General features: G+C 61.0%; 197 protein-coding genes, 6 tRNA genes and 1 riboswitch (1 of these 204 cut by a window edge). Of the genes, 122 read left to right on the top strand and 81 right to left on the bottom strand.

From position 1 onward, the window contains the following. Nucleotides 1–363: the beginning of a LacI family DNA-binding transcriptional regulator gene (locus CXQ93_RS13045; protein ID WP_258069003.1), read on the bottom strand. It extends 660 nt beyond the left edge of the window; only the first 363 of its 1,023 coding nucleotides appear in the window; the start codon lies at nt 361–363; the stop codon falls past the left edge of the window. Between the two features lie 331 nt (nt 364–694). Between CXQ93_RS13045 and CXQ93_RS13040 the strand changes: the two genes are divergently transcribed. The 6 genes from CXQ93_RS13040 to CXQ93_RS13015 all read left to right on the top strand — a co-directional run bounded on the left by CXQ93_RS13040 (nt 695) and on the right by CXQ93_RS13015 (nt 6,937). Then, nucleotides 695–1,921: an ABC transporter substrate-binding protein gene (locus CXQ93_RS13040; protein ID WP_258068992.1), complete on the top strand. Its 1,227-nt coding sequence runs from the start codon at nt 695–697 to the stop codon at nt 1,919–1,921. A gap of 65 nt (nt 1,922–1,986) precedes the next feature. Then, nucleotides 1,987–2,955, top strand: a complete 969-nt coding sequence (locus CXQ93_RS13035; protein WP_104110860.1) for a carbohydrate ABC transporter permease — start codon at nt 1,987–1,989, stop codon at nt 2,953–2,955. 9 nt (nt 2,956–2,964) lie between these two features. Continuing rightward, nucleotides 2,965–3,825 carry a carbohydrate ABC transporter permease gene (locus CXQ93_RS13030; RefSeq protein WP_104110859.1) on the top strand — a complete coding sequence of 287 codons (861 nt, stop codon included), beginning with the start codon at nt 2,965–2,967 and terminating at the stop codon, nt 3,823–3,825. Nucleotides 3,826–3,874: 49 nt separating this feature from the next. Beyond that, complete coding sequence (locus CXQ93_RS13025; protein WP_256939670.1) at nt 3,875–4,669, top strand: ThuA domain-containing protein; 795 nt, start codon at nt 3,875–3,877, stop codon at nt 4,667–4,669. Next, the gene (locus CXQ93_RS13020; RefSeq protein WP_258068991.1) at nt 4,666–5,823 is read left to right on the top strand and encodes a Gfo/Idh/MocA family protein; all 1,158 of its coding nucleotides are present in this window, start codon (nt 4,666–4,668) and stop codon (nt 5,821–5,823) included. The genes CXQ93_RS13025 and CXQ93_RS13020 overlap by 4 nt, the downstream gene beginning before the upstream one ends. 292 nt (nt 5,824–6,115) lie before the next feature. Next, nucleotides 6,116–6,937: an MBL fold metallo-hydrolase gene (locus CXQ93_RS13015; RefSeq protein WP_104110858.1), complete on the top strand. Its 822-nt coding sequence runs from the start codon at nt 6,116–6,118 to the stop codon at nt 6,935–6,937. A 551-nt stretch (nt 6,938–7,488) separates the two neighbouring features. Here the strand turns inward: CXQ93_RS13015 and CXQ93_RS13010 are convergent. Continuing rightward, nucleotides 7,489–8,493, bottom strand: coding sequence for a hypothetical protein (locus CXQ93_RS13010; RefSeq protein ID WP_104110857.1), 1,005 nt, complete (start codon nt 8,491–8,493; stop codon nt 7,489–7,491). 240 nt (nt 8,494–8,733) lie between these two features. On the opposite strand from CXQ93_RS13010, the gene CXQ93_RS13005 reads away from it, so the two are divergent. The 11 genes from CXQ93_RS13005 to CXQ93_RS12960 all read left to right on the top strand — a co-directional run bounded on the left by CXQ93_RS13005 (nt 8,734) and on the right by CXQ93_RS12960 (nt 22,108). Then, nucleotides 8,734–10,521: an ABC transporter ATP-binding protein gene (locus CXQ93_RS13005; RefSeq protein ID WP_104110856.1), complete on the top strand. Its 1,788-nt coding sequence runs from the start codon at nt 8,734–8,736 to the stop codon at nt 10,519–10,521. Continuing rightward, the gene (locus CXQ93_RS13000) at nt 10,521–12,266 is read left to right on the top strand and encodes an ABC transporter ATP-binding protein (protein ID WP_104110855.1); all 1,746 of its coding nucleotides are present in this window, start codon (nt 10,521–10,523) and stop codon (nt 12,264–12,266) included. Before CXQ93_RS13005 ends, CXQ93_RS13000 begins: the two co-directional genes overlap by 1 nt. Before the next feature lie 171 nt (nt 12,267–12,437). After that, nucleotides 12,438–12,581 carry a hypothetical protein gene (locus CXQ93_RS20670; protein ID WP_181036152.1) on the top strand — a complete coding sequence of 48 codons (144 nt, stop codon included), beginning with the start codon at nt 12,438–12,440 and terminating at the stop codon, nt 12,579–12,581. Nucleotides 12,582–12,656: 75 nt separating this feature from the next. After that, complete coding sequence (locus CXQ93_RS12995) at nt 12,657–13,703, top strand: LLM class flavin-dependent oxidoreductase (RefSeq protein ID WP_104110854.1); 1,047 nt, start codon at nt 12,657–12,659, stop codon at nt 13,701–13,703. Between the two features lie 196 nt (nt 13,704–13,899). After that, nucleotides 13,900–14,376, top strand: coding sequence for an N-acetyltransferase (locus CXQ93_RS12990; RefSeq protein WP_104110853.1), 477 nt, complete (start codon nt 13,900–13,902; stop codon nt 14,374–14,376). Between the two features lie 54 nt (nt 14,377–14,430). Next, the gene (locus CXQ93_RS12985; protein WP_104110852.1) at nt 14,431–15,363 is read left to right on the top strand and encodes a sensor histidine kinase KdpD; all 933 of its coding nucleotides are present in this window, start codon (nt 14,431–14,433) and stop codon (nt 15,361–15,363) included. Between the two features lie 5 nt (nt 15,364–15,368). Continuing rightward, on the top strand, nt 15,369–16,058 hold the full coding sequence (locus CXQ93_RS12980; RefSeq protein WP_104110851.1) for a response regulator transcription factor: 690 nt from the start codon (nt 15,369–15,371) through the stop codon (nt 16,056–16,058). Between the two features lie 194 nt (nt 16,059–16,252). Next, nucleotides 16,253–17,296 (top strand): ABC transporter substrate-binding protein, encoded by a 1,044-nt coding sequence (locus CXQ93_RS12975; protein ID WP_104110850.1) that lies wholly within the window; start codon nt 16,253–16,255, stop codon nt 17,294–17,296. Nucleotides 17,297–17,327: 31 nt separating this feature from the next. Further along, nucleotides 17,328–19,076, top strand: coding sequence for an iron ABC transporter permease (locus CXQ93_RS12970; RefSeq protein WP_104110849.1), 1,749 nt, complete (start codon nt 17,328–17,330; stop codon nt 19,074–19,076). Next, nucleotides 19,054–20,217: an ABC transporter ATP-binding protein gene (locus CXQ93_RS12965; protein WP_258068990.1), complete on the top strand. Its 1,164-nt coding sequence runs from the start codon at nt 19,054–19,056 to the stop codon at nt 20,215–20,217. The genes CXQ93_RS12970 and CXQ93_RS12965 overlap by 23 nt, the downstream gene beginning before the upstream one ends. 217 nt (nt 20,218–20,434) lie before the next feature. Further along, nucleotides 20,435–22,108: a ribonuclease J gene (locus CXQ93_RS12960; protein ID WP_104110848.1), complete on the top strand. Its 1,674-nt coding sequence runs from the start codon at nt 20,435–20,437 to the stop codon at nt 22,106–22,108. Between the two features lie 188 nt (nt 22,109–22,296). On the opposite strand, the gene CXQ93_RS12955 is transcribed toward CXQ93_RS12960, so the two are convergent. The 5 genes from CXQ93_RS12955 to CXQ93_RS12935 form a co-directional block, all read right to left on the bottom strand. Next, nucleotides 22,297–22,677 carry an RNA-binding S4 domain-containing protein gene (locus tag CXQ93_RS12955; RefSeq protein WP_104110847.1) on the bottom strand — a complete coding sequence of 127 codons (381 nt, stop codon included), beginning with the start codon at nt 22,675–22,677 and terminating at the stop codon, nt 22,297–22,299. Between the two features lie 108 nt (nt 22,678–22,785). Beyond that, a complete protein-coding gene (locus CXQ93_RS12950; RefSeq protein WP_104110846.1) occupies nt 22,786–23,787 on the bottom strand; it encodes a sugar phosphate isomerase/epimerase in 1,002 nt (333 codons plus the stop codon). 4 nt (nt 23,788–23,791) lie between these two features. Beyond that, entirely contained in the window at nt 23,792–24,967 is a 1,176-nt protein-coding gene (locus tag CXQ93_RS12945; protein WP_104110845.1) for a Gfo/Idh/MocA family protein, read from the bottom strand. An 11-nt stretch (nt 24,968–24,978) separates the two neighbouring features. Then, nucleotides 24,979–26,085, bottom strand: a complete 1,107-nt coding sequence (locus CXQ93_RS12940; protein WP_104110844.1) for a Gfo/Idh/MocA family protein — start codon at nt 26,083–26,085, stop codon at nt 24,979–24,981. 5 nt (nt 26,086–26,090) lie between these two features. Next, on the bottom strand, nt 26,091–26,825 hold the full coding sequence (locus tag CXQ93_RS12935) for a sugar phosphate isomerase/epimerase (protein WP_104110843.1): 735 nt from the start codon (nt 26,823–26,825) through the stop codon (nt 26,091–26,093). Nucleotides 26,826–26,963: 138 nt separating this feature from the next. Here CXQ93_RS12935 and CXQ93_RS12930 point away from each other — a divergent pair, with 138 nt between their 5' ends. The 5 genes from CXQ93_RS12930 to CXQ93_RS12910 all read left to right on the top strand — a co-directional run bounded on the left by CXQ93_RS12930 (nt 26,964) and on the right by CXQ93_RS12910 (nt 33,328). Beyond that, on the top strand, nt 26,964–28,229 hold the full coding sequence (locus CXQ93_RS12930; protein ID WP_104110842.1) for an ROK family transcriptional regulator: 1,266 nt from the start codon (nt 26,964–26,966) through the stop codon (nt 28,227–28,229). Continuing rightward, entirely contained in the window at nt 28,226–29,305 is a 1,080-nt protein-coding gene (locus CXQ93_RS12925) for a LacI family DNA-binding transcriptional regulator (protein ID WP_104110841.1), read from the top strand. The genes CXQ93_RS12930 and CXQ93_RS12925 overlap by 4 nt, the downstream gene beginning before the upstream one ends. 442 nt (nt 29,306–29,747) lie before the next feature. Continuing rightward, a complete protein-coding gene (locus CXQ93_RS12920; RefSeq protein ID WP_062285653.1) occupies nt 29,748–31,052 on the top strand; it encodes an ABC transporter substrate-binding protein in 1,305 nt (434 codons plus the stop codon). Nucleotides 31,053–31,521: 469 nt separating this feature from the next. Then, on the top strand, nt 31,522–32,496 hold the full coding sequence (locus tag CXQ93_RS12915) for a carbohydrate ABC transporter permease (protein WP_104110840.1): 975 nt from the start codon (nt 31,522–31,524) through the stop codon (nt 32,494–32,496). After that, nucleotides 32,489–33,328 carry a carbohydrate ABC transporter permease gene (locus tag CXQ93_RS12910; protein ID WP_062285649.1) on the top strand — a complete coding sequence of 280 codons (840 nt, stop codon included), beginning with the start codon at nt 32,489–32,491 and terminating at the stop codon, nt 33,326–33,328. The genes CXQ93_RS12915 and CXQ93_RS12910 overlap by 8 nt, the downstream gene beginning before the upstream one ends. A 187-nt stretch (nt 33,329–33,515) precedes the next feature. On the opposite strand, the gene CXQ93_RS12905 is transcribed toward CXQ93_RS12910, so the two are convergent. The 4 genes from CXQ93_RS12905 to aceA all read right to left on the bottom strand — a co-directional run bounded on the left by CXQ93_RS12905 (nt 33,516) and on the right by aceA (nt 38,943). Further along, nucleotides 33,516–34,667: a S1C family serine protease gene (locus CXQ93_RS12905; protein WP_104110839.1), complete on the bottom strand. Its 1,152-nt coding sequence runs from the start codon at nt 34,665–34,667 to the stop codon at nt 33,516–33,518. A gap of 211 nt (nt 34,668–34,878) precedes the next feature. Beyond that, the gene (locus CXQ93_RS12900) at nt 34,879–35,583 is read right to left on the bottom strand and encodes a DsbA family protein (RefSeq protein ID WP_104110838.1); all 705 of its coding nucleotides are present in this window, start codon (nt 35,581–35,583) and stop codon (nt 34,879–34,881) included. 233 nt (nt 35,584–35,816) lie between these two features. Beyond that, complete coding sequence (aceB, locus tag CXQ93_RS12895; protein WP_104110837.1) at nt 35,817–37,472, bottom strand: malate synthase A; 1,656 nt, start codon at nt 37,470–37,472, stop codon at nt 35,817–35,819. A gap of 148 nt (nt 37,473–37,620) precedes the next feature. Continuing rightward, on the bottom strand, nt 37,621–38,943 hold the full coding sequence (aceA, locus tag CXQ93_RS12890; protein ID WP_104110836.1) for an isocitrate lyase: 1,323 nt from the start codon (nt 38,941–38,943) through the stop codon (nt 37,621–37,623). Nucleotides 38,944–39,072: 129 nt separating this feature from the next. On the opposite strand from aceA, the gene CXQ93_RS12885 reads away from it, so the two are divergent. From CXQ93_RS12885 to CXQ93_RS12855, 7 genes are all read left to right on the top strand, one after another. Beyond that, nucleotides 39,073–40,596: a helix-turn-helix domain-containing protein gene (locus tag CXQ93_RS12885; RefSeq protein WP_373418287.1), complete on the top strand. Its 1,524-nt coding sequence runs from the start codon at nt 39,073–39,075 to the stop codon at nt 40,594–40,596. A 141-nt stretch (nt 40,597–40,737) separates the two neighbouring features. Beyond that, complete coding sequence (locus tag CXQ93_RS12880; RefSeq protein ID WP_104110834.1) at nt 40,738–41,628, top strand: hypothetical protein; 891 nt, start codon at nt 40,738–40,740, stop codon at nt 41,626–41,628. A 95-nt stretch (nt 41,629–41,723) separates the two neighbouring features. Beyond that, entirely contained in the window at nt 41,724–42,242 is a 519-nt protein-coding gene (locus tag CXQ93_RS12875) for a GIY-YIG nuclease family protein (RefSeq protein WP_104110833.1), read from the top strand. Nucleotides 42,243–42,365: 123 nt separating this feature from the next. After that, a complete protein-coding gene (locus CXQ93_RS12870) occupies nt 42,366–43,160 on the top strand; it encodes an SDR family oxidoreductase (protein WP_104110832.1) in 795 nt (264 codons plus the stop codon). After that, on the top strand, nt 43,157–44,506 hold the full coding sequence (locus CXQ93_RS12865; RefSeq protein ID WP_104110831.1) for an acyl-CoA dehydrogenase family protein: 1,350 nt from the start codon (nt 43,157–43,159) through the stop codon (nt 44,504–44,506). The genes CXQ93_RS12870 and CXQ93_RS12865 overlap by 4 nt, the downstream gene beginning before the upstream one ends. Then, nucleotides 44,506–45,585 (top strand): phosphotransferase family protein, encoded by a 1,080-nt coding sequence (locus CXQ93_RS12860; RefSeq protein WP_104110830.1) that lies wholly within the window; start codon nt 44,506–44,508, stop codon nt 45,583–45,585. The genes CXQ93_RS12865 and CXQ93_RS12860 overlap by 1 nt, the downstream gene beginning before the upstream one ends. Before the next feature lie 248 nt (nt 45,586–45,833). Beyond that, the gene (locus CXQ93_RS12855) at nt 45,834–47,720 is read left to right on the top strand and encodes an FAD-binding monooxygenase (RefSeq protein WP_104110829.1); all 1,887 of its coding nucleotides are present in this window, start codon (nt 45,834–45,836) and stop codon (nt 47,718–47,720) included. A gap of 39 nt (nt 47,721–47,759) precedes the next feature. Here CXQ93_RS12855 and CXQ93_RS12850 read toward each other — a convergent pair whose 3' ends face one another. From CXQ93_RS12850 to CXQ93_RS12830, 5 genes are all read right to left on the bottom strand, one after another. Continuing rightward, complete coding sequence (locus tag CXQ93_RS12850; RefSeq protein WP_181036151.1) at nt 47,760–48,569, bottom strand: HpcH/HpaI aldolase/citrate lyase family protein; 810 nt, start codon at nt 48,567–48,569, stop codon at nt 47,760–47,762. Continuing rightward, a complete protein-coding gene (gene hpaH, locus CXQ93_RS12845) occupies nt 48,554–49,339 on the bottom strand; it encodes a 2-oxo-hept-4-ene-1,7-dioate hydratase (RefSeq protein WP_104110828.1) in 786 nt (261 codons plus the stop codon). The genes CXQ93_RS12850 and hpaH overlap by 16 nt, the downstream gene beginning before the upstream one ends. Nucleotides 49,340–49,430: 91 nt before the next feature. After that, nucleotides 49,431–50,528 carry a 3,4-dihydroxyphenylacetate 2,3-dioxygenase gene (gene hpaD / locus CXQ93_RS12840; RefSeq protein ID WP_104110827.1) on the bottom strand — a complete coding sequence of 366 codons (1,098 nt, stop codon included), beginning with the start codon at nt 50,526–50,528 and terminating at the stop codon, nt 49,431–49,433. Nucleotides 50,529–50,570: 42 nt separating this feature from the next. Then, on the bottom strand, nt 50,571–52,076 hold the full coding sequence (gene hpaE, locus CXQ93_RS12835) for a 5-carboxymethyl-2-hydroxymuconate semialdehyde dehydrogenase (protein WP_104110826.1): 1,506 nt from the start codon (nt 52,074–52,076) through the stop codon (nt 50,571–50,573). A gap of 36 nt (nt 52,077–52,112) precedes the next feature. Beyond that, complete coding sequence (locus tag CXQ93_RS12830) at nt 52,113–53,579, bottom strand: fumarylacetoacetate hydrolase family protein (RefSeq protein ID WP_104110825.1); 1,467 nt, start codon at nt 53,577–53,579, stop codon at nt 52,113–52,115. 212 nt (nt 53,580–53,791) lie between these two features. On the opposite strand from CXQ93_RS12830, the gene CXQ93_RS12825 reads away from it, so the two are divergent. Both CXQ93_RS12825 and CXQ93_RS12820 read left to right on the top strand, forming a co-directional pair. Further along, nucleotides 53,792–54,283, top strand: a complete 492-nt coding sequence (locus CXQ93_RS12825) for a DUF2127 domain-containing protein (RefSeq protein ID WP_104110824.1) — start codon at nt 53,792–53,794, stop codon at nt 54,281–54,283. After that, nucleotides 54,280–55,245, top strand: a complete 966-nt coding sequence (locus tag CXQ93_RS12820; RefSeq protein WP_104110823.1) for a 2-dehydropantoate 2-reductase — start codon at nt 54,280–54,282, stop codon at nt 55,243–55,245. The genes CXQ93_RS12825 and CXQ93_RS12820 overlap by 4 nt, the downstream gene beginning before the upstream one ends. 83 nt (nt 55,246–55,328) lie before the next feature. Here CXQ93_RS12820 and CXQ93_RS12815 read toward each other — a convergent pair whose 3' ends face one another. The 4 genes from CXQ93_RS12815 to CXQ93_RS12800 all read right to left on the bottom strand — a co-directional run bounded on the left by CXQ93_RS12815 (nt 55,329) and on the right by CXQ93_RS12800 (nt 60,315). Then, nucleotides 55,329–56,546 carry a hypothetical protein gene (locus CXQ93_RS12815; RefSeq protein ID WP_104110822.1) on the bottom strand — a complete coding sequence of 406 codons (1,218 nt, stop codon included), beginning with the start codon at nt 56,544–56,546 and terminating at the stop codon, nt 55,329–55,331. 179 nt (nt 56,547–56,725) lie between these two features. After that, nucleotides 56,726–57,931: a hypothetical protein gene (locus CXQ93_RS12810; protein WP_104110821.1), complete on the bottom strand. Its 1,206-nt coding sequence runs from the start codon at nt 57,929–57,931 to the stop codon at nt 56,726–56,728. Nucleotides 57,932–58,012: 81 nt separating this feature from the next. Then, a complete protein-coding gene (locus CXQ93_RS12805) occupies nt 58,013–58,939 on the bottom strand; it encodes an NADP-dependent oxidoreductase (protein ID WP_104110820.1) in 927 nt (308 codons plus the stop codon). Between the two features lie 128 nt (nt 58,940–59,067). Further along, a complete protein-coding gene (locus tag CXQ93_RS12800) occupies nt 59,068–60,315 on the bottom strand; it encodes an alpha/beta hydrolase (RefSeq protein ID WP_104110819.1) in 1,248 nt (415 codons plus the stop codon). Between the two features lie 155 nt (nt 60,316–60,470). Here CXQ93_RS12800 and CXQ93_RS12795 point away from each other — a divergent pair, with 155 nt between their 5' ends. Continuing rightward, a complete protein-coding gene (locus tag CXQ93_RS12795) occupies nt 60,471–61,079 on the top strand; it encodes a hypothetical protein (protein ID WP_104110818.1) in 609 nt (202 codons plus the stop codon). Nucleotides 61,080–61,208: 129 nt separating this feature from the next. Here CXQ93_RS12795 and CXQ93_RS12790 read toward each other — a convergent pair whose 3' ends face one another. After that, nucleotides 61,209–62,111 carry a hypothetical protein gene (locus CXQ93_RS12790; RefSeq protein ID WP_104110817.1) on the bottom strand — a complete coding sequence of 301 codons (903 nt, stop codon included), beginning with the start codon at nt 62,109–62,111 and terminating at the stop codon, nt 61,209–61,211. A gap of 225 nt (nt 62,112–62,336) precedes the next feature. Between CXQ93_RS12790 and CXQ93_RS12785 the strand changes: the two genes are divergently transcribed. Beyond that, the gene (locus CXQ93_RS12785; protein ID WP_104110816.1) at nt 62,337–63,062 is read left to right on the top strand and encodes a queuosine precursor transporter; all 726 of its coding nucleotides are present in this window, start codon (nt 62,337–62,339) and stop codon (nt 63,060–63,062) included. A 110-nt stretch (nt 63,063–63,172) separates the two neighbouring features. Here CXQ93_RS12785 and tgt read toward each other — a convergent pair whose 3' ends face one another. Further along, on the bottom strand, nt 63,173–64,519 hold the full coding sequence (tgt, locus tag CXQ93_RS12780) for a tRNA guanosine(34) transglycosylase Tgt (protein ID WP_104110815.1): 1,347 nt from the start codon (nt 64,517–64,519) through the stop codon (nt 63,173–63,175). A 179-nt stretch (nt 64,520–64,698) separates the two neighbouring features. Beyond that, nucleotides 64,699–66,168 carry an MFS transporter gene (locus tag CXQ93_RS12775; RefSeq protein ID WP_258068989.1) on the bottom strand — a complete coding sequence of 490 codons (1,470 nt, stop codon included), beginning with the start codon at nt 66,166–66,168 and terminating at the stop codon, nt 64,699–64,701. Between the two features lie 141 nt (nt 66,169–66,309). On the opposite strand from CXQ93_RS12775, the gene CXQ93_RS12770 reads away from it, so the two are divergent. After that, complete coding sequence (locus tag CXQ93_RS12770) at nt 66,310–66,798, top strand: MarR family winged helix-turn-helix transcriptional regulator (protein WP_104110814.1); 489 nt, start codon at nt 66,310–66,312, stop codon at nt 66,796–66,798. A 38-nt stretch (nt 66,799–66,836) separates the two neighbouring features. Here CXQ93_RS12770 and CXQ93_RS12765 read toward each other — a convergent pair whose 3' ends face one another. From CXQ93_RS12765 to CXQ93_RS12755, 3 genes are all read right to left on the bottom strand, one after another. After that, entirely contained in the window at nt 66,837–67,553 is a 717-nt protein-coding gene (locus CXQ93_RS12765; RefSeq protein WP_258068988.1) for an SRPBCC domain-containing protein, read from the bottom strand. A gap of 88 nt (nt 67,554–67,641) precedes the next feature. Continuing rightward, on the bottom strand, nt 67,642–68,181 hold the full coding sequence (locus CXQ93_RS12760; protein ID WP_062285574.1) for an NUDIX hydrolase family protein: 540 nt from the start codon (nt 68,179–68,181) through the stop codon (nt 67,642–67,644). Between the two features lie 56 nt (nt 68,182–68,237). Continuing rightward, nucleotides 68,238–68,822: a hypothetical protein gene (locus CXQ93_RS12755; protein ID WP_104110813.1), complete on the bottom strand. Its 585-nt coding sequence runs from the start codon at nt 68,820–68,822 to the stop codon at nt 68,238–68,240. Between the two features lie 46 nt (nt 68,823–68,868). Between CXQ93_RS12755 and CXQ93_RS12750 the strand changes: the two genes are divergently transcribed. Continuing rightward, the gene (locus CXQ93_RS12750; protein ID WP_104110812.1) at nt 68,869–69,471 is read left to right on the top strand and encodes a YdeI family protein; all 603 of its coding nucleotides are present in this window, start codon (nt 68,869–68,871) and stop codon (nt 69,469–69,471) included. Nucleotides 69,472–69,516: 45 nt separating this feature from the next. On the opposite strand, the gene CXQ93_RS12745 is transcribed toward CXQ93_RS12750, so the two are convergent. Further along, on the bottom strand, nt 69,517–70,602 hold the full coding sequence (locus tag CXQ93_RS12745; protein ID WP_104110811.1) for a glycoside hydrolase family 76 protein: 1,086 nt from the start codon (nt 70,600–70,602) through the stop codon (nt 69,517–69,519). Between the two features lie 240 nt (nt 70,603–70,842). Here CXQ93_RS12745 and CXQ93_RS12740 point away from each other — a divergent pair, with 240 nt between their 5' ends. Together CXQ93_RS12740 and CXQ93_RS12735 are read left to right on the top strand one after the other, a co-directional pair. After that, the gene (locus CXQ93_RS12740; protein WP_104110974.1) at nt 70,843–71,616 is read left to right on the top strand and encodes an SDR family NAD(P)-dependent oxidoreductase; all 774 of its coding nucleotides are present in this window, start codon (nt 70,843–70,845) and stop codon (nt 71,614–71,616) included. Further along, nucleotides 71,613–72,830, top strand: coding sequence for an acyl-CoA dehydrogenase family protein (locus CXQ93_RS12735; RefSeq protein WP_104110810.1), 1,218 nt, complete (start codon nt 71,613–71,615; stop codon nt 72,828–72,830). Before CXQ93_RS12740 ends, CXQ93_RS12735 begins: the two co-directional genes overlap by 4 nt. Before the next feature lie 224 nt (nt 72,831–73,054). Here CXQ93_RS12735 and CXQ93_RS12730 read toward each other — a convergent pair whose 3' ends face one another. Continuing rightward, the gene (locus CXQ93_RS12730; RefSeq protein ID WP_104110809.1) at nt 73,055–73,861 is read right to left on the bottom strand and encodes a DUF1684 domain-containing protein; all 807 of its coding nucleotides are present in this window, start codon (nt 73,859–73,861) and stop codon (nt 73,055–73,057) included. A gap of 138 nt (nt 73,862–73,999) precedes the next feature. On the opposite strand from CXQ93_RS12730, the gene CXQ93_RS12725 reads away from it, so the two are divergent. The 12 genes from CXQ93_RS12725 (at nt 74,000) to CXQ93_RS12670 (ending at nt 82,534) form a co-directional block, all read left to right on the top strand. Continuing rightward, nucleotides 74,000–74,557, top strand: a complete 558-nt coding sequence (locus tag CXQ93_RS12725) for an SRPBCC domain-containing protein (protein WP_104110808.1) — start codon at nt 74,000–74,002, stop codon at nt 74,555–74,557. A 129-nt stretch (nt 74,558–74,686) separates the two neighbouring features. Then, nucleotides 74,687–77,539: a phosphoenolpyruvate carboxylase gene (gene ppc, locus CXQ93_RS12720; protein WP_104110807.1), complete on the top strand. Its 2,853-nt coding sequence runs from the start codon at nt 74,687–74,689 to the stop codon at nt 77,537–77,539. Nucleotides 77,540–77,664: 125 nt separating this feature from the next. After that, nucleotides 77,665–77,970 carry a hypothetical protein gene (locus CXQ93_RS12715; protein ID WP_104110806.1) on the top strand — a complete coding sequence of 102 codons (306 nt, stop codon included), beginning with the start codon at nt 77,665–77,667 and terminating at the stop codon, nt 77,968–77,970. Nucleotides 77,971–78,232: 262 nt separating this feature from the next. Next, nucleotides 78,233–78,748 carry an Asp23/Gls24 family envelope stress response protein gene (locus CXQ93_RS12710; RefSeq protein ID WP_104110973.1) on the top strand — a complete coding sequence of 172 codons (516 nt, stop codon included), beginning with the start codon at nt 78,233–78,235 and terminating at the stop codon, nt 78,746–78,748. Further along, nucleotides 78,745–78,936, top strand: a complete 192-nt coding sequence (locus CXQ93_RS12705; protein WP_104110805.1) for a DUF2273 domain-containing protein — start codon at nt 78,745–78,747, stop codon at nt 78,934–78,936. The genes CXQ93_RS12710 and CXQ93_RS12705 overlap by 4 nt, the downstream gene beginning before the upstream one ends. Further along, nucleotides 78,933–79,328, top strand: a complete 396-nt coding sequence (locus CXQ93_RS12700) for a hypothetical protein (RefSeq protein WP_104110804.1) — start codon at nt 78,933–78,935, stop codon at nt 79,326–79,328. The genes CXQ93_RS12705 and CXQ93_RS12700 overlap by 4 nt, the downstream gene beginning before the upstream one ends. Next, nucleotides 79,325–79,915, top strand: a complete 591-nt coding sequence (locus tag CXQ93_RS12695; RefSeq protein ID WP_104110803.1) for a DUF6286 domain-containing protein — start codon at nt 79,325–79,327, stop codon at nt 79,913–79,915. The genes CXQ93_RS12700 and CXQ93_RS12695 overlap by 4 nt, the downstream gene beginning before the upstream one ends. Continuing rightward, the gene (locus CXQ93_RS12690; protein WP_104110802.1) at nt 79,912–80,553 is read left to right on the top strand and encodes a hypothetical protein; all 642 of its coding nucleotides are present in this window, start codon (nt 79,912–79,914) and stop codon (nt 80,551–80,553) included. The genes CXQ93_RS12695 and CXQ93_RS12690 overlap by 4 nt, the downstream gene beginning before the upstream one ends. Nucleotides 80,554–80,575: 22 nt before the next feature. Then, entirely contained in the window at nt 80,576–80,833 is a 258-nt protein-coding gene (locus tag CXQ93_RS12685; protein WP_104110801.1) for a GlsB/YeaQ/YmgE family stress response membrane protein, read from the top strand. A 122-nt stretch (nt 80,834–80,955) separates the two neighbouring features. Then, nucleotides 80,956–81,525, top strand: a complete 570-nt coding sequence (locus CXQ93_RS12680) for an RNA polymerase sigma factor (protein ID WP_258068987.1) — start codon at nt 80,956–80,958, stop codon at nt 81,523–81,525. Then, nucleotides 81,522–82,118 carry an Asp23/Gls24 family envelope stress response protein gene (locus tag CXQ93_RS12675; protein ID WP_104110800.1) on the top strand — a complete coding sequence of 199 codons (597 nt, stop codon included), beginning with the start codon at nt 81,522–81,524 and terminating at the stop codon, nt 82,116–82,118. Before CXQ93_RS12680 ends, CXQ93_RS12675 begins: the two co-directional genes overlap by 4 nt. Then, the gene (locus tag CXQ93_RS12670; RefSeq protein WP_104110799.1) at nt 82,115–82,534 is read left to right on the top strand and encodes a hypothetical protein; all 420 of its coding nucleotides are present in this window, start codon (nt 82,115–82,117) and stop codon (nt 82,532–82,534) included. The genes CXQ93_RS12675 and CXQ93_RS12670 overlap by 4 nt, the downstream gene beginning before the upstream one ends. A 44-nt stretch (nt 82,535–82,578) precedes the next feature. On the opposite strand, the gene CXQ93_RS12665 is transcribed toward CXQ93_RS12670, so the two are convergent. Next, a complete protein-coding gene (locus CXQ93_RS12665) occupies nt 82,579–83,505 on the bottom strand; it encodes an RluA family pseudouridine synthase (protein ID WP_104110798.1) in 927 nt (308 codons plus the stop codon). Nucleotides 83,506–83,657: 152 nt separating this feature from the next. Between CXQ93_RS12665 and CXQ93_RS12660 the strand changes: the two genes are divergently transcribed. The 11 genes from CXQ93_RS12660 to CXQ93_RS12610 all read left to right on the top strand — a co-directional run bounded on the left by CXQ93_RS12660 (nt 83,658) and on the right by CXQ93_RS12610 (nt 97,107). After that, nucleotides 83,658–84,245 carry an RNA polymerase sigma factor gene (locus tag CXQ93_RS12660; protein WP_258068986.1) on the top strand — a complete coding sequence of 196 codons (588 nt, stop codon included), beginning with the start codon at nt 83,658–83,660 and terminating at the stop codon, nt 84,243–84,245. Then, the gene (locus tag CXQ93_RS12655) at nt 84,220–85,254 is read left to right on the top strand and encodes a CU044_5270 family protein (RefSeq protein ID WP_104110796.1); all 1,035 of its coding nucleotides are present in this window, start codon (nt 84,220–84,222) and stop codon (nt 85,252–85,254) included. The genes CXQ93_RS12660 and CXQ93_RS12655 overlap by 26 nt, the downstream gene beginning before the upstream one ends. A 139-nt stretch (nt 85,255–85,393) precedes the next feature. Beyond that, on the top strand, nt 85,394–86,044 hold the full coding sequence (locus CXQ93_RS12650; protein WP_104110971.1) for a maleylpyruvate isomerase family mycothiol-dependent enzyme: 651 nt from the start codon (nt 85,394–85,396) through the stop codon (nt 86,042–86,044). A 390-nt stretch (nt 86,045–86,434) separates the two neighbouring features. After that, on the top strand, nt 86,435–88,105 hold the full coding sequence (locus CXQ93_RS12645) for an extracellular solute-binding protein (RefSeq protein ID WP_104110795.1): 1,671 nt from the start codon (nt 86,435–86,437) through the stop codon (nt 88,103–88,105). A gap of 197 nt (nt 88,106–88,302) precedes the next feature. Beyond that, on the top strand, nt 88,303–89,223 hold the full coding sequence (locus CXQ93_RS12640; protein WP_258068985.1) for a sugar ABC transporter permease: 921 nt from the start codon (nt 88,303–88,305) through the stop codon (nt 89,221–89,223). A gap of 29 nt (nt 89,224–89,252) precedes the next feature. Then, nucleotides 89,253–90,164, top strand: coding sequence for a carbohydrate ABC transporter permease (locus tag CXQ93_RS12635; protein WP_104110970.1), 912 nt, complete (start codon nt 89,253–89,255; stop codon nt 90,162–90,164). Between the two features lie 81 nt (nt 90,165–90,245). Next, a complete protein-coding gene (locus CXQ93_RS12630) occupies nt 90,246–92,603 on the top strand; it encodes a beta-glucosidase (protein WP_104110793.1) in 2,358 nt (785 codons plus the stop codon). A gap of 2 nt (nt 92,604–92,605) precedes the next feature. Then, a complete protein-coding gene (locus CXQ93_RS12625; RefSeq protein WP_104110792.1) occupies nt 92,606–93,295 on the top strand; it encodes a DUF624 domain-containing protein in 690 nt (229 codons plus the stop codon). Continuing rightward, on the top strand, nt 93,288–94,877 hold the full coding sequence (locus CXQ93_RS12620) for a glycoside hydrolase family 43 protein (protein ID WP_104110791.1): 1,590 nt from the start codon (nt 93,288–93,290) through the stop codon (nt 94,875–94,877). Before CXQ93_RS12625 ends, CXQ93_RS12620 begins: the two co-directional genes overlap by 8 nt. Then, nucleotides 94,874–95,839: a glycoside hydrolase family 43 protein gene (locus CXQ93_RS12615; RefSeq protein ID WP_104110790.1), complete on the top strand. Its 966-nt coding sequence runs from the start codon at nt 94,874–94,876 to the stop codon at nt 95,837–95,839. Before CXQ93_RS12620 ends, CXQ93_RS12615 begins: the two co-directional genes overlap by 4 nt. Nucleotides 95,840–95,889: 50 nt before the next feature. Next, a complete protein-coding gene (locus CXQ93_RS12610) occupies nt 95,890–97,107 on the top strand; it encodes an endo-1,4-beta-xylanase (RefSeq protein WP_104110789.1) in 1,218 nt (405 codons plus the stop codon). Between the two features lie 34 nt (nt 97,108–97,141). Here the strand turns inward: CXQ93_RS12610 and CXQ93_RS12605 are convergent, their stop codons facing one another. Continuing rightward, complete coding sequence (locus tag CXQ93_RS12605) at nt 97,142–98,158, bottom strand: LacI family DNA-binding transcriptional regulator (protein WP_104110788.1); 1,017 nt, start codon at nt 98,156–98,158, stop codon at nt 97,142–97,144. A gap of 353 nt (nt 98,159–98,511) precedes the next feature. Here CXQ93_RS12605 and CXQ93_RS12600 point away from each other — a divergent pair, with 353 nt between their 5' ends. Genes CXQ93_RS12600 through CXQ93_RS12580 form a run of 5 tightly spaced genes read left to right on the top strand, consistent with a single transcriptional unit; the run spans nt 98,512 to nt 103,230 of the window. Beyond that, entirely contained in the window at nt 98,512–99,633 is a 1,122-nt protein-coding gene (locus tag CXQ93_RS12600) for a Gfo/Idh/MocA family protein (protein ID WP_104110787.1), read from the top strand. Between the two features lie 33 nt (nt 99,634–99,666). After that, nucleotides 99,667–100,620: a PmoA family protein gene (locus CXQ93_RS12595; protein WP_104110786.1), complete on the top strand. Its 954-nt coding sequence runs from the start codon at nt 99,667–99,669 to the stop codon at nt 100,618–100,620. Nucleotides 100,621–100,622: 2 nt separating this feature from the next. Then, nucleotides 100,623–101,360, top strand: a complete 738-nt coding sequence (locus CXQ93_RS12590) for a cupin domain-containing protein (RefSeq protein WP_104110785.1) — start codon at nt 100,623–100,625, stop codon at nt 101,358–101,360. Nucleotides 101,361–101,396: 36 nt separating this feature from the next. Next, a complete protein-coding gene (locus CXQ93_RS12585; RefSeq protein WP_104110784.1) occupies nt 101,397–102,419 on the top strand; it encodes a LacI family DNA-binding transcriptional regulator in 1,023 nt (340 codons plus the stop codon). A gap of 37 nt (nt 102,420–102,456) precedes the next feature. Continuing rightward, nucleotides 102,457–103,230 carry a polysaccharide deacetylase family protein gene (locus CXQ93_RS12580; RefSeq protein WP_104110783.1) on the top strand — a complete coding sequence of 258 codons (774 nt, stop codon included), beginning with the start codon at nt 102,457–102,459 and terminating at the stop codon, nt 103,228–103,230. Here the strand turns inward: CXQ93_RS12580 and CXQ93_RS12575 are convergent. Together CXQ93_RS12575 and CXQ93_RS12570 are read right to left on the bottom strand one after the other, a co-directional pair. Further along, a complete protein-coding gene (locus CXQ93_RS12575) occupies nt 103,188–104,009 on the bottom strand; it encodes a DNA-formamidopyrimidine glycosylase family protein (RefSeq protein ID WP_104110782.1) in 822 nt (273 codons plus the stop codon). The genes CXQ93_RS12580 and CXQ93_RS12575 overlap by 43 nt on opposite strands. Continuing rightward, nucleotides 104,002–109,008 carry a DEAD/DEAH box helicase gene (locus CXQ93_RS12570; protein ID WP_258069001.1) on the bottom strand — a complete coding sequence of 1,669 codons (5,007 nt, stop codon included), beginning with the start codon at nt 109,006–109,008 and terminating at the stop codon, nt 104,002–104,004. The genes CXQ93_RS12575 and CXQ93_RS12570 overlap by 8 nt, the downstream gene beginning before the upstream one ends. Nucleotides 109,009–109,274: 266 nt before the next feature. On the opposite strand from CXQ93_RS12570, the gene CXQ93_RS12565 reads away from it, so the two are divergent. Together CXQ93_RS12565 and CXQ93_RS12560 are read left to right on the top strand one after the other, a co-directional pair. Further along, complete coding sequence (locus tag CXQ93_RS12565; RefSeq protein ID WP_146073222.1) at nt 109,275–109,829, top strand: hypothetical protein; 555 nt, start codon at nt 109,275–109,277, stop codon at nt 109,827–109,829. Between the two features lie 137 nt (nt 109,830–109,966). Continuing rightward, entirely contained in the window at nt 109,967–112,102 is a 2,136-nt protein-coding gene (locus tag CXQ93_RS12560) for an alpha-galactosidase (protein WP_181036150.1), read from the top strand. A 118-nt stretch (nt 112,103–112,220) separates the two neighbouring features. On the opposite strand, the gene CXQ93_RS12555 is transcribed toward CXQ93_RS12560, so the two are convergent. Beyond that, entirely contained in the window at nt 112,221–113,243 is a 1,023-nt protein-coding gene (locus tag CXQ93_RS12555) for a LacI family DNA-binding transcriptional regulator (RefSeq protein WP_104110778.1), read from the bottom strand. A 190-nt stretch (nt 113,244–113,433) separates the two neighbouring features. On the opposite strand from CXQ93_RS12555, the gene CXQ93_RS12550 reads away from it, so the two are divergent. The 4 genes from CXQ93_RS12550 to CXQ93_RS12535 all read left to right on the top strand — a co-directional run bounded on the left by CXQ93_RS12550 (nt 113,434) and on the right by CXQ93_RS12535 (nt 118,676). Further along, on the top strand, nt 113,434–115,461 hold the full coding sequence (locus tag CXQ93_RS12550) for a beta-galactosidase (protein WP_104110777.1): 2,028 nt from the start codon (nt 113,434–113,436) through the stop codon (nt 115,459–115,461). Further along, on the top strand, nt 115,458–116,375 hold the full coding sequence (locus CXQ93_RS12545) for a carbohydrate ABC transporter permease (RefSeq protein ID WP_104110776.1): 918 nt from the start codon (nt 115,458–115,460) through the stop codon (nt 116,373–116,375). Before CXQ93_RS12550 ends, CXQ93_RS12545 begins: the two co-directional genes overlap by 4 nt. Before the next feature lie 95 nt (nt 116,376–116,470). Then, nucleotides 116,471–117,298, top strand: a complete 828-nt coding sequence (locus tag CXQ93_RS12540) for a carbohydrate ABC transporter permease (RefSeq protein WP_181036161.1) — start codon at nt 116,471–116,473, stop codon at nt 117,296–117,298. 52 nt (nt 117,299–117,350) lie between these two features. Beyond that, complete coding sequence (locus tag CXQ93_RS12535; RefSeq protein ID WP_104110775.1) at nt 117,351–118,676, top strand: extracellular solute-binding protein; 1,326 nt, start codon at nt 117,351–117,353, stop codon at nt 118,674–118,676. Nucleotides 118,677–118,867: 191 nt separating this feature from the next. On the opposite strand, the gene CXQ93_RS12530 is transcribed toward CXQ93_RS12535, so the two are convergent. From CXQ93_RS12530 to CXQ93_RS12510, 5 genes are all read right to left on the bottom strand, one after another. After that, a complete protein-coding gene (locus tag CXQ93_RS12530; RefSeq protein ID WP_104110774.1) occupies nt 118,868–119,584 on the bottom strand; it encodes a DUF4232 domain-containing protein in 717 nt (238 codons plus the stop codon). Nucleotides 119,585–119,690: 106 nt separating this feature from the next. Continuing rightward, on the bottom strand, nt 119,691–120,398 hold the full coding sequence (locus CXQ93_RS12525; RefSeq protein WP_104110773.1) for a YcnI family protein: 708 nt from the start codon (nt 120,396–120,398) through the stop codon (nt 119,691–119,693). 73 nt (nt 120,399–120,471) lie between these two features. Further along, the gene (locus CXQ93_RS12520; RefSeq protein WP_104110772.1) at nt 120,472–121,140 is read right to left on the bottom strand and encodes a hypothetical protein; all 669 of its coding nucleotides are present in this window, start codon (nt 121,138–121,140) and stop codon (nt 120,472–120,474) included. Nucleotides 121,141–121,173: 33 nt separating this feature from the next. Next, the gene (locus CXQ93_RS12515) at nt 121,174–122,787 is read right to left on the bottom strand and encodes a cell wall metabolism sensor histidine kinase WalK (RefSeq protein ID WP_104110771.1); all 1,614 of its coding nucleotides are present in this window, start codon (nt 122,785–122,787) and stop codon (nt 121,174–121,176) included. Then, nucleotides 122,778–123,608 (bottom strand): response regulator transcription factor, encoded by an 831-nt coding sequence (locus CXQ93_RS12510; protein ID WP_258068983.1) that lies wholly within the window; start codon nt 123,606–123,608, stop codon nt 122,778–122,780. Before CXQ93_RS12510 ends, CXQ93_RS12515 begins: the two co-directional genes overlap by 10 nt. A gap of 161 nt (nt 123,609–123,769) precedes the next feature. On the opposite strand from CXQ93_RS12510, the gene CXQ93_RS12505 reads away from it, so the two are divergent. Next, nucleotides 123,770–124,651, top strand: coding sequence for an excalibur calcium-binding domain-containing protein (locus CXQ93_RS12505; RefSeq protein ID WP_258068981.1), 882 nt, complete (start codon nt 123,770–123,772; stop codon nt 124,649–124,651). Nucleotides 124,652–124,742: 91 nt separating this feature from the next. Here CXQ93_RS12505 and CXQ93_RS20665 read toward each other — a convergent pair whose 3' ends face one another. Together CXQ93_RS20665 and CXQ93_RS12500 are read right to left on the bottom strand one after the other, a co-directional pair. Then, nucleotides 124,743–124,883: a hypothetical protein gene (locus CXQ93_RS20665; protein ID WP_181036149.1), complete on the bottom strand. Its 141-nt coding sequence runs from the start codon at nt 124,881–124,883 to the stop codon at nt 124,743–124,745. 217 nt (nt 124,884–125,100) lie between these two features. Then, nucleotides 125,101–125,190, bottom strand: a tRNA-Ser gene (locus CXQ93_RS12500). 81 nt (nt 125,191–125,271) lie between these two features. On the opposite strand from CXQ93_RS12500, the gene CXQ93_RS12495 reads away from it, so the two are divergent. Together CXQ93_RS12495 and CXQ93_RS12490 are read left to right on the top strand one after the other, a co-directional pair. After that, nucleotides 125,272–126,453, top strand: a complete 1,182-nt coding sequence (locus tag CXQ93_RS12495; protein ID WP_258068980.1) for a winged helix DNA-binding domain-containing protein — start codon at nt 125,272–125,274, stop codon at nt 126,451–126,453. Nucleotides 126,454–126,464: 11 nt separating this feature from the next. Next, nucleotides 126,465–126,950, top strand: coding sequence for a hypothetical protein (locus CXQ93_RS12490; RefSeq protein WP_258068978.1), 486 nt, complete (start codon nt 126,465–126,467; stop codon nt 126,948–126,950). Here CXQ93_RS12490 and tadA read toward each other — a convergent pair. Beyond that, nucleotides 126,947–127,441: a tRNA adenosine(34) deaminase TadA gene (tadA, locus tag CXQ93_RS12485; protein WP_374953406.1), complete on the bottom strand. Its 495-nt coding sequence runs from the start codon at nt 127,439–127,441 to the stop codon at nt 126,947–126,949. The genes CXQ93_RS12490 and tadA overlap by 4 nt on opposite strands. Before the next feature lie 22 nt (nt 127,442–127,463). On the opposite strand from tadA, the gene upp reads away from it, so the two are divergent. Next, nucleotides 127,464–128,102: a uracil phosphoribosyltransferase gene (upp, locus tag CXQ93_RS12480; RefSeq protein ID WP_104110768.1), complete on the top strand. Its 639-nt coding sequence runs from the start codon at nt 127,464–127,466 to the stop codon at nt 128,100–128,102. Nucleotides 128,103–128,205: 103 nt separating this feature from the next. Here upp and CXQ93_RS12475 read toward each other — a convergent pair whose 3' ends face one another. Both CXQ93_RS12475 and CXQ93_RS12470 read right to left on the bottom strand, forming a co-directional pair. Then, the gene (locus CXQ93_RS12475; protein ID WP_104110767.1) at nt 128,206–129,045 is read right to left on the bottom strand and encodes an SUMF1/EgtB/PvdO family nonheme iron enzyme; all 840 of its coding nucleotides are present in this window, start codon (nt 129,043–129,045) and stop codon (nt 128,206–128,208) included. Between the two features lie 102 nt (nt 129,046–129,147). Further along, entirely contained in the window at nt 129,148–129,936 is a 789-nt protein-coding gene (locus tag CXQ93_RS12470; protein ID WP_146073221.1) for a transglycosylase, read from the bottom strand. 3 nt (nt 129,937–129,939) lie between these two features. Next, nucleotides 129,940–130,135, bottom strand: a riboswitch (cyclic di-AMP (ydaO/yuaA leader). A gap of 238 nt (nt 130,136–130,373) precedes the next feature. On the opposite strand from CXQ93_RS12470, the gene CXQ93_RS12465 reads away from it, so the two are divergent. The 4 genes from CXQ93_RS12465 to CXQ93_RS12450 all read left to right on the top strand — a co-directional run bounded on the left by CXQ93_RS12465 (nt 130,374) and on the right by CXQ93_RS12450 (nt 134,242). Beyond that, nucleotides 130,374–130,817: a MarR family winged helix-turn-helix transcriptional regulator gene (locus CXQ93_RS12465; protein WP_104110765.1), complete on the top strand. Its 444-nt coding sequence runs from the start codon at nt 130,374–130,376 to the stop codon at nt 130,815–130,817. Then, a complete protein-coding gene (locus tag CXQ93_RS12460; protein ID WP_104110764.1) occupies nt 130,818–132,092 on the top strand; it encodes an MFS transporter in 1,275 nt (424 codons plus the stop codon). A 631-nt stretch (nt 132,093–132,723) separates the two neighbouring features. Further along, nucleotides 132,724–133,560: a winged helix-turn-helix domain-containing protein gene (locus CXQ93_RS12455; protein WP_104110763.1), complete on the top strand. Its 837-nt coding sequence runs from the start codon at nt 132,724–132,726 to the stop codon at nt 133,558–133,560. Nucleotides 133,561–133,717: 157 nt separating this feature from the next. Continuing rightward, a complete protein-coding gene (locus tag CXQ93_RS12450) occupies nt 133,718–134,242 on the top strand; it encodes a histidine phosphatase family protein (RefSeq protein WP_104110762.1) in 525 nt (174 codons plus the stop codon). Between the two features lie 7 nt (nt 134,243–134,249). Here the strand turns inward: CXQ93_RS12450 and CXQ93_RS12445 are convergent, their stop codons facing one another. From CXQ93_RS12445 to CXQ93_RS12405, 9 genes are all read right to left on the bottom strand, one after another. After that, nucleotides 134,250–136,286, bottom strand: coding sequence for a YhgE/Pip family protein (locus CXQ93_RS12445; RefSeq protein WP_104110761.1), 2,037 nt, complete (start codon nt 136,284–136,286; stop codon nt 134,250–134,252). Continuing rightward, the gene (locus CXQ93_RS12440; RefSeq protein WP_104110760.1) at nt 136,283–137,203 is read right to left on the bottom strand and encodes an ABC transporter ATP-binding protein; all 921 of its coding nucleotides are present in this window, start codon (nt 137,201–137,203) and stop codon (nt 136,283–136,285) included. Before CXQ93_RS12440 ends, CXQ93_RS12445 begins: the two co-directional genes overlap by 4 nt. Before the next feature lie 222 nt (nt 137,204–137,425). Next, nucleotides 137,426–138,112 (bottom strand): N-acetylmannosamine-6-phosphate 2-epimerase, encoded by a 687-nt coding sequence (locus tag CXQ93_RS12435; RefSeq protein ID WP_104110759.1) that lies wholly within the window; start codon nt 138,110–138,112, stop codon nt 137,426–137,428. Nucleotides 138,113–138,140: 28 nt separating this feature from the next. Then, nucleotides 138,141–139,073, bottom strand: a complete 933-nt coding sequence (locus tag CXQ93_RS12430) for an ROK family protein (RefSeq protein WP_104110758.1) — start codon at nt 139,071–139,073, stop codon at nt 138,141–138,143. 188 nt (nt 139,074–139,261) lie between these two features. Further along, entirely contained in the window at nt 139,262–140,191 is a 930-nt protein-coding gene (locus CXQ93_RS12425; RefSeq protein WP_104110757.1) for a dihydrodipicolinate synthase family protein, read from the bottom strand. A gap of 47 nt (nt 140,192–140,238) precedes the next feature. Beyond that, complete coding sequence (locus tag CXQ93_RS12420) at nt 140,239–141,066, bottom strand: ATP-binding cassette domain-containing protein (RefSeq protein ID WP_104110756.1); 828 nt, start codon at nt 141,064–141,066, stop codon at nt 140,239–140,241. Further along, on the bottom strand, nt 141,063–143,102 hold the full coding sequence (locus CXQ93_RS12415) for a dipeptide/oligopeptide/nickel ABC transporter permease/ATP-binding protein (RefSeq protein WP_104110755.1): 2,040 nt from the start codon (nt 143,100–143,102) through the stop codon (nt 141,063–141,065). Before CXQ93_RS12415 ends, CXQ93_RS12420 begins: the two co-directional genes overlap by 4 nt. Before the next feature lie 3 nt (nt 143,103–143,105). Beyond that, nucleotides 143,106–144,062 carry an ABC transporter permease gene (locus tag CXQ93_RS12410; RefSeq protein WP_104110754.1) on the bottom strand — a complete coding sequence of 319 codons (957 nt, stop codon included), beginning with the start codon at nt 144,060–144,062 and terminating at the stop codon, nt 143,106–143,108. Nucleotides 144,063–144,223: 161 nt separating this feature from the next. Then, nucleotides 144,224–145,840, bottom strand: a complete 1,617-nt coding sequence (locus CXQ93_RS12405) for an ABC transporter substrate-binding protein (RefSeq protein ID WP_104110753.1) — start codon at nt 145,838–145,840, stop codon at nt 144,224–144,226. A 374-nt stretch (nt 145,841–146,214) separates the two neighbouring features. Here CXQ93_RS12405 and CXQ93_RS12400 point away from each other — a divergent pair, with 374 nt between their 5' ends. The 3 genes from CXQ93_RS12400 (at nt 146,215) to CXQ93_RS12390 (ending at nt 148,681) form a co-directional block, all read left to right on the top strand. After that, nucleotides 146,215–146,946, top strand: coding sequence for a FadR/GntR family transcriptional regulator (locus tag CXQ93_RS12400; protein WP_104110752.1), 732 nt, complete (start codon nt 146,215–146,217; stop codon nt 146,944–146,946). A gap of 242 nt (nt 146,947–147,188) precedes the next feature. After that, entirely contained in the window at nt 147,189–147,926 is a 738-nt protein-coding gene (locus CXQ93_RS12395; RefSeq protein ID WP_104110751.1) for an alpha/beta fold hydrolase, read from the top strand. Beyond that, nucleotides 147,923–148,681, top strand: a complete 759-nt coding sequence (locus CXQ93_RS12390; protein WP_181036148.1) for a triacylglycerol lipase — start codon at nt 147,923–147,925, stop codon at nt 148,679–148,681. The genes CXQ93_RS12395 and CXQ93_RS12390 overlap by 4 nt, the downstream gene beginning before the upstream one ends. Before the next feature lie 94 nt (nt 148,682–148,775). Here the strand turns inward: CXQ93_RS12390 and CXQ93_RS12385 are convergent. Beyond that, nucleotides 148,776–148,848, bottom strand: a tRNA-Arg gene (locus CXQ93_RS12385). 112 nt (nt 148,849–148,960) lie between these two features. Further along, a tRNA-Arg gene (locus CXQ93_RS12380) sits at nt 148,961–149,033 on the bottom strand. Nucleotides 149,034–149,315: 282 nt separating this feature from the next. Between CXQ93_RS12380 and CXQ93_RS12375 the strand changes: the two genes are divergently transcribed. Beyond that, nucleotides 149,316–151,145 carry a phosphoenolpyruvate carboxykinase (GTP) gene (locus tag CXQ93_RS12375; RefSeq protein WP_104110750.1) on the top strand — a complete coding sequence of 610 codons (1,830 nt, stop codon included), beginning with the start codon at nt 149,316–149,318 and terminating at the stop codon, nt 151,143–151,145. A gap of 174 nt (nt 151,146–151,319) precedes the next feature. On the opposite strand, the gene CXQ93_RS12370 is transcribed toward CXQ93_RS12375, so the two are convergent. From CXQ93_RS12370 to CXQ93_RS12355, 4 genes are all read right to left on the bottom strand, one after another. After that, nucleotides 151,320–152,492, bottom strand: a complete 1,173-nt coding sequence (locus CXQ93_RS12370; RefSeq protein ID WP_104110749.1) for a globin domain-containing protein — start codon at nt 152,490–152,492, stop codon at nt 151,320–151,322. Between the two features lie 109 nt (nt 152,493–152,601). Next, nucleotides 152,602–153,009: an RrF2 family transcriptional regulator gene (locus tag CXQ93_RS12365; RefSeq protein ID WP_374953405.1), complete on the bottom strand. Its 408-nt coding sequence runs from the start codon at nt 153,007–153,009 to the stop codon at nt 152,602–152,604. Nucleotides 153,010–153,054: 45 nt separating this feature from the next. Beyond that, nucleotides 153,055–153,510, bottom strand: coding sequence for a hypothetical protein (locus CXQ93_RS12360; protein ID WP_104110747.1), 456 nt, complete (start codon nt 153,508–153,510; stop codon nt 153,055–153,057). Between the two features lie 63 nt (nt 153,511–153,573). Next, nucleotides 153,574–154,992, bottom strand: a complete 1,419-nt coding sequence (locus tag CXQ93_RS12355; protein WP_104110746.1) for a phosphomannomutase/phosphoglucomutase — start codon at nt 154,990–154,992, stop codon at nt 153,574–153,576. A gap of 98 nt (nt 154,993–155,090) precedes the next feature. On the opposite strand from CXQ93_RS12355, the gene CXQ93_RS12350 reads away from it, so the two are divergent. After that, a complete protein-coding gene (locus CXQ93_RS12350; protein WP_258068974.1) occupies nt 155,091–157,316 on the top strand; it encodes an ATP-dependent DNA helicase RecQ in 2,226 nt (741 codons plus the stop codon). Nucleotides 157,317–157,582: 266 nt separating this feature from the next. On the opposite strand, the gene CXQ93_RS12345 is transcribed toward CXQ93_RS12350, so the two are convergent. Together CXQ93_RS12345 and CXQ93_RS12340 are read right to left on the bottom strand one after the other, a co-directional pair. Further along, the gene (locus tag CXQ93_RS12345; RefSeq protein WP_104110744.1) at nt 157,583–158,338 is read right to left on the bottom strand and encodes an SDR family NAD(P)-dependent oxidoreductase; all 756 of its coding nucleotides are present in this window, start codon (nt 158,336–158,338) and stop codon (nt 157,583–157,585) included. Beyond that, nucleotides 158,339–159,229, bottom strand: a complete 891-nt coding sequence (locus CXQ93_RS12340) for a fumarylacetoacetate hydrolase family protein (protein ID WP_104110743.1) — start codon at nt 159,227–159,229, stop codon at nt 158,339–158,341. A 233-nt stretch (nt 159,230–159,462) separates the two neighbouring features. Between CXQ93_RS12340 and CXQ93_RS12335 the strand changes: the two genes are divergently transcribed. The 8 genes from CXQ93_RS12335 (at nt 159,463) to CXQ93_RS12300 (ending at nt 168,266) form a co-directional block, all read left to right on the top strand. Then, a complete protein-coding gene (locus CXQ93_RS12335) occupies nt 159,463–160,884 on the top strand; it encodes an L-fuconate dehydratase (RefSeq protein ID WP_104110742.1) in 1,422 nt (473 codons plus the stop codon). A 4-nt stretch (nt 160,885–160,888) separates the two neighbouring features. Continuing rightward, the gene (locus CXQ93_RS12330; protein ID WP_104110741.1) at nt 160,889–162,217 is read left to right on the top strand and encodes an alpha-L-fucosidase; all 1,329 of its coding nucleotides are present in this window, start codon (nt 160,889–160,891) and stop codon (nt 162,215–162,217) included. A gap of 38 nt (nt 162,218–162,255) precedes the next feature. Beyond that, entirely contained in the window at nt 162,256–162,570 is a 315-nt protein-coding gene (locus CXQ93_RS12325) for an L-rhamnose mutarotase (RefSeq protein WP_104110740.1), read from the top strand. Further along, nucleotides 162,567–163,541 carry an aldo/keto reductase gene (locus CXQ93_RS12320; protein WP_308470622.1) on the top strand — a complete coding sequence of 325 codons (975 nt, stop codon included), beginning with the start codon at nt 162,567–162,569 and terminating at the stop codon, nt 163,539–163,541. Before CXQ93_RS12325 ends, CXQ93_RS12320 begins: the two co-directional genes overlap by 4 nt. Before the next feature lie 16 nt (nt 163,542–163,557). Continuing rightward, complete coding sequence (locus tag CXQ93_RS12315; RefSeq protein WP_181036147.1) at nt 163,558–164,433, top strand: amidohydrolase; 876 nt, start codon at nt 163,558–163,560, stop codon at nt 164,431–164,433. 222 nt (nt 164,434–164,655) lie between these two features. Beyond that, nucleotides 164,656–166,203 (top strand): sugar ABC transporter ATP-binding protein, encoded by a 1,548-nt coding sequence (locus CXQ93_RS12310; RefSeq protein WP_256939596.1) that lies wholly within the window; start codon nt 164,656–164,658, stop codon nt 166,201–166,203. Between the two features lie 18 nt (nt 166,204–166,221). After that, entirely contained in the window at nt 166,222–167,244 is a 1,023-nt protein-coding gene (locus CXQ93_RS12305) for an ABC transporter permease (protein WP_104110737.1), read from the top strand. Nucleotides 167,245–167,291: 47 nt separating this feature from the next. Beyond that, nucleotides 167,292–168,266, top strand: coding sequence for an ABC transporter substrate-binding protein (locus tag CXQ93_RS12300; protein WP_104110736.1), 975 nt, complete (start codon nt 167,292–167,294; stop codon nt 168,264–168,266). Nucleotides 168,267–168,449: 183 nt separating this feature from the next. Here the strand turns inward: CXQ93_RS12300 and CXQ93_RS12295 are convergent, their stop codons facing one another. From CXQ93_RS12295 to CXQ93_RS12275, 5 genes are all read right to left on the bottom strand, one after another. Then, entirely contained in the window at nt 168,450–169,187 is a 738-nt protein-coding gene (locus CXQ93_RS12295) for a hypothetical protein (RefSeq protein WP_104110735.1), read from the bottom strand. Then, nucleotides 169,184–169,546 carry a PadR family transcriptional regulator gene (locus CXQ93_RS12290; RefSeq protein ID WP_104110734.1) on the bottom strand — a complete coding sequence of 121 codons (363 nt, stop codon included), beginning with the start codon at nt 169,544–169,546 and terminating at the stop codon, nt 169,184–169,186. Before CXQ93_RS12290 ends, CXQ93_RS12295 begins: the two co-directional genes overlap by 4 nt. Before the next feature lie 118 nt (nt 169,547–169,664). Further along, a complete protein-coding gene (locus CXQ93_RS12285; RefSeq protein ID WP_104110733.1) occupies nt 169,665–170,336 on the bottom strand; it encodes a FadR/GntR family transcriptional regulator in 672 nt (223 codons plus the stop codon). A gap of 113 nt (nt 170,337–170,449) precedes the next feature. Further along, nucleotides 170,450–170,537 (bottom strand) — tRNA-Ser (locus CXQ93_RS12280). A 125-nt stretch (nt 170,538–170,662) separates the two neighbouring features. After that, nucleotides 170,663–172,765, bottom strand: a complete 2,103-nt coding sequence (locus tag CXQ93_RS12275; protein WP_104110732.1) for a prolyl oligopeptidase family protein — start codon at nt 172,763–172,765, stop codon at nt 170,663–170,665. Nucleotides 172,766–172,966: 201 nt separating this feature from the next. Here CXQ93_RS12275 and CXQ93_RS12270 point away from each other — a divergent pair, with 201 nt between their 5' ends. Continuing rightward, nucleotides 172,967–174,937, top strand: coding sequence for an FAD/NAD(P)-binding domain-containing protein (locus CXQ93_RS12270; RefSeq protein ID WP_104110731.1), 1,971 nt, complete (start codon nt 172,967–172,969; stop codon nt 174,935–174,937). A gap of 264 nt (nt 174,938–175,201) precedes the next feature. Here the strand turns inward: CXQ93_RS12270 and CXQ93_RS12265 are convergent, their stop codons facing one another. After that, nucleotides 175,202–180,091 (bottom strand): ExeM/NucH family extracellular endonuclease, encoded by a 4,890-nt coding sequence (locus CXQ93_RS12265; RefSeq protein WP_104110730.1) that lies wholly within the window; start codon nt 180,089–180,091, stop codon nt 175,202–175,204. Between the two features lie 440 nt (nt 180,092–180,531). Next, nucleotides 180,532–180,619 (bottom strand) — tRNA-Ser (locus CXQ93_RS12260). 96 nt (nt 180,620–180,715) lie between these two features. Here CXQ93_RS12260 and CXQ93_RS12255 point away from each other — a divergent pair. The 11 genes from CXQ93_RS12255 to CXQ93_RS12205 all read left to right on the top strand — a co-directional run bounded on the left by CXQ93_RS12255 (nt 180,716) and on the right by CXQ93_RS12205 (nt 194,418). Next, nucleotides 180,716–181,699 carry an NAD(P)H-quinone oxidoreductase gene (locus CXQ93_RS12255; RefSeq protein ID WP_104110729.1) on the top strand — a complete coding sequence of 328 codons (984 nt, stop codon included), beginning with the start codon at nt 180,716–180,718 and terminating at the stop codon, nt 181,697–181,699. 236 nt (nt 181,700–181,935) lie between these two features. Further along, the gene (locus CXQ93_RS12250; RefSeq protein WP_104110728.1) at nt 181,936–182,577 is read left to right on the top strand and encodes a PadR family transcriptional regulator; all 642 of its coding nucleotides are present in this window, start codon (nt 181,936–181,938) and stop codon (nt 182,575–182,577) included. After that, complete coding sequence (locus CXQ93_RS12245; protein ID WP_104110727.1) at nt 182,574–183,299, top strand: ABC transporter ATP-binding protein; 726 nt, start codon at nt 182,574–182,576, stop codon at nt 183,297–183,299. Before CXQ93_RS12250 ends, CXQ93_RS12245 begins: the two co-directional genes overlap by 4 nt. Then, nucleotides 183,262–186,225, top strand: a complete 2,964-nt coding sequence (locus CXQ93_RS12240) for an FtsX-like permease family protein (protein ID WP_104110726.1) — start codon at nt 183,262–183,264, stop codon at nt 186,223–186,225. The genes CXQ93_RS12245 and CXQ93_RS12240 overlap by 38 nt, the downstream gene beginning before the upstream one ends. Nucleotides 186,226–186,652: 427 nt before the next feature. Then, on the top strand, nt 186,653–188,920 hold the full coding sequence (locus CXQ93_RS12235) for a carbon starvation CstA family protein (RefSeq protein ID WP_104110725.1): 2,268 nt from the start codon (nt 186,653–186,655) through the stop codon (nt 188,918–188,920). A gap of 2 nt (nt 188,921–188,922) precedes the next feature. Beyond that, nucleotides 188,923–189,123, top strand: a complete 201-nt coding sequence (locus CXQ93_RS12230) for a YbdD/YjiX family protein (RefSeq protein WP_104110724.1) — start codon at nt 188,923–188,925, stop codon at nt 189,121–189,123. A 180-nt stretch (nt 189,124–189,303) separates the two neighbouring features. Further along, nucleotides 189,304–189,972, top strand: coding sequence for a bacterial proteasome activator family protein (locus CXQ93_RS12225; RefSeq protein ID WP_104110723.1), 669 nt, complete (start codon nt 189,304–189,306; stop codon nt 189,970–189,972). Then, the gene (locus CXQ93_RS12220; protein WP_258068970.1) at nt 189,969–190,469 is read left to right on the top strand and encodes a hypothetical protein; all 501 of its coding nucleotides are present in this window, start codon (nt 189,969–189,971) and stop codon (nt 190,467–190,469) included. Before CXQ93_RS12225 ends, CXQ93_RS12220 begins: the two co-directional genes overlap by 4 nt. Before the next feature lie 147 nt (nt 190,470–190,616). Further along, on the top strand, nt 190,617–191,681 hold the full coding sequence (locus CXQ93_RS12215) for an iron ABC transporter substrate-binding protein (protein ID WP_104110721.1): 1,065 nt from the start codon (nt 190,617–190,619) through the stop codon (nt 191,679–191,681). Nucleotides 191,682–191,686: 5 nt separating this feature from the next. Next, nucleotides 191,687–193,300: an iron ABC transporter permease gene (locus CXQ93_RS12210; RefSeq protein WP_104110720.1), complete on the top strand. Its 1,614-nt coding sequence runs from the start codon at nt 191,687–191,689 to the stop codon at nt 193,298–193,300. Next, entirely contained in the window at nt 193,297–194,418 is a 1,122-nt protein-coding gene (locus tag CXQ93_RS12205) for an ABC transporter ATP-binding protein (protein WP_104110719.1), read from the top strand. Before CXQ93_RS12210 ends, CXQ93_RS12205 begins: the two co-directional genes overlap by 4 nt. Nucleotides 194,419–194,581: 163 nt before the next feature. Here CXQ93_RS12205 and CXQ93_RS12200 read toward each other — a convergent pair whose 3' ends face one another. From CXQ93_RS12200 to aztB, 8 genes are all read right to left on the bottom strand, one after another. Continuing rightward, nucleotides 194,582–194,845: a low temperature requirement protein A gene (locus CXQ93_RS12200; RefSeq protein ID WP_104110718.1), complete on the bottom strand. Its 264-nt coding sequence runs from the start codon at nt 194,843–194,845 to the stop codon at nt 194,582–194,584. Nucleotides 194,846–195,148: 303 nt separating this feature from the next. After that, nucleotides 195,149–195,224 (bottom strand) — tRNA-Thr (locus tag CXQ93_RS12195). A 149-nt stretch (nt 195,225–195,373) separates the two neighbouring features. Beyond that, nucleotides 195,374–196,927, bottom strand: coding sequence for an alpha/beta hydrolase (locus CXQ93_RS12190; RefSeq protein WP_104110964.1), 1,554 nt, complete (start codon nt 196,925–196,927; stop codon nt 195,374–195,376). Nucleotides 196,928–196,945: 18 nt separating this feature from the next. Then, on the bottom strand, nt 196,946–198,115 hold the full coding sequence (locus CXQ93_RS12185) for a DNA polymerase III subunit delta' (protein WP_104110717.1): 1,170 nt from the start codon (nt 198,113–198,115) through the stop codon (nt 196,946–196,948). After that, the gene (tmk, locus tag CXQ93_RS12180; protein WP_104110716.1) at nt 198,112–198,789 is read right to left on the bottom strand and encodes a dTMP kinase; all 678 of its coding nucleotides are present in this window, start codon (nt 198,787–198,789) and stop codon (nt 198,112–198,114) included. The genes CXQ93_RS12185 and tmk overlap by 4 nt, the downstream gene beginning before the upstream one ends. A gap of 141 nt (nt 198,790–198,930) precedes the next feature. Beyond that, the gene (aztC, locus tag CXQ93_RS12175; protein WP_104110715.1) at nt 198,931–199,872 is read right to left on the bottom strand and encodes a zinc ABC transporter substrate-binding protein AztC; all 942 of its coding nucleotides are present in this window, start codon (nt 199,870–199,872) and stop codon (nt 198,931–198,933) included. 26 nt (nt 199,873–199,898) lie between these two features. Next, the gene (locus tag CXQ93_RS12170; RefSeq protein ID WP_104110714.1) at nt 199,899–201,140 is read right to left on the bottom strand and encodes a hypothetical protein; all 1,242 of its coding nucleotides are present in this window, start codon (nt 201,138–201,140) and stop codon (nt 199,899–199,901) included. Continuing rightward, entirely contained in the window at nt 201,137–202,006 is an 870-nt protein-coding gene (gene aztB, locus CXQ93_RS12165; RefSeq protein WP_104110713.1) for a zinc ABC transporter permease AztB, read from the bottom strand. The genes CXQ93_RS12170 and aztB overlap by 4 nt, the downstream gene beginning before the upstream one ends. 50 nt (nt 202,007–202,056) lie before the next feature. On the opposite strand from aztB, the gene aztA reads away from it, so the two are divergent. Then, a complete protein-coding gene (gene aztA / locus CXQ93_RS12160; RefSeq protein WP_104110712.1) occupies nt 202,057–202,734 on the top strand; it encodes a zinc ABC transporter ATP-binding protein AztA in 678 nt (225 codons plus the stop codon). A gap of 104 nt (nt 202,735–202,838) precedes the next feature. Here aztA and aztD read toward each other — a convergent pair whose 3' ends face one another. Next, on the bottom strand, nt 202,839–204,236 hold the full coding sequence (gene aztD, locus CXQ93_RS12155; protein WP_258068967.1) for a zinc metallochaperone AztD: 1,398 nt from the start codon (nt 204,234–204,236) through the stop codon (nt 202,839–202,841). 125 nt (nt 204,237–204,361) lie between these two features. On the opposite strand from aztD, the gene CXQ93_RS12150 reads away from it, so the two are divergent. Next, on the top strand, nt 204,362–205,570 hold the full coding sequence (locus CXQ93_RS12150) for a PLP-dependent aspartate aminotransferase family protein (protein ID WP_104110711.1): 1,209 nt from the start codon (nt 204,362–204,364) through the stop codon (nt 205,568–205,570). Nucleotides 205,571–205,579: 9 nt separating this feature from the next. Then, entirely contained in the window at nt 205,580–205,939 is a 360-nt protein-coding gene (locus CXQ93_RS12145; RefSeq protein ID WP_104110710.1) for a DUF2516 family protein, read from the top strand. A 62-nt stretch (nt 205,940–206,001) separates the two neighbouring features. Here the strand turns inward: CXQ93_RS12145 and CXQ93_RS12140 are convergent, their stop codons facing one another. Next, nucleotides 206,002–206,868 (bottom strand): SAM-dependent methyltransferase, encoded by an 867-nt coding sequence (locus CXQ93_RS12140; protein ID WP_104110962.1) that lies wholly within the window; start codon nt 206,866–206,868, stop codon nt 206,002–206,004. Between the two features lie 239 nt (nt 206,869–207,107). On the opposite strand from CXQ93_RS12140, the gene CXQ93_RS12135 reads away from it, so the two are divergent. Continuing rightward, a complete protein-coding gene (locus tag CXQ93_RS12135; RefSeq protein ID WP_104110709.1) occupies nt 207,108–207,854 on the top strand; it encodes a phosphoglyceromutase in 747 nt (248 codons plus the stop codon). A 218-nt stretch (nt 207,855–208,072) separates the two neighbouring features. Here the strand turns inward: CXQ93_RS12135 and phoU are convergent, their stop codons facing one another. Further along, nucleotides 208,073–208,735, bottom strand: coding sequence for a phosphate signaling complex protein PhoU (gene phoU / locus CXQ93_RS12130; protein WP_104110708.1), 663 nt, complete (start codon nt 208,733–208,735; stop codon nt 208,073–208,075). Between the two features lie 162 nt (nt 208,736–208,897). On the opposite strand from phoU, the gene CXQ93_RS12125 reads away from it, so the two are divergent. Together CXQ93_RS12125 and CXQ93_RS12120 are read left to right on the top strand one after the other, a co-directional pair. Continuing rightward, nucleotides 208,898–210,190 carry a cell wall metabolism sensor histidine kinase WalK gene (locus tag CXQ93_RS12125; RefSeq protein WP_258068959.1) on the top strand — a complete coding sequence of 431 codons (1,293 nt, stop codon included), beginning with the start codon at nt 208,898–208,900 and terminating at the stop codon, nt 210,188–210,190. 15 nt (nt 210,191–210,205) lie between these two features. After that, nucleotides 210,206–210,886: a response regulator transcription factor gene (locus CXQ93_RS12120; protein ID WP_104110707.1), complete on the top strand. Its 681-nt coding sequence runs from the start codon at nt 210,206–210,208 to the stop codon at nt 210,884–210,886. A gap of 12 nt (nt 210,887–210,898) precedes the next feature. Here CXQ93_RS12120 and CXQ93_RS21110 read toward each other — a convergent pair whose 3' ends face one another. After that, entirely contained in the window at nt 210,899–211,084 is a 186-nt protein-coding gene (locus tag CXQ93_RS21110; RefSeq protein WP_104110706.1) for a hypothetical protein, read from the bottom strand. Between CXQ93_RS21110 and CXQ93_RS21360 the strand changes: the two genes are divergently transcribed. From CXQ93_RS21360 to CXQ93_RS12105, 3 genes are all read left to right on the top strand, one after another. Beyond that, nucleotides 211,029–211,145 (top strand): beta-galactosidase, encoded by a 117-nt coding sequence (locus tag CXQ93_RS21360; protein ID WP_374953409.1) that lies wholly within the window; start codon nt 211,029–211,031, stop codon nt 211,143–211,145. The two genes, CXQ93_RS21110 and CXQ93_RS21360, sit on opposite strands and share 56 nt — an antisense overlap. A gap of 69 nt (nt 211,146–211,214) precedes the next feature. After that, nucleotides 211,215–211,367 carry a beta galactosidase jelly roll domain-containing protein gene (locus tag CXQ93_RS12110; RefSeq protein ID WP_104110705.1) on the top strand — a complete coding sequence of 51 codons (153 nt, stop codon included), beginning with the start codon at nt 211,215–211,217 and terminating at the stop codon, nt 211,365–211,367. Nucleotides 211,368–211,402: 35 nt separating this feature from the next. Then, nucleotides 211,403–211,639 (top strand): hypothetical protein, encoded by a 237-nt coding sequence (locus CXQ93_RS12105; RefSeq protein WP_146073219.1) that lies wholly within the window; start codon nt 211,403–211,405, stop codon nt 211,637–211,639. Nucleotides 211,640–211,749: 110 nt separating this feature from the next. On the opposite strand, the gene CXQ93_RS12100 is transcribed toward CXQ93_RS12105, so the two are convergent. Further along, nucleotides 211,750–212,328 (bottom strand): hypothetical protein, encoded by a 579-nt coding sequence (locus tag CXQ93_RS12100; RefSeq protein ID WP_104110703.1) that lies wholly within the window; start codon nt 212,326–212,328, stop codon nt 211,750–211,752. Between the two features lie 276 nt (nt 212,329–212,604). Here CXQ93_RS12100 and CXQ93_RS12095 point away from each other — a divergent pair, with 276 nt between their 5' ends. The 6 genes from CXQ93_RS12095 to glgX all read left to right on the top strand — a co-directional run bounded on the left by CXQ93_RS12095 (nt 212,605) and on the right by glgX (nt 219,490). Next, entirely contained in the window at nt 212,605–213,087 is a 483-nt protein-coding gene (locus CXQ93_RS12095; RefSeq protein WP_062285384.1) for a CarD family transcriptional regulator, read from the top strand. A 151-nt stretch (nt 213,088–213,238) separates the two neighbouring features. After that, nucleotides 213,239–214,018, top strand: coding sequence for a 2-C-methyl-D-erythritol 4-phosphate cytidylyltransferase (ispD, locus tag CXQ93_RS12090; RefSeq protein ID WP_104110702.1), 780 nt, complete (start codon nt 213,239–213,241; stop codon nt 214,016–214,018). Nucleotides 214,019–214,023: 5 nt separating this feature from the next. Then, entirely contained in the window at nt 214,024–214,545 is a 522-nt protein-coding gene (gene ispF, locus CXQ93_RS12085) for a 2-C-methyl-D-erythritol 2,4-cyclodiphosphate synthase (RefSeq protein ID WP_104110701.1), read from the top strand. Then, nucleotides 214,542–215,960: a cysteine--tRNA ligase gene (cysS, locus tag CXQ93_RS12080; protein ID WP_104110700.1), complete on the top strand. Its 1,419-nt coding sequence runs from the start codon at nt 214,542–214,544 to the stop codon at nt 215,958–215,960. Before ispF ends, cysS begins: the two co-directional genes overlap by 4 nt. 342 nt (nt 215,961–216,302) lie before the next feature. Beyond that, entirely contained in the window at nt 216,303–217,295 is a 993-nt protein-coding gene (gene rlmB / locus CXQ93_RS12075; protein WP_104110699.1) for a 23S rRNA (guanosine(2251)-2'-O)-methyltransferase RlmB, read from the top strand. Nucleotides 217,296–217,303: 8 nt separating this feature from the next. Next, entirely contained in the window at nt 217,304–219,490 is a 2,187-nt protein-coding gene (glgX, locus tag CXQ93_RS12070) for a glycogen debranching protein GlgX (RefSeq protein ID WP_104110698.1), read from the top strand. A 355-nt stretch (nt 219,491–219,845) separates the two neighbouring features. On the opposite strand, the gene glgP is transcribed toward glgX, so the two are convergent. Next, nucleotides 219,846–222,461 carry an alpha-glucan family phosphorylase gene (gene glgP / locus CXQ93_RS12065; RefSeq protein ID WP_181036145.1) on the bottom strand — a complete coding sequence of 872 codons (2,616 nt, stop codon included), beginning with the start codon at nt 222,459–222,461 and terminating at the stop codon, nt 219,846–219,848. 305 nt (nt 222,462–222,766) lie between these two features. Between glgP and CXQ93_RS12060 the strand changes: the two genes are divergently transcribed. The 3 genes from CXQ93_RS12060 to glgB are packed head-to-tail and all read left to right on the top strand — an operon-like array spanning nt 222,767 to nt 230,334. After that, a complete protein-coding gene (locus CXQ93_RS12060; RefSeq protein WP_104110696.1) occupies nt 222,767–224,827 on the top strand; it encodes an alpha-1,4-glucan--maltose-1-phosphate maltosyltransferase in 2,061 nt (686 codons plus the stop codon). A gap of 3 nt (nt 224,828–224,830) precedes the next feature. Further along, nucleotides 224,831–226,618 carry a maltose alpha-D-glucosyltransferase gene (gene treS, locus CXQ93_RS12055; protein ID WP_104110695.1) on the top strand — a complete coding sequence of 596 codons (1,788 nt, stop codon included), beginning with the start codon at nt 224,831–224,833 and terminating at the stop codon, nt 226,616–226,618. Continuing rightward, nucleotides 226,618–230,334, top strand: a complete 3,717-nt coding sequence (glgB, locus tag CXQ93_RS12050; protein ID WP_104110694.1) for a 1,4-alpha-glucan branching protein GlgB — start codon at nt 226,618–226,620, stop codon at nt 230,332–230,334. The genes treS and glgB overlap by 1 nt, the downstream gene beginning before the upstream one ends. The last annotated feature ends 352 nt before the right edge of the window (nt 230,335–230,686 follow it).

Here is a 230,686-nt window from a genome sequence, read left to right as displayed (position 1 = left end):
GACCTCCATCAAGACCACACCATCTACCAGGCCTGATGACGTGAGCTCCGTGACTCCCTCGGCGTCGTTGCTCATGGGCCACAACACCAGGTTGTAACCTCGTAGCCTGGCTTGATCGGCGGCGCTGGTGAAGAACTGAATTGATGTGGGTGAAAAACGGTGCTGCAGGGCTGGGTACAGGAGCGCCAACACATGGGTTCGGCCTCTGGCCAGCGCGCTGCCAACAGCATTGCGGCGATAGTCCAGATCTTTCATGGCCGCTTCAACCTTGGCGCGCGTTTTGGGTGAGACGGGCTTGGAATTGTTGATGGTGAATGACACGGTCGCCAATGACACGTTCGCCAAATTAGCCACATCCTGCATGGTTGCCACGCTGCTCCTCCCGGTTGCTCTGGCTCAAAGCTACCCCACGTTGCCCGAGTCATAAACTGCCGCTCCGGCGACACAAAGTAAAGCGCTTTAATTTTTTCCTTGACAGGGAACTCAGGTCCGAGGCATGATCAATGTCACACCTAAAGTAAAGCGCTTTACTTTTGAGGTAACAAGTCCATATCCCGCAATTTTTGTGGCGTGATATGGCCCCAAACATGACGCATGGGTGCTGCCCGGGGAAAAGAGCATCCGGCCGGGACAGCCTGAAGTAACACCCAAGAATTGCACCACCTGCAGCACATTAACGAGCAAAGGAGCTACCGTGAACAATCAGAAAAAGGCCCGCTGGAGCAAGTTCTTGGCCCTAGCGGCCATCACACCCCTCGTCCTGACGGCCTGTGGTGGGGGTACTACCGCCAGCTCGGGCGATGCGACCACCTTGACCTTGATGGACTACTACAACAATGACCCTGACAAGGGCCTGATCCAGAGCGCCATCGACAAGTGCGCCACGGACATTGGTGTCACCATTACCCGTGAAGTAGTGCCGGGCAAAGACCTCATCCAGAAGGTCCTACAAAAATCTTCTTCCAAGACGCTGCCGGATATTTTGATGCTCGATAACCCGGATGTACAGGAAATTGCCTCCACCGGTGGACTGGCCCCGCTCAGTGACTTCAAGGTAGATACCACCGGATTCGCCCAGGGCATGCTCGACGCCGGAACCTACGACGGCGAGGTGTACGGCCTTGCCCCCACAGCCAACACGCTGGGCCTGTTCTACAACAAAAAGATCTTGGCTGACGCTGGCCTGACCCCACCTAAGACTTGGGATGAGTTGAAAACAACTGCCAAGGCTCTGACCAGCGGCAGTCAATATGGCATGGCGTTTTCAGCCGTCGCCACCTATGAGGGCTCCTGGCAGTTCCTGCCGTTCATGTGGACCAATGGTGGAAGTGAAACCGAGCTGGATTCGACCCAGAACAAGGAAGCGCTGCAGTTGTGGAAAGACTTGGTCGACGACGGCTCTGTCTCCAAGGGTGCCATCAACTGGGGCCAAGGAGATGTTAAGGATCAGTTCATGGCGGGCAAGGCGGCCATGATGATCAACGGCCCGTGGCAGATTCCCGCGCTCAACGAGGACGCTTCCTTGGAGTGGGGATCCGTACAGGTGCCTGTCAATAAGGCCGGCCAAACGCCCATCGCGCCTTTGGGCGGGGAAGTGTGGACCATCCCGCAAACAGGGGATAAAGCCAAGCAAGCTAAAGCAGCAGAATTCATCAGCTGCCTCACCGCTGGTGACACGCAGGTGACCCTCGGTGCCGAGCGCTACACAGTGCCCACCAAGCCGGAGTTGGCCAAGGAATACGTTGAAAAGATGCCGGATATGGCCGCCTTTACCGAGCAGATTGCCAATGCCCGCTCACGCACGGGCAATCTGGGCGCCGAGTGGCCCAAAGCAGCAACCACCATTTACACGGCCATCCAGTTGGTTCTGACGGACAAAGCCACAGTTGATGAGGCATTCGCCCAAGCCGCCAAGGGCTAACGCCAACACCATTTCGACGCCGGTTCTGCAGCCCCTTGTGCTGCGGAACCGGCAGAGAGGCCACCATGACTTCCCTATCAACAGATCCGGCAGTTGCATCCAGCCAACGGTCCGGGGCGACAAGCGAGCAAGGTGCACCCAAGCGTCGCCAAGGCTTTTGGGCCCGCGAAAACATCACCAAGATCCTCTTTGTGGTCCCGGCCGGGCTCTACCTAGTGCTCTTCTTTGGCTACCCCGTAGTCAAGAACCTCATCATGAGCATGCAGGACTACACCACCAAAACCTTCTTTACCGGAGAAGCACCGTGGGTGGGGTTCCAGAACTATGTCACAGTGGTCAGCTCCAACTTGTTTTGGCCTGCACTGCTTAACACAGCGCTTTTCACCGTTGCCTGCATTATTGGCCAGTTCGTCATCGGCCTTGCGCTGGCCTCCTTTTTCAACAGGCATTTTCCGCTGAGCCGCTTCTTGCGGGCCATGCTTCTGCTCCCGTGGTTGCTGCCGTTGATCGTGGCCAGCGCAACCTGGCGTTCCATTCTTGATCAGGATTCGGGAATTCTTAACCAGTTCCTGGGAACCTTTGGCATCCCTGCCATCCCGTGGCTGACCAGTCCCGACGTAGCGTTGCTTGCCGTCATTCTTGTCAATATCTGGGTGGGCATTCCCTTCAACGTCACGTTGCTGTACGGCGGCCTCCAGGACATTCCCGAGGAACTCTATGAAGCCGGAGAACTGGATGGTGCCACCGGATGGAAGGCATTCCGCCACATCACGTGGCCCAACCTTCGCCCGGTTGTCAGTGTGGTGCTCATCCTTGGAGTGGTGTACACCATCAAGGTTTTGGACATCATCTTGGGCTTGACGAACGGTGGCCCGGCCAACGCTACCCAGACGATTGCGGTGCGTTCCTACCAAGAATCCTTCGTCAATTTCGAGTTCGGGGTGGGTGCTGCATTCTCCAACATCCTGATCCTCATTTCCCTCGTATTCGCCGTCATCTACCTGCGGGCCAATCGCCGCGCTGTCGATGAGTAGGAGCCCTCAATGACTACTGCACCACTGAATCGAAGCAGCGTCCGCGGGAGTGCGCTGCGCCGTCGAGCATTAAAAACCCGGGGATCAACACTCCTCGGCATTCTCTTCCTAGCCATCATGTTGTTCCCCATCTACTGGATGGTCAACGCCTCGCTCCAGCCCTCCGGCAACACGCTGTCAGCAGACTTCTTCCCCTGGAACCCAAGTTTTGATGGCTATGAAAAAGCCATCGCAGATCAAGGACGCAACCTGCTGACAAGCTTGATCATTGCGCTGGGAGCCGTGGGGGTTACCTTGGTCATCGCAGCGCCCGCTGCCTACGCGCTGGCGCAATTCAAGTTCCGTTGGATCAGCTGGGCCATGCTGGCCATTCTGATCGCCCAGATGATTCCCGGGGTGGTTATTGCCAATGCCCTGTACGCGGCCTATAACAATCTTGGACTGCTGAACTCCATTCCGGGCCTCATTCTGGCTGATGCCAGCCATGCTATTCCGTTCGCCATTTTGGTCATGCGGGCATCCATGATGAGTATCCCGGCCTCAATTATCGAGGCGGCGCGTGTCGATGGGGCGGGTCAAATCAGGGCCTTTATCTCCATCGCCATGCCCATCGCCAAGAATGCGCTCATCACGGCTGGACTGTTTGCGTTCCTCTTTGCCTGGAGTGATTTCCTCTTCGCTCTGACGCTGACCACCACCGATGAGGTTCGGCCCGTGACGCTGGGTATCTACCAGTATCTGGGTACCCAGGTTTCAAATTGGAGCGCCGTCATGGCAACCGCCGTATTGTCCTCCCTGCCGGCAATCGTGCTCTTGGTGGTGGCACAGAAGTATATTGCCGCGGGCGCCACCGGTGGAGCCGTGAAGTAACACCGCCGCACAAACTCACTTAATTTACGCAAGCACCATGAAGAAAGCGATGACAATGTCTGGAATCACCAGCCCCGCAACACCTATCAAAGTGGTTGTCTGGGGAGAAAATCGGCACGAACAAGTTGAGCAGAAGGTCCGGGACATCTACCCGCACGGCATGCACAGCACCATCAAAGAAGGCATTGAAGAGAACCTAGGCGCAGACGCGCAGGTGACCACGGTGACCCTTGATGATCCCGAACACGGACTGACCGAGGAAGTCCTTGCGGCCACCGATGTCCTGGTCTGGTGGGGTCACGCCGCCCACGACGAAGTAAGCGACGAGGTGGTGGAGCGTGTGCACAAGCATGTTCTGGCCGGCATGGGGCTGCTGGTGTTGCACTCCGGGCACTGGTCCAAGATCTTCGGCAAGCTCATGGGCACCTCCTGCACACTGCGGTGGCGTTCGGAGCAGGACCGCGAGTTGGTGTGGACAGTTGACCCGACCCACCCCATCGCCCAGGGCATTCCGCACCCCTTCATCATCCCGGCCCAGGAAATGTACGGCGAGTACTTTGACGTTCCAGCCCCGGACGAGCTCATTTTCCTGTCCACCTTCACCGGCGGAGAAGTCTTCCGCAGCGGCATGACCTACCGCCGTGGTTTCGGCAAGATCTTCTTCTTCAGCCCCGGCGACCAGGACTACCCGGTCTACCACCAGAAGGAAGTCCGCAAGGTCATTTCCAACGGTGTGCAGTGGGCCAAAACGCTTCGCCCCGAACGCGCCGAGCCCGTGCTACTGCGCTATGACACGGAAGATTTCTACAACGGCCAGGGCTACCAGGGAGCGATTTCACAGTGACCACCTTCGCCACCTTTGATACCCCCGGTCCGCTCCGGCTGGTCCAAGTCGGTGCCGGCGGCATGGGCAAGGCTTGGATCGAGGCGATCACGGCCAACCCCGATGTTGAACTGGTGGGCTTGGTTGATCTCAACACGGACACAGCCCACCAAGCGCTCGCCGAAAAGGGCATCGAGGGCGTAGCAGTGGGTACCAGTGTCGGCGAGATTGCCGCCGCAACCGGTGCTCACGCCGTCGTCAATGTCACTGTTCCAGTGGCCCACCACCCCGTCAACGTCGAGGCCATGTTCGCCGGCCTGCCGGTGCTGTGCGAGAAGCCGGCCGCGCCCACCGTTGCCCAGGCGCTCTCGCTGGCGGCGGGTTCTGAGGCCAGCGGTCAGCTACTGATGATTAGCCAGTCCCGGCGTTACTTCAACTCGCTCGCCCAGCTCAAAGCGGTTACGAGTGAGTTGGGTGAGGTGGGTGTCATCACCACCGAGTTCTTCAAGGCCCCCCATTTTGGCGGGTTCCGCGAGGAGATGGACCACGTCTTGTTAGTGGACATGGCCATTCACCCCTTCGACGCCGTCCGTTACCTCACGGGGCAGGACCCGGTGAGCGTGTATTGCGAGGAGTTCAACCCGGCCTGGAGCTGGTACAAGAACGACGCCGCTGCTACCGCCATCTTCGAGTTCTCCAGTGGCCTTCGCTATGTGTACTCGGGCTCGTGGTGCGCCGATGGTGCGGAAACGTCGTGGAACGGGCAATGGCGAGTCAACGGAGAACGCGGCACCGCTGTGTGGGACGGCGAACAGGCTCCCTTGGTTGATGCCAGCGACGCGTCCGGGGGGGCGCTGGCAGTTCCTGCGGCAGCCGATGGCCCCGAGCAGATTGCCGGCTCCCTCGCCGAGTTTGCCTCAGCGCTGCGCACGGGCGAGGTGCCTGACGGTCAGATTCACTCCAACGTCCACTCCCTGGCCATGGTTGAGGCGGCCGTTCAGTCCGCCGAAACCGGCCAGCGGGTACGCATTGATGACGTGTTGCAGGCTGCCTACACGCAAGCCTTGGAGGCCGAAAAGAATGCGGAGGTCAAGGCCGTCTTGGCCGCGTGGGGATCGCCTCTGGGCAGCTTTACCAGCAGTCTTGACCCCAGTCTTAACGCCGTCAGCCGCTAGGAACAGCCGCTGGAAGGCAAGGGCCGCGTAGGACAGGAAGGCACTGTTCTGCGCGGCCTCATTGCGTCCAGCTGGTCACCGTTCAAGTAGGGCCCGGGGCTATTTGTCACTAATCCGAAGTTCTCGTCACTAGCGTGTTATCAGTCTGGAATGGCCTCTTGGAACATCCTGTCAGAAGTCGTCAGGACAACAGCTCCGGCCCGTAGCGGAACGTTATCTGCGGCAAGCGTTCGTCTCTGGCTATGCCGAGCCGCCTCAGATTAATCTTGCCGGTCGGCGTACCATCGGAGGCATGTCGTGGGAAGAAGTAGCATCAGGCGTTTTTGTGAAGCAGATTGGCTCGGATGACGTGAACGTGGCCGCGATTGTCGGGCCGGCGGGAGTGACGGTTGTCGACACCGGAAATTCTCCGACTGAAGCGCACGATATCGTCAACGATTTGACGAAACGTTTCAGTGTCCCGATCGTCGGTGCCATCAATACTCATGCTCACTACGATCACAGCTTCGGTAATTCCGTGTTTGCAGCACTTGGTGTTCCGGTCATCGGACACCGCCGGATTCCCGCGCACTATGACGCATTCGAAGGTCCTCGACTGGACGCCTGGTACGCCGACCCCTCGCGTGAACCCGACAAGGATTGGGAAAAGGTCGTCTTGACCCGACCGTCCGTCCTGATTACTCAAGCGACGACGCTCACCGCTGGCGGGCGTGAAATCAAGTGTCTTCCGATCGCTCGGGGACATACCGATACGGATCTGGCCGTATTCGTGCCCGACGCGAGAGTCTGGATGCTCGGTGATGTGATCGAAGAATCTGGGCCTCCTATGTTCGGCTCAGGTAGCTGGCCACTGGACTGGCCTAGGGCATTGGACGAGCTTTTGCTCAATGTGCAACCGACAGACGTAATCGTTCCGGGCCATGGGAGCGTGGTTGACCGCGAGTTCGCGACTCGGCAAGCGACAGCTTTGGATGCCGTGGCAAAGACAATTCGTGGTGCCTGGACGGCCGGGATTAGCATCGAGGATACATTGGCCACGGTTCGACTTCCCTGGCCGGAGTGGATGCTACGCTCGGCCATCGAGCAAGGTTTTTCGCAGCTATCCGTTGAGTGACGGGCAATTCCATCCGTCGGCCAAGGAGCCCGCCGCCCGTCGAATGAGTGGCTTGGCTGGTGAATTTCTAAGCGATGAGCAGGCTGTAGGATTCGGAACGCTCCCCGAAGAAGTATCGGCGGAGGAACCGGATGTTAGCGGCCAGTTGAAACTGCCCACTCGTGGCCATATGAGGTGCCCGCCGAGGCGGATTCCCTGGGTTGGCACAACAATTGAATGAAAAGTGGGGCCTTGTACGGGGCAATAATTCAGGCCCCAGTCGAACCCATTCTTCTGACTCCGGCAAACGTAGGCTTGATGCTCGCAAATACCGCCTGATTCTAGGCAAGTTCGGAATGATGCTGAACAGGACGGCCTCGTCGATGATGCGCGTCACGCGGAAATTGATATGAATTATGAGAATTCCGGGGATCAAGTTTGGACCATCGTCGCAGCTCAGAGCCTTCCGAGGCTGACAGACAGCTTGGGATCCTACTGTTCAAGACGGCTACTGGCAGACGAATGGCTCATTCGTGCAGCGCTGTCGGAGAGCCTTACGGCAGAGGGTCATTCTAGAGTTCTTCAGCCTCAAGCCGGGCCAGCTTGGTCTCGTACCGAGCCTGCCGGCGGTTTTCATGGCTTAGTTCGGTCCAGTAGGCTGCCTCGCGCGCACCGTCGAAGCAGGCAATTAGTGCGTGCAACAGTTTGTTTTTGGGCCGTGCCGCCAACTTGTATTCCAGCGGTGCCATGTGAGCCGACTGAGGTTTGCGGAAAATCAGCAGCAGGGAAGGAGTCAACCACAGGAAATAGCCCAGGAGCGAATGCAAGACCTGTTCGTTCTGGAGCGCCGCCACCGCCAAAGGGCTGACAACGGCCAAGGCCACCACCAGCAATAAGACCAATGAATATCCCAGGCCGACGCCCGGGCGGGGATTGCTGCGATACACAGAGAGAGCCAAGGCGGTTAGTGCGGCGGTGGCCACTGCCAGCAGGATCAGAGCTACGAGGGAGACCACCAGCAGTAACGGCGGGAAGCCGCTGTTGAAGACTAGCGGGAAAACGGTAAATACGAGGCCGCTGCCAGCCCACCACAGCACCAATTTGGCTGTCTTTGCCGGTTCCACGCGGATCTGATGCTTGGCGGAAACTCCCCACATGCGCTCCCAGCGGTGGGTGTGCAGGCGCATGGCGGTGGTCAGGTGAAACTCGACAATTTCGCGTTGCACTGCTGCATCCCGCTGGCGCACGACAGAGAAGATGACCAACATCAGACACAGCAAGCCGAGGAAAAACTTCGGGCCGGATTCCGGATCCGATGGAAGAAAAAACACGTTGTGCAAAGCCATCCACATGGTTGCTGCCGCCGCGATTCCGACCAGCAAGGTTAAGAGTTCAAGAAGCTCATCCAACGCCATTACTTGAGCCTGATTAGCCATACCCAAGGGATTACGGCCACTAAAGACCAGCGCCACCAGAATGGTCGCCGTGGCGCCGATGATCCAGCCGAGAAAGAGGAGAGTGAAAATCTGCCTCCGTTGGCTGCGTTTTTCGCGGTGAAATTCCGTTACGGCAGCCATGGAGTGTTCCTGTGCAGCGGCCAATTCCGTCCCCTTAATTGCCCCTATCCGGTGATCCTAGTCGAGCCCGTTCAAAGAATGTGGGTTCCTGTTGGATTCCTGGGGACACGTGTACTAGGGTGAATGATTGTGAGATAGATAACGCAGCCCCCGCCCCGCGCCGATCGCTCCGCTTTAATCGCGGATTGCCGGATCGCGCCTGACATGCCTGCCAATCCACAATTTCGTTAGAAGGCCGTAGTGCGCTCGTTTCCTTACAAATCCGCCAAAAAACCTGACCTCCGCTCACCGGGCCGCTATCTCCTGTGGCTGGCGGGTGCCCAACGTGGCACGCTGTGGCTGGGGATCTTCTACGGCTCCATCTGGACGGTGTGCCAGGCGCTGACCCCTTATATTCTGGGCCAGGCCATTGATCAGGGGATTCTGCCCGGCAACTTCGCCCGGCTCTCCGGCTGGGTTGGACTGCTAGTGGGGCTCACGCTTGTCCAGTCAATCTCAGCCACCCTGCGCCACCGCGCCGCAGTGAGCAACTGGATGCAGGCGGCTTACCGTTCCTCACAAGTGGTGGGTTACAAGGTCACTCGTAGTGGGGACGCGCTGCCCCAAAAGTTTTCCACCGGTGAAGTGGTTTCCACCAGCGCCTCCGATGCCATGCGCATTGGCGAAATCTTTGACGTGGCGGCGCGCCTGGCCGGATCCCTGGTGGGTTATCTACTGGTCTCCTACTTGGTCTTCCAATCGTCCTGGGAGCTTGGTGTGGTGGTTCTTGTGGGTGTCCCGCTCTGCGGTGCTGGCCTGCTCTTCGTGATCCGTCCGCTCCAGAGGCGCCAGAAGGATCAGCGTGAAGCGGCCGGGCAAATGACGGCGCTCGGAGCCGACACCGTTGCCGGACTGCGCGTGTTGCGGGGCATTGGTGGCGAGCAGATCTTCGTTGAGCGCTACCGGGAACGGTCCCGGGCAACACAGCTCGCCGGGAACAAGGTGGCATATTCGCTGGCCGATTTGGACGCTGCCCAGGTATTCGTCGTCGGCGTCTTCAGCGTCGCCTTTACCTGGATCGGCGCCCTGCAAGCCGTATCGGGTCAGATCGAGGTCGGTCAGCTCGTGGCGCTCTATGGTTATGCGGTCTTCTTGGTCTCGCCTATCCGCACCGCCGCCGACGCCGTCTCCCGCTTCATTCGCGCCCACGTCGGCGCAAAGCGCATCATCGATGTCTTGTCCACGCCCTCTGCCGTGCACGACGCCGAGACAACAGTTCCGGCACCATCGGCACCTAGCGCTTTGGTTGATGCGGTGACGGGTGTGATGGTTTCGCCTGGCGGACTCATTGCCGTTGTCTCGGGAGATCCGGAACAGTCGGCAGATCTTGCCCGGCGGTTGGGTCGCTTTGAAGATGCCGTGCTGCGTGAGGCCGAGGTGCGGTGGGGTACCGAAGCCCTACACATGATGCCGCTGCGCGAGGTGCGCTCACGCATTGTGGTTTCCGACGCCGAGCCCCAGCTGTTCACGGGAACCCTTCGCGAGGAACTGGACCCGACAGGGGAGCACACGGACGCCGAAATCATGGCGGCCATTGATGTGGCCAGTGCCGACGATGTCTTCGATGGTCTTGAAGACGGGTTGAATGACCAGGTCACGGAGAAGGGCCGTAGCTTCTCCGGAGGTCAACGCCAACGCCTAACTCTGGCGCGCGCTGTGCTGACGGAGGCCGAGGTGCTGGTGCTGATTGAACCGACCAGCGCCGTCGACGCCCATACCGAATCACGTATTGCCACGGCGCTCCGCGGCGCTCGCAACACCCCCGGGCACACCACCGTGGTGGTCACGGCCAGCCCGCTACTGCTGAGCGCCATGGATACCGTGGCATTTTTGAAGGACGGTCGGTTAGTGGCCCAGGGTACGCACCGGCACCTGCTGGACACCGTGCCCGATTACCGCCAGGTGGTCATCCGCGGTGAAGGCATGGATGGGCACAGCAGCGAGGGCGAACTTGCAGGAAACAACGGTATGCACGGAGGGGACAACTAATGGCTGAAACAAAGCTTCCTGTGGCAAATTCCGCCCAGGTTAAGTCCGAGGGTTTACGCCTCATGGGCATGCACAAAAAGCCGCTCGCAGGCGTTGTCGGCCTGTACGGTGTGGCCGCCGTTGCCGGCCTGGCTGGGCCGTTCCTGCTCGGTCGGCTGGTGGATGCCATCAGTGTTGGTACCACCACCGGGTTCGTGGCCATGGTGGCACTGGCGCTCGCCGGGTTTGTCATTGTCCAGACGGTGCTTGCCCGGTGGGCGCGGCGCAAGGGCATGATTTTGGGGGAGAAGGTCTTTGCCCAGCTGCGCGAGGAATTCATGGAGCAAGTCACCTCGCTGCCGCTGTCAACGGTGGAAAAAGCAGGCACCGGTGACCTGGTCTCGCGCACCACCAATGACGTGGATGCGGTGTCGCATACGGTCCGCTTTGGTGTGCCTCAGGTGCTGGTCTCCGTGGCGACCATTGCGCTGACGGTGACGGCGGCGGTGCTCACAAGTCCGCTGGTTGCCGTGGCGCTGCTCATTGGTGTGCCGCTGCTGGTTCCTGTCACCCGCTGGTACCTCAAGCGCGCCACCCCCGGGTATTTGGCCGAACGGGAGAGTTATGCCGGTCTCAACGGGGCCATCACAGAGACTATTGAGGGTGCCCGCACCGTTGATGCGCTAAGTCTAGGCCAGCATCGCCGTGACCGGATCGACGCGGCGCTGCGCAATTGTTTTGAGAAGGAAAAGTACACGCTGGGTCTGCGCACGGTCCTATTCCCTGTGGCCGAACTGTCCTTCTGGCTGCCCGTTGCAGGGGTGCTGTTGTGGGGAGGCTGGCTGTCCTCGCAGGATCTGGTGACCACTGGCATGGTGGCCACGGTTGCGCTGTATGCCATGCAGCTTATTGACCCCGTGGACACCTTGATCATGTGGATTGATGAGATCCAGGTGGGCGCATCCTCGCTGGCCCGGATTGTGGGTATTCGCGATGTCAAGGCTGACAGGATTGCCACTGATGCCGTGCCCGCCGACGATCTGCTGGTGGTGGACGATGCCCGCTACGCATACCGCCCCGGGCACAATGTTCTGCACGGCATTGACCTGACGCTGCGGCCCGGGGAGCGGCTGGCCATGGTGGGTCCTTCCGGCGCTGGCAAGTCCACGCTGGGCAGGTTGCTGGCCGGGATCCACGGCCCCACGACCGGTTCGGTGACTGTGGGCGGAGTGCCGCTGGTGGACCGCCCGTTGGATGAATTGCGTGGCGAGGTGGCCCTGGTGTCTCAGGAGCACCACGTGTTTGTGGGGACGCTGGCGGATAACGTCCGCTTGGGTAAGGCCAACGCCACTGACGCTGAGATCGAAAAGGCATTGGCCGACGTCGGATCCCTGGCTTGGGTGCGAGCCCTCCCCAAGGGCTTGGCTACTGAGGTGGGTTCGGGTTCGCACACACTGACGCCGGCTCAGGCGCAGGAGTTGGCGCTGGCACGGCTGGTGTTGGCCGATCCGCATACCCTGGTGCTGGATGAAGCCACCTCGCTGATCGACCCGCAGGCCGCCCGTGATCTGGAGTTTTCGCTCAGTGCCGTGTTGGAGGGGCGGACAGTGATCGCCATTGCGCACCGTCTGCACACCGCGCACGACGCCGACCGGGTCGCCGTTGTGGAAAAGGGGCGGATCACGGAGCTGGGATCGCACGATGAACTGTTGGCACAGGACGGTTCTTACGCTGCGCTGTGGCACTCATGGCGGCAGGACGCCTGACCCCCAGACGCTCCATCAGCGATTGGGGTGTTTTCCGGATCGCTCCCAAAATTACCGGCGGACGCCAACCCTTTTAGTGCCTTGGAAACAGGCGTAACGTTTCACATGGGGCAGTTTTGGCCGGGCGGCCGGAACCGAAACGGGCTTTTTCACAGAAGAAGGTTGAGAGTAATGCCTGACAAACAGCCGCACCATCACGAACATAAAAAGCAGGACAAGGGTCATGTCATCAAGGCCAAACGCGCGCTGAAGAAGGCGCGTGGCGCGGTCGATGAGTCTGCCGATCCGGTGGCTCACATCACCAAGAAGCGGTAGCGTCCGCTGCGGAACGCAGACTGGCTAGATGCATACGCATGGAATAGCCGGGCTGCGTTTCCCGTTGTCACCGGTATGGAAACAAACTTCAAGAAACGCATCGGCTTCCTCTCCTTTGGTCACTACGGCACAGGACGCGGCTCCCAGACCAACTCGGCCGCTGACGCCCTGCATCAGGCCATTGACCTCTCCGTTGCCGCCGAGGAGTTGGGCATTGACGGTGCTTTCTTCCGCGTTCACCACTTTGCCGCACAGCAGGCGGCTCCCTTCCCGCTGATGGCAGCGATTGCTGCTCGCACCAGCCGGATCGAAATTGGCACCGGCGTCATTGATATGCGCTATGAAAACCCGCTTTACATGGCAGAGCAGGCCGCGGCCACGGATCTTATCAGCGATAGGCGGCTGCAGATCGGCGTGAGCCGCGGGTCACCCGAGCCCGCCGCCAACGGCGCAGCGGACTTTGGGTATTTCCCGCTCGACGGCGAAACGGATGCGGACATGGCCCGCCGCCACACGGCAGCCTTTCGGCACGCCATTTCCGGTGCCGGCGTAGCTGAGCCCGGTGAACACGCCTACACGGGTGGGGACCGGCTGTTGCGCATTGAGCCACAATCAGCTGGGCTCTCCGAACGTATCTGGTGGGGTGCCGGATCGCGCGCCACGGCTGTGTGGGCGGCACAGCAAGGCATGAACTTGATGAGTTCAACCCTGCTCACTGAAGACACCGGTGTGCCCTTCGATCAGCTGCAGGCCGAGCAGATCCAGCTGTTCCGCGACGAATGGGCCAAAGCTGGGCACGGCTTTACGCCGCGGGTCTCGGTCAGCCGCAGCGTCATCCCCGTGGTGGACGATCTGGACCGCAGATACTTTGGCCTGCGTGCACAGGCTGACAACAAGGACCAGGTGGGCATGATTGACGGCCTCCTGTCCCGGTTCGGCAAGAGTTACATGGGAGACCCGGAAGAAATCGCCCGCGATTTGGCGCAGGACGCCGCCGTTCAGGCCGCGGACACCCTGATGCTCACGGTACCCAACCAGCTTGGAGTCGCTTACAACACGAAGATGTTGGCGAACATTGCCGAGCACATTGCCCCGGCTATTGGCTGGAAGCCGAACGTATAGATAGCCGAGAAACCGGAACGCCACGCAGGGGCATGCGGTGTGAGGTAGCTCTGGGGTTTGGGTAGAGGCAAAGATACGGAAGAGCGCAGCCATCGGTAACTTCCTCGCCGGAATCGATCCGATAACCGGATACCTCTCCGACCCCGTAGGCCTAACGAGACTGCCCGATTCAAGCGGGACCACATACGCTGGATGCATGCCTATTCGTCTTGAACCTCTGGACCCCAACAGTTTCACTCGGTGGGCGGAAACAAGCAGCCGCGAGTATGCGGCCGATCTCGTGTCATTGGGTGCCTTGTCAGCGCAGGCGCGAAGCCAGGCAGAAGCTTCGCTTCGCGACTCGTTCCCAGAAGGCCGCACGGGTGCAGATAACGCCGTATTTAACCTGCTTGATGACGCTGGCGTTGGTGTTGGTTACATCTGGGTTGGCCGGGACCGTTCCGATGATCCCACCTCGTGGTGGGTGTGGGACATACTCGTAGACTCCGAGAACCGTGGCAAGGGATACGGCAGAGAGGGTATGAAACTCGCAGAAGAGTATGCCCGCTCACGAGGGGCCACCACGCTAGGATTGAACGTTTTTGGCTTCAACAAGTCAGCTCGCAGCCTATATGAGTCACTCGGATACGAAACCACAAGCGTCAAAATGCGCAAAAGTCTCGTGCCGGACTAGGGCTAGAAGTGGCGATTGGATGGGTGTGACCTCTGTCATGGGTAGAATGTCGAGGTGCTCCGCCCCTCAAACCTCAATGCCCCAGATGATGTCTTATTAGACGTCAAGCTGTGGCGCGCCATGGGGGTCCTTCCGCTCACTTTGGCGATGGTGGCGATACTGACGCTGGTTCTGGGTATCCTTGCCGACATTCACGGCCTTCTGGCATGGGGAGTACCGCTCACTGTGCTGGCCGTTGGTGCCGCACTAGCTGCGCTCTATATTTTGGCCAGACGTCGCCAGATCGGAATGATCACCAATGCCCATCTGCGCACTCTTGAGACCCGGCGGGCGGATCAAGTTTCAATGCTCAGCCACGAGATTCGCACACCACTAGCCGTGATCAAGGGATCTGCAGAATTGCTCGTGGAGGAAGGGCCTGGGCCGCTAACTCCGAAGCAACAGTCATTTGTGCTCCGTATCCTGGACAATTCCGAACGCATGGCAAATTTGGCGGAGCAGTTACTGACCCAGGCCCGTATAGAGGCCGGAGTTTTCGAAGTGCGGCCCGCGGTGGTAGATGTACGCAGTTTGATGCGCAACATCGTTGAAGACCTGGTTCACGTCACCGACGCTCCAATAGTTCTTGATGCGCCCGGTGCGCCCGTACGAGCCAACGTCGATGCCGCACTTATTAGGCAGGTCGTGACAAATTTGGTGATGAATGCGGCCCGCAGCAACCATGAACTGAGTCCGGTGCAGATTCGCCTCACTTCGGGAGAAGGCCAGCTGCTGGTCTCTGTCAGTGATGGCGGATCCGGGATGAGCGAAGAGCAGCGGGACAGGCTCTTCAGGAGATTTTCCAGTGGCCGGCCCTTGGGCAATGGAACAGGCATTGGCTTGTACATCTCCCAGCAGGTCATTGAGTTACACGGGGGACGGATTTTTGTTGACACCATTACCGGAGGAGGAACAACAATGATGTTCACCCTGCCACTGAAAGCGTAAGAATAATGTCCGTAAACGCGCCATTGGTGTTTGTTGTTGATGACGAGCCCGCCATGCTCGATATTGTGACCTTTGCTTTGGAAACCCAAGGGTTCGTATACCAGTCGTTCCGATCGGCGGAGGCTGCCTGGACAGCCATGCGGAACACGACCCCTGACCTCGTCGTCTTGGACGTGATGCTCCCAGGAGTTTCCGGAATCACCATGTGCAGACGCATCAAGGCCAGCACTCAAGTGCCGGTTATTCTGTTGACAGCCAAAGGAGAGAGTTCGGACCGGATTGCCGGTCTTGAGGCGGACGCGGACGACTACATGGTCAAACCGTTCCATCCTCGAGAGCTTGCCCTGCGCGCCCAGCGTCTAGTTCGCCGTCAGTCAGGTCCGGGGCAGGCCATTGCAGCTGGCCCATTTACGTTGGACCCGGCAGGGGACAGTGTCATGGTGAATTCGGTGCGCGTCCCGCTGACACCCAATGAATTTAAGGTCATGACGGCGCTGGTTTCTCAACCCGGAAAAACGCTGGTGTTTGACCGATTGCTGCTCGCCGGCTGGCGCGAGACCGACCGCCTGGGCGGGCGACAGATGCTCAAGACCGCCGTCTACAGGCTGCGACACAAGCTCAACTCTGCAGTTCCTGGTTCAGGGGAATGCATTGAAAGCGTTAGAGGATCCGGCTACCGCCTAAACATTGACTGAGAGATCTTCTGGGTCCGACCGGCAGCACTGTGAGAGCGCTCCTCAGGCCTGTGGTCACAGTACTGTGACCATTGCCAGCTCAGCTGTGACCCAAATCATGCGCTGCCTTGCCTAACGTTGAATTCATCACCCGCACTTTCGTGCGTTCCGCTTCGTGCACATTGAAGTGCACCCGCCAGTAAGGAGCCGTTTCCATGGGACGGTACATCAACAAAGCAGCCGCACTATTCGCCGTTGGGGCAATCGCGTTAACTGGCTGCAGCGCTACCGCCGCCACCAGTGGAGGCGACGAATCACTGACATTTGTGTGCAGCCCGCAGGAAGACTGGTGCCAGGTTGTTGCTGCCGAATTCACGAAGGCGTCTGGAATCAAAGCTAACTATGTTCGTCTGAGCGGAGGCGAGGCGGTTGCGCGGCTGACCGCAGCAGGTGAAAATCCCGAATTTGATGCGTGGTTTGGTGGTGGGGCCGATGGTCATATTGCTGCCGAGGAGGTCGGGCTGATTGAGAAGTTCGTTCCTGAGAATGCTGCCAAGATCCCCGAAGAATACAAGGACCCCGACGGATTCTGGACCGGCATTTATTCCGGCGCGTTGAGCTTCTGCTCCAACACGGACGTCTTGGACAAGATCGGCGTATCCGCTCCGGAATCGTGGGACGATCTCCTGGACCCGAAGCTGAAGAAAAATATCGCCATGGCCCACCCCGGCACCTCCGGAACGGCCTACCAAGCTGTGTGGACACAAGTCATGCTCAATGACGGAAACCAAGACGCGGCCATCGACTACTTCACCAAGATGCACAGTAACGTCTTGCAGTACTCCAAGAGCGGCAGCGCTCCGGGCCAAATGGCTGGCCGCGGCGAAGTCGGTGTGGGCGTCATCTTTGCCCAGGACTGCCAGAAGTTCATCAATGAGGGATTCACTCAGCTCAAGACGACCTTCCCCAAAGAAGGCGCCACATTTGAAGTTGGTGCAGTGTCCCTGATTAAGAACGCCAAACACCCTGAAGCGGCCAAGAAGTTCATCGAGTGGACGCTCACCGCAGAAGCCCAAGACCTTGCCGCAACGGTTGGAAGCTTCAGTGTGCCCACCAATCCCGACGCTGTCATCACCGATGACATGGTGGACACCTCAACGCTGAAGCAGTTGACCGGTGATATTCGAGAAATGGGGCAGGCAAGGAACGAGCTCACATCTCGGTTCGACAGGGAAGTTGCTCCGGCACCCAAAAGCTAGCCCGACTTTCCTGTAGAACCGAAAGAATCTCATGACTATTCCATTGCTAGATTCCCCAGCCACGGGCAGGGGCCGGGCATCCACACCCGGCGGGAACGTTCGTAAGAAGCGTGCCCAGGACCCCAGCGTCATTATCCTCACCACGATCGTTTGCGCCATCCTGCTGATGATCATTGGCTTCCCGCTCTTCGGGTTGCTGTCATCGGCCTTCGCCCCGAAAGGCCTGGAGGTTCTAGGCCGTATGGTGACTGACCCTGTCAATCACCGCATCCTCGGTAACACCCTGCTGCTTGGTTTGGTTGTTGGCGTTACGGGCACGCTCGTGGGCTTCCTCTTTGCCTACGCTCAGGTCAAGGTAAAATTCCGTGGGAAACGGGCGCTACACCTCTTGGCCATGATCCCGATTGTGGCCCCACCCTTTGCCGTAGCAACCGCTGTTATCACCTTGTTTGGACGCAATGGTGCTGTCACCAACGGCATATTCGGGTGGCAGGCTGACATTTACGGGCTGCCCGGTCTGACGATTGTTTTGTCACTGTCGTTCTTCCCGGTGGCGTACATGAACATCCGAGGCATGCTGGAAAGCCTTGATCCCTCGCTCGATGAAGCGGCGGCGGGCCTCGGCGCCGGCAAGCTCCGTGTCTTCTTCACAGTCACCATCCCCATGCTGGTGCCAGGACTTGCCGGGTCCTTCCTGCTGCTGTTCGTGGAATCCATCGCCGACCTGGCCAACCCCCTGGTCCTTGGCGGGGACTACACGGTTCTTGCGAGCAGGGCATATCTGGCCGTCACGGGTGAGTTCAACATGCAGGCTGGAGCGGCGTACTCCTTGACTCTCATGCTCCCAGCGCTGTGCGTTTTCCTTGTGCAGCGCTACTGGGTGTCCCGGAAATCGGTGGTCTCAGTGACCGGAAAGCCGGCTGGCACCACGGAACTGATCAGTGCTCCGATCATCAGAGTGCCAATCCTTATTCTTGTCGGCTTCCTTGCCGCGCTCATTGTGAGCATCTACGCGACGGTGCTTGCGGGTGGCTTCATGAAGGTGCCGGGCGTCAACAACACGTTCACACTGGCCCACTACCAATTTGTTCTGAATGGCCTTGGCTCCAAGGCCATGGTGGACACCACGATCTTGGCCTTGATCGCCGCCCCCATTGCGGGCATCATGGGCATGCTCATCGGATGGTTGGTGGTGCGCAAACTCAAGCGGGCTAGTGGCCTCATTGACTTTGTCGGTATGTTGGGGCTGGCCGTTCCCGGTACCGTCTTGGGTATCGGTTACCTGATCACTTACAACACGCCGGTCAACATCTTCGGGCTGCAGGTTTTCCCGGCGCTCGCAGGCGGGTCCGCGATTCTGGCCGGAGCCGTCGCCATCGTCATGGTTTACGTAGCTAGGTCATTGCCGTCCGGACAGCGCGCAGCGGTGTCGGCTCTCCAGCAGATCCATCCGGCCATTGAAGAGGCCTCAACGTCGCTGGGTGCAGATTCAGCCACAACATTCCGTAAGGTCACGCTGCCGCTCATTCAGTCAGCACTTTTGACTGGATTGACCTTCGCTTTTGCACGGTCAATGACCACACTTTCACCCATCATCTTCCTGACGACTCCCGGCATTAAGATCATGACCTCGCAGATTCTGGCGGAAGTTGATTCCGGCCGCTTCGGTAACGCCTTTGCCTACTGCACGGTCCTGATCGGAATTGTGCTCATCGTCATCCTCATCTTGAACATCATCATCCGAAAGGTGGTCTTCCGTGGACAATCTCACCGCCGCTGAACCAATTTCCGACACCTCCGAAGCCATCGAATTCTCGCCCGCCGAAGAGAGTGGGCAGGTCACGCTATCCGCTCTGACAAAAAGATATGGCACCCGTGCCGCTGATCCTATCGCCGTCGATAACGTCGACCTGCACATCAAGGCAGGGGAATTCGTGACCCTGTTGGGTCCTTCAGGGTGTGGCAAAACATCAACACTGCGCATGATTGCCGGCTTTGAGACTCCCAGTTCCGGCCACGTCGCCGTTGACGGAGTCGACATGGTCTCAGTGGCGCCCAACAAGCGGCCCATGTCGATGGTCTTTCAGTCCTATGCACTGTTCCCGCACTTGTCGGTGCGTCAGAATGTTGCCTACGGGCTGAAGTTGAAGAAGACCTCGGAGAAACGGCTGAAGGAAGAAGTCGACACCGCTCTGACGATCATGAACCTCATTCCGTACGCAGACAGGGCGCCGCACCAGCTGTCCGGCGGTCAGCAGCAGCGGGTGGCGCTGGCCAGGGCTTTGGTCATGAGGCCGAAGGTTCTTTTGTTTGATGAACCGCTGTCGAATCTTGATGCGAAACTTCGTGTGCAGATGCGCAATGAAATCCGCCGACTGCAAAAGCGGCTCGGGATCACGAGCATCTTTGTCACCCACGATCAGGATGAGGCCATGACCCTCTCCGATCGCATCGTGGTCATGAACCAGGGGAAAATTGAACAAATTGATACCCCGGAACGTGTCTACCGACGCCCGTCGTCCATTTTCGTGGCGGACTTCATTGGGCGTGCCAACTTCTTGGACGCGACGCTATTGACCGATCCGGAGGGCCACCGGTCCAGGGTATTCGCACTTGGGAGGGAGCGTGACGTCGAAACGCACGACGACGTCACGCTCGATGGGGAAGTACTGCTCATGGTGCGTCCTGAGTCAGTGTTGCTGACCCTCAACCCGGAAGCAGACAGTGTTCACGGAGAGGTTGGGCGTGTACTCAGCGTCATCTTCCATGGGGAATCTGTTGAATACGAAGTTGAAACGGACTCCGGCAGCATCGTTGCACTTGTCTCCGATGCTGCGGCCAGCGAGATTTTCGAGGTCATGGACACCGTCAGTGTTGGCATCAAGGCCGACCGGGGGTGGCTGCTTCCTGTTGCTCCGTAAAGGGTGAGCGAATAGCGAAACACACGTGCCGCCGTCGTACTTGAAATAACGACGGCGGCACGTGGCGTTAGCTATTCTGCTGCGGTGGTAAAATCGGGAGTGGAGCAATCCCCCTTAACTTTTAGCGACACCAGACCGGCATTTAGCCGAAAGTATCGCACAAGAAAGCCGCGCACTGCCGTGGCGGCCACCCACTACAGCACCAAGTTTGGAACCCATGAGAAGAACTGCACGCCAGGCCCCGCCCGCCCTCGCCGAAGGTGCCATGCGCATCGTCGCACTTGGTGGTTTGGGGGAGATTGGCCGCAACATGACCGTCTTCGAATACGCGGGAAAGTTGCTGATCGTTGACTGCGGCGTGCTCTTCCCCGAGGATCACCACCCCGGCGTTGACTTGATTCTGCCGGACTTCTCGTACTTGAAGAACCGCTGGCAGGACGTGGTTGGCCTGGTGCTGACCCACGGCCACGAAGACCACATTGGTGGTGTCCCGTACCTGCTCAAGCACCGCGGCGACATCCCCGTGATCTCCGCCAAGCTGACCCTGGCCTTCTTGAAGACCAAGCTTGAAGAGCACCGCATCAAGGGCAAGATGATCCAGGTCAAGGAAGGCGACCGACGCAAGTTCGGCCCGTTCGATGTTGAATTCCTGGCCGTCAACCACTCCATCCCGGACGGTCTGGCTGTTGCCATCCGTACGCCTGCCGGCCTGGTGCTGGAAACTGGCGACTTCAAGATGGACCAGTTCCCGCTGGATAAGCGCATCACCGACCTCGCCGGCTTCGCTCGCTTGGGTGAAGAAGGCGTGGACTTGTTCCTGCCTGACTCCACCAACGCCGAGGTTCCCGGATTCCTGGCCGCTGAAGCGGACCTGATCCCGGCCATCGACCAGGTCATGCGCACGGCCCCTCGCCGCGTCATTGTCTCCAGCTTCGCCAGCCACGTGCACCGCATTCAGCAGATCATCGATTCTGCTCACAAGTACAACCGCAAGATCGCCTTTGTTGGCCGCTCCATGGTCCGCAACATGACCACAGCGCGCGAACTGGGCTACTTGAAGATCCCGCGCGGCATGCTCGTTGAGGCCAAGGAACTGGAAAAGATGGCCCCCGAAAAGGCCGTTCTGATCTGCACTGGTTCACAGGGTGAGCCCATGGCAGCGCTGGCCCGCATGGCCAACGGTGACCACCAGATTAACCTGACCGACGGTGACACCGTGCTGCTGGCTAGCTCGCTGGTACCCGGTAACGAGTCCTCGATCTACCGCCTGATCAACGACCTCACCAAGCAGGGCGCCAACGTCATTCACAAGGGCAACGCCAAGGTGCACGTCTCCGGTCACGCTAGTGCCGGCGAGCTCGTGTACTGCTACAACCTGGTCCGTCCCAAGAACGTCATGCCGGTTCACGGCGAATACCGCCACCTGAAGGCGAACGCCGAACTGGCTGTCCGCACCGGTGTGGATCCCAAGAACGCGTTCATCGTTGACGACGGCACCGTGATTGACCTCAAGGATCACGTTGCCAAGGTTGTTGGCAGTGTTCCGGCAGCTTACGTCTACGTCGAGAACATGGTTGCTGGTGCAGCTACTGAAGAGTCGCTGCAGGATCGCATCCGTCTCGCCGAAGATGGCGCCGTCACCGTTCTGCTGATCGTCAACCCGGACACCGGCAAGATTGAAGAAGACCCCGAATTCTTCTCGGTCGGCTTCAACCTGACGCCCAAGGACATTGAGAAGGCTGCCGTCATCGTCGAGAAGACCATCAGCGGTCTCCGCGGCGAAAAGACGGGCCCCAACGCCGAGAAGGCTGTGGCCAACGGCCTGCTGCGCTGGTCTGACCGCGCGCTGCGTCGCAAGCCCGTCTACACCGTCATCATCGTCGAGGCGTAAGCCTTAACCCTTTTGAGGGCCCGGACACCATCCCAAGCGGTGAGTGTTCGGGCCCTCTTCTGCGTCCGGGCTTGGCTTCTGCCCGTTCCCACGCACTCCTGAGCCAAGCACCACAAAAGCCAAGGGCCGCCGTCGTACTTTCTAAAAGTACGACGACGGCCCTTGGCTTTGGAGCGCCCGTGGCGGGATCAGTCCCCGCGGAGTCTATCCATTTCGCGGCGGTCCTTTTTGGTGGGACGGCCGGTGCCGCGGTCGCGCTGCGGCAGGCCGAGCGCCGGCAGGACCGGGCGCGGGGGAGTGTGGTCGGTAAAACAGTGTGAGGCGGCTTCCGGGCCCACGCGCTTGTTGATGAGCGCACGGACCTCAAGGATCCTGTCGTAACCGGGCTGGCGGACTCGGATGGTATCGCCTGGGACCACGGTGTGGGCGGCCTTGGCGTTGGCGTCGTTGAGTTTCACGTGGCCCGCGCGGCAGGCAGCGGTGGCCAGGGACCGGGTCTTGTAGGCACGGATGGACCACAGCCACGCATCAATGCGCACCGAGGCGGGTGCATTTTTCGGAATGCTCATAGTTCATCCACTCTATCGCCGGACGCCGAGTCTGACGGACCGCCGCCGAGTCAGACGTTGCGCAGCGTCTGACTCGGCGGCTCTCCGTCTGACTCGGCGAATAGCGGGTCAGCCCTGGTTGCTGAACGCGGCGTCGAAGGACAACGCGGACGGGGCGAAATCGAACTTACGCAGTGCTTCGAGGGCCTCGGGCGCGCCTTGGAGACGGTCCATGCCGGCGTCTTCCCACTCGATGGAGATGGGGCCGTCATATCCAATGGCCGTCAGTGCGCGGAAGGAGGATTCCCAGGGCACATCGCCTCGGCCAGCCGAGACGAAGTCCCAGCCGCGGCGCGGATCTCCCCACGGCAGGTGCGATCCCATGACAGTGTTGCGGCCGGTGGGGCGCAGCTTCGTGTCCTTGCAGTCAACATGGTAAATCCGGTCTTTGAAGTCCCAGATGAAGGAGACCGGGTCAATGCCCTGCCACATGAAGTGGGAGGGATCCCAATTCAGTCCGAACGCTGGGCGGTGACCAATGGCCTCCAGTGTGCGCACGGTGGTCCAGTAGTCGTAGGCGATTTCTGAGGGGTGAACCTCGTGGGCGAAACGCACACCACATTCGTCAAAGACATCCAGGATGGGGTTCCAGCGGTCAGCGAAGTCCTGGTAACCGGCCTCGATCACGGATTCCGGGACGGGCGGGAACATGGCTACGTACTGCCAGATCGAGGAACCGGTGAAACCCACAACTGTCTTGACGCCCAAGGCCTGTGCCAGGCGCGCCGTGAGCTTCATTTCCTCGGCGGCACGCTGCCGGACGCCTTCAGGATCACCGTCGCCCCACACCTTCGAGCCGACAATTGCCTGGTGGCGGAAGTCGATGGGGTCATCGCACACGGCCTGACCCTTGAGGTGGTTGGAGATGGCCCAAACCTTGAGGCCGTAGCCTTCGAGCATGGCGAGCTTGCCGGCAACATAGCCGGGCTCGTCCCAGCGCCAAGGGTCCAAGTGATCGCCAGAGCAGGCAATTTCCAGGCCTTCGTAGCCCCAACCGGAAGCCAACTTGGCCACTTCTTCGAGCGGGAGATCGGCCCATTGGCCGGTGAACAAGGTGTACGGGCGGCTCATGCGTTCAGTCCTTTGAGGTGGTGATGAGTTGGGGGATGGCGACGGTGGTTCCGTCAGCTGCCGAGGAGGCCTCGATGGCCGCCAAGACCTGCTGCACACCGTAGCCTTCCTCGAACGACGGCGAGGGGTCGGTTCCGGTGGAAATGTTCAGCAGGAAGTCGCGAATCTGATGCGTGAAGCTGTGCTCCCAGCCAATCACATGCCCCTGCGGCCACCAACCGGAAATATAGGGGTGCTCGGGTTCAGTGACGAGAATGCGCCTAAAGCCCTGGACTTCAATGGGCTCGGTCCCGTTGAGGAAGAACAGCTCATTGGGGTTTTCCAAGTTGAAGGTGAGCGCCCCGGCGGTGCCATAGACCTCCACACGGAGGGCATTCTTCTGACCCAGCGCCACCCGTGAGACGTCAATGCTGGCCACAGCGCCGCTGGCCATGGACAGCGTGGCCCAGGCGGCGTCGTCGACCGTGACAGGTTCGGGACCGTCGGGACCCGGACGCTCGGTGGTAAAGGTGTGCAGCTTGCCGGACACCTGCGTGACGGTGTCACCGAGGAGATACTGGACCTGATCGATGGCGTGCGAGGCAATGTCGCCCAGCGCGCCCGAGCCCGCGGTTTCTTTACGCAGCCGCCAGGTCATGGGGGATTCGCTGTCGGCCAGCCAGTCCTGCAAGTACGACGCGCGGACCTGACGGATGCTGCCTAACTCACCGTCTGCGATGAGCTTGCGAGCCAAAGCCAGTGCCGGGATGCGGCGGTAGTTGAACCCCACCATGGAGCGCACGCCCGCAGCCCTGGCCGATTGGGCCGCGGTAACCATGGTCTCGGATTCGGCCATGGAGTTGGCCAGCGGCTTCTCCACCAGTACATGCTTGCCGGCGGCGAGTGCCGCCGTTGCAATTTCAGCGTGCAGCCAGCCGGGGGCGCAGATGTCCACAATGTCAATGTCATCGCGGGCAATGACCTCCCGCCAATCGGTGGCCGATTCGCTCCAGCCGTACTTCTTTGCGGCGGCAGCAACGGCCACGGCATCCCGGCCCACCAAGACCTTTTGCTCGAAGTCAGGGACGTCGAAGTGGTTGGCCACGGTGCGCCAAGCGTTCGAGTGGGCCTGGCCCATGAACGCGTAGCCGATGGCAGCCACGCCGAGAGGGCGGGTGGCCTGTGATTGAGGGGAGGTCATGATCGTGATTCCTAGAGGGTCGCGTCGGTGGGTGCCCAGTCAACGGGCACTGCCTCGGAGCTTGGGGCGGAGCTGGCAACGTCCACGAATTCTCCGCTGTTGACGGACTCCGTGATCGAGACCATCGCGTCGAGGATGTGGTAGGCCAGCTCGCCGGTGGCGCGGTGCGGGACACCGGCGCGGATGGAGCGGGCCATGTCCAGCACGCCCAGGCCGCGGCCGTGATCCGGACCTTCGGCGGGGACTGTGGTCCAGTCTTCGTCGCCGTTCTTGAAGATCTGGATTTCGCCGTCGAAGTTGTTCGGATCCGGAAGCGAAATGGTGCCTTCGGTGCCTGTGATCTCCACAAATCCCATGCGCGGGCGCGGGGATTCGAAGCTGAAGACGCTGTGCGAGGAGGCGCCGGATTCGAACTGAGCGATGGCGCTGACGTGGGTGGGAACCTCGACGTCGAATACCTCGCCTTCCTTGGGGCCCGAGCCGATGGTGCGGGTGGGGAACGCGGTGTTGCCAACGGCGGCCACCTTGGAGAGCGGGCCAAAGGCCTGCACCAGTGTGGTCAGGTAGTACGGCGCCATATCAAAGAGCGGACCGGCACCTTCCTGGAACAAGAACGAGGGGTTCGGGTGCCAAGACTCCGGGCCGGGTGACTGGAACATGGTCAGCGCCGTCAGCGGGGTGCCAATGGCTCCGCTGTCGATCAGGCGGCGAGCCGTCTGCAGTCCTGCACCAAGGAAGGTATCGGGTGCACAGCCGAGACGAACACCTGCGGCATCTGCTTCCTTCAGCAGACCCAAACCACTTTCGCGGTCAAGGGAGAACGGCTTTTCCGTCCAGACGTGCTTGCCTGCGCGGACGGCTGCCGTGGCAACTTCCACGTGGGCGGCCGGGATGGTGAGGTTGACGATGATTTCAACGTCGGGGTGGTTGAGCGCCACATCGACGCCGCCGGAAATTTCAACACCGTATTCGGCCGCGCGTGCGGCTGCTGCGTCCTCGAAGAGATCGGCGATGACCAGCACCTTCACGTCAGGGAAGGTGGTCAGGTTGTCCAGGTACTGCTTGCTGATGTTGCCAGCGCCAATGAAGGCAATGCCGACGGGTCCTGTTTTTGCCATGGTGATTAGACCTTTCCGGCGTTAAGGAAGGCGAGGCTTGCAGCGATGCCTTCGAAGATGTCGCCGGCATAGTCATCGAATTCCACAACGCCAACTTCCAGTGACTTGGCGGCGTCAATGACGTCCCAGATGGGGACCTGACCCTGGCCGGCAGGAAGCTGGGCCAGGTTGTCGGTGGTCAAGGGGCCGTCCTTGATGTGGATGAACTTCACGCGATCACCCAAGCTGGTCAGGACGTCAACGGCATTGGCACCGCCCACGGAAACCCAGTAGGTGTCTACTTCCAAGATGAGTTCCGGATCCAGCAGAGTTTCGAAGTACTGCAGGGCCGTGGTGCCGTTGATGGTGGACTCCAACTCCCACTGGTGGTTGTGGTAGCCCACGCGGATGCCATATTCGGCACCCTTCTTGGCTGCGGCGTTGAGGCCTTCGGCGATCTTCTGCACGTCCTCGGCGGTCTGCCACTGGTCTGCGGCAATGAACGGATCGATCACTGTGGTGATGCCCAGCTTCTTGGCCGCTGCAAAGATTTCGTCCTGATCAGCACTGAGCAAGGGCGCGTGGCCTGATGGTGCGGTGATGCCGTTCTCGGCGAACGCGGCGGCGAGGGCATCGGCCGTGGCGACGAAGTTGTACGGCTCAACCTGGGTGAACCCCAACGCGGCGACGCGAGCAATGGTTCCTGGCAAGTCTTCTTCAAGGGGCTTGCGGACTGTGTACAGCTGAAGGGAATACGTCATTGAAACTCCTTGAAGGCATGTAAGTGTGTTCAAGAATCAACCTAAGGGAACTTTTGTCGATGGTCAAGCAAAAGATCGCATGAAAGGCCCATTACTTAAGATTGTGACAGTTGGAAGCCTGTGTGTTATTTATTGTGGATGCCTAAGACTCCAGTTCAGCAACCCGCACGCGGGCCTGCCGCAAGCGCAGCTGCCACTTTTGATGCGGCCGCCTCATACTCGCAGGAACAGTTTGGCCACTCGCGAGCCGGAGACGTTTTCCAGATTTTGCGCGATGGGCAGGCGCGCACCCGGGCGGAACTGGCGGAGATAACGGGCCTTGCCCGCTCAACAGTTGCGGCACGCCTGGAGGCGCTTAGCGCTGCTGGCTTGATTGGTCCGGCAGGTGAGGCGATCTCCTCGGGTGGGCGTCCGCCGTCGCGCTTTGCTTTTCACCCCTCAGCCCGCGTCATTCTGGCGATCGACGTTGGCGCAACACATGTGTTGATAGCGCTGACCGATCTGAGTGGGCGGGTGCTCAGTGAACTGCGGGAATCAATGGACATTGCTGCCGGCCCAATTCAGGTGCTGGATGCAGTGTTGGAGCGGTGCGGCCAGGTTTTTGCTACATCAGGGCGTCACGAGCGTGAGTTGGTGGGCATTGGTATTGGCCTTCCGGGCCCGGTGGAACACTCCACGGGGAAGCCCTCCAGCCCGCCCATCATGCCTGGGTGGGACGGTTTTGATGTGCCAGCCTATGTGCAACAGCGTTTTCCCACGGATGTTCTGGTGGACAACGATGTGAACATTATGGCGCTGGGGGAGCGGGCCACGTACTGGCCTGATGCGCAAGATCTGCTGTTTATCAAGGTCGCCACGGGCATTGGCGCCGGCATCATCAGTGGTGGACTTTTGCAGCGCGGAGCCGATGGTACGGCCGGCGATATTGGACACGTGAGGGTGCCGCGCGGCGGCGACGTGCTGTGCCGTTGCGGGAATTACGGATGCCTTGAGGCCATGGCGTCGGGCCCGGCGGTGGCTGCTGCGCTGAGTAAAGACGGGGTGCCCGCGCACAGCGGTGAAGACGTTTTGGAGCTGGCGCGCCGTGGGAACTTGGCCGCCATTCATGCCATGCGGCAGGCTGGGCGGGACGTGGGCGATGTATTGGCGGCGTCCGTGAACCTGCTCAATCCCTCTGTCATTGTCATTGGCGGCGGGCTGTCCTCGGCGGGGGAATACCTCATGGCTGGTGTGCGTGAGATTGTCTATCAACGGTCGCTGCCACTGGCCACGGCGCGGCTGCGCATTGTCCAATCGATGGCAGGTGACCACGCTGGCGTGCTCGGTGCCGGACGCATGGTGATTGACCATGTTCTTGCCCCGGCATCAGTTGAGCGGCTCGTCGCCGCGCATTCGCAAGGATGAGCATCTCAGGCGCCCCGCAGGCTGGAAAAGTGACCATCAGCGATCTGGCTCACCGGCTGGGTATCTCCAAGGCCTCGGTTTCCTACGCGCTCAACGGCCAGTCCGGCGTCAGCGAAGCTACGCGAGCCCGCGTGCTTGCGTTGGCCGGGGAGCTCGGCTGGTACCCCAGTTCCAGCGCCCGGGCGCTCTCACATTCGCGCACCGATTCGGTGGGGATCGTGTTGTTCCGGGACCCTGAACAAATTGGCGCCGAACCGTTCTACATGAGCATCCTGGCCGGAATTGAGGGTGTTTTGGGTGCGCATGACATGAACTTGCTGCTGCGTATGGTGGACCCTGGTGCCGTGCCAGATGAGCGCACGCGCGACCTGGCCGTCTACGAGCGCTGGGCCGGAGAGGGCCGCGTCGATGGCGTCATTCTTTTTGATCACGTCCGCGATGATCCCCGCCCGCCTTTGCTGGATCGCTTCAGGATGCCCTATGTGCGGCTTGGGGCCGGGCCGGACGTCCTGCCCTCTGTTCGAAATTCCAATGTCACGGTGTCGCAGGCTGTGGACGCGGCCACTGTGGTGGAGGCCTTGCGCGAGCGCGGGCACCGGCACATCGCTGTCGTTTCAGGCCCCGCGGGGTTGGTTCACGAGGAGCAAAAAACCGAGCACCTGAGTTCTTATGCTGCCAGTCTAGGCATGACAGTGGTCAAGTGCCGTTCGGATTACACCGCGGACGACGGCGGGACAGCCACTATCGCTGTCATGGCTGGCTTGGTCCCGGGGTCACCGGAATTCCCCACTGCGATCGTCTATGGCAACGACCTCATGGCTGTGGGTGGACTGCAGGCGCTCAAACGTCTGAATCTCAGCGTTCCGGGGCACGTTTCGGTGATCAGCTGGGATGACTCAATTCTGTGCCGGCTCAGTTCCCCCGGGTTGAGTGCGCTGAGCCGTAGTGTTTCCGAATTTGGCAAGAACGCCGCTCAGCTGTTGTTAGAGCTCATTGCCGGCCATGAGCCACGGAATATCCAAGCCCGCCCTGGCGTGCTGCAGGCCCGCGAGAGCTTAGGACGAAACCTCCTCTAGCGCGTTTTCTGGTGCGAGTGCCGGACCGATTTTCGGACCGAGCCCCGGCGCTTTCGGGTGAGGGCCACGCTCCCTGTGTCGCAAGCCCCGCACCCTAGTCCCAGAGCCCGTGAACACCCGTCGACTCTGTAACGAATTGGTAACAGCCACCCAATGCTGAACCGGTTCAGTTATGTTGGCTACGCTGGGGTGAATGACGCCTTTCTTCCGTGTTTCCGGGCTTTTCCTGAGCAGAACAAGGGGAGCTGGACCACTTCTTGCGGCGAAGGCTCCACGCCGGTGTTGTCACGAATCAATATTATTTAAGATTTTATTGGACTTCTGATTGACGGTCGACATAAGTTCATCTAGGTTTGGTTCAACGTCGAGCGACGCGAGTCACATTCACTCCCACGGCTCGGGTTTTAGGAACAGTTCTCCCACAGACAAGGAAGTCACGGAAGTGAAAATACGTACTTTTGCCGCAGCAGCGGCTATCGCGGCACTTGCCATTACAGCCACGGGCTGCAGCGGCAGTTCCGGAAATGATTCCACCGATGCCGGCGGCAAGACGCTGACCTACTGGGCCAGCAACCAGGGCACCAGCTTGGACAATGACAAGGAAGTTCTTACCCCGCAGCTGGAGAAGTTCGAAAAAGAAACTGGCATCAAGGTTAACCTTGAAGTCATCGGCTGGAACGATCTGCAGACCCGCATCCAGACAGCCGTCACCTCCGGCCAAGCACCCGACGTTCTGAACATCGGCAACACCTGGGCCGCTTCACTGCAGTCCACCGGCGCCTTCATGCCGTTCGACGATGCGGCCTTTACCGCCATTGGTGGCAAGGACAAGTTCGTCAAGACAGCCATGGACACTGGTGGTGTCGCTGGCGAAGACCCCACCTCGGTTCCGCTGTACGGCCTGGCCTACGGCCTGTACTACAACAAGGCAATGTTCAAAGATGCCGGCGTAACCCCTCCCACCACGTGGGAAGAGATGGTTGCCGCTGCCAAAAAGCTGACCACCGGTGATGTCCACGGATTCTCACTCGCAGCCGGCAGCTACACCGAAAACTCACACTTTGCATTCATCAACGCAGCACAGAACGGTGCCGACTTCTTTGATGCAGAAGGCAAGCCCACCTTCACCTCTGACGGAGTTGTAGATGGCATTGCCCGCTACTTGGACCTAATGCAGGCAGACAAGGTCGTTGACCCGGGCAATGCCCAGTACGACAACGCAACCAAGGCCATCAACGATTTCGCCACCGGCAAATCTGCCATGGTGCTGAGCCAGAACAACGCCAACAGCTCCATCGCCTCACAGGGCATGGCCAGTGACGCATTCGGTGTCGTAGCATTCCCGGCACCCGCAGCCGGCAAGGATATTGCCACCATGGTGGCCGGTATCAACATGTCCATCTTCAAGAACACGAAGAACAAGGATTCGGCACTGGCATTCGTGAAGTTCATGACCAGTGAAGATACCCAGGCAGCCTTGGACAAGCCGTTCGCAGCTCTCCCCGTCCTCGCTGGCGTAACACCCACCTTCACGGACGATGCAGAACTCGCCAAGACGTTCTCTGACATCTACTCCAACAAGTCCAAGCCCCTTCCCCTGGTAGCGGCTGAGGACCAGTTCGAAAGCACTGTTGGCAAGGCCATGAACCAGATGTTTGCAACCATCGCCTCCGGCGGTACGGTCACCAAGGCAGACATCAAGAAGGAACTGGAAACTGCACAGCAGGCAGTCGAAGCAGCAGGATAGTCCCCACCTGCTCCCCAACAGTGGCTCGCTGAGCGAGCCACTGTTGGGGCCCCTTGCAGGTGTGGGCCCAACGATCCTCCCGAAGGTCGCTAGCGACCTTCGGATTGGGGCCCTCGGATCTGTGGGCCCAGCGGTCTTCCTGATAGTGGCTCGCTGAGCGAGCCACTATTGGGGCCCCCCGCAGGTGTGGGCCCAACATGTTCGGCAATGGGCCTACTAGTCTTCCTAAGCTGTGGGCCCAACGTGTCCCTCGTCGGCAACCAACGTTTCCCGTTTGACGGGGCCTTCTGATTCGGGAGCCCACGGTGTCCCACATAGTGGGGCTCCCGGATCTGAGGGCCACACCTTGATTCACTCGTTTTCCCCCGTATCTCCCACCTTTAATCTTTGCTTCAACTGCTCCACTTCAGGCGTGAATGATCCGCCTCGTCAATATTTCAATTTTTCCAGGAAAGGTGAGTGTCGAACAGTGTCTGCTTCCACCGCCGTAAAGAATTCCGGCTCCGCCGCCGGGGCAGCCGGACGGAGAGCGCGCAAGCCTCGCCGGGCCGGCTGGTGGCTGCCTTATGCGCTGCTCGCCCCCGCCGTCATCTTCGAACTAGTCATTCATATTGTCCCCATGGTGACTGGCATTTGGATGAGCTTCCTCAAGCTCACCAAGATGTACATTGCCAACTGGGGCAACGCCCCGTTCGTCGGCACGAAGAACTACCAAGTTGCCCTCGACTTCAATTCCGCCGTGGGCATGGGTTTGCTGAAATCCTTCGGGATCACAGTAGCCTTCACCATTTTGGTGGTGGGACTGTCCTGGCTCCTGGGAATGGCCGCGGCCGTAGCCCTGCAAAAGGTATTTCCCGGACGCGCAGTCTTCCGCACGCTTTTCTTGATCCCCTACGCACTGCCCATGTACGCCGGCGTCATCGCGTGGAAGTTCATCCTGCAGAAAGACAACGGCGCACTCAATCATCTATTGTTCGATAACCTCGGACTCCCGGGCGACAAGCCCTTCTGGCTGATCGGCGATAACGCCTTCTTCGCCGTCGTGATTGTTGCCATCTGGCGGCTCTGGCCCTTCGCCTTCCTGATGCTGATGGCCGGACTTCAGTCCGTCCCCACCGACATTTACGAGGCCGCCTCCGTTGACGGCGCCAAGCCGCTGCGCCAGTGGTGGGCTATTACCTTGCCCCTGCTGCGTCCCGTCAACATGTCCCTGGTTCTGGTGATGTTCCTCTGGACCTTCAATGATTTCAACACTCCGTTCGTCCTCTTCGGTGGCTCACAGCCGCCCGCCGGCGATCTGATCTCCTTCCACATTTACAACGCCTCATTCCTGACCTGGAACTTCGGCTCGGGTGCCGCCATGTCGGTACTGCTCCTGCTCTTCCTCTCGGTTGTCAGCGGAATCTACGTTCTCTTCATGAACCGGAGGAAAGACAATGCATGACACAACCGGTACTAAGGTCTTTCGAGTCATCACGATTACCGCTCTGAGCATCTTCACCATCATCCCCATTTACGTCATGGTCATCTCAGGTCTGAAGCCACTGAAAGATGTTCAGGGTGCGTTCTCGTGGTGGCCTGAATCGCTCACCATTCAGCCCTACATCGACATGTGGAAGACGGTGCCGCTGGCCGACTACTTCGTCAACTCGGTCATCGTCTCCGTCTCAGCAACGTTGCTCTCGCTGATCATCGCCATCTTCGCGGCCTACGCCGTATCCCGCTATACGTTCCGCGGACGCTCGCTGTTCTCCGGTGCCGTGCTCTCCACCCAGATGCTCCCGGGCGTACTGTTTCTGCTGCCGCTGTTCCTGATCTTCGTGAACATCAACACGAACTTTGGCGTCCAGTTGGTGGGAACCCGCGCCGGCCTGATCATCACGTACCTGACGTTCTCGCTTCCGTTCTCCATCTGGATGCTTGCCGGCTACTTCAACGGCATCCCGCGCGAACTCGACGAGGCAGCCAAAGTGGATGGCTGCGGCCCCATGCGGACCCTGTTCACCATCATTCTGCCCACAGCCCGCCCGGGCCTGGTCGCTGTCGCCATCTACAGCTTCATGACCAGTTGGGGTGAAGTCCTGTTCGCCTCGGTCATGACCACCGACGCAAACCGAACCCTCGCCGTCGGCCTGCAGCTCTATTCGACGCAGACCAACGTCTACTGGAACCAGATCATGGCCGCCTCCGTGGTGGTCTCCATCCCGATTGTGATCGGCTTCCTGCTCCTACAAAAGAACTTCGTCGCCGGCCTCACCGCTGGTGCCGTGAAGTGATCCCCACCAGCTCCCCAGTCTCGTACCCGGGTTGGGGCGCCTCGCAGGCGTGGGTCCTGTAAGTACGTACGACGGCGGCACCTGGGTGAGTCATTGTGACTCACCCAGGTGCCGCTTTTGTTAATGGGTACTGTGTTCCCTGGGGCGTCCGGGCACCCAAGGGGAGGCAGACGCCGTCGTACTTCTTTTACGGAAGAGTGCCCAAAGTGATGGTGGTGGAGGAGGTCTTGCCGGCGCGCACATAGCTGACCTTGACGGTGTCGCCAGCCTTCCGGGTCAAGGTGACTTCGGCGAGGACCGCGGTGCTGGTGGCCGGCCGGTTATCTAGCAGCGTCACGATGTCGCCGGGCTGAAGGCCGGCTTCGGCGGCGGGCCCGTTAGGCGCCACCGATTGGAGGTAGAGGCCGTCATCGACTCCAAAGGCCTCGGCAGCCTGGGGTGGCAGCGGCACCGCGCTGACGCCGAAGTACGGGTAGGCGACCGTGCCGGTCTCAATGAGCTGATCCGTGATGCGGGCTGCCAAATCGATCGGGACGGCAAAGCCAATGCCCACGCTGCCGCTGGCTACTTGGAGATCGTTGGGGATGGTGGCGATGGCGGTATTGATGCCGATCAGTTGGCCGCTGCAGTTAACCAGCGCGCCGCCGGAATTGCCGGGGTTGATGGAGGCGTCGGTCTGGATGGCGCCCACCAACATAGCCGTGGTGTCCTCATCAGAGGGAACCGGAACATTGCGGCCCAGGGCGCTGACAATTCCCGCCGTGACGGTGCTGGAGAGTCCAAGCGGAGCACCCAGGGCCACCACCGGCTGGCCAACCCGGACATCGGCGGACTTGCCGAGTTTTACCGTTGGGAGGTCCTTCTCCGCGGCTATTTTAAGTACCGCCAAGTCGGATTTAGGGTCCCGTCCCACCAGCTCAACCTCGGCGGAGTGTCCGTCACTGAACAAGACGTCAATGGTGCCGCCGTTTGCAGCCGCCGCGATGACGTGGTTATTGGTCATGATGTAGCCCTCTTTGCGGACAATCACTCCGCTGCCCACGCCGCTGGCATTGCCGTTGCGGATGGAGACTGTGACAACGCCTGGCAGTACGCCTTGCGCGACATCGGTGGCGTTACAGGTGCCGATCAGTGCTGCAGCTGTTGCGGCCGGACGGGTCAGTAGGCTGCTGATCCAGCCACCCGCTAGCCCCGCAATCAGGGCCAAGGCCACAGCCGCGGCAATCACAGTTGAGAGCGGAAGGCGTTGGAACCACGTGCTGACCTGCCGTGTGTTCGCCGGGGCCCCCGTCCGTGAATTCTGTGGCGCATCCTGTGGCTCATTCGGCGGGACGTTCATGGGGTGCTCCGTTCAGGGCATCAACCGCGGCGGTAAGAATCCCCATGCTACGTCACGCGTTGGCGGGCAGGAGAAGTATGTCCGCGCCACCAACGTGTAGAGCGGAGCCAGCCTGCCCCCGAATTAAGAAATGCCGCCGCTGCTGCAAATTGCCGCAGGTCTACTGGCGGCATTATGCAGGAGCGACGGCATCTGTGCCTGGGTCGGTTCTTTAGATGGCGCAGCCGTCCGGGCCACACGCTTCGGCATCGGTTCCGTTTGCCGCGACCATGGTCAACGGGTTCGCTTCCTGCCAGGCCTGATCCAGTGCTTGGCCAAACACCTCCGCTGGCTGGGCGCCGGAGATCCCGTACTTACGGTCAATGACGAAGAACGGAACGCCGGTGACGCCAATGGCGCGAGCCTCGGCAAAATCCTCCCGGACGTCATCGGCGTACTTGTCAGTGTCCAGGGCAGCATTGATGTCAGTTGCGGACAGGCCCACGTCGGTGCCGATCTGCACGAGCGCAGCGCGTGAACCAATGTCCACCCCGTGCTCAAAGTGAGCCGACAGCAGGGCTTCCTTGACGGCGTCGCCCTTGTCATGAGCCTTGGCAAGATGGAGCAGCTGGTGCGCGTTGAAGCTATTGGCCACCACTACGTCGTCGAACTTGTAGTTGAGGCCTTCGCCGGCCGCCTGCTCGGTGACGTGCGCGAACATGCCGGCAACCTGCGCCGGATCCATGCCCTTGCGTTCGCTGAGGTAGCTCAGCTCGGTGCCGTCATAGTGCTCCGGGAGGGTGGGATCCAGCTGGTAGCTGCGCCACTGTACATCCACGGATTCCTTGTGCGGGAAAGCCTCAAGTGCGGTTTCAAAACGGCGCTTGCCAATGTAGCACCAGGGGCAGGCCACGTCGGACCAGATTTCAATCTTCATACTTTTGCCAACGAGGCCGGGCTGGTGGTTATTCCGAAACCTCGAAACCGTGAAACCTCGACACCGCGAGACCTCGAGACCGCGAAAGGGGAGTAGTTGCTAATGTTCGACGTGAACATTAGCAACTACTCCCCTTTCGCGGTCGGGAATTAAAGGGCCGGGAATTAAGGTTGCCTCACCGGAACCCGGATTTCGGGTGTGCAGTGGCGTCGCATCCGGCGTGGCAACCAAACTTATGCGGCTGAGAGCGCCAGTTCTGGCTGTTCGGCGCCGGCATGCAGGTAGTTGGCGTAGGCCGAGGTGGTCAGGAACGCCGGGAAATCCTCGCCCAGAGCCACGTCGGTGAAGATCTCTAGGGCGTCCTCGAAACGGTCGGCATCGAAGCGGGGAAGACGTGCGAACTCCTCCTCGAGCATCTCTTTGACCCAGTCGTAGGTGATGAGTTCGCCTGTGTCAGTGATGGCCTGACTGTGGATCCACTGCCAGATCTGGGACCGGGAGATTTCCGCGGTGGCGGCATCTTCCATGAGGTTGTTCAGGGCGACGGCGCCGTGTCCGCGCAGCCATGACTCAATGTATTGGACACCCACCCAGATGTTGTCCCGGATGCCCTGCTCAGTGATGGTGCCCTGGGTGGCTTCAACGTTAAGCAAGGCGCGATCGTCGAGTTCCACGTCTTCGCGGGTGCGGTTGATCTGGTTCGGGTTCCAGCCGAGGACCTCGTCAAAGACTTCCATGGCCACGGGAACCAGATCCGGGTGGGCCACCCATGAACCGTCGAAGCCGTCATTCGCTTCACGGGTCTTATCTGCCCGGACCTTGGCCATAGCATTGGCGTTGGCTTCCGGATCGCGGCGATTGGGGACAAAAGCTGCCATGCCACCGATCGCCATGGCGCCGCGGGTGTGGCAGGCCCGGACCAGCTGTTCGGTGTAGGCCCGCATGAATGGGGCCGTCATGGTGATTTGGTTGCGGTCCGGAAGCACAAAGCGCGGGCCACGGGTGCGGAAGTTCTTGATGACGGAGAACAGGTAATCCCAGCGGCCAGCATTCAGTCCGGCGGCGTGATCGCGCAGTTCATACAGGATTTCCTCCATCTCAAACGCAGCTGTGATGGTCTCGATCAGGACAGTTGCGCGGATGGTGCCTTGCGGGATGCCGAGCAGGTCCTGGGCCTGGATGAAGATGTCGTTCCAGAGGCGAGCCTCCTGATGGTTTTCAATCTTCGGCAGGTAGAAGTACGGCCCCTTGCCCTGGGCGATCAGCCGCCGGGCGTTGTGGAAGAAGTACAGGCCGAAGTCAACAACGCCGCCGGCCATGGGCTTGCCGTTGATCAACAGGTGCTTTTCCGGCAGGTGCCAGCCGCGGGGACGGACCACAATAGTGGGCAGCTGCTCCTGCGGGGCCAGCTTGTACTCCTTGCCCTCCGGGCTGGTGAAGTCAATGCGGCGTTCCAGCGCGTCGATCAAGTTGAGCTGTCCACGGATGACGTTGCCCCACGTGGGCGTGGAGGAGTCTTCCATGTCTGCCAGCCAGACCTTAGCGCCGGAATTCATGGCGTTGATGGTCATCTTGCGGTCCACGGGGCCGGTGATTTCCACGCGGCGGTCCTCCAATCCGGGGGCAGGGGGAGCAACGCGCCAGCGGGGATCTTCCCGGATGGTGGAGGTTTCACGCAAGTAGCGGGGGTCGGTGCCGCTGAGAATTTGGCTGCGGCGGGTTTGGCGAGCTGCCAGCAAATCCGCGCGTCGCGCCGTCGTGGTTCGGTTCAGTGCGGCAATGAAGTCCAGTGCCTCGGGGGTCAGGATCTCGTTCTGGCGGTGGATGGGCGGTGCTGTCAGGGTGATGCCGTTGAACGTGATTCCGTTCAGGCTGTTCGTTGAGTTCATGGGAGTCTCCTGTGTAAAAGTACCGGTGATGGCGCGTGCTCCGGATCCTGGGTGAACCTGAAACACGCGCCTTCAGCAATGGTGAGGGAGGGGCGGGCAGGGCCCCTGCGCTGCGACGGAGTCGCTGGGAAAGGGCCCGCCCATCCCGTTAGTGGAACTGCTGGGCTTCGGTGGAGCCTGCCAGTGCGAGGGTGCCGCTGTTCGGGTTCAGGGCGGTCGCCACCAGATCGAAGTAGCCTGTGCCTACTTCGCGCTGGTGCTTGGTTGCGGTGTAGCCGCGAGATTCGGAGTCGAATTCACGCTCCTGCAGTTCGACGTAGGAGCTCATGCCGTTGCGGGCGTAGCCATGGGCAAGATCAAACATCGAGTAGTTCAGGGAGTGGAAACCAGCCAGTGTGATGAATTGGAAGGTGTATCCCATGGCGCCAAGTTCTCGTTGGAACTTGGCGATTGTTGCGTCGTCTAGGTGCTTTTTCCAGTTGAACGACGGTGAGCAGTTGTAAGCAAGCATCTGGTCGGGGAACTCGGACTTGACGCCTTCAGCAAACTTCGCCGCGTGCTCAAGGTCCGGAGTTCCTGTCTCCATCCAGATGAGGTCTGAGAATGGTGCGTAGGCGCGGGCCCTGGCAATGGAGGGCTCCAGGCCGTTCTTGACGTGGTAGAAACCTTCGGCAGTGCGCTCGCCGGTCAGGAACGGCTGATCGCGTTCGTCCACATCCGAGGTGATCAGGGTGGCTGCCTCGGCGTCGGTGCGGGCAATGATTACCGAGGGGACGCCGGCGACGTCGGCCGCGAGCCTTGCCGCATTCAGCGTACGGACATGCTGTGCCGTGGGGATCAAAACCTTGCCACCCAGGTGCCCGCACTTCTTTTCGCTGGCAAGCTGGTCTTCCCAGTGCACACCGGCTGCGCCGGAAGTGATCATGGACTTCATGAGCTCGTAGGCGTTGAGCGGGCCGCCAAAGCCGGCCTCGGCGTCGGCCACGATCGGGACAAGCCAGTCTTCAACGCTTTGCAGGCCTTCGGAGAATTCAATCTGGTCCGAACGCAGGAGGGCGTTGTTGATGCGGCGGACCACCTTGGGCACCGAGTCAACGGGATAGAGGGACTGGTCCGGGTAGGTGTTGCCGTTCGAGTTGGCATCCGCAGCAACCTGCCAGCCGGAAAGATAGATGGCTTTCAAGCCGGCCTTCACTTGCTGGACGGCCTGGTTGCCGGTCAGTGCACCCAGTGCGTTGGTGTACCCGCCCGGTGCTGCGGTGGTCAGCTGGTGCCACAGTTTCTCGGAACCTCGGCGGGCCAGAGTGTGTTCCTCCTGGACCCGGCCCCTGAGGTTGACCACATCATGGGCAGTGAAGGAGCGTTCGGTGCCGTTCCAGCGAGGGTTGGCTGCCCACTCGAGTTCGAGGGCTGCGGCAGCCTGTGCATTGCTCTGCTCCGGCGTCGTTGCGGGTTCAAATGCTGCAGTCATGATGATTGCTCCTGGTAGTGGGCGATCCTGCCGGTTCGGCGGTGAAGCGGCGGGATCAGTGGTTCTTCTTCGTGATTTCTACTATTCAGAGCTTTTCAAGGGGTTACTAGAGGAAAGTGGTGGAAAGATTTGCAGTTCTTCGCGTATCCTCAAGAAATGACTAATGTGGGCTGGAACACAGGTGAAGCGCTCGGGGTAGGCGGCAAGATAGCTGCCCCCAGCAATGAATTGGACATCATTTCTCTGGGCCGCAGGGTGCGGCATCTGCGCAAAGCCTTGGGTATGACCTTGGACGATTTGGGAGCAAAAGTTGCGTCCGCCCCCTCGCAACTATCGTTGATTGAAAACGGTAAGCGGGAGCCCAAACTGGGGCTGCTGCAGGCACTCGCCGGGGCACTCGGCGTCGGGCTTGATCAGTTGCTGGGCAACGAGCCGCCCAGCCGTCGGGCGGCGCTGGAAATTGAGTTGGAAAGGGCGCAGCGGGGGCCGCTGTATCAGTCGCTGGGGCTGCCCACTGTCCGCGTCAGTTCGCGGCTTTCCACCGAAGTGCTCGAGTCGCTGGTGGGGTTGCAGCATGAGTTGGAACGGCGCCTCGATGAGCAGTCGGCCACGCCGGAGGAGGCCCGGCGGGCCAACAATGAGCTGCGGCTGGAAATGCGTGAACGCAACAACTATTACCCGGAGATTGAACGTCAGGCTCAGGAGCTGCTGACGGCCGTGGGGCATGACAGTGGGCCGCTGTCCCATCACGTGGCTGCCGACGTGGCCGAGCACCTCGGTTTTGATCTGCATTATGTGGGGGATCTGCCGCATTCAACCCGTTCCGTGACGGATTTGAAGAATCGCCGAATTTATCTCACGCATGGTCAGCGCTCCGATCATGACCCGCGATCGGTGCTGTTGCAGGCGCTGGGGCACTATGTTTTGGGGCATCAGACGCCGCGCAACTATGCGGATTTTCTGCGCCAGCGCGTGTACACGAATTACTTTGCGGCCTCGCTGCTCATGCCGGAACGGGCCACCGTGGATTTCCTGCAAACCGCAAAAGCTGCCAAGGAACTGGCCATTGAGGACATTCGCGACGCCTTTGCTGTGTCCTATGAAACGGCCGCGCACCGGTTCACTAACCTGGCCACGGAACATCTGGGGATCCCCACCCACTTCCAGAAGGTGCATGAATCCGGGATCATCCACAAGGCTTATGAGAACGACGGCGTGAACTTTCCTGCCGATCACACCGGCGCCATCGAAGGCCAAGCCGTGTGCCGGTTCTGGACCTCCCGGGCGGTCTTCGATGTGCCGGACAAGTTCCGCGCCTTCAATCAATACACCGACACGGCCGCGGGGACGTATTGGTGCACGGCCCGCACAGAGCGGCACTCTTCCGGCGAGTATTCGTTGAGCATTGGTGTGCCGTACGAGCAGGTGAAGTGGTTCCGGGGCAGGGAGACAACGGAGCGCTCGCAGTCCCGGTGTCCGGATCCGGGCTGCTGCCGCCGCCCACCCGCGGAGCTTTCGGCGCAGTGGGCTGGCAATGCGTGGCCGTCCACGAGGGCCAATTCCCACTTGTTGGCGGCCATGCCGCAGGGCGCCTTTCCTGGTGTGGACGAAACAGAGGTGTACAGATTTCTCGCCGCACACGAGGGAAAGTAGGGAGCCGTGGTGGGGCGCCGCAGGGGATGAAACGTTCCCTTGCTCTTCGTCTGACGTTCACTCGGCTGAGGGGCTCCTGTCCGGAAAGCCGCTTAGCGTGAAGAAGTCAGCTGCACCTAGGACTCCACGTTAAGGAACCCCATGACCACGCACCACATCCCAGTTGTCCTGACCGCCGCGGGAGCTGCCGGAAATAACGAGGACGTCGTCGGGGACAATGTCTCCGTTGTCAACGAAATGTACCGCTCGCTTCTCAACGCCGAGGAAATCGCTCCGAACGCCCTGCGCAGCTACTTTGCTGACTTTTATCTCACACAGGCGCTCGACGGCGGATTTGCCCAGTATGTTTTCATGACGCCGGACCGTGCAGAACTCGATGGCTACATCCGCGAAGGACTTGAAGCCATGGGTGCAAAGGCCCACCTTGAGCTGTTCAACCGGTCAGCCGCGCTTTATGACTTGCTCACCGAAACGGAGCTGCAGGACTATCTCGAGGACGGGGCCACCACAGAAGAGAACGCAGGAGATAGCGCAGAAGACAGCAGAGAGGTCACGGCTGCAGACGGCCACCGTGCCGACGGCGCCGCCGCGATGGAACTGCTGGATGCAGAGTTTGAGGACCTGTTCGAGTCCGAAGACGTCACGGGGCTCAATGCCGACTGGCTGCGCAACCAGCCGTGCCTGCTGATTCTCACGGAGCAGGAACTGGCAGCACATATTGCCGACCGGGTGGCACAAATCCCTGACATGGAGGAGCGGCTGGCGGAAGAAGAGCGTGAGAACGGCCCGGAATTTGAGCTCATCATCCGTGAACTCTGCGACGTTGCCGGCCATGAACTGGTGAAAATCACCATGGGCGACCCCAACTACGAGCACAACGGCGAAACCGTCCTAGCCTGGCACTTCACCACCGATCAGGGCGAATTCATCATGATTGACGACGACGAAGAAGCCGTCATGATCAACCCGCAAACCCAGGAGATCCTCGCCACCGTGGAATTTGAGCTGGATGAAGACTTCGTTGAGGCCTGAGGCCTGAGGCCTGAGGCTGCCGCAGACCTTGCGTCCGGCAAGGCTGCGGCAAACCGGACAACCGGAATGCCGCAGTATTGCCGTAAGGTCAACGCATGGAAGATCTCAAATGGACAAAGACTGCGCCCGCCAAAACCGCGTGGCAGGAGATGCCCTTCGGCCCCGGCATCTACAAGTGCTACCTGACAGGCGGCCTGCCCAAAAACGTAGTCTGGCCCGCCGAATTGAAGCCCCTCAAGAAGGGGGATTTGATCTATGTGGGACGGGCAACGAACTTGCGCAGCCGGGCCCGCCACCACGACGTGCAAACATCAAAGTCCACTTTCCGCCGATCGCTGGCAGCCATCTTGGGCCTCCAGGCGCAGTGGCACGGGCGGTCCGCGCATCCGCGGCTGACCGACAAGGATGAGGAACTACTCAGCGCATGGATGGTGAGCAACCTCGGCACGTCCTTTAGCCTCGTTCCGGACGCGGATCGTCTAGTCGCCCTGGAAGATGCAATGCGCGCAGAACTCCGCCCGCCCTTTAATCGCGACGGCCTGACGCCCGAGCAGTTGTACGTCTCGAGCGCTACTACGGAAGCAAACCGGAACGCGCTCCGCGAGAAGGGTTAAGGAAGTCAACGGATGAGCGGAAACGTTCGTCCGGGCAACGGTCCCTTGACCGTTGCCCAAAACGGCAGCATGCTGGCAGTGGTTACTGCCCGGTGATCGCGAGGCTCAACGATGAGGACCGCCATGCCCCAAAAAAGCACGCCAGCAACGCCACATCCGGCCCAGAGGTTTACCGGCAAGAGCGCCATAGTCACCGGCGCCAGCCGGGGGATCGGGCTTGCCATAGCCCAGAGGCTCACCCATGAGGGTGCGCGTGTTCTCATTACTGCGCGCCGTCAGGAACCCCTTGATGCGGCCCTGGCCGCACTGGGTGGCACGGCCCTTGCCATAGCCGGGCGCGCGGATGACCCGGACCACCGCGCGGAGGTTCTGGCCGCAGCAGAACATCATTTTGGCGGGCTGGACATCCTGGTCAACAACGCCGGCATTAACCCGGTGTACGGGCCGCTGGCGACGGCGGATCTGGACGCGGCACGCAAGATTTTTGAGGTCAACGTGTTCGGCACCCTCGCCTGGATGCAGGCAGTGCTGGCGCATCCAGGGCTGCAGTTCCGGGAACGGCGCGGGACTGTGGTGAATGTGAGTTCGGCCAGCGGCGACGTGCCCGCCCCGGGACTGGGCCTGTACGGCGTCAGCAAGGCCGCCGTCTCGCACCTGACACGCACGCTGTCCATGGAGTTGGCGCCGGATATCCGGGTGAACGCGGTGGCTCCGGCCGTGGTCAAGACCCGTTTCGCGAGCGCCCTGTATGAAGGGCGCGAGGCCGAGGTTTCCGCGTCATATCCGCTGGAGCGGCTGGGGGAGCCCGACGACGTTGCTGCGGCCGTTGCCTACCTCGCCTCCGCCGACGCGGCATGGGTGACGGGGCAGGTACTCACGCTCGACGGCGGACTGCGCAACGCGGGAGGGCTGGGATGAACACGGTTCCTGTTGCCGGGGACTACCCGGATGCCATTGAAGATCTTCGCCAGCGCACTCGGGAGTTCATCCGCAGCACGGTGATCCCTGCCGAGCCTCGCCCCGGGCAGGCGTTGAACATGGCCGTCCGGCGGGAACTGCAGGGGGCTGCGAGGGAGGCAGGAGTTTTTGCCCCGCACGTGTCAATGGAGTTTGGTGGGCAGGGGCTGGCCGTGGAGCACTGGTCGCCCGTGTTCCAGGAGGCGGGCTATTCGCCGATCGGCCCGGCTGTGCTCAATGCCATGGCGCCGGATGAGGGCAACATGCACATGCTGAACCTGATCGGCAGCGCTGCGCAAAAACGGCAGTTCCTGGCACCGCTTGCGGCAGGGGAGATAAGCTCTTGCTTTGCCATGACGGAGCCGCATCCGGGTGCCGGGTCCGATCCCGACGCGCTGACCACCACCGCCATCCGGGACGGCAGCGGCTGGCTGATCACCGGGCACAAACGGTTCACGAGCGGTGCCACCTTCGCCTCCTTTGCCATCGTCATGGCGCGCACCGTGGCGGACGCGGACGGCGGGCAGGGCGCGGAGCACAGTGGGGGCGGGGCGGGTCCAGGTACGCAAGACGCGACAGCCTCGACTGCCGCCTCGGCCGGCGCAGTCTCGGCTGGCGCAGCCCCGGCAGGAGCCACGATGTTCCTGGTGCCCATGGACACTCCGGGAGTGCTGATTGGGAACCCTATCCACACCGTAGACAGCTACCTGCCCGGCGGGCACCCCAATGTCCATTTCGACGGCGTCCACGTTCCCAGGACGGCAGTCCTCGGCGAGGCGGGTCTCGGCTTCACATATGCCCAGGTGCGGCTGGGTCCGGCACGGCTGACGCACTGCATGCGGTGGCTGGGGCTGGCCCGGCGCGCCATGGACATCATGCTTGACCGGGCCAACACGCGGGAGATTTTTGGGGCGCACCTCTCGCAGCTGGGCATCGCACAAGAGCTGATCGCGCAATCGGTTATTGACATTGAAACCTCCGACGCCATCATTGCCAAGTGCGCGGCATTGCTGGCCGCAGATCCGAAGGCCGGGTCCGCACTGTCCTCCGTGGCGAAGGTGCATGTTTCGGAAGCCGTGTACCGCGTGATCGACAGGGCCGTGCAGTTGTGCGGTGGCGACGGGGTGTCCGACGGGCTGCCGCTGGCCCAATACCTGAACGAGGTGCGCCCGTTCCGCATCTACGACGGTTCCACTGAGACCCACAAATGGGCCATCGCCCGCCGGGCGGCCTCGGGACGCCGCCGCGCCGTTGCGGCAGGGGAACCCTTCCAGGGAACAAGCAAGATCTACGAAGGGGAACGCTGATGGGCGCCAGCCAGGACATTGTGCAGACCACCGCCGAAGCAGAGCGCCAGGACGCGCCGCCCCTGCTAATTTTGGATCGGGTGGAGGAATTCCTCGATGCCCACGGCATCGGAGCCGGGCCCGTGCACGCCCGCCGCATCGGTGGGGGCCAGTCCAACGTGACGTTTAGGATCAAACGCAAGGGATCCGACGTCGTGCTTCGCAGAGGACCACGGCCACCGCTGCCGCCGTCCACGCATGACATGGTCCGGGAGGCGCACATTCAGTCGCTGCTGGCGCCGCTGGGTATCCCGGTGCCGAAAATCCTGGCCGTGTGCGCGAATGAGAACGTGCTTGGCGTGCCTTTTTACGTGATGAACCATGTGGTGGGCGACGTCATCACGGATGTAATTCCGGCACACCTGGACGCGCCCGCCCAGCGCCGCGCCACGAGTGAGGCCGCCGTGGACATGCTGGTGCGGCTGCACGCTGTGGACATTGGTAGCGGCGACATCGCCGGAATCGGACGCCCCGAGGGGTACTTGAAACGGCAGCTCGCACGGTTTGCAGCGCTGTGGGACATGGGCGCCACACGGGATCTGCCGCAGGTGGCGGAGCTGGCCAAGTGGCTGGAATCGAACCGGCCGGACACGCAGCGCAACGCTGTGATCCACGGCGACTACCGGCTCGGGAACCTGATGTTCGCCCGGCAGGGTCCCGCGCATGTGAAGAGCGTCCTGGATTGGGAGATGGCAACGCTGGGTGACCCGCTGGCCGATCTCGGCTACCTGAGCGCCACGTATGCGCAGACCGGAACGCCCGCCACACTGCTGGAGCTCACGCCCGTGACGGGGCAGCCCGGATACTTGGACCGCGTCGAGTTGGCGCAACGCTACAACGCGCACCTTGGCCTGGATTTGTCGGCGCTGCCCTGGTACCAGGCGCTCGCGCTGTGGAAGGCCGCCGTTTTCAGCGAGGCCATTTACACGCGCTGGAAGAACGGCGAGCGCGCCGATGGCGGGGATTTTGGGAAAGCTTTGGAGTCCGGCGTACCGCGATTGCTGGAAACCGCGGCTGCGCACGCAGCCCGGCTGCCGTAGCGAGGCGCGCTTTTCGCGCATGTCCTTAATTGCGCGAAAAGCGGGGGCATATGAGCGCGCCATGGAAGGGGCCGTCCGGTTCAAGAGCGTTGTGAAAATGCGTCCTTGATGGCAGCGTACGCCATCCATATGCGTGACCTGGCACACATAATTTTGCTTAGTGTGCGCTATTAGATCTTGATGAACAGATACTGAACAGACAAGAGTGGTGGTGAACGAACCGCTCACAATGTAGTGAGGAGATTCTTGTGCAGTTCCACCACCACGGATATGTTTCCGGTGACCCGCGCATTCAAGCAGTGGCCGGGACCGGCATTGACCGTCCCGAGAAGCTTCCCGACGAGGTGGATGTGCTCATTGTTGGATCGGGCCCGGCGGGCATGCTGACCGCGGCGCAGCTTTCTGCGTTCCCGGGTATCACCACGAGGATCGTGGAGCGCCGGGATGGTCGGCTCGCGATCGGTCAGGCTGACGGAATCCAAGCCCGCAGCGTTGAAACTTTTCAGGCATTCGGCTTCGCGGAACGGATTGTTGCAGAGGCCTACCGGATCACCGAGATGGCGTTTTGGCAGCCCGATCCGCAGGACCCCACCTGCATTGTCCGCAGCGGCCGCGCCGTCGACGACACCACGGGTATCAGTGAGTTCAAGCACCTCATTGTCAACCAAGCGCGGGTATTGGATTACTTTACCGAGTTCATGGCCAACTCACCCACACGCATGAGTCCAGACTATGGCTGGGACTTCCAGACACTAGAGGTCGACGACGAGCAGGACTACCCCGTCAAGGTCACCCTCATGCGCAGTATGGGCCCAGAGGAGGGTACCTTACGTACTATCCGCGCCAAGTACGTTGTTGGCTCCGACGGCGCTCGAAGCAAGGTCCGCGCGTCGATTGGCTGCACCATGACAGGGGACCAAGCCAATCACGCATGGGGTGTCATGGATGTGTTGGTCTCCACGGACTTCCCTGACATTCGGCTCAAGTGCGCCATTCAGTCGCACGATGGCGGCTCCATTCTGCACATCCCCCGCGAGGGTGGACACCTCTGCCGCATGTACATCGACCTAGGAGTGGTGACCGAGGGGGACCACGGCGCCGTGCGCACAACCAGCATGGAAGCGATCATTGCCAAGGCCAACGCGATCCTGCATCCCTATACCCTCGAGGTGCGTAACGTGGCCTGGCACAGTGTTTACGAGGTTGGTCACCGGCTGACTGACCGCTTCGACGACGTTGTTCCTGAGCAGATAGGATCCCGGTCTCCGCGCGTCTTCATTACCGGCGATGCCTGCCACACGCACAGTGCCAAGGCTGGCCAGGGCATGAACGTTTCCATGCAGGACGGCTTCAATATCGGCTGGAAGCTGGCCCACGTATTGGAAGGGCGTAGCCCGGAGAAGCTGTTGTCCACCTACTCGGCAGAGCGTCAAGTGGTTGCGAAAAACCTCATCGATTTCGACAAGGAATGGTCCTCGATGATGGCCAAGAAGCCGGAGGAGTTTGACCACCCGACGGACTTGGAAGACTTCTATGTGCGCACCGCCGAGTTCCCGGCAGGATTTATGACCGAATATGCCGAGTCGATGCTCACGGCAGGACCCAAATACCAAAAGTTGGCCGAAGGATTCCCCCTAGGAAAGCGTTTCAAATCGGCGTTGGTGTCCCGAGTCTGCGACACTAATCCAGTCCATCTAGGGCATCAGGCAACGGCCGATGGTCGGTGGCGGATCTACGTCTTCGCAGACCCGTCACCGGCTGGTGCACCATCGCCCCTGGCCGATTTTGCGCAGTGGCTTTCTGCCGCGCCGGAATCGCCCCTCACGGCAACACCAAAGGGGCTCGACGTCGATGCCTGGTTCGACGTGAAGGCCATCTACCAGCAGAAGCACGAGGACATCGACATCAATGCTGTCCCGGCAGTCTTCAAGCCGCTGGTTGGCCCGTTTGCGCTCACCGACTACGAGTTGGTCTACGGGACCGTTCCCGGCAATGACATCTTCGACGTGCGCGGACTTAGCCGCGACGGCGTGGTTGTGGTGGTCCGCCCGGACCAGTACGTGGCCAATGTTCTGCCGCTGACCGCCACGGCGGAACTTGGAGACTTCTTCGTGAAAATCCTGAAGACGCGGTAACTGCCCTTCGTCGGTACTGGTACATATCAGTACGGATTTTCAGTGGCTTGCAGTGAGGCCGGTGTCAGCGTACCGGGCGTACCGGGCGGCGAGGGCTTCGCTGCCCCGGGCTAGCATGGCGACGTCCGCGCCGACCAAGATGAAATCAACGCCTGCGTCCAGGTAGCGGCGGGCTGTTGCCTCCGCAAAGGCGTTGACGCCCACGGGCTTGCCAGCCGCCTTGGCGACCTTGATGCAATGCTCGACGGCGGCCACCACGTCCGGATGATCCTGCTGACCCAGCACACCCATGGATGCGGCCAGATCCGAGGGGCCGATGAAGACGGCGTCGATCCCCTCAACGGCGAGAATTTCTTTTACGTTGTCCACAGCCTGAGTTGATTCAATCTGGACGATCACGGTGATGGTTTCGCTGGCCCGGGCCAGATAGTCCGGAATGCGGTTCCAGCGTGCGGAGCGGGCCAGTGCCGAGCCCACGCCGCGGACGCCGAGCGGAGGGTAGTGGGCGGCGGACACCGCGGCAGCAGCGTCGTCGGCCGTGTTGACCATGGGGATCAGCAGGGACTGCACGCCCAGATCCAGATACTGCTTGATGAGTACAGTGTCATTGGCAGGCGGGCGCACAACAGCTGTTACCGGGTATCCATTGACGGCTTGAAGTTGCGCCAGAATCCCCTCGAGCCCGTTGGGGCTGTGCTCGGCGTCGATCAGCAGCCAGTCCAGGGAAGCCCCCGCGCAGATCTCCGCCACCAGCGGGCTGCCCGAGCAAACCCACATGCCGGCCAATGGGCGTTCGGTTGCTGCCAGGGCGTCCTTGAATGATGGCTCCGGTGTTAGGCGAAGTGACATGTGATGGTGCCCAGCTTTCCGTAGTCGGCAAAAACCGTGTCCCCTTCATTGACCCACATGGGGCGTGTGAAGGAGCCGGCGAGGATGAGCTCGCCAGCCTTGAGCGTATCCCCGTGCGGGGCGATCTTGTTGGCCAGCCAGGACACGCCCTGGGCCGGATGGTTCAACACGCCTGCGGCAACGCCTGTCTCCTCGATGGTTTGGTTCTTGTACAGCAGGGCCGAGACCCAGCGCAGGTCCAGAGCATCAGGTTTAACCGGCGTCCCGCCCACCACCATGGCACCCAAGGCGGCGTTGTCGCTGATGGTGTCTACGATGGTCCGGCCTTCCATCTCGATCCGTGAATCGAGAATTTCCAGGGCCGGCACCACGTACTCGGTAGCTCGGAGAACGTCGAAGATGGTGGCGTCCGGGCCGCTGATGTCCTCCTTGAGCAGGAACGCCAGCTCCACCTCGATACGCGGGTGCGAGTATTGCTTCCACTGAACCGTTGAGCCGTTTTCCAGGATCATGTCCTTGAAAATGATGCCGAAGTCCGGTTCCGTGATGCCCGTGGCATACTGCATGGCCTTGGACGTCAGCCCAATTTTGTGCCCGCCCAGGACGCGGCCTGCAGCCTCGCCGCGTTGCCGCCACAAGTCCTGGACCCGGTAAGAGTCCTCAACCGTCATCTCCGGATAGCGTGCCGTCAGCCGCGGCATCGGCATCCGGGTGCGTCCAGCCTCAACTAGTTCATCGGCAATGAGTGCAATGGTGTCATCGTCAAGCATGGTGTGTCTCCTAACTATCGACGGGCTTGCGCCAAGTGCCAAATGTCTCTCACGGCGAAGGCGGTCCGCGCCGGTTCTCGGTATTTGCGGTCTAGAGCTGGTTGCCCATTTTGAACCCGATCTCTTCTGCCGGTTCACCGTTGATAGCATCGCCCTGAGCCCGGGTGTAGGAGAAGCCGTCGGCGCCAACGGTGACCATCATTTCGGACGCTTGTGTCCGCTCAACAACGGGCTGAGGATTGCCGTCCAGATCTAGGACCAGTGAGGCCTCGGTGTACCAGGAGGGGACTACCGGATTGCCCCACCAGTCGCGGCGTTGGTTGTCGTGAACGTCCCAGGTGATGGTGGGGTTGTCCGGGTCGCCGGTGTAGTAGTCCTGCGTGTAGATCTCGACACGGTGATCATCCGGATCCAGGATGTAGAGGTAGAAGGCGTTGGACACGCCGTGGCGGCCGGGACCGCGCTCAATCCGATCCGAGATACGCAGGGCACCCATCTTGTCGCAGATTTGGATGATGTTGTGCTTCTCATGGGTGGCGAAGGCCATGTGGTGCATGCGTGGACCGTCACCTCCGGTCAGGGCCGTGTCATGGACGGTCTGCTTGCGGTGCAACCAGGCAGCATAAGTGACCCCGTCGGAGTCCTTGATGTCTTCGGAGACGCGGAAGCCCAGGTCCTCCAGGTATTTGCGGCCCTTCGGGACATCGGGGGTGACCTGATTGAAATGGTCTAGGCGGACCAGTTCGCCAGGGCAGTAGAGATCATAGCGCTGGGTCAGACGCTCCACATGCTCAGTTTCGTAGAAGAACTCGTAGGGGAAACCCAACGGGTCCTCAACGCGGACGGCGTCGCCGATGCCGGTGACGAAGCCGTTCTCCCGGCGTTCGGTGCGGCACCCGAGTAGCTTGTAGTAGACCTCGGCTGCGTCCACTTCAGCCGGGGACCTCACCCGATAGGCCAGGGCCGCGACGGCTGCAATCGGGCCCTCGCGGAGCACCAGATTGTGGTGGATGAATTCCTCCAAGGAGCGTAAATAGATGGTTCTTTCGTCTTCCTGCGTGACGTGCAGGCCCAGGACGTTGACATAGAATTCACGGGATTTGGACAGGTCGGTGACGATCAACTCCACATACGCACAGCGGACAATGTCCGGGGCGGCAACGGTGGGGGTGGGGATAAAATCAGTCATGGGGCGGACTCCTCGTTGAGTAAGGGTTGTTGGGTACGCTGCTCAGTACGTGGCGGCAGCACCAAATTTAGGAGTCTGGACGGTGCCGAGCGTGATGTGCACAGCTTGTTGGTCCGTGTAGAAATCGATCGAACGGAAGCCACCCTCGTGGCCCAGTCCGGATGCCTTGACACCGCCAAACGGGGTGCGCAAATCACGGACATTATGGCTATTCAGCCACACCATGCCAGCTTCAACGTTCTGGGCAAAGTTGTGTGCCCGGGTGAGGTTCTGCGTCCAAATGTATGCGGCAAGTCCGTACTTGACGCCGTTCGCCAAAGCCAGCGCCTCGTCGTCGTTCTTAAACGGCGTGATGGCAACGACGGGCCCGAAGATTTCCTCCTGGAAGATCCGCGCATCAGGGGCCACATCGACAAAGACTGTCGGGGCAACATAGTTACCGGTCTCCAGGCCCGCGGGGCGGCCGCCACCAGCGAGCAGGCGGCCCTCGGTCTTGCCGATTTCCACGTACGACATAACCTTGTTGTAATGTTCCGGGTGCACCAGCGCACCTACCTCGGTCTTCGGGTCATGCGGATCACCTACCACGATGTTCTTGGCGCGCGCGGCAAACTTTTCACAGAATTCGTCATAGCTGCTTCGCTCCACCAAAATGCGTGAGCCGGCTGTACAGCGCTCGCCGTTGAGCGAGAAGACACCGAACAGGGCCGAGTCGATCGCGGCGTCCAGGTCAGCGTCGGCGAACACCACACACGGGCTCTTGCCGCCCAGCTCCATGGACAGGCCCTTCAATCCCGTTGCAGCGTTGCGGAAGATGGTCTGGCCCGTAGTGGTCTCGCCCGTGAAGGAGATCAGCGGCACGTCTGGGTGCTTGACCAGGGCGTCCCCGGCCTCTTCTCCGAGCCCGTTGACCAGGTTGAAGACCCCTTGTGGCAGCCCGGCTTCCTCAAAGATTCCGGCCCAGAGTGAGGCAGAGAGCGGGGTGAACTCCGCCGGCTTAAGCACCACCGTGCACCCGGACGCGATCGCCGGGGCCAGCTTCCAAGACTCCAGCATAAACGGTGTGTTCCACGGCGTGATGAGCCCGGCGACGCCGATCGGTTTGCGATTCACGTAATTGATCTGGGCGCCAGGGACCTTCATGGCATCGTCAAACTGCGCCACGATGAGATCGGCGAAGAAGCGAAAGTTCTCCGCTGCCCGCAACGCCTGGCCGTGGGCCTGGGTGATGGGTAGCCCGGAGTCGAAGGTCTCCAGCTCGGCCAAGCGAGCTTCTTGAGATTCGACGGCGTCGGCGATCCTGTTCAAGATGCGGGCGCGTTCCCGCGGCTTCATGCGAGGCCATGGGCCCTCGTTGAAGGCTTTGGCGGCGGAGGCCACGGCGAGATCGACGTCCGCCTTTTGTCCGGCGGCGGCCGTGGCGTAGTTGGCATTAGAGACAGGGGCCAGCACGTCGAAAGTCTCCCCGCCCACGGAGTCTACACATTTGCCGTCAATGTAGTGCTGGATACGAGTGGGAAGGTTGTCCGGAAAGTAGCGCTCAGCCATTGCGGAAAGTCCTCTTCTGTGGTCAATTCTTAGTGTTTAGTAATGGGGGATGGGATGCGTGGTGGCCCACTGAATAAATTTTTCCTTCCAGATTGCGTTCATCGGGTAAAGACCCTCAACGCTGTGACCTTCGGCGACCATTTGGGCGATGTATCTTTCCTCGTACTCCTGGTGGATGGCAGAGTCGGCAACTTCCTCCGCCAGGGATGGAGGGATGACAATGACGCCGTCCGAGTCACCGACAATGATGTCGCCGGGCTGGACTGTGGCGCCACCGCAGGAGATGGTCAGGTCCGTATCCCAGGGAATGTGTTTGCGGCCCAAAACGGCCGGATGCGCACCGGCGAAAAAGGTGGGCATCTCCAGCGCCGCAACGGCGGCAAGATCGCGTACGCCACCGTCGGTGATGATGGCAGCGGCTCCCTTGATCTGCGCGCGCAGAGCCAGAATGTCCCCGACGGTGCCGGTTCCGGGCTCACCGCGGGCCTCCATGACTAATACCTCTCCCTCATTGAGCGTATTGATGATGCGTTTTTGGGCGTTGTAGCCGCCGCCATGGGTCTTGAAAAGGTCCTCGCGGTTGGGGACGAAGCGCAAGGTGCGGGCCGTACCGGCGATCCGCAGTTCCGGGCGAGTGGACTTGAGCCCGTCAATGCTGACGTTGTTCAAACCACGCTGGCGCAACTGGGCGCTGAGTGTGGCCGTGCCAACGTTGGTCAGCTTGCGCCGGAGTTCCGGGCTCAGACCTGCTGGTGTCAGGCCGGCCGCTTCGGCTGACCCCCACGCGTCGACGCGGTCGGCGTCGGTGGCCTTGGGGACGTTCCCAAAGTCCGCGAACTCTGTGGTGCCCTGAACGACGGCGGTGCGCAGCCGGCCCGTAGAGAGCCCGGTGTTGGGAGAGTCCACCTCGACTTCGATGACATCGCCGGGGACGGCAACCGAGGAGCCAGCCGGGGTGCCAGTGAGGATGATGTCGCCCGCTTCCAGCGTCATGAGCTGGGACAAGTCCGCCACAATCTGGGTGAATGCGAAGAGCAGGCCAGAGGTGGTGTCGTTCTGGACGAGCTCACCATTAACCCAACTGCGCACCCGAAGCTCGGCTGGGTCTAGCTCAGAAGCTCTCACGAGGGCGGGGCCGAAAGGAGTGAAGCCATCGCCGGACTTGGACCGGACGTTGGATCCGTTATCGGCGTATTTGAGGTCGTACACGCCCAGATCGTTGCTGGCCGTGACGTATCCAACGTGGGACCAGGCGTTGTCCGGACTGATCCGGCGGGCATCGGTTCCGATGACCAAGGCGATCTCACCCTCGTAGGCGAGCAGTTCACAGCCCGCAGGGCGCTCGATCGCGGAGCCACTCAGGCTCAATGACGAGGAGGCCTTGAGGAAATAGGACGGCTTGGCAGTGCTGCGCCCGCGCTGTTCGGCCCTGGACCGGTAGGCCAGATGCACGGCAATGACCTTGCCAGCCTGCTTCAGTGTTGCTGGCGTGACTTGTTCCACGGAACACTCCTAAGTTGCTCTGGTGACGGGCAGTGTGCGGCGGCGGCAACCACACATGGTGGGTACCGACGTTGTACATCTTCGAGACTACTCAGTGGAAGCCAAAGCTGGCAGGGGCTTGTCAAAGATATTGGCGCCGTTCTCCTGCGTCACGGCCTCCGCCTAGCCTGCAGTGCTAACCTCCAGAAAGAGAACGTGCGGCGGGAGGCCCCATGACAGCAGCACGGAAATCCGATTGGTGGGATAGATTCTTCTACGTCGCCATCATCTTCAAGGGCCTCGACGGTGTGCTGGAATTGATCGGCGGAACGCTGCTGCTTTTTGTTGCCCCGGACAAGATCAAGCAGCTGGCCATCCTCATCACCCAGCCGGAACTGACAGATGACCCCAACGACTTCATCGCCAACCACATCCTGCAGGGGACTGCCGGGCTGACCGACCATGTGGTGCTCTTCGGTGCCATCTACCTGCTGGCCCACGGCATCGTGAAGGTTGTCCTCGTCGCCGCCCTACTGCGCCAGAAACTGTGGGCCTACCCGTGGATGATCGCCGTCCTGATCATCTTCATCCTGTACCAGTTCTACCAACTCAGCGTCACGCCGTCGGCCGGACTGGTGGCGCTGACGGTGTTCGATATCCTGATTGTGGTGCTCACTTGGCACGAATACCGCCGGCACCGTGCGCGAAGGATAGGAACGGCATGAAGATTCTCATTGTTGGAGCGGGCGCCACGGGCGGCTATTTTGGTGCCCGGCTGGCCGATGCCGGGCGGGACGTGACGTTCCTGGTCCGCGAGCAGCGCGCAGCGTTCCTGAAGCAGCGCGGCCTGCGGATTGCCGGGCTGGAGCGGGAGCTGCGGATCGAGCCAAAGGTGCTCACGGCAGGGGAACTGGGTGAGAGGTACGACGTCGTTCTTCTCACCGTGAAGGCTGCCGGACTTCAAAGCGCACTTGCCGACATTGCCCCGGCGGTGGGTCCAGACACGTTGATTGTGCCGTTCCTGAACGGGATGGTGCACATGGATGCGCTGGCTGAGGCATTCGGGGCTGAGAGGGTGATCGGATCCGTGGCGCACCTCGTGGGTACCATCAACGGCGAAGGCGACATTGAGTTGCTCAGCTCCATGGCGAGCTGGACTGTTGGTGAGCAGAGGTGTGAGAAGTTCAGTGAGAAGGCCGGTGGTCAGGACGTTGCTCTGTCGCCGCGCGTGCAGGCTTTGGTGGCCGAAATTTCAGTACCGGGTTTCACGGTGGTGCCCGTGCCGGATGCGCGGATCGCGCTGTGGAAGAAATGGGTATTCATTGTCACCGCCGGGGTCATCACGTGCCTGATGCGCGGTCCCGTGGGTGCCATTGCTGGCGCACCGGGCGGGAAAGAGTTTGTGGCGGAGGTATCGGCTGAGGCTGCTGCCGTGGCCGCCGCGGCTGGATTCGCGTTGTCCGAAGCAGAAAATGCGGAACGGATCGCGTTTCTGACACAGGAGGGCTCGGCGTTCACCTCATCGCTGTACCGCGACGTCACGGCCGGGCTGCCGAACGAGGGCGAGCACATTGTGGGTGACTTTGCCCGCCGAGCCGCCGAGCTCGGGGTGGCCACACCGCTGATCGACCTAGCCCTGTTGCAACTGCGTGTCCACGGGATCGGTCCAGGCGCCGCCGGGCACTAAATCGCCTTCCGACGCCGCATCAGCGATTGGGGAGATTTGGCGATCGCCGCATCAGCAATTGGGGTGTTTTGGCGAGCTCTCCCTCAACGCGAGTTAGCCGCCTCAGCGATCATCTCGTCAAGGCGCTCGAGCACGGGAGAGAGCCCAATGCGGACGGATTGTGGAACCACCAAGACAGTTCCTTGTTCCACCAGTCCGGCGGTGGCCAGATCGGTGAGCGAACGGGTCACTCGGTACGCCCGCCAGTCGCTGAGATCAAAGGGGTGGCTTGACTCCGCCGACTCAAACGGGATGGCGATGTTGGGCGCGCTGGATGCGGCGGCTGCCAACAACCGGGCGACTGCGGCGTCGGCGGATGCGGCGGGATCGGCGTCGTCATACGGGATGGCCTCGTCGTAGAACAGGCAATAGGCCAGCTGAGCCGTCGGCTGCAAGGCCAATGCAGGTGCACGCAGGAATGCCCGTCCCGCCCTAGTCGGCTCAACCTTCTTCCCGCTGAGCCGGATCAAATTCGTGTCAATCAAGGCGTGCCAGTACTGCATCAGGCGGGGCACATGTGCCATCGATGTGACCGTGCGTGCCGGTTCTTGGCCGTCGGATGGCAACTGAACGCTTGCACTTCCAAGGGCGTCGACCTCAACGCACGCGGCGGCAGCAGCAATGTCTTTGCGGCGCAGCAATCCTGTGGCGGTCAGCTCCCGCCCATCACCGATCCACTCCAGAAGGGCTGCGGTCCAAAGGACATAGGGGCGAACCGCACGGTCTGCTCCCGCCGCCGCCGGGTCCGATCCGTCATGGTAAACATACAATGCCAATTCTTGGCTGGATGGGGCAAAGATTTTCTCGTCAGTGAGACTCAGCAACGCCACTAAATCGTTGCGGGGCCCGGTCCAAGCTTGCGTTGTCATCAGGAATTTGAGGTAGGAATTCAGGGCCAGGGAAACACTGACCCGCATTTCGGGGTGGAAGCGCCCGGCATCCTCAAGGATTTGGCCGGTGAGCTTGACGTCCAGTTTTGTGGGGTCCGGGGAGGAGACGCTTGCGGTGTAATTCTTGAAATAGTTCATCAGCAGGCTGGCTAGTCTGGGGATCTCCTCAGTTGGCACGCCAGCCGCCGCCATCCAGTCTTTGAAGGCGGGAACCAGCCTGTCCATCGGTGCTGGCAGCCGCCCCGCCTTAGCACGTTGTGCAACAGCCTCGCTGAATGAACTGACATTGCTCGCGGTGGCACCTTCCGCGGCTACAGCCGTCGCGGGGTTGCCGAAACGGGTCCTTTTGGCTTTGCTGGACTTCTTGGCCACAGAATTCCTTGCGGTCAGCGGTTGGGTACCTTAACCGTAGCCTTTCGCTGCGGGAGGGTTTGCCGAAAGTGCCCATTTGCTGATGGAGCGTTGGGTTTGAAGAACGACGGCGGCATGCACCTTGCGCTGGAAGTCGCCTGCCGCCGTCGTGCTTGGGAAAGGGGCTTGGAAGGAAAAGCTCAGTCCGACTCTGGCAGATTCCGCGCGGTTGACTCCGCGCCGGGACCCACTGCCTGAACCGGCACATCGTCGCTGAGCATGTCAACCACGTCGGCGCGGTAGGCGGGCGGGACTTCAATGAATTCGCCCACAGTGACCAGGCCTTCATCGGCCCAATGGGCAATGTTTCCCGCGATGGCCAGCAGATCCGGGTGGACCGAATCGGGATCGGCCAACGCCTGGATCAACGGCGCAGATTCGGGCGGGTCAATGGAGGAGCACTGGGTCAGCCAATCGGTCATTTCCAGCTGCCAGTACTCGAGTTGCTCGCCTTCTTCGCCATCGTCGGAACCGGCAAGTGTCACAGTGAAAACGAACAGACCCATGAGTTCACGCATGGTCTCGATGACGTCGTCGTCGGCCTCCGGATCGAGGGCAGGCTTGGTGACGTGAACCTGTGATCCGGTGAAGGTAATGAGCCCCGTGACATCCAACATTTCCAAGTAGAGCGCCAGCCGGGCGGCCTGACGATCCTCGGCAGTGGAGAGCTTGGCGGCATCGCTGAGCAAACCCAAGCCACTGTGGACCAGCGTTGCCGCGGCGCCCGTCGCATCAGTGGGCGTGTTGAATTCGTCCACATCTTTGCCCTCGCCAATCCAGGCCAACAAAGCCATGGTGTTCTGCCACAAAGGGGTCAGTGCCACGGTGCCAAGGATTTCTTCGGACGTCATTTCCGGGACAAAAACGTCGGCGAATTCGTAGTCCTCGGCGGCCCAATCACTCTCTGCGGGGTCTACGCCCGTGCGGGCGAGCTCGCTTTGCACCGCTTCCAGGTCCTCGGCAGTGCCAGTCCAGAGCTTGGCCTGAGTCAAATAATCAACGTAGTCGCGCACGCCGGCGCGCAATGTTAATACTCCCAGCGGGTTTGCATGACTGGTGACCTCCATGACTTCCTGCACAGCGTCCGGGACCAGATGTGTGGGGTCGGTGTGAGGCTCCAGCATGCGGTACATGTCAAAGAAATCGTCCAGGATGGCCAGACTCATATCAATCGATTTGTCCGGGCGGCTCTGGGATTCCAGCCACGCGACAAAACCCGGCGACAGCGACTCCATGGCCCGGTCCAAGCGAGCCTCGAGGGACGGCCGGTTGGCGGACCGAGTGGCGGCGTCTGCGCTGGCTTTGGCAGGGTTGCCGAATCGGGACTTCTTGGTCTTCTTGGCCACAGGGTTCCTTGCGGTCGGCGTGATGGGACCCCTTAACCGTAACTGTATTCACCCAAAGCGCCACGGTCCCACTCAGCGATGCTAGTTGGTGAATTCGGTGAGCACGATCTTGCCGTTGCCGTGGCCGGACATGCTCGCTTCGAAGGCTTGGGCGGCCTCCTGCAGTGGGAATGTTTGGGCCACATCAACGCTGAGGGTGCCGTCTTGAACCAGGGTGCTCAACCGTTCCAATTCACCTGCATCGGGGCGGACCCACACGTATGTACCGCCGTGGCCCATGACAGACCAATCAGCGATGGAGGCGTGCCGCCCGCCAGCTTTTAGCAATGCCAGGGTTTCTTCCACAACGTCGCCAATAAAGTCAGCCACGGCATCGACGCCCTCCGGAGCCACTGCCTGCACACGCTCCACCAAACCAGGACCGTAGGTGAGCGGTTCGGCGCCGAGTTCGCGCAGGCGTTGGTGGTTTTTCGGGGAGGCGGTGGCGATGACCCGCAGCCCGCCGTTGACGGCAAGTTGGATGGCCGTGCGGCCCACGCTTCCGGACCCATTATGAATCAACAGGGTCTGCCCGGCAGCGACCCCGAGAGTATCAAGGGTGCGCTGGGCCGTCATGCCCGTGAGAGGGAGTGCGGCCGCTTGCTCCCACGACAGCGATGCTGGCTTGTGGGCAACGATGGCGGCCGGCAGGGCTACGAGCTCGGCAAAGGTTCCGCCATGGACGGTATCACGACGGCCGTAGGAGTAGACCTCGTCACCAGCCTTGAACTCGGGGGTGTCAAATCCCACGGCTTCCACCACCCCGGCCACATCCCAACCCGGAATGACAGGAAAGTTGGTGTCCATGAGCGCATCCAGACCACCAGACATGATCTTCCAATCCACTGGATTGACCCCGGCGGCCTTGACCCGAATCAGCACGGCGCCAGGGGAGACCTTGGGCGTTGGCTGCTGCGTTTCTTCCAGGACCTCCGTGCCGCCGTATTGTGCGTACGTCATTGCTTTCATGGTTGAACTCATGATGCCTTGTCCCTTCGTAGTGTGTGTCCAGCTCTGGCTGTGTCTCTGGCGGACCATCTGTTCGTCTCAACCTCGGGGCGCCGCCGCTGATTCCCGGTCTGAGTTCACGTCTGAGCTCACGTCGGCAGGGAGTAGTCCCGCCACCGCTTTTTGGCGTCCATATCCAGTGCTGCCTCGAGCCAGCGGCCCATGCCGGCGTACGCCTGATCACGAATCCCGCGCGGCGATAGGAAAACATCGTGAAATCCGCCGGAAATCCTGTGCAACGTCACCTGGGCCCCCAGATCCAACGCCCGTTTAGCCACCGAGTCAACGTTCAGCACCACGTCCGCGGCCAGGGCGCTCGAGGACCACTTTGGTTGCAAATAGCTCTTATCGGAGAGCATCACCAGCACCGGGATGTCCAACCTTAGTCCGCGGGCCACCTGAGCCTGCCCCTGGAAAACGGCATTCAGGAACGACGGCGTGACAGGGAATCCGCGGTCCGGGCGCCACTGCGATTCGTACTCCCACTCGCCCTCAAAACGTTTGGACACGGCCCGTGTATAGAATCCGGGGTCGATCGGGGGCAGCGGCACCATGGGCCTGAACCGTGTACGCGCCTGAATCAGCGGCGCCACCATGGCCCGGCCCACCTCGCTGGCCTGGAATTCCAGCCATGGACTGTTGAGTACGACGGCGGCCGCGGCACCCGGGTGCCGCGCGGCCCACAAGCTCAGGGTGAGTCCGCCCGTGGAATGGCCCAACAAGACGAGGGGGCGTTCACCGGAGCGTTCCGCCGGTTCCTCGATGCGTTCCCGGCCAGCCAAGGCGTCAAAGGCAGCGCTGAGCCGGTGCCGGGCTTCCTCCAAGAAGGCCAGCTCAAAACTCTGTTGCTCAGGATCCTCAGGATCCTCAGGCGTGCCGGCATCGGCACCCTTTCCGGCGCCGGCCTCAGTCCCGGACCCAGCCTCGGCCTCGGACCCAGCCCCGGTGCCAGCCTTAACCCCAGCAAGGGTGGGGTGCGCTTCAGTGACCACGCTGCGACCCATGGCCATCAGCGCGGCGGCGATGTCGTCGTCGTACTCGGTTAGGGAAGTTACCTGCCCAGGGAGCAAGCCGGGGCGCAGGCTGCGGCCATAGTTGTGCAGGTCCAGGGCGTAAAAGTTCACGCCTGCACGGTGCCAGAATTCGGCAAGTTCATGCTGAAAAAAGTAGTCGGACCAGCCGTGGACGTAGAGGATATCGGCCCCGGCGAGCGTACTGGCGGCACTCGGGGACGCGTCACCGACGTACCGGACCAGCGTGGCGAGCGATCCTGTGGGCAGGTCCAAGGTCAGCTGCTCAAAGTTCGGGCCGAGGACGTCTTGCTGCCATGAGGTCATGCTTCGATGCTAGCGGCTGCACCCGCGTATCGGGCACATCTGTGCGACCGCGACAGGGTCCGGGGCGGTTGTATGCTGAACATGCGTACCCGTGCGGCCACCTTTTGGGACCGTGAGGCTTGACGCGAAACTGGCACGTTGAGAAAGGTGAAGACATGGCTCTCTGGCAGGATTCTTTTCACGACTGGGCCCAAGCTTGGGCTTCCTTGCAGGATGTTCAGTCCACTGCGGCCGGCGCCGTGGTCACCATTGGTGCGCAGCAAGTGATGGTGTGGCCGGGCGAGGGAGCTGTTGCTGAGCCCGTTGCTGCCGGAAGCGAGCTGGTCCTGGTCACGGATAACCCCGCAGGAGCCACTGAATTTGCCCAGTCGCAGGGTCTGCGAGCCACCACCCGAAGCGTGCTGTTGTCCGCCGAGACGGAGGACCTGGACCTGGTCCCGGATTTGCCGCCGGACGCTTACCTGGCCGAGGCCCCCATGGAGAATTACGACCTTGTTGAGGTGGCACTTTTTGACAGACCCGTTGGCAGCGGCAAGCTCAAACTCGGCGACGGGATAGCCGTCATGGCGGCACTGGTGGTCGATGCGGAGCATGCCACACTTGCCCCCGCGTTCGAGCAAGCCATGGTGGCGGGACTCGGCGAAGAAGCCTTCACCCACGGCGCCGACACCCTGTACTTGATCGCTGGAGCGGAACAGGCTGACCGTTTTGCCGCCGTCGAAGGTTGGCACAGAGTGGCGGAGATCCTGCGTTTCACTAGGTAACCGGCCGCTCCACGAATCACCCCAGCAGAAGTACCCCGGACTGAGGGCGACGGCGGCACCTTGGTGGGAGCCGCCGTCGTGCCCTGCCTGCAGAGCTGTACCGTGCCGGCAGATGGGAGCAGGCAGCAATCAGGGTTGCGGTTCGAGCATGAGCCGCTTGTTCTCCGCGAAAGACTCGGCGGTGCTCTCGGTAAAGGCTGTACAGTTGCGTCCCACGAGCGCCTCCACAGCAGCCTCGATGCGCGGCGTTTCGGCCGGCTGACCCGCCGTGATCCGGCCCCTGGTATCCACCACGATGTAGCCCCACTCGTACAGGGCGTCACAGCCCAAGGCGCAGGTCAGCATGGCGTTGTGCTCGAAGTCCAGACGCTCCTCTTCGCTGCATTCCGGGCGCGGCTTGATGTGCCCGGCAATCAGCAGACGCGCCGGGAATTGTTCCCCGCAAACGGCGCAGGGGGCGGTCTGGCGCCCGCGCAACAGGTTTTTGCGCAGGTGGGCCTGCTCGAGGCGGATAGTGGTCAGGGTCTTCTCGTCGGGCTCGTCAGTGCCCCAGGCGCTGCCGGGCAGCCCACGCAGACTGGAGGCGGATGATTGCGGGCCCATGATGCCGGCTTCGGCCAGAAGCTCCTGCCCCTCTTCCGTCGTCAGGGCGAAGATGTAGCGTTGCTGGGGCTTGCCGGCTGCGTTGAACGGTCCGGGCTCGCCTACGGCCGTGATGTCCGCAGCGCGTTGCCGGTGCAGCTGCAAGTTTTCCGCCAGCGGGTGTGTGCGTACCAGCCAGCCCTGGTCCGGTTCATCGAGCTGTTTTTCGAAGCCCTCGGGGCGCGGGCTGTCCTGCCACTTTTCCAGGACCGCGCTGATCGCCCGGACGTAGGGGCCGAAATAGTTGAAGACAATGTCACCCCTGCGCATGTCCTTGATCCGTCCACGGTCTGCCTCCGGATCACCGTTCGGATCTGGGCAGTTCCAGAGCATTCCGTCGTGGATGGCTGCTTCATAGTTGCGGCCATGGCTGACCCACCAGTAGTTCATGTGTATCTCCTGCTTCACTTGCGTTGGCATTCGGCGATCATTTCACCCTAGCGCTTTCGCCGCATGAGTTGCTGGCCTGGGTACAAGTAAATTCCGGTTGCCGGGCCGGCGTGGCAGAATAGGGGATGGCCCGGGTGCAGACGGGCCCAGTGATAATACAGCCGGCCGGCCCCGCGGGGTGCGGCATGAGCGAACCACTTAAACAACAGGAATTTGAGACTGAACATGTCCCCGCTGCAGAGCAACGCTTCGGCAACCCCTCTTAAAACCACCGCCGCCCCCACCTTTGCCGCCGTGGGAAGCCCCTACTTCGGGATTCTCTTGGCGTGCATGGCGGTCATTGTGATCCTGTCCAACATCGGCGCCTCAAAGGGTGTCCAGTTTGGCCCCATCATCACCGACGGAGGCTTTTTCCTCTTCCCGTTCGCCTACATTCTGGGCGATGTGATCAGCGAAATTTACGGCTTCAAGGTCAACCGCAAGGCCGTGCTCACCACGTTTGCGCTGTCCATTTTTGCCTCGCTCAGTTACTGGGTGATCATCCTCTTGCCCGGATTCACCGACGACTATGGCATCTCCAAGCAACACGCGCTTGAGGATGCTCTGGGCCCGGTGCCGCAGATTGTGCTGGCCAGCCTGCTTGCATTCTTGGCCGGACAGACCGTTAACTCCTTGATCATGGTTCGCCTGAAGGCACACCACGGAGAACGGAAGTTGTGGGTCCGACTCATGGGCTCCAGCGGAGCCGGCGAATTCCTGGACACCCTGATCTTCTGCGCCGTCGCAGCCCCCGTCATCGGGATCGTGGGCTTCGGCATGTTCGCGAACTACGTGTTGGTGGGCTTCTTATACAAGGTTGGCGTGCAGTACGCGCTCATTCCGGTTACCTCGCTGGCGATCCGCTGGCTCAAGCGCAACGAACCGTCCTACCAGGCTGTCACTGCGGCCTAATCTGTTCGCTGATCCTGCGCCTGCGCCGAGTCAGACGGAGCGCCGTCGAGTCAGACGGTGCGCTACGTCTGACTCGACGGGTGTCCGTCTGACTCGACGAGCGGGGCAGCCTAGCGCTTGGGGTAGTAGCGGCGCAGCGTCTCGGCCTTGAACTCAAAGAAGGTGCCGTCCTCAATGGCGAGCCGAGCGTCGTCGACCATTTTCACCACAAAGCGCTCATTGTGAATCGAGACCAACGTGGAGGACACCATCTCCTTGGCCTTGAACAGGTGGTGGATGTAGGCGCGCGTGTAGTTCTCGCAGGTGTAGCAATCACATTCATCCGACAGCGGCGTGAAGTCTCGCTTGTACTTGGCGCCGGAGAGGTTGAAGCGGCCGTCCGGGGTGTAGAAGGCCGAGGTGCGGGCCACTCGGGTGGGGGAGACACAGTCAAAGGTGTCGGCGCCATTTTCGATAGCCGTGAAGATGTCATCCGGCTCCGAAATGCCCAGCAAGTGGCGCGGCTTATCTTCCGGAAGTTCCTCGGCACACCAGCGCACAATGGTGCCCAGATTCTCTTTTTCGAGGGCGCCGCCGATGCCGAAGCCGTCAAAGTTCATCTCGCCAAGATCGTGAGAGGCTTTGCGGCGCAGATCTTCATACTGGGCACCCTGAATCACGCCAAACAGTGCCTGGTACGGCTTGCCGGTGCGCTCCTCAGTAAGGCGGAAGTGTTCCTCAATGCAGCGCAGCGCCCACAGGCGTGTGCGTTCCAGCGACATTTCCTGATAGCCGCGCGAGTTCAGCAGGGTGGTCAACTCGTCGAAGGCGAACATGATGTCGGCACCAATCTGGTGCTGGACCTGCATGGAGACCTCGGGGGTGAAGCGGTGCATGTCCCCGTTGAGGTGCGATTTAAACCAGACGCCGTCGTCGTCAATGTGCGCCAAGCGCTCCTTGCCCACGGCCACGGAATCGTCAGCGCCCGCATGCGGCGATGCAGCCACGGCATCCATATTGATGACCTTCTTGAAGCCCGAGCCCAGGGACATGACCTGGAATCCGCCGCTGTCGGTGAAGGTGGGGCCCTGCCAGTTCATGAACGCACCGAGGCCGCCGGCAGCATCCAAAATGTCTGCACCCGGCTGCAGGTACAGATGGTACGCATTGGAGAGCAGTGCCTGAGCGCCGAGATCCTCCATGGACTCCGGCAGCACGGCCTTGACGGTGGCTTTGGTGCCCACGGCGATGAACGCAGGGGTCTTGATGGTGCCGTGGGGTGTGGTGATAACACCTGTACGGCCCTGGAAGGCCCCGCCGTTTTGCTCGATGGCTGCTGCGGTGGGCGCGCAGCTCTCGTTCAGGCGCGTGGTGACTGCAAAGCCAAATTCCGCTTGCGACGCCGGATGGCCGGGTGTGGCGGGCGCAGCAACCGGAGCGGGGGCAAGAAGATCGGCAGTAGTTTCTGGAGAAGGCATTCCTCCATTTTGCCAGTCTTTGCCAGCTGTCACGACCCGAGCCGGCGCAGGCAGTGATTCTGCGGCCCCTTTGCAGAGAGTGGTTAAAGCATTCCACCGCCCCGGCAGCAGCTGCCCGGAGCGGTGGAATGACTCGTCTTGCGGAGCAAACCCAGCAGAGATGCTCCTCGGTGATGCGGCTAGCTTTGGGCGTCCACCAGCGCCGGCGCTGCCTGCTGTGTTGCCTCTGGCGTGGTATCGCGGGACTTCTTATTCCGGGGAATGAGCGCGCCGAGAATCACTGCAGCGACGGCGGCGAGGATGGCAATACCGAACGTGGTGTGGAATCCATCCATGCTGGGCAGAGTCGCTGGGCCCAGTGACATGGTCATATTGGCCAGGACAACGCCCATGACGGCAGCTGAGGTGGACGTACCCACTGAGCGCATCAGGGAGTTCAAACCATTGGCGGCACCGGTTTCCTTCAGCGGTACAGCACCCATGATGAGGGCCGGCATGGCCGCATAAGCCAAGCCAATGCCCGCGCCGATGACCATTCCGGCCAAGATTACTTGCCACACGGCAGACGTGAGGAAGAAGGCCAAAACGTAGCCAATGCCGATCACCACAGAGCCCGTCACCAGCGTGAATTTGGGGCCGCGGCGTGCGGACAAGCGGGCGGAAACGGGGGAGAGTGCCATCATGACCAATCCGCCGGGGGCCATGGCCAGACCGGCCTGAACCATCGAGAGCCCCAGTCCGTAGCCCGTGGCCTCGGGAGCCATGAGGAGCTGCGGGAAGGTCAGGCTCATGCCGTACATGCCAAAGCCCACGGCCACTGACGCCAAGTTGGTGAACAAGACCTGGGGCTTGGCGGTGACACGAAGATCAACCAAGGGTGAGTTGATGCGCAGTTCGAAGATTCCCCACAGCACCAAGATGACAGCCGATGCTGCGAACAGTCCCAGCGTCAGCAGGCTGGACCAGCCCCAGTCCGCACCCTTGGAAACAGGCAACAAAAGGGCTACCAGGCCGGCCGTCAAACCGAAAGCACCCACGCCGTCGAACTTGGCAGGTGTGCGCAGGGGTGATTCCGGCAGGGCCACAAGAACCAAAACGAAGGCGATAACGGCCAGGGCTGCGGAAGCCCAGAAGAGCACGTGCCAGTCGGCATTTTGGGCAATCAGGGCTGAGATCGGCAGGCCAATGGCGCCGCCGACGCCCATGGTGGCGCTAATGGTAGCGACGGCTGAACCCACCTTTTCGCGGGGGAGTTCATCACGCAAAATGCTGATACCCAAGGGGATTACACCCATGGAGAGGCCTTGCAGGATGCGCCCGGCCAGCAACAAGCCCAGCGAGCTGGTGAGCGCGCAAATGACGGAACCGATGATGAGCAGCGCCAGCGAAATAAGCAGGATGCGGCGCTTGCCGAAGATGTCACCCAAACGTCCGGCGATGGGCGTGACGACGGCGCCGGCCAGCAGCGTGGCCGTGATGACCCATGAGGTATTTGATGCCGTGGTGTGCAACAGTGCCGGCAGCTGGGGGATCAGCGGCACCACGATGGTCTGCATGAGTGAGGCAATGATGCCCACAAAGGCCAGAACGGCGACGGCGGTTCTGGGTGAGCTTACTTTGGGGCGAGATGTTGGGCTGCTGTGAGTCACGAGGCTCCTGAAGAGGTGGATACGACGCGCATAAACGCGCTTATGTATCGTACATGACACTTGCATCATGCAAATAATTTGCAAGATGCAAACGATTGCTATACTTCATCGGACACCGTTTAGAGCCAAAGGAATGAGCACGTGGACGATCGCGACGCAGTACAGCAGATACAGAATGAGCTCATGCTGCTATCTCGTTACCAGTTCCGCCCGCACCCGCGCTCGGCCGGAATGCTTGAGCGTTCAGCTTTTTTGCTGCTCAGCCGGCTCGAATTGGTGGAGGCGATGACGCTTAAGGAACTCTCTCTGGCCCTGACCCTGGACACGTCTACCGTGCATCGGCAGGTGGGCGCGCTGCTGCGCTCCGAATATGTTCACTATGTACCCGGCCTCCCGGGTGAAGTGGCTCGCCGCCTTGCCCCGACGGCAGCCGGGCTCGCAGCGCTCGGTGAAACAAGGGCCATCAATGAAGAGGGCCTTCGCTCGGTTGTGGGCGACTGGCCGGCCCAGCGGCGGGAGCAATTCCTGAGCCTTTTGCTCCGGTTCAACCAAGATGTTGAGGCGCTCGAGAATACGCCGTGGCCGCGAGTAGGCGATGCGCCCGCAGCTGGACCTGAAGTGGCGGAGTGAATCCGGCAGTTTTGTTTGTGGTTTTGTTGGCAGGGTAGTTATTCGTCCGGGTAGTGCTCTTCCATGAACGCATCCCACTGGTCGCCGATGGCGTCGAGGGCTACGGCGCCCAATCCGTAGGTGGAGGCAATGATCTGGGCGCCCGGGTGCTCCCGGACTCCCTCCAGCGGAGCTTGTTGGGACAGGATCAATAGCCCGTCGCCGTGTTCTGCATAGGCTTCCACCGTCAATCCCACTTGGGTTTCATTGCGGTACCAGACCTTGCCGGCCAGCGTAGCTCCGTTGTTCAGCGTGAGGCCGTAAGGTTGGCCAGGTTCCGGGAGCCAGCCTGTGTCGATTCCCAGAACGTCCCACAAATTGGTGTGGGCGGCACTGGTGCCATCGACAAAAACGGTGCGCCGGGCAGTTCTGGGATGACGCTCCAGTGCGAACTTGAGTTGTTGCAAGAACATAGACCAGCCTGAGGTGATATCGGCGTCGTACTTGGTCCATTCACCCGTCACCTCTCCCCGCGTCAGGGTCAGGAGTGTGCCATCGGCGCGTGGCTCAAGAGTGAAAACATCACCCATTTCCAGCTCCAGGCGCAGATGGTCATTGCTTTCGGTCACGTTGGAGTGGAAGATCTGCTGGATCTCGGTATCCAGGCCCTCCATCTCCCAGCCATGCCACTGGGCAGTCCTGGCCGGATCGCGAAGCATGAGCCACACCTGTTCGGCATCGGCGTTGACAAGGACGGAGAGCTGGGTGTTCACCATGATTGGTAATCTACGCCGGATCTTCTGAACCGGCTAGCGTTCACCAGGTAACGAACGCAGCACAACTGCAGGGCGAACGCAGGAAGCGTCAGCGACCCAGTCCTGCGTAGGAGATCGCCTGACGTACCAGCGCCCCGCGGCCGCCCACAAATTCCTCTTGCACGCCGGGGCTGAGCACCTCTTCGGGTGTCATCCAGGTCAGCTCCAAGGCGTCCTGACGGGGTTCGCATTCTCCTGTCACAGGGATGACGTACACCAGGGCAACCGCATGCTGGCGTTCGTCGGTGAAGCCCGTTTGCGAGGGGGATGGCAGGAACTCGGCCACCGTGAACGGCACCGGGCTAACGGGTAGCTGCGGGAAGGCAAGCGGGCCCAGATCCTTCTCAATGTGGCGGATTAGCGCGGCACGGATGGTCTCGCGGTACAGCACGCGCCCGGACACCAGGGTGCGGACCATGGAGCCGTTCTCGTCGGCCTGCAGCAGCAGCCCCACCTCGTTGACGTAGCCCAGCGGGTCCAGTCGCACGGGAACCGCTTCAACATAGACCATGGGAAGCCGGTTTCGGGCCTCGTATAGGTCCTCGGGGGACAGCCAGCCGGGATACGGATCAGGGGTTCGCACGCTCATAACTTTAGTTCTACCTCATCCGAGCCTCGCGCGCCGCACGCGGCCGCAAAAAGCGCTCAGGATTCGCTCTCGGCACCAAAGGTGAGGCTCTCGCCGTGGTGCCCTATTTCAAGTTCGACGACGTTTACCTCACCTTTCGCCGTGGCCACGAAGCCGCCATTTTTGGCGCGGAACAAAGCGCCGCCGTCTGGATTTTCCTGCACAAACTTGGCGCCGATGTCTGCCAGCACCTTGTTGGCTGCAGCGAGATCCGGCGTGCGCCAGAGAGCTGTTACGGCTGATGGAGCTGACGGATCAGCATCGGGCTCGGGCAGGCTCAGATCCTCGGAGGCGGCTAGTTCAAAACTGAAACCGTCGGGCGCGGTGACGCGGGCGCCTGGCCCGGCGGAGGTCTCGGCCTCCTCGGCGTGCGTGCCGTCCTCGAGCGTGCGGCGGACAAAAATGGCGGCATCGCGCACCTCAAAAGCCAAATCGATGACTTCTCCCTCTGGCGCCTCGTTGGAGACTGCCACTTTGCCGTTGCCGGAATCAAACTCGGCCCAGCCGCCGTCGTTCGCTAAGCAGCTCAGGCCCAGTTCACGTAACTGCGCAACTGTCTGTTTGAAATTCGAGGTCAAAATGATGGGGCGCACACGCAGCATGGTTCTCCTAGTGGTTCTGCAATGCCACCAATACTAATGTTGAGGCATGGCTGAACTCCCTGAACTCTTGGTCTCGGACGCTGCTGCATGGCGTGCCTGGCTGACCGAACATCACACAACGAACCCGGGCGTGCGGTTGGTGCTGCATAAAAAGGGTGGACATGTCACGGAGCTGAACTATGCCGCAGCGCTTCAGGAGGCCCTGTGTTTTGGGTGGATCGACGGCGTGGGCGGCAAGCGCGACGACGGTAGCCACCTGCGGCGTTTCACCCCCCGGACCAAGGCCAGCAAATGGTCCAAGATCAATGTGGGGCACTACGAACGGTTGGTTGCGGCGGGCCTCATGGAGCCGGCCGGGGTTGCGGCCGCCGACGCCGCCAAGTCCGACGGCCGCTGGGAGGCCGCCTACTCTGGGCAAGCCAGTGCCGAGGTCCCGGAGGATCTGGCCGCCGCAATTGCTGCCAGCCCGCCGGCCCAGTCCATGTTTGAGGTCCTGACCTCTGTCAACCGCTACGCCTTGATTTACCGCACCAACTCGGTCAAATCACCATCCGTGCGGGCCGCAAAAATTGCCGGATTCGTGGCCATGCTGGCGGCGCAAGAGACACCGTACCCGCAAAAACGCAAGCCGAAGTTGCCGCCGGGCTGATCTCGGTCCGGTCCTAGATTGCTGCGGATCTAGACGGCCGTCCGCCTAGATTGCTGCGGCAGCGCTCAGGATTGTCCAGCGTTGGATGGCGGCCGAGAGGATCTCCGGGCGCTGATCGGCAACGGTAGTAGCTGTCTGCACAATGAGGTTCGACGCCGTTGCCCGGGTTTGCGCCGGGAGCCGTTCCTCCTGTGCGGCGAGGGCCAGATAGCGGGCGAGAATGCCTGTGAACAGGCTGCCGTCGCCGCCGGGTTCAAGCCGCAGGCCCTGGCCCGGAGTGTGGAGGTGGCGGCTAATGGCATCGATCAGCGTTTCTGCGTCGATGAGATCCTGGGGGCGGCCAAGTTTGAGCAAGGCGCCAAGAATGGGCCCCTGGTTGTAGGTGTAGATAGTGGCTTCCACATCGCGTCCAGTGGCGGATGGATGAATGCCGTCTTGGTAGAGGCCGGTTTCCGCATCGAAGAGTTCGCTGCGTAACCAGTCCGCCACAGCGCCGGCAATCTGGTGCTCCCCGATCCGGGCAAAATGCGCCGCGGCCGGGCCGTTCACAGGCGTGTTTTTGTAATCACGTTTCCGGGACCAGTAGAGGCCGCCGCCAAGGACCGGGTCATGGGCTTTGTGGAGCTGCTTGGTGAGGGTTCGGGCGGCAAACTTGGCCAGCGTAGCCGGCTTGGAGGTCAGGCGTAGCGAGAGTTCGTTGAGCCGTGTGGCTGCCAGCGCCAGCCACGCCATGTCGTCGTAATAGTGGTTGGGGAAGCGGCAGAAATTACGGATCAAGATGCCGCGTAGGAGCGCCTTGCCAAGCCGCAACTCCCGCCGGGCACCCGCCGGATCTTCCTGAGCCAGCGCGTGGTTGCCCGTGTCAATAATCGCGTCGAGGTAGTGCGATTGCCACCAGTAATGCCATTCTGACCAAGGGGTGGGGCGCTTTTTTACTAGGGCAGCTGTGGCGGAACCGGGGCTCAGACTGCCACTGGGCGGGGGCGCTTGGAGAGAGCCGATCCACGTTCCAGGCAGGCCTATGAGCCGGTGGCCGAAGCGCGTGTTCACATCTGCGCCAGCCTCGGCGGCGAGCGCGGCCCAGTCTCCGGGGTGTATCCGGTCTCCAATGGGGGACGCTGCGTCTGTCATGACCCCCAGCGTACGTCCCCTTTTCCGAGACGCCGCATCACTTTACGGCGCTTTTCTTCAAACGCGGCATCACTTCCGGGCGGCGGGTCCGGATGTGGCGCCCGGAAGTGATGGAGCGTATAGAAAAAATGGCCGTAAAGTGGTGCCGCGTCGAGGGCGAATTTTAGTTAGTATTCATTAACGCAACAACTTCCAGGCCCGGCTCTGGGCCGAACCTCAACGAGGAGGACCTCATTGGAAATTTCACATAACGGAACTGTCGCTCTCATTACCGGCGGCGCCTCGGGGCTAGGTGCCGCAACGGCGCGGCGCCTGCATGCGGGCGGGGCCGCCGTCGTGCTGGTTGATCTGCCCACCTCAAAGGGTGCCGAGCTCGCCGCGGAGTTGGGGGAGCGGGCCGTGTTTGCCCCGGCTGATGTCACCGATGAAGGCCAGGTGCGTGCCGCCATCGATGCCGCCGCCGGTCTGGGGACGCTGCGGATTGTGGTGAACTGCGCCGGCGTCGCTACCCCGGGCAAGGTGTTGGGGCGCGAGGGCGTGCTGCCGCTGGAGCAGTTCAGCCGCGTGGTCCAGATCAACTTGATTGGCACCTTCAACGTGGTTCGGCTGTGCGCTGAAGCCATGGCCGCTGCCGACGCGCTGGAGGGCGAATTTGGCCCCGAGCGCGGTGTCATCGTCAATACTGCTTCTGTTGCGGCCTTTGACGGGCAGATTGGTCAGCCCGCCTACGCCGCGTCGAAGGGGGCCGTGGCTGCCATGACCCTACCGATCGCGCGGGAACTGGCTCGCTCGCTGATCCGCGTGGTGACGATTGCCCCCGGCATCTTCGAAACTCCCATGCTGGCTGGTCTGCCGCAGGCCGCGCAGGATTCGTTGGGTCAACAGGTGCCGCATCCCTCCCGTCTCGGCAAGCCAGCCGAGTACGCGGCACTCGTGGAGCACATTGTCGCCAACGCCATGCTCAACGGCGAGACCATCAGGCTCGACGGCGCCATCCGGATGTCACCGAAATGAGCAAGTCGCACGGGGAGCTGCCCGACGCCGATTTCTACGATTTCGAGGCGCTGCTCAGCCCTGCAGAAAAGGCCAAGCTGGCGCAGCTGCGCGAGTTCCTGGCTGCCGAGGTGGTGCCGCACGCCGTCGGATGGTGGAACGATGCGCAGTTCCCGGCGCACATCCTGCCCAAGATTGCCGCGTTGGATCTGGCTGCACCGGACCGCCGAAGCTACAGCCACTTGTTCACCGGGCTGGTGGTCGCCGAGATGACCCGCGTGGACACCTCCCTTGCCACGTTCTTCCTGGTCCACCACGACCTCTTCGTCCAGGCACTCATCGATTTTGGCTCCGCCGAACAGCAGGAGCGCATGCTGGCCGATGCCGTGGCGCTGCGGAGCACCGGCGCCTTCGCCCTGACCGAGCCGGACCACGGCAGCGATGTAGCCGGCGGCATGGCCACCACCGCCCGGCGGGTGATGGACGACGGCGGTACCCACTGGGTACTCAACGGCGCCAAGCGCTGGATTGGCAATGGGACGTTCTGTCAGCGGATGCTGCTCTGGGCCAAGGACGCCGAAACCGGGCAGGTGCGCGGCTTCTTCCTGGACGCGAACCTGCCAGGGGTGTCCCGGGTGAAGATTGAAAACAAGATTGCTCTGCGGACGGTCCAGAACGCGGACATCACCCTGACGGATGTGCGGGTGCCGGAGGCGGACCGGATTACCTCGGTGAATTCCTTTGAGGACACCAACAAGCTGCTGCTGGGATCGCGCATCTCGGTGGCCTGGCAGGCTGTGGGCCAGCAGCTGGCAGCCTTTGACATTGCCCGCGCCTACGCCATTAAGCGCCAGCAGTTTGGCCGCCCGATCGCGTCTTTCCAGCTGATCCAGTCCCAGCTGGTGACGATGCTGGGGAACGCCACCTCATCGCTGGCCATGATGGTGCGGATTGCCGGGCTGCAAGACGCGTCGGTGGATGGTGGCGCCGTGTCAGGCGGACAGTTGCGCCCGTCCATGGCGCAGGTTGCGCTGGCCAAAGCACACACCACGGCGGCGATGCGGGAGACCGTGGCACTGGGGCGCTCCATCTTGGGTGGCAACGGCATTGTTAGCGATTACGGCATGGCGAAGGTATTTGCCGATGCCGAAGCCATTTACACCTATGAAGGCTCACACGAAATCAATACCCTGATCACCGGACGGGCCATCACGGGCATCAGCGCCATCGTCTAGCCGGTGATGTGGACCTGGCAGTGCGCTTATGCGCTGAACCCGTCACCAGTGGTGCGCATACGTTTTGGGCAGTGCGCCTATGCGCTGAACCCGACGCCAGTGGTGCGCATAAGCGCCTATGCGCACCACTCACATGGAGTCCGGCGCGTATGTTTTGAGCAGTGAGTCTATGCGCACCACCCAAGCTGAGTCAGGCGCATAAACTCAGGGATTGGCGGCGCTGGCTACTTCCGGGGGTCGCGCTCGCCGGCCTCGATGGACACGGGCAGCGTGTTAGCGGTAACTGGTGCGGGGCAGGTGCCGTAGTCGGTGAAGGCGCTGGGATAGTTGATGGCGCGGTTGAAATCAATCACCACGGAGCCGTCCGGACGTGGCCTGGTGAGTTCCACCTTGCGCCAATGCGAAGTTGAAATCTCATTGCTGGCGTCGTGGAATGTGAGCACCAGCGATCCCAGCCCGCCTTCTTCGGCGGCCAGCCGGTACTGCGTCCCGTTGAGCTCAAAGGACACCTCACCCACCAGCTCTGCCACGCCGGGAACCAGAGGGTTGGCTGTTGCAATCACGGTGTGGTGGGGTGTATCCCAGCGCTCAAAGGTCCCCGTCACCACCAGATTCGGATTGTAGTCAAACACCGGCACCTGCGTGAAGTTCGTCAGCTCCGGGGATGCGGAGTCTCGGGTGCGGATCATGTAGCGGTTGGCACGCATGCCCAGCTCCACCACCACAGAGTTCCAAGAAACCCACAAGATGGATTGCTCGTCAACGAGCTCTGCCGTGATGGTTCCTACCACCGGTTTGCCGCTTTCCACCAGCGTCAGGTGGTCCGCAACTGTTGCGGTGAGGGACGCCGTCGTACCTTCAAAACTCCACACACCCGGGAGTCCGGCCAAGGGAGCCGGGGAGGCGGGCAGCCATTGTAAGGAGGTGAGCGTCAGCCAGCCGTGATCGCCCGCCAAAGCGCTATTGCGCCCGCTTCGGAAGCGTTCCCAGCGCTGGGTGAGGCGGTCGAGTTCGGCGGTGGTGGTGCTCATGGGGCTCCTTCGGCTGTGCGGGCAATTCAGGGCTAGGCCCAACACTAGGCACAACGGGAGGCGGCGGGCAGCTATTCCATTGGCGAACGTGGGGGATTGAAGCGGCGGGCTGGGCCGCAGAGATGAAAGAATGGGTCCATGGCATCGAATGCAGAGTTCAACAAGGACATGACACGATTCCCGCTGGGTACCGCCGCCACAGTGGATGAGGAGCGCACGGTTCTGACGTACACGCGGCACTACGCGGTGGCGCCGGAGATTCTCTGGGCCATGCTGACCGATCCGGAAAAGACCCCGATGTGGTGGGCCAAGGTGCGCGGCCAAGCTAAAACGGGCTCCTCTTTTGATCTGAAGTGGCTCAATGTCAAGGACGAAGGCCACGGGATCGAAACCGACTGGTGGTACGGGCGGATCGTTGCAGCGGATGCGCCGAAGCTGCTGGAGTTCAGCAATGACATCCATGGACGGATCCGGATTGACCTCACCCCCACCGAGACGGGAACGCAAATGACGTTCACCAACACGGTGGCTGTGCCCGATGAGGCGGTGCTGATGTCGTTGGCTGGCTGGCATGTGCACCTGGATCACCTGCATGAGGCCCTCGACGGGAAAAGCGTTGATTGGCAGCACTGGTGGGACGATTTTTACCCGTGCTGGGAACAAATTCACGCGCACTACTCGGCCGCTCGTCCGTAATTATTTGAGACTGATTGGCACCGGCTAAGCCTGTCAACGTAGTATCCAGAAGGCCCTGACGTGGCCCGCCACCGTATTCAACGCCGCATACGAGCACCCCAGAATCACAGACCGTAAGGACACTGACTCATGAGCTCAGATTTGCAAGCTAGCCCTCGGGACCCTCAGGGCCTAGGCCAAGGCACAGCCCCGGACCCGGAGCTGATCCCAGAACAGGACACCGACCTGCGCGCTGACGTGCGCCGCGTCAGCACCCTGCTGGGCGAATCACTGGTCCGCCAGCATGGACCGGAGCTGCTCGCCATGGTGGAGCAGGTCCGCCTGTTGACCAAGGAATCCAAGGAAGCCGCCCGTGGCGAGACCGGCACCGGGCCGTGGAGTGCCAACGACGTCGCAGAACAGGTCCGCGAGGTCCTCTCGTCCCTGCCGCTGGAACAGGCAACCGATTTGGTCCGCGCCTTTGCGTTCTACTTCCACTTGGCCAACGCCGCCGAGCAGGTGCATCGCGTGCGCAGCCTGCGCTCCCGTCCGGAAAAGGATGGTTGGCTGGCCAAGGCCGTCACCGAAATCGCCGAACAGGCTGGCACGGAAGCGCTGCAAAAGGTCGTCAACGAACTCGATGTGCGCCCCATCTTCACCGCTCACCCCACCGAGGCTTCACGGCGCTCGGTGCTGGATAAAATCCGCAAACTCTCCGATATCCTCGCCACCCCGTCCGAGGAAGGCAGCTCCTCCCGTGCCCGCCAGGACCGCAAACTGGCTGAAATCATTGACCAGATGTGGCAGACAGATGAGCTGCGCAAGGTCCGCCCCACCCCCATGGATGAGGCCCGCAACGCCATTTACTACCTGCGCAACATCCTCACCGACGCCATGCCGGAGGTGCTGACCGAGCTCAGCGACCTCCTCGGCGAGCACGGCGTGAAGTTGCCGGCGGACGCGGCCCCGCTGCGCTTCGGCTCCTGGATTGGTGGTGACCGCGATGGCAATCCAAACGTCACCCCGGAGGTCACCCGTGACGTGCTGATCCTGCAAAACCAGAACGCCGTCAAGATCTCGCTGGTCCTAATTGATGAACTGCTCAGCGTCCTCTCCAACTCCAGCGCCCTCTCCGGTGCGGACGCGGCGCTGACCGACTCCACCGCCGTCGACCTTGCCAACTTGCCCGGGATCGATCCGCGCGCCCTCGAGCTCAACGCCGATGAGCCCTACCGACTCAAACTCACCTGCATCAAGGCCAAGCTGCTCAACACCCAGAAGCGCGTTGCCGCTGACGCTTACCATGAGCCCGGCCGGGATTACAGCGCTACCTCCGAGCTCATCGCTGATCTGGAATTGCTGGACTCCTCGCTGCGGAACAACTCGGCCGCGCTGGTGGCCGATGGCGCTCTCGCCTCGGTGCGTCGCGCCATTTCCTCCTTCGGCCTGCACCTGGCCACCCTGGATATCCGCGAACACGCTGACTACCACCACGACGCCGTCGGGCAGCTCATGGACCGCGTGGGCGATCTGGGCGCGCCGTACGCCGAGCTTGACCGTGCTCAGCGCTTGGCGGTCCTGGGCACCGAGCTGGCCAGTCACCGGCCGCTTTCCGGTCACCCGATTAAGCTCGACGGCGCAGCTAACGGCACGTACGACGTCTTCCGCGTGGTGCGCCGCGCCTTGCGCACGTACGGCCCTGATGTCATCGAAACGTACATTATTTCCATGACGCGCGGCGCCGACGATGTTTTGGCACCTGTGGTGCTGGCCCGTGAGGCTGGTCTGGTGCAGCTCACCGGCTCGGAGAGGTACGCCAAGATCGGCTTCGCTCCGCTGCTGGAAACTGTTGATGAGCTGCGTGCTTCGGCGGAGATTGTGGACCAGCTGCTCTCTGACCCGGCCTACCGTGAATTGGTTCGCCTGCGCGGGGACGTCCAGGAAATCATGCTCGGCTACTCGGACTCCAACAAGGAATCCGGGGTATTGACCAGCCAGTGGGAGATTCACAAGACCCAGCGCAAGCTGCGCGATGTTGCCGTGAAGCACGGTGTGAACGTGCGTATGTTCCACGGTCGTGGCGGCTCAGTAGGCCGCGGTGGCGGACCCACGTATGACGCGATCATGGCTCAGCCCAATGGCGTGCTGGAAGGTGCCATTAAGTTCACCGAACAGGGTGAAGTTATCTCCGATAAGTACTCCCTGCCGGAACTGGCACGTGAAAACTTGGAGCTGTCGCTGGCCGCCGTCATGCAGGGCTCGGCCTTGCACCAGGCCCCGCGTCACTCCGATGATGATCTCGGCCGCTTTGGCGAGATCATGGAGGTCATCTCCGACGCAGCGTTTGGCACCTACCGGACGCTGATCGACCACGAGGACCTGCCGGCCTACTTCATGGCTTCCACCCCCGTGGAGCAGCTCGGTTCACTAAACATTGGCTCGCGCCCGTCCAAGCGCCCCGATTCGGGTGCCGGATTGGGTGGCTTGCGCGCCATCCCGTGGGTGTTCGGTTGGACGCAGTCACGCCAGATCGTTCCCGGCTGGTTCGGTGTGGGCTCTGGCCTGAAGGCTGCGCGTGAGGCCGGCCGCTCGGCTGATTTGAAGGAAATGCTGGAGCACTGGCACTTCTTCTCCTCCACCATCTCCAATGTGGAAATGACGCTGGCCAAGACTGATATGGGCATTGCGGCCCACTACGTGCGCACGCTGGTCCCCACCGAATTGCAGCACCTGTTCGCCGTCATCCGTGCCGAGTACGATCTCACGGTGGCTGAACTTCAGCTGCTGACCGGCGAATCCGAGTTGCTGGACAACCAGCCGTTGCTGAAGCGTTCACTGAACGTCCGCGATCAGTACCTGGACCCGATCTCCTACCTGCAGGTGGAGTTGTTGCGCCGCGTCCGCGAAGCTGACATCACCAAATCTGAGGTGGATGAGCGCCTGCAGCGGGCCATGCTCATCACCATCAACGGTGTGGCTGCCGGGCTGCGCAACACCGGATAAACCTCCTGTTCGCCCGTTATTTCGGATAAAGACGGCGCTTGCGGGAAAAGACACCGGTAGACGGCCGTCTTTTCCCGCAAGCGCCATCTTTTTTGCATGAGACGGGCCGCCGATAGGCTGGAGACATGCCTTCCTTCCGCGCCACCATTCAGATCACCGGCCTGCGCCCCGGCCACGCCCCCGAAGAAGTCATGGACATGGCGGTTGCTGCGGTGGGATCGGCGCACGTGGTCGAGGCGAACCAGCTGGACATTGTGGCTGGCATCCCGCGCATCACCGTCCGCTTCATGGTGGAGGCCAGCGAGTACGACGCCGAGAACCAGTTCGCGCGTAGCGCCGCCATCTCCTTGGCTCAGGGTGTCAACGAGGTGGCCACCACGGGCGCGTTGCGCACCTACCGCCGCTCGGCCGGCAAATGGCTAAACGTCTAGGGTCAGTGTCTAAAGTGGGGTCACCGTCTAAACGCAGTGTCTAAAGTGGGTTCACCGTCCAGGCAGTGCGGTGTTGCGTGGCGCCATTTCACGAAAAGTTGCACCGAAAACCCCGCATTTCCGTCACCGAAATAGAATGTGACGCAGTTCACAGTGATTTGACCGTGACGATGTTACCTTTCAGTACGCCTTACTTGTGTAGGCGCCAATCGGCACCGAGCTTGAATAAATACTGACACGAAGAACTTCGGGAGTGATTATTTTGACTACTCAGCCTCAGATCAAGAACAACGCATCAGGCAACAGTGCTTCAACCAACAGTGGCACTAACTCAGCCAAGCAGACGGTCACCAGCCGCGGCACCACCACCGTTGCAGACGGCGTGGTTGCTAAGGTTGCCGGCATTGCCGCCCAGGACATCCCCGGCGTGTACGCGCTCGGCGGCGGCGCAGCACGCGCCTTGGGCAGCATCCGCGAAGCCGTGGGCCAGAAGGATCTGACCCAGGGCGTCAGCGTCGAGGTTGGTCAGACTCAGGTGGCAGTGGATGTGACACTCGTGGTGGAATACCCGCACCCGCTCCAGAAGGTGGCAGACGCTGTGCGCGACGCCATCTACGCGGCAGTCGAAGACGTGGTTGGCATGGAAGTGACAGAAGTAAACGTCTCCATCACCGACATTCACATCCCGTCCGATGACGATGAGAAGCCTGCTGCGAACAAGCGTACCGACGCCGCAGTAGAGGATCAGGGGATCCAGCGCGAAGCCCGCGTCTCATGAGTGCCACCATGGCAGGAACGGCAATAGCGGCCACGCTCGCCATCTCGGCCCTAGCCTTCGGATTCTGGGCCATGCTACTGGTGGCGCTGTTCATGGCCGTAGGTGCTGTGATCGGGCGAAGCATTGATGGCCGCCTGGATCTCCGAGGCGTCATTGACGCTCTGCGCGGGAAGCGTACCTCCTCGTGAGCGCCGGCACGCTGGGGGTTGAGGGGTTTGCGCAGGATTCCGCTGCGCAGAACCACCCGCGGATGCGTGCCGGGTACACCAGCATTTCCGCCGGCACCATGAACAGGTTGGTAGCAGCTATTGCTGCCGACGTCTTCAATGTTCCCCTAACGGAAGTGCGGGCCGGGGTGCACGATCAGTCGGGACAAGTTAGCGTCTCGCTCGCCGTGCCCTTGGCACTGCACCCAGCAGCTGAGGTGTTTGGCGGCACCGTATTCGAGCGGGCGGCCTCCGGCCGGCAACGAGTTGCTAACAGCATCGAGGAGCTGGCCGGATCAACTGTGAGCCGGGTTGATGTTCGCTTGACAGGTATTCATGAATCAGATCCAAGAAACGCGGGGAGAGTCCAATGAGAGATGAACAAGCGCGTGAGGCGCGGATCATCAACAGGCTGAACGTGCGTGAAACACGGTCCAGCAGAGCTGTGGTGTCCATTGTGGTAGCTGCGCTTCTGCTCGTGGCGGCGCTATGGCTGGCCTTGGAACTGGTGCTTTCGACAACACTCAATGCACCAGTGTTCATGAACCCTGCAGAGCTGGCTCAACGCCTCGCGTCGCTGGGCACGCAAGCTCTCCCTGGGGCGCTTGTTGCCGTCGGGGTGGCCGCGGCTTTGCTAGGGATATTCCTTCTGGCTATGGCAGTACTTCCGGGAACAAAAGCCCGGCAGGCGATCGCTAACAACCGTTCGGCCGTAGTGGTTGACAATGCCGTTCTTGCCGCAGCGCTCTCCCGGACGGCCCGTACCGCGGCTCGCTTGGCTCCTGAACAAGTAACCACAAGTGTCAGCCGTAAACGCATTGACGTAAGGGTTCACCCCAGCTCAGGCCGGGCAGTAGACACTGAACACATCCGAGAAAGTGTGGCACGTGAAGTCACGTTCTACGGGTTGCGCAAACCCTTGACTGTTGGCGTCACAACCAGTACGGCGGTGACTTCATGAACGGGACCCATCGCGGTCTGAACCGCGCATTGTTGGGGGTGCTCGGCTTGGTCCTTGTCGCAGCAGGAGCCATCACCATACTGGCCGGGACCAACCCGGCATTCGCCCGGCGCTGGACCACAGCCGGAGCCGACGTCTGGGCCGGCGTCCAGGACAGCTTGGCAGCCGCCAAAATGCCCGGAGCAGACATCAGTTGGTGGAGTGTGGGCGTTCTTGCCGCGCTCGTCATCGTGGCTGTGCTGTTGGTCTGCTGGATCGCCTCGCAAGGGACCGGCCGCAGCAATCAGTTGGCTTCGCAGGACAACGACACCGGCAAAACTACCGTGGACACTGCTGTAGCAGCACACGCCATCAAGGCCGCGCTGACAGATAACACGCATGTCCTGGCAGCGTCCGTCCAATCCTGGAATAACAAATCCTGGAACAACAAGTCCCGGAAGAATACCGGCGCCGTAGCCAACTCCGGGTTGAAGATCAGTATCCAAACACGGAAAGGTGCCTCACCCGTTGAGGTGATGGCCGCCGTCGACCATTTGGTGGAGGGTCTCGATCAACTTTTAGGTTTCCGTCTACCCGTGCTGGTCCGTATCAAGGCCGGCACTCGCACACTTTTTGCCCGCACTGAACGCGTGGCATAAACAAATACACAAGGAGTACATTATGGGTTTCTTTAGCTTCATCATTTTGGGTTTGATCGTCGGAGTCATCGTCAAGGCAATCATGCCGGGCAAGGTCCAGGGCGGTTGGATCACCAGCATCATCTTGGGTGTGGTCGGTGCCATCGTGGGTGGGTGGCTCGGTTCCATTATTTTCAACGCTGATCTGGGATCATTCTTCAACATCAAAACGTGGCTGTTGTCGATCGGTGGCGGCCTGGTAGTGGCAGCTGCCTACGGCGCCATCAAGGGCCGCAAGTAAGGGACAGTACCGGCCGGCAGACGCATTCGCGCTGCCGGCCATCGGCGCGTATATGCTCGCCCATAAGTTCTCAAGCCCCGTAGCTCATACTCGCCCCCGCGAATCCCGAAAGGCACACGTCGGTGAAACAACTGCAGGACCTGCCCCACAAACTAGCCGATGCCCCGGACGCCGTTTTGGCCGAACGGGCCGGCGACGGAAATGTTGCCGCCTTTGAAATGCTGGCACGCAGGCACGCGCCGCTCATGCGCGCCTATGCCCGGCGTCTGGTCAACTCGCATGCCGAGGCCGACGACGTTGTGCAAGATGCGCTCATTGCGGCATGGAAAGACATTGCTCATTTGCAGGACGGAACTGCCGCGAAGGCGTGGCTCATGCGGATTGTGTCCCGTCGCGCTGTGGACACCGGCCGACGTCGAAAATCACATGACAACCTTGACGACCAGCCTGAAGCCGAAGCCATCTTGCCCACGCCGGAGCAGGCCGCGGTGGCCGGGTCCGCGCGTTTGGCCTTGAATACCGCCCTGTCCAGGCTGCCCGAGGAACAACGAAGATGTTGGGTTTTGAAGGAATTGGGCGGTCAATCCTATGAGGAAATCGCCCAGGCGCTGGGAATTAGCGCCGCCAGCGTCCGCGGCCGGTTGGCTAGGGCACGGACAACGCTCATGAAAGAAATGGAGGAATGGCGATGAACCCCACGCATGATTGCGGTCGGCGCATCGAAGCCCTCAGCGACTATCTGGACAGCGGCACGTCCCCGGACGCCGAGCACATTGACTATTGCCCGCAGTGCCAGGCGCAACTGGCCGGGCTGCGCAGCCTCAGCGCCGCCGCCCTTTTGATGATGGATGACGACGTTGCCTCCGCAACTGCCGACGACACCGGCTGGCTTGATGGCATCATGGCGAATCTGCGCCTGGAGTCACGGGCGGGCCGCACGATTCCGCTTCGTGGCGGCGAGCTGGATGAGCTGAGCGAGACCGAAGGCGCCGTCATTGCGCTAGTCCGCACGGTGGGCGATTCCTTGGGCGGGGTGCTCATTGGACGGTGCCAGCTCGAGGGTGACGTCAGCGTTCCTGGAGAGCCTGTGGAAGTGAAGATCAATGTCTCGGCCCGCTACGGTCACCCGCTGCCGGAGCTCGCACAGACGTTGCGTGACGCGGTTTTTGCCGAGTTACTGGTAGAAACAGAGCTCAATGTGACGGCAGTACATGTGGCCTTCACGGATATCCGGCCACCGGTGATCGGCAACGGTTCCGGCGAATCAGGGAAAGGGCGCTCATGAGCCTCGAAGACGATATTCACCAGTTGGTGCTGGCCATGGATGGCGTGGCCACTGTCTATGCCGCTGACCCGGTGTGGTTGAGCGCGCTCAAGCAGCTGGGGTCACTGGTGGATCCCGGCAGCGGCGCGACGCCAGTGCCCTTTGTGGTGTGCTCCGAGGCGGACGACGGCGGCACTCAGGAACGCGGCCCCGGTCCCTCGGGTGCGGGGTCCTTGGGCGAGGCATCCTTGCCGGACGCAGCTTCTGCAGGTGGCCGGTCAGTCATGACTGTCAAGATCCGGATCGGAACCGACGGCTCACTGCCGGCTCCCGCCATGGCCCGGTCGGTGGCAGGTGCGATCCGTACCTTGGTCACGGCACGCCAACCGGAGGTTCAGGTGAGGGCTCTCGTGGAGATTTCCGCGATCGGCGTCTGAGTGGAACCGAAGGCTGATTGCGCCCAAGCTCGGACTGAAGCGGGTTACTGGTGGTCTGGGAACTCGGACAGTTCCAGCTTTGAGGAGTACTTCACCGGTTCGCGAGTCAGCGGGTCGGTGAAGGCAATGCTGTGGGCCAGGAGCTGCAGCGGTTTGCTGTAATCATCGGGGGCCTGGTCGTGCAGGATCGGGTAGAACGAGTCGTTCATGATGCCGATTCCAAGGGAAGCAAGATGAACCCGCAGCTGGTGGGTTTTGCCTGTGTGTGGCTGGAGATCGTAGAGGCCCAGTGTCTGACCGGTGGCGGCATCTACGCGCGTATCCATGAGCTCAATGCGTGTTTCAGCATTGGGCTCACCCGCTATTTCTTGAGCTAAAAGATACGTGCGTGACTTGATCATGCGGCTACGCACCACCAGCGGAAATTTCAGGTCCTCGCGCACCGGGGCCACAGCGCGGTAGGTCTTTTCAATGCGTCGTTTTTCAAAGAGTAGTTGGTACTTGCCCCGGGTGTCAGGGTTGGCGGAGAACAGCAGCACTCCAGCGGTCATGCGGTCCAAACGGTGAATCGGCACCAGATCCGGGGCGTCCAGCAGAACTCGAAGGCGGACTAACGCCGATTCCTGCACGTACATGCCACCGGGTGTTGTGGGCAGGAAGTGCGGCTTATCCACCACCACGAGGTTTTCGTCCTGGTGCAGGATGGATAGTTCTACGGGGAGGCGCTTTTCAACGGGCAGCTCACGGTAGTACCAAATGAACATGTGCTCGTTCAAGGGTGTGCTGGGTGTGACGATTTCCCCGTCGATGGCCCGGACCTCGCCGCGCACAAACCTATCCACAATGCCGGCAGAATCCACGTGGCCAAACTTATCCAGCACAAATTCCATGGCCGTTGCCCACGGGCCTTCATCAGGAACTCGCACGCGTGTTGCATTGACGCCATTGCGGACGGGAAGGGGAGATTTCATCACTCTCCAAGGGTACCGAGGCTTGCGGAGGGCTCGGACCACGCGCCTTGCTAAGGTGAAACCGATCATCGGGGGACAAGCTGCAGGAAGACAATGACGCGCGCAGCCGTGGCGACCGTGAACTCTTTTGCGGCCACCGTGCAATACATGGTGTGACTACAGACAGCGACATCATTCGTGGATCCGGTGAGAACCCTCAAGTTTTCACTGCTCTCTACGACAAATATGCCCGGATGATCTACAGGTATGCGGCCCGCCGCACCGGCGAATCGGCAGCCGAGGACGTCATGGCCGAAACTTTTCTGATCGCTTTTGAGCGGCTGGATTCCTTTGACCATGCGTGGGCGGATGCCCGTCCGTGGTTGTTCGGCATTGCCACCAATCTGCTGCGCAAGCACCATCGGACCGAGGCGAAAATACTCAAGGTGCTTGCCAAATCGTCGGGCCGTGACGCCTACGCCGACAGCACCGAGCGGATTGCTGAGCAGCTGGATGCCGCGGCAGCTACCTCGGCGTTGGCTGCGGCGTTGCGGAAACTTTCCGCTGTGGACAGGGAATGCATCCTGCTTTATGCCTGGGCGGAACTGAATTATGAGGGTATTGCCGAAGCCACCAAGGTACCCATCGGCACTGTGAGGTCACGACTCAACCGGGCTCGGCGCATCCTGAAAGCAGCTGCCGGCTCCCATCAGATCAACACCGAGGAAGCAGATCATGGACGAGCTCAAACTACTGCGTGAGATGCGCAGCGACATCCCGATCGTCAAAGACTCCGTGATCGAGCATGGTCATGAGCAGTTGCTGCAGCGGATCACCCCTGGGCATAAGAAGCGGAATATACGACGCCGGACCAAGGGTTTGCGGATCGCGATGGGGTCCCTGGCAACGCTAGCTTTGGTAACGGCGCTGGTGGCCGGCAATGTGGTGGGGCTCGCTGGATGGCGCGGCGCCGCCTCGGCCGAGGCCGCCGAGGTACTTAACCATGCAGCGGAGTTGATCATCAAAACCGCGGACCCGGTGGTAGGCCCTGGCCAATATCTGAAGATTGAGAGTACCAACCTCTGGCCTTCCGGGGCAGCCGGAGCAAGCCCTGCTGGTTACGATGGGCCGCCCAGCAAACAGTGGTTCTGGTTGGACACCGAAAAGATCGCCACATACATTCCTGCCAACCGCCAAGACGAGTGGGTTATGGTCCGATCCGGCCGCATACCCACCACGTTCTTTGATGAAGAAAAGAAGGAATTTGTGCAGGGAATTCAGGGACTCCGGGGTGGTGCCCCAGAGACATGGCGAGGGAAGGGCGGGGCATTTCAGGATGGCCCATCGGGGATGCCCAGTGAAAGTGATCTGGCGTCGATGCCACGGAACCCGTATTTGTTGCTGAATAGTATCTACAAACAAGCACTGGGTAAGGGCGACTCGCCTGATTCCCAGGCCATGAGCGAAATCGCGGCTCTTTTGCGCACCGGGCTGGTTCCCGCCGATTTGCGTGCGGCGCTGTACAAGGCGGCAGCCATGATCCCGGGAGTCACTCTGGTGGATAAACAAGCAACTTTGGATGGTCAGGTGGGCATTGCCATCGGCCGGGTTGAACGGAACGCAGTACGCAAGGACATCATCATTGATCCTGTGACGGGGCAACTGATCGGCGAACGGACAGTCACGTTACAGGCCGATGGCCCCATCCCTGCGGGAACAGCCGGTGAATGGACCACCATTCGGACCACTGTGGTTGACTCGGCTCCGTAAAACCGGTCCTGGGGCGAATAACAATAAAATCTTGCTGGTGCGGGTGGTTCAACGAACGGGACCAACCGCACCAGCAGACTGCGTTAATGCGTGCTCGCCTAGGATTGGAGTCACACCAACGGCATAGGGGAAAATGACCATGGCAAAGATTCGGGACAACGAGTTGTGGGCCTTGACGCACGCTGAACGGGCCGCGCTCGCGGAGGATTTGGCTACCCTGACACCGGCCCAATGGCATCACGAATCTTTGTGTGGAGCGTGGGATGTTGAACAGGTCGTGGCCCATCTAAGCGCCGCGGCAAGCATTGGCCAATGGCGGTGGATCCGCAGCATGCTCGGCGCGCGGTTCCGCCCAAACGTGCACAACCTACGCCGCCTGCGCGAGTACCTGGGCGCCACTCCGGAGGCGACCCTGGAACAGTTCCGGGCCGTCATCACCAGCACTACGGCTCCTACGTCCGACACCGCCGCCTATCTGGGCGAAGTCCTGGTCCATGCCGAAGATATTCGCTTTCCGTTGGGGTTGAGCCGGACTCCACCCATGGATGTGCTCATGCCAGTTGCAGAGTTTTATGCCCTCCGTGACTTCGCCGTTCCCAGTCGGAGCAACGCAGCGGGCCTCCATCTGAAGGCCGACGACGGCCCTTTTGCTGCCGGAACCGGTCCTCTCGTTGAGGGGCCAACACTGTCTCTGGTGATGGTCATGGCCGGGCGCCGGGCGCATCTGGACAAGCTCCACGGCCCAGGCGTTCAGATCCTGCGCTCACGCGTTAATGAGCTCGGAAACTAAAAAACTTCCACAGCTCTCCTCGATGGTGCGGGCGCCAAAGAATCTGCCGTCCCTCATTCACAAACATCCCTTGAATGTAGCTTGCCGCATTGTTCCGCGGTCCAGTGCCCCAGTAACAGGGCTGTGAAACTGGCAAATTTCAGCCGGGAAGCAACACCTCCGGCAATTAGCCGCGTCAAATAGGCCTGCGGCAACCACTCATCCAATGCCGGTGGAACCAGCGTCGTTGGATCACAGTCAATCCATGTGGGCTTCTTGCTGCCCTGTGCATTCTTGAGAACCCATTGACATAGGGTGTGACCTGAATTACTCTTCAAAAGTATCGGAACTATCCCGAAACTATCGGAAAGGTTCGGGCTAGCTACAAGTCACGACTCAAGGAAGAGAAAAATGACACCTTTCGCGTTCAAAACCCCGCCGGTCAGTCGGCGCACCTTTATCACGGGCATCGCAGCGACCGGATTGCTCGCGCTGACTGCTTGCAGCAGCAAGCCAAAAGCCGCCCTGGATATCAGCTCACAGAATGTTGGCGCGATGGAGAACTTTGCTGCCGACATGCAGTTCAAGGCCACCGAACCACTGGATCTTGGTCTGCTCTGGACCGATTGGCCCGATACTCCGGTGAAGGACTCATGGGAGATCTTCAAAGAAATCAAGGCGCGTACCAACGTCACTCTGGGCTTGACCCACATTCCCTTCAGCGACGCTAAGGAGAAGCGGAGCCTGCTTATCAGTGCCGGTGACGCACCCTCGATCATTCCGCTGATTTACACAGGTGAAGAGGAAGCGTTTGTCTCCTCAGGCGCCGTCTTGCCACTAAGCGATTACGTGGACCACATGCCCAACTTCAAGAAGTACGTGAAGGAATGGGACTTGGGAACCATGGTCGAGAACCTGCGCCAGTCTGACGGCAAGTACTACATGATGCCGGGCCTGCAAGAGGTCTCAGTGCCCGTATTCTCCCTGGTGCTGCGCAAAGATGTTTTTGAGGAAGTTGGCGCGGGAGTCCCCAATACTTGGGATGAAATGCGCGCGGCGTTGCTAAAGATCAAGGCCAAATATCCCAATTCCTACCCGTTGGCCGATGGCTTTGAGGGCCAGTCCTTGTTGAACTATGCTGCACGTGCCTTCGGAACACAGGCTGGTTGGGGCTTCGGGAACGGCATGGTCTGGGACGAAAGCGCAGGAAAGTTCAAGTACGCGGCAACATCACCCGAATACAAAGAAATGGTGACGTATTTCCGCGGGTTGGTGGAAGATGGCTTGCTGGACGTGGAGTCCATGACCGCGGCCGACGCCGGAGGCGGCAGTGCCAGCGTGTCTGAGAATTTCGCCAACAACAAGATCTTTGCGGCATCAGGTTCAACCAATACAGCGATTGACTTTTCGACGGCGCTGGACAAGACCATTGGGGCGGGCAGCTACCAGGTTGGTCTCATCCCACCTCCTGGTGGTCCTGCCGGTGACACGGTGGAACCTCGCAATTTCTGGCATGGCTTCATGATCAGTTCCAAAGCGAAGGACGAGCCCAACTTTCTGGCGCTCCTGCAGTTCCTTGATTGGTTCTACTACAACCCCCAGGCACGTGAACTGTTGCGGTGGGGTGTTGAAGGTAAGCACTACACCAAGGACGCAGCCGGAACCATCACGTTGAACAAAGAGTTCTCTCTTGATGCCCGCAACCTGAACCCCAACGCCAAAGTCGATCTGGAAATCGATCTTGGATTCGCCACCTTCCCCTCAGAATCGACGGAAAGCCGAAAGCTGAAGGAGTCCTACAGCACTCCTGAGGATGTGGCCTACATTGCTGCGGTTCTTTCCACCAGAACCCCGCTCGCTCCAGCTCCGCCAGCGCCGTTGGAGGAGGCGGAGCTCGAGCAGGCGTCTCTGACGGGCACTCCGTTGAAGGACACAGTCGATACCAATACCTTGAAGTTCATCCTGGGTCAGCGAGACCTCGGCGAATGGGACAAATTTGTTAAGGAGCTCGAAGGCCAAGGTCTTCCTGCCTATGTCGAGCTGATGAATTCCGCCCGCGAGCGTTTTGCTGACAAAGCGTAGTTTCCGTTGCAAACTTCGCTAGTTCGCGGCGCAGGATGGCGCCTCGAATCGCTATACGGTCGAGCTGATGGAGCAATGAAATGACCACAATAAAAACGGAGCAGCCGAACCCGGCTGCGGCACATCCCCCGGGCGGCCGCTCCGGCCGCGGGGCACCTGACCAGGTTGGCAAAGAGCCGCTTGGTCAATCACGGCGCGTGAAAAAGAGCGCGGGGCGGCGACCGCTGCGCAAAGCTATCCAACGGGATTGGCAGCTTTACGCGCTTGTGATCGTGCCACTGATCTTCCTTGCTATCTTCCGCTACGCACCGATGCTCGGCAACGTTATTGCGTTCCGGCGCTTTCGTCCCGGGGGAAACATCTTTGGCGACGAGTGGGTTGGCCTTCGCTACGTCTCGATGTTCATCAATGACCCGGTCTTCTGGCACGTTTTCTCCAACACGGTGATCCTGGGCGGACTGACGCTCGTGGTTTGCTTCCCCCTCCCCATTCTTCTTGCACTCCTGCTCAACGAAGTACGCAAGAAGGCCTTCAAACGAATAGTGCAGTCAATCTCGTATCTGCCGCACTTCCTCTCGATTGTGATCATCGTCGGCATGGTCATGCAGTTGCTTTCCTTGCAGGGCACCGCGAATCAAATCATCACGGCGCTCGGAGGGGACGCGATTCCATTCCTGCAACGTGCAGAGTGGTTCCGTGTAATCTACGTTGGCTCGGAAGTCTGGCAGACGGTTGGGTGGGGAACGATCCTCTACCTAGCAGCCTTGACGACGGTAGACGCTTCGCTCTACGAGGCGGCCGAGATTGATGGTGCCAATCGCTGGCGGCAGATCTGGCACGTCACACTGCCTGGTATTCGGCCGACCATGATGACCCTGCTGATTCTGAACATTGGCACGTTCCTCAACGTCGGCTTTGAGAAGGTGCTCTTGTTGTACAACCCCTTGACCTACTCCACCGCAGATGTCATTTCTACATATCTGTACCGTGTGGGCTTGGTGTCAAACAATCTTAGTTATGCCGCTGCAATCGGACTATTTCAGGCTTTGATTGGGTTGGTCATGGTTCTGTCCGCGAACTTCATTTCGCGTCGAGTAGTAGGAGCGAGTTTATGGTAATTCAGACAGACCTGGCCAAAGGTGTGAAGATGCGCCGGCCAAGGCGACCCAGCCGGCTGAGAGGGTCCAGAGACTCCAGAGGCTACAAAATATTCACATGGGTGAACTCGTCACTGTTGATAGTGCTGTGTTTGATCATGTTGTACCCCTTCGTGACCGTGCTGGCTCAGTCCTTTAGCTCGCCCAGTGCAATCAAGGCAGGGATGGTGAGTTTTTGGCCAGTTGATTTCAATATCGATACCTATATAGCCGTGGCCAACAACGGCATGTTTTGGCGCAACTATGGCAACACCGTCCTCTACACAGTGGTGGGAACAATCATCGCCATGGTGCTCACCACGAGTTTCGCTTACGTGCTGGCCAAGGAGCACCTGCGTGGGCGAAAGATTCTCATTGGGCTTGCCGTTTTCACCATGTTCTTCAATGGTGGAATTGTCCCGAACTATGTCCTGATCTCTTCTCTGGGCATGAAGAACACCATGTGGGCACTGGTGATTCCTGGCGCGATCTCGGTCTTCAACTTGCTGGTGATGAAATCATTCTTTGAGAATCTTCCAAAGGACTTGGAAGAGGCTGCCCAGATCGATGGATTGAGCTGGATCGGGATCTTCGCACGAATCGTCCTGCCCCTGTCAAAAGCAGTCATAGCAACGATGGTGCTGTTCTACTCTGTTGCGTTCTGGAACGACTGGTTTGCCGCGTTCTTGTACCTGGACAGAAGCGAGCTCTTCCCCGTAACCCTGTTTCTTCGCAATCTGCTTGCCGGTGCATCAAGTGCAGCGACAGAAGGCGCTGCAGCAGCAGGAAGCACGGCGACTGCGCTCTCGGCCAACATCCAATCGGTCACTATGATCCTCACCGTCATCCCGATCCTGTGTGTTTACCCCTTCGTACAGCGCCACTTTGTCTCGGGCATCATGCTTGGTTCCGTCAAGGGCTAAACATTGTTCCCCGAAATTTGCCCGGTGCACATTCCTCGGCTATCTGCTCAGGATCATCTCCAAATCAAAGGTTTGCAAAGAATGACAATTGACAGCTCCATCGTCCAGTCGGAATTTCGCCAAGGGAAACCGTGGCAAGACAGTTCTCTCTCGTCGGCAGCCCGGGTGGATGCGTTGATCGCAGAAATGACCCTCGAGGAGAAAACGAGCCAACTAGTCGGGTTGTGGGTCGGTGCCGACGACGGCGGCGGGGACGTTGCACCGTATCAAAGTGACATGAGCAAGGATGCGCCGGTGTTCGCGGACGTCATTGTCGACGGGCTCGGACAACTCACCCGGCCCTTCGGTACCGTCCCCGTTGATCCGGTATCAGGGGCTCAGTCACTGGCCAAGGCGCAGCGCCAGATCATGGCAGCCAACCGGTTCGGCATACCAGCTCAAGTTCACGAAGAGTGCCTGGCGGGCTTCTCCGCATGGGGAGCCACCGCGTATCCGGTTCCCTTGTCGTGGGGTGCGAGCTTTAACCCCGTCCTTGTGGCCCGGGTAGCCACACAAATCGGCGAGTCATTGCGTTCTGTCGGTGTGCATCAGGGGCTGGCGCCCGTGCTGGACGTGGTTCGTGACTATCGCTGGGGCCGGGTGGAAGAAACTATCGGTGAAGACCCGTATTTGGTTGGCACCATTGGAGCGGCTTATGTTCGGGGGCTTGAAAGTACCGGCATTGTTGCCACACTCAAGCACTTCGCCGGCTACTCCGGATCACGGGCGGCCCGTAACCATGCGCCCGTGGCAGCAGGTCCCCGGGAAATGGCGGACGTATATTATCCGCCATTTGAAATGGCGCTTCGCCATGGCGGAGCCCGCTCGGTTATGAACTCCTATGCCGAAGTTGATGGCGTCCCCGCTGCTGCGGACCCGAAATTGCTCACGGAAATCCTGCGTGAGCAGTGGGGGTTCCAGGGCGTGGTAGTGGCCGACTACTTTGCCATCGCGTTTCTGCGAACGCTGCAGCGGGTCGCTGGAACAGATGGCGAAGCAGCAGGCCGTGCGCTGTCAGCCGGGATTGACGTCGAACTGCCGTCGGTTGCCACTTACGGGAAACCTCTGAACGATGCCGTCCGTGCCGGTTCGATTTCCGAGGAACTCATTAACCGGGCGCTGCGGCGGGTCCTGATCCAGAAGATTGATGTGGGATTGCTGGATGCCGATTACCAGCCAACAGCGCCGAAGACGGTGGATTTCGACACTCCCGAGTCCCAGGCGCTGGCACTTGAGCTCGCACGTGAGGCCGTGGTCTTGGTAGCCAACAATGGGGTGTTGCCGCTCAAACCAACCGCGCGCATCGCAGTGATTGGTCCTCTGGCCGATGACCCCTATTCCATGCTTGGCTGCTACTCATTTCCTGCCCACGTTGGCGTCAAACACCCAGAACGCGGACTTGGGCTGGAGATTGGAACGGTGCTGGCTGAACTGCGCGACCAGCATGCAAGTGAGATCTCCTACGAACAAGGATGTGACGTTAAAGCTCAGGGCAGGAGCGGTTTTGCTGCTGCATCACAGGCGGCGGCAGAGGCCGAGATTGCTGTGGTGGTCCTGGGTGACCAGGCTGGACTGTTTGGTCGGGGCACCTCAGGAGAAGGCTGCGATGCAGCGGATCTTCGCCTGCCGGGCGAGCAGCAGGCCCTGCTGGAGGCAGTATTGGAAACCGGAACACCGGTGATCCTGCTCCTGCTCGCCGGCCGCCCCTACGCGTTGGGCGACGTGGCGCATAAATGTGCAGCCATTGTGCAGACATTCTTCCCCGGTCAGCGCGGAGGCCAGGCCATCGCCGAAGTTCTCACGGGCGCGGTCAACCCCAGCGGGCACCTTCCCGTGAGTATTCCGCGGGAGCCGAACGTGCAGCCTGGAACATACCTTGCTCCGCCATTGGGCATGCTCAACGACGTCTCAAATCTGGATCCCACGGCACTCTTTGCCTTCGGGCATGGACTTTCCTATGGCGAACTTAGCTGGGGGCAAACAGGCGGTGACGGCCAGGAGTGGCGGATTGGTGAGCATACCAACCTGAGTGTGGAAATCACCAACAACAGCGCAAGGAAGATGGCCGACGTCGTACAGGTTTATCTCCACGACCCGGTGGCGCAGGTGACCCGGCCGGACATCCGGCTGGTGGCCTACCAACGGATCGAGCTTGAATCGGGGGAGAGCGCAAGCGTGCAGTTCTCGCTGCACTCTGATCTCACCTCATTTGCGGGACTCAAACTGCAGCAGATTGTTGAGCCGGGCGCGGTGGAGTTGCGCATTTCCCGCTCCAGCAGCGATGTGCACGCTGTCATTCGGCGAACGTTGGTGGGGCGCGAGAGCGTCGTAGGCGCAAACCGTGAACTGATGGCAACGAGCCGGATTCAGATCCATACCAGCACAAGAAAAGAGGTCTAGCGATGTCCTCACAGTCACTGGCGACCGAGATTGGCCAGGGCATTCTGTCTCGAATGACCTCCACCATCTACAGGCTCATGGTGTTGGCGGCATTTCTCGTCCTGATGTGTGCACCAACGCTGATGGTGTGGACCATGTTGGGCGCCAACTCGGCAAACATCGGCTTCTTCGTTGTTGCGATGCTCCCTGTGGGGCCGGCACTCTCAGCCGCGATTTATGGCCTCCGTGCGTGGACCACGTCACCGGATCTTTCCCCGGCCCGAGCGTTGTGGCGTGGCTACAAACTGAACTTCCGGGACACCATGAAGTGGTGGGCCGTGGTCGTTGGGGTGTCCACTGTTCTGGTCGTCAATATTGCCTTCGCCGATGTGGTTCCGTTTGGCTCAGTTCTGCGGCCGGTGGGTCTGGTTCTCCTGGTCCTGCTCAGTGTTTGGTCAGCGCATGTGCTTGTCATTGCTTCGCTGTTCTCGTTCAGGACCCGCGATTCGATGCGGATTGCCGCTGTAGAACTCTTCAGCATGTGGCGGGTAAGCCTCGGTTTCCTGTCGCTGTTGGTGGTGTCCGTGGCAACCGTTCAGCTCGGCTCCGAACTGGCACTTCTGCTACTTGCTTGGGCCTTCATGGGGCTGCTCTGGCTCATGGCACAACCACTGGTTGGCGACGTCACCCGGAAGTTCATCAAGAATGACTGAGCGCCAGAGTGCCGTTCTGTGGGGTGGCGTTAATCCAATACTGCCGGGCTTCTATCCGGACCCATCCGTGTGCCGCGTGGACGGGGAAGATGGAACCTGGTTTTACTTGATCAATTCCACCTTCGAGTATCTGCCGGGTCTGCCGATTCATCGCTCCAGGGACTTGATCAATTGGGAACTGATCGGTCATGTGCTGGACCGGCCCGGACAAATTGATGTCTCACTTGTTGGTGATTCCGGTGGTTTATTTGCTCCAACGATCCGCCACGACGGGAACCGTTTCCTCGTGGTGTGCACGGTGGTGGGTGGCGGAGATCATGGATCGGGAAACTTTGTTGTCACTGCGACTGACCCGGCAGGGCCATGGTCAGATCCCATTTGGTGGGACATGGCTGGCATCGATCCCTCCATCATGATTGATCCCGACGGTACGCTGTGGGCCCACGGCACCCGGTTGGCTCCCGAGCCTGAATGGGAGCAGCAAACAGAAGTCTGGGTGAAGAGGCTGAACAGCCAAACGCTCAAGCCCGAGGGTGGGGAGACCATCATCTGGTCTGGTGCCTTGCGCGGGGCGATCTGGTCGGAAGGCCCGCATCTCTTCCACCATGAGGGGTACGTTTACTTGTTGGCGGCCGAAGGCGGTACGAGCTTTCACCATGCCATCGTTGTTGCTCGGGCCGAATCTCCTCTCGGTCCCTTCACCGGAAATCCAGCAAATCCCATCCTGACACACCGTCATCTGGGCCGGTCAGCACCCGTATCAAATGTTGGTCATGCCGATCTTGTCGAGGCGCAAGATGGCACATGGTGGGCCGTTTGTTTGGCCACCCGGGAGTGGGATCACTGCGACCTTCTGGGCCGTGAGACATTCCTGGTTCCCGTGTCGTGGGAAGACGGGTGGCCGGTCTTTGCCCCGGGTGAGGGGCACTTGCCACTCAACCCCGGCGGGCTCACACTCCAGCAACCCTTGAGCTCTGACGCTGGTGTGAGCCCAGTGCAGGAGGCGAAGCAAAATACTGGCCTTCACAGCGATGTCATTGCCGTGCGGCGGCATCCCTCGGAGTTCTGCACATTGACCGAGAACTCCGGCGAGTTTTTGATCCAGGCAGGGGAAGGCCTCAAGGGATCACTGCCAGCCTTTGCTGCCAAGCGGCTGGCTGGGCTTACATCCCGGGTGCAGCTTCGGCTTCTGGATGCCAGCGCTGGCGTTCGTGCCGGCCTCGCCCTGCGTTACTCCGCTACGGCTTTCGTGACGCTCACGGTGGGTGGCGGGGCCGTGCAAATTGAGTCATTCAATGGGCACGCCCCGACTAAATCATTCCGCACCACCTTGCGGACCCCTCCTGCTACGCCGGAATTCCCCGCGGGAACGGCACCAGGAGTTCTGTCTTTTGAACTGCACGGCACCAGCGCTGTCGCCGTTTGGGAGCCCGCTGGTGGGGTGCCGGTGCGGTCCGGGGCCGTGGATGTCTCCCACCTTTGCGCCAAGCACGACGGCGGATTCGTGGGAGTTACGTACGGGGCCGTGGCTGCGGGGGATGAGGGCTTCGCCATTTTCTCGGAATTGCGGGAGGAAGCTTGAACGCACTCTTCGGTTACCTGTTGGTGCATTTCGTCGAGGATCCGCTTAATCACAGGGAGAAGATTTTCCTGTCGTTGAGCGAGGGGGACACCCCGGTTGCCTGGCGCCGGTTGAATCATGGTGAGCCAGTTCTTGAATCGCAAGGTGGTACTGGCGGGGTTCGTGACCCCAACATCGTTCGGGGACCAGACGGGGTGTTTCACATTCTCGCGACGGATCTGCGTGTCTGGCGTCCGGCCGGTCCCAACTGGTGGGAATTCAGGCATAGGGGGAGCCGGGATCTGGTGATTTGGGATTCCACCGACTTGCTCAGCTGGTCCGAGCCGAGATATATAACGCTCGCACCGGAAGGGGCCGGCATGGCTTGGGCGCCAAAGGCCGTTTACGATCCGATATCTGGAGACTATCTGGTCTTCTTTTCCTCCGGCTTGCTCGAAAGCCGGCCAGCCCATCAGGACTCGGTGACGCAGGCAGAAACTGGCGCCAGCCGCATTATGGTGACGCGAACCCGGGACTTTACTCACTTCACGCCTGCGGAGAGCTATTTGAAGCTGACCGGCGGCGTCATTGACATGAGCGTGCTTGTGACTGACACCTCCGTGCACCGGTTCGCCAAGCACGACGACGGAGCGCCGGAGAGTCTGCACGTATTCCATCAACGAGGCTCCGCACTCTTTGCCGATGATTTCGTCACGGTTTCCCACGGTATTGGCCAAGAGATTGCTCCCACCGTTGAAGGACCATTGGCTTTCCGCGACAACCATGAGAGCCGCTGGTACCTGTGGGTAGACCAATACTCTCGCCAGCCCCAAGGCTACGAAGCGTATACGACCACCAACATCGAGGCTGGCGACTGGCGCCTGGTGCCAGATTTTAGGCTCCCGGAAAACACCAAGCACGGCACCGTTTTGCCACTGCAAGCGGCCGAGTACGAAGCATTGAATACCTTTTATCCACGCTGAATCACAAATTCCTGATCGGCAATCCACCCGACCACCCAAGGAAAACCACCATGAGCACAGCAGACCGTTATGCCCACCGCAAAGTCAACGCGACCATCGTCCTCACTGATCCGCAAGGCAAGCCACTCGCAGGCAGACCAGTCACCGTCCAGCAACGAGCGCATGTTTTCGGGTTTGGCTGCACCGCGCCAGACATGGGCGAGGAGGCAAGCGAAACCCGCGAACTCTGGACCCAACTATTCGATACCGCCACGCTGGCGTTCTATTGGGGGCGCTATGAACCCATCCAAGGCGTAACCGATCGTGAGCGAGTCATGCATTCAGCTCACTGGTTGGCTAACCGCGGAGTGCGGCTCAAGGGACACCCTCTCGTATGGCATACAGTCAAAGCCCCGTGGGTGGATGACTTGCCGTTGTCAGATGCTGAGGAGCTGTTGCGGGGACGCATTCGCCGTGAAGTCAGCGACTTCGCCGGCATCGTTGACTCCTGGGACGCGATCAACGAGGTGGTCATCATGCCGGACTTCGTGAACGAGCCGGACGGCATCAAGAACGCCATCACACGCATATGCGCGAAGAAGGGGCGCGTGGCGATGGTGGCGCTCGCAGTAGAGGAAGCACGGAGTCAGAACCCAGAGGCGCAGCTCATCTTGAATGACTTCGATTTGGGGCCCCGGTATGAGAGCCTCGTGGAGGAAGTTCTGGCTGCAGGCATCAAGATCGATGCCATCGGCCTGCAATCACACATGCATAAAGGGTTCCGCGGGGAAGAGCAGCTCAACGATATTTGCAATCGCTTCGCAAGGTTCGGACTACCCCTGCATTGGACGGAAACGACCATCCTTTCCGGTGACCTGATGCCCTCAGATATCGAGGACCTCAATGACTACGTCGTTGCGGACTGGCCCTCTACTGCAGAAGGTGAGGCGCGTCAGGCTGAGGAAATCGTTCGTCACTATTCGACTCTGGTGGCGCATCCGGCCGTCGAATCAATCACCTATTGGGGCTTCGATGATGGGGGTGCGTGGCTAGGCGCTCCTGTGGGTTTTCTGCGCGAAGACGGTACCCAGAAGCCGTCGTATTCAGCGCTGCGAGATCTCATACGTGGAGAATGGTGGCTGGATTCGGCCGAACTCGTCACGGACAGCGAGGGGCGTATCTTCTTTGACGCATTTGCTGGCAGCTTTGACGTGATTTCGGGCGAGTCTCACGTGACGGTGGACCTTCCTGCGGGGCCGGCGCAGGTTGAGATGATGTTCCCTTCGTAGCGTCATCTTCTAAGCCGAGCGCGCTGCCGCAGTCCTAGGGTTGCGGCGGCGCGGTTGACTCCCGAACGATCAGCTCAATACCCAACTCCACCCGGGAGGATGCCAGCGTCTCTCCTCGGGCTATGGAAATCAACATCTGCGTGGCCAAGGCAGCCATCTTCGCCAACGGCTGATTCACCGTGGTAAGCGGAGGAGTGAGCCACGCTGTCACGGGGAGATCGTCATATCCAACGATCGAGAGATCGCGGGGAATGAGCAAGCCAAGCTCGCGAGCGGCTCGCATCACTCCCAAGGCCTGGTAATCCGATCCGGCGAAAATGGCTGTGGGGCGGTTAGGCCCCTGTAGCAGCTCGAGAGCATGTTCGTATCCGGCCTTCTTCTCGAAGTCTCCCCAGCGAATCAGAGCCGGGTCGCACTCGAGCCCCGCCTCGTCATGGGCGCTTCTGTAGCCGTCTACGCGAGCCCTGCTGCACATGACATCGGAGGGTCCAGAAATGACAGCAATTCTTTTGTGGCCAAGGCTAATGAGGTGTCGAGTGGCGACCAGGCCACCGTTCCAGTTATTGGAGCCAACTGTGGGCACCCCCAAACCAGGGTCGCCGTGGGCATCGATGACGACATAGGGGATAGATCGGGCATCGAGCTGATGGCGCTGAGATTCATCAAGTCCGGAGAGGACTAGGACCACGCCGATGGAACGGCGGGCCATGATGCTGTCGAGCCATTCCTTGGACGGACGGTGTGAACCGCCCAGTTGTGAGAGCACGACACCGATATGTTCGGGGCCCGCTGCGTACTCCACACCTTGGATAATCTCGTGGGCCCAGCCGCTGCCTGCTTCGTGAAAGACCAAATCAAGCAAGTCCGATGATCTGGAGGTGGAATTAGCTGCGACGGGCTTGCGGTAGTTGTGGCGGGTCAATGCTTCTTCAACCCGCACGCGAGTGCTCTCGGCGACGTCTTCCTTGCCATTGAGCACGCGAGAAATGGTCGGAACGGATACGCCAAGCTCCTCGGCAATTGCAGCAATAGTAATTCGGCCCTTGGCCATGTCCGGTCCTTCCTCAAGCGCCGAAACTTTCGGTATCTAACATGGTACTGATCCAGCTGGACATCGACGAGCAAGTCGGTCCTTGCCGAGTCCGACGGCTAGGGATGCGCTGACAGGTGGTGTCGCGGCGGCTCATATCGTCGTTCCGGAATCGAGGAACAAATTTCAGCAACTATCAGGAAACTAAGTTTACTTTCTATTCGAAGAATCCTTGACTTTCAGTGTCCGTTATTTCTACGGTTGATATCAATGGATCTCAGGATCCAAGGATTGATCAAGAAATTTCCTGATCAATACAGAAACTTTCCAAGTATTACGTAACCACTCGACGCTGCAAAGATGGAGTTATTCAGATGAGGACGTACAAGGTAGCCCTGGTAGGCACGGGCGGGATCGCAGCCATACATGCAGACAACCTAGCCCGGGCTAAGGACCGGGTGGAGATGGTGGCCGCATGCGATGTGGACCAAGCGAGGCTGGCGGCTTTTGGCGATGAGCATGGCATTGTTGGCCGGTATCAAGACCTTACGCAGCTTCTGGCCGAAGCCAAGCCTGACATTGTCCACTTGTGCACACCACCCATGTTGCACATTGACCAGGCCATCGAATGCCTCGAAGCCGGAGTGCACGTCCTGTCTGAAAAGCCGCCGGCGCTGAGCCTGGCGGACTTTGACCGGCTCAACACAGCCCAGGCCGTTGGTGGGGCGCAGTTCTCCTGCGTTTTCCAACATCGCTTTGGTGATGCATCGACGGCCGCACAGACGCTGATCGGCGGCAGCGATTTTGGACGCCCCCTCGTGGCTAGCTGCGACACTCTCTGGTACCGCCCCGACAGCTACTTTGATCTACCATGGCGCGGAAGCTGGAATGCTGAAGGCGGAGGGCCCACCATGGGTCACGGCATTCATCAATTTGACCTGTTGCTGCACCTGCTGGGCCCCTGGACGGAAGTCACAGCCCTTGCATCGAGGCAGGCGCGCGCCACCTCAACAGAGGACCTGTCCGCCGCTTTGGTCCGCTTCGAAAACGGTGCGGTGGCAACCCTCATTAACTCGCTGCTGTCTCCTCGAGAGACCTCCGACATTCGGATCGACTGCGAATTTGCCACCATTGAGCTCAGCCACCTCTATGGCTATTCCACGGACAACTGGACAGTCACCCCGGCGCCCGGCCATGAGTCCATGGTGGCCAACGCATGGAACGGGCAGCCGCTGGAACGAGGCAGCGGACACTCCGCTCAATTCCTGGCCATGTACGACGCATTGGACGCGGGCAGACCGCTTCCTGCAGGGGCTGCTTCGGCGCGCCAGACGTTGGAACTAGCCGCAGCCATCTATGCCTCCGCATTCACCGGAGCGCCTGTGCGCAGCGGTGACATTGTCCCCGGTCACCCGTTCTATTCCGGCATGGACGGAGCAGGCCTGGGCACCCGGGTCCTGGATGAAACTGCCCTTGCCGCGGCTTCCCCCGCATAATCAACCGCCACTATTTCCAGGAGACACACAGACATGACCAGCCCCGCAACGACACTCGCAAGCTCCACCAAACTTAGCTACTCCGATGACGGCGCCGCACTGACCTTCACCGCTGGCGGTCAACAAATTGCCAGCTACACCTACAACCCCACCGACGCCCAATACGAAAGCCCGCGCCCCTATTTTCACCCGCTCACCACCTTAGGTGGCGATGAGGTCACTATTTTTCGGCCGTGGGATCACATCTGGCACAAGGGGCTATCGCTAGCCCTGCCCAATGTTGGCAACGATAACTTCTGGGGTGGCGCAACCTACACTCGGGCCACCGAATATGCGGATCTCAACAACAACGGCGCCATGGCCCACAAGGCCTTCAGTAGCATTTCCGACGGCGTTGCTGGCATCACGGCAGCCGAGGAGCTTCAATGGAGCTCCCAGGCCGGCGATCCTGTCATCGCGGAGAAGCGCCGCTTCAATATACAGCTCCTAGACGTTCCCGGAGCCCGCGCCTGGGCGCTGCTTTTTGAAACTGAAATCAGCAATATTTCCCCAGCCCCCATCAGCATTGGCAGTCCCACCACCGAGGGTCGGGAGAATGCCGGCTATGGCGGCCTCTTCTGGCGCGGGCCGCGGTCCTTCACCGGTGGCCAATTCCGTTCCGCCGCAGGAACCGGCACGGATGAGTTTATGGGAAGCCGCTCCGAATGGCTGGCCTTCACCGGCAGGCACGATCAGAGTTGCCATGCCTCCACCATCACTTTTGTGGAAGATAGCGCCAATCTGGGCGCCCCGAATCAGTGGTTTGCCCGTTCCTCCATGTTTGCCTGCTTGGGGTCATCGCCCTTCTTCAGCGAAGCCGTGTTGCTTCAGGCTGGCGACCCTTTGACGTATCGCTATGCTGTGGTGATTTCCGACGGCGAGGTTGACCAGGAATCAGCAGAGCTGCTCGTCGGTGCCGCCAAAGCAGCCCTGGGCGCTTGGGTCTGACCATGGCACTAACCAACTTCCCTGGGGCGACCGCCCTCTCAGAGGTCAGCATCTACAACTGGCCCGCAAGGGACGGCACGTCTGGCGGTACCCCACATCTTCACACAGCGTCGGCAGAGGCATATGTGGTGCAGCAGGGGCGCGGACGGTTGGAGACTCTGGACTCCGGGGGATTTGCGTCCACGCCTCTGGAACCGGGCGCGGTGCTGTGGTTTACACCCGGCACAATTCACCGGGCGATCAATGATTCCGGAGACCTACGCGTACTGGTCGTGATGCAGAATGCGGGCCTGCCGGAGAGCGGTGACTCCGTCATGACCTTCCCGCCTGCGCACCTTGTTGATGCCACGGTCTACAGCCAGGCCGCGGCCTTGACACCCAGCGACGCCGACAGCGGTGACCCGACGGCGGAATCCGCGGCCCGCCGTCGGCGTGACCTAGCGCTGGAGGGGTACCTTGCGTTGAAGATGGCGGTACTGGCCGAAGGTCCTGCGGCCTTGGGGGACTTCCACCACGCAGCGGCAAGGCTTGTTGGTGCTCGTACCTCCCACTGGCAGGAGCTGCTGGTGCAAGGGGCTGAAAGACAGGCAGCGGCGACACGGCAGCAGTTGAGGTTTCTCGAAAGTGCCGATAGTTACTATATGCAGGATGCGCAGACTACCATGGGGCAACGAAAGACCAACAGGATTTACGGCATGTGCGGACGGATCCAAACGTGGGGACTTTCGGAAAACTTATGAGGCTGGCGTAGACGCCGGCCGTAGAAAGGGGTCCAAGTGACCAAACAAGACACCGGTCGCGCAACAATCAGTGAGATAGCCCTAGAAGCCGGAGTCTCAGTTCCCACCGTTTCCAAGGTACTCAACGGGCACGTCCACGTTGCTGCTGAAACTCGCGCCAGGGTAGAAGAAATCATCGCCCGGCGTGACTATTCGCGTCGACCGGCCAAGCGCCGCAAAAAGGCAGGTCTGATCGATCTGGTCTTTCCGGGACTCAGATCGGAATGGGCTCTGGAGATCATCGAAGGTGTGGAACGCGTAGCCCAAGATGCCGGATATGGAACTGTGGTCAGCAGTTTGTCGCTTGATGGTTCCCGGATCCGCCCATGGCTTGCCAACTTGGCAGAGCGCAAATCGGATGGTCTGCTCCTGGCCGTCTATGAGCTGGACGCAAAACAAATTCAACGCATCAAGTCACTGGGCATCCCGGTGGTGCTGATTGACCCCGTGGGGCAGCCGGGACCTGATCTGATGACTGTGGGGGCCGCGAACTGGGAGGGGGCCTTCTCGGCTGCGGAGCATCTGCTGGCTTTGGGGCATCGGAGAATCGGCATGATTGGTGGACGCCCCGATCTGCAGTGCAGCAGCGCGCGGGAGGACGGGCATCTGGCTGCGTTGCGACGCGCTGGCATTGAAATGGACCCGGCCCTGATTGTTCCCGGAGACTTTTCGATCGAGGCCGGCGAGGCAGGAACCCGCAAGCTTCTTGAGCTAGCGGACCGCCCCACGGCGATCTTCACCGGTAACGATGAACAGGCCTTGGGGGCCTACCGGGCCGCACGTGATGCCGGACTGCGCATTCCCCAGGACCTGAGCATTATTGGCTTTGATGACATTCCCGCCGCCGATTGGATCGAACCCGGGCTGACCACCGTCCGCCAGCCAGTTGTCCATATGGCTGAAACTGCCATGCGTGCGCTGCTGCGGTACTTGGATGGGGACGAGGAGCTTCCGCAACGGATTGAGCTCGGCACCGAGCTTATCGTCAGAGGCTCGACGGCGGCGCCCGCTCAAGGCTGAAGCAGCCGGCGGCCGCTAAAACTACGTGGATGGAAAAATGAGAGTTAGTACGGCCGCCAGTGCGGCGAGCAAAAAATGGCAGCCTGCCACGGACAGATATTTCATCCCGGGTGGCGCCAGCAACCCCACGGTCGTGCCGCTGGCAGCCGCACGGGGTGAGGGTAAGACGGTTGCTCTCACCTTCGACGACGGTCCCAATCCCGGCGAGACTACTGATGTCTTGGACTTCCTCCGAGAGCATGGCATTGTCGCCACGTTCTGTGTCATCGGCGAGAACGTCCTAGCACCTGGAGGCGCTGCACTGCTGCGAAGGATCGTCGCTGAAGGGCATGTGCTCAGCAATCACGGCACGTCATTTGCCGATATGGGGTCGTGGACTTTTCGCCATGTGGAACAGGACCTAAAATCAAACCTCATCATCATCAGGGAGGCTGTGGGAAATCCCTCTGCTCCCGTTCCCTATTTTAGGGCCCCGAATGGCAACTGGGGTAAGACCGCCGAGGTGGCAGCGGCTTTGGGCATGCAACCGTTAGGTCTGGGAAATGTCATTCATGATTGGGACGGCAACGATCTGAGTGTGCCAACGCTGACTGCCAATTTCCACGCAGCATTTACCCCTGGCGCCGTTATCTTGGCGCATGATGGCGGGGGCGACCGAAGGAATACAGTCACGGCGATGAAGGCGGTGGTACCGGAGAAGATTGCCGCTGGCTGGACCTTCACGCTTCCGGGAGTGGGCACGGCAGCATTCACAGGAGCCGTGCCGGGTCAGCTGCCGTCGGGCTCGTCCTGGCAGCGTGGGCACCAATAAATGTCCCGGGCGGCGCGGGTAGGAAAAGCCGGATCGGCCAATTTGTCATGCCGGATGAGCACTCCGCAGCGCTTGCATGGCTTCCCGGCCAGGCCATAGACCCACGATGCCGCCTCGCCTCGCGCAGGCCCACCCATGGTTGAACGTTGCGATCGATCCTTGTTTACCTCGAGCAGCCGCTTGGCCAGAGCCACCATCCGGGGAAGATCAGGCACCTCCGCAACCGCCATGGACGGGTGCACGCGGCTCAGAAAACACAGCTCATTTCGGTAAATGTTGCCGATCCCGGCCAGGTTTCGCTGATCCAGCAGCGCCAGCCCAATGGCTCGCCCAGGCTCAGTCAGCAGCCTGCGTAGAGCCTGGTCCGAGTCCCAGTCCGGTCCCAATAAATCCGGTCCAAGATGTCCGACGGCGTCTGCCAGCAACGCCTCCGGTAGGACTTCCAGCGTGCCCAGCGAAAAGCCCACAGCCGTTGCCAGCTCGGTTTGTAGCACCACCCGGGCGGTGAAGGCGGGCCGCCGCCACTTTGCCGAACGGCCGTTGATGGGTGCCGGGTAGATGTCCCAGTGCCCTTCCATGGACAGATGCGAATGGATCACCTGCCCGCCCACGAACATGAGCAGGTGCTTGCCCCGAGACTCCACCCGGGACACCAGCGCTCCGGCCAAGTCCAAGGTGGCATGTGCGGGAATTCTGAAGTCGCTGGACAACAATTCCTGCCCCTCAAGAACCACGCGCAGGTCCCGTGCCTGCCGCCAAACTGTATCTCCTTCAGGCACGGATCCGCACTCCTCTCGGGGAGCTGTAAGCCCCAGCGGCGAGCATGGCTGCGGCCAGCGGAGTACCCAATACCTCGCCGCCATTGACCTTTTCAATGGCCATCTTGTCGATCGCGCCTCGCTTGACCACGTTGACCAACGCCGTACCGGCCAGCGCCACCATGGATCCATCGTCGCTGAAGCACAACAGTGTACGCCCGCCGCGTTCCACGTAGAGGACCAATGCGCCGTCGACCATCACCACCAAGGCACCCGCCTTGCGCCCGGGCCTGTGCCCGGATTCCAGCGGCGGCCAGGGCAGGGCGGCGCCGTAGGGGTTGGCGGGATCAGTCGCGGCCAGGGCCAAAGCCTTCGGTGGACGCGGGTTCAGCGCTGCGTCCTCGCTATAGGTTCGCAGCCGATCCACCGTGGCTGGCACAGCAAACTGCGCCGCGCCGAGGTGCTCGATGAAGTAGCCGCGGCGGCATTTTCCGCTCTCCTCCAGCCGGGCCAGCACCTTGTACATGAGGCCGAAACCGCCCGGAAGTCCGTGGTTCATGACGGAGCCGCGCGTCACCACCCCATACCGGTCCAGGAACAGTTCGGCGAGGGCGTGACTGCGCAGGGTGGTTTGGGCACTGTCGGTTTCGGTGACGGGGGCCGGCAATAAGCTCCAGCGCCCGGCACCCATAGGCGGGGCGCCGCGCTGCACGCCTGGGGCCCGACCAGGCAGGCGTCCATAACGGCCGGCGCGGGCAGGGCGCAGCCGCGAGGGCGGGGCTTTTTGCTTGTGCGCCGTGTGCCCGCCAGATAAGAGAGCCCGGACCGGGGCGAAAGTGTCATTGCTGATCCGTCCGGCCCAGAACAGCTCCCACAGCGCGGACAGCAGATCGGTATCGGAGGCGGCCAGATCCGGGCCATCGGCCGTCATTTCGCGCAGTTGGTGGAAGAAGTAGGCGCCACCGGTGTGCAGCGCGTCCATGATGCGTTCGTGAAATTCGGTGGGCGTGAAATCCGCCGTTGCTTGGAGTGTCAGATCCACCGAATCCGCAATATGAAGGCTCATCCAGCCATCATTTGAGCCCAACGATCCAGCGCCTGAGACCAGCACTTCACCGGTGGCCGTCAGCTCATCCAGCATGGCGGGGGAGTAGTCGGCCACGCGTGCAGCCAGCACCAGCGGTTCCCACGCCGATGCCGGAATGGGCACGCCAGCCAACTGGTCCACCACCGTCAGTACGCCGTCCAAGCCCCGCAGAGCCGGGGTTCCTGAGGCGGATGTGACATGCTGCCAGGCAGGCAGGAACCGTGCAAAGGCTGCCGCATCAACAGGTTCAACTTCGGCACGCAGTGCCGCCAGTGATCTGCTGCGCAACTGCCGCAGAACCTGAACATCGCACCATTCCGTGGCACCATTTTCGAAACCAGGGCCCGCAGCGGCGAGGGTCCCCTCGCGAGCGTGCGAGTGATGGGAGCCGCTGGGCATGAACTCACCTTCGGTGACGCGCCTGTCGGCAGCCAATCTGGCCAGTCCGGAATGTACGACGGCTACACCGAGTCCCAGCCTCGCCGCGGCTTCCGCTGCCGTGAAGGGTCCGTGGGTGCGGGCGTAGCGTCCCAGTAAATCACTGAGCGGATCGGCCACGGGTTCAATGAACGCCAGCGGAACACCCATGGGCAGCGGAATGCCAAGGGCATCGCGCAACCGCGCCGCATCCTCAATGGCGGCGTACCGCTCGTGACCTGCCATATTGACCCGCAACGCGCGGTTCGCGGCGAGCAACCCAGAAAGGTGAGAGGCCGCCAGCGCCAGATGCGCCTCGGCCTCACGCTGCTCCTGCGTCGCTGCCTCGGAGCTGCTCTGCGCCACAGGCTGGGCCTGGGCCTGGGCCACAGACTCGGGTGAGGCTGCGGTGTCAGGGGAGTGCCCGGCGTCGGACTGTTCTTGGCGTTGGGGAACCTCAGGAAGTAACCGGGCGGCAACCTCCGCGACGCTCAACGGGCCCAACAATCGGAGCAGATCTGCCACTCCTTCAAGGCCACGCACGCGGCGATCGGCGTCGCCACCAGCACCAGCCAGGCGCTGCAGTTGATCCTCGGTGGCGGCGATGACAGCCGGGTCAAGGAGTTCGCGCAGCTCGGCCCGGCCCAGCAGCTCATCCAGCAGCGCCGGATCGAGGGAAAGGGCGGCGGCGCGGCGTTCGGCGAGCGGGGAATCACCCTCGTAGAGGAAGCTGGCCACATAGCCGAACAGCAGCGAGCGGGCGAAAGGGGAAGGTTCATTGGTGGTGGTTTCCACGATCCGCAGCTCGCGCCGCTCGATCGAGGCGGCAATGTCCTTCAGCGCGGGCAGATCGTAGACATCCTGCAGGCATTCGCGCACGGTTTCGAGCACGATCGGGAACTGCGGATATTTGCGGGCAACATCGAGCAATTGGGCCGAGCGCTGGCGCTGCTGCCACAGGGGCGAACGCTTGCCCGGATTCTGCCGGGGGAGCAGCAGTGCCCGGGCGGCACATTCGCGGAAACGGCTGGCAAAGAGGGCAGATCCGCCCACCTCGGCCGTGACGATTCCGTCCAGTTCTTCAGGGTCAAACATGAATAAGTCGGCGCCGGGTGGCTCATCGTCCATGAGGGGAACGCGCAGCACAATGCCGTCGTCAGAAGCCATGGCCGAGCCGTCGAGGCCATAGCGTTCGTGCAGGCGGGCTGCCACTGCCAGCGCCCACGGAGCATGAACCGGCATGCCGAAGGGACTGTGCAGCACCACGCGCCAGTCGCCGAGCTCATCGTGGAAGCGTTCCACCATGAGCGTCTTGTCATCGGGAACGGCAGTGGTAGCGGCCTTTTGCTCGTCGAGATAGCCAAGCAAGTTATTGGCAGCCCATTCATCCAAGCCGGTGGCCTCGCAGCGTTTCAGGGCCTTTTTACGGGGGGCTGCGCTGACTTCACGGATGAAGGCACCCAGCGCACGGCCCAATTCAACCGGGCGGCCCAGGGAATCGCCCTTCCAGAACGGCAGCTTGCCGGGTTGACCGAAGGCGGGGGAGACCAGCACGCGGTCAAAGGTGATGTCCTCGATCTTCCAGCTTGTGGCGCCAAGGGCAAAGACATCGCCCACCCGGGACTCGTAGACCATCTCCTCATCGAGTTCGCCCACGCGCCGGCCGCCCTTGTTGGCAGTTCCGGCTGCGCCCGGCTCGTCTGATCCAATAATGAAGACACCAAAGAGGCCGCGGTCCGGGATGGTCCCGCCGGAAGTGACGGCCAGCCGCTGGGCTCCGGGGCGGCCCGTGATGGTGCCAGCCGTGCGGTCCCAGACAATGCGCGGACGCAGCTCGGCAAATTCATCAGAGGGGTAGCGTCCGGCCAGCAAGTCCAGCGTGGCATCGAAGGCTGACCGCGGGAGGGCAGTAAAGGGGGCGCTGCGCCGCACGGTCTCAAACCACTCATCAACGCCGATGGATTCCAGGGCCGTGGCGGCCACGGTCTGCTGGGCAAGGATGTCCAGCGGATTGGCGGGGATCGAGAGCGGTTCGATCTGGCCGGCCAGCATCCGCTCCACAGTGACCGCAGAATGCAGCAAATCAGCGCGGTGTTTGGGGAACAGCAGGCCTTCTGAAATCTCGCCCACCTGGTGCCCGGCACGTCCCACCCGCTGCAGCCCACTGGCCACCGACGGCGGAGACTCCACTTGGATCACCAGGTCCACAGCCCCCATGTCGATGCCCAATTCCAGACTGGACGTGGCTACAACGGCGCGTAGCCGCCCGGACTTGAGATCGTCCTCGATCAGTGCCCGCTGCTCCTTGGACACCGAGCCGTGGTGCGCCTTAGCCAGGACGTTGGGGGCACCCGCCACGGCCCCGGCCTGGGCCATCATCTCCGCCGGCAGGCGTGCAGGGGAGTGTGCAGGGGACGCAGGGGTCCGCCACGGGTCCGAGGAGGAGGCAGCGCCGTCGATCCCCACCAGCTCCCCGGCCTCGCCCGCTCGGCCGGGGTCCCTCGCTGGCGTGGGCCCGGCGGCGTCGTCCGTCAGTGAAGAACTAGCGGACTCAGCCAGTTCAGCCAGTTCCAGCCGCTCCAGATAAATCTCGTTGAGCCGCCCGGTCAAGCGCTCGGCCAGACGGCGGGAGTTGGCGAAGATGATGGTGGACTTTTTGGCCAGTACGGCGTCCACAATCTTTTCCTCCACATGCGGCCAGATGGAGGCGTTCGGCTGCAGTCCGGAGGCTGGGCCGAGATCGTGGGCGGCGGCGAGGGCGGGCAATTCCGTCATGTCCGCGACAGGGACCGTGACGCCCAGGTTCCACGTCTTGGTGCTGGCCGGAGCAACGATGCTGACCGGGGCCTGACCGCCCAAAAAGCGGGCCACCGTTGAATGCGGCTCCACCGTGGCTGACAGCCCGATGCGTTGGGCAGGAGTTTCCAGGAGCGCATCGAGGCGCTCAAGGGATACGGCCAGGTGGGCTCCGCGTTTGGTGCCGGCGACGGCGTGGACCTCGTCGATGATGATGGTGTGGACGGCTGTGAGTGTTTCGCGTGCCTTGGAGGTCAGCATCAAATAGAGGGACTCGGGGGTGGTGATCAGAATGTCCGGCGGATGGCTGAGTAGGCGGCGGCGCTCGTTGGTGGGCGTGTCCCCGGATCTCACTCCGACGCTGACGGCTGGGGCGTCTAGTCCTAGCCGGGCAGCTGTTTGGGTGATGCCGATCAAAGGAGCGCGCAGGTTCCGTTCAACGTCCACGCCGAGGGCCTTCAAGGGGGAGATATAGAGGACGCTGGTGCCGCGTTTGGCTGCTGTGGCAGCCGAATCCGGGGAACTGCTTCTGGCAATGAGGCCATCCAAGGCCCAAAGAAAGGCGGCCAAGGTTTTACCGGAACCGGTAGGTGCCACCACAAGAGAGTGCGCCCCGTTGGATACGGCGTCCCAGGCGCCAGCTTGGGCCGGGGTTGGCGAGCCGAAGGCGCCCAGAAACCACTCGCGGGTCGGTTCCGCGAACTGGCTCATTGCGCTCATTTTGCTTGTTGCGTCCACGGCTCCATCATGCCGCATGCCACCGACATTGTGCGTCCGGCGCGATGGGAAAAGCTGTTCCCAGACAAACACTCAGTCAGCAACAACGCCAGAATTTGTCTTCTGGTCCAGCAGTGTCGGTGGGGCGCGGTAATCTATCGGTAGGAGCGGCAAAGATTGCCGGGGCCGGTCCGTCATGTGAAACGTGCCTGCCGATACACCTGATACAGACAATCTGGGGAGGTCGTAGGGCAGTGCAGACACGCCATGTGGGGAATAATTGGGTTCCCTTGTTGGGTTTCGCGCTCCTCTTTTTGATCTCCGGAGCCATCAGTATGATGACCCAACACGGCAACGGTGCCGACGCTGGCTTCTTGGCCGCAGGCACCCTGATAGCGTGTGCCGGCAGTGCTGCTTGGCTGTGGAAGCACCCCTCATGGTGGATTGCTCCGCGCAACCACTACCTGTACCTTGCCGGCGGCACGGCGTTGGGCGTTGGGCTGTCCGCCTTATTGCCGTTTCTGAATGGCGCAGGGCCTTGGATGGTCCTGGGTGCAGCCATTGTGGTTTATGGATATTTTGAACGCTTGCGGCTCCTGATGACACTCGGCTCAGGGGTGATGCTGGCGGGCCTGCTCGCTGCGCTGATCCGCACCGATATCTTGGGTGGCGCACTGCACTTGCTGACCACCGCCATGCTGGCCATCGGCGCTTACCGGCTGCACATGATGCGCCACGGGCGCCGCCGGGAATCGGCGGACAGTGAGCCGGACTTCATTGGTTCCTTCGAAGAGTTCGACCGCGATGAGGCGAACCGGCCCTAAGTTCGAAGTGGCACGCTGAAGAGGTTCAGCGTGGTCCATTCTTAATGGACGGACTTGAATTACGGGCCGCGCGTGCGTGGGTGTGGTTTATCAAGAGGGCTTTTGACAGGTATTTTCTTTCGATATAAAACTAATGAATGAATTCTGACTCTTCCTACATGCAGCTGCATCGCGGCGGCACCTCAGTCATTGTTGATCTGAGCACAGCAGGCCTCCCTACGATCATCCACTGGGGGCAGGCAACAGGTGTCCTATCCTCGGATGAGCTGAGCTCCCTCGCCGTAGCCTCCCGCCCGCAACGTGTATCGGGTGGTATTGATGTTCCCGCCAGATTGACACTCCTGCCTCAGGAAACCTTTGGTTGGCAGGGCTCGCCGGCGCTTCAGGGGCAGCGTGAGCGCACAGCTTGGGCCAGCGCATTAAGCACGACGGCGGTCACCTCCACCGCGCACGGCCTCACCATCACCGCAGAAGACTCCGCAGCCGAACTGCGGTTGGTTACCGATCTGGCTCTCAGTCCCCATGGTGTGCTGCGCCAACGGCACACTCTGACGAACTTGGGCTCCACTGATTATCAGCTGCACCAGCTCGCCACACTCTTCCCGCTGCCCGCGACGGCTACCACTATTCAGGACGCCACTGGGCGCCATTTGAAGGAACGGTCCGCCCAGCAGCGGCCGCTCACCGTCGGTGCGCACGTGCGCGAAAGCCGCCGAGGTCGTCCCGGCGCGGACGCCACGCTGCTCATGCTGGCCGGTTCTGCCGGCTTTGGTCATCGCAGCGGCGTGGTGCACGGTGTGCATCTGGCCTGGAGCGGCAACCATCGGCTCAGCGCCGAACGCACCATCACCAGCGATAACTTCCTCACGGCTGGGGAGCTCCTGCTACCGGGCGAAGTGGTCCTGGCTCCGGGCGAAAGCTACGCGACGCCGTGGGCACTGGGCTCCTGGGGTATCGGGCTGGACGAGTTGTCTGGGCGTTTCCATCAGGATCTGCGTCAGCGTACCCAACATCCCACTCGGCCTCGCCCCGTCACCTTGAACACCTGGGAGGCCGTCTATTTTGACCACGACCTTGCCACCTTGTCAGCTCTGGCAGACAAGGCAGCCGCCGTCGGCGTGGAACGTTTTGTGCTCGATGACGGCTGGTTCTTGGGTCGCCGCGACGACACTGCCGGCCTAGGCGACTGGTTTGTTGATCCCGCAGTGTGGGCCGAAGGTCTTAGCCCCATCATCAACCACGTCCACGAGCTTGGCATGGAGTTTGGCCTCTGGTTTGAACCCGAAATGGTCAATCCTGATAGTGAGTTGGCCCGCAATCACCCTGAGTGGATTCTGCACGCAGACGGCCGTTGGCCTGCCAGTGGCCGCCAGCAGCAAGTGCTCAACCTGGCGCATCCGGAGTGCTTTGACTACCTACTGGGTCGCGTTGACGCCATCCTCTCCGAGTACCCCATTAGCTACATCAAGTGGGACCACAATAGGGACCTGCTGGACGCCGCCGATCCGCGCACCGGCCAAGCCGCCGTCAGGGACACCACCTTGGCGCTGTACCGTTTGCTGGGCGAGTTGAAGTCCCGGCACCCCAACGTGGAGATTGAAAGCTGCGCTTCCGGTGGTGCCCGCGTGGACCTTGGGATCTTGGATTACACGGACAGGATCTGGACGAGCGACTGCATCGACCCGATCGAGCGGCTCGACAACCAGGCCAACACCGGTCTGCTGATCCCCTATGAGCTGATGGGCGCCCACATTGGTGGGCCGATCTCGCATTCCACCCGCCGCCAACACAGCCTGGGGTTCATGGCCCGCACAGCCATCTTTGGCCACTTTGGCATCGAATGGAACATCACCGATATCAGCGAGGAACAAACTGCGGAACTGGCCCAATGGGTGGGCTTCCACAAGGAGAACCGGACTCTTTTCCACACCGGCGTTTCGGTACACGCAGATCTCGCCGATCCCGCCATGGACCTTCGCGGTGTGGTAGCCCAGGACGGCAAACGCGCCATCTTCGCCCTCACCCAACGCGAAGCTTCCATCACCTACCCTTCCGGCCGGATCACCCTGCCCGGTTTGTCCCCCGAAGGCCGCTACCGCGTGACCTTGTCACATCCTCTTGATGACGAAGTTGGCAATGGGCAATCCCCGCTGGACTGGCCACTGCACGAAAGCGTGCTCTCGGGCACCGTCCTAGGCACCGTGGGCATACAAGCCCCAGTCCTCTTCCCGGAACAGTCGGTGCTCATCATGCTCAGCCAGGCTGACGCCTAAGTAGTACCAACTAGCAAAACGGAGAGCAACAGCTCACTGGTGGGCGGGCCCTGAAGAGGATCTGCCCACCAGCCAAACGGGAGCAGACCACCATCGGCGAGTGCCGCCGTCGTACGGGTCAGGCGGATTCGCGCCACACGATAGTCGTTTCCAAGTACACCCCGTCCCGGTTGATCTCCTCGCCCCGCAACTGAGCCAGTACCAGTTCGGCGGCTTGCGCACCGAGTTCGGAGGCGGGCTGGCGCACGGTGGAGAGTGGGGGATTGGTGCGCTGTGCCCAGACGCTGTCATCGAAGCCGACAATGGCGATATCCTCAGGCACCCGGCGGCCAATCCGTTGCAGAACGCTCAACGCGCCCGCAGCAACGGCGTCGGAGGCAGCAAAAACAGCATCGATGGTGGGGCAGCTTTCAAGAAGTTCGCGCATTCCGGTAATTCCAGCGTCAAAGGAGAAATGCTCCACCTTCGCGACGTGCTCCGGGCGATAACTCGATCCCATGGCGTCCGCAAAACCGGCTAGTCGATCGGCTCCCGCTGCGCGACCCAAAGCAGAAGCGATCATGCCGATCTGCGTTCGCCCAGAGGCCTTGAGCCGTGCAGTAATTTCTGCCGCGGCCTTTTTGTTGTCGATGGATACGAAAGGAAGCGGGCGATGATTGGGCGGCAGCCCCACAAAAGCCGAAGCCATGGCCAGCTGCTCAATGAGCTCCGTGATGGGATCATTCTCGCTCGCTGAAATAACAATGGCGCCATCGATGGATCCGCCGTTGAGGTACTGCCCAATCCTGTTGACATCCAGCTCGGAATCAATAATCAAACACACCATTTGATACCCGGCTTGGGAGAGCACGGTATTCGCCCCGAGCATGATCGAGCCGATGTTTGGATCTTCCAGGAACAGCGCATGCGGCTCGTGAATGAGCAGTCCCACGGCTTGAGAGCGTTGCCGCACCAAGTTCCGGGCAGCCATGTTGGGGACATAGCCAACTTCCTTGATGGCTTTGTTGACGGCAGCCCGTGCCTCATCGGAAACATAAGGCTCTCCGTTGAGGACCCTACTCACTGTTCCCCGTGAGATCCCTGCAACCGTTGCAACGTCAAGAATGGTTGCGCGCTTTTTTCTGCCGGGTGAAGGAGTCATTCCACCACCTTACCGGGGCCAAGATGGATGTAGATATTGCTAATAATTTGACATCTTTGTGACGCCCACCATAGTCTGTGTACGTTCACAGAAAACCGAGGCGTCGCATTGACCGCTCATGCCTGTGAACGTTCACAGAGGCGTGAGGCGCTGGCTGTGAATCATCACTTCGCACCACGTAAGGATTTTCATGCACAGCACACACGAGGGGCCTCCCCGTCCAGTCATCGACTTGGAATCCGGGATGGCCTTTGGGTGCGACTACAACCCGGAACAATGGGATCCGGCTGTTTGGGTTGACGATGTTGCCGCGATGAAGCAGGCAGGCGTCAACTTTGTTGCTATCAATATTTTTGGCTGGTCACATCTTGAGCCACGCCAAGGTGAGTACAACTTCACCAACCTCGATGCCATCATCGACTTGCTGCATGCCAATGGAATCAGCATCAACCTGGGAACGGCAACGGCCTCGCCGCCGCCTTGGCTGACAACCACTTTCCCGGAGGTTCTGCCCAAGGTCGAAGATGGCACCCGGCGGTACCCGGGCGGCCGGCAGGCGTTCTGTCCCAGCTCACCGATCTACCGCCACCATGCCGCCCTGCTCGTCGAGCAAGTAGCCCAGCGCTACGGCAGTCATCCCGCCGTGGCACTGTGGCATGTGTCCAATGAAATTGGTTGCCACAACGCACACTGCTATTGCGAAACCTCCGCTGAGGCGTTCCGTGACTGGCTGATGAAGCGCTATGAGAGCCTTGATGCACTCAACACAGCGTGGGGCACCGATTTCTGGAGCCAGCGGGTTTCGCACTGGAGTGAAATCTGGACACCCCGGCTTACCCTCTCCAGCCGCAATCCCGGGCAGAGCATGGATTTCCGTCGCTTCAGTAGCGAGGAACTGCGCAGCAACTACCTGCTCGAAGCGGACATTATTCGCCGCCACAGCGACATTCCCGTGACCACCAACTTCATGGTGACCGCCCACATCCGCAACATGGACTACTTCACGTGGACAGCGGACATGGACATCATCGCCAACGATCACTACTTGGATAACCGTTTGGGTGAACCCACCACGGAGCTGTCGTTCTCCGCAGACCTCACCCGCGGACTGGCCCAGAATGCGCCGTGGATTCTCATGGAACACTCCACCGGCGGCGTGAACTGGCAGCCGCACAACCTTGCTAAGGCACCGGGCGAAATGATGCGCAACTCCTTGGCCCATGTGGCCCGTGGTGCCGACGGCGTTTGCTTCTTCCAGTGGCGTGCCTCCCTTCAGGGATCCGAGAAATTCCATTCCGCGCTCATGCCCCATGCGGGCAAGGACAGCCAACTCTGGCGCGACGTTGTGGAACTGGGTCAAACCGTTGCCGGCTTGGCCGAGGTTGTTGGCAGCCGCGTTGAATCCAACGTTGCCTTCGTGTTCAGCTGGGAATCCTGGTGGGCGGTCGACGCCGAAACACGTCCCTCCGCCGCGATCTTCTACTTGAAACAGGCCCACGCGATCTATGCGGCCTTCCATGCACAGGGCATCACCGTGACCATGGTTGCCCCGGGTTCCGATCTGAGCGGATTCTCGATCGTCGTTGTCCCCACGCTGTACATGATCTCCGATGAACACGCCGCACAGATCAATGATTATGTGCACAACGGCGGTCACGCGGTAGTTACCTTCTACAGCGGAATCGTTGACGAAGAAGACCGTGTACGCACCGGCGGCTACCCAGGTGCCTTCCGGGACATGCTCGGGATCCGCACGGAAGAGTTCGCACCCCTGCTGCCGGAGCAGGTTCTGGAACTCTCCGATGGCCGGACGTCCTCGCTTTGGGCTGAAAAGACCACCTTGCACGGGGCTACCGCCGTCACGTCCTACGTTGCTGGGCCAACACCCGGCGGCGCTGCCGTCACGGTCAACAATTTTGGCCAAGGACGCGCATGGTACCTCGGAACCGTCCTAGACCCGGCCGGCTTGAGCGCCGTGGTCCGCAACGCGCTCGACGGCGCAGGCGTGACACCAGTTGCCCCCGAGGCTGACGCCAACTTGGAAATGGTGCGGCGCTCGAGTGCTGATAATTCATATTTGTTCGTCATCAACCACAGCCAGCAAGAGCGCAGCGTGTCCACCACGGGGCACGAGATTCTCACCAAGACTGACATTTCCCAGACACTCACGGTTCCTGCGGGATCCGTACGTGTAATCCGAGAGGAAGTAATGCCATGAGCCGCACTGAACTGCTCAACGCTGAGCCCGCGGTGCTTGAAAACCGGAAGCCGAAGAACAAATTCAAGAAAGCGATCGTACTCTTTGTAGCACCGTTCGGCGTGCTCTTCCTCTTGTTCTACTTAGCTCCCATTAGCTACGCCCTCTACCAATCATTCTTGAAGGTGGACAGGCAAGGCACCTTTGGGAAGGCGAAAGAAGTATTCGGTGGCTTCACCCAATACATCGCCGTTTTCCAGAACGGACCCTTCTGGGAATCCATCGGCAGGGTCTTCTTGTTCGGTGCCGTACAGGTTCCGGTCATGCTGGGATTGGCGCTGCTCTTTGCCTTGCTGCTGGATTCTCCGCTGGTTCGCGGTAAGAAATTCTTCCGCCTAGCGTTCTTTGTGCCGTACGCAGTCCCGGGCGTCATCGCCGCCATCATGTGGGGCTTTTTGTACTCGCCCAACCTCTCACCGTTTACAGAAGTCACCAGCAAGATCAATTTCCTCTCGGCAGACTTGGTGTTGTGGGCCATGGCCAATGTGGTGACCTGGGTCTTTGTTGGGTACAACATGCTCATCATCTACTCGTCGCTGTTATCCATCCCGACGGAGATCTATGAGGCCGCACGGCTCGACGGCGCCGGACAGCTGCGCATAGCGCTGTCCATCAAGATTCCGCTGGTAACTCCTGCCATCATCATGACGGCCATCTTCTCCATCATTGGAACACTGCAGCTTCTTGCCGAACCTCAGGTTTTCCGCACATTCAGCTCCGCCGTCAACAGCACCTTCACTCCTAACCTGGCGGTGCTGACCACCTCGTCCATCCCGAACATCCACTTGGCTGCGGCGATGTCTGTTGTCCTTGCATTGACAACCTTCATCTTGTCTTTCGCCTTCCTTAAGTTCACCCACCCGAAGGGCAACTGATCGTGAATAAGCAAGCAACGAGCCCTTCGAAGCCGAACAGCCGACGGCGTGAACCCGCCTTGACCTATTCCAAGGCCCGCGGCCCCCGCGAACAGATGCTCCCGCGCATGGGCGCCATGCTCATCATGGCGGTCTTTGCCTTTTACTTCCTCATCCCAATCTGGTGGCTCTTCGTTTCCGCAACGAAGTCCAAGGGCGATCTGACCAGCACCAACCCGCTCTGGTTCTCAGAATTCAACTTCTTCGAGAATGTTGGCAATGTCCTGACATACCGCGACGGCGTATTCCTGCGCTGGATCGGCAACAGCCTGGCGTACGCCGGCGGTGGTGCACTTATAGCTACGGTGCTTGCCGGAATGTGCGGTTACGCTCTGGCTAAGTACAGCTTTAAAGGCCGGGAGTTGATCTTCAATGTCATTCTTGGCGGTGTGCTGGTTCCGGCAACAGCCTTGGCCCTGCCGCTGTTCCTCATGTTTAGCCAGGTCAACGCGACCAACACATTCTGGGCCGTATTCCTGCCCAGCATCGTGAGTCCGTTTGGCGTCTACTTGACCCGTATTTACGCCGGATCCAGTGTCCCCGACGAGCTCATGGAAGCCGCCCGATTGGATGGTGCCAGCGAAGTACGCACCTTCTTCAGCGTTTCAGTGAAGCTGATGTTCCCGGCTTTGGTCACCGTTTTCCTCTTCCAATTCGTAGCGATTTGGAACAACTTCTTCCTTCCGCTGATCATGCTGCGCGATGAAGGAAACTTCCCCGTTACCCTCGGGCTTTACACCTGGAACTCTCAGATCAACCAAATCCCCGAACTCCGGATGTATGTACTGGTCGGCGCACTGCTATCGATCATTCCGCTGATCATTGCGTTCTTGTTCCTGCAGCGCTTCTGGCGCAGCGGACTTGGCGCCGGCTCAGTCAAATAGTTTTCACCCCTGCATTTTCTTATCCCCCTAAAACAATCACTTCAAGGAAGAAATGAAACCCTTTAAAAGCGCCATCGCAGTCGCCGTCCTTTCAGCCATTGCCCTCACCGGGTGCTCGAGCAGCGATTCGGGCGACACCGCCGGTGCCGCAATCCAATGCACGCCCGCGGATGGCCCGGTAACACTGTCCTTCACATCCTGGATTCCCGGGATTGAAGACGTGGTTGATGTTTGGAACAAGGCCAATCCAGAAATCCAGGTCAAGGTGCAGACCGGGCCGAACGGAAACAGCGGAACGTACCAGAACTTCTTCAACCAGCTCAAGGCCGGCAACGCCCCGGACCTTGGACAAGTTGAATACGATGCTCTGCCCAACTTCCGCGTTCAGGACGGCCTGACCAACATTGCCGCGTGCCAGGACGTAGCTGACGCAGAAAGCACCTTCATTCCGTGGGCCTGGAACCAGGTCAGTTTCGGCGAAGAGAACGCCGCCTACGGAATCCCTCAGGACACCGGCCCCATGGCGCTGTTCTACCGCAGCGATCTCTTCAAGAAGAACAACATTGCTGTTCCCACCACGTGGGAAGAGTTCGAAAAAGCTGCCGTTGAAGTCCGCAAGACCGGCAGCTACATCACCAACTTCTCACAGAACGATGTCAATCAGTTCGCCGGCCTGGTGTGGCAGACGGGTGACACCTGGTTCAAGAACGACGGCGACAAGTGGAACGTGGCGCTGACCGGCACCGGAAGCACCACCGTAGCTGACTACTGGCAGGATTTGATTGACCGCGATCTCGTATCCAGCTTCCCCGGCTGGACGTCGGAGTGGGACAACGCCTACAACACGGGCAAGGTCTGGAGCTGGAACTCTGCAGTATGGGGCGCAAACTCCATCGCTTCCGGAGCACCTGACACCGCAGGAAACTGGAGCGTTGCTCCGATGCCGCAGTGGAAAAAGGACGATAACACCAGCGGTAACTGGGGCGGTTCCTCAACCGTTGTCTTCAACGGTTCTGAGCACCCTTACGAGGCCACCAAGTTTGCACTTTGGCTCAACACCTCAAGTGAATCCCTGACCATGCTTAACGAGTCTGCGAACCTGTACCCGGCTACAACGGCCGGCCTGGACCTGCCTTCACTCAAGGAAGGCGTCGAATTCTACGGCGACCAGAAGATCTATGACATCTTCGCGGCCTCGGCGAACCAGGTTTCCAGCACATTTGTCTGGGGTCCGACCATGACTCAAACGTACAACAGCGTTTCAGACGGCTTCAAAGCAGCCGTCACCGGCAAGGGGACTCTTACGGATTCGCTGAAATCCGCTCAAGAAGCAACCATCAAGGAACTGAAAACTCAGTCCATTCCCGTTGCTGAGTAATTACCCGATTGCCTAAGTAAGTGCCGTTCAGGCACATAAAGTGAACTGGTGCCCCGCAGGAATTCCTGCGGGGCACCAGTTCATTTTAATTTAACTGGGGCAGCACTGCATTCGGAACTTTTCGCAGACGATGTTCCGCCACGATAGCGGCGAACCGCCCCTAAGATCCGGCAATAGCGGGTTCGGGCCGCTTACGGCATGAACGCGCCGATCGACAGCAGTTTAACGTCGTCATTGCTGCACGCCGTCAACGGGTGCCCAATTTCAAGGCTGTCGGTGGCACTCGGCGGGTACACAAGAATGGAGTCAGCTTGCACGCGCTGGCAGTTCTGGTAATTGCCTGCCTGGGTATAGCGCAGAGTGGCGGCCGCGCTCTGGCCCGGTGTCAGCGTGATGGGACCATTCGACGGCGCCGCAGGATCCCGATCCGCCGGTGCCCCGATCGGAGTGCTGCTTCCAGCGGCCTCCATCGAAACGCCCGGGTAGCCGTCCAGAATGCAGGTGGCTCCCGACGTATTCGTCACTACCAGCTTCATGTAGATATGACCTGCCGCCCCGCCACCACTGTCATCGAGAGAGCCTTTCAGTGAGGCTGCCGGGCATAGCGCTGTGGCTTGGTCTGAGGGGGTTGTGCTTGCTGTGGCTTCCGTGGCTTCCGTGGCTTCCGTGGTTTCCGGGCTGCCCGGGCTTGCCGTGGACGACGGCGTTTCCTCCGCCGTGGGGGCAGCTGAACTTGCGCTGGGGCTGGAGGTTACGGGGCTGCTGGTGGAATCCGGGGCGGTAGGCGATGCAGCAGGAGTCCCGGGGGTGCACGCAGCCAGTGAGCCGCTTAACCCGATGACCGCGGCTAGGGCAAATGCCGTACCCCACTGGCGTCGGTTGGAAGTGGTCCGCAGGGAGGTAGTCATGTCACCACCTTTGCGCGCCTCGATACCCGAGTCAACTGTCCCCGCCGCATCGATGCGGCACCAATTAATGGGGCCGCACCGACGCGTTAGCGCAATTGCGCGGCTGCTACGCCTTTTTAGAGCTTCGCATGAAGGCTAATCCGCCCAGGATCAGCCCAGCCAACCCCGCACCCAAGCCAACCCATGCAGCCCAGGAGGTGCCGCCGTCGTTCTTCTGTGCAACTTCAGAACTGGCGGCGGACGTGGTGCCGTGACCGCCGTGGGAATCCTCCGCCACTGCCTTCGTGACGGTGAAGGCAGGGGCGGGCGCATCGACAGAATCGTGGTCGGCACCAGCGGCCGGGATGTCCTTCCAATCGGTCTGACCCGTTTCACACTTCTGCAGGGTAGGGAAGTTCAGGGTAGTCCCGGCGGCCTCCGGCAGCTGCAGAGAGAGCGTGAAGGTGTCGCGCTCGTGGTCAGCCAGCGGAGTCTTAGCTGTGTAGGTGATGGACTGGGTGCGCTCGCTGATTTTGCTGCCGTTGGCCAAGGTGCGGGGGGTGTCCAGCTTCTGCGTGGCCGTGCTGATGGTCCAGTTCGGGTTGACAGTGGGGGTGGCCTCGTTCAGCTCCTCGGGCAAGGTGATGGTCATCGAGGTAGTGGAAGAACCATCGCAACCGTGGCCCACAGCAAACGTGACCAGGGTGTAGGCGCCGGCGGCCGTTTCCGTGGGTGTGGCGCTGACGTGAGCCGAGGCGCTGCCCAGCCCCACCAACATCAACGTGCTGGTGGCGCCGACGGCGAGGGTGGTCTTGAGGGTACGGGAAAAACGCATGATGAAAACCTTTCGAACGCGCAGATGCGCAAAAAAATACAGGGATGGCACCCTGCGATGAGTTCGAAGGGTGCTAGGCGAATACTGCTGCCGAAAGGGGCGGTCCGCGGCGTGTATTGGGGCGTAAATTGCGCCATGGAAGGCGCGGCAGCGGGCGTGGGACCACGCTTGAGGGCACCGATTGCACCGGAACAACCAGGACAGCGGTGGCGCATTGGTAGATCGGGCGAAGCCAATTCGCCAGGGACCAGAGGGCGTTCTCACCGTAAGCCAGCAGGCCCGCTGTGGCGAGAGCTGCCGCGAGGTGGGCGGCCCACATCCAGCCAGCAAGAGGCCCGGAATGGCTCAGGATTTCCATGCCCGACGGCGCCAAGCCCGGTGTTGCAAGACCTGGTGCAAATGCGGCTGCCAAGGCGGCAGAATCGTGCGCTTCAGCGGACATCCCGTGATGGTTCAGTGCTTCTGCGCCCGGGCCAAGCAGAGTGTGAGTGCCGTGCGAGAGGCTTTCAAAGCCTTGGTGCAGGACTGCTTGGCTGCTGACCAACAGAGCCATCATGACGGGCAGAGTCAGCTTGAACTTCGTGGCCACAGTGGTGAACAAGATGTGCAGAGCCAGTAAAGCGGCCATGATGGCCGGCGCGGGCAGCGTACCTCCAGCAACCACGTGTGCTGCGGCTGCCAGACCAAGGATGGTGGCACCCATGACAGTGGTTCGGAGCAGCCTAAAGGGAGCGTGTGGCACGGGGCTCCCTTCGCATCAGCTAGTGGATATAGCTTATCGAGGAAAAGTACCCTGTTGCACCTCGGGAGATCCAGGGGCTGCAGCAGCGGCGGATGCCGCTGCAGTTCCCGGCGCTGCCGGAGCTGTTGACGTACGGGCCGTCCCTGCCGCGCCTGCTGCGCCGGGCAGGCGGATAGTAAAGGTGGTGTGCCCCGGCACGCTGGTTACGGCTACGGTTCCATGGTGCGCGCGCACAATGCCCTGCACAATACTCAGACCGAGCCCGGTACTGCCGGAGGTGCCGGTGCGGGCCTGATCTGCGCGCGAGAACCGGTCAAAAACGACGCTCTGGAACGCAGGGTCGATCCCGGGGCCGTTGTCGCTGACCTCCAACAGGCACCAGTCATCGGGGGTGTGGGACAACGCTGCGTGGACTGCCGTTCCTGCCGGCGTGTGCTTGGCGGCGTTGGCCACCAAATTCAGCAGTACCTGCCGCAGGGCCGTATCTTCACCTAAGACCTCAACGGGTTCATCGGGTACCGCAAAGCTCCAGATGTGATCAGGGGTGGCCACCTGAATATCGCGGACAGCTTCCATGACCAGCGGGCTCATGTTCACGATGGTGGGGGCGCCCATCAGTTTTCCGGCTGTTCCAGTCCCGGTGCCGCCAGCCAGCCCGGTCTCGTCGAGTCGGGCCAACGTCAGAAGATCCTCCACGAGCCGACTCATCCGCACCGATTGATCCTGCACACGGTCCAGTGACGTTTGGCCGTCCGGGGTCAGCTGCTCGGTCATGGCCAGCAATTCGGCATAGCCACGGATTGCGGTCAGGGGTGTGCGCAGCTCGTGGCTGGCATCGGCCACAAAACGGCGCAGCTTGGTCTCGCTATGCTGCCTGGCTTGAAGTGCATGGGAAACGTTGTCCAGCATGGCGTTGAACGCGTGGCCAACATTGCCCACCTCGGTTCCTGGGTGAGCCGCGGCGTCGGGGACCCGGGCACTCAAGGCGACCTCTCCGGCGTCGAGCCTGAGCGTTGAAACTTTGGTGGCGGTATCCGAGAGTTGCGCGAGTGGGCGCATGCTGCGGCGGATGATGGCGGTGCCGGCCCAGCCTAGTGCCATGAGTCCAGCCAACGAGACCAGCACAATCGAGAGCACCAGCGTGGACAGCGTTTGCTCGGTGGCGGCGAGGGGCAATCCGGTGATGAGGCTGTCGCCGTTGGGCACTGCTTGCGCCTGCAGCCGGTACTCGCCGATGGAGAGCTCCTTGGTGCTCAGGCCACCGTCGGATGAGAGGCTGGCGAGGATGTCGGCGTCGGCCGTGGTGAGCTGCTGGCGCGCTCCCGTTCCGGAGAGGATGGCTGCATAATGTACGACGCCGTTGCTCAAGACCGCGCTTAACTGGCCTGCGCTGGTGGCACGGGCATTGAGTGGGTCCGGCCGACCGGAAGTGGTTTGGCTGGTGTAAAAGGAGACGGTACGCACGGAGGCTTGCTGCAGGGAGGAATCGAGCTGACTCCTGACTGTCATGCTCAGAGTCGAGTAACTCACCATGCCCACCAGGGCGCAAATGACAGTAAGCAGGGCCAACATGACGGCTACCAGGCGGGTGCTCAGGTGCCAGCTGGTGGGGTGGATGAGTTTGCGTGTTGTGCTGCCTATTGACATGGCTTGATCACGTAGCCGGAGCCGCGAACAGTGTGCAGCATCGGCTCCCTATTGGCGTCGACTTTCTTGCGTAGGTAGGAGATGTAGAGCTCCACAATGTTGCTTTGACCGCCGAAGTCATAGTTCCAGACGCGTTCCAGAATGCGGGCTTTGCTCACCACATGACGGGGGTTTTCCATGAGGAACTTGAGCAGTTCAAATTCGGTGGCTGTCAGAGTGATCTCGGTGCCGTCGCGCTGCACGGCCTTGGTGTCCTTGTTGAGGGTCAAGTCTCCTACCGTGAGGAAGCCGAAGCTGGGCGCAGTGATACCGGAGCGCTGGACAATCCGGTGGAGCCGTAGCAGGACTTCCTTCATGCTGAACGGTTTGCTGACGTAATCGTCGCCTCCTGACTGCAGGCCGCTGACCTTGTCTGCGACGGCGTCCTTGGCGGTCAGAAACAGAGCGGGCACCTCGGGGTAAATGGTGCGGATCCGTTGGAGCAGTTCCACGCCGTCCATGCCAGGCATCATGATGTCCAAGACCAAGACGTCTGGGACAAATTCGCGGGCGATCTTCAACGCCTCAAAACCGTCGTGAGCCGTGGCGACCTCCCAGCCGGTGATATCCAAGCCGCGGCGCATCAGATCTGCCAGCTCGGGCTCGTCATCCACTACCAGGGCACGGATGGGTTCGCCGTCGGCGCGGGTGAGCCTGGGCAGAGCGGCGGGTGCTGCTGCGGAACCCCGGGCGGGAGCTTGTGCGGGAGTTGCCGCTGATGCTGCAGTGTTTACCGGCATGTTTGCTGGGGTGTCTGCCGGAGGCGAGGACGGGAATGTCATGTCTTTATTCTCTGGTACCGGCCACGAGGTTCACTGTATGGACCCTGTGTGTTCTCTGTGTCCTTGTGGCCTAGGCTGGCCTCACATCTGTCCAGATGAATTTTTGTTATTGGAAATACTAGAGATCCGTTGAGGGCACTATGAGTGGCAATTTTTCTGTGATGAGCAGTAAGAGTCGTTGGCGGCCATCAAAGTCCTTTTGGATTACGGTGGCGATCTGGCTCCTGGTTTTGATTATTGCGTTGCCGTCAGTTGGATTCATTGGCTGGCTGGTGCTCTTTGCGCTGTTCCTTGTTATTTCTGCGCTCTATTCACTCATTACGGGCCGCCCATCGTGGCTGGGCCTCCCACGCCGTAAAAGTGCTGGAGCTGCAGTTGGGGTTGGGCTGGTGGCGTTGATTGCAGGCGGGATGATGCTGCCGGCCACGGAGCCAGCTCCCACGGCCATCGCTCCACTGGCCGAGATGAATGCTGCCGTGACAACCTCGGCCACTCCGTCACCCAGCCCAACACCCAGCCCGGCTCCAAAGTACGTATTGCTCGAAAAGTGCCTTGAGGACGGCGAATCTGTCGTGGAGGGGCCGGACACCTTTGTGTGCACACTCGATGATGAGGGCGTGCTGGTTTGGATGGGGGAGAGTGATTCGCAGAAGCTCGTAGCGCAGCGGGCTGAGGAGAAACGCGTTGAGGTGAAGCGCGTTGCGGATGAAAAGGCAGTGGCGCAGAAAGCCGCCACAGAAAAGGCTGCCGCCGAAAAGGCGGCTACTGAGAAAGCAGCAGCACAAGAGGCTGCCGCAGCGAAGGCCGCGGCTGATGAAACTGCGCGTGTGGCCGCCGAACAAGCAGCCCAGAAGGCGGCACAGGAACAAGCGGCCCAGGAGCAGGCCCCGGCGATTCAGCCTCTTGTTGAGGTGCCGGCTGCTGTCTACTATGCAAACTGCACGGAAGCCAAGGCCGCGGGGGCGGCTCCTCTCTATCGAGGGGACCCTGGTTACCGTTCCAAGATGGATGGTGACAGCGACGGAGTGGCCTGCGAGCGCTAGTCAAGCACGTTAGTTGCGGGTTCCCGGCAGAAGAAAGCAAAAGACGCCCATCGGCATGCCGATGGGCGTCTTTGTAAATCTTCTGTAGTTCTTAGAGACCGAACCAGATCAGCAGTGCGAAAAGAATGATTCCGCCGCCTACTGTGTAAATGCCGACGATGCTGCCGGATCGGCTGCCATGGTCCTCATCCTGCTCGTGTGACGCAGACTTGTTTTTAGCTTCGGTGCTCAATGGTTTCCTTTGTTCGACGGCCCCATGAACCCGGGCCGGGGATCATCGTTGCATTGGTGCCCCGCAGGTGTGGTGCGCAACGAAAAAAGCTTGCCGACTAGGTCGGATATCTCAGCTTACCAATTTCCTGTTTGGGGCTCCAAGCCGCAGCTGCTGACTGGGCAAAACAAAACCCCCGCCTCCCTTATAAACAAAGGGAAGCAGGGGCCTTGCAACTTGGCGGTGACGGTGGGATTTGAACCCACGTCAGGCTCTCACCTGAACAACATTTCGAGTGTTGCACCTTCGGCCGCTCGGACACGTCACCAACGCGTCAACCTTACCGGGTCAAAGCCCAACTGCAAAAATGGGCCTCTGCAGCCGATCGTTAATACGGCATGATGGCCGTATGGACAGTGCAACGCAACGTGCTTGGAACTGGCATAAACAAGGCCTGGACGGCTCCCTCCTGGGCGCCACGACCGCGGAAGTCCTCAGCACAGCCGGGTGGGCGCGCTCTATTGGCGGTGCTAATCCCTACCTGACGCTCTTCGCCCGCGCGGGCATCCGCCGCGAGCAAGCTGACGCGGACTTGGCTGCCTTGGCCATCCATGAACTTCCGACGGCGCGCGGCTGCACCTACGTGCTGGGCTCGGACGACTTCGCGTGGGCCCTGTCCCTTGGCCAGGGAGCCGCAGAGGCGACGGCGAAAGTATTAGACAAGCTCGGCGTCGACCGTTCCGAGATGCAGGCGCTCGCCGACAAGACCCTGCGGCTCCTCGAAACCGCCGACGGCCCGCTGGACCCGAAGCAGCTCAAAGAGCAGTTAGGCGATGCAGTGCGCAGCCTAGGGGAGGAAGGCAAGAAAAAGGGCGCCTCCACCACCCTGCCCACGGTCCTTGGGTTGCTGCAGGCCGACGGTCGCATCCGCCGCGTGCCCGTCAACGGCAGGCTCGATGTGCAGCGCTACGCCTACACGGCGTGGGCCCTGCCAGCGCCGCGCGAATCGCCGGAGCAGGCCAGGACCAAGCTCATGGAAAACTACCTGCGCTGGACTGGTGGTGCCACGCTCAAGCAGACCCAGTGGTTCACGGCCTTCACCGGGGCTCAAAGCAAGGCCGCGCTCGCAGCCCTGGGCGCCGTGGAATCCACCGTGGTGGATTCGGGCGGGCTGTGGATGCTTCCTGCAGACGTCGAAGCTGCCGCGAATTTTGCACAGCCCCAGCAAGAACAGATTCAGCTGCTCGCCGGCTCTGACTCCCTGTTCCTCTTACGCCGCAATTCGGCGGACCACGTCGCCGAAGAGGACAAGGGCCTGGGCATCGGCAAGGAAAAGCTGGCCCTGACCGCGGACCTGCCGGACCACCCCATCGTGGACCGCGGCCGGATTATTGGCCTGTGGCAGTACGATCCCGGCGCCGAACGCATCGCGCACTGGACCTTCCAGCCACCCACGGAGGCCGTGACGCGGCGCATTAAAGAGGTTGAGACCTTCATTCGGGAGGACCTCGGCGACTTCCGCTCGTTCAGTCTGGATTCGCCGTCGAGCAGGCAAAAGCGGATCGACGCCATCAACGCGGCGGCACGCTAAGGAAAGCAGGGATGACAATGCGCACGGTGAACAAGATGTGGTCAGTGGCGGCGGCGACGGCGCTGCTTAAGGGTGCGGCAGTGACAGGCTGTTCGGGGCCTCCCGGGGCGGCGCCGTCGGACTCGGGCTGCATGCCGCCGCCCTTTTCCCTGAGCGAAGAATCGGCTAGCCCTGGTGGCAGCCTCATTGTTCAAGCGCAAGACGCTGACTGCGATCCAAGGTACGGCGAGGACGCTCAAATTCACCTTGAGGTGCTGGACTCCTCCGGAGCGAAGATTGTGGAGCTCCAAGCCCCGATGAACGACGCCGGAGGGTTCAGTGCAAAGCTAACGCTCCCCAAAACTGCCGCCCCTGGCCAAGCAACTGTCTCGGCCTATCCTTACAATCTGGACTGGTGCGATGACACCGGGAAAAACAACCGCGTGGCTCGTGTGGGGATCGAACGGGTTTCCTGTGTGCAGCCAGTGGTTCCGCTGACCATCACGGCCGGCCCTTAGCGGTGGCTACCAAAAAAGTCCTTGAGTAGTGCCGCGCATTCGTCCTCACGCACACCCGGGAAAACTTCCACCCAATGGTTGAGGCGGCGTTCGCGGAGCACATCAAACACTGACCCGGCCGCGCCCGCCTTTTCATCCCAAGCACCAAAGACCACCTTCGGAATTCGCGCCAATACAATAGCCCCGGCGCACATGGTGCAGGGCTCCAGCGTCACCACGAGCGTGCAATTAGCCAGCCGCCATTCACCCAATTTCGCGGCAGCCTCACGGATAGCAACTACTTCGGCATGCGCCGTCGGATCTCCATGCGCTTCGCGTTCATTGCGGCCCAAACCCAGGATTTCCCCGTCCGGTCCAAGCAGGACGGCGCCAATGGGCACGTCCGCCGTGAGTAAGGCCCGTTGCGCTTCAGCAAGGGCAATACCCATCCATTGGGCGTGTATTGCCGTGGTAGTGGTCTCGATTCTTGGGATTTCTGGGGAATTGGACACGGCTCAATGGTAGCTTTTATTTATGCGCGTATTCGTTGCGGATCATCCGCTTATTGCCCACAAGTTGACTGTTCTTCGAGACAAGAACACACCGTCACCGATTTTTCGTCAGCTGACTGAAGAACTCGTGACGTTGCTGGCCTATGAGGCGACTCGTGAAGTGCGCGTAGAGCCCGTGAACATCCAGACGCCCGTGACCAATGCCATTGGCACCGGCCTCGTCAAGCCGACGCCCCTGGTCGTGCCGATTTTGCGCGCTGGCCTCGGCATGCTCGAAGGCATGACCCGCCTGCTGCCCACTGCCGAAGTTGGTTTCCTGGGCATGGCACGCAACGAGGAAACCCTCGAAGCCATCACCTACGCCGAGCGTCTTCCCGAAGATCTGACCGGCCGTCAGGTGTACGTCCTGGATCCCATGCTAGCCACTGGCGGCACCCTGATCGAGGCGTTCAAGTTCCTCTTTGACCGCGGCGCTGCTGACATCACCTGCATCTGCCTGCTCGCAGCACCGGAAGGCCTCGCCAAGCTCGAAGCCGCCCACGGCGACCGCGACAATGTTCACGTGGTTCTGGCCTCCATCGATGAGGGTCTGGACGAGAACTCCTACATTGTTCCGGGCCTCGGCGACGCTGGCGACCGACTCTACGGCGTCGTGGACTAATCCCCACCGGCCGGGGATCACTCGTTTCAAGAGTGCTGCCGTTTGACGTTTTTGCTGGTGTTTGAACCCTAGCGACAACGTCAAACGGCAGCATTTTTTGTTCTCAGCGGCGCAGCGGGGTCCAGCCAATGGGCCGCGGGCCCGTGATGGCAGCCCGGTTTCTGTCGGCGTCATCAGACCAGCCTTGAGCGGCCGTTGCTCCGTGTTGGCCGACGGCGCCGCGGGCCACCCTGAATCCCACATCTTCCAGCACGGCATCCGGGGCACTGCCTCGGCGGACCGACGCCCGGGCGCTCCAGGGCCGATCATCCCAGCCGGCTCCGCGCAAACTCCTGTAATCGCCGTAACGGGCAGTGTCGGCGTAGTCCCAGCACCATTCCCAGACATTGCCAATCATGTCGAACAGCCCGAAGCTGTTGGGCTCCTTGCCAGCAACAGCTTGCGGTCCCTCCACGCCATCCAAAAACGTCCAGGCAATGTCAGGCAATTCTCCGTATAGAGGTCCCGTTGTGCCGGCCCGCGCGGCCCACTCCCATTCCGCTTCCGTGGGCAGCCGAATGCCTTCAGAACTGACGTCCCACACCACCTCGCGGCCAGTGACGGCGTAGGCGGGTGTGAGCCCGGTCAGTTCCGAGGCGGCGTTGCACCAGCGGACAGCGTCAAACCAGGTGAGGGGATGCATGGGGTGCCGATCGAGTCCTGGTGAGGGTCCGTCGTCGTCCGCGTCAGGCGCAGGAGCTGCGTAAGAGAAGTTCGACGTCGGGCCACTCACCAGATCCCACACACCGCAGCTCAGCTGGGTCTTAGCGAGGGCGAAGGGGCGCAACTCCACGTCACGGCTGACACCTGAGCGGGCGTCGCGCAGCTGCACAGTGCCGCCGGGAATGGGCAGTAGTCCCAGCGCGGCACGCAGCTCGCGCCGGGCAGTAACGTCATTAGCCATGAGTTCGCCTTCCTGCAGCAGTGAGTTCCTGGTGCGGTTAGTTCATGCTCCGCAAGGGTCCAGCTGTGCCGAGTTCAATCTGTGCCGAGTTCAAGCCGTGGCTTAGTACCAGCCCACGGATTCGGAGTGAGCCCAAGCGCCACAGGGGGATCCGTAGCGGCCATCGATGTAGCCCATGCCCCAGCGGATCTGAGTTTGGTAGTTGGTGGCCCAGTCGCTGCCGGTGCTCTCCATCTTGTTGGCGGGGAGAGACTGTGCAATGCCGTAGGCGCCGCTGGAGACGTTCTCAGCGGAGGTGAGCCACTCAGATTCGCGCTGCCACAAGGACGTCAGGCAGCTCATCTGGTCTGCTCCCCAGCCGAAGGATGCCAGTTGGCTTGAGGCGAAGGCCTTCGCAGCCGCGGGATCGTCAACAGGTGCTGCCGGTGCTGCCTTCGTCGCGGGGGTTTCTGTTACGGGTTTGACGGCGTTAGCTTCAACTTTGACCTGTGCCGGTGTTGCTGCCGCTTTCGCGGTGGCCGTGGGGGAGGTCTTGGACGTAACGGTGACCCCGGGGAAGCTGATGGCTGCGTCTGTGGGTGCGGAGATGGCAGAGGGTGCGGCGTTGTCAACGGCGGCGACCAGGCTACTGGTGTTCTGACCATCGGCCACGGGGTTCATGGTTTGCGAGGCCACTGAGCCGGCAGCCATGAGGGCGCCAACAACGGCCACGGCGGCCATGCACTTGGCGGTGGTGCCTACGGCGGAAAAGGCGCGCGGTGAGGCGGCGCGGGTTCCCGTGCGTGACGTTCCGGTGCGTGAAACTCCGTTGCGTGACATTGTCAGGCTGCGAAGGGATGGCCGGCTTGCTGATTCTGCGCGGCGACGGCCGCGCTGGGGTGCTTCAGACATGGTGGTGCCTCTCTACGCCTGCGAGGTGAGCTGTCGGGAACGGACTAGAGAATCCGGCCGTGCAGCAGTCAGCGGCAGTTTTCACTGCCTGCTGTCATTGCACTGGCTTAACCCCAAGGGCTTCCATAGTAGGAAGGCCCGTAAATATTGGGTCCCCCGTCTCTGCCATGAAGGAGTGGGAAATGGGCGGGGGCAGAGCTCGGCGAACCGTCCATTGGTGCCAAGAACCGTAAATGGTTCAGCGGGCACTTAGATCAGCGTAACCGAAGCGAAACCCAATGTCACATTATGGTAACGGCCTTTGTAGTAGGTGGTCGGGGGTTGAGCTACTGGTCGCATGGGGCGGTGAGCAAGCCAACATTTACTTAGCAATGCTAACGATCTAGACTTGAAAGCTGAAGATACGAAACTTTTTGCACTGAGGTAGATGAGCATCCATGACTGAACGTTCCCCAAATCCCAGCACCTCGGACCCCGGTCTGCTCGCCGCGGAATTGCGGGTGGCTGTCATGCGCACCTCAAGGCGACTCCGGGCAGAGGCGGCGACGGGGGAGCTTAGCCCAGGGAGATATTCAGTCTTGGCGGGTCTCCTCGCTAGCCCTCAGACCGTGGGGCAATTGGCTGCCAGGGAACAAATTCAGGCACCGTCCATGACGAGGATCGTCAATGACTTGGCTGCAGTGGGCTTCATTAGCCGCGGCGAAAACCCGCAGGACAAACGCCAAGTCCTTGTCAGCATTACCGATCAGGGCAGCGCCGCGCTGATGCGGGCACGGTCCATGCGGACCGCATGGCTGGCGCAACGCGTTGCGGCGCTCACACCGCAAGACCGTGCCACGCTCCATCAAGCAGCCTTGATCCTGCAGGAGATGAGCGCCTAGATGAGTTCAATGTTCCGCGCACTGAAAGTGCGCAACTACAGACTTTGGGTGACCGGGGCTCTGGTCTCAAATATTGGCACTTGGATGCAGCGAGTAGCCCAGGACTGGCTGGTGCTTACGGTCCTGACCCACAATTCCGGAACCGCCGCAGGCATCACCACGGGGCTGCAGTTCCTGCCAATTATTTTCTTAGGTCCCTACGCTGGGTTGCTGGGTGATCGGGTCAACAAGCGCAAGTTGCTGCTCATTACCCAGTCCGCTATGGGATTCTGTGCGCTTTTGTTGGGTATTTTGGTTATCACGGGGTCTGTACAACTGTGGCATGTCTATGCATTGGCACTCCTGTTGGGGGTGGCGAGCGCCTTCGATGCACCGTCGCGGCAGGCGTTTGTCTCCGAAGTGGTCGCTAAAGATGACGTGCCCAACGCCGTCGCACTTAATAGTGCGTCCTTTAACTTGGCCCGGCTAGCTGGCCCGGGTGTTGCGGGTCTGGTGATTGCGCTGGTGGGCACAGGGCCAGCCTTCCTTATCAATGCCGCCAGCTTCGCCGCAGTCATCTTCTCGCTATGGCGCATGCGTGCAAGCGAGCTTGTGCCGGCCGTGCGGGTGCCGCGGGCCAAGGGGCAAATCCGCGAGGGGCTCATGTACATCAGGCGACGGCCGGATCTGCTCATGATTATGGTCCTGGTATTTTTGGTGGGCACCTTTGGCATGAATTTCCAGATCACCAATGCGCTGATGGCCACCACTGTCTTCAATGTGGGGCCGGGAGAGTATGGGCTACTGGGCTCGATCATGGCGATTGGCACGTTGGGGGCGGCGCTGTTGGCCGCCCGACGCAAAAAAATGCGGATGCTCTACATCGTGGGCGGCGCACTGGCGTTCGGTGTCACGGTAGCTGTGGCCGCATTGATGCCCAGCTATGCACTGTATGCGGTGGCTTTGGTACCCGTAGGGTTGGCGTCACTCACGTTCATGAATGCGTGTAACACCACTGTTCAGCTGACCACTGATGCCGCCATGAGGGGCCGAGTTCTAGCGGTTTATATGGTTGTTCTGCAGGGCGGGACGCCCATTGGGGCACCCCTAGTGGGCTGGATCGCCACTGAATTCGGTGCCCGCTGGTCTTTGGGCCTGGGGGCAGTGGTTGCTTTTGTCGCAGGCTTGGCGGCGCTGTTCCTGATGAACCGGCGTAACCATGTGAAACTGCGGGACCAGATCAAGGGTCTACGGCCGCATTGGCTGGTTCCCGGCTTACGCAACACCGCAAGCTAACAAGCTAGCTGGACTCCACCAATAGGCCGCTTGTCCGTAAACTTCTGTTTACCTAGCGTCAAACTCTGGGAATCAACTGTGTTCCGTGAGTAACTTGCCGAGGCCATCATAGGCGTGCTTTGGGAGCTGATGAACTAATTTCCCCAGAATCAGCAAGTCATAGAATTTAGTGTTGCTCGAATGAAGATGTGTTCGATTTAATTTGTCGCAAGTGCTCTTTTTGTCTCGAAATGAGAGCAAAGCAACATTATTAGCTTGATCACAAATTAGAGCAAAATCTCATATTGTGGACACTTTGGGCCTATGTTACTTGCAAGTTCGCTTTGTTACGTAGGACACTGAAAGCGTGAACACCCACTCAGTAAATTCTGCAGCCGCAGCAACGTTCCGTCTTGGTCTTGGATTGACCGGACGGTTCCTGTCTGGTTGTCGAATGCAGGCCTAGCTCGCAACCCTGATCGCCGCGCATTGCACTGAGTACATTGCAGGAAGCATTAAACGCAAAGGCGCGGCAGTTATCAGTCTTGGCCCTAGGGCCGGCCCTGGAATACAGGGCAGCAAGGTTCTGGGGGGACAGAACCACACAAAGCATTCGCGCCGTAGTCACACGGCTAAACACCGAGGTAGTTCAATGTCAGTAGCATCCGGTTACGTCCACATTTCTGTTCGCAACGCCGCCAAGGCAGTTGCCCGCAACTCCACTCAAGGCGCTGCTGCCCGCACTACGCACTTGGAGCAGCCCGGCTACCGCGTCGAAGCTGGAAGTGCCGCAGCCCGTCTCCGCGCTGTGCCCTCCGGGGACCTCAACCCCATGACGGCGCCCACGCCCGTTATTGCAGGGGCTGGAGCGGATAGTCTTCGAGGGGTCAGCCCCGACAATGTGGCCCGCGGCTTCGTCCTGTACGTTGGCGTTGACGAAGATACTGCAGCTGCTGCCGGAACATCGCTGGCCAAGCTCGCCCAAGACATTCGGGCCTTCGCCCAGACCCTGGTGCCGCAGGCTCAGAGCTATGCCGCTGTGGCGATTGCGCCGTCGGACGCTGTAGGCAGTCCTCTGGACGTGGTTCGCTCCACCTTTGGCGACCCCACCGTTGCCAGCCGTCAGCGCGCCGAAGCTGTCCGCATTCCCGCCGCCGAACAGCGCCCCACCGGCGTGCTGATCGATCTTGCCCGACGCGAAGTTCACCTCGACGGCGACACTCTGAACCTCACGTTCAAGGAATTCGAACTTCTCAATTACCTGGTTGAGAACGGCACCCGCACGGTAGGCCGCGACGAACTCCTCGAGGGCCTCTGGTCCAACGCCGACGAGATCCCCAACGAGCGCACCATCGACGTGCACATCCGCCGTCTCCGATCCAAGCTGGGCCGCCTCGCCAACACCGTGCGCACCGTTCGTGGCGAAGGTTACCGCTTCTACGAGCACCCCGAAGTGGTTGTCTGGGCCGCCCCGGAATACTCCATCTAGCACTCCGTCGCAGACGCTCCTTCACTTTTGATTGAGGGAGCGTCTCGGGTTTAAGCCCGTTTTGTGATGGAGCGTTTCCAAAAACACGCCGTTTTGTGATGGAGGGTTGGTGTGCCAAGCGCCGCCGCACTGCTCTAACTGTCACTAAACTGAGGGAATGAGCGAACACCATATTAAACGGTTGATCCTAATGCGCCATTCCAAGGCAGCATTCCCTCTGGGCGTGGAGGATCACGATCGGCCGCTGGCGCAGCGTGGCCACACCGAGGCGCCACTGGCCGGCAAATGGATGATGGAGAACGGTGTGGTGCCCGATTTCATCCTGTGCTCATCGGCGCTGCGGACCAGGCAGACCTGCACGTGGGTGTGTCAGCAACTGGGGGAGAAGGCGCCCACGCCGAAGCTGGAATCGGGGTTGTACGCGGCCGGGGCCACGTCCATGCTCTCGGTCATCAACCATGTGCCGGAAACCGTGGGGACATTGCTGGTCATCACGCACATGCCAGGCGTGCAAGCGCTGGCGCTGCGGCTGGCTTCGCGCGATTCGGATCAGGATGCGTACATGGATCTGGCATCGGGGTTCCCCACGAGCTCCTTTGCCGTGTTGGAGCACAGCAGCCAGTGGGCCACGCTGGACGGGCAGGACGCCGAGTTGAAGAATTTTGTGGTGCCCCGCCCGTGAAGCGGTTCTAGGCTTCGATCTCCGGCATCAGCGTCTTGAGTGTCCAGGTCTTCTTCTTGCTCACAGCAGCCCAGGCCAACAGCAAGCCCAGCAGCATGTAGCCCAGTAGTCCCAGCACAATGGGCAGCAGCGGGGCAAGATCGGCGCCGTAAATCAGGTGCCGCATGCCCTCAACAACATGTCCCATAGGCAGGATCTGGTGCATGAGGTGCAGCGGTGCGGGAGTGGTTTGCCACGGGAACGTGCCGCCAGAGGACACCAGCTGGAGTACCAGTAGGATCAGGACCACAAACTTTCCTGGTGTTCCCAGCAACGCCACAATGCCCTGAATCAACGCCGTGAACGCCATTGACGCCATTAGGAGCAATCCGAGCGTGAGCCATGGGTGGCTCGGCTCCAGGCCGAGCCCAAATTTCACCACGGCGTAGAGCAGTAGCGCCTGGCCGCAGGAAACGGTGGCGAACGGCAACCAGCCGCCCAACGCAATCTTCCATGACGGTGCGTTGGAGGCAAGGGCCCGGACCGTCAGTGGCCGCATGGCCTGAACCAGCATGAACGCACCGATCCACAGGGCCAGGACAAGGAAGAACGGCGCCAGGCCTGAACCGTAGTTGGCGGCCTGAGCCTGGGAGACGGAATCTACGCGGATGGGATCGGCGATGACGCCGGCTGCGTTTTGTTTCTCCTTGTCATTGGGATCCGGCACCGACCCCGCGCCGCTGCGCAGCTGGGTGGCGAGATCGTTCGCTCCGGTTGCGAGTTTGCTGGAGCCGTCCTTCAAATCAGCAACCCCGGAATCGAGCTTCTTGGCACCAGCAGCCAGTTGGGTGGCGCCGTCCAAAGCCGTGGTCTGGCCATCGGCCAGCGTTCCAGCACCCGTGGTCAGATCGCTAGCACCGGTTTTTGCTTGCGAGATGGCTCCGGAGAGTTGGGGTGTTGCGGCAGCAAGCTTCGACGCTCCGGCGGCCACATCGGCAGACCCATCAGCCAACTTTTGAATATCTTTGGTGTCGGTGGCCAGCTGACCCTTGAGTTCTGTGATGGACGGGCTCGCAGCATCCTTCTTCAGCGTGTCACCAATTTTGGTGGCTTGCTCCGGGGTGATGACTCCATCTGTGACGAGTTGCACGAGCTTGTCATCGATGGCTCCGGTCACGGCGCCATCGAGCTTCTCGGCGGTACCGGCGGCACTCTGGACCTTGGTATTCAGGGCAGCGTTTCCGGCGGCAACGGCGGCAGCACCATCAGAGAGCGCCTTGGTATCGTCCGGCAGCGTGGACGTTTGCGTTTCCAGCAGGCCAAGCCCCGTGTCCAGCTTCGATGCGCCAGCCTGGAGCTGTTTCGCTCCGGTGACCAGCTGCGTCTGACCGGCCACCAGCGAATCCGCGCCCGTCAACAGATCCGAACTTCCCGTTTTGAGCGTCCCAACCCCGGTGTCCAGGGTTGTGGCGCCGTCTGCTAACTGTTTGGCGCCGTCGGCCGCCTTAACCAGTTGGGCGTGGATGGTGCCGTATCCGGTCAGCAGCGAGTTGGCGGTCTGCTCACCCACTTGCTGCGCCACGGAATCATGGACCTGGGTGGCTACCTTGTCCACGATCGAGGTCAACAAATAGTTGTTGGCGTCATTGGTGGTCACGCTCATCATGGCCTGCGTGGCCGAATCAAAATTCTCAGGCGAGGCCAGATTTGCTGAGAAGTCCTTGGGGATGGTCAGTGCGAACGCGAACTCGCCACTGCGCACGCCATTCTCGGCTTCCTGGGGCGTGTCCACCAGATGCCAATCGAACTTATGCCCCTCCACCAGAGTGTCCGCAACATCCTGACCAACCGTCAGCTTCTCGCCATCCTTGGTCGTGGCGCCCTCATCTTGAACCACCACGGCGGCCTGGAGCTGATCGAGGTTGCCGTAGGGATCCCAGTTCGCATACAGATACACGGCACCATAGAGCAGCGGCACCATTACTAAGGCAACAATGGTCAGCTTCGGCAGGATCCCGCCGGTCATGCGTTTGAGTTCGGATAGGGCCAGGCGGAACACTGTCATGGCTTTTCCTCCGGGGCGGGCTTGACTGGGGCTGATGTGATGGCGTGTTCTGAGGTGTTGGGCAGGGGCGGCGGGGCCGGTTCCGTCTCCTGCTCAGCGACGTGCCTTGCAGCTTCCTCCGCGGGCACAGGGGCGGGCTCTTCGCCGGGCTCTTCATCGTCCGGCAGTTCCTCTAGTCCCAACTCCTCTACTGCCATTTCGTCTGCGACGGGAGTAGCGGCGGGCGGTTCATCGCCGTCGTGCTTGGAAGTCTCTGGCGTAACGGCATTGCCAGCGATGACGGCCGGTCCATGCCACTCCTCGGGCAGTCGTCCCACCACGCCAATCACCATGATTGGGCGGGGCGTGACGGTGCTGGCGGGGTCGTCGCCATGGCCAAGATCGCCCGCTGCGGCCGCCTCCATCAGGGGCAACCATGCGGAGATATCGGCGGTGTGGCGGTCCGGGGAATCCAGGACAAGTAACTCAACATCTCGATTGGCCAAGGCCAACTCCAGCTGGAGGTGCAGGAGCCGTGCGGGTGCCAACTCCTCGATCCACTGATCAAGAACGTCGCGGAAGCCATGCTTGACCAGCCAGGCCGTGGGCCGGGTACGGTCACGGAACTTCAGCGGCACCAGGGCCAGATCCTCGGCAGTCATGGACCGGGCTGTGAGGTGGTGTTCGGGAGCATTGACGTTCGGTGAATCAACCAGAGCGCTGCGCCGTCGAAGAGAAGACCTTGAGGCGTCGTGGCCCAGCGTCACGGACCCCGTTGAGGGCTTCATGCGGCCAGTCAGGGCCAAGGCCAGGGCTGTGCGGCGTTCCTGTCCGTCGGCCTGAATGAGCAGCACTTCACCCCGGTGTGCTTCGGCAGTGGTGGCGGGCAACAGGGTGTGGCGCCTCCCTGCGACGTGCAACTGTTGGGCAGTGAGCATAGAGCGCTCCTTCGAGGCGGGGGTGACTGGAACAAATTATCAGAACTGACTGGTCAGTGCAAGAAAATGTGGTGAGGCTCATCCGCACTCCTGCGTACTCTGCCGTGTGAACGAGTTTAAAACAATCGAGGAGGCAGTAGATGCCAATGTTGGTCTTAAACATTGGCATCTACTGCCTCCTCGAGGGGAGGTGCGGCAAGAAGTGCTGGAGGAACGGTCGCCTTAGGCGTCCAGAGCAGCCTTGAACCAGCTGGTGATGGTGGACGGGTGCGTGATGGCGGTGCCAACCACCACGGCAAAGGCTCCGGCGTCCATCGCGGCCCGAGCCTGGGCGGGGGAGTGGATGCGGCCTTCGGCAATGAGCGGCTTGCCCAAGTTGGCGGCGGCGATCTGAGCGATGAGTTCCAGATCCGGGCCGTCGGTCTTGGGGCGTTCGCCCGAGTAACCAGCCAAGGTGGTGCCGATCAGGTCGGCTCCCGCCTCGGCAGCTGCAACGGCGTCCTCGTAGGAGCCACAGTCAGCCATGACCAGGGAATTGGAGTTGGCGTGTACACCAGCAATGGTCTCGGCCAAAGTGAGGCCGTCGGGGCGCGGGCGGCGGGTGCCGTCAATGGCCACAATGTGGGCACCGGCGCTGGCACAAGCCAGTGCATGGCGCAGTGTGGGGGTGATGAAGACGCCGTCGTGCCCGTCTTTCCAGAGCCCGATCACGGGAACTTCCACAGCAGCGCGGGCGAACTGGATATCAGCAATGCCCTGGACACGAATAGCCGCAGCCCCGCCCACTACTGCTGAGGCGGCAATTTGGGCCATGGTGCGGGGATCGCGCATGGCCTCTCCCGGGTAAGCCTGGGCGGATACAACAAGCTGCCCGGCAAGCGCATCAAAGTTGGTCATTTTCAGTGTCATGGTGACTCCTAGGAAAGGTGAATCGAAATTATGAGGCAAGGACCAAGGACGCTGCGCCCACTATGGCGGCCATGTTGCCCAGACTGGCTCGCACCACTGCCACAGAGGCTAGGGGAGCCAGAAGTTCTGTGCGGAGAGCCTTCTCCATGGCATCCCACCACAGCTCGCCAGCGTCAGCCAACCCTCCGGAGACTACCACCACTGCGGGATCCAGAATATTGATGAGCCCGCCCACTGCCTGACCGGCGGCTGTTGCTGCGGTGGCGATCACGGCCAAGGCCAGATCATCTCCGGCACGGGCAGCATCAAACACCTCGCGGGTATCACTCAGGGCGGCGCTGCCACCGTGACGGAGGTAGGCGGCGTGGATGGCGGGGCCTGAGGCAATAGCCTCCACATGACCCTCATGGCCACAGGAGCAGGGGAGGGGAACGCCGCGGTGCACAGCCAGCGGCGAGGCAAAGTGCCCCACATGACCACCCACAAAGTGCGCACCGAGCACCGGCTGGCCCTGGATGACAAAACTGCCGCCCACGCCGGTGCCAAACGCAACCATGAGAGCGGTAGCGGCACCTTCCCCGGCACCGTGCCATGCCTCGCCGAGGGCGTGGGCATGGACGTCATTGACCACGGCACAGCGCAGTCCCAGCCGGGCGTTCAGTCCCGCGGTGATGGCTGTTCCGCTCCAACCGAGGATGGCGTCGGTGGCGGAAATGACTGTGCCTTCGGCCGCGTTGATGACGCCGGCGGAGCCAACACCCACGGCGTCCACGGCGGCATCCATTGCTGCGGCGCGTTCAATGAGTGAGGCAATCAGGGCCGCCGTGGCATCGAGAATGGCCTCGCCGCCGTCGCGGTTGAGGGTGGGAATTTGATCGGTGAGCAATACCGAGCCGTCCTCGCCCACCACTCCGGCAGCTGTTTTGGTTCCGCCAAGGTCAACGCCAACTACGTACCGCATGAAAGATCCTTCAAAGACTGTGGTTCACGTACAACGGGGATTACTGCACATTCAAAAGCTAAGCTTCCATTCTGCTGCCCGGGCATATCCGCCCGGGCAGCAGCAAAGCGGCTTAGATCAACGCCAGCCTAGATCACCTGAGACCAGAAGGGCTCAGCGACTACAGCAGTGAGAACAGAGCAGAAGTTCTAGATCAGGCCCGTGCGCTCAAGGATAACCTTGATGGCTGCGGTCTCATCTTCGTCCAGCGCGAGCATCGGGGCGCTCATGACGTTGGTCTTGATGATGCCCATGAGTACCAGAGCGGTCTTGAACGCGCCCAGACCTGCTGCGTTGCCGGAGAGACGGCCAGCCTTCGGGGTGTAAACGATGTTGAAGACATCGGCGATGCGGTCCTGCTCAGCAGCGGCACCGGCCCAGTCGCCAGCAACGGAGAGATCGTACAGGCGGCGGTAAGCCTTGGGGTCAACGTTACCCAGACCCGGCACAACACCCTGTGCGCCGCCCAGCAGTGCACCGTCAACAACCACTTCGTGGCCGGTGAAGATGTCGAAGTTCGGGATGTCCTTGGCACCAATGAGCAACTGGCGGAAGGAAACATCGTCACCGGAGGAATCCTTAACACCGGCGATGATGCCTTCGCGGCCCAGCTCCAAGAGCAGGTCGGTGGGCATCTTGAAGTGGGTACGAACCGGGACGTCGTAGACGAACAACGGAACGTCAACAGCAGCTGCAACGGTGCGGATGTGGCGGCCGGTCTCTTCGGCGTTGCTGATGGCGTAGTACTGGCTGGTGGCCACAATAGCGTCGGCGCCCAAGGAGACCATGCGCTGTGCTTCTTCAACCACGCGGTTGGTGGTCTGCTCGACAGCGCCCACCAGCAGCGGGACCTGACCGGCGTTGACGCCAGCAATGGTGCGCAGCACGGTGTCGCGCTCGGCGTTGGTCTGGTGTGTCACTTCTCCGGAGGAGCCGTTGACGAACAGGCCGCTCACGCCGCCTTCGATCAGGTGGCGGGTGAGGTTCTCCAGCGAGGGGACGTCAATGGCGCCTTCAGCTGTGCGGGGGGTGCAGACGGGAGGGATAACGCCCTGGAAACGGGTAGCGACGGTAGTCACGTGAATTGCTCCAAATTTGTATTGATGGGTGGAAAACTATGGGGAAACTAGATGTGAAGAAGGGACGGCGCGGCGCCCAGGAGCTTCTTCGTGTAGTCGTTGGTGGGGTTGTCAAAGATCTGCTCCGCGGAGCCCTGCTCCACAATCTGGCCGTAGTACATGACACAGATGCGGTCAGAAACGTAGCGAACTGTCTGGATGTCATGGCTAATGAAAACCATGCCCAGGTTCAGTTCTTTCTTCAGATCAGAGAGCAAGTTCAGGACCTGAGCGCGGACAGAAACATCCAGAGCCGAGGTGGGTTCATCGGCCACCATGATGTCCGGGCCCAAGGCCAGAGCGCGGGCAATAGCCACACGCTGGCGCTGTCCACCGGAAACCTGCGACGGCGTGACCTCGGCTGCCGACTGCGGCAAGCCAACCAGCGCCAAGAGTTCGGCAACCTTGGCCAGGCGCGATGCGCCGTTGCCAATCCCGTGAATAACCAGCGGGTCAAGCAGGATGTCCTGGATGGTCATGCGCGGGTTCAACGCCGTCGACGGGTCTTGGAAGACTACGGAGACGGAGCGGCCGAATTCCTTGCGCATGGCGGCGTTGCGCTTGATGGCGGGCTTGCCATGGAACAACACTTCACCTGAGGTGGGTTCTTGCAAGCCCACCAGAACCGAAGCCAGTGTTGACTTGCCACAACCGGATTCGCCCACAATGCCAACGGTCTCGCCGCGGCTGATGGAGAAGTCCACGCCATTGACGGCCTTGACGTAGCTGGGCTTGAACAGTCCACCGGAGCGGGTCCGGTGGTGAACGTGCAGGTCCTTCAGCTCAATGACCGGGGTAGCTCCGTTTTGGGCGGGGGCTGCTGTGTGCTTGCTCATGAGGCACCTTCCGTATCTGCTCCAGCGGAAACCGCCTGGGCATCTTCGCGCTTGTGACTGGCCCAGAAATGATCGCCTGTGATGCCATCACGGGTGATGGGAACAAAGCTCAACTTCTGGTTCGGATCAGCGTCTGGACGCTGTGAACGGCCGGCGAACCGGTCTCCGAAGGCAAATTCACGCGGCGAGGGAACGGTGCCGGGAATCTGGTGGAGGCGGACGGCGTCGGACTCGATGGAGAGCACGGCGCCCAGCAGGCCACGGGTGTATTCGTGGGTGGGGTGCGTCAGCAGTTCTGCAGCCTGAGCAGATTCAACAACCTGCCCGGCGTACATGACCGTAATCTTGTGCGCCAGTGAAGCCACCAAGGCAAGGTCGTGGCTGACGAACACCATGGCGAAGCCCAGCTGCTCACGCAGTTCGTTCAGGAGGTCAACAACCTGCTTCTGAACCGTGACGTCCAAGGCGGTGGTGGGCTCATCGGCTACCACAATCTTGGGCGAACGGGACAGAGCCATGGCGATCAGTACGCGCTGGCGCTGGCCGCCGGAGAGCTCGTGCGGGTAGCTCTTGAGTGTCCGGACAGGATCAAGCTTGACCAGTTCCAGCAACTCGGCGGGCGTCTTGCGTCCGTTGCGGCGGGTGAGCTGCAACATCTGGTCCTTGATCAACATGGACGGGTTCAGGGAGCTCAAAGCATCCTGATAGACCATCGCGATCTGCTCGCCGCGCAGACCTTCGTAGGCCTTCACGGAGCTGTGCTTGGTCACAGGATCAAGAAGTTCCTTGCCATCAAATTTGATGGAACCGGTGACAACAGCAGTCTTGGGCAACAAGCCCATGATGGCCAGTGAGGTGATGGACTTTCCGCAACCGGACTCGCCCACCAGACCCATGGTTTCGCCTTCACGAACCGTGAAGGAGACATTCTCTACGATCGGAGTTTCATCGAAACGAGCAGGGAAGCGGATGGACAGGTTAGTCACTTCCAAGATCACGCGGGCGTCGGGGCCAACCTGTGCGAGGCGGTCGTTGCGTGACTTTTCAACGGACTGGAGCAGGAGCAGTTCCTTATCCAGTGCAGCGAAGGGGTCTTCAATTGCGGCCCGGGCTGCAGCATCAGCCTTGGCGAGCTCCAGAGCGGCAGCTGCCGAACCGTCGTCGTCCTTCACCGGAGCGGCACGCTTGAGCTTGGGGTTGACCATGGCATCGGTCAGGCCCTCGGCCAGAATATTCAGTGCCAAAACCGTCAGCAGGATGACAAGACCAGCGAACGTGGTTGCCCACCAGCCGCCGGAGAGCACCAGGTTACGTCCGTAGGAGATGACGTTGCCCCAGCTGGGAGCGGGGTCTTGAATACCGGCGCCTAGGAAGGAAAGGGAGGCTTCCAAGATGATGGCGTCGGCAACCATGACCGTTGCAAACACCAGCACGGGGGCGGCAGTGTTGCGCACAATGTGCTTGAGCATGATGTAGGTACGGCCGGCACCGATGACACGCTCGGCGCGAACATAATCCTCGCCGTACTGTGAGAGCACGTTGGCGCGGACCACGCGGGCCAGCTGCGGCGTGTAGATGATGCCGATGGCCAAGATGATGGTGGGGACCGAGTTGCCAAAAGCCGTCAACAGAACCGCAGCCAGAGCGATGCCGGGGAATGCCATCAAGATGTCCATGATGCGCATGATGATCTCGTTGGTGGTCTTCGACGACGTTGCGGCGATGGCACCAAGAGTGGCGCCAACAATGATGGCCAGTGCCACGGCACCGAGGCCAATCATCAGCGAGGCCTGAGCGCCGTACATCAGACGGGAAAGGATGTCACGGCCAATACGGTCGGTACCAAACCAGTGGGCGGCGCTCGGTGCCGTCGCAGGATCGCCGGTCTCCAGCGGATCATGCGGTGCAATCCACGGTGCCAGGATGGCCACAATAACAATGAAGACCAGGAAAATCAGGGCCAGTTTGGAGCCCAAAGTAAGAGCCTTGAAGCGCAGGCCAGGCGCGCTTAGCCGTTCGGCAAGTTTGCTTCGCATGACTTAGACCGTCCTGATTCGGGGGTTGATGAGCAGGTAGATAAGGTCCACCAGGATGTTCACAATTACGAACGTCACGGCGATGACCAGGACAACGCCCTGAACAAGGTTGGTGTCCGAGTTGGTGATGCCATTGAGGATCTGCTGTCCCATGCCGGGCAGGGAGAAGATCATTTCAATAACGACGGCGCCGCCGAGCAGGTAGCCAATGCGCAGACCCAGCACGGTTACCGGGGTGACAAGGGCGTTGCGCAACACGTTGCGGGAAACAACAGTGGTGTAGGGGACGCCGTTGCCGATGGCCGTGCGGACGTAATCGCGGTCCAGTTCCTCAACCATGGAGGTACGAACCACTCGGATCAGGGATGCTGACACGGGAATGGCCAGGGCCAACGCCGGCAGGGCCATGGAGCTAATCCAGCCACCAAAGCCTTCATCGGGATCGGCCAAGCCGCCTGACGGGAACCAGGAATCGTCGCCGAGAGCGAACCACTGGATCAGCAAGATACCCAACCAGAAGGACGGAGTTGCAATAGCGGCTACCGAGAACACGCGGATGACCTGATCAACCCACTTGTCACGGTATAGAGCAGCAAGGACACCGAAAACAAGCGAAATGATAACCGCAATGATCACGCCAACAAGGGTCAACTGCAACGTCACGGGGAAAGCGGCGGCAATAACCTCAGTAATGGGCTTTTCCGGCGGAAGGGTCTTGCCGAAGTCGCCCGTGATGAGTCGGCCTAGGTATTGAAAATACTGAATGAAGAGGGGATCGTTGAGGCCGTTGACTTGGCGGTACTGTTCCAAAGCCTCCGGAGAGGCTCCTTCACCAAGTGCGGCAACGGCACGGTCACCGGGCGCGAACTGCAACACGACGAAGACGAGCAGGGTTACACCCAAGATCATCAACGGCAGCGCTGCGAGCCTGCGTCCGAGCAGTCGCAAAAAGTTTGCCAATGTACTTTACTCCGGTTCTAATTGCAGCTTCGATTCAAGAAGAAACTGTGGGCTGCGTCATAGGAAATATGGTGTGAGACCTAGGGGGCCATGGCCTGGTGGCCACAGCCCCCCGGGTGTGTCATGCAAGGTAAAACGAAAGGTGATTCAAAGTACTGAAATTACTCGGAGCGTCCAACACCAATGAAAGAAACGCCGGTGGTGGGCAGGGGCTGGAAGCCGGTGAGCTGCTTGGAGTCCCATGCGGTGGGCAGCTTACGGTGGAAGATCGGGTACAACGGCGCCTGCTCGGCGATGATGTCCACGATTTCCTTGTAGAGGCCCTTGGCGTCAGCTTCGGAAGCGGCAAGAGCTGCCGTCAGCTTGGTCTGAACTTCCTTGTACTCTGCCGAGTCGCTCCATGCGAAGCGGTTCTTGGCCCAGGTGTCGCCACGGAAGAACCAGCTGAGCAAGATGTCAGCGTCGTTGCCGAAGACTGAGGGATCGCCGGGAGCTGCGACGACGTCGTAGTTCAGGCCGCCTACCTTCTCCGGTGCGTAGACAGCTGCCGAAGCCAACGGCTCCAGCGTGGTTGTTACGCCAATGGCATCCCAGTTCTTCTTGATCAGCGGGATAACATCCTTGACCCAAGCGGTGTCGGTGCTGGTCAGCGTCAGCTTCAAGCCCGAAACGCCTGCTGCTGAGAGCAGCGACTTAGCCTTCTCGGCGTCGTAGGCGTAAACCGTGGAAGCCTTGGAGTACGACGGGTGGGTGGTCTGGAAGTAGGAAGTAGCCGCTTCACCATTACCCAGCAGGGCGGTCTTGATGATGGCATCCTTGTCCAGGGCGTAATGCAGAGCCTGGCGAACTTCCTTCTTGTCGAAGGGAGCCTTGGTCAGGTTGAACATGAGGAACATCAGACCGAAGGACTGAACGGACTCGACGTCGACCTTGCCCTTGAGCGCATCAACGTCCAAGTAGGGAACATCTTCGATGGCCTGAACGCGGCCGGACTGCATGGCCGTAACGCGGGCAGATGCATCTGAGAGCAACAGCCAGGTCATGTCCTTAGCCAAGGCGGGCTTGGGGCCGTTGTAGTCATCATTGCGTGCGAAGACGATCTTGTCGTCCTTGGCCGCGGAGACGAACTTGTACGGACCGGTACCAATCGGCTTGGCATCGAAGGCCTTCTGGTCTGCCGAAGCAACAGCCTTAGGAACAATCTTGACCACGGAGATGCGGGGACCGAAGCCGGCGAAAGCGGTGTTGAGCTTGAACTCGACAGTCTTCTCGTCAACCTTCTTGACGGAGTCGATGAAGAAGATGAACTGAGCGAACAGGGCCTTGTTGGCCGGGTCCAGAACGCGCTCGAAGGAGTAGACAACATCGTCGGTGGTGACCGGTGTACCGTCGTGGAACTTCGCGCCGTCGCGAATGGTTACACGATAGGTCTTGTCATCAACCATCGTCGGGTCTTCTTTGGCGAGAGCGTTGTAGGGCTCACGCGTTGCCGGGTGAAGTTCTACGAGGCCTTCGAAGATGTGCAGGTTGGCGGCCAACGGGGTAGCGCCGGAGGAGCTCATGGGATCGAAGCCGGTTGAGAGCGAGTAAGAGATGCCAGCTTCAATGCTGAGATCCTTGTTGACCGCTCCGGTGGACTCTTTGCTGGTATCGCTGGAGGAGCCACAAGCGGCAAGTGTGGCCGTGAACGCGGTCGCTGCACCAAGGACGCCAGCGGCCTTGAGGAATGTGCGGCGCGAAGCCGGGGTCGCAGGCAGGTTCTGAAGAGTATTGCTCATTCTGTTGACTCACCATTTCGTCTATTAGTTATCGGATGTAGGACGTCCGATGCTTATAATGAAACTGTAATAGCCATCACACGCTTTGGTCAAATGTTTTGTGATCTCATTTTGGTCTCGATGCGCCGGCAGTCGGGTCTGCGCTTTCGCGGCGAGTCTTCCAGCGAGGCCGCGTAGTCTCGGTTTAATGGAAACATGGTCGGACATCCGATATTCTATGAGCTGGATCACGCGATTGTGCCAATACTAAAGCGGTCTGAAGTGGCAGCGTTGCCATACATCAAGCCCGACGGTGGCAGGGGAGTCTCTCCTTGGTTTTCGCCAGCGAAGTGATAAAAGTAAGTCCCTGCAGTGTTAGTTTCTGAGGAGTTCTGTTGCCTATCTCTACTATTGTGCCAAAAGCCCGGTTCAGTGCACAGGCGCGTCTGCGCGCCCTGCAGGCGGACATCATGGAGCTCATCCTTGAGCGAGACCTGGATGCCGGCGACCCCATGCCCACAGAGAGTGAGCTGTGTGAGGTACTTGGTGTTGGACGAAACACGCTGAGGGAATCACTTAAGGTCCTGCAAGCCTTGGGTGTCATTGAGATTCGGCATGGATTTGGCATGTTTGTGGCTCCCAGTAATTTCGACGCCCTCGCCGACGGCCTGACCTTCCGCGGCCGGTTGTCACTGCGCCATGAAGGGTTGGAAGCCCTGCAGCTGGTTGATATCCGGCAAGCGCTGGAGTCTGGCCTGATTAGTTCGGCCATCTCCCTCACTGACGCCGAGCACTTGTCGAAGATTGAAGCGACAGTTGCAAAGATGGAAGAACTGGCTGCGCGTGCGGAGCCCTTCGTAGAAGCCGACGCGGAATTCCACCGCCTACTGTTCGAGCCCTTGGGTAATGACCTACTGATGAACCTGATGGGTGTCTTCTGGAAGGTCTACCGCAAGATCCACATGGAAATCGGCACCGGCGGCGTGGACCTGGTCCACACTGCTGGCGAACACCGAGCTATTTACGATGCCGTGGTAGCTCAGGACGGACTGCGCGCTGCAGAGCTGCTCAGCCTCCACTTCGACGGCATCCGCAAGAAGATCCGAAAGTTCGTGGATTCCGAATAGTCCCCAACTCGCCGGCCCGGTAAATCGCTGGCGCGATTTTCCGGGAACCTGGCGAGCGTGGGCCCAGGCGCTCTTCATGACCATCCGCTGGCGCGATTCTCCGGGAACCTGGCGAGCGTGGGCCCAGACTGCTCCCAACTAACAGCCGCTGGCGCGTCTGTTAGTTGGGTCCCTCGCAGTTGTGGGCCCAGCGGCCGGCCCAAAAAACCAGTCACGGGTGCATCTAAGCCATACTGTGATGCATGACTGTGCGAAAAGTTGTCCTCGGTGAGCATGAAATCATCACCACAGACACCGATAGAGTGGCCGCCCGTACTTTTCTGCTGGTCCACGGCATTGGCATGGGCATCTCCTACTTCGCCCAGCTCAGCTCCGAACTGGAATCCTACGGCCGGGTTGTAGCCATTGACCTGCCAGGCTTTGGCGACGCAGCCGAACCTGTTGCAGCGATGACCATGGCCCAAATGGGTGCCTTGCTCATCGATTTCGTTGAGGCAGAGAATCTCGGTAGACCGGTATTGGTGGGCCACTCCATGGGTACGCAGGTAGCTGCCGAGGCGGCGGCCCAGCGCCCGGATCTGTTCCCTGAGTTGATCCTGGTAGCTCCCACGGTCAACCGTTCTGAGCGCACCATTAGGCGGCAGTCGTGGCGGATGATGCAGGACCTCTTTGGTGAGAGCCCCAGCGTCATTTCCCTGGGAGTCAAGAACTACACCAAGACCGGTCCTCGCTGGTTCGTCAAAAAGCTCCGGAACATGATGGTCCACACCATCGAGGACACCCTCCCTCGCATCGAAGCGCACACGCTGGTGATTCGGGGAAGCCGCGACCGAATCTATCCGCGAAGCTGGGTAGAGGAAGTCACGGCACTGATCCCGGACGCCACCATGGAGGAAATCCCCGGGCGCGGCCACGAAACAATGGTCAAGGACGGTGCTTGCGTGGCTGAATATATTGTGGCCCACGTAGGAGCGCCATGAGATCCCTGAAGCGGCTAGGTTGGTGGGCGCTGGATTACGTCTACGCCGGCTCGCAGCAGCTCGCATCGCTCTTTCGGCCCAAGGTCCCTGCCCGCTACAGCGAGGGGAATTCGGCGCTGCCAGCGGTAGTGCTCCTGCCGGGCGTGTACGAGGGCTGGCTGTTCCTGGAACCTGCTGCTTCCAAGCTGAACGCACTGGGCTTCCGCGTCTTTTCTGTCCCTGGGCTGGATCTGAATCGCCGGCCTGTGCCGGAATCCGCCGCCTCGGTCACCAAGTTTCTCGCCCAGCTGGGGGAGTCGCACGGTATTACCGAGTGCATTCTCTTGGCGCACAGCAAGGGTGGTCTGATTGGTAAACGTGCCATGCTGGATTCCGTGCTTTGCTCTGATAGTTTCCTGAAGTACGACGCCGAAACACCAGTCCCAGCCCCGCCCACCCCCGTGGAGGTGCTTGGGCTCGTGACGGTGGCAACCCCTTTTTCCGGCTCGCCCTATGCCAAATACTTGCTGTCACGGTCCTTGCGCGACTTCTCGCCCGTCGATGCCGTACTGCTGGCGCTGCAGGCGGACACCGCGCTCAACCACAAGATTGTCTCAATTTATCCGGAGTTTGATCCGCACATTCCAGGCGGAAGTGCACTGGCCGGAGCGCTCAACATTGAGTTGCCCATCGCCGGGCATTTCCGCACGCTCCAGGACGAAACCCTCCTCGAGGCCGTGACGCATGCGGTGCAGGGGCTCGCGACAAAGCCCTAGACGCTTCGCCAGCGATGCGATGCAGTAGCATCAGCTGCCGAGAGAAGTTAAACGAGAAGAGTCCCAAGCCGAAGCTTGGGACTCTTTCATAAAGTGCGCGCGAAGGGACTCGAACCCCCAACCTCCTGATCCGTAGTCAGGTGCTCTATCCGTTGAGCTACGCACGCATATTCAGTTACTTTGTTGACCTTCCAGTCAACGGTAGCTCCAACCCTAATGGGTCAAGCCGGTGTTAAACGAAAGATTCCCATGCCGAAGCTTGGGAGCCTGCCGTATAAGTGCGCGCGAAGGGACTCGAACCCCCAACCTCCTGATCCGTAGTCAGGTGCTCTATCCGTTGAGCTACGCACGCATATTTAGTTTCTTTGTTGGCCTTGCGACCGTGAATAACTATAACCCGACTTTGTTGCGAGGCACAAATTGAGGGCGATCCAAATCTTCGTGTTCCCAGACACTGGACCGGTCTAGGTGATCTGGATCACAAATGAGTTCGATAACAAAATTAAGAAACCCCGGAAACTCGCGAGATCGTGGAAGGTCAGGAGCTATACATCCCATGTCCAACACCCGGGACTGTCGAAAGACGGGCCATAGCATTTACTCATCACCTACCCACCCAATGAAGGGAAACACAATGGGCCACGCGCCAGTGCAGGAATCCGTTGAGCAGGCAATGACTACCCATGAGGGTCTCGCCTCTTGGGTAGCTGAGGTTGCTGCTTTGACCTTGCCGGAGAGCATCCGCTGGGTAGACGGGTCTGTGCAGGAATATGCCCTGTTGACGGACCACCTGGTGAATGAAGGTACCTTCACTCGCCTGAACCCGGAACTTTTCCCCAATTCCTTCGCAGCATTCTCGGACCCCAAAGATGTGGCCCGAGTGGAGGACCGCACTTTCATTTGCTCCGAAAAGGAGCGCGACGCTGGTTTCACCAACAATTGGATGGAACCGGCAGCCATGAAAGCGATCCTGGACGAGAAGTTCGCCGGGAGCATGCGCGGACGCACCATGTACGTCATCCCGTTCGTCATGGGCCCCCTCGACGCCGAAGACCCCAAGTTCGGTGTTGAGATCACAGACTCCGCCTACGTGGTTGCCTCCATGCGCATCATGGCCACCATCGGCACCGATGTTCTCCGCAAGATCGAGGACACCAACGCCTTCTTCGTCCCGGCACTGCACTCCGTAGGAGCCCCGCTGGCTGACGGCGAAAAAGACGTTGCCTGGCCCTGCAACGATGAGAAGTGGATTGTCCACTTCCCTGAAGAGCGTTCCATTTTCTCCTTCGGCTCCGGCTACGGCGGAAACGCCTTGCTGGGCAAGAAGTGCTTTGCGCTGCGCATTGCCTCCGTCATGGCCCGGGATGAGGGATGGCTCGCCGAGCACATGCTGATCCTCAAGCTCACCAGCCCCGAGCAGAAGACCTACCACGTGGCTGCGGCGTTCCCCTCGGCCTGCGGCAAGACCAACCTGGCGCTGCTGGAACCGACCATCCCCGGATGGAAGGCCGAAACCCTGGGCGATGACATCAACTGGATGCGTTTCGGCAAGGAGGGCGAGCTGCGTGCAGTGAACCCGGAAGCTGGCTTGTTTGGCGTGGCTCCCGGTACCGGCTGGGCCACCAACCCTAACGCCATGGCCGCGATCGTCAAGGGCAACTCCATCTTCACCAATGTTGCCCTGACTGACGACGGCGGCGTGTGGTGGGAGGGTATGACCACCGAAGTGCCCGCTCACCTGACTGATTGGCAGGGCAAGGACTGGACGCCGGCTGCCGGCCGCCCGGCTGCGCACCCCAACTCTCGTTTCGCCACCCCGATCGACCAAGTGGACATGTTATCCAAGGACTACTTCAACGCCGAGGGTGTTGAAATCAACGCCATCCTCTTCGGTGGTCGCCGCAAGACCACCATCCCTCTCATTACCGAGGCTCGCAGCTGGACCAACGGTATCTTCATGGGTTCAACGCTTTCTTCGGAAACCACTGCTGCCGCCACCGGAGCTGTGGGTGTTGTTCGCCGCGACCCCATGGCCATGCTGCCGTTCATCGGTTACGACGCAGGTGACTACCTCAAGCACTGGATCAACCTCTCGGCCAAGGCCAACCAGGCCCGGCTGCCCAAGATCTTCCTGGTCAACTGGTTCCGCCGCACAGAATCTGGCGGATTTGCGTGGCCCGGATTCGGCGAGAACAGCCGCGTGCTCAAGTGGGCAATCGAGCGCATCGAAGGAAAGGCCGACGCCGTGGAGACGCCCATCGGCTTCATTCCTACCCCCGGTGCGATCGACGTCGCCGGTTTAGACGTCACAGCAGCGGACCTGGAAGACGCGCTGAAGGTGATTCCGGCTGAATGGGATGACGAGCTCAAGGGTATTGACGAGTGGTACGCCCGCTTCGGCGACTCCCTCCCGGCCGAGCTTGCCGCTGAACTTAGCAGCCTCAAGGAGCGCTTCGCAGGCTAGAGGTTAAACGCAGGAGCCGAGGCTCCCTCGCGGGCAGTAAGATTTCCTCGGTCGCTGGGCGACCTTGAAAATCCATCCCCGCTCCGGGACCCTCGGCTCCTGCTTTGGCGTTCGTAGCCTAAGTCACTTTCTTACTGCCCGCGAGGGAACTGTGGCGCCATCAGCATGCGCAAGTTAGGCGGCGGCTCCGGCGAGCCAGAGATCGGGGCCGAAGACCTCGTAGTGGATCTTGGTCGAGGGGATGCCTGCCGCAATGGCCTGGTTGCGGATTGCCTTCATGAAGGGCAAGGGACCGCAGACGTACATGGATGCGTTGGCTGGCAAATCCAGACCCTCCAAGGACATAAAACCGCTGTGATGACCGGCGGAGGGTTCCTCCAGCCAAAGCTGCAGCGTGGCGCTTTCAATGGCGTCCACATCAGTGGTCATCTGGTCACGCAGAGCCCAAGCCTGAAGATTCTTCTCCGCGTGCAGCACCAGCACCTCGCGGTCAGCACCGGCAGTGGCCAGTGAGCGGAGTGCAGATGCGGAGGGGGTGCAGCCGATCCCTGCCGTAGCAAACACCACTGGCCCCTCGCCGTCGAGCGTCACATCGCCGTAAGGATTGGAAAGCTCCACCACGTCCCCTACCTGAACATCTCGGTGCAGCACGGGCGAAACCTCGCCCCCGTCGTCGAGCTTGGTGGTGAAGACGCGCCGGGAGGTGGAATCCACGTCCGCGGAGAGCGAGTACTGGCGGCACTGAAGCAGGCCGTCGGGCAGGGCCACTTTGACACTGACAAACTGGCCGGGGCGGGCAACGGTGACGGCGGTGTCATCGGCGGGCGCCAGCACAAAGGTCATGGCATCGGTGCCGGCCGGATTCTTCTCGATCACTGTCCACGGCATCCACATCTTGTCATTAGCCTGCAGAGCGTAAAGACCCTTTTCAATCTTGATCAAGGCGTTGGCCATGAGCCAGTAGACCTCGGTCCAGGCCTCGGCGATTTCGGCAGTGATGACGTCGGCGAGTTCTTCGGCGATGGCCTCGAACAAGTACTTGTACACGATCTGGTACTGGTCTTCGGTGATGCCCAGGGCCGTGTGTTTGTGGGCGATGCGGCTGAGCAGCTGCTCGGGAATGATGTTCGGATTGGCCACCAGGGCTGAGGCGAAGCCGGCGATGGAACCGGCCAGAGCCTTCTGCTGCTCACCGTTGTTTTGGTTTGCCCGGCTGAACAAACCATTCAAAAGTTCCGGGTGCGCGGTGAGCATGCGGGTGTAGAAGTTCGGGGTGATGGCGCCCAAGCGTGAGCCCACCAAGGGGAGTGTGGCAACAATCAGTGGTCGCGATTTTTCCGAAAGCATCTTTACTCCTTGGGTAAAAGTCATGGTGACAATTCCAAAGTAGCATTTGAAATGCGAGTTTAAATCTACAATTTCTACAGTTTGTAGAAATGTGCTGATTCGGCGCGGATTAGCAGGGGCGCGATGTGCTTAACGTCACAGCGGTGGGTCCGCTTGTCGTCTTCCGGGCCAAGCTGTAAATGCTGACATTGTCCAGAGAGGCATAGAAGGATTCGCGGGCGTGATTCAGGGCCCCGCGCAGACCGCACTCATGAACCAAGGGGCATTCACCCATGTCCGTTTGGCATTCGGCAACGTCGTTGTGATCGTCGAGCACGCGCAGCACACGGCCAACGGTCGCGTCCTTGCCGGCAGCGGAGATTCGCACGCCGCCGCTACGGCCACGGATGGCCTCGACCAGCCCCATTTGGCGCAATTTGAGCACGGCTTTACTGACGTGGTTGTAGGGCGTCCCCACCATCTCAGCCAGTTCGCGGGTGGTGGGGAGCTCGGTCTCAGGGGTGGAACTTAACACCATCAAGAGCCTCAGACTGACGTCTGAAAAGGCGTTAATCCGCATGGATCATGCCCAGATCTGGGTCTCGCCAGGCTCCAGGAACGGGTTGCCGAATTCCCAGCCGGTGGGTGCCTGACGGTAGGGGCGGACTGCGGAAACACTCACGCCGGTGCTGTGCTCGGCCATCACATGAATGGCGTCGGTGGCATCGTCTGGCAAATGAATGTCACAGACGACGGCGGCAGCCCGGTTTTGCTCGCGCTGCTGGCTCAGTGCCTCGAACAGGTCCGCCACCATTTGATCGGCATCCAGCTCTTCTTCACCTTCGCCTTCTACGGCGTTGGAGGAGACGGCCACCAAACTCAGGTCCCCATCGTTACTCATGACCAAACCCACCGGGAGGAAGGCGCCGTGGGTTTCCAACTGCTCCCCGGCAACACCCAAGGCGGTGCCCAGGAGCTTGTTCAGGTCATCCTGAACCAGCTGGTCGGATTCGGACTGTTCGGGGGTGTTCGGCTCCATAGGTACTCCTGTAAAAAGTGGTGCTGGTGTTGGTGTGAAGCGGTGTTGCCGGTGCTGTGGAAGCTACTGGCGCACCAGCTCCAGAACGGCGTCGCGGATGTCAGCCATAGTTTCGGCATCCACGGCTTCGGCGTTCAGACGCAGGAAAGGCTCGGTGTTGGAGGCGCGCAGGTTGAACCACCAGGTGCCATCCTTGGCCGTGAAGGTGATGCCATCGAGTTCGTCAATCGCAACATCATCGCGTGTGTAGGCTGCGCGGACGCGCGCCACGGCGGCCGGGACATCGGCCAGCTGGGAGTTGATTTCGCCGCTGGACACGTAGGGCTCGTATTCGCGGCCCAGATCTGACAACGGGCCATTCTGCTCGCCGAGGGCGGCCAGCACATGCATGGCGGCCAGCATGCCGGTATCGGCATTGAAGAAGTCGCGGAAGTAGTAGTGAGCGGAATGCTCGCCACCGAAAACTGCGCCTTCGGCGGCCATGGTGGCCTTGATGAAGGAGTGGCCCACGCGCGTACGGACGGCGCGGCCGCCGTCGTGCGTGATCAGTTCAGGCACTGCACGGGAGGTGATCAGGTTGTGGATCACTGTGGGATGTTCCTCGCCCAAGGCCTTCGCGCGGGCAATTTCGCGCCGAGCCACCAAGGCGGTGACGGCCGAAGGCGAAAGCGGAGCCCCCAGCTCATCGATAACGAAGCAGCGGTCGGCGTCGCCGTCGAACGCCAGACCAATGTCCGCGCCATGCTTGACCACTGCTGCCTGCAGGTCCACGAGGTTGGCCGGTTCAAGCGGGTTGGCCGGGTGGTTCGGGAACGTGCCGTCGAGCTCAAAGTAGAGCGGGATAATCTCGAAGGGCAAGCTAGGGAGCAGGGTGTCGCCCAGAACGGCGGGGGTGGTCATGCCAGCCATGCCGTTGCCAGCGTCAACCACAATTTTCAGGGGGCGTGAGCCGGTAAGGTCCACCAGCTTGCGCAGGTATTCGGAGTAGTCCTTGAGAACATCCGCTGTGCCGATGGTGCCCGCAGTGCCGGGGGTGTTCGGGATGCCGTCGCTGAGGTACTGCTGGGCCAGGTCACGGATTTCCGTCAGCCCGGATTCCGAGGAAACGGGGACGGCGCCGGGCTTGGTCATCTTCATGCCGTTGTATTCGGCAGGGTTGTGGCTGGCGGTGAAAACCACGCCAGCGGCATTGAGCACCCCTGATGCAAAGTACAGCTCATCGGTGGAGATCAAGCCCAACAACTGAACGTTGGCCCCGCGTCCTGCGGCGCCGTCAGCAAAGGCTTGGGAGAACTCGGGGGAGGAGGGGCGCATATCGCCGCCTACCAAAATGTTTTGGCCTTCCAGTCCCAGCACATCGACGAAAGCAGCGCCGACGGCTTTGACGGAGGCGGCGGTGATGGATTGCCCCACGATCCCGCGCACGTCATACGCCTTGAAAGAGCTGGACAGGTCAACCGGCGAATTATCTTCAGTAGTCACCCGACCATCCTACCGCTGGAGACCAAAACGGTGGAGTTATCCACAGCGTGGACTGGGGTCAGGCATTGCGTGTCGGTGGCCGCTGGAATACTGAGGGTATGACAACACAGCCAGCCCCCGGAATGTCCGCGTCAGCCGAGAATGCCTTTTCAACCGAGAATCGGGACGCGGGCGAGGGTGCGAGCCAGGGTGCGAGTCAGACCCAGAGCCGGGGCGAGACCCGGGAACAAGCGCTGGAAGTATTGCGCGCCCTGGTGGGCAGGGCGGACGCGGATTTTCATGACGGACAGTATGAAGCCATAGAAGCTCTGGTCGACGCCGGACGCCGCGCCTTGGTTGTTCAGCGCACCGGCTGGGGAAAATCGGCCGTTTACTTTGTGGCATCCCTCCTGCTGCGGGGCCGCGGGGCCGGCCCTACCCTAATCGTCTCCCCGCTCTTGGCCTTGATGCGTGATCAGGTTGCCGCTGCCGAGCGTGCCGGGGTGCGGGCCATGGCTATTAACTCCGCCAATGCCACCGAGTGGGGTGAGGTCTCTGCTGCTTTGGCGGCCGACGAAGTGGACGTGTTGCTGGTGTCCCCGGAGCGGTTGACCAACCCGTCGTTCAGGGAGAATCAGCTGCCAACGCTGATTCGCAGAACCGGATTACTGGTGATTGACGAGGCTCACTGCATCTCTGACTGGGGCCATGACTTCCGTCCGGACTACCGCCGCATTGCGGACCTCATTGCGCAGTTGCCGGCGTCGGTGCCGGTATTGGCCACCACTGCCACGGCCAACTCCCGGGTGGTTGCTGATATTGAAGAGCAGTTGGGCAAGGGCGTGTTCACCATTCGTGGACCGCTGGCCAGGAAATCCCTGCGGTTGGGCGTGCTGCGGCTGGCTGATTCCCGTGACCGGCTCGGTTGGCTACTGACACATCTGGCGCAGCTGCCGGGCAGCGGCATCATTTACACCCTGACGGTGTCCGCTGCTGAGGACACCGCCCGGCTGCTGGCCGGGGCAGGCCACGCGGTGAAGGCTTATACGGGTCGCACCGACACCATGGAACGCGAAGCGCTGGAAGAGGCCCTGAAGAATAACCAGGTGAAGGCGCTGGTGGCCACGAGTGCTCTGGGTATGGGCTTCGATAAACCAGACTTGGGATTCGTTGTTCACTTGGGAGCGCCGTCGTCCCCGGTGGCCTACTACCAACAGGTGGGCCGTGCCGGCCGTGGCAGTGCGAACGCCGACGTGTTGCTCCTGCCGGGCAGCGAAGATGCTGACATTTGGCGCTACTTTGCCACGGCCTCCATGCCGGCCCAAGACAAAGCCATGGCGGTGCTGTCCACACTGGGTGAATCGGCCAAAGCCATGTCCACGCCCGCGCTGGAAGCCAGAGTCGATTTGCGCCGGACCCCGCTGGAACTGCTATTGAAGGTCCTTGCCGTGGATGGTGCCGTCCGCAGGGTCTCCGGGGGCTGGGAATCCACAGGGCAACCGTGGGTTTATGACGAGGAACGGTACCGCCGCATAGCCCAGGCACGGGTGGATGAGCAGCAGTCCATGGTGGAATACGAACGCATGTCCGGCTGCCGCATGGAATATTTGGCAGCCGCGCTCGATGACGAAACAGCAGCGCCGTGCGGGCGGTGCGATAACTGTACGGGCCGCTGGTTCAGTGGCGAGGTGGTCTCCAGTGCTGCCGAGGCGGCCGGCGAGTCACTGCGTCATGCCGGGCTGCCCTTGGACCCCCGGGCCATGTGGCCCACCGGAATGGACAAGCTGGGTGTTCCCGTCAAGGGCAAACTCAAGGCCGGTGAATTGGTCTCCGGCGGACGGATACTAGCCAGGCTCAGCGATCTTGGATGGGGCAACTCCCTGCGGAGCATGTTCGCCGCCGAGGCCCCGGATGCCCCACTTGAAACGGGGATGGCCCAAGCCGTGGTGGCCGTGCTGCGCGAGTGGGGTCAGCACGGCTGGGAAGGGTCAGGACGCCCTGTCGCCGTAGTTTCCATGCCCTCGCGCACCAAGCCAGTGCTACTGCAATCATTTGCCCAGGCCATTTGTGAGATTGGCCAGCTGCCGTACCTCGGCGAGATGCAGCTGGAATTCGGTGGACCCACTGGCCAGCGCGGCGGCAACAGTGCTTACCGTTTGGCCGGGGTGTGGGACCGTTTTGCTGTTGGCCCGGAACTTGCTGCCGCGCTCGGCGCCAATCCGGGCCCGGTACTCCTGCTCGATGATTTGGTAGACAGCCGCTGGAGCCTCACCGTAGCTGGCCGAGCCCTGCGAGGTGCGGGAGCTGCGCAAGTCCTGCCGCTTGTTTTGGCCCAGGCCGGCTAACCCTCACCCAACGCCGCATCACTTTCCGGCGGGTTTTGGGCAACGCGGCATCATGTTCCGGCCAGTTTTGTGCAACGCCGCATCGCTTTCCGGCTATTTCTGGCATCGCGTCTCTGTCAGTGAGGGAGCGTAATGGGATTAACCCCGGAAGGTGATGCAGCGATGTTGCAAAACGGCCGGAAGGTGATGCAGCGTCGGTCAAGAAGGGCCGGAAGGTGATGCAGCGTCGGTCAAGAAGGGCCGGAAAGTGATGCGGCGTCGGGGTGTTATCCGACGGGGCGTAAGCGCAGAGCCTGCATGCCGCCGTCTACTGCAATGGAGGTTCCAGACGTGGAACCTGACAGTGGGCTGGCCAGGTAGGCCACAGCGCCAGCAACTTCATCGGCCGTGACCATGCGGCCATGCGGCTGCCGGGCGTTGAGCGCTGCACGCTCGGCGGCGGGGTCATCGGCCTGAGAGAGCAGCCGCCCAATCCACGGGGTGTCTGCGGTGCCCGGGTTCACGGCGTTGACGCGGATACCTTCACGGAGATGGTCGGCGGCCATGGCCTGGGTCAGTGACAACACTGCGCCCTTGGTAGCCGAGTAGAGGGCACGTGCGGGCAGTCCCGCCGTCGCCGCAATGGAGGAAATATTCACAATGGCGGCGCTGGAGGACTGGCGCAGATGCGGCAGTGCGGCGCGTGAAACACGGACCATGCCCACGACGTTGATGTTCCACACGCGGGCCCATTCCTCGTCATTGTTGTCTTCCACGGATCCGATGGCGCCGATGCCAGCGTTGTTAACAACAATGTCCACGCCGCCAAACGCCTCAACGGTGCCAGCGATGGCAGCCACCACCGAGGCGTCGTCGGAGACGTCGCAGGCAAATCCGAGCTGGCCCTCGGGGAGGTCCTTCAGGTTCAGATCCAGGACGGCAACCTGTGCGCCCATGGCCTGCAACTTGGCGGCAATGGCTGCGCCAATGCCCGATGCGCCGCCGGTGACAACGGCTGTGAGAGTGGAAAGTTCCTGGCTCATTTATGCCTCTTGACTGGCGGTAGTGGTGGTGACGCGGAAGAATTCCTGACGCTGGCGGCCCAAGCCGTCAATCTCAACCTCGACGACGTCCCCGTCCTGGATGTAGGGGAAGCGGCCCGATAGGGCCACACCTTCGGGTGTCCCGGTCAAAATGACGTCTCCAGCCTCAAGCACCATGTACTGGCTCAGATGGTGGATGGCAGTGGGCACATCAAAGATCAGATCAGCCGTGTTGGAATCCTGCCGAGGTTCTCCATTGACCCAGCTGCGCAAACGCAGATTGTTGCCGTCAGCCTCATCGGCGGGCACAAACCACGGGCCCAGAGGGGTGGACTTGGGCAAGGATTTGCCCTTGGTCCACTGGCCAGCCGCGCCGGGAAGCTGGTATTCGCGTTCGGAAAGGTCGTTAGCAACCACGTAACCAGCCACGGCAGCAGCGGCTTCTTCCACAGAGGAAAGGTAGCTGACCTCGCGGCCGATCACGACGCCCAGCTCAACTTCCCAATCATATTTTTGGGCTAGTGGGGGAAGGGGAGCGGCGTCATACGGGCCGGTCACGGTGTTGTTCGGCTTCAAGAAGACCACGGGGATGGTGGGCGGCCTGGCACCTGACTCGGCTGCGTGCGCGGCGTAGTTCATGCCGATGCAGATGACGTTATTGGGGCGGGCGACGGGGGAGCCGATGCGCAGTTCCGCGGCATTCGCAAGAATCGGCAGCGAGCCGTTTTTCAGCGCTTTGCGCAGTGCACTCAGGCCGTCGTTGGCCAGGAACGCGCCGTCGATCTCGGCTGTCAGGGAGCGTGCATCGTAGCTTTGCTCGGTTCCGTTGGAATCGGTGGCAACGACCACGGGAATTTCCTGGCCTGGATCGCCTAGGCGTGCAATCTTCATGGAATTCATATCCTCTACGTACCACCGCGATGAGTGCGGTGCCTGGTGTTGATGCGCATCCATAGGACGTTAACATCGGAACTTTCTTGCGACTTTACTCACACTTTACCCACATCTTGCCAGTATTTCAGCATTGAGTCCCATATTGACAGGCGAAACATCGGATGTTTAGCTAGAGCTAACTTTTCTAGTCTTTTCTAAACTCTTCTAACTTCTTTGACAGGGAGCAGCCCGTGAGCACCATCATCGCCGTGGAAACCAGTGACGTGCGTTTTCCAACCTCACGTGACTTGGATGGCTCCGACGCCATGAACCCGGATCCGGACTATTCGGCCGCCTACTTGCGAGTGGTTACAGACAGCGACGACGGCCACGAGGGTCACGGCTTTGTGTTCACCATTGGCCGCGGCAATGACGTGGAGACGGCAGCCATCAAGGCACTGACCCCGTACCTGTTGGGTCGCAATGCCGAAGAGATCCTCGCCGACATGGGCCGGACGTGGAAGGAACTCACCCACGATTCGCAGCTGCGCTGGCTGGGCCCGGAAAAGGGTGTCATGCACATGGCTATCGGTGCCGTTGTCAACGCCTTGTGGGACCTGAAGTCCAAGCGTGCCGGCCTGCCGTTATGGCAGCTGCTGGCCGCCATGAGCCCGGAAGAACTCGTTGACCTGGTTGACTTCCGCTACCTCACCGATGCCCTGACCCGGGATGAAGCGCTGGAGATCCTGACCGCAGCACTGCCCGGCCGTGCAGAGCGCACCGCAACAATGCTGGCCGAAGGTTACCCCGGCTACACCACCACCCCAGGATGGTTGGGCTACTCGGATGAGAAGCTGACCCGTCTCGCCAAGGAAGCTGTTGCCGCCGGTTTCAAGCAGATCAAGCTCAAGGTCGGCGCCGATCTCGCCGATGACGTGCGCCGCCTCCGGACAGCACGTGCCGCCGTCGGGCCTGATATCAAGGTGGCTGTTGACGCCAACCAGCGCTGGGATGTCCAGGAGGCCATTGAGTGGATGAGCCATTTGGCGCCCTTCGATATTGCCTGGATTGAAGAGCCCACCAGCCCCGATGACATTTTGGGCCATGCAGCCATTGCCCGCGGCGTTGACCCGATCCCGGTGGCCACCGGCGAGCACGTGCAGAACCGCGTGGTGTTCAAGCAGATGCTGCAGGCAGACGCCCTTCAGGTGCTGCAGATTGATGCCGCCCGCGTGGCCGGAGTCAACGAAAACGTGGCCATTTTGCTGCTGGCCGCCAAATTCGGCGTCCGCGTCTGCCCCCATGCCGGGGGTGTTGGCCTGTGCGAGGCTGTTCAGCACCTGTCCATGTTTGACTTCGTGGCTGTCTCGGGCAAAAAAGATGACCGCATGATTGAGTTTGTCGATCACCTCCACGAACACTTTGTCACCCCGATCGACGTCCATGACGGTTGCTACTGGCCGCCGCTGGCACCCGGCGGCGGAAGCGAAATGCACGCCGCATCCATTGCCGAATTCACGTTCCCGGACGGCGGATTCTGGGTTTCCGACGCTGCTGCCGCTGCTGCCGACGTTGCCGACGTTGCCGACGCTGCTGCCGACGCTGCTGCCTACGCAGCCGAAGAGGCCAAGGACGCCACGGCAACAGCGGAATCAGCCAAGGAACTGGTCTAGCACCATGACGCCGTTGGCAGAACCGGCCCAGGTTGTTATTGGACATGCGCCCTGGTTCACGGAGGCGCGCTTTGGCATGTTTGTGCACTGGGGGCTGTATTCCCTCGCGGCACGCCATGAGTGGGTCAGGTACAGGGAAAATATGAGTGCAGGGGAGTACAACAAGTACTTTGAGCACTTCGATCCGGACCTGTATGACCCGCGCGAGTGGGCTGCGGCGGCAAAAAAAGCTGGCATGAAGTACGTGGTGCTGACCACCAAGCACCACGACGGATTTGCCTTATGGGATTCCGCTCTCACCGACTACAAATCCACCAACACTCCCTGCGGGCAGGACCTGCTCACCCCGTACGTGGAAGCGCTGCGCGATGCCGGGCTGAAGGTGGGTTTCTACCATTCGCTCATTGATTGGCACCACCCGGACTTCACCATTGACGGCAACCACGCTGACCGGCTCAACCCGGCCTGGCAGGAATTGAACAAGGGCCGCGACGGAGCCCGGTACCGCGCCTACCTACACGGTCAGGTCCGTGAACTGCTCAGCAATTATGGGCAGATCGACTACTTGTTCTTTGACTTTTCCTATCCGGATGAGGCCACTGCCAACCCCGACGGCGGATCCACCTTCCGCGGCAAGGGAGCCTCTGATTGGGGCTCGGTTGAGCTGATGGAGATGATCCGGGAACTCCAGCCAGCCATCATTGTCAACGACAGGCTCGACGTGCCGGGAGACTTTCTGACCCCGGAGCAGTATCAGCCGGCTGGTGCCATGATCAGCGGCGATAAGGAGGTTCCGTGGGAGGCCTGCCAGACGCTTAACGGCAGCTGGGGCTATGACCGCGACAATCTGGATTACAAGTCTCCTGAACAGCTCATCCGCATGCTCATTGACGGTGTATCCAAGGGCGGAAACCTGCTGCTCAATGTTGGCCCCACGGCCCGCGGAGAGATTGATCCGCGGGCTGTGGAATCGCTCGCAGGCATCGGCGAATGGGTGCGCCTGCACAGCAAATCCATTGACGGGGCAGGCGCGGCGGGCATCCCGGCTCCGCAAGATGGCCGCTACACACGCCGCGGGAACAAGTTGTATCTACATCTTTTTGCGTGGCCGTTCCAGTTTATTCATCTGCCCGGTTTGGCCGGAAAGGTGCGCTACGCTCAATTGCTCAACGACGCTTCAGAAATTGCCATGATGGTTCTGGATCCGGGTCAGGCTGCTGGCCACATGACCCCCGCAGGCCAAGCCCCCGGAACCTTGACGTTGCAGTTGCCCGTCCAGCGACCGGGTGTGAGCGTGCCCGTCATTGAACTTTTCCTCAACCCAGAACTCTGATCCACCCAGCCCGCAAGACCAGCGAAAGTGACTGTCGCATGAGCCAGAAAATCGCCCTCCATACCCGGCTGAAGGCCGGCAAAGAAGCCGAATATGACACCGTCCATGCCCGTATCGGCGATGATCTAGACGCGGCCCTGCGCGCTGCCGGAGTCTCCAATTGGACCATTTGGCGCAGTGGCCGGGAGCTTTTTCACGTGGTGGAAGTTGCTGACTATCAGGCCATGCGCAAGGAATTGGCGCTGAACCCCGTGAACATCGCGTGGCAGGCCGTCATGGCCGAGCTGCTCGAGGTGGAAGATGACTATTCAGGCGATGACATGGGCCTGGCGAAAGTGTGGGAACTGCCGTGAATTCCAATATTCCGCAGCTAGGCATGCTGGGCTTCGGTGCCGCTGGCATAGGTAACTTGTACCGAGCCATGGACAACGACGTTGCTGCCGCCGCTCTGGCGGCCGGCTGGGACGCGGGCATCCGCTACTTCGACACGGCGCCCCATTATGGGTTGGGTCTGTCCGAACGCCGCGTTGGCGCCTTTTTGTCCGGTATGCCGCGCGAGGAATTTGTCATTTCCACCAAGGTGGGCCGCGTTCTGGAACCCGTGGCCAACCCCACGGGGGCCAAGGACGCTGAAGGTTTCGACGTGCCTGCCGACGTGGTGCGCCGGTGGGATCCCTCGGAAGCGGGCATTCGCCGAAGCATTGAGGATTCACTGGAACGCACAGGGCTGGCGAGCATCGACATTGCCTACCTCCATGACCCTGACGTTTTCGATCTTCAAGCCGGCATCAAGCAAGCACTGCCCGCTCTTGTAAGACTGCGAGAGGAGGGGCTCGTGAAGGCCATCGGTGTTGGTGCCAACTCTGCTGACGCGTTGCGCGATTGCGTGCTCGGCTCGGATCTGGACATCATCATGCTGGCCGGGCGCTACTCATTGTTGGAGCAGCCAGCCGCCGTGGATCTAATGCCACTGTGCCTGGAGCGTGGTGTGGGCATTGCTAATGTGGGCGTCTACAACTCGGGTCTGCTGGCCCGCCCGGTGGTGCCGGAGAACGCAAACTACAACTACGCCCCCGCCCCCGCCGAAATCTTGGCCCGCGCAAAAGCCCTCGCCGCCTGCTGTGACGAGTTCGGCGTCGAACTTCCCGCGGCGGCACTGCAATTCGCCGTGAGCCACCCGGCCGTCTGCACCGTGGTGGTGGGCGCCTCCAATGCCCGCCAGATCACCGAGACCGCGGCGCGCATGGCTGCGGCGATCCCTGCCGAGCTGTGGACCGCGCTGATCTCGCGCGGGCTGTTGGACGCGGAGCTTGTCCATGCCTAGTGTGCCCACGTCCAGTATGGCTGTACCCAACGCAATGGCGCCTCACCCGGCCGCGCCCACACTTCGGGTCGATTCCCACTTGCACCTCTGGGAACTGGCGCCGGGGCAATACTCCTGGCTCCAGCCGGAGCTTGGCGTTCTGTATGACACGTTCACGGCCGAACAGGCTCAGAGCGCACTCTTTGGCGCCGGTGTCAGTCAGGCAATTGTGGTCCAAGCCGACGATACGGCGGCAGACAATGAAGCCATGCTGGCGGCTGCGCAGGCTAACGATTGGATTGTTGGTGTTATCGGCTGGCTGCCCCTCGAGGAGCCGGCAAAGGCTGCGGCCATGCTGGAAAAGCTGCGCGAGCATCCCAAATTCTGCGGTGTCCGGACACTGCTCCATGACGATCCTAGAGCGGACGTTTTGGAGCTAGCCACCGTCCGCGAAACTGTGGCGCTCTTGGCTCGCGAAGGGATTCCTTTTGACGTGCCCAACGCCTTCCCGCGGCACCTGGGCCAGGTGGCGCAGCTGGCCCACGACTTTCCCGAGTTAACAGTGGTCATTGACCATCTGGGGAAGCCGCCTCGCGGCGATGCGGCGGCCATGGCTGCGTGGGAAAAGCAGCTACGTGCGGCAGCTGCCCTGCCCAACACGGTGGCCAAGGTATCAGGCCTGCACACTGACGGCGCCGACTTCTGCGCCCCAGCGTTGCACCGGGTCTGGGAAGTTGCACTCGAGGCGTTCGGGCCGCAGCGGCTCATGTTTGGCGGGGATTGGCCTGTCAGTTTACTCGGTGCCAACTACGGGGAAACAGTGTCAGTGGCAGAGGCCTTGATCGACTCATTGGGACCGGCCGAGGCCCAAGCGATCTGGTCAGGAACGTGCTTCCAAACGTATTATGGATAACATTTCCGTAAACATCGGATGTATTTTGAATAACTGTATCGCTTTGTGCCGCAGGTAACATACCATGATGGAAGCGGATTCCCTGATGAGGCCTGGTAGCCCCAGTGAAAGGCTGAGATTTCAACTTTTTTGGCGATGATGCCTAGTTTTGCTCGTTGACAAAAGGCTTCCAAAGAGGTCTGATGTCCGACTTATTGTTTTGAGGCTTGGAAGGGCAGCACATTGAGTAAAAAACTTCTTCGGATATCCGGAGTTAGCAAGAGCTTTCCGGGCGTCAAGGCCCTCTCGGACATGCAGCTGGACCTCGCTCACAATGAGGTCCTGGCACTGGTTGGTGAAAACGGTGCTGGCAAGTCCACCCTCATGAAACTGCTTTCCGGTATTTATGTTCCGGATTCCGGCGTTTTTGAAATTGATGGCGAAGAAGTGGCCATCACCGGCACCAAGCATGCTCAAGAGCTAGGAATCAGCATCATCCATCAGGAATTCAACCTGATGCAGGATCTTACGGTAGCGCAGAACATTTACATCGGCCGTGAACCGAGGGTGGGTGGGCTTTTCCTGAGTGAACGTGCCTTGAACCGCAAGGCCCGCCTGCTCTTTGACCGAATCAACATTGATCTTGACCCTAAAGCACGCGTTGGCGACCTCACTGTAGCCAAGCAGCAAATGGTGGAAATTGCCAAGGCGCTGTCCTATAAATCACGCATCTTGATCATGGATGAGCCCACGGCGGCCCTCAATGATGCCGAAGTTGCTACCTTGCACGATCTCATCCGGAACTTCACCAACGAAGAAACGGGCGTCATCTACATTTCGCATCGCATGGATGAGCTCAAAGCCATCTCCAACCGCATCACCGTCATCCGCGACGGTGAATACATTGACACCGTGAACACAGCCGAAACCACCATGGGTGAGGTCATCAACCTCATGGTGGGCCGGGAAATCTCGGGGAACCAGCGGCCGGCGAGCCATACGCCGTCGGACGAGGTGGTCCTGAAGGTCACAGGATTGTCCACCAAGGATCTTCTGCAGGACATCAGCTTTGAACTGCATAAAGGCGAAATCCTTGGTTTTGCCGGGCTCATGGGTGCGGGGCGTACCGAAGTTGCTCGTGCCATAGTTGGCGCCGACAAGATCTCCTCAGGAACCATTGAACTCAATGGCAGCCTGGTCAGCATCGGCAACCCCGCCGTTGCCGCAAGCATGGGCGTTGGTTACCTCTCCGAAGACCGCAAGCACCTGGGCTTGCTGTTGGAGCGAGACGTCAAAGACAACATTGCCCTGAGCTCCTTGAAAATGTTCAGTCGCATGGGCGTCCTCAATGACAAGGCCATGAAGTCCACGGCGTCAACGTACATCGACAAACTGCGGATAAAGACTCCTTCAAGTGCGCAGGTGGCCAAGAACCTCTCCGGTGGCAACCAGCAGAAGATCGTCATTGCAAAATGGTTGGTCAAGGACTGCGACATTCTGATTTTTGACGAACCCACACGGGGGATTGACGTCGGCGCTAAGGAAGAGATCTACGCGCTCCTGAACGAACTCTTGGTCCAGGGCAAATCCATCATCATGATCTCCTCGGAACTGCCTGAAGTCCTGCGGCTCTCACACCGCATCGCGGTGATGAGCGAAGGCCGCCTGACCGGCTTCCTCAGTAATTCCGAAGCCAACCAGGAGAACCTCATGGCATTGGCAACCCTGAACACTCACAGTGCCGTCCTGGCGCCCCTTCCGTCCTCCAGCGCGCAGCGCTCCACGAAGTAAGAAAGAAAAGGCACAAAGATGACCTTGACAAAGGACGCTGCGCAAACTGCCAAGATTGCCAGTAATAAACAATCAGAACTCAACACCCGGCTGCGGGCAAGCTTCCAGCAGTTGCTGGCTTTTGCCAGCCTCTTGGCTCTGGTGCTGTTCTTCTCGGTGGCCAGTTCCAACTTCTACCAGGCTGCCAACCTCTCCAACATTCTGCTCTCCACGGTGGTCACCGGGTTGTTGGCTTTGGGAACCACCTTCGTCATCATCACCGGTGGAATCGATCTCTCCATTGGCACGGGCATGACGCTGGCCTCCGTTATGACGGCCGTTTTCATGACACAAATGGGCATGCCCATGATTGTTGGCGTGATTTGTGGCGTGCTGTTCGGCGCTTTGATGGGAGGCATTAACGGATTCCTGGTGGCGGTCATGAAGATCCCCTCCTTCATTGCCACGCTGGCGATGATGATGGTGGCCGCAGGCCTCGCGTTGGTCATCTCCGGCACCAAGCCCGTCTACACCAATGAGGTTGCGGGCTTCCAGAGCATCTTCGCCTTGGGTAAGTCCATCCCCGGCCTGGTCATTCCTAATGCTGTATTCATCCTGTTTGCCGCAGCCATTGTGGCCGGACTCCTGCTGTCCAAGACTGTTTTGGGCCGCTACACCTACTCCATCGGCAGCAACGTTCAAGCCACCGCTTTGTCCGGTGTCAATGTCACGAAGTGGACCGTCTTGATCTACACGGTTGCCGGGTCCTTCACTGGCCTTGCCGGTGTTATCGCTACGGCCCGCCTGAACTCGGCTCAGCCTGCCGGTGGTGCCGGGTTGGAGCTTCAGGCGATTGCCGCCGTCGTTATTGGTGGAACCTCACTGGCCGGCGGTAAGGGCTCCATTATTGGAACCGTCATTGGTGCACTGATCATGTCGGTGCTGACCAACGGTCTGTCCATCATGTCTATCCCGCAGGAATGGCAGCAGGTTGCTGTAGGCGTGGTGATTCTCCTCGCCGTGTACTTGGACATGATGCGCCGCAAGAAGGCCAGTAACTAAGTTTTCCCCTTGTCAAATGTGTTTCTTACAAAGGAGTTAGACCCCTCATGCAAAGAAGAAAATTTCTCTCCCTGGCCGCAGTTGCCGCACTGTCACTGAGCGTTGCGGCTTGTGACACAGAAGCACAGGCTCCTGCCGGAGGAAGTAGCGGTAAGCCGTACATTGCCATTGTTTCCAAGGGCTTCCAGCACCAGTTCTGGCAGTCAGTGAAGCAGGGAGCAGAGAAGGCTGCTGCGGAATTCAATGTCGAGATCTCCTTCGAGGGTCCTGACAAGGAAACCAACGTTCAGCAGCAGATGGACCAGCTGAACAACGCCATGGCGAAGAACCCGCAGGCGCTGGCTCTGGCTGCTTTGGACTCCAAGGCTGCCGAGGGCGTTCTGCAGGATGCGAAGAGCAAGAACATCCCGGTGATTGCCTTTGACTCAGGCGTCGATTCCGAGATCCCCGTGGCAACTGCCTCAACTGATAACAAGGCTGCCGCTGCAGAAGCTGCAAAGCACATGGCCGAGCTGCTGGGCAAGAAGGGTGAGATCGCCATTATTGGTCACTCCCAGACCGCCACCTCAGGCACAGATCGCCGCGACGGCTTTGTTGACTACCTGAAGGCCAACGCTCCGGACATCAAGATTGTTGATATTCAGTACGCGGATGGCGACCAGGCCAAGTCCACTGACGCAGCCAAGTCCATCATGACCGCCTACCCAAATCTGGCCGGCATGTACGGCACCAATGAAGGCGCCGCAATCGGCGTCGTCAATGCAGTGAAGGAAGCAGGCAAGACCGGCAAGCTGACCATTGTTGGCTTCGACTCCGGCAAGGCCCAGATGGACGCCATCAAGGATGGTCTCATGGCTGGTGCTGTCACCCAGAACCCCGTTGGTATTGGCTACGAGACTGTCAAGGCCGCTGTTGCCGCCATCAAGGGCGAGAAGGTAGAGAAGGTTATTGACACCGGCTTCTACTGGTACGACAAGAACAACATTGCCGACGCCGATATCGCAGCGAACCTTTACGAGTAATCCCTGAAATCTAACCCGCAGTTGTGGTTGTAAAACCGGCAAATTCTTGCCGGTTTTACAACCACAACTGCGGGTTACTTTGCGTTAACTGCGGGTTCCTTGCAGACCGGTCAACGGCGGGAACTGGCATCCGCCTGTACCGGGTCCGCCTGGTGCATCAGCAGCCACCCAGGGCTGGTGAGGTCAGGCTAGGGACTGGATCAGTGCTGTGAATCCGAACAGCAGGACGGCCAAGACGGGGAACAGCCACTGTGTGAGGATCTCGAAGTAGCGGGCCTTCACCGTCATGGCCGGGGCGGGCTCCAGCGGGCTCGTGATGGAGTCGGTATCCGTACGCAATGTCATGACGGTGCCCACAACGGAGAGTGCGATCAGGAGGGTGGCAGTAGTCAGCAGCACAGGACCGGCGGACAGCACCAAGAGCGCATCGGTTGCCACCTTGGGTGCGAAGATCGCAGGGAGTATCCCGAGTGCTCCGCCAACAAGGGGGATGGTCAGCAAGGTCCAGAAGTTTCGGACCATGAATGACAGGTACAAGGGCAGCAGCAAGATCAGCACGGCGGCCAGCCCCGTGCAGGCCATTTGGACGCCGCCAATGAGCAACTGTTCGCCCTGCGACCAAGGGGTTAAAGCTGAAGAGAAGAGTAGGAACACCACGAGTGAGGTGACCCCTAACATGACGATGCCACGCAAGCTCTCCTTGGCTTTTTTGGGTGATTCGGCTGCCAGCTCGCTGGCGTATTCGCGGGGCGTACCAAAGGCCTCCAGGGGTTCTTGGCCGGAATCGGCCAGAAATTCCTCAACGGTGGCCAGCGCATCGCCGACGGCCGTTCCGGAGAAGTCGTTCAAGCGCAGTTCCAAGGTGAGCTCGTCCAACCATTTTTTGCGGGGTACCGCGTTCGTCGTTACTTCCTTGCTCATTGCAAAACTCCTCGATCGGGTGCGGTGGCGAGAAACGCCGTCGTACGGGTAGTGAAGGTGTGCCATTGTTTGCGCTGGCGATCCAGCTCGGTGCGGCCTGCGGCGGTGAGGGCGAAGTATTTTCTGCCAGGACCGCTCTCGCCGGCGCGCCATTCAACCTCGACCCAGCCGGCCGTCTCGAAACGGGTCAGCAGCGGGTAGAGCGTGCCGCCCTTGATGGTGCCCAGTCCGGCGTCCTCAAAAGCGGTGATGATGGCGTATCCGTAACTGGGCCCGCCCGTCAAGGCCTGCAGCGCGCAGAGGCCCAGTGAGGCGCGATTCCAGTCGCCCGGCCACGGTTCTTCGATGAATGAACTCATAGCTAGATAGTATGTCTAACTAGTTAGCGTGGCAAGCTTGTTAAAGAAAAATCCCGCCGGCCCTGTCATCAGGGCGGGCGGGCATTTGCTGCTGGCTAGGTGCTGCGGGGCTAGAAGGTTACAGCGCCTGTCGGAGCCAGTGCTCCACGCCGCTGATGTGCACTGTCAACAGTGACTTGGCCAGATCGGCGTCGCCGCGTTCCAATGCTTCAATGATGGCGGTGTGCTCGGCGAGCGTGCGGTCCACAGCCTTTTCCTGTGTCAGGCCGCGCCAAATGCGGGCCCGCACGGTGCTGCTGGAAAGGGCGTTCAGGACGCTGGCCAGGTAGGAGTTATCGGCGGCGGCAGTGATGAGCTCGTGGAACACTAGATCGTGATCAACCAGCGACTCGACGCTCGTTTCGTCGTTGATGTTCTCCATGGTGGCCCGCAAGGCTGTAATTTGCTCCGGTGTGATGCGGGTAGCAGCTATCGCGGCAGCGGCAGGTTCCAGGATGCGCCGGACGGCAAAGATGTCCAGGATGGATTTGTCCTGATGTAGGTCCACAATAAATGTCATGGCCTCGCTGAGGAGTTGGGGCTCGAGGCTGGTCACGTACGTGCCGTCGCCTCGGCGCACGTCCAGGACGCGAATGATCTCCAAGGCTTTGACGGCTTCTCGGAGAGAGCTGCGGGAAAGGCCCAGCTTCTCGCTGAGTTCCTTCTCCGGGGGCAGGCGATCACCGGCCGACAGCTTCCCGGAGATGATCATGTCTTTGATCTTGGTGATTGCTTCATCAGTTACAGCCATGGTGCAAGTCTAATGGTCGGATGTTTATGATGCGGGATGTAGACCTGTTCAGCAGCTGCGCCAGAACGCAAAAATGCACCCCTCGATAAATCAAGGAGTGCATTTTTGTTCTGCGGAGACGGGGAGATTTGAACTCCCGGTGGAGTTGTGCCCCACACTTCATTAGCAGTGAAGCCCATTCGGCCGCTCTGGCACGTCTCCAGCACTGGCTAAGGTAGAAGCCCCTAACCAGCATCCCAAACTTTACCCAGTAGAGGGCCCACAATGCAAAACGAGTGCCGGGGTCAGGGCAAAATCACTGCGCGCCGAGACGTTCTCACAGGAATCTACAGCTGCCCGTTGAGCGCCCGCCAGAGGAATTCATGCGAGGCCGCATGCAGTCTGGCCGCCTGTTCATTGTTTCCGGCACCGGCATGACCACCCTCCAACGCCTCGTGGAACCAAACAGGGATTCCCATGGATTCCATCTGTGCCGCCATCTTGCGTGCCTGCACAGGACCCACCCGGTCATCCGAGGTTGCCGTCCAAATGAACGTGGCAGGATACTTAACCCCGGCACGGAGCAGGTGGTACGGCGAAAAGTTCTTGATGAAGTCCCACTGCTCCGGGACATCCGGGTCGCCATACTCGGCCATCCACGATGCGCCTGCTGACAGCTTTGTATACCGGCGCATATCCAGTAGCGGCACGCCACAGGAAATTGCCCCGAACAATTCCGGATACTGCGTGAGCATATTGCCCACCAACAGCCCGCCGTTGCTACCGCCTGTGCACCCCAGATGAGTAGGGTCGGCCACGCCTCGCGCCGACAGATCGCGGGCCACAGCGGCGAAGTCCTCATATGCGCGGTGCCGGTTTTCCTGGAGCGCGGCCGTATGCCAGCTGGGACCGTATTCGCCGCCGCCGCGGATGTTTGCCACCACGTAAACGCCGCCGCGCTCGAGCCAGGTGCGCCCCACCGAGCCGCTGTAAGTGGGCGTCAGCGACACCTCAAAGCCGCCGTAACCACTGAGCAAGGTGGGGTTTGCGCCGTCGAGCTTCAGATCCTTGGGGCCCACCTGGAAGTAGGGCACGCGGGTGCCGTCGGCGGAGGTGGCAAAATGCTGCTCCACGCAGTAGTTCTCCGCCGTGAAGAACGACGGCGCCTCCCGGACCAGCGCCGCAGCCGCACCCGGGGTGCCGCGCGGGGTGAGGGTGCCGCGCAGCACGGTGGTGGGGGTGAGGAATCCGGAGGCCACAAGCCAGTAGTCGTTGCCGGCGTCGGGATCTTCGTCATCCACGGCAAAGGCATCCACCGAATGTAAGGGCGGGCAGGCGTCCAGTTCCGAGGCAGCCCAGTCCGCAGCCGGGTCCAGTACCAGGATCTTGGAGGAGACATCGGAGAGCAGGTTCAGCAGCAGGAAATCGCGGGTCCAACTCCACGACTGCAATGACTGCGCCGCCGAGGGGGCATATATGGTGATCAGCGAACGGCTGCCGGCCATGAAGGCGTCAAGCTCAATGGCCAGCAGGGTCCCGGCGCCATACACAGTGCCGGAAACGTTCCAATCGGTGCGCGGGCGCAGGAGCAACCACTCGTGGTGCAGGGAAACGGACATGTCATCCGGGACGTCGATGTGCACCCAGTCTTCGTCCACGCGCAGGTAGCTGCGGCTGTTGTAGAAGTCCAAAGCGTCGTAAGCGAGGTCCCGCTCGAAGCCCGGGGTGCTGCTGTGGGAGACGCCGCCGCTGAGGTGGTCCAGCGGGACGGCGAACAACGGTTCCTTCGCGGCCAGCTGGGCCAGAGATTCCCCGCGCCGCAGCACGCGTGCAGCGGCCGGGTAGGAAGACGCTGTCATGGAGTCTGCGCCGGTATCGGTGCCCACATAAAGGGTGTCTGCATCCACCCAACTGAGCCGGGTCTTGGCGGCCGGAAGCTCGAACCCGCCAGCCACAAACGTGCGTGTGGCAAGGTCGAATTCCCGGTAGGCCACAGCATCTCCGCCATCGGGCGAGAGCGCCACCATGGCATGGCGGTATTCCTCCCCGGGAGCCGGCCGTAGGAATGCGGCTCCTGCCCACAACCACTGGGCATCCTCGGCGGAGCTCAGCGCATCAACATCGAGCAGCACGTCCCACTCGGGTGCATCGCTGAGGTAGCTTTCCCAGCTGGTCCGTCGCCACAGCCCGCGCGGGTTGGCCTCGTCGCGCCAGAAGTTGTAGTACCAGTCGCCGCGCTTGGACACCATCGGGATCCTGTCCGCGGAATCCAGCACCTCAAGCACCCGTGCCTCCAATGCCGAATAGGCGGGGTTCACCAAGGCGGCGTCGGTGCTGGCATTGTGCTCACGGACCCAGTTCATGGCGTCTTCGCCGTGGATGTCTTCCAACCACAGAAATTCGTCGGCAGGTTCGTGGGCACGTGTGGGGCTCGGGGCAGCTTCAGTCATGGGATCATCCTCGTTGAAGCTGCGCGTGGTTGCGAGTTAACCGTGCGCCACTCTTGGAGCTGCGCACGGTTAGCTACAAACCATGCGCCCGCGCAGGGGATTTCGCGGCCGTTCTATGGAAGGCTCGCGGCAGGTCCGTGGCGAACCTGTGGCCAGCCAACGTCAGACCACCGGTTAGGCACCATCAGTTAAGCTCAAGGAGTGGAATCTTTGGGCGTACAGACGGTGGCAATTGTGGGGGCGGGGCCCCGTGGGACTTCCGTGGTGGAACGGCTGTTGGCGCGCCGGGCCCAAAGCGAGGGTGGAGAGCTGCACATCCACCTCATTGACCCCTTCGCCCCGGGGGCTGGCCATGTTTGGCGCACGGAGCAATCGCGCCTGTACCTGATGAACACCCAGAGCTTTTTTCCAACACTGATTCCTGACCAGGGCGTGGACGCTGCGCCCGTGGCCGGTTGCACGTTCAACCAGTGGCGCGCGGTCCAGCTGGACACCCCTTGGTCTGGACTCAGCGAGGGTGATCGGCAGGAATTAGAAGGTCTGGCGGAGAATAATTTCCCCAGCCGCGCCATCTACGGCCGGTATCTGAGCTGGTGCTTTGAGCAGCTGCGCAACAACTTGCCAGCCGGAGTAACCCTGGTCAATCACGTCACTGAGGCGAAGCGAGTGGTGCGGGATCGCACCCAAGGCGGGTTCGACGTCGTACTCCTTGACGGTGGCACGCTGCGCGCGGATCAGGTGGTGCTGGCGCTGGGGCATGTGGAGTCGAAGCTGAGTCCGGCCCAGCGCGGGCTGCGCGATGACGCCCGCCAGCACGGGTTGACGTATCTGCCCCCGGCCGTGCCCAACGATGTGGACTGGGATCAGCTGCCCGCTGGAGAAACCGTCCTGGTGCGTGGCATGGGGTTGAACTTTTTTGATGTGCTGGGCCAGCTGACCGAGGGCCGCGGCGGGCGTTTTGAGGACACCGGACGGCCGCCGGGGGAGTCGCTGCGGTATGTGGAATCGGGGCGTGAGCCGGTAATCGTGGGCGCTTCCAGACGTGGGACGCCGTACCGGGCCAAGGCCGAACTGACCGCGTACTACCCGCAATCGATCACGCTGCGATTCCTGGGTGAGGATGCTGTGGCCGCCATTCGTGCCATGGGTGCCACGGCCGGTTTTGACCACGATATTTGGCCGCTGCTGCACCGCGATACAATCTGGGCGTATTACACCACCCTGGCCCGGACCAGCCCCGAGCTAGTCACCCCCGAGCTGTTGCCTGAGCTTGATGCCATGCTGCATACCGGGCTCGACGGCGGATCCCCGGCCTGGGAGCAGGAGCTCGCGGAGTTGCTGGGGCGGCACGTGCGGCACGGCCATGTGCTGGACTTGCCAGGGCTGGCCCGCCCTCTCGCTGGGCAAAAGGCCAGTGATGCCGGCCTCGCCGACCGAGGGGGACTGCCGAGTGCGGGCAGGCACTTTGCCACCCACGAACAGCTGGACGCCGCCGTGCTGGAGTACCTGGTGGCGGACGCTGCCGGCTCCGCGCTCGGCGAAGATGATCCGGTCAAGATGGCTATTGGTGCGCTGAATGCCGGACGGGCCATTGTGAAATCGCTTGTGGCTGACCGCGGCATCACTCAGGCGTCGTGGCTGGGCGAGTTGCGTGGCTGGTTTGAAGGCTTCGTCGAGGGGTTGGCCAGCGGTCCGCCGGCAATCCGGGTGGAACAGCTGGCCGCGCTGGTGCGGGCCGGGGTGGTTCACTTCACGGGGCCGGATCCGGTGTTCCGAGTCCAGCACGGGGTATTCACCGCCAGCTCTCCCTGGGTGGCCGATATCCCGTGGGAAGCGCGCCACCTGATCGAGGCGCTGGCTCCCTCGAACAACGCGCAAAACAGTACGTCCCCCTTGCTGCAAAACCTGTTGGCCGACGGTATTGTCAGGCCCCGCATGATGATGGCGTCCGACGGCGGACCCGTGGTCACTAGCGGTTTGGACGTCACTGCGCCGCCCTACCGTCCCGTGGATGGGGTCGGTGTGCCTGTTGAGGGGCTGTATGTTTTGGGATTGCAGCTGTCCTCAACCCAGTGGGGCACAGCTATCGCGGCCGAGGCTTCCGCCAAGTACCGCAGCGGTTACCGCACCGTCTTGGACGCCGACGCGATCGCCGCAGCCATCCTCGACTGAGGCTTCCGGCTGGCGTTGCCTCGTTCGGTGCGCCGGGGGTAGTTATTACCATTCGCGCGCGGTATGCCGCCCTCCTCGGCACTCCGGGGGTAGTTATTACCATTCGCGCGCGGTAGGCCGGTGGCGAATGGTAATAACTACCCCCGTATGTCTTCTCGGCACCGCATAACGCAGCTGACCCGCAGCAAACGGCGAGAACCACGGGAATTTCTGTGGTTTTCGCCGCCTGCTGCGGGTCAGTGACTAGCGGTCAGCGGCTAGTTGCTAGTGCTTGGCTGCCTTGCGGCGGTTAGCCATGGCGACGCCAACACCTGCTCCGAGCAGAACCAAAGCGCCCAAACCGAGCGGAAGCACGGTGGCTCCCGTGTTGGGGAGGTCACCTGCGCCGCTACCGGCACCGTTGCCTGAGCCGTTACCGGCACCCGGAGTCGACGAAGCGGACGGTGAGGTACCCGGCGTCGTGCTGGTTCCAGTGGGACTCGGCGTACTTGTATCCGTCGGTGACGCTGAATCCGTCGGTGTCGGGGTGCCTGAGTCGGCCGTCACCGGGATGGTGATCGGCAGACGGGCGTAAGTTCCGCCGTCGGTGGTGATAGTGAAGCGTCCAGCGTTGAGCTGCTCCGGCACCGTGAAGCTCAGTGTCGCAGCTCCGTCGGCGACGGGGAAAGTACCCAGTTCGGACGGCAGAACTACGGCCGCCATGACCGCGAATCCTGTGCCGCCGCCGCTGCCCGAAGGTTCGTAGCGGACGGTCACCGTGGTGGATTCGGGGGTGCCTAGTGAAGTCAGATCAAGCTTGCTGAGCTTCATGGTGACCTTCTGGCCCTCCGTCACAGCAGCCGGTGCATCCACGACGTCCACGCCGCGGCGAGAGAAATCGGGTGCGATCGGGGCAGCCTTGGACTTCTCTCCGAGGTAGGTGATCCAGGCGTCGCGGTCAATGAGACCGGAATCCTTGGTGTTGGATCCCTCGGTGAAGACGCGGAAGTTATCGCCGCCCGTTGCCAGGAAGCTGAACGTGCCCACGCGGTAGGAGCGGGCCAGATCCAAGGGTGCGCCGTTGATGACCACAGAGGTGATGTGATCGCCGAGTGCACGGGAGGAATCGTAGGTGTAGTCCACGTTGTTGGACAGGCCCAGATTCAGGAACGGGCGGCTGGGGATAGTGCCGTCAGCGTTAGTCTGCCACTGCTGCTCCAGCATGGTCTTGAGCTGTGCACCTGTGAGGGAGGTTGTCCACAGGTTGTTCACGAACGGCAGGACCGCATTGGCGGCGGCGTAGCTGACCACACCGTCGTCGAACCCTTCGTTCTTGTACAACAGATCTGCGCGGAGGCCACCGGGATTGACGACGCCGATCTCGGCTCCGCCTGTCTGATCCGACTTGAGTGCATCCAAGAGAGCGTTGCCCACCAGGTTGCCCAGTGTGGATTCGCTGGCGCGGTCGTCACGGACAAACGTGCCGGTTTCCTCGTTGAAGGTTTGCGCCGTGGTGATGTCAGCGGAGATCTTGCCCACGGGAACGCTGCCGGCAACCTTGGCATCAGCCAGAGCCTTGTCGGTGATCGTCTTGACCTCGGCCACGCGGGGGAACTTGGCCACGAGCGCGGCATCGTCAGCGGTGGTGCGCTGGACGTTGCGCTGGCTGTAAGCGGTCACCTCGTGCGTTGTGCTGTCCACGAACAACTGGATCTGGCCAACATTCTCGCCGTAGCTTCCGGTTTGCAGAATGGGGCGTGTCTTGAGCGCAGCGTTTGCGGCAACGCCCGGGATGGGTGCATCCCAGGCATACTGCTTGTGCGTGTGGCCGGTGAAGATGGCGTCGACCGAGGCGCTGGTCTTCGTCACGATCTCTTGGAACGCGCCCTCGGCGGCAACCTCCTGCTCGAAGGTAGCGCCATCGGGTGTACCTGCGCCTGCGCCCTCGTGGTATTCGGCCACGATGACATCGGCGAGCTTGCCGTCGGTGATCTTCTTGGCCACGCGGTTGACTGCCTCAACGGGATCACCGAAGTCCAGCATGGAGATGCCGGACGGGGTGACGAGGGTTGGGGTCTCTTGAGTGATGGCGCCGATGATGGCCACCTTCACACCGTTGACCGTGATGATCTTGTATTCATCGAGCGCCGGGGTAGTGGTGCCCTTGTTGTACACGTTGGCACCGAGGTAGTCCCAGTTGGCTGCGTCAATGACTCGGCCGTCCAGATCGGCAAAGCCCTTGTCGAATTCATGGTTTCCGACGGCGGACGCCTGCAGTTCCAGCGCGTTCAGCACCTCAATGGTGGGCTGGTCGTCCTGGGACGCCGAGGCGAACAGACTGGCGCCGATGTTGTCGCCTGCGGACAGGAACGCTGTCTTGCCAGCGCCCGAGGCGCCACGGAGCTGTTCCACCGTGCCGGCAAACTTCACCGTATTGGCGTCGATGCGGCCGTGGAAATCATTGATGTTCAGGAGGTTGACCTCCTTGGTGTTCTCGGGGGCCACATCCAAGTTCAGTCCGACCACCACAGGGTCGTGGTCGGAAGCTGAGAAGGCGGAGGCGTCGTAGAAGTTCGTGACGTTGTAGTTGTAGCGGCTGTAGCCCATGGCAATGGACTCGGCCGAGTTGATGTTCCAAATGTCAGCACCGCTGACCATGGACTCCGCGGCGGGCGAGGCCAAAATATGGTCCAAGGAACCGACCAGTCCGCCGAACGCGTAGGAGTGCTTGCCGGTCTTGGCGCCCTGATCCACATAGCCGGCGTCGGTCATGACGATCATGGGGTCTTCATAGGTGTAAGCGTTGAAGTCGCCCATGAGCAGCACCTTGTCGGTGCCCTGCGCTGCCTGCTGCTCCGTTGAGAACTTGACCAGCGCCTTGGCCTGGGCCGTGCGGGCCAAGTTCGAGTTGCCCTGCCCCTGATCGGTGTCGCCCGGCGTTGCGGCCGAGCCCTTGGACTTGAAGTGGTTGACGATCAACAGCACCTTGGTGGAGTCCGGAGTTCCGGCCACCTTGAACGACTGCGCCAACGGCTGGCGAGCAATACCTGTAAAGGCGGGGTCATCCAAGATGACTGAATCGCCCACAGGTGCGGCCACCTTCTTCTTGAAGATGTACGCCGTGCGGATCACGTCTTCAACGGCAATGGCGGGACGTGCCTCGGGGGAGCGGACATAGTCCCAGGTCCCGGGGGCGCCAACGTTGAGCGCTGCCACCAGGGTGGCCAGTGCTGCGTCGCGGTCCTTGCCGAACTTGGCGGAGTTCTCCACTTCCTCCAGCGAGAGGACGTCGGCACCGGAGGCGTTGATGCCTGCCACGATCTTGTCCTGCTGACGCTTGAGGTTCTCGGCGTTAGCAGCCCCGCGCTGGTCACAGCCTGTTCGCACGGCGATCGGGTTGCCCTCGCGGTCGTTGTAGAACTGGCAGGAGTTGTTCATGTCGCCGGTCTGCGTGAAGTAGTTCTGCACGTTGAACGAGGCAACTTTCAGGCTGCCACCCACATTCTTGGGTGCTGCGACACGGTTGTTGCCGAAAGCTATTGGCTGCACGGTGCCTGCGTTGGTGGGCGTGAGTGCCTCCAACGGCTGGAACTTGTAGGCGTTGTTGCGGTCGTCAAAAATGACGGGTGCAATAAATTCGGACGTGGACCCCAGCCGCATCGGGGTGGCGGCGCTCAGCCACGGCAGCGGCACGGAGGATCCGGCGGCGTTGAGGAAGTTGGTGCTGGCGCCGTCGTCGAGCTTGATGCCCTTTGCTGCATTCTCAGCCACCTGGGCGGTGTGCGCGGCGGAGCCAATCTTGCCCACGGCGGTGGGCTGCACCAGCGTCTTCTCGCCAACGGCCAGGCCAACCTCGCCATAGTTGTTCAGCGAGTAGTTGTCAGTGATGGTGAATTTGCCCTGCGGGGCAACGAGCATGCCTTCAAGCGTTTCGCGGGCTGCCGAGGCTGCCGGAACGCTGACGACGGCGGCCTTGACCTCTACCGCGGCCTCGTCCAGTTTGGTCATTCCACCTGCGGCGACGTCGATCTCGGTAGTGGTACTGCCGGTGGCGCCGCCAAATTCCTTGACGAGTCCCTTGACCTGAACGTAATCGCCAATCTTGACGCTGTCCACGGTCGCCGGTGAGTAGACGAAGATGCCATCGGAGGCTTTGTGAGTTGCCATGTCCAGATCGCCACCGGTCCCGGGGGTCTGGATAAAGTAGCCGTTAAATCCGCCGGTGGGGTAGGCCGCGGTGACCTTGCCCTTGGTGGTCACGGTGGACCCTTCGAGGGGGCTCTTGGCACCCTCACCCTGGATCTCCGCGATGGTCTTGGTACCGGCATCTTCCGGCGGTGCCGGGGGCTCGCCTGCGCCCTTGGTGCCGGTGGGGGTGGGAGCAGCAGTGGTGAAGTCTGCAGAGTTGTTGTCTGTGTCCGCGAAGTTGCTGCGGTTCAGGGAGCTGGTGACGGAAGCGGCCGAGGACACGGCTGTCTCAAAAGTGTTGGAGGTGCCGTAACCCAGAAGGTCAACGACACCGGCCGTGCCAGTGAGCGAGCCCGTGGCCAAGTTTGCCGGCAGCTTGGCGGCCTGGTCAGAGAGGATGAGCGTGCCGCCACCGCCAGCAAAAGAAAAGCCGCTGGAATCCGTGTCGGTGGCAGGTAATTCAAGGCCTGTGTCACCGTTGGAGTTGCCCTTGACCAAGTAGTAGTCGTTGGCCTTGATGGTTCCGGAAAGCGTCGTCACGCCCGTAGGTGCAACCGCGCCGGTCGCGGAGCGGTACTGCAGTGACCAGCCGGTGAGGTTGATGTCCGCAGCTGTGGGGTTGTACAACTCCACAAACTTATTCTTGTAGGTGGCGTTAGCGCTGCCGCCGTTGACATAGGCCTCGTTGATGATGACGTTCGCCGGTGCCGGAGCGGCTGCCAGAGGAGCAGCAGGTGCTGCTTTCAAAGCGGCATCTGCAGGGACAGTGGCCGGTGGTGTATCTGCGGAGGATGTCGCTGCGAGATCCGGTGAGGGATCCGCCGTCGGGCTTTGATCTACGGCTACTTCAGTGCTTGCAGCGGCCGTGGTTTCTGTCGGGTTGGGTCCGTCGTTGGCCAGCGCGGGCGAGATCGCCAGCGGTGCAACGGCGAGCCCAAGGGCCAAGGCGGCCCCGAGTCCTGCCTTGTAGAAGTTGTTGCTCGTCATGTCTCCAACTCTCGAAAGGGTGGCACGCCGTTGTGCCTTGAGTGATGATCGCCCGTAAGCTGCTCCGAGAACGGCACAAGGCACTCCACGGACAGAAATAAGGGAACGCTATTGAGCCAAGCGCATAGATGTGAATCATTCATGAACGGGTCGAGTCGGTCAAGTAAACTCACAGGCCCTGTTCAGTGACTTTGGAAAATGTTCCATTACGTTCACAAGGGCCTCATGTGGGCTGCGTCACTGTTCGAATTAGTGCTTTTGTCCGTGGAGAGGGCATTCGACGGCCGCGGGACTGGAAGTCCACGTCGGAGGTCGCTGCGCGGCACTGGAATTCATTCCGCCGCCACAGTTTGGCCACGCCAGGCTACCTGGAAGCCGGAAAGCCCGGGAAACGCAAGAGGGAAGCAATCTCGTGATGAGATTACTTCCCTCTTCTAGCGCGGAAGGTGCGAGATTCGAACTCGCGGTACGGGGTTACCGCACACTGGTTTTCAAGACCAGCTCCATCGGCCGCTCGGACAACCTTCCTTACCCTAGTAGTGTTTCATAGGCAGGGCCATGCCACCAAAATGAGTGGCGGCCCTCTTGAAGATTCGCAGGGTGAAAACGGCAATGGAGAAGGTTATGAAGGCGATTGTTACAACGGGAACCGGCGGGCCGGAGGTTCTGGTCATATCCGAGGTCCCTGCGCCGCAGCCGGGCCCGGGTGAGGTGCTTATTGACGTGATTGCCGCGGGAATCAACCGCGCTGACGTGCAGCAGCGCCGTGGTTTCTACCCGCCGCCACCCGGAGCCTCTCCTATTTTGGGCTTGGAAGTGTCGGGTCGGATTGCCGCTTTTGGCACGAACGTGACTAAGCCGTTCAGCGTTGGCCAGAAAGTTGTGGCCTTGCTCACAGGAGGCGGTTATGCGGCTCAGGTGTGTGTTCCGGCGGGTCAGGTGCTGCCATTGCCAGACGGAATTGATGTGATTTCCGCCGCAGGGCTACCTGAGGTTGCTGCCACGGTTCACTCGAATCTGTTCATGACAGCGCAGTTGCAGCCCGGCGAGACGGTGCTCATTCACGGCGGCGCCGGCGGCATTGGGGCTATGGCCATCCAGCTCGCCAAGGCGGCCGGTGCACGAGTTATTGCCACGGCCGGCAGCGACGAGAAGGTCGCCATGCTCACCAGCTACCTCGGAGCCGACGCGGCCGTCAATTACCGCACCGAAGACTTCGGGGATCGCGTCAATGAATTTACCGAGGGTCAAGGCGCAAACGTGATTCTCGACGTCGTCGGCGCCAAATATCTGGCCCGCAATGTGGCTGCCTTGGCTACCTATGGCCGTTTAGTGGTCATTGGCTTACAGGGAGGTGCGACGGCGGAACTGAACTTGGGTGCGCTGCTCACCAAACGCGCGGCCATTATTGGCACCACGCTGCGTGCCCGGCCGGTTGAGGAAAAGACCGCCATCATGGAAGGCGTGCGCGAGCACGTCTGGCCCCTGATTGCCAGTGGCGCTATCAAGCCCATGGTGGACAAGACGTTCCCGCTGGAGCAAGTCGCCGCCGCGCATGAATACTTTGATTCGGGCGCGCATGTCGGCAAGGTGCTACTGACGCTCTAGGCACAGGTCCCTCCACCATCCACCGGACGCTGCATCAGCGTTTGGGGTATTTTGGCCGACGCTCCCTCATGTGTTTTGGGCGTGTCATCAGAATCAGGGTTTTCGTCATTTTGAGCCACTTTCCGCAATTGGCTTGCGACCACCATACTCAGTAGCTATATTTGCCATACGCGGTATGTATGCCGTTGTCGCGATGGTTCATTGGGGGCCTTCGCGCCAAGTTGAAGGAGCGCTCCATGTCCATCAAACATTCGCTATTGGCCTTGTTGCAGGAAAGCCCACGCTACGGCTATCAGCTGCGCGGCGAGTTTGAGGAGCGCACCGGCTCCACCTGGCCGCTGAATATTGGACAGGTTTACACCACCCTTGACCGCTTGGAGCGGGATTCGCTGGTGGAAAAAGACGGGGACGACGGCGAAGGTCACCTGATCTACAGCATCACCGACGCCGGGCGCGCCGAGGTGATGAGCTGGTTCGCCCAGCCTGTTGCCGCGACGAATCCGCCCCGCAATGAGCTGGCCATCAAATTGGCTTTGGCCCTGACCCTCGCGGATGTTGACGTCTCCGCCGTCGTGCAGGCTCAACGTTCGGCCTCGATGAAGCTGCTGCAGGACTACACACGCCAGCGCAGAGCCGCGGCAACGAACGCCGGCACCCAACTAAACGGTGACCCCGGCGCCGGGGACGCCAATGACGCGGCGTGGCTGCTGGTGTTGGATTCCCTGATTTTCACCACGGAGGCCGAGCTGCGGTGGCTGGACCACTGCGAAGGCTGGATGGCCAAGCGAGCGGCAACGGCTGCCAAAAGCATGACTACCGCGCCAGTCGCCGCCCCATCCCAGAAGTTTGCCCCGGCGGACCAGGCGGTCAGCAAATGAGTAACGAAATCTTGCAACTCGCCAGCGTCAGCCGCACGTACGGCGAAGGCGCCATGTCCGTTGCCGCATTGCGCAATGTTAATCTGACCATCAGTGCTGGCGAATTTGTGGCCGTCATGGGCCCCTCCGGCTCGGGCAAATCGTCGCTGCTCACGCTGGCCGGCGGGCTCGACAAAGCCACCAGCGGCGAGGTGTTCGTCGAGGGCACCCCGCTGGGCGGGCTAAGCATCAATGAGCTGGCCCGCCTGCGCCGCCGTGCCGTGGGCTACGTGTTCCAGGACTTCAACCTGGTCCCCACACTGACAGCCTCGGAAAACGTGGCACTGCCGCGCGAACTGGACGGGACCCCTGCCCGTAAGGCCAAGCGCCAGGCCAAGGACGCCCTGCGCCTGGTCGGCATCGAAGACCTTGCCGACCGTTTCATGGACCAAATGTCCGGCGGCCAGCAACAGCGCGTGGCCATTGCCCGCGCCATCGTGGGCCAACGCCGCCTGATCCTGGCCGATGAGCCCACGGGCGCGTTGGACTCTGCAACCGGTGACGGCATCCTCGAGGTGCTGCGCAACCGTGCCGAGGCCGGAGCCGCCGTCGTCATGGTCACCCACGAGGCCCGTCACGCAGGCTGGGCCGATCGCGTGGTGTTCCTGAAGGACGGGCGGATCGTGGACGAGGCCGCCTCGCAGCATGACCCCGCCGTCCTGCTCGCCGGAATGGGCCACTGAGGTGGGCCTTGACCTGAGCCCCGTCAAGGGCGGCGGGCAGCACCGGCTGCGGGTGGCGCTGAAAATGGCGTGGCGCGACATTCGCCGCCACAGGGGCCGCTCGGCACTCATTGTGGCGCTCATTGCGCTGCCCATTTTCGCCATGTCCTTCGCAGCCACCGCGGGCATGAGCACGCAGGCCACGCCGGCGGAATCCGTCGCCATGGAGCTGGGCCAGACGCAGGGCCGGCTTGCGGACCTGCATGCGCAGAATGCCGTTACCGTCCAAGCCGTGGGCGGCGATGTTGGCTACGGCGGCATGGGATCCACAGCCGAGCCCGATCCCCGCTTTGAGCCCACCGCCCCGGCCAACGCCATTCCCGCGGGCTTCACGGGCGTCCCCTGGCAGTCCACCACGCTCCGTACCCCCGTGGGCAAGGCGCAAGTTGAACTTTCCACTACCGTCACGGACGTGCTGAACCCCGTCTTCAAGGGAAAATACACGCTGCTCGACGGTGCTGCTCCCGCCACAACCAATCAGGCACTGGCAACACGTGGACTCCTAGACCGCTTTGACCTGGCCCTTGGCGATGAATTGACGACGTCGGCCGGCACCTTTGCCATCACCGGCACCATCCGCCCCGAGAACCAGGGAGACGGGGAGGCCTACCTGTTCCTGGAAAAGGAACAACTTCCTGAGGCTGTTGCCCAAGGTTTGGGTCCGACCACGCTCTATTTAGTGGGGGACAAGTCGCTGCGCTGGGCCGACGCCAAGGCCTTCAATGCCCAGGGCGTCATGCTGACTTCGCGCAGCCTGATTCTAGACCCGCCAAACAAGGCAGAACTGGGTGCAGATGCCGAGCTGCTTCAGAACGACTGGCGCAATTCCACCATCGTTCAGAAGCTGCTCATGGGCGGGCTCATAGGCGTACTCGCCCTCTTGGAAGTGGGCCTCTTGGCCGGTGCCGCGTTTGCCGTCGGAGCCAGGAAGCAGCAGCGCGACCTCGCCCTGTTGGCGGCATCCGGCGCCGAAAGCTCCATGGTCCGCGCCACGGTGACGGCCAGCGGCTTGTGGCTGGGACTGGCTGGCGGAGCCATTGGAGCCATCTTGGGCAGTGTTGGCGCTGCCATCGTGGTGCTGGTGGTGCGGTCCCAGGGGCTTGCCTTCTTCACGGGGCTGCACATAATGTGGTTGCCGGCCCTGGGACTGATTCTGTTGGGCGTCGCAGCAGGTCTGATGGCCGCCATGGTTCCCGCGCAGGCCGTGGCCAAGCAAGCCACGCTTTCTGCCCTGAAATCAGGGCGCACGGCAAACACCCCATCCAAGTGGAGCACCCGTATCGGCTTGGGACTGCTCATCCTGGCGGCAGTCTGCATGGCTGCTTCCAGCGCGGCCACGATTGCCCTACGTGGCAATGAGAGCCAGTACTTGTGGGCGCCCTGGCTGGCAGGACTGGTTATTGCCGGTGCCGTGGCACTGGTGTTCTCCTTCATCTTCATGACCGGGCGACTCATTGAGCTACTCACAAAGAAGACCGGTTGGCTGCCTGTTCCGTTACGTCTGGCCGCGAGGGATTCGGCACGCAATAGGGGCCGCACCGTACCCGCCGTGGCTGCAGTGCTGGCCGCGGCCACGCTTTCCGGTGCACTCATGGTGGGTACGGCCAGCACCATGCAGGACTCCAGCGACAATCACCAGTGGCAGGCCAACCTGAATCAGGCAGCGTTACAGCTGGAGACAGTTGACTACAACTATGTCGACGTGGGTGGCGGCGGCATGCGGAGTGAAACGCCTGAACTTGTCACCGTCGATCCCGTCGCAGCCACTGAGCTACTGAAGGACACGCTGGGCCCCGGCATCACCACCCAGCTGGTTCGGGGCATGCCCCGAACCAGCCAATGTGATCTGGACCTGCAACAGCAGCAGACGGAAAACAATGGTGCGGAAATAGCCAACCCCGCGGTGTGCCCTGTGTGGGCGGTGGCAGAGCCCGTGGAGAACCGCTGCGAACTCGCGTTGGACTGGAAACCCAAGGACCTTGGCGACTGGCGCTGCACTGGGGCCATGGCGAATTCCAACTTCGGCATGAACTTTCCCATCTTCGTAGTGGGCGGCGAAGTCGAACTGGCAGCTCTGTTGGACCGCGAGCCAAGCGCAGAAGCCAAGGAGGCCCTGGCAGCCGGAGGTATGGTGCTCAGCAACAAGGTGTACCTGCAAGCGGACGGCACGGCTAAGGTCATCAGCTACGATCCCAGCGCCCAAGAGAATTGGGGTGGGTACGATCCAAGCAATCCGACCACGCAGTACATGCGCCAGCAACTGACACCGCTCACCTCGCACAGCCTGCCCGCAGTGGTGGATGCCCCGGAGAAGGCCCTGGCCTACTTTGGTGTGCTGTCGCCGGAGGCCGCCGCAACAATGAAGCTCCCCGTTAGCGACCAAGCGCTGCTGGTCACGGCCCCCAAAGCCCTGACCGGCGCTGAGCAAGACCAGCTACAGTCGGCAATGGCGCCCATCCTGGGCGAATATGGCTACATCTACTTTGAGCCGGGCCCGCCCACCAATATCGCCACTATGCTCTGGTTCATTGTGATTGGCGGGGCACTCATCACGCTCAGCGCGGCCGGGATTACGGCAGGTCTGGCGCTCGCCGACGGCCGCAACGACCACGCTACCTTGGCCAGCGTCGGTGCGGACACTAAATTGCGCAAAGCCATCTCCGGGTCCCAAACCTTGATGACAGCATTGTTGGGAACACTGCTGGGCGTCATCGCTGGTGCCATCCCCACCATCGTGGTGCTCTCGCAACAGCGCGGGTATCCCATCGTGATCCCGTGGTTGCAACTAGGGGCGTTGGCTATCCTGGTGCCGCTCTTCGGCGCGGCTGCAGCCTGGGTGTTCACGAAGGGCAAGCTCCCCATGACGAGGCGCCAAACCCTGGTCTGACCCGACGCTCCCTCACCTTTCGGGGCTTTTGACCCGACGCTCCCTCACCTCTCGGGGCTTTTGGGCCGACGCTCCATCACCTTTTGGGGCGTTTTCCGGACGCTCTGCCACTTTTTGCGAGAGTATTTCCGTGGCAACCCCAATCGCTGAGGGAGCGTAACGGGTTAAACCCCAATCGCTGAGGGAGCGTCGGTGGGAGGTGCTCCGCACTAGCAACGCTCCCGCAGATACCAGGTATTGCAGCTTTTCCCCCAACGCTCCTGCAGTTAGGCCAACACCCTGCCGTGTGCCGCTCGCCTGTCACTCGTCGCTGATTCACTACCACTCGTCGCTTGAGGAGCATGATTGACGCCACATTGGGACGGTGACCCATAGCCTGTGCCTACCCTCAAAAGGCCGTAACTGAAGTTTTAGCGTAGGGAATAACATGAGTGTGCCATCGAGCAAGGCTGATCAACCAGCCGATGTTTTAGTCCAGGATCCGGATCTGCCACCCGTAGCCGTCAACCTCGAAGAAGAGGCAGAGGCTCATAAGTGGACTCCTATCAAGATCGCCATTTGGGCAGCCATTGCGCTGTTGGGTGGCGTTGCTTGGGTCATGTTGGCAGTGGTTCGCGGTGAATCAGTCAACGCCATTTGGTTCGTTTTCGCCGCAGTATGCACCTATTTGATTGCCTACCGCTTCTACTCCAAAGTCATCGAGAAGTTTCTCGTCAAGCCCAATGACAAGCGCGCCACCCCGGCTGAATATAAGGCCGACGGCAAGGACTTCGTCCCTACCGACCGCAACGTCCTTTTTGGACACCACTTTGCCGCCATTGCCGGCGCTGGCCCCCTCGTGGGCCCCATCCTTGCAGCCCAAATGGGTTACCTGCCCGGCACTATCTGGATCATCGTCGGCGTCGTTCTTGCCGGTGCGGTCCAGGATTACTTGGTCCTCCACTTCTCCATGCGCCGAGGCGGCCGTTCACTGGGCCAGATGGCTCGCGAAGAGCTGGGCGTCATTGGTGGCACCGCCGCCCTGATCGCCACCCTGCTGATCATGATCATCATCGTCGCCATCCTGGCCTTGGTGGTTGTCAACGCTTTGGGCGAATCCCCGTGGGGCGTCTTCTCAGTCTCCATGACCATCCCGATCGCACTGTTCATGGGCGTGTACCTGCGGTACCTGCGTCCGGGCAAGGTCATGGAAGTGTCCCTGATCGGCGTCGTATTGCTGCTCGCGGCCATTGTTGGTGGCGGCATGGTCGCTGCCACCGAATGGGGCGCCGCCACATTCCATCTGGACCGCACCACGCTCGCCTGGTGCATCATCGTTTACGGGTTCATTGCCGCGATCCTGCCGGTCTGGCTCCTCCTGGCCCCGCGCGATTACCTCTCCACGTTCATGAAGATCGGCACCATTGTGATGCTGGCCGGTTCCATCGTGCTGGTCCGTCCGGAAATCAACGTCCCCGCATTCAGCGAATTTGCAGGCCGCAGCGATGGCCCGGTCTTTTCCGGCGCACTGTTCCCGTTCCTGTTTGTCACCATCGCCTGTGGTGCACTGTCCGGATTCCACGCCTTGATCGCCTCCGGCACCACGCCCAAGCTGATCGAAAAGGAACGCCAGGCTCGCTACATTGGTTACGGCGGCATGCTCATGGAGTCCTTCGTGGCCATCATGGCGCTCGTCGCGGCGCTGTCCATTGACCGCGGCATCTACTTCGCCATGAACTCCTCTGGTGCAGCCACCGGCGGCACCATTGAAGGTGCTGCGGCGTTCGTGAACTCGCTGGGCCTGACTGGCGTGCACGTTGATCCTGCGCTGCTGGCCCAAACCGCGGCCGACGTCGGCGAAGAGTCCATCGTCTCGCGCACCGGCGGTGCCCCCACGCTCGCCGTGGGTCTGGCTCACATCATGCAGCAGGTGGCCGGCGGCCAAGCAATGATGAGCTTCTGGTACCACTTCGCCATCATGTTCGAAGCCCTGTTCATCCTCACCGCGGTCGACGCCGGAACTCGCGTTGCGCGCTTCATGTTGCAGGATTCCATCGGTAACTTTGTGCCGAAATTCAAGGACACCTCATGGCGCGCGGGCTCGTGGATCACCACGGGCATCATGGTGGCCGGGTGGGGAGCGATCCTCATTATGGGCGTCACCGATCCGCTGGGTGGCATCAACACCTTGTTCCCGCTCTTCGGTATCGCCAACCAGCTACTGGCCGCCATTGCGCTGGCTGTCTGCCTCGTGATCGTTTCCAAGAGCACGCACGTGAAGTACCTGTGGATGGTGGCATTGCCGCTCGCTTTTGTCACCGTGGTGACAGTGGTTGCCTCCTTCCAGAAGATCTTCTCCACCGTCCCGGCCGTGGGCTACTGGGCTCAGCACAACGCGTTCAAGGCGGCGCTGGCGGACGGCAAAACCAGCTTCGGCTCGGCCAAGACGGTTGAGGCCATGGAGGCTGTGGTTCGCAATACCTTCGTCCAGGGAACCCTGTCCATCATCTTCGTGGTGCTGTCCCTGATCGTCATAGCGACAGCCATCCTTGTCACGATCCGAGCCATCAAGGCCGGCGGCGGACCCAGCAAGGAAGACCCGGCCGTGGCGTCACGTATCTTCGCCCCGGCCTCGGTTCTCCCCAACGCCGCCGAGAAGGCACTCGTGAAGGAATGGGCCGAATCCGGCAAACAAGCAGCACGGTCCGGGCACTAATCATGGACGTGTTGCGCAGTGCCGGCCGCAGCCTGATGGCGGTGAGCAAGTACCTCAAGGGTGTCCTCGGCGAGGATTCCTATGATCGGTATCTGGAGCACCACCAGGCCACCGCCTGTGCCACCGAGCCTATGACGGTCAAGGAGTTCTGGCGAGATAAGACTGACCGCCAGGACGCTAATCCAGAAGGTCGCTGCTGCTAGTTTTTGCTGGAAGTGTTTTAAAGCCAAGTACGACGGCGGGTGAGCTCACCCGCCGTCGTTCATTTAAGCTCGGGACAGGCCTCCGCAGGCCAGGGCTGTCACGACTGTGTAGGCATATCAATGACACTGGCCGTAACAGTGATCGGGACGGAAGCTGCGGGCACATGAGAGACTGGCGTTATGAGTGAAAAGGCGCAGATCCCGGCCCCTGACAATGCGGCCGAGGACAAGGTTGTGGACGGTGTTCTGGACGGGCTGGAAGCTCCGGGGCAGCAGGGGACTTCGCTGAACGAGTCGGAAGAGCCTGCACCCACTAAGAAGTCGGCCAATGTGGCGTCCATGGTGGACCAGCCAGCGAAGGTCATGCGGATTGGCACCATGATCAAACAGCTCCTAGACGAGGTGAAGAGTGCACCGCTCGATGACGCTGCACGGGCTCGCCTCGCGGAAATTCACCAAGCATCGATCGCCGAGCTGGAAGACGGGTTGGCTCCTGAACTCGTGGCGGAACTGCACCGCCTGAGCCTGCCGTTTTCGGAGACAAAAGCTCCTTCGGACGCCGAGTTGCGCATCGCCCAGGCTCAACTGGTGGGCTGGTTGGAGGGCCTGTTTCACGGCATCCAAACTGCGCTGGCAGCACAGGCAATGGCGAATCAGCAGACGGCATCCCGGCTGGCCTTGCATCAACTGCCGCCCGGAACCGTCATTGCCCCGGGCGTGGTGGTGGGCCCTAACGGTGAGCCGCAGCGCGCGCCGGTGGGCTCAGATGGGCCGCGAGCAGTGCCCGGCGATGGGCCTGGCTCCATGTCTGGCGGGGTCGAATCCGGCAGCCCGGGACAGTACCTATGAGCGGCATGCTCAAGGGGCTTTTTAGTGCCAGTCGGCAGGCCAAGCGCGACGACGCCGAACTCGGCAAGGGCGTGTGGCGTCGAGCCCATGACCGTTTCCGCCGCGGACTGGACCGTTTCCATCAAATGCTTGAAGGGCTCGCAGAAGCGGAAGCGCCGGGCACAGAGATGGCCGCCGAAAACTATGACGCCATGGTGCGGCTGGCAGACCGGCTAGCTGACCTGCTGCCAGTGGTGCGCGGCCTCGCCGTGGAAGCGCAGGAGGCCGGCCCCAGCGAGGGGATGGAAATCCCTACGGGAACGGGCGGATACCTCAATGACGTGCACCGGGAACTCTCCAGGGCTGGCAATGCACTGGCGGCGACGGCCGAGTCTCTGGCCTTGCTGAGGCTGGGCGTGGGCACTACCCAGGCCGTGGAGCTCAAGGCGGATCTGGTTCACCAGCGGGTAGACCGCGCCGCAGAGTTGCTGCACAAAACGTCATCTACTTCTCAGTAATCTGTAGCGTGGGCACGGAAAATCTCAAAACGCCATTAATGACATGGTGAGCTGCATCACAATTGGGGAAAAGTAAGGTTAGCGTGCCCTTTGATCCATTACGATCAACTTATCTTCGCTAATTGTTTCTACTGCCGAAAGGCTCCCATGTTGACCTGGTCCACCCTGAAGACGTTGCGAAAAGGCACTCTGACCGCCATTGCCGGCGCCTCCATTCTTGCTCTTGCTGCCTGCAGCGGCTCCACCACACCGTCGGAGAGCAATGGTGCATCCGGCGGCGCAAATGACGACATCACCGTCTACAACGCCCAGCATGAATCACTCACACAGGCGTGGGTTGATGAGTTCACCAAGGAAACCGGCATCAAGGTCATCCTCCGCCAGGGCAGCGACCTTGAGCTGAGCAATCAGATCATCGCAGAAGGTGCCAAGTCGCCGGCCGATGTGTTCCTGACGGAAAACTCCCCAGCCATGACGCAGGTTGAAAACGCTGGCCTCTTCGCCGACACCAGCGCCAAGGTGCAGGAACAGGTTCCGGCGGAATACCGTCCTTCCACGAACAAGTGGGCCGGCATCGCCGCCCGAAGCACAGTCTTCGCCTATGACAAGACCAAGCTCACCGAGGCGCAGCTGCCCAAATCCCTCATGGACTTGGCCGATCCCGCCTGGAAGGGCCGCTGGGCCGCATCACCGTCAGGTGCCGACTTCCAGGCCATCGTCTCAGCCATGTTGGAGCTCGAGGGTGAGGATGCAACGCTGTCCTGGTTGAAGTCCATGAAGGAAAACTTCAAGGCCTACAAGGGCAACAGCACCGCCATGAAGGCTGTCAACGCTGGCGAGGTTGAAGGCGCTGTCATCTACCACTACTACTGGTTTGGCGATCAGGCCAAGACCGGCGAGAACTCCAAGAACGTGGCCCTGCACTACTTCAAGAATGAAGATCCGGGCGCTTTTGTCTCCATCTCCGGCGGTGGCGTTTTGGCCTCCAGTGCGCATCAGGACAACGCTGCGAAGTTCCTTGAGTTCGTCACTGGCAAGGCTGGCCAGACCATTCTCCAGACCGGGACCAGCTTCGAGTACCCGGTGGGCTCTGACGTTGCTGCCAACGAGAAGTTGACGCCGCTGGCCGATCTGCAAGCCCCCAAGATCGATCCTGCCAAGTTGAACTCTGCGCAGGTTACCGATCTTATGACGCAGGCAGGTCTGCTCTAGCGTCAATGACTTCCCAACAACGTACGACGCCGGCACCTCAGTTGGGTGCCAAGAGCTTGGCCAAGCGCAGCTTGGCTAAGAAGGCTGGGGGCCGGGGTTCACACCTCGGCCCCTGGCCCGTCGTCGTGCTTTGCCTGGTCATAGCCGCGTTTTCCTTGCTGCCGCTGGGATTCGTGGTGGTTGCTACCGTCAATACCGGCTGGGACACCGCGGTTGCAATGGTGTTCCGCCCTCGTGTTGGCGAACTGCTGTTCAATACGCTGTTGTTGGTGCTCATCACCGTGCCGCTGAGTGTGGTGATTGGCGTTGGTGGTGCGTGGCTGGTGGAGCGCACCAGCCTTGCAGGCCACAAGGTTTGGGCAGTACTTCTGGCGGCGCCTCTGGCCATCCCGGCATTCGTCAACAGTTATGCCTGGGTCAGTGCCATTCCGTCTCTGGGCGGGATCTTTGGCGGTGTCCTGATCTCGGTGTTGTCCTATTTTCCGCTGGTGTACATTCCCGTTGCGGCCGTGCTGAGCCGCTTGGACCCCGCCTTGGAACAGTCGGCAGCGTCGTTGGGTCTTGGACCTGTACGAGTATTTTTCCGTGTGGTGTTGCCGCAGCTTCGCCTCGCAACCGCTGGCGGGGCGCTGCTGGTGTCCTTGCACCTGTTGGCCGAATACGGCGCGTTCGCCATGATCGCCTTCGACACCTTCACCACCGCCATTTATGACCAGTTCCGGTCCACGTTCAACGGCGCAGCGGCGAATATGCTCGCCAGCGTCCTAGTGGTCTTTTGCCTGATGCTCCTGTTGGCCGAGTCCAGGGCCCGCGGCAGTGCCCGTTATGCGCGGGTTGGTGCTGGCGTGCAGGCAAGCCCCAACCGCCTGAAACTTGGCGTCCTCCAAGGTCCCAGTCAGCTGTTCCTGATTGCGGTGTCGGTGCTGGCACTGGGTGTTCCGCTGTGGCATGTGGGCCGCTGGCTGGTTGCTGGGGGAGCCGCCATCTGGCAGCGCTCAGATCTGCTGCAAACGTTGCTGCAAACGTTGGGCTATGGCGTGGCCGGCGCCTTGCTGACAACGGTGTTGGCCTTCCCTCTGGCCTATTTGGTAGTCCGTCATGCCGGGCCCGTCAGCAAGGTTCTGGAAGCAGTGAATTACATTTCCAGTTCCATGCCGGGCATTGTAGTGGCGTTGGCGCTGGTGACAATTACTGTCCACAACGTGCCCGCCATTTACCAAAGTTCCTTGGTGTTGGTGGCCGCTTACGCGTTGTTGTTCATGCCGCGGGCACTCGTAAACCTGCGGGCAGGTCTGGCTCAGGTGCCGTATGAACTCGATGAGGCCGCCCAGGCACTAGGCAAACCGCCCCTCGTGGCGTTCCTGCGCGTGACATTGCGGCTCTCGGCTCCGGCGGCGGCCGGTGGTGCCGCTCTTGTGTTCCTTGGAATTGTCAATGAGCTGACAGCAACCCTGTTGCTTGCCCCCAACGGCACCCGGACGCTGGCCACGCAGTTTTGGTCGCTGAGCAGCGAAATCGACTACATGGGCGCTGCCCCCTACGCCTTGCTGATGATTCTGCTCTCAGCACCCATGACTTACCTCCTGTTCGTGCAATCCAAGAAAGCGGCCGGCCAATGACCACTCACCCTACCCAGTCCGGCCCCGCTGCAGCCGATGCCCCGGCGCATTTGCAGGTCAGTGATGTGCACAAGAGCTTTGGCGGAACCGATGTGCTCAAAGGCGTGGACTTGGACGTCATGCAAGGTCGCACCACAGCCATTGTGGGGCCCTCCGGTTCCGGCAAAACCACGCTACTGCGGCTCATTGCAGGGTTTTCGGCGCCCGATTCTGGCCGGATTGCACTCGGTGGAAAAGAAGTGGCTGGACCGTCCCAGTGGAATCCTGCCCACAAGCGCAGCGTTGGGTACGTGGCGCAGGATGGTGCACTATTTCCGCATTTGAACGTGGGTGCCAACATTGCCTTCGGATTGTCCTTGCGAGGTAAAGCCGCATCGCTGCGCGTGGGGGAGTTGCTGGAAATGGTCTCGATGGACGCCTCCTATGCCAAGCGCCGCCCGCACCAGCTTTCCGGTGGACAGCAGCAACGTGTGGCCCTGGCACGGGCGCTGGCCCGCCAGCCGGAACTGATGCTGTTGGATGAGCCGTTCAGCGCGCTGGATGCTGGCCTGCGCGTCGCTACCCGGCGCGCAGTCTCCCAAACATTGGAACAGGCCGGGGTAACCACCATTCTCGTCACGCACGATCAAGCGGAGGCGCTCAGCTTCGCCGACCAAGTGGCCGTCATGCGTGACGGTAAGCTGGCCCAAATTGGCAGCCCGTTCGTGGTCTACACCCGCCCGACGGACAGGGCCACGGCAGAATTTCTGGGTGACGCCGTGATCATCGAAGCATGGCTGGAAGGCTCCCTGGCGCTCTGTTCGCTTGGTGGAATCCCCGTACGCCGCCCGCCCCTTCAAGGCAAAGTGCATCTGATGCTCCGCCCCGAGCAAATCCGCATTGCCGACGGCGGACCCATCCGCGGACGCGTGGTCGACACTGATTACTTTGGCCCTGAAACCACTGTCCGCATCCAATTGAACCCCATCAAGGTCGACGCCGAACACCCCCTTGATCCGCATCAGCCGGTCGGCGGCGAAATCATCACCATCAGGCATTGGAACGCGATGCTGGCCCGCCCCGGCACAGAACTCTCACTGAAAGTGGTGGGCGAGGGCGTCGTCTTCCCCTGGGACTGAGCCCTAAGCCATCCCCAAGCGCAGCCGCTGGCGTGTCTGTATGTGGGCCCCTCGGGCGTGTGGGCCCAGCCACGCACTCAACTGTTCCGTGCCCGGCGTCGTGCCTTGAATTCAACCTAGGCCGTTACCAGCCACAACAGGGCCACCACCAAGGCAATGGAGGTCAGGCCCGCTCATCGAGTGCATGAGGCGTGGATGCGGCCATGAGTGCGGAAGCCGCCATGGCACACAGCATGGCCAGGCCCAGAGCGCGGGCGGAGAGCCCGGGCAGCAGATTGATGACTGAGTCAATAGTGACCCACGCCCACCATGCTGGGAAGAAAAGCAACAGATAGGTACCGAACTCGGGCCAGCCAGGATCGCCATGAATGCCGTGGGCTAGCTGTCCCACGAATGCTACGAACACCAGATCGAAGAACAGTTCCATCCAGTGGACGCGACCGGGTGCACGTGCCGGAGGCCGGAGCGGGGCTTTGCGTGGCTGGAGAATTCCCTCAATGGGCCAATGTTGGACCCGAGGTGCGGCTCTGATGGTTCAAAATAGGCGGGAGGAGAGCCCCAGCAGAGGGTATCCAGAATCGATCCGTGAGCTTTGGTCGTTTAGGGCTCCCTAAACGACCAAAGCTCACGGATCGATTCAAGCCGGCTTTGAATTTGCCCGGCCACGGTGCATCAACTGGGGGTTTGGCGGTCAACTTAACCAAAAAACCCCGCCGTGGCGGGGTTTTAGTGGAGCCTCCAAACAGAATCGAACTGTTGACCTTTTCATTACGAGTGAAACGCTCTACCAACTGAGCTATGGAGGCCTGTGCTGATCTGGCCCCTTGCGGGATCAAGTACCGAACACAAGAAACCACTCTAATATGTTCGGGGCCGATGTACAAAATCGGCCCTTGCTGGCGGCTCCCCGGAACATCCCAAAAACCCCGCAATAAGCGCAGTCACGGCCTGATTGCTAGCAGCTGGTGCCCGCGGCGGGCACCTTTCCGTCCACAAAGTAGTTATCCACCACAGATGTCAGGCATGCGTTGGAGCGGCCGTAGGCGGTGTGGCCTTCGCCCTTCCACGTGACCAAAACGCCGGAATCAAGCTGCTTAGCCAAGGCCTCGGCCCAGGCGTACGGGGTTGCCGGATCGCCCGTGGTGCCAACTACTAGGATGGGGCCGGCGCCTTCAGCAGAAATGGCTGCCGGCTTACCGGTTGCCTTGTACGGCCAGAACTTGCAGCTCATGCCCGAGTAGGACAACAGGTCCCCAAACGTGGGGGCGGCCTTGCGCAGGAGCTCGGCCTGTTGATCCATGTGGGCCATATCTGAGTTCATGGGGTAGTCCAGGCAATTGATCGCCGTAAATGCCGCGGCTGTGTTCGAATTGTACTTACCGTCAGAGTCTCTGTCGGCGGAGAAGTCCGCCAACATCAGCATGCCTGAGGCATCTCCGGCAAACGCCTGCTTCAAGGCCCCGGACAGAGGAGCCCAAAGGTCAGTGGAATACATGCCAAAAGCAAGTGCGCCGGTGAACTCCGTTCCATTCACTACGCGGCCCTCAGGGGTTCCCTGGGGTGTGTCCGTGTAGACGTCATTCAGTTCACGGATTTGGGCCATGGCCTCATCCACTGTTCCTGACACGGGACAATCGGAGCCCGCCAAGCAATTGGCAGCCCAGGCGCGTAAAGCGTTTTCAAAGCCCACTGCTTGACCCATGGAGACCTGATCGATGTCCAGTGACGGGTCCATGGCGCCATCGAGCGAGAATTTACCCACCTTCTCCGGGAATAGCCCGGCATAGGTGGCGCCCAGCTTGGTGCCATAGGAGAAGCCCATGTAGTTCAGTTTCGAATCACCCACCACGGCACGCAAAATGTCCATGTCACGGGCAGAGCTGACGGTGTCCACAAAGGGCAACGACGGACCGGAGTTGGCTTTGCATAGCTCAGCTTGACGTTTTCCCTCAGCCTCAGCAGCGGCCAGGCCGGCGTCTGTGGAGTCGTCAAAGACCATCTGGCGAGCGGCATCCATTTGTGCATCGTCAAGGCACTTCACGGGCGCGGAACGCTGCACACCGCGCGGGTCAAAACCAACCACGTCGTAAGCTCCCCGCAACTTTTCTGAGAAGTAGCTCTTTGCCCCGTCTTTGACCATATTGACGCCGGAACCGCCCGGACCCCCGGGGTTGATCAGCATGGCACCCTGGCGTTTTCCTGTGGCTGGCAGGCGAATCGCGGACAGTTTGATGGATGCCTTCTCAGGAGCTGAATAGTCAAGGGGCACCTCAACATCGGCGCACTGGAAACCGCCGTTGCACGAGCTCCACGCCACCGGCTGAGTGTAGAAATCCTTCAGGTTCTCCGGCACGTCACCTACCACCTGCGCGTCTGCCGAGCTGACTTGCGGTTGTTCGGGAGCAAGTACCGAGCACGATCCCAGCATCAGGCCCAGCGCAACCACGGCAGCGGTGAGGGGCAGGCTGAGGAAGTGGCGGTGGCGCCGTCGTACATTCGGGGCAGTCATCAACAAATCCTTCATGGCTTAGAGCAGGCTGACTGCCATGGCTTCAAGAGCCAGCAGCGGGGCAACATTGGTTGTGGTGAGGCGGTGGCGCACGGCATTAATCGCATCAAGGCGGACCAAGGTGGCTTCGGCGCGCGAGCCACGGGCAAATTCGCTCAGCTCCCCGCGCAGGGTCTCGTTGACCAGATCCACCCCGGCAGGTTCGACGCCGTCGCCTCCTCGCGCGTCGAGCTGAAGTACCAGCACATCACGGTAAAAGGAGAGGAGATCCGTCAGGGCCCGGTCAAGATGGTCCGTCACCGAGCGCTTGGCGCGCCGTTTCTGGTCCTCTTCCAAGGCCCGAACTTGAGCGCGCATGGGTGGCGGAAGCGTCCCGGTCTGGGGTGCGCCCAGGTTCCGTAGCAGCGAGGTCTTTTCGACGGCGTCGCGCTCTTCATTGGAGGAGGCGGCCTCCTCCTGGGCAAGGGCCAGCAGCGACGCGGCGGCCATGACGGCCGTGGTGACATCGCGCAGATTCAGGGGCAGCCGGACAGTGGTGTTGCGGCGTTCGCGGGCGCCGGGATCCTTGGCGAGGCGGCGCGCAATGCCAATGTGGCTTTGCGCTGCGCGGGCGGCGAGCAGCGCCAGCCCAGGCTCGATCCCATCGCGGCGCACCAGCAGCGCGGCCACGTCTTCCACAGGGGGCAGGCGCAGGGTTAGCGTGCGGCAGCGGGAACGGATGGTGACCAGGACATCGGCAGGGCTCGGGGCGCACAAGATCCAGATAGTGCGCGGCGGCGGCTCTTCGATGGCCTTGAGGAGGACGTTGGTAGTGCGCTCCGCCATGCGGTCGGCGTCGCCCACAATCATGACGCGCCAGCGGGCGGAGGAAGGGCTGTCGTGCGCCTTACGGACCAGTGACCGTGCCTCATCGATGGAGATGGTGGTTTTTTCGGTGGCAATGAACGTGACATCGGCGTTGGTTCCGCCCAGGGTGGTGTGGCAGGCCTTGCACACGCCGCAGCCACGGGCGTTGAGTTCGCTTTGTTCACACACCAGCGCAGCCGCAAACGCCAGTGCTGCGTTGGAGCGGCCAGAGCCGGGTGGGCCCGTCAGTAGCCATGCATGCGTGGGGCTGCCGGACTGGGCGGCGCGCCGCAGCTGCGCCACCACGGATTCCTGACCTTGGAGGTCAACCCAGACGCTCATGGACGGTCCTGATCGGAAAGCCCCGCCACCAGGGCAGTGACACGAGCGGCAATGGAGCTGGCCAAGGTGGCAATGTCGCCGTCGGCAGGCAGCACCAGGTAGCGCTCTGGTGTGGCCGCGGCCCGGTCTAGGAAGGCGGCGCGGATGGCAGTGTGGAAGCCATCGGGTTCGGATTCCATCCTGTCTTCTGCGGCATCTCCTGCCGTGCGGCGTTCCCGGCCGGCAGCGGGGGAGACATCCAGCAAAACCGTTAGGTCCGGCCACAAGCTGCCGGTGGCCCAGTCATTGAGTGTCTCGATGGCTGAGGTGCCCAGGCCCCGGCCCACACCTTGATAGGCGATGGATGAATCCGCGTACCTGTCGCTGATGACAATGTCACCGCGGGCCACTGCCGGGGCGATGACCTGGGAGGCGTGGGCTGCCCGGGCGGCGGCAAAAATGAGCGCCTCGGTTCTGGCGTCAATCTCACCCTGACCATGGTCCAAGACCAAGGAGCGTAGCTTTTCGCCTACGGGAGTTCCGCCTGGCTCACGGGTCCGCAAAACCGTGCGGCCGGCGTCGGACAGGGCCTGAGCCAACAACGCGGCCTGAGTGGATTTTCCGGCGCCGTCGCCGCCCTCAAACGCAATGAAAAGGCCGGGTGTGGGGGCAGAAAGAGCGGGGGAATCAGTCACCCCACTAGCCTACCGGCCCAAGCTGAATGATTCCTTGGGCGCGCTGGGGACTGTCCACAGGTACAGGGCCCAGATACGGGTCCTGTGCGAGCCCCGGACGGTCTCCAGTCGCGTCCCCGGCGCGCCACGCGGTGCCCGGAATTATCGCGCCAACGCGGTGGTCATACGCGTGGTGTTGGTTCGCATCATTTCGATATAGCTCCCGGCGCCCTCTCCCGGGGCACTGAGGGATTCGGAAAACAGCGGAACGATCTCCACCTTTACTTTTGCCTCCTGGGCCAAGACCTCCGCGAGCTTTTCAGGCTGGGACGTGTCAGCAAAAATGGCGGGGACGCCGGCCTCGCGAATGGTGGTGGAAAGGGCGCTGAGATCGGCGGCGCTGGGTGCGGCCAACGTGGTGCCACTGGGCATGACAGCACCCACTACCGTTAGATCGAAACGGTCCGCCAAGTAGCCAAACACATGGTGGTTAGTGACGATTTTGCGTCGATCAATTGGCACAGCGGCAAATTCTGCAGCCATCCAGGCATCCAGCTCGCCCACCTCGGCGCGATAGTTGGCGGCATTGCTGTGCAGTGCCTCGGGGTTAGCTACGCCCACGTGTTGGGCCACGGCCTCCTCAATCACCGTAATGGCTGTGAGGATGCGCTGCGGATCCGTCCAAAAGTGCGGATCGATCGTGCCATTCGCGACTGCACTCTGATGCGACAGCGGCTCGATCGCAGCGCCCACTTCCAGGACCGGAACTCCCTGCTTTTCGGCTGAGGAGACGTGATTGAGGACCGCTTCCTCCAACCCCAGACCATTGAAAACAATCAGCTCAGCCTGCTCCATTTGGCCCGCCTGATACGCGGAAACCCCAAAAGAATGCGGGTCGGCGTTCGCCTCCATGAGAACCACGACGTCGGCCGTGTCGCCGACAATGTTGCGCGTGATGTCGCCCAGAATATTCGTCGTCACCATGATGGTGGCCTTGCCGCTACCAGTTATGTCGCTACCCGAATTGGTGGCTGAGCAGGCGGGAAGCACACCCGCGGCGGCAATCAGGAGCGCCGCCACAGCAATCTTGGCTTTTCCACTCATGGTCTTGCCTTGCCTGCGTAGGCCCCTCACAGCCCGGTCTCCACAAGTTGCGCCGGCGTTCCAGCGGTGGTGAAGGTACGGGCCACGCGTAGTTGGTCGCGGTAATCGAGTTCGAGGATTTTTGTTGTGCTGGGGTGGCTCAGGTATGCGCGGTTGTTGTCCACCACGAGCGACGGCGTCTGGCCCGTTTTCGCGGCCGGTAGGAGCTGCTTTTGCGCTTCTACAGCGAGGGTCTCGGTATCGAAGGCGTACACCGTGCCGCTCGTGCCAACGGCCAGAGCGGGGGTGCCGTTGCCGGCTGTGGTCGAGGCAAGCAGTGGCTCGGGGCTCTTGATGAACTGGATTTTCTGGGCAGCCGCGTCAAGATGCCACAACCCAGCCGTTCCCGCCAAGGACGTCAGTTCACTGGATCCAGGCCTGTGCTCAAAAGATTCGATGCGCTGGCCGGGGTTCGCGCTGGGGTAGGGAATCTTGGCAGCCGTGAGAGTGCCGGCGTCGTCGCTGACCATCAGTACACCGTCGCTGCAGCCGAAGAGTACGCCGTAACTGGTGATGGCATGGCCACGCAATGCTGGGCACTCAGCATTCGGGAGAGACTCCAGAGAGCCAGAAGCATCAGCAGCACCAACGGCCCAAACTGCGGTGGGGAGTTTATCGCTGTCCGGGGCGCTCGTGATCAACACGTGGCCCTTGTACGGGACAGCCAGCCCGGTGTGCGGGGTCCCCGGAATGCTCAGTGCTACGTGGACCTCCCCTTTGTCCAGTGCTTCCCGCAGCAGGATCGAGGTGGTTCCCGTGCTTTCATCGAAGATGGCCACCTTGTTGCCGTCCCCTATGGCGGTGCCCGATGGTAGGCGCGAATCGGTCTCCACGGTGTGCGCAGGGGAGGAGTAGAAGTGGCTGTGATCGCCATGTGCGCGGGTCCAGACCCCGGTGTCAATCATCTTCAGGGGTGCGTTGGGTGTGGTGCGGACAAAGATGTACCTGCCGTCGTGGCTCAAGGAAGTGGCGCCCGGGACAGCGGTGCTAAATCCTTCCTCGCCGGTGAGCGGATCGATCATGGTGATGGTCCCCGAATCGGCCGACAGGTAGGTCAATCGGATTTGCGCTTCATCTGCCTCGGTGGCGCCGGCAACGAAGCCGTGTGGAACAGCGCTGCTATCCGGTTCTGGGGCAGCGTTGGGTGTGCTGGCGCAGGCGGCCAATGTCACCAGTGATGTCAGGGCCAAAACGGTGGTGAGGGTTCGTCTGGTTTTGTGGAAGGTCATGCGGAGAGTGCCTTTCGGTGCAGGAATGGCCGCGCAGCTTGGGCCGAGCCGGAGGCATGGACGCTGGAGGCTAGAATGCTGGATGCAAAGAACAGTGCGACGGCGGTCGCGGCGATAGTTGCGCCGGCGGCAGTCCGCGCGTGCCAAGAGATGAGGAGCCCGGCGGCGACAGCAACGCAGCCAAGGACTGCGGCGATAGTCATGATGGCTGGAATGGATTTGGCCCACGGCAGCGCGGCGGCCGGTGGGGCAATAAGCAAGCCAAAGACCAGCAGTGTGCCCACCACTTGAAAAGAACTGGCCATGGCTGCGGTGACCAGAAGTAAGAGGACAGTGGTAGCCAGCCCGGGACGCATGCCCAAGGTGACGGCTTTCCGCGCGTCGAAAGTTAGGGCAGCGAAGGGGCGGTGAAAAACCGTGGCGATCACGGCCGTACCAACCAATACGCCGCACAAGAGCCAGATGTCCGGCCAGGTGACGGCCAGAACGTCGCCGAAAAGGATGCCTGTCAGGTCTACGGCGAAGGATCGTGAGCGAGAAATGATGATGACGCCTGCCGCCAGCATGCCCACGAAGAGCAAGCCAATGGAGGTGTCGTGGGATAGGCGCCGTTGACGGGACATAGCCGAGATTCCAAACGCCATGGCTGACGCGCTGACCGCTGCCCCGATGACGGGGTTGATGCCCAGGAGCACGGCGATGGCGATGCCCGGGAGCATGCCGTGGGACATGGCGTCGCCGATGAAGGCCATGCCTCGCAGCACCACCCAAGTTCCGACGATGGCGCACAGCAGGGCCACCGCGAATCCGCCGAGGGCGGCACGTTGGACAAAGGAAATGGTGAAGGGGTCAAGGAGCCAGTGCATTCAATCAGCATACTATAATGAGAATCATTATCAATTGTAAGGGAAGTGTTATGAGTGGGATCAGTCTGCGGGATGTTGCTTTCGCCTATGGGAATCGTGCCGTTATTGACAGGATGAATTTCAGTCTCGAGGCTGGAACGCTGACGGCGATTCAGGGTGCCAATGGATCGGGGAAGTCGACCCTGCTGGGGTTGGTTGCCGGAATCCTTAGTCCGGCAAGGGGCGAGATTCGTGTGATGCCAGGGGTGCGTCCGGCGTTGGTGCTGCAGCGTAGCGCGGCGCCGGAAACGCTGCCGCTCACCGTTCGGCAGGCTGTGGCCATGGGTTGTTGGGGTAACCGCGGATGGCTGAGCAGGTTGGGGGCAGGGGAGCGGGCAACGGTGGATCGAACTCTGGAAGCATTGGGGTTGGCCGATATTGCTCGCCGCCAGCTGGGCGAACTTTCCGGTGGTCAGCGCCAACGGGTGCTGTTGGCTCAAGGGCTGGTCCAGGGTTCGGCGCTGCTGGTGTTGGATGAACCTACCGCTGGCGTGGATGCTCAAACGCAGGCGCAAATTCGGGATCTGATCGCCCATGAGGTTGCTCGTGGTGTCACGGTTATTGAAGCCACGCACAGCACTGCTGATGCTGCTCAGGCTGGACGCATCCTGACGCTCGCCCAGGGATGCGTTGTGGCGGATACGGATACGGCGACAGCAGCGGCAACCGGAGCGGTATCGGTGGCGTAATGCTGGTGGAGTGAGGCTGTTCTTGAAACAGCTGGTCCGGGCTTCACTAACCGCTGGCGGATAGTGAAGCCCGGACCGAGGATCAAACGGTTGGGCGCGCTGGGCTAGTGGGCTGCGTGAGCAGCGCCTGCCTCGCCGGAGACGCCCGTGATTTCGTTGGGGATATGATCCAGCGGGTAGCTTGCGCTCACCTTGGCCGACGCTAGATCCACGGTGTGGACCAGCTTTTTTGCCGGGTCACTCACGTAGGCCACGGTTCCATCCGCGAAGATCGCTGGACGGGGTTGCTGCCAATCCAGCGGTTCCTCCCAGGGGGCCACGATGTCCACGGCTGCGCTCTCCTTGCCAGTGTCAGGGTTGTAGATGTGTAGTTTGCCGTCGGTGCCGAGCATTAACGCCGCTCCGTCACCTCCGCGGGCCAGTGAACGGAATGAATAGGAGTAGTCGATCGGCACCAGCGTGAGCTTTCCGGTAGCCGTATCTGTCAGTGAGAACGTCTTGGGGCGCTCCAGCTCAGCGTTCTTGTCCTTCTTGTAGTCGCCCAGAACTACTGTGGAGGCGTCGCTGCCTGCTTGATTGCCAATGCGGCCATAGGCGTCCGGGGAGGCAATCTTGGTGAACGTGGCATCCTTGATCAGCAGTAGACCGTCTTCGCAGCCAAGGACCAGAGCCTCGCCCTTGGCGGTTGCCTCGCCGTGGACGCCGGGGCAATCTGAGCTTTCCGCCAAAACGGCTCGGGCGCCCTTGGCATCCGGTGCCGCCAGCAGTTTCGCACCGTTGCGGCTCTCGCTGGTTCCTTCTGTAATCAGCATCTGAGAGTTGGCCAATTGCACGGCAACGCCATGATGGGCGGCGCTTGTCTTGTACTCCTGAGTGGGAGGTAGTGAATCGCCGCCCAGCTCAGAGGGGGTAAAGGTATTGACAGTGCCGGTGCCGTCGTCAAACAAGGCGGTCACGCCGCCATGGTTAACAGCGTGACCGGGGGTGGTTGCCGGAAATTTCAGTTCTTCCAGGGCCGGGGTTCCGGTGAAGTAGTGATGGTGTTCGCCGTGTGGTTCGGACCAGCTGCCCGCGTCCAGGACCTGGAACCCGCCCGTGGTGGAGACCAGAACATGCCGGCCGTCGCCAGCAGGATTGACACGGTTGAATCCCTTTAGGTCCACATTAGCCACGGACTGACCGGTGCCGGTGTCCAAAACGGTCATGCCGCCGTCGTGCGTGATCACCAGCCGTGGCTGGGCGGACTCAGCTTCAGTACCCTCGTGGTCATCCGCAGACGCTGCGTGGCTGGCGGACGGGTTGGTGCCCTCGGTACCGGCGGTCCCAGGGGCTCCGGAAGTGCTAGGGGCCCCGCCGCAGGAAACCAGGGCCAGAGTTGCGGCCAGCGCCAGGCCTGTCAGTGCGGTGGCTCGCAGAGCAGGGGCTCGAGAGGCGGGGCCCCTTGGTGCGAAGGATCGCCGAGGCGAAGAGATGGGTGGATGGGCGTTTTCTGTGATGGTCATAGCCCGATGCTAACGTTAATGAGAATCATTATCAAAACTGAGAGGTGGGTTGAGCTGTCATAAATCCACCCATGACCGCGTCATGAAATTCCTGCCGCAGGGAACAGTCGGACTACTCTAAAAACATGACGTACCAGCCTGCAGATCACCCCGAGCACCTCAGCCCCGACACCGTCGTGGTGGCAGCCGGGCGCCCCGCCCGCGAGCACGACGCACCAGTCAACCCGCCCATTGTGCTCTCCTCCACGTATGTGGGCACAGGAACCGTTGTAGACGGCGACCGGGCCTATGGGCGCTACTCCAACCCCACCTGGGATCCGCTGGAGGACGCGCTGGCACAGTTGGAGGGGGCAACGCTGCCTGCGCTCATCTTCAGTTCGGGGCTGGCAGCAGTGTCCGCGGCCCTGTCCCTGATCCCGAATGGTGGCGTGCTGGTCATGCCGATCCACTCCTACCAGGGTGCGCTGGTCATGGCGCAGGAGATGGCCGCCAAGGGTTCCTTCACGTTGCGGACGGTGGACATCGCCAACAATGACGACGTCATCGCAGCCCTCACCGGTTCAGGGGAGAAGGCGGCCAGCATGCTCTGGCTGGAAAGTCCCACCAACCCCATGCTGGAGGTGGCGGATATGCAGGTTCTCTGTCGATCCGCCGCGGCCGTAGGAGCGCTAGTAGTCACCGACAACACCTTCTCCACCCCCCTGGTGCAACGGCCGTTGGCGCTCGGCTCGGACATTGTGCTGCACTCGGTGACCAAGTACCTGGCCGGCCATTCCGACGTCATCATGGGTGCCCTGGCCACCTCCAACGCCGAGGTTCGTGCCCAGCTGCTGCACCACCGATCCATCCACGGAGCCATCGCCGGACCGTTCGAGGCCTGGCTGGCGCTGCGTGGCTTGCGCACTCTGGCCCTGCGTGTGGAGCGCTCGCAGACCAGTGCTCTGGAGCTGGCCAGTCGTCTGGACATGCACGACGGCGTTGAGAAGGTTTTGTTCCCAGGGTTGCCTTCTGACCCAGGTCACCTACGGGCAAAGGCACAAATGAGTGGTTTTGGATCCATCCTTTGCATTGAAGTTGCCGGTGGCGAAGAGGCGGCTCACGCCCTCGTCGAGGCGCTGCGACTCTGGACACCTGCCACGTCACTCGGTGGAGTGGAATCGCTCATCGAACGGCGCCGCCGTCATGCCAATGAGCCCACGTCCGTCCCGGCGAACCTCCTGCGACTGAGCGTGGGTATTGAAAACGTCGAAGATCTCTGGGCAGATCTTGCGCAGGCCCTGGCTCTGGTTTCCGTAGCCCCGGATTCACAGACGGAATCCAGTTCAGGACTGTAAGCTGGGCCTGTGTCTAACCTTTTGAATCTTGTGGAGTTCTTCATTCTGGTGGCCTTGGGCCTACTGGCGTTCGGTATTCAGGTGTGGGCTTTTGCCGACTGCGTGCGCACCCCGCCTGCAGCTTTTGAACGCGTTTACAAGCGGAATAAGACGTTCTGGACGGCTATGACCGGCGGTGCCAGCTTCTTTGGCTTCCTCTACATCATTGGCCCCATCACGAATCTGACGGTCCCGCCCATGGGCATGATGATGTTGTTGACCCTGGGTGGCGTCACCGCAGCAGGGGTCTATCTGGCCGATGTCCGTCCTGCCTTGGTCCAGATTCGGGGCCGCGGCAAAGGCGGACAAAACCGCGGGTCTTCCTGGTAAACCAGTGCCTGGCTACACATTGTCAGTTTGTCTTGCCTGAATGCTGTCCGCCTAGGGCGTTCCTAGCTAGTGACGTTGATCGTTGCCGCCGGGTCAACCGCAGCCCACGCCACGGTTAACTCACCCAACCGCCAACGCGAGGGTGCGCGCACAACTGGCCAGCCGTCGTCGTACATGGCTTTGCACATGCGCAGCCAGCGCTGACGGTTGCCGAAGGAGGCTAGCTGCGCCCCGGAAAGCCAGTGCTTGTCCAGCGCCTGTAAGAAGCCGTGGATTTTTTCGCCAGGCATATTGTGGTGGATGAGCGCCTTGGGCAGCCTCTCGGCCACGTCGCTGGGGAGCTCAAAGCCGCCAAAACGCAGGGAAATTGTCAGGGATTGCGGCCCTTCTGCGCCGAGGGCAACCCACGTGCTGCGGCGGCCAATCTCATCGCAGGTGCCGTCCACGAAGATGCCGTGCTCCGTGAGGCGCGAACAGACTGTGGCCCAGATGAGGCGCACATCGGCCTCGTCGTACTGGCGCAGCACGTTGAAGGCACGCACCATGGTGGCCTTGCCGGGGACGGGAACTTCAAAGCCGCCCACTAAGAAATCCAGGCCGTCGTGCTCCAAGGGCTTGGCGATGCGGACGCGCTCAGGTTCAATTTCGATGCCCGTGACATGGGCGCTGGGGCAGACGGCATGGATGCGGGAATACAGCTCAACGGCCGTTGCGGGGGAGCCGCCGTAACCTAAGTCAACAACCAGCGGATTGTTCTCGGTGCGCAGGCGCCACGCTTGGGGGCCGGCCAGCCAACGGTCTACGCGACGCAGCCGGTTCGGGTTGGTGGTGCCGCGGGTGACGTTCCCAAAAGGTTTGTTGCGCTGGCGTGCGGCACGGACCGCGGGGTCGTTGGAAGCCGCTTTGACCCGCTGAGCACGTTGAACCACGGTATTAAGCGTAAACGCCACTTGGTGTGCGTCCTGACTTTCGTGGCAACTATCACCGCACTCACCGCTCTTACAGCCATTTTCCCGGCATTCTGCGTGTCCCTTGTTTGCTTCTGCGTACCGTTTCGGCGCTATGGTGCGCCACTTCAAGAGCTGCGTCTCATGGCCGGCTAACTGTGCGCAGGTCCAGTGCGGCGTAGTATTTCGGGCCGTGCAGCAGTGCCCGGTAGGATGAAAGCATGACTTATACGCTGATTTTGCTACGCCATGGCCACAGTGAGTGGAACGCCAAGAACCTGTTCACCGGATGGGTGGATGTAGACCTGAACGAGCAGGGTCTCGCCGAAGCCGCTCGCGGCGGCGAGCTGCTGGTGGAGAACAACATCCTCCCCGACGTGCTCTACACCTCGCGCCTCAAGCGTGCCATTAACACCGCCAACATTGCTTTGGATAAGGCCGACCGCGGCTGGATCGACGTCAAGCGTGACTGGCGCCTGAACGAGCGCCACTATGGCGCGTTGCAGGGCAAGGACAAGGCTCAGACCTTGGCCGAGTATGGCGAAGAGCAGTTCATGACCTGGCGCCGCAGCTACGACACCCCGCCGCCGCCCCTGTCCGATGACAGCGAGTTCTCCCAGGCCCACGATCCCCGTTACGCAGATCTGGGCGACGCCCTGCCGCGCACCGAGTGCCTCAAGGACGTCCTAGTCCGTCTGCTCCCGTACTGGGAATCAGACATCAAGGTTGACCTCAAGGCCGGCAAGACGGTTCTGGTCACGGCTCACGGCAACTCGCTGCGCGCCCTCGTCAAGCACCTCGACGGCATCTCCGATGACGCCATCGCCTCCCTGAACATCCCCACGGGCATCCCGTTGGTCTACGAACTGGATGAGAACTTCGCCCCCATCACCCCCGGCGGCAAGTACCTGGACCCGGAAGCCGCAGCCGCTTCCATCCAGGCTGTAGCCAACCAGGGCAAGAAGTAACGTACTTCTAGCACTGCGCTTAAAGTCCGGTATTTAAAGGTCGACGGCGGTTGCTTGCGTTCCATGTGAACGTAAGCAACCGCCGTCCTGCTTTTCCGGGCCGCTACTCTTTCCGGAACCCGAATCACCAACAATGAGCCCGACCCCGCTTTACGACCCGGGAATACCGGGATCATAAGGCGGGGTCGGGCTCATTTTTGTCGATAGCAAACGCGGAATTAGCCGGCCAGGAAATCCTCGGGCTGCCATTCGCCGGTGACCAAGTAGGAAACCTTGCGGGCCACAGACACGCCATGGTCGCCGAAGCGCTCAAAGTAGCGGCTGGCCAGGGTGACATCCACCGTGGTCGCGGAGGATTCGTTCCACTCGGGCGCGCCCATGACGGCGAACACGGACTTGTGGAGCTTGTTGATGGCAATCTTGGCGGTGGAAATATCGCCCACCAGGTCCAAGTCGCGGGAGTCCAACAGCTCGGTAACCTTCTCGGCAATCAAGATGTCCAGGCGCGCCAGTTCGGCGAAAGTCTCCGTCAGGGGCGCCGGGATCACCGGGTTGGGGTAACGCAAGCGGGTCAGCTGGGCAATGTGGCGGGCCAGATCACCCATGCGTTCCAGCGAAGCGCTCATGCGCAGGGAGCCAACAATCATGCGCAAGTCACTGGCAACAGGTCCCTGCAACGCCAGAACGTCGATGGCACGTTCGTCGAGGTCATTTTGCAAGAAATCGATCCGGGCATCGGCGGCGATGACTTCCTGGGCGCTCTGAAGATCGGCTGCGGCGAACGCTGCTGATGCCTTCTTTGCGGCTTCGCCGACCAACTCGGAGATCTCAATAAGCCCCTCACCTATTTGGTGAAGCTCGGCCTGGAATACTTTACGCACGCGTAGTTCCTTTCAAGGGCAGCCCAAAGAGGGCCTCTAGTGAGCTCCAGCATGCCACGCGTATATGAACTGTGTGGCACGACTAGGTGAACGTTAGTTGAACGCGGCCTTCATTGTGTCGTATTTGCCTAAAATGCCTCGCCCAGCGCTTAGGGTTGTGGTGTGGATCCCTTGTTGGTTGGAGTTGTGGCCGGGCTTATTGGCCTGACCCTTGGTGTATTTGGCATGCTCGCATTCGGTATCAGCGAGCGCTCGCGCAAACTCACTGTGGACATTGGCGAGCCCACCCTGCCCGACGGTGCCGCCGAGGTGCTCTCCGTGGTGGGCAAGGCCTACATCGTTATTGACACGGTCGACGGCGTGGTGCGGGCCAGTCCCGGAGCTTACGCCTTCGGATTGGTGCGAGGGCACACAGTGGTCCACCAGGAACTTATTGAACTGGCCCACCGAGTGCGCCACGACGGCGTCATTGAAGAGCGCGATCTCATCTTGCCGCGCGTCATCCTGCCCAGCGCAGCCCCTTTGCCATCCCCGTACGGCGCAGCCCCAACGGCCCCGAATGGAATGGCCACGGCAGTGGAAACGGCACCGGCTGCGCACCACTCAGCCATGGCGGCACCCGGCCAAGGAACGCTGGTGATTCAGGTACGCGTGGCCCCGCTGGGGGAGGAGTACATCCTGCTCCTGGCTGATGACCGGACCGAGATTGCCCGCACCGAGGCGGTCCGTAACGACTTCGTGGCCAACGTGTCGCACGAGCTAAAAACGCCTGTCGGTGCCATCTCGCTTCTGGCTGAGGCGCTGGAATCTGCTCCGGAAGATCAGGCCACGGTCCGCCGTTTCGCCTCACGCATGATGACCGAATCGGCCCGGCTCGCAGCCCTGGTCCAAGACATCATCGAGCTTTCACGCGTGCAGGGTAAGGACGTGGCGTTGGTCGGTACCGATGTGGACATCAACGACGTCATCGCCGAGGCCGTGGACCGCACCCGGTTGCCGGCCCAGAGCCGGAACATCACCATCGCGCAGGGTCCGCGCCATTCCGCGCTGATTTACGGAGACCGCTCCCAGCTGGTGACAGCCCTGCGTAACTTGATCGACAACGCCGTGCGGTACTCCCCGGAAAATACTCAAGTGGGAATCGGTGTTTCGGTGGACGCGGACGTGGTCTCCATCAGTATCTCCGATCAAGGTGACGGACTGAGTCCCTCCGAACAGGACCGCATCTTCGAGCGCTTCTACCGGGTGGATGCCGCCCGCTCGCGCCACACCGGCGGCACGGGCCTAGGCCTGAGCATTGTCAAGCACATCATCAGCAACCACGGCGGTGAGGTGACACTGTGGTCTGCCCCCAAATTGGGCTCCACCTTCACCGTGCGGCTGCCCCAACTTTCCAACCAATCGTCCGACGGCGGTAAGTACCCCCACGCCGACCGGCACCCAGGCTTGATCTAAAGGAGCGCAACGAGCGTGAGCAGAGTTTTGATTGTTGAAGACGAGGATTCCATTAGCGATCCATTGTCATTCCTGCTGTCCAAGGAAGGCTATGAGGTCTCGGTTGTGGACAACGGCCTCGATGCACTGGTCGAATTTGAGCGCTCCGGCGCCGATTTGGTCCTGTTGGACCTGCAGTTGCCGGGTATGAGCGGAACCGAGGTGTGCAAGCATTTGCGGCAGCGCTCCAGCGTTCCCATCATCATGCTCACGGCGAAGGACTCGGAGATTGACAAGGTGGTGGGGCTGGAACTGGGCGCCGATGACTACGTCACCAAGCCCTATTCCTCCCGTGAACTCATTGCCCGGATCAGGGCCGTGCTCCGCCGTCAGGGTGAACCGGAAGAGCTCATGGATTCCACCGTGAACGCCGGGCCGGTGCGGATGGATGTGGAGCGCCACGTTGTCAGCGTGCGGGGAGAAAATGTCTCCTTCCCGCTGAAGGAATTTGAGCTGTTGGAAATGTTGCTCCGCAATGCCGGCAAGGTCCTGACCCGCGGGCAGCTGATCGACAGGGTGTGGGGATCGGACTACGTGGGGGACACCAAGACCCTGGATGTGCACGTAAAGCGACTGCGCAGCAAAATTGAACTGGACCCTGCCAACCCACTGCATTTGGTCACGGTTCGAGGCTTGGGCTACAAGCTCGAACCCTAGAACTGAACAGTATTAAGCGCTGGAAATCGCGCCGACGGCCATCAGACCCACCGCCATCATGGCCACAGCCGCCATGGGTCTGATGGCACTTTCCAGCCCGGCCGTAGCGAAGAATCCTCCAGCTGCAAGTAGTTCTGTGGCAATGTCCGGTGAGTTCCACTGCTGGCGCCTAACCGGAACCGACGACTGGCGTGACACGTTCCACAAGAGGCGGGCTAGCGGCTTCAGCGCCGTTTCCCTGCACTTCTTTTGGAACTGAGACAGTCATTGCTTTGAAGGTCAATGACGCTAAATTTGAAAATGCACGTCAGTCCTATGCCCGGGCCTCATCTGCGTCAACGGTTGGAACACAGACACCTGGGTTGGCAACGTGGGTCCGCAGAGCGTGTCCACCATCCCCTACGGATTCGTGAACAAGTCCGGTGAAAACACCATCGCCATGGCCGTGACCACTGAACGTGATGCTCGGGGGCCGGAGTAGTTCACCTCGTGGACCGCGGGACCAGCTCGGGAGGCGTGCCCACCACGCTGAACACGGCACCTAACTACACCCTGCCGGTTGTCACAGCGGCTCGCGCTTCGAATCTGCGCGCTGCCAGCGCGGCGACGGTCATCAACGGCACCTCGGCGTTGTGCGTGTTTAATGACTGTGCACTGACAATTGGGTTTATCGACTTTGGCGATGGCAGCGATCCGGCTACAGTCCCGGTGGCCTGCGGTTCCTGCCACCAGAACGGCGCCAAGCGGCGGTGAAATGGCCAGCCCGGTGGCACTGGGAAAAAGATAGGGCCGGTTGTCGCAATGACAACCGGCCCTATCTGCGCCGCTACGAAAGCCGCGGCTTGAAGACTAGTGCAGCTAACTTAGGGAGCAACCGTGGCTTCAGCGCTAGGAGTAGCGGAAGCTTCCGGCGTGGGCTCGGTAGTCGCTTCGATGACCGGCGGAGTCGTCGGGACCAAGTTCTTGTACTCGGCCAAGGTGCCATCCAGGACCGGTACATTAAAGGACGCGGTTTCGGAACCTGCGCCCGACTGACGTAGTTCAATGGTTTCCATGCTGCCCGGGCCCTGTGCCATGGTGCTCAGGACTGCTTTGTCGTTCTCGCTGTTCAGGACCAGCGGAATACCGGGCTTCACCGTGATCTGGGTCTGTGCGCCCTGGGCGCCGCTGATGGTCAGGGTGATGTCCGAATCGGCTTCGTTGTAAAAAGTTCCTGCAACGTGCCCACTTTTGCCGGCTGCTTCGGAAATGATCAGCACGTTACGCAGTTCCAGCTGGCCCATGTCCAGGTGTGCGCCATCAGAAACAGCCACCTCCATGGTGGTGCTTTGCGGGTTGATGGCACTGCAACCGGTGAAGGCCATGGCGCCAATGCCGATGGTGGCAATCAGGCTTAAGCGTTGCGCTCGGTTGGTACCGCGAATGCCGGCAGCGATTCTCACGTCAGTAACTCCTCATGGAAAAGACAAAATATCTTTGTCCAGCTTATCCGCAAATTCGCTGGATGCATGCTTCCGCCCCCGGCCCTTGGCCGACACGGCGGTTCCGCCAACTTCCAACTGCACTTCGGGCAGTGATAGTCAAGGGCAGGCTAATTCTTACAATTGTTGGACCAATTGCGCCGCCAGCGTAGTTCTGGCAGCCCCTGACCTGCGGAAACTCAAGGGAGTCACTAGTTAACCGTGGTAAACTGGAAGTATTGGAAAGGGAGAATCCACATGCTTTTTGAGGTCGGCGAGACAGTAGTTTACCCACACCATGGTGCGGCAAAGATCGAAGAGATCAAGATGCGCACCATCCGAGGTGAAGAGAAGATGTATCTCAAGCTCAAGGTTGCCCAGGGGGATCTGACTATTGAAGTCCCTGCGGAGAACGTTGACCTGGTTGGGGTACGCGACGTTGTAGGCAAGGAAGGCCTCGCGCACGTTTTTGAAGTTCTGCGTGCAGAGTTTACGGAAGAGCCCACCAACTGGTCTCGACGTTACAAAGCCAACCTGGAAAAGCTTGCATCCGGTGATGTCATCAAGGTTGCCGAGGTCGTGCGCGATCTCTGGCGTCGTGATCATGACCGCGGCTTGTCTGCTGGCGAAAAGCGCATGCTCGCCAAGGCACGTCAGATCTTGATTTCCGAGCTTGCACTGGCGGAAAAGACTGACGAAGACAAGGCAGCTGAAGTACTGGACGAGGTCTTGGCCTCGTAGTAGCACTGCGAATAACTTTGCAAACCCCCGCACCCAGTGGTGTGGGGGTTTTTGCATGCCCGGGTGGAATCAGCCCAAATCAGCCAAACCGGCCCAGGCTACTTAGGCACCGCGCAGTCAATACTGGCCGTGCCGGACTAATGTAGAGGACATGACTGAGGTGAAAGCAGGATCCTGCGCCGTTGTAATTGTTGCCGCCGGTTCCGGGCAGCGGCTGGGCTACGGTGTCCCCAAAGCTCGAGTGCCGTTGGCCGGGCAGCCCATGGTGCTCCTCGCTATTCGAGGAGTGATCAAGACAGGTGTCGCTGCGCAGATTTGTGTAGCCATTCCACCTGATGACCCCCAATTGCTCACCATTTGCCAGACTGCCGCTGCGGAAGCGCAGGCCAAGGGCATCGTTTTCAGTGTGGTTGAAGGCGGTGCGGAACGTTCGGATTCGGTCGCCGCGGCCTTGGCCAGCATTGCTGAAGGCGTCACGACGATCATGATTCACGACGCCGCCCGGCCGCTGACGCCGTCGGGTGTCTTCAACCGCGTAGCAGCAGCCCTGAGAGACGGTGCGAAGGCTGTCATCCCGGCACTTGCCGTGGTGGACACCATCAAAACCGTGGCCCCGGCAACGCTGCCAGCGACTGGCGCTGGCGTGGAAAAAGTGGTGGGCACCCCCGCGCGCAGCGTGTTGCGTGCTGTCCAGACTCCTCAGGGATTTGATCTGGACACCCTCCGCCAAGCTCACGCTCACGCACTGACGCTCAGCGATGACGAGCTGGCGGCCATCACTGACGACGCCATGCTGGTGGAAGCCCTTGGCGAGGAAGTGTTCGTGGTGCAGGGATCAACGCACAGCCTGAAAATTACCTCGCCCACCGATCTTTTGGTGGCCGAGGCGCTGCTGGAAGGGCCACTTCGCCCACGATGGATTGAAGGCTAAAGACCATGATCTTGCCCCGCACAGGCATCGGCGTCGACACACATGCCTTCGCCGCGGATGATTCCCCCGCTCCGCTCTGGCTCGCAGGATTGCTGTGGGAAGGCGAGCGCGGACTCAGCGGCCATTCCGACGGCGACGCCGTAGCTCACGCAGCTGCCGACGCCCTGTTTTCAGCAGCGGGAGTGGGCGATCTTGGCACTCACTTTGGCACGGACCGCCCCGAATACGCGGGCGCCTCCGGCGTTAAATTGTTGGGGGAGGCGGCCCGGATTGTGCGCGAAGCAGGTTTTGAGATTGGCAATGTTGCCGTTCAACTCATTGGCAACCGGCCTAAGTTTTCACCCCGCCGCCGCGAGGCAGAAGTAGCTCTGAGCATTGCTGCGGGCGCCCCGGTGTCCGTCAGCGCCACCACCTCCGACGGGCTGGGATTTACCGGCCGAACCGAAGGCATTACAGCCATTGCCACCGCTCTGGTCATCCAGCGCGAGCACACCGCATCGGCCCGACGGGATACCCTAGAGCCGTGACCCTGCGATTCCATGACTCCGCCACTGCCGCCATTCGCGACTTCGTCCCGCTCAAAGAGGGGCAGGTTTCGCTGTATTACTGCGGCGCCACGGTCCAGGGCGAGCCGCATATTGGCCACGTCCGATCCGCGCTTGCCTTCGACCAGCTGACGCGCTGGCTGCAAAGCAGCGGATATGACGTCACAGTGGTCCGCAATGTGACAGACATTGACGACAAGATCCTGGTCAAGGCCGCCGAGAACAACGAGCCCTGGTGGGGACTGGCCTACCGCTTCGAGCAGGCGTTCGCTACCGCCTACGAGTCGTTGGGTATTCAGAAGCCCACCTACGAGCCGCGCGCCACCGGCCATATCCCCGAGATGCACGCCCTCATTGCCACGCTGATTGAGCGCGGCCACGCCTACCCGGCACTGGATGATTCCGGCGACGTTTACTTTGATGTGCGTTCTTGGAAGCAGTACGGCTCCCTGACGCACCAGAACATTGATGACATGCAGGCAGCGCCCGACGCCGATCCCCGGGGCAAGCGCGATCCCCGCGACTTTGCGCTGTGGAAGGGTCATAAGCAAGGCGATCCGGAGACTGCTCGGTGGGAATCCCCTTGGGGCGCCGGCCGCCCCGGGTGGCATCTGGAGTGCTCGGCCATGGTCACCAAGTATCTCGGCACCGAGTTTGATATTCACGGTGGTGGTCTGGATCTGCGCTTCCCGCACCACGAAAACGAGATGGCCCAGTCGCAGGCTGCCGGCCACGGCTTCGCCAACTTCTGGATGCACAACGGCATGGTCACCTACCAGGGTGAAAAAATGTCCAAGTCCATCGGCAACACCATCAACCCGCGCGAAATGCTCGAACTCGCCCGTCCTCTTGTGGTCCGCTACTACCTGGGCCAGGCACACTACCGCTCGGTCTTGGATTACCGTCCGGGCTCGCTCACAGAGGCCGCGGCCGCCGTCGACCGCATTGAAACGTTTGCCAAGGCAGCTCTGGCCCAGCTCTTCCCCGGGAACGATTTTGGCTACATAGGTACCCGTCCGGAGGCGTTTGTTAGGGCCATGGATGACGACCTCAATGTTCCGGCAGCGCTTGGGGTATTGCATGAAACGGTCCGTGCGGGCAACACCGCATTGGCCGCGGGGGAGAAGGACGCGCTACAGGATGCGTTCCTGGCTGTCATGGGCATGACGGATGCGCTGGGCATCAACCCGATGGACCCCAAGTGGCGGCAGGGCAGTGGCTCGGAGGCAGAGCTGACGGCGTTGGACGTGCTCATCAAGGCACAGCTCGAAGCCCGTGCGCAGGCCCGGACGGAGAAGAACTGGGCCGAATCGGATAGGATCCGCGAGCTGCTCGCAGCGGCCGGCGTGGACGTGGCCGACACAGCAAACGGTGCCACCTGGTCCCTGAAGAAGTAACCCTCCGGACGCCGCATCACTTTCCGGCCGTTTTTGATGGACGCCGCACCACTTTCCGGCGGTTTTTGTTGGACGCTGCATCACTTTCCGGCGGTTTTTGTGCAACGCTGCATCACTCGAAGGCAATTTCGCCAGACGATCGCATTCTCGCGGCGGGTCCAGCGGTGAGACGTACCACTTTTGCGCCCATTTACCACAGGATTTGCTTCGAGGCCGTAAGCTATTAGCTACGGGTATGTTGTTTCCCGTTATGAAGCGTGCCAAAAATGTGCTCGCTGTCTGATTTGTTTGACGAACTTCGGGGCCAGCACAGGGCACCGCACCAATCGTAAGGGTTTTACCATGGCCAACACTCCCCGTTCCGGCGCCGTCCGCAAGCTCAAGAAGGGCCCCGTCAAGGGCACGGGTGGGCTCGGTCGCAAGGCACTCGAGGGCAAGGGCCCGACCCCTAAGGCTGCAGAGCGCACCTACCACAAGGCGTACAAGAACCAGGAGCTGGCCGAGCGTTCAGCCGCTAAGCGCGGCGCTGGCACCAGCGCCTCACCCCGCCGCAACAGCGGCCCCAAGGGCAAGGCCACCGAAGAGCTCGTGACGGGCCGTAATTCGGTTGTTGAGGCACTGCGCGCCGGCATTCCCGCCAAGGCACTCTACGTTGCTGTCCGCGTCGACATGGACGAGCGCGTGCGCGAATCCATCAAACTCGCCACCGAGCGCGGCATCCCGTTGCTGGAAGCCCACAAGCCGGAACTGGACCGTCTCACCGAAGACGCCATCCACCAGGGCCTGGTGCTGCAGATTCCTCCGTACGAGTACGAGGACGCCGTAGACACCGCCAGCGAGATCATCGCTAAGTGGAAGAAGGGACACATCGCTAACGCGCCGCTCATCGTGGCCCTGGACGGCATCACCGATACCCGCAACCTCGGTGCCATCATCCGAAGCGTTTCGGCGTTCTCCGGCCACGCAGTGATCGTGCCCGAGCGCCGCAGCGCCGGTGTCACGGCTGCCGCTTGGAAGACCAGCGCCGGTGCCGCCGTGCGCGTCCCCGTTGCTAAAGCTCCCAACCTGAACCGTGCCATCGGCGCGTTCCAGAAGATGGGCTTCTTTGTTCTAGGGCTCGACGGCGACGGCGACGTTTCGCTTCCCAAGCTCGGTTTGGCGCAGGAACCGGTCTGCATCGTGGTTGGCTCCGAGGGTAAGGGCTTGTCCCGCCTGGTCCGCGAAAACTGCGACCAGATTGTTTCAATTCCGATTGACTCGGCCATGGAATCCCTCAACGCCTCCATGGCAGTGGGCATCACACTGTACGAAATCTCGAAGCAGCGCTCGGCCTAACGCTAGCCATGCCTATCACTGTCATTGAGGCCATCAGTACCTTGGGGGCGGCTTTGTCGCGCCACTATCCTTTGGGCGTTAGCGCCATTCCAAGGGAACATGGGCCGGATATGGCCAACGTGGCGGTGTACTCACCGGCATTCCATGATGTAGTTCTGTGCTTCCAGCCGCCAGGCGGCGGTTGGAAGGCAGTGCTTCTGGCGGACAAGACCGACGGCGTGCACCACGGCCTGGTAGAAAAGATGCCGGCCGGCACTCGCTACGGTTTTTACACGGATTTAGGGGCCACTCAGGAAGAAATGCTCCTGATTGATCCCGTTGCCGTGCAGCTTTTACTGGACCCGTACGGCCGGTACATCGATGAGCAGACGGATGCGCAGGGTGTAACCCGCTACCTTTCGGTGCGCATGGATGAGGAATTCGACTGGGGCACAGTCCAACGCCCCAACACGCCGTGGCGCGAGACCGTCTTTTACGAAGCCCATGTGCGCGGGCAGACCATGTTGCACCCGGATGTTCCCGAAGATATTCGCGGGAGCTATGCCGGTATGGCCCACCCCGCGATGATCAAGCATTTGGTGGATCTGGGGGTGACCGCCGTCGAACTTTTGCCGGTGCACTTCCATATTGACGAACCGCACCTGCACGGCACCGGCATGACTAATTACTGGGGCTACAACACCCTGGGATTCTTCGCCCCGCACGTGCAATACGCCAGCGCCGCGGCGCAGGCAGCCGGTCCGCAGGCGGTGCAGGCTGAACTCAAGGGCATGATCAAGCTGCTGCACATGGCGGGCATTGAAGTGATCCTCGATGTGGTCTACAACCACACCGCCGAGGGCGGTTCCGGCGGCCCGTCGTACAGTTGGCGCGGGCTCGCCGAAGAGCAGTACTACCGTATGCGTGATGGTCACTATTTCGACACCACCGGCTGTGGCAACACCCTAAACTTCGGCAACCCTCACGTCATTAAAATGGCCATGGATTCTCTGCGTTACTGGGTTGAAGAGTTCCACATTGATGGTTTCCGCTTTGACCTCGCCGTCTCACTGGCACGCGATGGAGAGCACGCCTTCAACAACCAGCACCCGTTCCTGCTCGCAGCGGCTACCGACGGTGTGTTGGCCTCCACCAAGCTCATTTCTGAGCCGTGGGATGTTGGTTACGGCGGCTGGCAGACAGGGAATTTCCCCACCGGCTGGGCCGACTGGAATGATTCCTTCCGCGACAATGTCCGGGAAGTGTGGCTCACCGACCGGGCCGCCATGCTGGCTGGCTACCACCACCAAGGCTTGGCCAAATTCGGTGATGCATTGGGCGGATCGGCGGCGATGTTTGCTGCCTCAGGGCGCAGCCGCATGGCCACTGTCAACTTGATCACGGCCCATGACGGCTTCACCTTGGCCGATCTCACTGCTTATAACCACAAGCACAATGAAGACAACCAGGAAGATAGCCGCGACGGAACCAACAACAATCGCAGCTGGAACCACGGCGTTGAGGGCATCACCAACAACCCCAACACCTTGGACCAGCGCGCCCGGACCAGCCGTAATCTGATGGCCACCATGCTTCTGGCCCTCGGCGTGCCCATGATCACCGCGGGCGATGAGATTGGCCGCAGCCAGGGTGGAAACAACAACGTCTACTGCCAGGACAATGAGATCGCCTGGGTCGATTGGACCATGGACGACGAGGCCAAAACCATGCTCGCGGCCACCTCGCGACTCTTGAAGATCCGCAAGGATTTCCTGGCCGCGCAGCCCAGCAGCTACCCCACCCGTGGCGGGCAGTCGTTCATCCACTGGTACGGTGCCGACGGTGCTCCCATGACGCCCGAGCGCTGGGGCAACCCGCACGAGCGTGTGCTGACCATGCTGATGGGTTCCCCGGACGGCGCGGTTGATGGGCTCATCGTCTTCAACACCGGCATCACCGATGAAGACGTGGTGCTCCCCGCGAACCCGCGCTTCAGCGAGCCGGACGCTGATCCCAAGGCGGCTCCCGACACTGAGGTTGCCGTCGCGCCGCGGCCCTACATGTTGCGCATGACCACGGAGTCACCGACTCAGATGGACGACGGCGAACCCACCTTCGCGCTGTCCCGTTCGCAACAGCTGGTCGAGCCTGGGAACGCCGTGCGCGCCAGTGCGAATACCGTCCAGATCTTCCGAAACGATCTCACCGCCCGCTAATCCCCGCCCGCTCCCGCTGTGTGGATCGCGAGCGATCCACACAGCGGGTCCCTGGCGGGCGTGGGCCCTCCACCGGCTCCCACTGCTCGCAGGCTCGCAGCGGGGCCCTCGCTGGCGTGGGCCCAACGCAATCGGGCGGACAATCCGGTCGCACCGGCTCCCACTGCTCGCAGGCTCGCAGCGGGTCCCTCGCGGGCGTGGGCCCAGAGCAGCCGGGCGGACAAAACAGATCCGGCCCGGCGAACGCCGGGCCGGATAGTGAGCACGGATTTTTCGGCGAGGAACGAGCCCCAAAAAATCTTTCTGCGAGCGGCGGACCCGGCGGTAGCCGGGCCGGACCAGCGCCGAAACGCGCTTAAGCCGTGGTGATGAGCGCCAATTCAGCCGGGTTTGCCAGCGCCGTATGGCGGGGGAGCACCTGGATGCCGTAGCCAAAGTCGCCGGAACGGTCGATCAGCAGATCGGCGGCGTATTGGAATCTTCCGCCGCCGTTATCCTGCACCGAGTCAAGCGCAAGGGTTTGCGTTGAGCTCAGATCATCCGATTCGCCTGCCGTGCCGTACACCACGTTGACTTGGACATCGGCTGGGTTCAAGGTGCCCAACATGATGTGGGCACGGACCTGCAGGGTCTCGCCAATTTGCGGCTCGTCGTTGAGTCCGTGGGACTCCACGTGTTCAACGCGAACCTCGTGCCAGGCCGGGCGAACCCGATCAATCCACGCCGCCAGTTCACGCACGGATGCGTAGCTGTCGGCCCGGGCAAGCCTTCCAGCAACAGCTGCCGGCTGGTACAAACGCTGCACGTACTCGGCAACCATGCGGTTGGCCGAGACAGCCGGCCCCAGGTGGGCGATGGTGTGCTTGATCATGGAAATCCAGTGCGAGGGCAGTCCGCCGTCGTGCGGTTGGGACGGTCCTGCAGCCCCTGCAGCAGCAGCCACCACTTCGCCGTAGAAGCGCGGCGCAACTTGAGTTTCCAACAATTCGTACAGGGCGGCGGCCTCGATATCGTCGCGTTCCGTTTCGCCTGCCCCGGTATTGGCCGTCGGGATCGCCCAGCCGTTTTCGCCGTCGTACAGTTCATCCCACCAACCATCCATGACGGACAAGTTCAGCGAGCCGTTGATGGCGGCCTTCATGCCGGAGGTGCCGCACGCCTCGAGCGGGCGCAGCGGATTGTTCAGCCAGACGTCACAGCCGGGGAACAGCGTGCGGGCCATGGCGATGTCGTAGTTGGGCAGGAAGATGATCCTGTGGCGTACCTCGGGATCATCGGTGAACTGCACCAGATCCTGGATCATTTTCTTGCCGGCGTCGTCAGCGGGGTGCGATTTTCCGGCGATGATGATCTGGATCGGGTGCTCCGGGTGCAGCAGCAGCGCCTTGAGCCGGGCGGGGTCGCGCAGCATCAAGGTCAGGCGCTTGTAGGTCGGGACGCGGCGGGCAAAACCAATGGTCAGCACGTCCGGATCCAAGACAGAATCAGTCCAGGCCAGCTGGGCATCGGCCGCACCGCGCTTCTTCCACGACGAGCGCAGTCGGGCTCGGGCATCCTCCACGAGCGCCTCCCGCAGCCGCCGGCGCATAGCCCACACATCGGCGTCGCTCACGTCATACACCTTGGACCAATCCGGGCCATCCACCACCTCGGCGCCAAAGCGTTCCCGGGCCAACGCGGCCAGCAGCGGGTCAATCCAGGTGGGCACATGCACGCCGTTGGTGACGGAAGTGATGGGCACATCAGCCTCATCGAATCGTGGCCACAGCCCGGAGAACATGCCGCGGGAGACCACGCCGTGTAGCTTCGCCACACCATTGGCGCGCTGTGCCAGTCGCAGCCCCATGACGGCCATGTTGAAGACGCCGGAATCGCCGTCGTCGTAATTTTCCGCGCCCAAGGCGAGGATTTCGTGGACCGGAACGCCCGGTGCCAAGGAGCCCGCGAAAAAGTGCTCGATCATGCTGCGCGGGAACCTGTCAATGCCCGCCGGCACGGGGGTGTGCGTGGTGAACACGGTCGACGCGCGGCCAGCAGCCAGCGCCTCGCGCCATGACAACGGTTCCGGTGTGATGGCCGGGTCCATGAGTTCGCGGATGCGTTCGATCCCGAGGAAGCCTGCGTGGCCCTCATTGGTGTGGAAAACTTCCGGCGCCGCGGTTCCTGTGAGGCGGGCGTGGACGCGCAACGCCTTGACCCCGCCCATGCCCAACAGCAGTTCCTGCGTCAAGCGGTGATCGCCGCCGCCGCCGTACAGCCGGTCGGTGACGCCACGGGCGGCGTCGTCGTTCTCGGCCACGTTTGAATCGAGCAACAGCAGGGGCACCCGGCCCACATCCGCCCGCCAAACATGTGCGCGCAGCATCCGGTGATCCGGCAGCGGGAGGTGAATCTGCACGGGCGTGCCGTCCTCCTCACGCAACAGGGTCAGCGGTAGGGCGTCAGGGTCAAGCAGCGGGTAACTTTCCTGCTGCCAGGCGTCCTTGGACAACGACTGCTTGAAATAGCCGGCCTGGTAAAGAAGTCCCACGCCAATCAGCGGGACACCCAGGTCGGAGGCGGATTTGAGGTGGTCGCCGGCCAGGATGCCGAGTCCGCCGGAGTACTGCGGCAGGACCTCGGTGATGCCAAATTCGGGGGAGAAGTAGGCGATGCATTCGGGCGCATCGGAGCCCAGAGTTTGGTACCAGCGCGGCTCAGACAGGTATCGGTCCAGACTGCTGGCCGCAGCGCTCACGCGGGCCACCACCTCCGGATCTGCCGCCAGTTCCTGCAGCTGGGCACGGGACAACGAGGAGAGCATGGCAAGCGGATCGCGGCGGGATTTTTCCCACAGCTCCGGGTTGAGGGACTCGAACAGGGAACGGGTGGGGACATGCCAGGACCAGCGGAGGTTGGTGGCCAACCGGGTCAATGCGGAAATCTGCGCGGGAACAGCAGTACGGACAGTGAATCTGCGGATTGCCTTCATGCCGGTCACACTAGCCCACCCCCGCAGCGACTCGACAGTAACTGTGGCAATTTCCCGGCTTGTTACGCCGGCTCTGACACGCACACAGCGCCGTCCGCGCGGCAAATCCGTCCCCGTGTGACGGAGCAACGCGCCTAAATGGCGGCCGACCTTCGCAATCCGGGCCGGGAGTCGCTAACGTTCATTTTGTGAGTACTTCTAAGCCTTCGAGAAATGTGCCCGCCACCGCCGCCGGAAGCGCTGCCGTGCCTGCCGCCGCGTCAACACCAAGAAACAGTACGACGTCGGCCACCCCGACTGCCGCTATGCCTGCGACTGCCGCTGTGCCTGCCTCCGCTCCCGCGGATCCGCAACAGGGCCTACGCTTTGGCAGAATTCCCATCACCAACGTCCAGCCCGTGCTTGAAGACGGAAAATTCGCAGCGAAGGCCATCCGCGGCGCCGATGTCCGGGTCAGCGCCGTCATCTTCCGCGAAGGCCACGATGCTTTGGGCGCCACAGCAGTCCTGCTGGCACCGGATAATTCTGTGGCCCAACGCGCCAAAATGACCCCTGGTGCCAAAGGCACAGATTCCTGGGAAGGCGTGCTGACCCCGGCCTTCGAAGGCAACTGGAATTTTGTCATTGAAGGCTGGACTGACATGTATGCCACATGGGCCCACAATGCCCAAGTGAAAATCAACGCCGATGTTGACGTCGAGGTCATGCTGGCCGAAGGTGCGCTGCTTCTGAGCAGCGCAGCCAAAGCAGCCAAAGCCACCGCGCCAGACGCCGCCAGCGTGTTCAAGCAGGCATCGCGCACCTTGGCAGATTCGTCCCTGAACACCAATGACCGCTTAGCCGGCGGCACAGGCAAAGAGGTACGTGCCGCCGTCGAACGTTTCCCGCTGCGTGATCACGTGACGGCAAGCCGGAAATACCCGCTGCAAGTAGAGCGAGACGCTGCCGGTCGAGGCGCCTGGTACGAATTCTTCCCGCGCTCGGAGGGGGCGCGGCGGAATCCCGAGACGGGGGAGTGGACCAGCGGTAATTTCCGCACGGCACGCAACCGGCTCCCCGCCGTCGCGGCCATGGGTTTTGACGTGGTGTACCTGCCGCCCATTCATCCCATCGGAACCATCAACCGCAAGGGTCCCAATAATTCTCTGGTGGCCGGACCCGCCGATCCGGGATCGCCGTGGGCCATCGGCTCGGCGGATGGCGGTCATGACGCCATCCATCCGGATCTGGGATCGCTAGAGGATTTTGCGCAGTTCGTGGCAGCCGCCAAGGACTTGGATCTGGAGATTGCCCTGGATTTGGCGCTGCAATGCGCCCCGGATCATCCTTGGGCCACAACCAATCCGGAATGGTTCACCACCCGGGTGGATGGCACCATTGCGTATGCGGAAAACCCGCCCAAGAAGTACCAAGACATTTACCCCCTGAATTTTGACAACGATCCGGCCGGGCTCAGTAATGAGGTTCTGCGCATTGTTCGCTTGTGGATCGAGCGCGGGGTGCGAATTTTCCGTGTCGATAACCCGCACACCAAGCCGGTCTGGTTCTGGGAGTGGCTCATTGGAACCATCAATGCTGAGCGTCCGGATGTGGTGTTCCTTGCTGAAGCCTTCACCCGTCCGGCCATGATGGCGGCGCTGGGCCGGGCTGGTTTCCAGCAGTCGTACAGCTACTTCACGTGGCGCAACACCAAGGAAGAACTCGAAGAGTATCTGGTGCACGTGAGCCGCGAATCGGCCGGGTACTTCCGTCCCAATTTCTTCGTCAATACCCCGGACATCCTCACCGAATACCTGCAGTACGGCGGGCCGGCCGCGTTCAAGATTCGAGCCATTCTCGCCGCCATGGGCAGCCCGTTGTGGGGCATGTATGCCGGCTATGAACTCTACGAACACGTGGCCCGCCCTGGCTCCGAAGAGAACATTGACAATGAGAAGTATGAGTACAAGGACCGGAACTTTGCTGCAGCAGAAGCTGCGGGGAAGTCGCTGGCCCCGTTTGTCACGCTGCTGAACACCATCCGCCGGGCACACCCATCACTGCTGGATCTTCAAAATCTTAGCCTGCACCAAAGCTCCAATGATGCCGTCTTGGTTTTCAGCAAACACAAGAACATTGCCGCCACAGCAAGCGAACCGGCCCGCAAGGACACCATCATTGTGGTCATCAACGTGGACCCGCACAGCATGCGGGAAGGCGAAGTGACCCTTGACCTGGATGCGTTGGAGCTGGACGGGCTGTCCCCGGATGGCACATTCCTTGTGGAGGACCTGGTCACGGGAGCCACGTGGAACTGGGGCAAGAAGAACTACTTCCGCCTCGATGCTCACCTCGAACCGGCACATATCCTGCACATTAGGAGATGACCCATGGCTTTCCCTCGTACCAATAGTGCGCCGCAGTTCAACTTGAACGCGCCCGGGTTGGCTCACGACCCCCATTGGTACCGGAAGGCCGTCTTTTATGAAGTACTGGTGCAGAGCTTTGCCGATGCCAATGAGGATGGGGCGGGGGACTTCTCCGGACTGATCTCCCGCCTGGATTACTTGCAGTGGTTGGGCATCGATTGCCTATGGCTGCCCCCGTTCTTCGATTCACCCCTGCTCGACGGCGGCTACGACGTGCGCGATTTCACCTCTGTCATGGAAACCTACGGCACCATCCTGGACTTCAAGTCTCTGGTGACCCAGGCGCACGAACGCGGCATGCGGATCATCATTGATCTGCCCATCAACCACACCTCTGACCAGCATCCGTGGTTCAAGGCGTCGCGGGAGCACCCGGATGGTCCGTTTGGTGACTATTACATGTGGAGTGACACGACCGAGCTGTACCAGGACGCCCGGGTCATCTTTGTTGACACGGAAGAGTCCAACTGGACCTTCGATCCCATCCGCCGTCAATTCTTCTGGCACAGGTTCTTCAGCCACCAGCCGGATTTGAATTTTGCGAATCCCGCCGTTCGGGACGCCATCTTTAACGTGGTGCGCTTCTGGATGGAGCAGGGCATCGATGGCTTCCGCGCCGACGCCATTCCGTATCTGTTCGCCGAGGATGGCACCAACTGCGAGAACCTGCCGCCCACCCACCAATTCCTGCAGGATTTGCGTGCCATGGTCGACGCCGAGTTCCCGGGCCGGGTGATCATCGCTGAGGCGAACCAAATGCCTCACGAAGTGGTGGACTACTTCGGCACGGAGGAAAACCCGGAATGCCACATGGCGTTCCACTTTCCCATCATGCCCCGGCTCTACTACGCGCTGAGGGACCAGAAAGCCGCGCCCATTGTTGAGACCATGGCCAACACCCCGTCCATCCCGCGCGGTGCCCAGTGGGGAACGTTCCTGCGAAACCACGACGAGCTGACGCTGGAGATGGTGACCCCGTCCGAGCGCGAGGCCATGCTGGGCTGGTACGCCCCGGATTCACGCATGCGGGCCAACATTGGCATCCGGCGCAGGCTGGCACCCTTGCTGGATAACTCTCGCGCCGAGATTGAGCTCATCAACGCCCTCCTGCTGGCACTGCCAGGGAGCCCGTTCCTCTATTACGGTGATGAGATTGGCATGGGGGACAACATCTGGCTTGATGACAGGGATGCCTCACGCACGCCCATGCAATGGAACCCGGATAGAAACGCCGGCTTTTCCAATGCGGACCCGGGTAAGCTCTTCCTCCCCGTGGTGCAATCGTTGGTGTACCACTACAACCATGTCAATGTTGAGGCGCAGACGGCCCACTCCAGTTCGCTGCTGCACTGGAACAAACAGATCCTCAAGATCCGCAAGGCCCACCCCGCTTTTGGGCTGGGGCGCTATGACAACGTGGAAACCTCCCATGAATCCGTGTTGGCCTTCCTGCGCGTGTTGCCCGTGGGCAATGCCGAAGGGGAGGCGCCCGAGATTATCTTGTGTGTCTTCAACTTGTCTCAGCACCCATCCGCGGCCACGCTCAACCTGCTAGGGCTTGCCGGCCGCGGCTTGCGTGACGTCTTTGGCGGCGACATTTTCCCTGGCATTGACGACGGCGGCCACCTCACCTTGACGCTGGGGTCCTACGACTTCTTTTGGCTGCGCGTGCGCTCCCAATCATCCAACGCCCTTTCCACCCAAACGCAGGCCCTGCCGGTGATTGACGGATCGGAGTTCGGATACTGATGGCGGACACGCTCGAGGAACTCTTGGCGCACTGGCTCCCGCGCCAGCGCTGGTACCCCCGCAAAGGTGATTCGGCGCACGATGATCAGGTGGTCATTGACGGTGAGCTGCAACTGCCGTCTGCGAACCCGGCGGTTCGGTTCCGCGTGCTGTTTGTCAGGGTGGGGCCGTCGGATTCCAGCCTCCTGCTCCAAATTCCCCTGAGCCTGCACTCGCCTGAGCAACTAGAAGGCACGGGCGTGCTAAAAAATAAAGCGCCGCATCAGGCTGGATTTATAGGCCGGGTGGCGGGTGTCAGCGTGTATGACGGGCTGGGGGACCGGGCATTCTTGCAGGCATGGCTGGATTTACTGGATGATTCCCTTCAAAGCGACGTTTCAGCCGCTACTTCCTCTGCCACGTCCGCCGCTGGCGCTACGTACGCGAACTCTGGAGCTGGCACTGATACTGCCGCCGCCGCGGCGGGTCTGCGCAGCTGGGTGCATCCGGAATGGGCGGATCTGAACTCGGCTGGATGTGGGCTGGGCGCGGTCTCCAAGGTTCGCGTGGTGGGGACAGAGCAGTCCAACACCTCCGTAATCTTTGAGCTCGATGGTCGGCCCGTGATTGCAAAAATTTTCAGGGTCTTGCACCCCGGGGATCATCCAGAGCGCGAAATTGGCGCGGCGCTTGCTGGCCTGCCAGGTGGTCGCCGTATTCCTCAGGTGCCCTCGTTGCGACTGGCGGTGAAAACCAGCCTGAAAGACACCACGTTGTTCGTGGTCCATGACTTTGTGCCTGCGGCTCTAGATGGCTGGACGGTCGCTTTAGCGGCCATTGCCGAGGGAGTGGATTTCTCGCTACGTGCCCACGGCATCGGGGAGACCTTGGCGCATGTCCACCGTGGATTGGCAGAAAGTTTGGGCACCCATGACCAAGATGCGGCCAGCACCGTCAGCTACATTGACTCCCTCAGCGCGCGGCTGCGGGCCAGTTGGGACCTAGTGGGATTCGCCGTCGGGCCCTATGGGCAACAACTAGAAGACGTTTTAGCGCGACTGAACCAAATAACTTTTCTCCCGCCGTTGCAGCGAATCCACGGTGATCTGCACCTAGGCCAGCTCCTTCACCAAGCCACGGCCGGTGACGATGCGGGCTGGTATGTCCTGGACTTTGAGGGCGAACCGTTGCGTCCACTGGCAGAGCGCAGCCGTGCCGACGTGGTGTTGCGCGACGTCGCGGGCATGCTGCGCTCCTTCGACTATGCAGGAGCGCAGGCCACGGCCACCGGAACAACGTCCCGTGCTGCAGCGGCCGTTTGGGTAGAAAACAGTAGCACTGCATTTATTGCCGGATATGACAGCGCATCCGGCGGCAGAATTGACAAGGATTCTGCGCTTTTCATGGCATTGTGGCTGGATAAGGCGCTGTATGAGATTGCATATGAACTTCAAAACCGGCCCGATTGGGTCTGGGTGCCGGTAAACGCCGTGCGGGAATTGTTTGAAACAAGAGAAAGTGGTGTGGACGTGGGACTTAATAAGCTGGCCCCGATGGCAGTCGACGCGGAAGTCTTGGCGCGAATTTCCGAGGGCACCTACTACGCCCCGCACTCAGTGCTGGGTGCGCATTTGGGTGGTGAGGGTTTTGCCACCGTCCGTACTTTGCGGCATCTGGCAAAGTCGGTGCAAGTGGTGACAAACTCCGGTGAATACCCCATGACCCACGAACACGGTGGCATCTGGGTTGCCGTCGTGCCCGTAGAGGACTCGGGGAAGGTGCCCGATTACCGCTTGGACGTTGGATATGCCGATGGGCTCCTCCGCTGCGATGACCCGTACCGTTACCTGCCCACGGTGGGGGAACTGGATATGCACCTCATTGCCGAGGGCCGGCACGAAACGTTGTGGACTGTTCTTGGCGCGCGCGTTCAGCGATACCACTCTGAGCTGGGCGATGTCGCTGGGGTCAGTTTCGCGGTTTGGGTTCCTGGCGTGCAGGCTGTGCGCGTCATTGGTGGCTTCAATAGCTGGGACGGGCGCGCCCACGCCATGCGTAGCCTGGGTGGCAGCGGCATCTGGGAATTATTCATCCCAGACATTGCAGCTGGTGAATGCTACAAGTTTGAGATCCTCACTGAGAACGGGCAATGGCTGCAAAAGGCTGACCCCATGGCGTATGGCACCGAAGTGCCACCCTTGACGGCGTCGTGCGTGGTGGAATCCACATACTCCTTCAAGGACGGCGACTGGATGGCGCGGCGGGCAAAATCGGATCCGCACAACGCTCCTATGAGCGTCTATGAGGTTCATCTGGGTTCCTGGCGGCCGGGCCTGAGCTACGAGCAGCTCGCCAAAGAGCTTGTTGAATATGTGCAGTGGCTGGGCTTCACTCACGTTGAGCTCATGCCAGTTTCGGAACACCCTTTTGGTGGGTCATGGGGTTACCAAGTCACCTCCTACTACGCGCCGACCTCGCGGTTCGGTCACCCCGATCAATTTCGACACCTAGTTGATGCGCTGCACCAGGCCGGCATTGGCGTCATTATGGACTGGGTGCCGGCACACTTCCCTAAGGACGAATGGGCGCTGGCCAAATTCAATGGTGTGGCACAGTATGAACATTCCGATCCTCAGCTGGGCGAGCACCCGGACTGGGGCACCCTGATCTTTGACTTCGGCCGCAATGAGGTGCGCAACTTCCTCGTTGCTAACGCCCTGTACTGGTTTGAGGAATTCCACATCGACGGCTTGCGTGTAGATGCAGTGGCGTCCATGTTGTACCTGGATTACTCGCGTGAAGACGGAGCATGGAGCCCCAATCGCTTTGGCGGCAGGGAAAACTTGGAAGCCATCAGCTTCCTGCAGGAAATGAATGCAACGGCTTACCGGCGCAACCCCGGAATCGTCACCATTGCCGAAGAATCCACCGCTTTCCCCGGAGTTACGGCACCCACCAGCGGCGGCGGGCTGGGCTTTGGCATCAAGTGGAACATGGGCTGGATGCACGACTCGCTGACGTACATGGCGGAGGATCCGGTCAACCGTGGGTGGCACCACAACCAAATCACCTTTTCGTTGGTGTACGCCTTCACGGAAAACTTCATGCTGCCCATCAGCCATGACGAAGTGGTGCATGGCAAGGGATCCCTATTGCGCAAAATGCCGGGGGATCGGTGGCAGCAGCTGGCCAACCTGCGTGCATACCTGGCCTTCCAGTGGGCGCATCCCGGCAAGCAGCTGATCTTCATGGGGACTGAGTTCGGCCAAGAATCCGAATGGAGTGAACAGCACGGGCTGGATTGGTGGCTGGCGGAGAACCCGTCCCATAGCGGTATCCAGGAACTAGTCAAAGATCTGAACCAAAGCTATGCCAGCACCCCTGCGCTGTATGAGCTGGACAACGTATCCGCAGGCTTCACATGGCTCAACGGCGGCGACACGGAAAATAACGTACTTTCCTTCATCCGGTGGGACAAGGCCGGCAATCCGCTGGTGTGCATCATCAACTTTGCCGGGGTTGCTTATGAGGGATACCGGGTGGGGGTGCCATCGCTTGGTGCGTGGAAGGAAACCTTTAATACAGACCTTTCTGCCTATGGCGGCTCTGATGTCCGCAACGTGGGTGATCTGCAGGCCGAAGCAGAGCCGTGGGATGGCCAGGACGCTTCAATGCGCCTGCGAATTCCGCCCTTGGGAGCCCTGTACTTGACCCTGAGTGACCCCACTGGCCGCTAGGATCCGTACATCTGTTAGACACCTGCCCGTCGTTTTGTGTTTACGGCGGGCAGGTGCTATTGTTAGTACTCCGCTGAACGAACGGTTCGGATCCGGAATAGACCAAACTACTTGACCTTGAAATATAGGCTCGATGGTTTGTGTTCAAATGAAAGTTTGAATTCAGTCGAAATTACGGATTTGACGTCGTGTAATTCATGCGGGTAAGTTTGAAAAGTTGCCTCGGCACTGATCGTCACGGACTGTTTGGTTTGTGTATGTGTTGGCTGGGTGTGGTTGTTGTTTGAGAACTCAATAGTGTGCCAAGTTTTATTGATACCAATTTATTTATATTGAATTGGTTATTTGGTTG

Origin of the sequence: Arthrobacter sp. N199823 (assembly GCF_002929705.1) — a bacterium.
Taxonomy (GTDB): Bacteria; Actinomycetota; Actinomycetes; order Actinomycetales; family Micrococcaceae; genus Specibacter.
The sequence above is the reverse complement of the archived record's forward strand: the minus strand, read 5'-3'. Positions and strand labels throughout refer to the sequence as shown.

Bases quoted from the DNA above. Each gene is read 5' to 3' on its own strand.
- hpaH (WP_104110828.1), bottom strand. From the start codon at position 49,339: ATGCTTGACGATGACACCATTGCACTCATTGCCGATGAACTAGTTGAG.
- CXQ93_RS12275 (WP_104110732.1), bottom strand. From the start codon at position 172,765: ATGACTGAAGCTGCCCCGAGCCCCACACGTGCCCACGAACCTGCCGAC.
- CXQ93_RS12875 (WP_104110833.1), top strand. From the start codon at position 41,724: ATGGAAGATCTCAAATGGACAAAGACTGCGCCCGCCAAAACCGCGTGG.
- CXQ93_RS12190 (WP_104110964.1), bottom strand. From the start codon at position 196,927: ATGACTGCCCCGAATGTACGACGGCGCCACCGCCACTTCCTCAGCCTG.
- CXQ93_RS12910 (WP_062285649.1), top strand. From the start codon at position 32,489: ATGCATGACACAACCGGTACTAAGGTCTTTCGAGTCATCACGATTACC.
- CXQ93_RS12850 (WP_181036151.1), bottom strand. From the start codon at position 48,569: ATGTCACTTCGCCTAACACCGGAGCCATCATTCAAGGACGCCCTGGCA.
- CXQ93_RS12525 (WP_104110773.1), bottom strand. From the start codon at position 120,398: ATGCGTTTTTCCCGTACCCTCAAGACCACCCTCGCCGTCGGCGCCACC.
- CXQ93_RS12560 (WP_181036150.1), top strand. From the start codon at position 109,967: ATGAATTCTGACTCTTCCTACATGCAGCTGCATCGCGGCGGCACCTCA.
- CXQ93_RS12545 (WP_104110776.1), top strand. From the start codon at position 115,458: ATGAGCCGCACTGAACTGCTCAACGCTGAGCCCGCGGTGCTTGAAAAC.
- CXQ93_RS12450 (WP_104110762.1), top strand. From the start codon at position 133,718: ATGAGCGAACACCATATTAAACGGTTGATCCTAATGCGCCATTCCAAG.
- CXQ93_RS12645 (WP_104110795.1), top strand. From the start codon at position 86,435: ATGACACCTTTCGCGTTCAAAACCCCGCCGGTCAGTCGGCGCACCTTT.
- CXQ93_RS12300 (WP_104110736.1), top strand. From the start codon at position 167,292: ATGCAAAGAAGAAAATTTCTCTCCCTGGCCGCAGTTGCCGCACTGTCA.
- CXQ93_RS12150 (WP_104110711.1), top strand. From the start codon at position 204,362: ATGACGTACCAGCCTGCAGATCACCCCGAGCACCTCAGCCCCGACACC.
- aztC (WP_104110715.1), bottom strand. From the start codon at position 199,872: ATGAGTGGAAAAGCCAAGATTGCTGTGGCGGCGCTCCTGATTGCCGCC.
- CXQ93_RS12760 (WP_062285574.1), bottom strand. From the start codon at position 68,181: ATGAGCGTGCGAACCCCTGATCCGTATCCCGGCTGGCTGTCCCCCGAG.
- CXQ93_RS12610 (WP_104110789.1), top strand. From the start codon at position 95,890: ATGAGCACAGCAGACCGTTATGCCCACCGCAAAGTCAACGCGACCATC.
- CXQ93_RS12435 (WP_104110759.1), bottom strand. From the start codon at position 138,112: ATGACACTGAAAATGACCAACTTTGATGCGCTTGCCGGGCAGCTTGTT.
- CXQ93_RS12755 (WP_104110813.1), bottom strand. From the start codon at position 68,822: ATGCTGCGTGTGCGCCCCATCATTTTGACCTCGAATTTCAAACAGACA.
- CXQ93_RS12865 (WP_104110831.1), top strand. From the start codon at position 43,157: ATGAACACGGTTCCTGTTGCCGGGGACTACCCGGATGCCATTGAAGAT.
- CXQ93_RS12230 (WP_104110724.1), top strand. From the start codon at position 188,923: ATGGACGTGTTGCGCAGTGCCGGCCGCAGCCTGATGGCGGTGAGCAAG.
- CXQ93_RS12305 (WP_104110737.1), top strand. From the start codon at position 166,222: ATGACCTTGACAAAGGACGCTGCGCAAACTGCCAAGATTGCCAGTAAT.
- CXQ93_RS12235 (WP_104110725.1), top strand. From the start codon at position 186,653: ATGAGTGTGCCATCGAGCAAGGCTGATCAACCAGCCGATGTTTTAGTC.
- CXQ93_RS12605 (WP_104110788.1), bottom strand. From the start codon at position 98,158: ATGGCCAAGGGCCGAATTACTATTGCTGCAATTGCCGAGGAGCTTGGC.
- CXQ93_RS12215 (WP_104110721.1), top strand. From the start codon at position 190,617: ATGTTGACCTGGTCCACCCTGAAGACGTTGCGAAAAGGCACTCTGACC.
- CXQ93_RS12630 (WP_104110793.1), top strand. From the start codon at position 90,246: ATGACAATTGACAGCTCCATCGTCCAGTCGGAATTTCGCCAAGGGAAA.
- CXQ93_RS12555 (WP_104110778.1), bottom strand. From the start codon at position 113,243: ATGACTCCTTCACCCGGCAGAAAAAAGCGCGCAACCATTCTTGACGTT.
- CXQ93_RS12510 (WP_258068983.1), bottom strand. From the start codon at position 123,608: ATGACATTCCCGTCCTCGCCTCCGGCAGACACCCCAGCAAACATGCCG.
- CXQ93_RS12340 (WP_104110743.1), bottom strand. From the start codon at position 159,229: ATGAAGATTGCACGCCTAGGCGATCCAGGCCAGGAAATTCCCGTGGTC.
- CXQ93_RS12955 (WP_104110847.1), bottom strand. From the start codon at position 22,677: ATGAGCATTCCGAAAAATGCACCCGCCTCGGTGCGCATTGATGCGTGG.
- glgX (WP_104110698.1), top strand. From the start codon at position 217,304: ATGCCTATCACTGTCATTGAGGCCATCAGTACCTTGGGGGCGGCTTTG.
- CXQ93_RS13015 (WP_104110858.1), top strand. From the start codon at position 6,116: ATGTCGTGGGAAGAAGTAGCATCAGGCGTTTTTGTGAAGCAGATTGGC.
- CXQ93_RS21360 (WP_374953409.1), top strand. From the start codon at position 211,029: ATGTCCGGTGAGTTCCACTGCTGGCGCCTAACCGGAACCGACGACTGG.
- CXQ93_RS12950 (WP_104110846.1), bottom strand. From the start codon at position 23,787: ATGAGCCGCCCGTACACCTTGTTCACCGGCCAATGGGCCGATCTCCCG.
- CXQ93_RS12455 (WP_104110763.1), top strand. From the start codon at position 132,724: ATGTCAGTAGCATCCGGTTACGTCCACATTTCTGTTCGCAACGCCGCC.
- CXQ93_RS12995 (WP_104110854.1), top strand. From the start codon at position 12,657: ATGGAAACAAACTTCAAGAAACGCATCGGCTTCCTCTCCTTTGGTCAC.
- CXQ93_RS12185 (WP_104110717.1), bottom strand. From the start codon at position 198,115: ATGAGCGTCTGGGTTGACCTCCAAGGTCAGGAATCCGTGGTGGCGCAG.
- CXQ93_RS12970 (WP_104110849.1), top strand. From the start codon at position 17,328: ATGACTATTCCATTGCTAGATTCCCCAGCCACGGGCAGGGGCCGGGCA.
- CXQ93_RS12600 (WP_104110787.1), top strand. From the start codon at position 98,512: ATGAGGACGTACAAGGTAGCCCTGGTAGGCACGGGCGGGATCGCAGCC.
- CXQ93_RS12460 (WP_104110764.1), top strand. From the start codon at position 130,818: ATGAGTTCAATGTTCCGCGCACTGAAAGTGCGCAACTACAGACTTTGG.
- CXQ93_RS12765 (WP_258068988.1), bottom strand. From the start codon at position 67,553: ATGGTGAACACCCAGCTCTCCGTCCTTGTCAACGCCGATGCCGAACAG.
- ppc (WP_104110807.1), top strand. From the start codon at position 74,687: ATGAGCTCAGATTTGCAAGCTAGCCCTCGGGACCCTCAGGGCCTAGGC.
- rlmB (WP_104110699.1), top strand. From the start codon at position 216,303: ATGGCCAACACTCCCCGTTCCGGCGCCGTCCGCAAGCTCAAGAAGGGC.
- CXQ93_RS12975 (WP_104110850.1), top strand. From the start codon at position 16,253: ATGGGACGGTACATCAACAAAGCAGCCGCACTATTCGCCGTTGGGGCA.
- CXQ93_RS12360 (WP_104110747.1), bottom strand. From the start codon at position 153,510: ATGGAGCCGAACACCCCCGAACAGTCCGAATCCGACCAGCTGGTTCAG.
- CXQ93_RS12315 (WP_181036147.1), top strand. From the start codon at position 163,558: ATGGCTGTACCCAACGCAATGGCGCCTCACCCGGCCGCGCCCACACTT.
- CXQ93_RS12290 (WP_104110734.1), bottom strand. From the start codon at position 169,546: ATGAGTTCATTCATCGAAGAACCGTGGCCGGGCGACTGGAATCGCGCC.
- aceB (WP_104110837.1), bottom strand. From the start codon at position 37,472: ATGAACTCAACGAACAGCCTGAACGGAATCACGTTCAACGGCATCACC.
- CXQ93_RS12580 (WP_104110783.1), top strand. From the start codon at position 102,457: ATGAGAGTTAGTACGGCCGCCAGTGCGGCGAGCAAAAAATGGCAGCCT.
- CXQ93_RS12095 (WP_062285384.1), top strand. From the start codon at position 212,605: ATGCTTTTTGAGGTCGGCGAGACAGTAGTTTACCCACACCATGGTGCG.
- CXQ93_RS12980 (WP_104110851.1), top strand. From the start codon at position 15,369: ATGTCCGTAAACGCGCCATTGGTGTTTGTTGTTGATGACGAGCCCGCC.
- ispD (WP_104110702.1), top strand. From the start codon at position 213,239: ATGACTGAGGTGAAAGCAGGATCCTGCGCCGTTGTAATTGTTGCCGCC.
- CXQ93_RS12530 (WP_104110774.1), bottom strand. From the start codon at position 119,584: ATGACTACCTCCCTGCGGACCACTTCCAACCGACGCCAGTGGGGTACG.
- ispF (WP_104110701.1), top strand. From the start codon at position 214,024: ATGATCTTGCCCCGCACAGGCATCGGCGTCGACACACATGCCTTCGCC.
- CXQ93_RS12635 (WP_104110970.1), top strand. From the start codon at position 89,253: ATGCGCCGGCCAAGGCGACCCAGCCGGCTGAGAGGGTCCAGAGACTCC.
- CXQ93_RS12390 (WP_181036148.1), top strand. From the start codon at position 147,923: ATGAGATCCCTGAAGCGGCTAGGTTGGTGGGCGCTGGATTACGTCTAC.
- CXQ93_RS12170 (WP_104110714.1), bottom strand. From the start codon at position 201,140: ATGACCTTCCACAAAACCAGACGAACCCTCACCACCGTTTTGGCCCTG.
- CXQ93_RS12440 (WP_104110760.1), bottom strand. From the start codon at position 137,203: ATGCTCACTGCCCAACAGTTGCACGTCGCAGGGAGGCGCCACACCCTG.
- CXQ93_RS12430 (WP_104110758.1), bottom strand. From the start codon at position 139,073: ATGCGGTACGTAGTTGGCGTTGACCTTGGCGGAACCAAAACAGCTGCC.
- CXQ93_RS12265 (WP_104110730.1), bottom strand. From the start codon at position 180,091: ATGACGAGCAACAACTTCTACAAGGCAGGACTCGGGGCCGCCTTGGCC.
- CXQ93_RS12690 (WP_104110802.1), top strand. From the start codon at position 79,912: ATGAACGGGACCCATCGCGGTCTGAACCGCGCATTGTTGGGGGTGCTC.
- aceA (WP_104110836.1), bottom strand. From the start codon at position 38,943: ATGACTGCAGCATTTGAACCCGCAACGACGCCGGAGCAGAGCAATGCA.
- CXQ93_RS12940 (WP_104110844.1), bottom strand. From the start codon at position 26,085: ATGGCAAAAACAGGACCCGTCGGCATTGCCTTCATTGGCGCTGGCAAC.
- glgB (WP_104110694.1), top strand. From the start codon at position 226,618: ATGGCGGACACGCTCGAGGAACTCTTGGCGCACTGGCTCCCGCGCCAG.
- CXQ93_RS12475 (WP_104110767.1), bottom strand. From the start codon at position 129,045: ATGGCTAATGACGTTACTGCCCGGCGCGAGCTGCGTGCCGCGCTGGGA.
- CXQ93_RS12685 (WP_104110801.1), top strand. From the start codon at position 80,576: ATGGGTTTCTTTAGCTTCATCATTTTGGGTTTGATCGTCGGAGTCATC.
- CXQ93_RS12795 (WP_104110818.1), top strand. From the start codon at position 60,471: ATGGCTCTCTGGCAGGATTCTTTTCACGACTGGGCCCAAGCTTGGGCT.
- CXQ93_RS13035 (WP_104110860.1), top strand. From the start codon at position 1,987: ATGACTTCCCTATCAACAGATCCGGCAGTTGCATCCAGCCAACGGTCC.
- CXQ93_RS13025 (WP_256939670.1), top strand. From the start codon at position 3,875: ATGACAATGTCTGGAATCACCAGCCCCGCAACACCTATCAAAGTGGTT.
- upp (WP_104110768.1), top strand. From the start codon at position 127,464: ATGCGCGTATTCGTTGCGGATCATCCGCTTATTGCCCACAAGTTGACT.
- CXQ93_RS12465 (WP_104110765.1), top strand. From the start codon at position 130,374: ATGACTGAACGTTCCCCAAATCCCAGCACCTCGGACCCCGGTCTGCTC.
- hpaE (WP_104110826.1), bottom strand. From the start codon at position 52,076: ATGGCTGAGCGCTACTTTCCGGACAACCTTCCCACTCGTATCCAGCAC.
- CXQ93_RS13030 (WP_104110859.1), top strand. From the start codon at position 2,965: ATGACTACTGCACCACTGAATCGAAGCAGCGTCCGCGGGAGTGCGCTG.
- CXQ93_RS12990 (WP_104110853.1), top strand. From the start codon at position 13,900: ATGCCTATTCGTCTTGAACCTCTGGACCCCAACAGTTTCACTCGGTGG.
- CXQ93_RS12945 (WP_104110845.1), bottom strand. From the start codon at position 24,967: ATGACCTCCCCTCAATCACAGGCCACCCGCCCTCTCGGCGTGGCTGCC.
- CXQ93_RS12880 (WP_104110834.1), top strand. From the start codon at position 40,738: ATGACCACGCACCACATCCCAGTTGTCCTGACCGCCGCGGGAGCTGCC.
- CXQ93_RS12820 (WP_104110823.1), top strand. From the start codon at position 54,280: ATGAAGATTCTCATTGTTGGAGCGGGCGCCACGGGCGGCTATTTTGGT.
- CXQ93_RS12370 (WP_104110749.1), bottom strand. From the start codon at position 152,492: ATGCTTTCGGAAAAATCGCGACCACTGATTGTTGCCACACTCCCCTTG.
- treS (WP_104110695.1), top strand. From the start codon at position 224,831: ATGGCTTTCCCTCGTACCAATAGTGCGCCGCAGTTCAACTTGAACGCG.
- CXQ93_RS13000 (WP_104110855.1), top strand. From the start codon at position 10,521: ATGGCTGAAACAAAGCTTCCTGTGGCAAATTCCGCCCAGGTTAAGTCC.
- CXQ93_RS12665 (WP_104110798.1), bottom strand. From the start codon at position 83,505: ATGAAATCTCCCCTTCCCGTCCGCAATGGCGTCAATGCAACACGCGTG.
- CXQ93_RS12250 (WP_104110728.1), top strand. From the start codon at position 181,936: ATGTCCATCAAACATTCGCTATTGGCCTTGTTGCAGGAAAGCCCACGC.
- CXQ93_RS12210 (WP_104110720.1), top strand. From the start codon at position 191,687: ATGACTTCCCAACAACGTACGACGCCGGCACCTCAGTTGGGTGCCAAG.
- CXQ93_RS12505 (WP_258068981.1), top strand. From the start codon at position 123,770: ATGAGCAGTAAGAGTCGTTGGCGGCCATCAAAGTCCTTTTGGATTACG.
- CXQ93_RS12200 (WP_104110718.1), bottom strand. From the start codon at position 194,845: ATGGAACTGTTCTTCGATCTGGTGTTCGTAGCATTCGTGGGACAGCTA.
- CXQ93_RS12625 (WP_104110792.1), top strand. From the start codon at position 92,606: ATGTCCTCACAGTCACTGGCGACCGAGATTGGCCAGGGCATTCTGTCT.
- CXQ93_RS12535 (WP_104110775.1), top strand. From the start codon at position 117,351: ATGAAACCCTTTAAAAGCGCCATCGCAGTCGCCGTCCTTTCAGCCATT.
- CXQ93_RS12515 (WP_104110771.1), bottom strand. From the start codon at position 122,787: ATGTCAATAGGCAGCACAACACGCAAACTCATCCACCCCACCAGCTGG.
- CXQ93_RS12705 (WP_104110805.1), top strand. From the start codon at position 78,745: ATGAGTGCCACCATGGCAGGAACGGCAATAGCGGCCACGCTCGCCATC.
- CXQ93_RS12675 (WP_104110800.1), top strand. From the start codon at position 81,522: ATGAACCCCACGCATGATTGCGGTCGGCGCATCGAAGCCCTCAGCGAC.
- aztB (WP_104110713.1), bottom strand. From the start codon at position 202,006: ATGCACTGGCTCCTTGACCCCTTCACCATTTCCTTTGTCCAACGTGCC.
- CXQ93_RS12825 (WP_104110824.1), top strand. From the start codon at position 53,792: ATGACAGCAGCACGGAAATCCGATTGGTGGGATAGATTCTTCTACGTC.
- CXQ93_RS20670 (WP_181036152.1), top strand. From the start codon at position 12,438: ATGCCTGACAAACAGCCGCACCATCACGAACATAAAAAGCAGGACAAG.
- CXQ93_RS12800 (WP_104110819.1), bottom strand. From the start codon at position 60,315: ATGACCTCATGGCAGCAAGACGTCCTCGGCCCGAACTTTGAGCAGCTG.
- hpaD (WP_104110827.1), bottom strand. From the start codon at position 50,528: ATGACTGATTTTATCCCCACCCCCACCGTTGCCGCCCCGGACATTGTC.
- CXQ93_RS12285 (WP_104110733.1), bottom strand. From the start codon at position 170,336: ATGGCTGTAACTGATGAAGCAATCACCAAGATCAAAGACATGATCATC.
- aztA (WP_104110712.1), top strand. From the start codon at position 202,057: ATGAGTGGGATCAGTCTGCGGGATGTTGCTTTCGCCTATGGGAATCGT.
- CXQ93_RS12960 (WP_104110848.1), top strand. From the start codon at position 20,435: ATGAGAAGAACTGCACGCCAGGCCCCGCCCGCCCTCGCCGAAGGTGCC.
- CXQ93_RS12415 (WP_104110755.1), bottom strand. From the start codon at position 143,102: ATGCGAAGCAAACTTGCCGAACGGCTAAGCGCGCCTGGCCTGCGCTTC.
- CXQ93_RS12245 (WP_104110727.1), top strand. From the start codon at position 182,574: ATGAGTAACGAAATCTTGCAACTCGCCAGCGTCAGCCGCACGTACGGC.
- CXQ93_RS12650 (WP_104110971.1), top strand. From the start codon at position 85,394: ATGGCAAAGATTCGGGACAACGAGTTGTGGGCCTTGACGCACGCTGAA.
- CXQ93_RS13010 (WP_104110857.1), bottom strand. From the start codon at position 8,493: ATGGCTGCCGTAACGGAATTTCACCGCGAAAAACGCAGCCAACGGAGG.
- tgt (WP_104110815.1), bottom strand. From the start codon at position 64,519: ATGCCTTCTCCAGAAACTACTGCCGATCTTCTTGCCCCCGCTCCGGTT.
- CXQ93_RS12725 (WP_104110808.1), top strand. From the start codon at position 74,000: ATGGCATCGAATGCAGAGTTCAACAAGGACATGACACGATTCCCGCTG.
- CXQ93_RS12745 (WP_104110811.1), bottom strand. From the start codon at position 70,602: ATGACAGACGCAGCGTCCCCCATTGGAGACCGGATACACCCCGGAGAC.
- CXQ93_RS12595 (WP_104110786.1), top strand. From the start codon at position 99,667: ATGACCAGCCCCGCAACGACACTCGCAAGCTCCACCAAACTTAGCTAC.
- CXQ93_RS12495 (WP_258068980.1), top strand. From the start codon at position 125,272: ATGGACAGTGCAACGCAACGTGCTTGGAACTGGCATAAACAAGGCCTG.
- CXQ93_RS12655 (WP_104110796.1), top strand. From the start codon at position 84,220: ATGGACGAGCTCAAACTACTGCGTGAGATGCGCAGCGACATCCCGATC.
- CXQ93_RS12925 (WP_104110841.1), top strand. From the start codon at position 28,226: ATGAGCATCTCAGGCGCCCCGCAGGCTGGAAAAGTGACCATCAGCGAT.
- CXQ93_RS12220 (WP_258068970.1), top strand. From the start codon at position 189,969: ATGAGCGGCATGCTCAAGGGGCTTTTTAGTGCCAGTCGGCAGGCCAAG.
- CXQ93_RS12255 (WP_104110729.1), top strand. From the start codon at position 180,716: ATGAAGGCGATTGTTACAACGGGAACCGGCGGGCCGGAGGTTCTGGTC.
- CXQ93_RS12550 (WP_104110777.1), top strand. From the start codon at position 113,434: ATGCACAGCACACACGAGGGGCCTCCCCGTCCAGTCATCGACTTGGAA.
- CXQ93_RS12445 (WP_104110761.1), bottom strand. From the start codon at position 136,286: ATGACAGTGTTCCGCCTGGCCCTATCCGAACTCAAACGCATGACCGGC.
- CXQ93_RS12805 (WP_104110820.1), bottom strand. From the start codon at position 58,939: ATGAAAGCAATGACGTACGCACAATACGGCGGCACGGAGGTCCTGGAA.
- CXQ93_RS12750 (WP_104110812.1), top strand. From the start codon at position 68,869: ATGGCTGAACTCCCTGAACTCTTGGTCTCGGACGCTGCTGCATGGCGT.
- CXQ93_RS12695 (WP_104110803.1), top strand. From the start codon at position 79,325: ATGAGAGATGAACAAGCGCGTGAGGCGCGGATCATCAACAGGCTGAAC.
- CXQ93_RS12590 (WP_104110785.1), top strand. From the start codon at position 100,623: ATGGCACTAACCAACTTCCCTGGGGCGACCGCCCTCTCAGAGGTCAGC.
- CXQ93_RS12735 (WP_104110810.1), top strand. From the start codon at position 71,613: ATGAGCAAGTCGCACGGGGAGCTGCCCGACGCCGATTTCTACGATTTC.
- CXQ93_RS12240 (WP_104110726.1), top strand. From the start codon at position 183,262: ATGACCCCGCCGTCCTGCTCGCCGGAATGGGCCACTGAGGTGGGCCTT.
- CXQ93_RS12330 (WP_104110741.1), top strand. From the start codon at position 160,889: ATGACGCCGTTGGCAGAACCGGCCCAGGTTGTTATTGGACATGCGCCC.
- CXQ93_RS12345 (WP_104110744.1), bottom strand. From the start codon at position 158,338: ATGAGCCAGGAACTTTCCACTCTCACAGCCGTTGTCACCGGCGGCGCA.
- CXQ93_RS12570 (WP_258069001.1), bottom strand. From the start codon at position 109,008: ATGAGCGCAATGAGCCAGTTCGCGGAACCGACCCGCGAGTGGTTTCTG.
- CXQ93_RS12715 (WP_104110806.1), top strand. From the start codon at position 77,665: ATGCCTTCCTTCCGCGCCACCATTCAGATCACCGGCCTGCGCCCCGGC.
- CXQ93_RS12365 (WP_374953405.1), bottom strand. From the start codon at position 153,009: ATGGTGTTAAGTTCCACCCCTGAGACCGAGCTCCCCACCACCCGCGAA.
- CXQ93_RS12905 (WP_104110839.1), bottom strand. From the start codon at position 34,667: ATGAACGTCCCGCCGAATGAGCCACAGGATGCGCCACAGAATTCACGG.
- CXQ93_RS12225 (WP_104110723.1), top strand. From the start codon at position 189,304: ATGAGTGAAAAGGCGCAGATCCCGGCCCCTGACAATGCGGCCGAGGAC.
- aztD (WP_258068967.1), bottom strand. From the start codon at position 204,236: ATGACCATCACAGAAAACGCCCATCCACCCATCTCTTCGCCTCGGCGA.
- CXQ93_RS12935 (WP_104110843.1), bottom strand. From the start codon at position 26,825: ATGACGTATTCCCTTCAGCTGTACACAGTCCGCAAGCCCCTTGAAGAA.
- CXQ93_RS12060 (WP_104110696.1), top strand. From the start codon at position 222,767: ATGCCTGCGACTGCCGCTGTGCCTGCCTCCGCTCCCGCGGATCCGCAA.
- CXQ93_RS12325 (WP_104110740.1), top strand. From the start codon at position 162,256: ATGAGCCAGAAAATCGCCCTCCATACCCGGCTGAAGGCCGGCAAAGAA.
- CXQ93_RS12930 (WP_104110842.1), top strand. From the start codon at position 26,964: ATGCCTAAGACTCCAGTTCAGCAACCCGCACGCGGGCCTGCCGCAAGC.
- CXQ93_RS12860 (WP_104110830.1), top strand. From the start codon at position 44,506: ATGGGCGCCAGCCAGGACATTGTGCAGACCACCGCCGAAGCAGAGCGC.
- CXQ93_RS12540 (WP_181036161.1), top strand. From the start codon at position 116,471: ATGCTCCCGCGCATGGGCGCCATGCTCATCATGGCGGTCTTTGCCTTT.
- CXQ93_RS12870 (WP_104110832.1), top strand. From the start codon at position 42,366: ATGCCCCAAAAAAGCACGCCAGCAACGCCACATCCGGCCCAGAGGTTT.
- CXQ93_RS12670 (WP_104110799.1), top strand. From the start codon at position 82,115: ATGAGCCTCGAAGACGATATTCACCAGTTGGTGCTGGCCATGGATGGC.
- CXQ93_RS12205 (WP_104110719.1), top strand. From the start codon at position 193,297: ATGACCACTCACCCTACCCAGTCCGGCCCCGCTGCAGCCGATGCCCCG.
- CXQ93_RS12730 (WP_104110809.1), bottom strand. From the start codon at position 73,861: ATGAGCACCACCACCGCCGAACTCGACCGCCTCACCCAGCGCTGGGAA.
- CXQ93_RS12490 (WP_258068978.1), top strand. From the start codon at position 126,465: ATGACAATGCGCACGGTGAACAAGATGTGGTCAGTGGCGGCGGCGACG.
- CXQ93_RS12135 (WP_104110709.1), top strand. From the start codon at position 207,108: ATGACTTATACGCTGATTTTGCTACGCCATGGCCACAGTGAGTGGAAC.
- CXQ93_RS12375 (WP_104110750.1), top strand. From the start codon at position 149,316: ATGGGCCACGCGCCAGTGCAGGAATCCGTTGAGCAGGCAATGACTACC.
- CXQ93_RS12470 (WP_146073221.1), bottom strand. From the start codon at position 129,936: ATGTCTGAAGCACCCCAGCGCGGCCGTCGCCGCGCAGAATCAGCAAGC.
- CXQ93_RS12295 (WP_104110735.1), bottom strand. From the start codon at position 169,187: ATGAGCAAGGAAGTAACGACGAACGCGGTACCCCGCAAAAAATGGTTG.
- CXQ93_RS12785 (WP_104110816.1), top strand. From the start codon at position 62,337: ATGTCCCCGCTGCAGAGCAACGCTTCGGCAACCCCTCTTAAAACCACC.
- glgP (WP_181036145.1), bottom strand. From the start codon at position 222,461: ATGAAGGCAATCCGCAGATTCACTGTCCGTACTGCTGTTCCCGCGCAG.
- CXQ93_RS12420 (WP_104110756.1), bottom strand. From the start codon at position 141,066: ATGAGCAAGCACACAGCAGCCCCCGCCCAAAACGGAGCTACCCCGGTC.
- CXQ93_RS12350 (WP_258068974.1), top strand. From the start codon at position 155,091: ATGACAACACAGCCAGCCCCCGGAATGTCCGCGTCAGCCGAGAATGCC.
- CXQ93_RS12620 (WP_104110791.1), top strand. From the start codon at position 93,288: ATGACTGAGCGCCAGAGTGCCGTTCTGTGGGGTGGCGTTAATCCAATA.
- CXQ93_RS12790 (WP_104110817.1), bottom strand. From the start codon at position 62,111: ATGAACTACTGGTGGGTCAGCCATGGCCGCAACTATGAAGCAGCCATC.
- CXQ93_RS12395 (WP_104110751.1), top strand. From the start codon at position 147,189: ATGACTGTGCGAAAAGTTGTCCTCGGTGAGCATGAAATCATCACCACA.
- CXQ93_RS12405 (WP_104110753.1), bottom strand. From the start codon at position 145,840: ATGAGCAATACTCTTCAGAACCTGCCTGCGACCCCGGCTTCGCGCCGC.
- CXQ93_RS12900 (WP_104110838.1), bottom strand. From the start codon at position 35,583: ATGAAGATTGAAATCTGGTCCGACGTGGCCTGCCCCTGGTGCTACATT.